The 227311-nt window shown below is 57.5% G+C and carries 214 protein-coding genes, 4 tRNA genes, 2 rRNA genes, 1 other RNA gene, 4 pseudogenes and 1 riboswitch (1 of these 226 cut by a window edge); of the genes and pseudogenes, 110 read left to right on the top strand and 115 right to left on the bottom strand.

Annotated elements, in window-relative coordinates; all coding sequences use genetic code 11:
- Together GVK32_RS02690 and GVK32_RS02685 are read left to right on the top strand one after the other, a co-directional pair.
- Positions 1–62: the 3' portion of a DUF1190 family protein gene (locus GVK32_RS02690; RefSeq protein ID WP_159864870.1), read on the top strand. The gene continues 610 nt to the left of window position 1, outside the view; 62 of the gene's 672 nt are visible here — the last part of the coding sequence; the start codon falls outside the window, past its left edge; it ends in the stop codon at positions 60–62.
- Between the two features lie 5 nt (positions 63–67).
- Positions 68–1228 (top strand): glutathionylspermidine synthase family protein, encoded by a 1161-nt coding sequence (locus GVK32_RS02685; RefSeq protein WP_115191859.1) that lies wholly within the window; start codon positions 68–70, stop codon positions 1226–1228.
- Between the two features lie 49 nt (positions 1229–1277).
- Here GVK32_RS02685 and ygiD read toward each other — a convergent pair whose 3' ends face one another.
- Positions 1278–2069, bottom strand: coding sequence for a 4,5-DOPA dioxygenase extradiol (ygiD, locus tag GVK32_RS02680; protein WP_132513675.1), 792 nt, complete (start codon positions 2067–2069; stop codon positions 1278–1280).
- 193 nt (positions 2070–2262) lie between these two features.
- Here ygiD and zupT point away from each other — a divergent pair, with 193 nt between their 5' ends.
- Positions 2263–3033 carry a zinc transporter ZupT gene (gene zupT, locus GVK32_RS02675; protein WP_159864867.1) on the top strand — a complete coding sequence of 257 codons (771 nt, stop codon included), beginning with the start codon at positions 2263–2265 and terminating at the stop codon, positions 3031–3033.
- A 56-nt stretch (positions 3034–3089) separates the two neighbouring features.
- Here the strand turns inward: zupT and ribB are convergent, their stop codons facing one another.
- Positions 3090–3743, bottom strand: coding sequence for a 3,4-dihydroxy-2-butanone-4-phosphate synthase (gene ribB / locus GVK32_RS02670; protein ID WP_045856843.1), 654 nt, complete (start codon positions 3741–3743; stop codon positions 3090–3092).
- 107 nt (positions 3744–3850) lie between these two features.
- Positions 3851–4002, bottom strand: a riboswitch (FMN riboswitch).
- 120 nt (positions 4003–4122) lie between these two features.
- On the opposite strand from ribB, the gene GVK32_RS02665 reads away from it, so the two are divergent.
- Complete coding sequence (locus GVK32_RS02665) at positions 4123–4392, top strand: accessory factor UbiK family protein (RefSeq protein ID WP_041147283.1); 270 nt, start codon at positions 4123–4125, stop codon at positions 4390–4392.
- Positions 4393–4421: 29 nt separating this feature from the next.
- On the opposite strand, the gene glgS is transcribed toward GVK32_RS02665, so the two are convergent.
- From glgS to GVK32_RS02645, 4 genes are all read right to left on the bottom strand, one after another.
- Entirely contained in the window at positions 4422–4631 is a 210-nt protein-coding gene (gene glgS / locus GVK32_RS02660) for a cell surface composition regulator GlgS (protein ID WP_159864864.1), read from the bottom strand.
- 263 nt (positions 4632–4894) lie between these two features.
- Positions 4895–6328 carry a bifunctional D-glycero-beta-D-manno-heptose-7-phosphate kinase/D-glycero-beta-D-manno-heptose 1-phosphate adenylyltransferase HldE gene (hldE, locus tag GVK32_RS02655; RefSeq protein WP_159864861.1) on the bottom strand — a complete coding sequence of 478 codons (1434 nt, stop codon included), beginning with the start codon at positions 6326–6328 and terminating at the stop codon, positions 4895–4897.
- Positions 6329–6386: 58 nt separating this feature from the next.
- Positions 6387–9224: a bifunctional [glutamate--ammonia ligase]-adenylyl-L-tyrosine phosphorylase/[glutamate--ammonia-ligase] adenylyltransferase gene (glnE, locus tag GVK32_RS02650; protein WP_200842824.1), complete on the bottom strand. Its 2838-nt coding sequence runs from the start codon at positions 9222–9224 to the stop codon at positions 6387–6389.
- 21 nt (positions 9225–9245) lie between these two features.
- Complete coding sequence (locus GVK32_RS02645; RefSeq protein ID WP_159864856.1) at positions 9246–10544, bottom strand: inorganic triphosphatase; 1299 nt, start codon at positions 10542–10544, stop codon at positions 9246–9248.
- 214 nt (positions 10545–10758) lie between these two features.
- On the opposite strand from GVK32_RS02645, the gene GVK32_RS02640 reads away from it, so the two are divergent.
- Both GVK32_RS02640 and GVK32_RS02635 read left to right on the top strand, forming a co-directional pair.
- On the top strand, positions 10759–11379 hold the full coding sequence (locus GVK32_RS02640) for a TIGR04211 family SH3 domain-containing protein (RefSeq protein WP_041147288.1): 621 nt from the start codon (positions 10759–10761) through the stop codon (positions 11377–11379).
- Positions 11380–11440: 61 nt separating this feature from the next.
- Entirely contained in the window at positions 11441–12682 is a 1242-nt protein-coding gene (locus GVK32_RS02635; protein ID WP_159864854.1) for a multifunctional CCA addition/repair protein, read from the top strand.
- Positions 12683–12693: 11 nt separating this feature from the next.
- Here GVK32_RS02635 and bacA read toward each other — a convergent pair whose 3' ends face one another.
- Positions 12694–13515: an undecaprenyl-diphosphate phosphatase gene (gene bacA, locus GVK32_RS02630; protein WP_045856829.1), complete on the bottom strand. Its 822-nt coding sequence runs from the start codon at positions 13513–13515 to the stop codon at positions 12694–12696.
- Positions 13516–13739: 224 nt separating this feature from the next.
- Positions 13740–14108: a bifunctional dihydroneopterin aldolase/7,8-dihydroneopterin epimerase gene (gene folB, locus GVK32_RS02625; protein ID WP_045856827.1), complete on the bottom strand. Its 369-nt coding sequence runs from the start codon at positions 14106–14108 to the stop codon at positions 13740–13742.
- Between the two features lie 230 nt (positions 14109–14338).
- On the opposite strand from folB, the gene plsY reads away from it, so the two are divergent.
- The 10 genes from plsY (at position 14339) to GVK32_RS02575 (ending at position 23566) form a co-directional block, all read left to right on the top strand.
- The gene (gene plsY / locus GVK32_RS02620) at positions 14339–14959 is read left to right on the top strand and encodes a glycerol-3-phosphate 1-O-acyltransferase PlsY (RefSeq protein WP_159864851.1); all 621 of its coding nucleotides are present in this window, start codon (positions 14339–14341) and stop codon (positions 14957–14959) included.
- Between the two features lie 210 nt (positions 14960–15169).
- The gene (locus tag GVK32_RS02615) at positions 15170–16639 is read left to right on the top strand and encodes an MFS transporter (RefSeq protein ID WP_159864848.1); all 1470 of its coding nucleotides are present in this window, start codon (positions 15170–15172) and stop codon (positions 16637–16639) included.
- 224 nt (positions 16640–16863) lie between these two features.
- Complete coding sequence (locus GVK32_RS02610) at positions 16864–17688, top strand: urease accessory protein UreD (protein WP_159864845.1); 825 nt, start codon at positions 16864–16866, stop codon at positions 17686–17688.
- A gap of 9 nt (positions 17689–17697) precedes the next feature.
- Complete coding sequence (locus tag GVK32_RS02605; protein WP_041147294.1) at positions 17698–18000, top strand: urease subunit gamma; 303 nt, start codon at positions 17698–17700, stop codon at positions 17998–18000.
- Positions 18001–18009: 9 nt separating this feature from the next.
- On the top strand, positions 18010–18330 hold the full coding sequence (locus GVK32_RS02600) for an urease subunit beta (protein WP_159864842.1): 321 nt from the start codon (positions 18010–18012) through the stop codon (positions 18328–18330).
- The gene (ureC, locus tag GVK32_RS02595) at positions 18323–20026 is read left to right on the top strand and encodes an urease subunit alpha (RefSeq protein ID WP_159864839.1); all 1704 of its coding nucleotides are present in this window, start codon (positions 18323–18325) and stop codon (positions 20024–20026) included. The genes GVK32_RS02600 and ureC overlap by 8 nt, the downstream gene beginning before the upstream one ends.
- A gap of 9 nt (positions 20027–20035) precedes the next feature.
- A complete protein-coding gene (gene ureE / locus GVK32_RS02590) occupies positions 20036–20506 on the top strand; it encodes an urease accessory protein UreE (protein WP_159864836.1) in 471 nt (156 codons plus the stop codon).
- Complete coding sequence (locus GVK32_RS02585) at positions 20507–21181, top strand: urease accessory protein UreF (protein WP_159864833.1); 675 nt, start codon at positions 20507–20509, stop codon at positions 21179–21181.
- An 8-nt stretch (positions 21182–21189) separates the two neighbouring features.
- Positions 21190–21807, top strand: coding sequence for an urease accessory protein UreG (gene ureG / locus GVK32_RS02580; RefSeq protein WP_041147299.1), 618 nt, complete (start codon positions 21190–21192; stop codon positions 21805–21807).
- Between the two features lie 151 nt (positions 21808–21958).
- Positions 21959–23566: a cytosine permease gene (locus GVK32_RS02575; RefSeq protein WP_041147300.1), complete on the top strand. Its 1608-nt coding sequence runs from the start codon at positions 21959–21961 to the stop codon at positions 23564–23566.
- 57 nt (positions 23567–23623) lie between these two features.
- Here the strand turns inward: GVK32_RS02575 and tsaD are convergent, their stop codons facing one another.
- Entirely contained in the window at positions 23624–24637 is a 1014-nt protein-coding gene (gene tsaD, locus GVK32_RS02570) for a tRNA (adenosine(37)-N6)-threonylcarbamoyltransferase complex transferase subunit TsaD (protein WP_159864830.1), read from the bottom strand.
- 349 nt (positions 24638–24986) lie between these two features.
- Between tsaD and rpsU the strand changes: the two genes are divergently transcribed.
- From rpsU to rpoD, 3 genes are all read left to right on the top strand, one after another.
- Positions 24987–25202 (top strand): 30S ribosomal protein S21, encoded by a 216-nt coding sequence (gene rpsU / locus GVK32_RS02565; RefSeq protein WP_001144069.1) that lies wholly within the window; start codon positions 24987–24989, stop codon positions 25200–25202.
- Between the two features lie 228 nt (positions 25203–25430).
- Positions 25431–27176, top strand: coding sequence for a DNA primase (dnaG, locus tag GVK32_RS02560; RefSeq protein ID WP_041147302.1), 1746 nt, complete (start codon positions 25431–25433; stop codon positions 27174–27176).
- A gap of 150 nt (positions 27177–27326) precedes the next feature.
- The gene (gene rpoD, locus GVK32_RS02555; protein ID WP_159864827.1) at positions 27327–29171 is read left to right on the top strand and encodes an RNA polymerase sigma factor RpoD; all 1845 of its coding nucleotides are present in this window, start codon (positions 27327–27329) and stop codon (positions 29169–29171) included.
- A 74-nt stretch (positions 29172–29245) separates the two neighbouring features.
- On the opposite strand, the gene mug is transcribed toward rpoD, so the two are convergent.
- Positions 29246–29752, bottom strand: a complete 507-nt coding sequence (gene mug / locus GVK32_RS02550; RefSeq protein ID WP_159864824.1) for a G/U mismatch-specific DNA glycosylase — start codon at positions 29750–29752, stop codon at positions 29246–29248.
- Between the two features lie 124 nt (positions 29753–29876).
- On the opposite strand from mug, the gene GVK32_RS02545 reads away from it, so the two are divergent.
- Positions 29877–29952 (top strand) — tRNA-Ile (locus GVK32_RS02545).
- Positions 29953–30022: 70 nt separating this feature from the next.
- On the opposite strand, the gene GVK32_RS02540 is transcribed toward GVK32_RS02545, so the two are convergent.
- The 11 genes from GVK32_RS02540 to GVK32_RS02490 all read right to left on the bottom strand — a co-directional run bounded on the left by GVK32_RS02540 (position 30023) and on the right by GVK32_RS02490 (position 43799).
- A complete protein-coding gene (locus GVK32_RS02540; protein WP_159864821.1) occupies positions 30023–31351 on the bottom strand; it encodes an HlyD family type I secretion periplasmic adaptor subunit in 1329 nt (442 codons plus the stop codon).
- Positions 31351–33150 carry a type I secretion system permease/ATPase gene (locus GVK32_RS02535; protein ID WP_159864818.1) on the bottom strand — a complete coding sequence of 600 codons (1800 nt, stop codon included), beginning with the start codon at positions 33148–33150 and terminating at the stop codon, positions 31351–31353. Before GVK32_RS02535 ends, GVK32_RS02540 begins: the two co-directional genes overlap by 1 nt.
- A 50-nt stretch (positions 33151–33200) precedes the next feature.
- On the bottom strand, positions 33201–33764 hold the full coding sequence (locus GVK32_RS02530; RefSeq protein ID WP_095099649.1) for a heme acquisition protein HasA: 564 nt from the start codon (positions 33762–33764) through the stop codon (positions 33201–33203).
- A 78-nt stretch (positions 33765–33842) separates the two neighbouring features.
- Positions 33843–36512 (bottom strand): TonB-dependent receptor, encoded by a 2670-nt coding sequence (locus GVK32_RS02525; protein WP_159864815.1) that lies wholly within the window; start codon positions 36510–36512, stop codon positions 33843–33845.
- 135 nt (positions 36513–36647) lie between these two features.
- Complete coding sequence (locus GVK32_RS02520; protein WP_159864813.1) at positions 36648–37622, bottom strand: FecR domain-containing protein; 975 nt, start codon at positions 37620–37622, stop codon at positions 36648–36650.
- 73 nt (positions 37623–37695) lie between these two features.
- Positions 37696–38193, bottom strand: a complete 498-nt coding sequence (locus GVK32_RS02515; RefSeq protein ID WP_159864810.1) for an RNA polymerase sigma factor — start codon at positions 38191–38193, stop codon at positions 37696–37698.
- Between the two features lie 293 nt (positions 38194–38486).
- Positions 38487–39044, bottom strand: a complete 558-nt coding sequence (locus GVK32_RS02510) for a histidine phosphatase family protein (RefSeq protein WP_159864807.1) — start codon at positions 39042–39044, stop codon at positions 38487–38489.
- A complete protein-coding gene (locus GVK32_RS02505; protein ID WP_159864804.1) occupies positions 39035–40093 on the bottom strand; it encodes an MBL fold metallo-hydrolase in 1059 nt (352 codons plus the stop codon). Before GVK32_RS02505 ends, GVK32_RS02510 begins: the two co-directional genes overlap by 10 nt.
- The gene (locus GVK32_RS02500; RefSeq protein ID WP_159864800.1) at positions 40090–41118 is read right to left on the bottom strand and encodes an ABC transporter ATP-binding protein; all 1029 of its coding nucleotides are present in this window, start codon (positions 41116–41118) and stop codon (positions 40090–40092) included. Before GVK32_RS02500 ends, GVK32_RS02505 begins: the two co-directional genes overlap by 4 nt.
- Positions 41106–42818, bottom strand: coding sequence for an iron ABC transporter permease (locus GVK32_RS02495; RefSeq protein WP_227697803.1), 1713 nt, complete (start codon positions 42816–42818; stop codon positions 41106–41108). Before GVK32_RS02495 ends, GVK32_RS02500 begins: the two co-directional genes overlap by 13 nt.
- A 3-nt stretch (positions 42819–42821) precedes the next feature.
- Positions 42822–43799, bottom strand: a complete 978-nt coding sequence (locus GVK32_RS02490; RefSeq protein ID WP_159864797.1) for an ABC transporter substrate-binding protein — start codon at positions 43797–43799, stop codon at positions 42822–42824.
- 134 nt (positions 43800–43933) lie between these two features.
- On the opposite strand from GVK32_RS02490, the gene GVK32_RS02485 reads away from it, so the two are divergent.
- Positions 43934–44722: a DeoR/GlpR family DNA-binding transcription regulator gene (locus GVK32_RS02485; protein WP_159864794.1), complete on the top strand. Its 789-nt coding sequence runs from the start codon at positions 43934–43936 to the stop codon at positions 44720–44722.
- Between the two features lie 14 nt (positions 44723–44736).
- Here GVK32_RS02485 and dhaR read toward each other — a convergent pair whose 3' ends face one another.
- Complete coding sequence (gene dhaR / locus GVK32_RS02480; RefSeq protein ID WP_159864791.1) at positions 44737–46650, bottom strand: dihydroxyacetone kinase operon transcriptional regulator DhaR; 1914 nt, start codon at positions 46648–46650, stop codon at positions 44737–44739.
- A gap of 118 nt (positions 46651–46768) precedes the next feature.
- Positions 46769–47866, bottom strand: coding sequence for a glycerol dehydrogenase (locus GVK32_RS02475; protein WP_159864788.1), 1098 nt, complete (start codon positions 47864–47866; stop codon positions 46769–46771).
- Between the two features lie 588 nt (positions 47867–48454).
- Here GVK32_RS02475 and dhaK point away from each other — a divergent pair.
- From dhaK to GVK32_RS02455, 4 genes are all read left to right on the top strand, one after another.
- The gene (dhaK, locus tag GVK32_RS02470) at positions 48455–49525 is read left to right on the top strand and encodes a dihydroxyacetone kinase subunit DhaK (protein WP_159864785.1); all 1071 of its coding nucleotides are present in this window, start codon (positions 48455–48457) and stop codon (positions 49523–49525) included.
- A 10-nt stretch (positions 49526–49535) separates the two neighbouring features.
- A complete protein-coding gene (gene dhaL, locus GVK32_RS02465) occupies positions 49536–50168 on the top strand; it encodes a dihydroxyacetone kinase subunit DhaL (protein WP_159864782.1) in 633 nt (210 codons plus the stop codon).
- Positions 50169–50178: 10 nt separating this feature from the next.
- Positions 50179–51600, top strand: coding sequence for a dihydroxyacetone kinase phosphoryl donor subunit DhaM (gene dhaM / locus GVK32_RS02460; RefSeq protein WP_159864779.1), 1422 nt, complete (start codon positions 50179–50181; stop codon positions 51598–51600).
- 82 nt (positions 51601–51682) lie between these two features.
- Complete coding sequence (locus tag GVK32_RS02455; protein ID WP_159864776.1) at positions 51683–53332, top strand: glycerone kinase; 1650 nt, start codon at positions 51683–51685, stop codon at positions 53330–53332.
- A 134-nt stretch (positions 53333–53466) separates the two neighbouring features.
- Here GVK32_RS02455 and GVK32_RS02450 read toward each other — a convergent pair whose 3' ends face one another.
- On the bottom strand, positions 53467–54243 hold the full coding sequence (locus tag GVK32_RS02450; RefSeq protein ID WP_200842823.1) for a siderophore-interacting protein: 777 nt from the start codon (positions 54241–54243) through the stop codon (positions 53467–53469).
- Between the two features lie 238 nt (positions 54244–54481).
- Between GVK32_RS02450 and GVK32_RS02445 the strand changes: the two genes are divergently transcribed.
- Both GVK32_RS02445 and ygjG read left to right on the top strand, forming a co-directional pair.
- Entirely contained in the window at positions 54482–55057 is a 576-nt protein-coding gene (locus GVK32_RS02445) for a PadR family transcriptional regulator (protein WP_123756399.1), read from the top strand.
- A 246-nt stretch (positions 55058–55303) separates the two neighbouring features.
- Entirely contained in the window at positions 55304–56683 is a 1380-nt protein-coding gene (ygjG, locus tag GVK32_RS02440) for a putrescine aminotransferase (protein WP_200842822.1), read from the top strand.
- A gap of 74 nt (positions 56684–56757) precedes the next feature.
- Here ygjG and lsrG read toward each other — a convergent pair whose 3' ends face one another.
- The 6 genes and pseudogenes from lsrG to lsrA all read right to left on the bottom strand — a co-directional run bounded on the left by lsrG (position 56758) and on the right by lsrA (position 62479).
- Complete coding sequence (gene lsrG / locus GVK32_RS02435; RefSeq protein ID WP_041147327.1) at positions 56758–57051, bottom strand: (4S)-4-hydroxy-5-phosphonooxypentane-2,3-dione isomerase; 294 nt, start codon at positions 57049–57051, stop codon at positions 56758–56760.
- Positions 57048–57935 carry a 3-hydroxy-5-phosphonooxypentane-2,4-dione thiolase gene (gene lsrF / locus GVK32_RS02430; RefSeq protein WP_159864770.1) on the bottom strand — a complete coding sequence of 296 codons (888 nt, stop codon included), beginning with the start codon at positions 57933–57935 and terminating at the stop codon, positions 57048–57050. The genes lsrG and lsrF overlap by 4 nt, the downstream gene beginning before the upstream one ends.
- Before the next feature lie 11 nt (positions 57936–57946).
- The gene (gene lsrB / locus GVK32_RS02425) at positions 57947–58960 is read right to left on the bottom strand and encodes an autoinducer 2 ABC transporter substrate-binding protein LsrB (protein WP_159864767.1); all 1014 of its coding nucleotides are present in this window, start codon (positions 58958–58960) and stop codon (positions 57947–57949) included.
- Between the two features lie 7 nt (positions 58961–58967).
- Positions 58968–59961: pseudogene (gene lsrD, locus GVK32_RS02420) on the bottom strand (autoinducer 2 ABC transporter permease LsrD).
- Entirely contained in the window at positions 59961–60995 is a 1035-nt protein-coding gene (gene lsrC / locus GVK32_RS02415; protein ID WP_041147331.1) for an autoinducer 2 ABC transporter permease LsrC, read from the bottom strand. Before lsrC ends, lsrD begins: the two are co-directional and overlap by 1 nt.
- Positions 60992–62479, bottom strand: coding sequence for an autoinducer 2 ABC transporter ATP-binding protein LsrA (gene lsrA, locus GVK32_RS02410; RefSeq protein ID WP_159864764.1), 1488 nt, complete (start codon positions 62477–62479; stop codon positions 60992–60994). The genes lsrC and lsrA overlap by 4 nt, the downstream gene beginning before the upstream one ends.
- A 219-nt stretch (positions 62480–62698) precedes the next feature.
- On the opposite strand from lsrA, the gene lsrR reads away from it, so the two are divergent.
- The 3 genes and pseudogenes from lsrR to GVK32_RS02395 all read left to right on the top strand — a co-directional run bounded on the left by lsrR (position 62699) and on the right by GVK32_RS02395 (position 67491).
- Positions 62699–63670, top strand: a complete 972-nt coding sequence (gene lsrR / locus GVK32_RS02405) for a transcriptional regulator LsrR (protein ID WP_045856735.1) — start codon at positions 62699–62701, stop codon at positions 63668–63670.
- Positions 63671–63707: 37 nt separating this feature from the next.
- A pseudogene (lsrK, locus tag GVK32_RS02400) lies at positions 63708–65301 on the top strand (autoinducer-2 kinase); the annotation flags it as partial.
- Positions 65302–65469: 168 nt separating this feature from the next.
- Positions 65470–67491, top strand: coding sequence for an NADPH-dependent 2,4-dienoyl-CoA reductase (locus GVK32_RS02395; RefSeq protein ID WP_159864758.1), 2022 nt, complete (start codon positions 65470–65472; stop codon positions 67489–67491).
- 59 nt (positions 67492–67550) lie between these two features.
- On the opposite strand, the gene rlmG is transcribed toward GVK32_RS02395, so the two are convergent.
- Positions 67551–68687: a 23S rRNA (guanine(1835)-N(2))-methyltransferase RlmG gene (gene rlmG, locus GVK32_RS02390; RefSeq protein ID WP_159864755.1), complete on the bottom strand. Its 1137-nt coding sequence runs from the start codon at positions 68685–68687 to the stop codon at positions 67551–67553.
- An 85-nt stretch (positions 68688–68772) separates the two neighbouring features.
- Between rlmG and GVK32_RS02385 the strand changes: the two genes are divergently transcribed.
- The 4 genes from GVK32_RS02385 (at position 68773) to sstT (ending at position 73085) form a co-directional block, all read left to right on the top strand.
- Positions 68773–69276: a M48 family metallopeptidase gene (locus GVK32_RS02385; protein WP_041147337.1), complete on the top strand. Its 504-nt coding sequence runs from the start codon at positions 68773–68775 to the stop codon at positions 69274–69276.
- 70 nt (positions 69277–69346) lie between these two features.
- Complete coding sequence (locus GVK32_RS02380) at positions 69347–70336, top strand: Gfo/Idh/MocA family protein (protein ID WP_159864752.1); 990 nt, start codon at positions 69347–69349, stop codon at positions 70334–70336.
- Between the two features lie 278 nt (positions 70337–70614).
- Positions 70615–71583 carry a TerC family protein gene (locus GVK32_RS02375; protein WP_159864749.1) on the top strand — a complete coding sequence of 323 codons (969 nt, stop codon included), beginning with the start codon at positions 70615–70617 and terminating at the stop codon, positions 71581–71583.
- A gap of 254 nt (positions 71584–71837) precedes the next feature.
- The gene (gene sstT, locus GVK32_RS02370; RefSeq protein WP_159864746.1) at positions 71838–73085 is read left to right on the top strand and encodes a serine/threonine transporter SstT; all 1248 of its coding nucleotides are present in this window, start codon (positions 71838–71840) and stop codon (positions 73083–73085) included.
- Between the two features lie 157 nt (positions 73086–73242).
- On the opposite strand, the gene GVK32_RS02365 is transcribed toward sstT, so the two are convergent.
- Both GVK32_RS02365 and uxaC read right to left on the bottom strand, forming a co-directional pair.
- A complete protein-coding gene (locus GVK32_RS02365; RefSeq protein ID WP_159864743.1) occupies positions 73243–74730 on the bottom strand; it encodes a UxaA family hydrolase in 1488 nt (495 codons plus the stop codon).
- Positions 74731–74748: 18 nt separating this feature from the next.
- Complete coding sequence (gene uxaC, locus GVK32_RS02360; protein ID WP_159864740.1) at positions 74749–76161, bottom strand: glucuronate isomerase; 1413 nt, start codon at positions 76159–76161, stop codon at positions 74749–74751.
- A gap of 481 nt (positions 76162–76642) precedes the next feature.
- On the opposite strand from uxaC, the gene GVK32_RS02355 reads away from it, so the two are divergent.
- From GVK32_RS02355 to GVK32_RS02305, 11 genes are all read left to right on the top strand, one after another.
- Positions 76643–77944 carry an MFS transporter gene (locus tag GVK32_RS02355; protein WP_159864737.1) on the top strand — a complete coding sequence of 434 codons (1302 nt, stop codon included), beginning with the start codon at positions 76643–76645 and terminating at the stop codon, positions 77942–77944.
- 130 nt (positions 77945–78074) lie between these two features.
- Complete coding sequence (exuR, locus tag GVK32_RS02350; RefSeq protein ID WP_041147344.1) at positions 78075–78851, top strand: transcriptional regulator ExuR; 777 nt, start codon at positions 78075–78077, stop codon at positions 78849–78851.
- A 461-nt stretch (positions 78852–79312) separates the two neighbouring features.
- On the top strand, positions 79313–79975 hold the full coding sequence (gene yqjA, locus GVK32_RS02345; RefSeq protein WP_041147345.1) for a DedA family general envelope maintenance protein YqjA: 663 nt from the start codon (positions 79313–79315) through the stop codon (positions 79973–79975).
- On the top strand, positions 79975–80361 hold the full coding sequence (gene mzrA / locus GVK32_RS02340) for an EnvZ/OmpR regulon moderator MzrA (RefSeq protein WP_200842821.1): 387 nt from the start codon (positions 79975–79977) through the stop codon (positions 80359–80361). The genes yqjA and mzrA overlap by 1 nt, the downstream gene beginning before the upstream one ends.
- 149 nt (positions 80362–80510) lie before the next feature.
- Positions 80511–80879: a DUF1090 domain-containing protein gene (locus tag GVK32_RS02335; protein ID WP_041147346.1), complete on the top strand. Its 369-nt coding sequence runs from the start codon at positions 80511–80513 to the stop codon at positions 80877–80879.
- A gap of 32 nt (positions 80880–80911) precedes the next feature.
- Positions 80912–81217: a YqjD family protein gene (locus GVK32_RS02330; protein ID WP_041147347.1), complete on the top strand. Its 306-nt coding sequence runs from the start codon at positions 80912–80914 to the stop codon at positions 81215–81217.
- Between the two features lie 2 nt (positions 81218–81219).
- Positions 81220–81612 carry a phage holin family protein gene (locus tag GVK32_RS02325; RefSeq protein WP_076946587.1) on the top strand — a complete coding sequence of 131 codons (393 nt, stop codon included), beginning with the start codon at positions 81220–81222 and terminating at the stop codon, positions 81610–81612.
- 2 nt (positions 81613–81614) lie between these two features.
- Entirely contained in the window at positions 81615–81911 is a 297-nt protein-coding gene (locus tag GVK32_RS02320; RefSeq protein WP_159864734.1) for a YqjK-like family protein, read from the top strand.
- A gap of 235 nt (positions 81912–82146) precedes the next feature.
- On the top strand, positions 82147–82539 hold the full coding sequence (locus tag GVK32_RS02315; protein ID WP_004867955.1) for a DoxX family protein: 393 nt from the start codon (positions 82147–82149) through the stop codon (positions 82537–82539).
- A 73-nt stretch (positions 82540–82612) separates the two neighbouring features.
- Positions 82613–83599 carry a glutathione S-transferase family protein gene (locus GVK32_RS02310; protein ID WP_159864731.1) on the top strand — a complete coding sequence of 329 codons (987 nt, stop codon included), beginning with the start codon at positions 82613–82615 and terminating at the stop codon, positions 83597–83599.
- A gap of 125 nt (positions 83600–83724) precedes the next feature.
- A complete protein-coding gene (locus GVK32_RS02305) occupies positions 83725–84090 on the top strand; it encodes a DUF805 domain-containing protein (protein ID WP_159864729.1) in 366 nt (121 codons plus the stop codon).
- Between the two features lie 41 nt (positions 84091–84131).
- On the opposite strand, the gene GVK32_RS02300 is transcribed toward GVK32_RS02305, so the two are convergent.
- Entirely contained in the window at positions 84132–85028 is an 897-nt protein-coding gene (locus tag GVK32_RS02300) for a LysR family transcriptional regulator (RefSeq protein WP_041147352.1), read from the bottom strand.
- 104 nt (positions 85029–85132) lie between these two features.
- Here GVK32_RS02300 and GVK32_RS02295 point away from each other — a divergent pair, with 104 nt between their 5' ends.
- Complete coding sequence (locus GVK32_RS02295; RefSeq protein WP_041147353.1) at positions 85133–85834, top strand: pirin family protein; 702 nt, start codon at positions 85133–85135, stop codon at positions 85832–85834.
- A 24-nt stretch (positions 85835–85858) separates the two neighbouring features.
- The gene (locus GVK32_RS28830; protein ID WP_165973059.1) at positions 85859–86020 is read left to right on the top strand and encodes a hypothetical protein; all 162 of its coding nucleotides are present in this window, start codon (positions 85859–85861) and stop codon (positions 86018–86020) included.
- A 73-nt stretch (positions 86021–86093) separates the two neighbouring features.
- On the opposite strand, the gene GVK32_RS02290 is transcribed toward GVK32_RS28830, so the two are convergent.
- The 6 genes from GVK32_RS02290 to garP form a co-directional block, all read right to left on the bottom strand.
- Positions 86094–86966 carry a mechanosensitive ion channel domain-containing protein gene (locus GVK32_RS02290; protein WP_159864727.1) on the bottom strand — a complete coding sequence of 291 codons (873 nt, stop codon included), beginning with the start codon at positions 86964–86966 and terminating at the stop codon, positions 86094–86096.
- A 470-nt stretch (positions 86967–87436) separates the two neighbouring features.
- An RNA gene (gene rnpB / locus GVK32_RS02285) (RNase P RNA component class A) lies at positions 87437–87815 on the bottom strand.
- Positions 87816–87847: 32 nt separating this feature from the next.
- On the bottom strand, positions 87848–88993 hold the full coding sequence (garK, locus tag GVK32_RS02280) for a glycerate 2-kinase (RefSeq protein ID WP_076946583.1): 1146 nt from the start codon (positions 88991–88993) through the stop codon (positions 87848–87850).
- A 64-nt stretch (positions 88994–89057) separates the two neighbouring features.
- Complete coding sequence (gene garR / locus GVK32_RS02275) at positions 89058–89948, bottom strand: 2-hydroxy-3-oxopropionate reductase (RefSeq protein WP_123708925.1); 891 nt, start codon at positions 89946–89948, stop codon at positions 89058–89060.
- A 28-nt stretch (positions 89949–89976) separates the two neighbouring features.
- Positions 89977–90747, bottom strand: coding sequence for a 2-dehydro-3-deoxyglucarate aldolase (gene garL / locus GVK32_RS02270; RefSeq protein ID WP_045856688.1), 771 nt, complete (start codon positions 90745–90747; stop codon positions 89977–89979).
- 28 nt (positions 90748–90775) lie between these two features.
- Positions 90776–92110, bottom strand: a complete 1335-nt coding sequence (gene garP, locus GVK32_RS02265) for a galactarate/glucarate/glycerate transporter GarP (protein WP_159864725.1) — start codon at positions 92108–92110, stop codon at positions 90776–90778.
- A gap of 403 nt (positions 92111–92513) precedes the next feature.
- Between garP and garD the strand changes: the two genes are divergently transcribed.
- The gene (gene garD, locus GVK32_RS02260) at positions 92514–94085 is read left to right on the top strand and encodes a galactarate dehydratase (protein WP_159864723.1); all 1572 of its coding nucleotides are present in this window, start codon (positions 92514–92516) and stop codon (positions 94083–94085) included.
- Between the two features lie 52 nt (positions 94086–94137).
- Here garD and GVK32_RS02255 read toward each other — a convergent pair whose 3' ends face one another.
- Complete coding sequence (locus GVK32_RS02255) at positions 94138–94947, bottom strand: DeoR family transcriptional regulator (RefSeq protein WP_159864721.1); 810 nt, start codon at positions 94945–94947, stop codon at positions 94138–94140.
- A 237-nt stretch (positions 94948–95184) separates the two neighbouring features.
- Here GVK32_RS02255 and kbaZ point away from each other — a divergent pair, with 237 nt between their 5' ends.
- The 12 genes from kbaZ (at position 95185) to GVK32_RS02195 (ending at position 105462) form a co-directional block, all read left to right on the top strand.
- Entirely contained in the window at positions 95185–96492 is a 1308-nt protein-coding gene (kbaZ, locus tag GVK32_RS02250) for a tagatose-bisphosphate aldolase subunit KbaZ (RefSeq protein ID WP_159865118.1), read from the top strand.
- A gap of 19 nt (positions 96493–96511) precedes the next feature.
- Entirely contained in the window at positions 96512–96985 is a 474-nt protein-coding gene (gene agaV / locus GVK32_RS02245; protein WP_159864720.1) for a PTS N-acetylgalactosamine transporter subunit IIB, read from the top strand.
- 10 nt (positions 96986–96995) lie between these two features.
- Positions 96996–97775, top strand: a complete 780-nt coding sequence (agaW, locus tag GVK32_RS02240) for a PTS N-acetylgalactosamine transporter subunit IIC (RefSeq protein ID WP_159864718.1) — start codon at positions 96996–96998, stop codon at positions 97773–97775.
- Positions 97765–98643, top strand: coding sequence for a PTS N-acetylgalactosamine transporter subunit IID (gene agaE, locus GVK32_RS02235; RefSeq protein WP_159864716.1), 879 nt, complete (start codon positions 97765–97767; stop codon positions 98641–98643). Before agaW ends, agaE begins: the two co-directional genes overlap by 11 nt.
- A 17-nt stretch (positions 98644–98660) precedes the next feature.
- Positions 98661–99095, top strand: coding sequence for a PTS galactosamine/N-acetylgalactosamine transporter subunit IIA (gene agaF, locus GVK32_RS02230; RefSeq protein ID WP_159864714.1), 435 nt, complete (start codon positions 98661–98663; stop codon positions 99093–99095).
- Positions 99092–100225: an N-acetylglucosamine-6-phosphate deacetylase gene (gene nagA, locus GVK32_RS02225; RefSeq protein WP_159864705.1), complete on the top strand. Its 1134-nt coding sequence runs from the start codon at positions 99092–99094 to the stop codon at positions 100223–100225. The genes agaF and nagA overlap by 4 nt, the downstream gene beginning before the upstream one ends.
- 300 nt (positions 100226–100525) lie before the next feature.
- Positions 100526–101680 carry an SIS domain-containing protein gene (locus GVK32_RS02220; RefSeq protein ID WP_159864702.1) on the top strand — a complete coding sequence of 385 codons (1155 nt, stop codon included), beginning with the start codon at positions 100526–100528 and terminating at the stop codon, positions 101678–101680.
- 12 nt (positions 101681–101692) lie between these two features.
- A complete protein-coding gene (kbaY, locus tag GVK32_RS02215) occupies positions 101693–102571 on the top strand; it encodes a tagatose-bisphosphate aldolase subunit KbaY (protein ID WP_159864699.1) in 879 nt (292 codons plus the stop codon).
- 66 nt (positions 102572–102637) lie between these two features.
- Positions 102638–103114, top strand: coding sequence for a PTS galactosamine transporter subunit IIB (gene agaB / locus GVK32_RS02210; RefSeq protein ID WP_159864696.1), 477 nt, complete (start codon positions 102638–102640; stop codon positions 103112–103114).
- Between the two features lie 52 nt (positions 103115–103166).
- Complete coding sequence (agaC, locus tag GVK32_RS02205; protein WP_159864693.1) at positions 103167–103970, top strand: PTS galactosamine transporter subunit IIC; 804 nt, start codon at positions 103167–103169, stop codon at positions 103968–103970.
- Positions 103960–104751: a PTS galactosamine transporter subunit IID gene (agaD, locus tag GVK32_RS02200; RefSeq protein WP_095099821.1), complete on the top strand. Its 792-nt coding sequence runs from the start codon at positions 103960–103962 to the stop codon at positions 104749–104751. The genes agaC and agaD overlap by 11 nt, the downstream gene beginning before the upstream one ends.
- Positions 104752–105462: a galactosamine-6-phosphate isomerase gene (locus GVK32_RS02195; protein ID WP_159864690.1), complete on the top strand. Its 711-nt coding sequence runs from the start codon at positions 104752–104754 to the stop codon at positions 105460–105462.
- Between the two features lie 50 nt (positions 105463–105512).
- On the opposite strand, the gene rsmI is transcribed toward GVK32_RS02195, so the two are convergent.
- Positions 105513–106376 (bottom strand): 16S rRNA (cytidine(1402)-2'-O)-methyltransferase, encoded by an 864-nt coding sequence (gene rsmI, locus GVK32_RS02190; protein WP_159864687.1) that lies wholly within the window; start codon positions 106374–106376, stop codon positions 105513–105515.
- 63 nt (positions 106377–106439) lie between these two features.
- Between rsmI and GVK32_RS02185 the strand changes: the two genes are divergently transcribed.
- Genes GVK32_RS02185 through dolP form a run of 4 tightly spaced genes read left to right on the top strand, consistent with a single transcriptional unit; the run spans position 106440 to position 110118 of the window.
- Positions 106440–108575 carry a penicillin-binding protein activator gene (locus GVK32_RS02185; RefSeq protein ID WP_159864684.1) on the top strand — a complete coding sequence of 712 codons (2136 nt, stop codon included), beginning with the start codon at positions 106440–106442 and terminating at the stop codon, positions 108573–108575.
- Positions 108533–108919 (top strand): YraN family protein, encoded by a 387-nt coding sequence (locus GVK32_RS02180; RefSeq protein WP_128877092.1) that lies wholly within the window; start codon positions 108533–108535, stop codon positions 108917–108919. Before GVK32_RS02185 ends, GVK32_RS02180 begins: the two co-directional genes overlap by 43 nt.
- A 23-nt stretch (positions 108920–108942) precedes the next feature.
- Positions 108943–109533 (top strand): DnaA initiator-associating protein DiaA, encoded by a 591-nt coding sequence (gene diaA / locus GVK32_RS02175; protein ID WP_159864681.1) that lies wholly within the window; start codon positions 108943–108945, stop codon positions 109531–109533.
- Between the two features lie 9 nt (positions 109534–109542).
- On the top strand, positions 109543–110118 hold the full coding sequence (gene dolP, locus GVK32_RS02170) for a division/outer membrane stress-associated lipid-binding lipoprotein (protein WP_041147374.1): 576 nt from the start codon (positions 109543–109545) through the stop codon (positions 110116–110118).
- 50 nt (positions 110119–110168) lie between these two features.
- Here the strand turns inward: dolP and GVK32_RS02165 are convergent, their stop codons facing one another.
- The 3 genes from GVK32_RS02165 to GVK32_RS02155 form a co-directional block, all read right to left on the bottom strand.
- Positions 110169–111209 carry a permease gene (locus GVK32_RS02165; RefSeq protein WP_159864678.1) on the bottom strand — a complete coding sequence of 347 codons (1041 nt, stop codon included), beginning with the start codon at positions 111207–111209 and terminating at the stop codon, positions 110169–110171.
- A gap of 46 nt (positions 111210–111255) precedes the next feature.
- On the bottom strand, positions 111256–111900 hold the full coding sequence (locus GVK32_RS02160; protein ID WP_159864675.1) for an NAD(P)H-binding protein: 645 nt from the start codon (positions 111898–111900) through the stop codon (positions 111256–111258).
- A gap of 91 nt (positions 111901–111991) precedes the next feature.
- Entirely contained in the window at positions 111992–112429 is a 438-nt protein-coding gene (locus GVK32_RS02155) for a YhbP family protein (RefSeq protein ID WP_159864672.1), read from the bottom strand.
- A gap of 55 nt (positions 112430–112484) precedes the next feature.
- Between GVK32_RS02155 and GVK32_RS02150 the strand changes: the two genes are divergently transcribed.
- Positions 112485–112769: a GIY-YIG nuclease family protein gene (locus GVK32_RS02150; protein ID WP_159864669.1), complete on the top strand. Its 285-nt coding sequence runs from the start codon at positions 112485–112487 to the stop codon at positions 112767–112769.
- Here GVK32_RS02150 and GVK32_RS02145 read toward each other — a convergent pair.
- Positions 112756–113259 carry a GNAT family N-acetyltransferase gene (locus GVK32_RS02145; protein ID WP_045856636.1) on the bottom strand — a complete coding sequence of 168 codons (504 nt, stop codon included), beginning with the start codon at positions 113257–113259 and terminating at the stop codon, positions 112756–112758. The two genes, GVK32_RS02150 and GVK32_RS02145, sit on opposite strands and share 14 nt — an antisense overlap.
- Entirely contained in the window at positions 113253–113777 is a 525-nt protein-coding gene (locus GVK32_RS02140) for an SCP2 domain-containing protein (RefSeq protein ID WP_159864666.1), read from the bottom strand. The genes GVK32_RS02145 and GVK32_RS02140 overlap by 7 nt, the downstream gene beginning before the upstream one ends.
- A gap of 221 nt (positions 113778–113998) precedes the next feature.
- Here GVK32_RS02140 and GVK32_RS02135 point away from each other — a divergent pair, with 221 nt between their 5' ends.
- The 3 genes from GVK32_RS02135 (at position 113999) to GVK32_RS02125 (ending at position 117032) form a co-directional block, all read left to right on the top strand.
- Positions 113999–114994, top strand: coding sequence for a peptidase U32 family protein (locus tag GVK32_RS02135; protein ID WP_041147381.1), 996 nt, complete (start codon positions 113999–114001; stop codon positions 114992–114994).
- 8 nt (positions 114995–115002) lie between these two features.
- On the top strand, positions 115003–115881 hold the full coding sequence (locus tag GVK32_RS02130; RefSeq protein WP_159864663.1) for a U32 family peptidase: 879 nt from the start codon (positions 115003–115005) through the stop codon (positions 115879–115881).
- A 143-nt stretch (positions 115882–116024) separates the two neighbouring features.
- Entirely contained in the window at positions 116025–117032 is a 1008-nt protein-coding gene (locus GVK32_RS02125) for a luciferase-like monooxygenase (protein ID WP_159864660.1), read from the top strand.
- A gap of 51 nt (positions 117033–117083) precedes the next feature.
- Here the strand turns inward: GVK32_RS02125 and mtr are convergent, their stop codons facing one another.
- The 12 genes from mtr to GVK32_RS02065 all read right to left on the bottom strand — a co-directional run bounded on the left by mtr (position 117084) and on the right by GVK32_RS02065 (position 130907).
- The gene (mtr, locus tag GVK32_RS02120) at positions 117084–118328 is read right to left on the bottom strand and encodes a tryptophan permease (RefSeq protein WP_159864657.1); all 1245 of its coding nucleotides are present in this window, start codon (positions 118326–118328) and stop codon (positions 117084–117086) included.
- A 141-nt stretch (positions 118329–118469) separates the two neighbouring features.
- A complete protein-coding gene (locus GVK32_RS02115; protein ID WP_128877087.1) occupies positions 118470–120479 on the bottom strand; it encodes a DEAD/DEAH family ATP-dependent RNA helicase in 2010 nt (669 codons plus the stop codon).
- Positions 120472–120552 carry a protein YrbN gene (gene yrbN, locus GVK32_RS02110; RefSeq protein ID WP_115191791.1) on the bottom strand — a complete coding sequence of 27 codons (81 nt, stop codon included), beginning with the start codon at positions 120550–120552 and terminating at the stop codon, positions 120472–120474. Before yrbN ends, GVK32_RS02115 begins: the two co-directional genes overlap by 8 nt.
- 103 nt (positions 120553–120655) lie before the next feature.
- Positions 120656–121540: a lipoprotein NlpI gene (nlpI, locus tag GVK32_RS02105; RefSeq protein ID WP_045856624.1), complete on the bottom strand. Its 885-nt coding sequence runs from the start codon at positions 121538–121540 to the stop codon at positions 120656–120658.
- A 108-nt stretch (positions 121541–121648) separates the two neighbouring features.
- The gene (gene pnp, locus GVK32_RS02100; RefSeq protein WP_123708945.1) at positions 121649–123784 is read right to left on the bottom strand and encodes a polyribonucleotide nucleotidyltransferase; all 2136 of its coding nucleotides are present in this window, start codon (positions 123782–123784) and stop codon (positions 121649–121651) included.
- A 241-nt stretch (positions 123785–124025) separates the two neighbouring features.
- A complete protein-coding gene (rpsO, locus tag GVK32_RS02095; RefSeq protein WP_004868066.1) occupies positions 124026–124295 on the bottom strand; it encodes a 30S ribosomal protein S15 in 270 nt (89 codons plus the stop codon).
- Positions 124296–124442: 147 nt separating this feature from the next.
- Entirely contained in the window at positions 124443–125387 is a 945-nt protein-coding gene (truB, locus tag GVK32_RS02090; protein WP_159864654.1) for a tRNA pseudouridine(55) synthase TruB, read from the bottom strand.
- Complete coding sequence (gene rbfA / locus GVK32_RS02085) at positions 125387–125788, bottom strand: 30S ribosome-binding factor RbfA (RefSeq protein WP_041147389.1); 402 nt, start codon at positions 125786–125788, stop codon at positions 125387–125389. Before rbfA ends, truB begins: the two co-directional genes overlap by 1 nt.
- Before the next feature lie 154 nt (positions 125789–125942).
- Positions 125943–128633 carry a translation initiation factor IF-2 gene (gene infB, locus GVK32_RS02080; protein WP_128877084.1) on the bottom strand — a complete coding sequence of 897 codons (2691 nt, stop codon included), beginning with the start codon at positions 128631–128633 and terminating at the stop codon, positions 125943–125945.
- A 24-nt stretch (positions 128634–128657) separates the two neighbouring features.
- A complete protein-coding gene (nusA, locus tag GVK32_RS02075; RefSeq protein WP_045856615.1) occupies positions 128658–130145 on the bottom strand; it encodes a transcription termination factor NusA in 1488 nt (495 codons plus the stop codon).
- Between the two features lie 27 nt (positions 130146–130172).
- Positions 130173–130625, bottom strand: a complete 453-nt coding sequence (rimP, locus tag GVK32_RS02070) for a ribosome maturation factor RimP (RefSeq protein WP_072051836.1) — start codon at positions 130623–130625, stop codon at positions 130173–130175.
- A gap of 205 nt (positions 130626–130830) precedes the next feature.
- Positions 130831–130907: transfer RNA gene (locus GVK32_RS02065), tRNA-Met, on the bottom strand.
- A 451-nt stretch (positions 130908–131358) separates the two neighbouring features.
- Here GVK32_RS02065 and argG point away from each other — a divergent pair.
- From argG to GVK32_RS02050, 3 genes are all read left to right on the top strand, one after another.
- Positions 131359–132702: an argininosuccinate synthase gene (gene argG, locus GVK32_RS02060; protein ID WP_045856611.1), complete on the top strand. Its 1344-nt coding sequence runs from the start codon at positions 131359–131361 to the stop codon at positions 132700–132702.
- Positions 132703–132868: 166 nt separating this feature from the next.
- The gene (locus tag GVK32_RS02055; protein WP_159864651.1) at positions 132869–133498 is read left to right on the top strand and encodes a winged helix-turn-helix transcriptional regulator; all 630 of its coding nucleotides are present in this window, start codon (positions 132869–132871) and stop codon (positions 133496–133498) included.
- Positions 133499–133937: 439 nt separating this feature from the next.
- Positions 133938–134489, top strand: coding sequence for a YfaZ family outer membrane protein (locus tag GVK32_RS02050; protein WP_159864649.1), 552 nt, complete (start codon positions 133938–133940; stop codon positions 134487–134489).
- Between the two features lie 38 nt (positions 134490–134527).
- Here the strand turns inward: GVK32_RS02050 and GVK32_RS28825 are convergent, their stop codons facing one another.
- From GVK32_RS28825 to rlmE, 7 genes are all read right to left on the bottom strand, one after another.
- Entirely contained in the window at positions 134528–134929 is a 402-nt protein-coding gene (locus tag GVK32_RS28825; RefSeq protein ID WP_200842820.1) for a hypothetical protein, read from the bottom strand.
- A gap of 145 nt (positions 134930–135074) precedes the next feature.
- Positions 135075–135161, bottom strand: a tRNA-Leu gene (locus tag GVK32_RS02040).
- A 14-nt stretch (positions 135162–135175) separates the two neighbouring features.
- Positions 135176–135505, bottom strand: coding sequence for a preprotein translocase subunit SecG (gene secG / locus GVK32_RS02035; RefSeq protein ID WP_159864646.1), 330 nt, complete (start codon positions 135503–135505; stop codon positions 135176–135178).
- Positions 135506–135734: 229 nt separating this feature from the next.
- Positions 135735–137072, bottom strand: coding sequence for a phosphoglucosamine mutase (gene glmM, locus GVK32_RS02030; RefSeq protein WP_159864643.1), 1338 nt, complete (start codon positions 137070–137072; stop codon positions 135735–135737).
- The gene (gene folP / locus GVK32_RS02025; RefSeq protein WP_159864640.1) at positions 137065–137913 is read right to left on the bottom strand and encodes a dihydropteroate synthase; all 849 of its coding nucleotides are present in this window, start codon (positions 137911–137913) and stop codon (positions 137065–137067) included. The genes glmM and folP overlap by 8 nt, the downstream gene beginning before the upstream one ends.
- 98 nt (positions 137914–138011) lie before the next feature.
- Entirely contained in the window at positions 138012–139943 is a 1932-nt protein-coding gene (gene ftsH, locus GVK32_RS02020) for an ATP-dependent zinc metalloprotease FtsH (RefSeq protein ID WP_041147400.1), read from the bottom strand.
- 99 nt (positions 139944–140042) lie between these two features.
- The gene (gene rlmE, locus GVK32_RS02015) at positions 140043–140672 is read right to left on the bottom strand and encodes a 23S rRNA (uridine(2552)-2'-O)-methyltransferase RlmE (protein ID WP_041147401.1); all 630 of its coding nucleotides are present in this window, start codon (positions 140670–140672) and stop codon (positions 140043–140045) included.
- A gap of 124 nt (positions 140673–140796) precedes the next feature.
- On the opposite strand from rlmE, the gene yhbY reads away from it, so the two are divergent.
- The gene (gene yhbY / locus GVK32_RS02010) at positions 140797–141090 is read left to right on the top strand and encodes a ribosome assembly RNA-binding protein YhbY (RefSeq protein ID WP_041147757.1); all 294 of its coding nucleotides are present in this window, start codon (positions 140797–140799) and stop codon (positions 141088–141090) included.
- Positions 141091–141242: 152 nt separating this feature from the next.
- On the opposite strand, the gene greA is transcribed toward yhbY, so the two are convergent.
- A complete protein-coding gene (gene greA, locus GVK32_RS02005) occupies positions 141243–141719 on the bottom strand; it encodes a transcription elongation factor GreA (protein ID WP_095099900.1) in 477 nt (158 codons plus the stop codon).
- A gap of 235 nt (positions 141720–141954) precedes the next feature.
- Here greA and dacB point away from each other — a divergent pair, with 235 nt between their 5' ends.
- Complete coding sequence (gene dacB / locus GVK32_RS02000; RefSeq protein WP_159864637.1) at positions 141955–143388, top strand: serine-type D-Ala-D-Ala carboxypeptidase; 1434 nt, start codon at positions 141955–141957, stop codon at positions 143386–143388.
- Positions 143389–143482: 94 nt separating this feature from the next.
- Here the strand turns inward: dacB and cgtA are convergent, their stop codons facing one another.
- From cgtA to rplU, 4 genes are all read right to left on the bottom strand, one after another.
- A complete protein-coding gene (gene cgtA, locus GVK32_RS01995; protein ID WP_159864634.1) occupies positions 143483–144661 on the bottom strand; it encodes an Obg family GTPase CgtA in 1179 nt (392 codons plus the stop codon).
- 15 nt (positions 144662–144676) lie between these two features.
- Positions 144677–145642, bottom strand: a complete 966-nt coding sequence (locus tag GVK32_RS01990; protein WP_159864631.1) for a DMT family transporter — start codon at positions 145640–145642, stop codon at positions 144677–144679.
- Positions 145643–145737: 95 nt separating this feature from the next.
- Positions 145738–145995 carry a 50S ribosomal protein L27 gene (rpmA, locus tag GVK32_RS01985; RefSeq protein ID WP_007673187.1) on the bottom strand — a complete coding sequence of 86 codons (258 nt, stop codon included), beginning with the start codon at positions 145993–145995 and terminating at the stop codon, positions 145738–145740.
- Between the two features lie 19 nt (positions 145996–146014).
- The gene (gene rplU, locus GVK32_RS01980) at positions 146015–146326 is read right to left on the bottom strand and encodes a 50S ribosomal protein L21 (RefSeq protein ID WP_041147407.1); all 312 of its coding nucleotides are present in this window, start codon (positions 146324–146326) and stop codon (positions 146015–146017) included.
- A gap of 260 nt (positions 146327–146586) precedes the next feature.
- Between rplU and ispB the strand changes: the two genes are divergently transcribed.
- Both ispB and sfsB read left to right on the top strand, forming a co-directional pair.
- On the top strand, positions 146587–147558 hold the full coding sequence (gene ispB / locus GVK32_RS01975; RefSeq protein ID WP_159864628.1) for an octaprenyl diphosphate synthase: 972 nt from the start codon (positions 146587–146589) through the stop codon (positions 147556–147558).
- 198 nt (positions 147559–147756) lie between these two features.
- Positions 147757–148029, top strand: coding sequence for a DNA-binding transcriptional regulator SfsB (sfsB, locus tag GVK32_RS01970; RefSeq protein WP_041147409.1), 273 nt, complete (start codon positions 147757–147759; stop codon positions 148027–148029).
- Between the two features lie 58 nt (positions 148030–148087).
- Here sfsB and murA read toward each other — a convergent pair whose 3' ends face one another.
- From murA to mlaF, 7 genes are all read right to left on the bottom strand, one after another.
- Entirely contained in the window at positions 148088–149347 is a 1260-nt protein-coding gene (murA, locus tag GVK32_RS01965) for a UDP-N-acetylglucosamine 1-carboxyvinyltransferase (protein WP_041147410.1), read from the bottom strand.
- Positions 149348–149401: 54 nt separating this feature from the next.
- Positions 149402–149656, bottom strand: a complete 255-nt coding sequence (gene ibaG, locus GVK32_RS01960) for a BolA family iron metabolism protein IbaG (protein ID WP_159864625.1) — start codon at positions 149654–149656, stop codon at positions 149402–149404.
- Between the two features lie 136 nt (positions 149657–149792).
- Positions 149793–150083, bottom strand: coding sequence for a lipid asymmetry maintenance protein MlaB (gene mlaB / locus GVK32_RS01955; protein ID WP_159864622.1), 291 nt, complete (start codon positions 150081–150083; stop codon positions 149793–149795).
- On the bottom strand, positions 150083–150718 hold the full coding sequence (gene mlaC, locus GVK32_RS01950; RefSeq protein WP_045856587.1) for a phospholipid-binding protein MlaC: 636 nt from the start codon (positions 150716–150718) through the stop codon (positions 150083–150085). The genes mlaB and mlaC overlap by 1 nt, the downstream gene beginning before the upstream one ends.
- Positions 150719–150735: 17 nt before the next feature.
- The gene (mlaD, locus tag GVK32_RS01945) at positions 150736–151287 is read right to left on the bottom strand and encodes an outer membrane lipid asymmetry maintenance protein MlaD (protein ID WP_132513561.1); all 552 of its coding nucleotides are present in this window, start codon (positions 151285–151287) and stop codon (positions 150736–150738) included.
- A gap of 4 nt (positions 151288–151291) precedes the next feature.
- Positions 151292–152074, bottom strand: a complete 783-nt coding sequence (gene mlaE, locus GVK32_RS01940) for a lipid asymmetry maintenance ABC transporter permease subunit MlaE (protein ID WP_045856585.1) — start codon at positions 152072–152074, stop codon at positions 151292–151294.
- A 7-nt stretch (positions 152075–152081) separates the two neighbouring features.
- Positions 152082–152894, bottom strand: a complete 813-nt coding sequence (gene mlaF / locus GVK32_RS01935) for a phospholipid ABC transporter ATP-binding protein MlaF (protein ID WP_095099923.1) — start codon at positions 152892–152894, stop codon at positions 152082–152084.
- Between the two features lie 210 nt (positions 152895–153104).
- Here mlaF and GVK32_RS01930 point away from each other — a divergent pair, with 210 nt between their 5' ends.
- The 11 genes from GVK32_RS01930 to npr all read left to right on the top strand — a co-directional run bounded on the left by GVK32_RS01930 (position 153105) and on the right by npr (position 161004).
- Complete coding sequence (locus GVK32_RS01930) at positions 153105–154082, top strand: calcium/sodium antiporter (RefSeq protein ID WP_159864619.1); 978 nt, start codon at positions 153105–153107, stop codon at positions 154080–154082.
- Positions 154079–155083, top strand: coding sequence for an arabinose-5-phosphate isomerase KdsD (gene kdsD, locus GVK32_RS01925; protein WP_200842819.1), 1005 nt, complete (start codon positions 154079–154081; stop codon positions 155081–155083). Before GVK32_RS01930 ends, kdsD begins: the two co-directional genes overlap by 4 nt.
- Before the next feature lie 14 nt (positions 155084–155097).
- Positions 155098–155664: a 3-deoxy-manno-octulosonate-8-phosphatase KdsC gene (gene kdsC, locus GVK32_RS01920; RefSeq protein WP_041147417.1), complete on the top strand. Its 567-nt coding sequence runs from the start codon at positions 155098–155100 to the stop codon at positions 155662–155664.
- A complete protein-coding gene (gene lptC, locus GVK32_RS01915; protein ID WP_123708956.1) occupies positions 155661–156236 on the top strand; it encodes an LPS export ABC transporter periplasmic protein LptC in 576 nt (191 codons plus the stop codon). Before kdsC ends, lptC begins: the two co-directional genes overlap by 4 nt.
- On the top strand, positions 156205–156750 hold the full coding sequence (lptA, locus tag GVK32_RS01910) for a lipopolysaccharide ABC transporter substrate-binding protein LptA (RefSeq protein WP_045856577.1): 546 nt from the start codon (positions 156205–156207) through the stop codon (positions 156748–156750). Before lptC ends, lptA begins: the two co-directional genes overlap by 32 nt.
- A 6-nt stretch (positions 156751–156756) precedes the next feature.
- The gene (gene lptB / locus GVK32_RS01905; protein ID WP_045856575.1) at positions 156757–157482 is read left to right on the top strand and encodes an LPS export ABC transporter ATP-binding protein; all 726 of its coding nucleotides are present in this window, start codon (positions 156757–156759) and stop codon (positions 157480–157482) included.
- Positions 157483–157529: 47 nt separating this feature from the next.
- Positions 157530–158963 carry an RNA polymerase factor sigma-54 gene (rpoN, locus tag GVK32_RS01900; protein WP_159864613.1) on the top strand — a complete coding sequence of 478 codons (1434 nt, stop codon included), beginning with the start codon at positions 157530–157532 and terminating at the stop codon, positions 158961–158963.
- A gap of 22 nt (positions 158964–158985) precedes the next feature.
- Positions 158986–159273 (top strand): ribosome hibernation promoting factor, encoded by a 288-nt coding sequence (gene hpf / locus GVK32_RS01895; RefSeq protein ID WP_004868168.1) that lies wholly within the window; start codon positions 158986–158988, stop codon positions 159271–159273.
- Positions 159274–159346: 73 nt separating this feature from the next.
- The gene (gene ptsN / locus GVK32_RS01890) at positions 159347–159835 is read left to right on the top strand and encodes a PTS IIA-like nitrogen regulatory protein PtsN (RefSeq protein WP_041147421.1); all 489 of its coding nucleotides are present in this window, start codon (positions 159347–159349) and stop codon (positions 159833–159835) included.
- A 45-nt stretch (positions 159836–159880) separates the two neighbouring features.
- Positions 159881–160735: an RNase adapter RapZ gene (gene rapZ / locus GVK32_RS01885; protein ID WP_004868172.1), complete on the top strand. Its 855-nt coding sequence runs from the start codon at positions 159881–159883 to the stop codon at positions 160733–160735.
- Complete coding sequence (gene npr / locus GVK32_RS01880; RefSeq protein ID WP_095099937.1) at positions 160732–161004, top strand: PTS phosphocarrier protein NPr; 273 nt, start codon at positions 160732–160734, stop codon at positions 161002–161004. Before rapZ ends, npr begins: the two co-directional genes overlap by 4 nt.
- Positions 161005–161064: 60 nt before the next feature.
- Here the strand turns inward: npr and mtgA are convergent, their stop codons facing one another.
- The 4 genes from mtgA to GVK32_RS01860 form a co-directional block, all read right to left on the bottom strand.
- Complete coding sequence (mtgA, locus tag GVK32_RS01875; protein ID WP_159864610.1) at positions 161065–161790, bottom strand: monofunctional biosynthetic peptidoglycan transglycosylase; 726 nt, start codon at positions 161788–161790, stop codon at positions 161065–161067.
- Entirely contained in the window at positions 161787–162440 is a 654-nt protein-coding gene (gene elbB / locus GVK32_RS01870) for an isoprenoid biosynthesis glyoxalase ElbB (RefSeq protein WP_159864607.1), read from the bottom strand. The genes mtgA and elbB overlap by 4 nt, the downstream gene beginning before the upstream one ends.
- Before the next feature lie 234 nt (positions 162441–162674).
- Positions 162675–165014, bottom strand: coding sequence for an aerobic respiration two-component sensor histidine kinase ArcB (gene arcB / locus GVK32_RS01865; RefSeq protein ID WP_159864604.1), 2340 nt, complete (start codon positions 165012–165014; stop codon positions 162675–162677).
- A gap of 151 nt (positions 165015–165165) precedes the next feature.
- Positions 165166–166095, bottom strand: coding sequence for a TIGR01212 family radical SAM protein (locus GVK32_RS01860; protein WP_159865112.1), 930 nt, complete (start codon positions 166093–166095; stop codon positions 165166–165168).
- 672 nt (positions 166096–166767) lie between these two features.
- Between GVK32_RS01860 and gltB the strand changes: the two genes are divergently transcribed.
- On the top strand, positions 166768–171228 hold the full coding sequence (gene gltB, locus GVK32_RS01855; RefSeq protein ID WP_159864601.1) for a glutamate synthase large subunit: 4461 nt from the start codon (positions 166768–166770) through the stop codon (positions 171226–171228).
- Positions 171229–171237: 9 nt separating this feature from the next.
- Positions 171238–172656, top strand: coding sequence for a glutamate synthase small subunit (locus tag GVK32_RS01850; protein WP_041147429.1), 1419 nt, complete (start codon positions 171238–171240; stop codon positions 172654–172656).
- Between the two features lie 72 nt (positions 172657–172728).
- Here the strand turns inward: GVK32_RS01850 and nanQ are convergent, their stop codons facing one another.
- The 11 genes from nanQ to zapE all read right to left on the bottom strand — a co-directional run bounded on the left by nanQ (position 172729) and on the right by zapE (position 182135).
- Entirely contained in the window at positions 172729–173196 is a 468-nt protein-coding gene (gene nanQ / locus GVK32_RS01845) for an N-acetylneuraminate anomerase (protein WP_159864598.1), read from the bottom strand.
- Positions 173193–174068 (bottom strand): N-acetylmannosamine kinase, encoded by an 876-nt coding sequence (locus GVK32_RS01840; protein WP_159864595.1) that lies wholly within the window; start codon positions 174066–174068, stop codon positions 173193–173195. The genes nanQ and GVK32_RS01840 overlap by 4 nt, the downstream gene beginning before the upstream one ends.
- Positions 174065–174754, bottom strand: coding sequence for an N-acetylmannosamine-6-phosphate 2-epimerase (locus tag GVK32_RS01835; protein ID WP_159864592.1), 690 nt, complete (start codon positions 174752–174754; stop codon positions 174065–174067). The genes GVK32_RS01840 and GVK32_RS01835 overlap by 4 nt, the downstream gene beginning before the upstream one ends.
- Before the next feature lie 48 nt (positions 174755–174802).
- Positions 174803–176290, bottom strand: coding sequence for an MFS transporter (locus GVK32_RS01830; protein ID WP_159864589.1), 1488 nt, complete (start codon positions 176288–176290; stop codon positions 174803–174805).
- Between the two features lie 140 nt (positions 176291–176430).
- Positions 176431–177333, bottom strand: coding sequence for an N-acetylneuraminate lyase (gene nanA / locus GVK32_RS01825; protein ID WP_159864586.1), 903 nt, complete (start codon positions 177331–177333; stop codon positions 176431–176433).
- 131 nt (positions 177334–177464) lie between these two features.
- Entirely contained in the window at positions 177465–178262 is a 798-nt protein-coding gene (gene nanR / locus GVK32_RS01820) for a transcriptional regulator NanR (protein WP_159864583.1), read from the bottom strand.
- Between the two features lie 170 nt (positions 178263–178432).
- The gene (gene sspB / locus GVK32_RS01815) at positions 178433–178927 is read right to left on the bottom strand and encodes a ClpXP protease specificity-enhancing factor (RefSeq protein ID WP_045856546.1); all 495 of its coding nucleotides are present in this window, start codon (positions 178925–178927) and stop codon (positions 178433–178435) included.
- A gap of 3 nt (positions 178928–178930) precedes the next feature.
- A complete protein-coding gene (sspA, locus tag GVK32_RS01810; RefSeq protein ID WP_159864580.1) occupies positions 178931–179569 on the bottom strand; it encodes a stringent starvation protein SspA in 639 nt (212 codons plus the stop codon).
- Between the two features lie 311 nt (positions 179570–179880).
- Complete coding sequence (rpsI, locus tag GVK32_RS01805) at positions 179881–180273, bottom strand: 30S ribosomal protein S9 (RefSeq protein ID WP_034459799.1); 393 nt, start codon at positions 180271–180273, stop codon at positions 179881–179883.
- 15 nt (positions 180274–180288) lie between these two features.
- Positions 180289–180717 carry a 50S ribosomal protein L13 gene (rplM, locus tag GVK32_RS01800; protein WP_004106200.1) on the bottom strand — a complete coding sequence of 143 codons (429 nt, stop codon included), beginning with the start codon at positions 180715–180717 and terminating at the stop codon, positions 180289–180291.
- Positions 180718–181007: 290 nt separating this feature from the next.
- On the bottom strand, positions 181008–182135 hold the full coding sequence (gene zapE / locus GVK32_RS01795) for a cell division protein ZapE (RefSeq protein WP_123708970.1): 1128 nt from the start codon (positions 182133–182135) through the stop codon (positions 181008–181010).
- A 190-nt stretch (positions 182136–182325) separates the two neighbouring features.
- Between zapE and zapG the strand changes: the two genes are divergently transcribed.
- The 3 genes from zapG to degS all read left to right on the top strand — a co-directional run bounded on the left by zapG (position 182326) and on the right by degS (position 185479).
- Positions 182326–182724, top strand: coding sequence for a Z-ring associated protein ZapG (gene zapG / locus GVK32_RS01790; RefSeq protein WP_159864577.1), 399 nt, complete (start codon positions 182326–182328; stop codon positions 182722–182724).
- A 174-nt stretch (positions 182725–182898) separates the two neighbouring features.
- Positions 182899–184266, top strand: a complete 1368-nt coding sequence (degQ, locus tag GVK32_RS01785) for a serine endoprotease DegQ (RefSeq protein WP_159864574.1) — start codon at positions 182899–182901, stop codon at positions 184264–184266.
- Positions 184267–184420: 154 nt separating this feature from the next.
- The gene (degS, locus tag GVK32_RS01780; RefSeq protein ID WP_159864571.1) at positions 184421–185479 is read left to right on the top strand and encodes an outer membrane-stress sensor serine endopeptidase DegS; all 1059 of its coding nucleotides are present in this window, start codon (positions 184421–184423) and stop codon (positions 185477–185479) included.
- Between the two features lie 47 nt (positions 185480–185526).
- On the opposite strand, the gene GVK32_RS01775 is transcribed toward degS, so the two are convergent.
- From GVK32_RS01775 to mdh, 6 genes are all read right to left on the bottom strand, one after another.
- Positions 185527–186549 (bottom strand): alcohol dehydrogenase catalytic domain-containing protein, encoded by a 1023-nt coding sequence (locus GVK32_RS01775; protein WP_159864568.1) that lies wholly within the window; start codon positions 186547–186549, stop codon positions 185527–185529.
- A gap of 9 nt (positions 186550–186558) precedes the next feature.
- Positions 186559–188007, bottom strand: a complete 1449-nt coding sequence (locus GVK32_RS01770) for a sugar porter family MFS transporter (RefSeq protein WP_159864565.1) — start codon at positions 188005–188007, stop codon at positions 186559–186561.
- Positions 188008–188177: 170 nt separating this feature from the next.
- Positions 188178–189578 (bottom strand): sugar isomerase, encoded by a 1401-nt coding sequence (locus GVK32_RS01765; RefSeq protein ID WP_159864562.1) that lies wholly within the window; start codon positions 189576–189578, stop codon positions 188178–188180.
- An 18-nt stretch (positions 189579–189596) separates the two neighbouring features.
- Positions 189597–191030: an arabinose isomerase gene (locus GVK32_RS01760; RefSeq protein ID WP_159864559.1), complete on the bottom strand. Its 1434-nt coding sequence runs from the start codon at positions 191028–191030 to the stop codon at positions 189597–189599.
- On the bottom strand, positions 191027–191926 hold the full coding sequence (locus tag GVK32_RS01755) for a helix-turn-helix domain-containing protein (RefSeq protein WP_159864556.1): 900 nt from the start codon (positions 191924–191926) through the stop codon (positions 191027–191029). The genes GVK32_RS01760 and GVK32_RS01755 overlap by 4 nt, the downstream gene beginning before the upstream one ends.
- Positions 191927–192171: 245 nt before the next feature.
- Complete coding sequence (gene mdh / locus GVK32_RS01750) at positions 192172–193110, bottom strand: malate dehydrogenase (protein WP_159864553.1); 939 nt, start codon at positions 193108–193110, stop codon at positions 192172–192174.
- Positions 193111–193525: 415 nt separating this feature from the next.
- Here mdh and argR point away from each other — a divergent pair, with 415 nt between their 5' ends.
- The 3 genes from argR (at position 193526) to yhcN-B (ending at position 194990) form a co-directional block, all read left to right on the top strand.
- Positions 193526–193996 carry a transcriptional regulator ArgR gene (gene argR / locus GVK32_RS01745; protein WP_041147448.1) on the top strand — a complete coding sequence of 157 codons (471 nt, stop codon included), beginning with the start codon at positions 193526–193528 and terminating at the stop codon, positions 193994–193996.
- Positions 193997–194355: 359 nt separating this feature from the next.
- Complete coding sequence (gene yhcN, locus GVK32_RS01740; RefSeq protein ID WP_041147449.1) at positions 194356–194619, top strand: peroxide/acid stress response protein YhcN; 264 nt, start codon at positions 194356–194358, stop codon at positions 194617–194619.
- Positions 194620–194723: 104 nt separating this feature from the next.
- Entirely contained in the window at positions 194724–194990 is a 267-nt protein-coding gene (gene yhcN-B / locus GVK32_RS01735; protein WP_045857851.1) for a DUF1471 family stress response protein YhcN-B, read from the top strand.
- A 49-nt stretch (positions 194991–195039) separates the two neighbouring features.
- Here yhcN-B and GVK32_RS01730 read toward each other — a convergent pair whose 3' ends face one another.
- From GVK32_RS01730 to aaeX, 4 genes are all read right to left on the bottom strand, one after another.
- Complete coding sequence (locus GVK32_RS01730; protein WP_041147450.1) at positions 195040–195315, bottom strand: barstar family protein; 276 nt, start codon at positions 195313–195315, stop codon at positions 195040–195042.
- Between the two features lie 157 nt (positions 195316–195472).
- Entirely contained in the window at positions 195473–197440 is a 1968-nt protein-coding gene (aaeB, locus tag GVK32_RS01725) for a p-hydroxybenzoic acid efflux pump subunit AaeB (RefSeq protein ID WP_159864550.1), read from the bottom strand.
- Between the two features lie 5 nt (positions 197441–197445).
- Positions 197446–198378 carry a p-hydroxybenzoic acid efflux pump subunit AaeA gene (gene aaeA, locus GVK32_RS01720; protein ID WP_159864547.1) on the bottom strand — a complete coding sequence of 311 codons (933 nt, stop codon included), beginning with the start codon at positions 198376–198378 and terminating at the stop codon, positions 197446–197448.
- A gap of 7 nt (positions 198379–198385) precedes the next feature.
- Entirely contained in the window at positions 198386–198589 is a 204-nt protein-coding gene (gene aaeX / locus GVK32_RS01715) for a p-hydroxybenzoic acid efflux pump operon protein AaeX (RefSeq protein ID WP_004106237.1), read from the bottom strand.
- Positions 198590–198719: 130 nt separating this feature from the next.
- Between aaeX and aaeR the strand changes: the two genes are divergently transcribed.
- On the top strand, positions 198720–199649 hold the full coding sequence (gene aaeR, locus GVK32_RS01710; protein WP_159864544.1) for an HTH-type transcriptional activator AaeR: 930 nt from the start codon (positions 198720–198722) through the stop codon (positions 199647–199649).
- Between the two features lie 82 nt (positions 199650–199731).
- On the opposite strand, the gene tldD is transcribed toward aaeR, so the two are convergent.
- From tldD to csrD, 8 genes are all read right to left on the bottom strand, one after another.
- Positions 199732–201177: a metalloprotease TldD gene (gene tldD, locus GVK32_RS01705; RefSeq protein ID WP_159864541.1), complete on the bottom strand. Its 1446-nt coding sequence runs from the start codon at positions 201175–201177 to the stop codon at positions 199732–199734.
- 200 nt (positions 201178–201377) lie between these two features.
- Positions 201378–205178 carry an AsmA2 domain-containing protein YhdP gene (yhdP, locus tag GVK32_RS01700; protein ID WP_159864538.1) on the bottom strand — a complete coding sequence of 1267 codons (3801 nt, stop codon included), beginning with the start codon at positions 205176–205178 and terminating at the stop codon, positions 201378–201380.
- 123 nt (positions 205179–205301) lie between these two features.
- Positions 205302–206771, bottom strand: a complete 1470-nt coding sequence (gene rng, locus GVK32_RS01695; protein ID WP_041147457.1) for a ribonuclease G — start codon at positions 206769–206771, stop codon at positions 205302–205304.
- 2 nt (positions 206772–206773) lie between these two features.
- On the bottom strand, positions 206774–207355 hold the full coding sequence (locus tag GVK32_RS01690) for a nucleoside triphosphate pyrophosphatase (RefSeq protein WP_041147458.1): 582 nt from the start codon (positions 207353–207355) through the stop codon (positions 206774–206776).
- 7 nt (positions 207356–207362) lie between these two features.
- The gene (gene mreD / locus GVK32_RS01685; RefSeq protein WP_095100016.1) at positions 207363–207851 is read right to left on the bottom strand and encodes a rod shape-determining protein MreD; all 489 of its coding nucleotides are present in this window, start codon (positions 207849–207851) and stop codon (positions 207363–207365) included.
- Entirely contained in the window at positions 207851–208843 is a 993-nt protein-coding gene (gene mreC / locus GVK32_RS01680; RefSeq protein WP_159864535.1) for a rod shape-determining protein MreC, read from the bottom strand. Before mreC ends, mreD begins: the two co-directional genes overlap by 1 nt.
- A gap of 69 nt (positions 208844–208912) precedes the next feature.
- Positions 208913–209956 carry a rod shape-determining protein MreB gene (gene mreB / locus GVK32_RS01675; RefSeq protein WP_002918653.1) on the bottom strand — a complete coding sequence of 348 codons (1044 nt, stop codon included), beginning with the start codon at positions 209954–209956 and terminating at the stop codon, positions 208913–208915.
- Positions 209957–210259: 303 nt separating this feature from the next.
- A complete protein-coding gene (gene csrD, locus GVK32_RS01670) occupies positions 210260–212200 on the bottom strand; it encodes an RNase E specificity factor CsrD (RefSeq protein ID WP_159864532.1) in 1941 nt (646 codons plus the stop codon).
- A 219-nt stretch (positions 212201–212419) separates the two neighbouring features.
- Here csrD and GVK32_RS01665 point away from each other — a divergent pair, with 219 nt between their 5' ends.
- The 11 genes from GVK32_RS01665 to fis all read left to right on the top strand — a co-directional run bounded on the left by GVK32_RS01665 (position 212420) and on the right by fis (position 221938).
- Entirely contained in the window at positions 212420–213394 is a 975-nt protein-coding gene (locus GVK32_RS01665) for an MDR family oxidoreductase (protein ID WP_045856507.1), read from the top strand.
- Positions 213395–213471: 77 nt separating this feature from the next.
- Entirely contained in the window at positions 213472–214473 is a 1002-nt protein-coding gene (msrP, locus tag GVK32_RS01660; RefSeq protein ID WP_159864529.1) for a protein-methionine-sulfoxide reductase catalytic subunit MsrP, read from the top strand.
- Complete coding sequence (gene msrQ, locus GVK32_RS01655; RefSeq protein WP_045856504.1) at positions 214473–215072, top strand: protein-methionine-sulfoxide reductase heme-binding subunit MsrQ; 600 nt, start codon at positions 214473–214475, stop codon at positions 215070–215072. Before msrP ends, msrQ begins: the two co-directional genes overlap by 1 nt.
- A 233-nt stretch (positions 215073–215305) precedes the next feature.
- Positions 215306–215758, top strand: a complete 453-nt coding sequence (aroQ, locus tag GVK32_RS01650; RefSeq protein ID WP_041147465.1) for a type II 3-dehydroquinate dehydratase — start codon at positions 215306–215308, stop codon at positions 215756–215758.
- A 22-nt stretch (positions 215759–215780) separates the two neighbouring features.
- Positions 215781–216245, top strand: coding sequence for an acetyl-CoA carboxylase biotin carboxyl carrier protein (accB, locus tag GVK32_RS01645; RefSeq protein WP_123708984.1), 465 nt, complete (start codon positions 215781–215783; stop codon positions 216243–216245).
- A 10-nt stretch (positions 216246–216255) separates the two neighbouring features.
- Complete coding sequence (gene accC, locus GVK32_RS01640; RefSeq protein WP_041147467.1) at positions 216256–217605, top strand: acetyl-CoA carboxylase biotin carboxylase subunit; 1350 nt, start codon at positions 216256–216258, stop codon at positions 217603–217605.
- A 110-nt stretch (positions 217606–217715) separates the two neighbouring features.
- Positions 217716–217958 (top strand): YhdT family protein, encoded by a 243-nt coding sequence (locus GVK32_RS01635; RefSeq protein ID WP_041147468.1) that lies wholly within the window; start codon positions 217716–217718, stop codon positions 217956–217958.
- Positions 217948–219399: a sodium/pantothenate symporter gene (panF, locus tag GVK32_RS01630; RefSeq protein ID WP_159864527.1), complete on the top strand. Its 1452-nt coding sequence runs from the start codon at positions 217948–217950 to the stop codon at positions 219397–219399. The genes GVK32_RS01635 and panF overlap by 11 nt, the downstream gene beginning before the upstream one ends.
- An 11-nt stretch (positions 219400–219410) precedes the next feature.
- Positions 219411–220292: a 50S ribosomal protein L11 methyltransferase gene (gene prmA, locus GVK32_RS01625; protein WP_041147470.1), complete on the top strand. Its 882-nt coding sequence runs from the start codon at positions 219411–219413 to the stop codon at positions 220290–220292.
- Positions 220293–220650: 358 nt separating this feature from the next.
- Positions 220651–221616 carry a tRNA dihydrouridine synthase DusB gene (gene dusB / locus GVK32_RS01620; RefSeq protein ID WP_041147471.1) on the top strand — a complete coding sequence of 322 codons (966 nt, stop codon included), beginning with the start codon at positions 220651–220653 and terminating at the stop codon, positions 221614–221616.
- A 25-nt stretch (positions 221617–221641) separates the two neighbouring features.
- Complete coding sequence (fis, locus tag GVK32_RS01615; RefSeq protein WP_003855228.1) at positions 221642–221938, top strand: DNA-binding transcriptional regulator Fis; 297 nt, start codon at positions 221642–221644, stop codon at positions 221936–221938.
- Between the two features lie 109 nt (positions 221939–222047).
- Here fis and envR read toward each other — a convergent pair whose 3' ends face one another.
- Entirely contained in the window at positions 222048–222680 is a 633-nt protein-coding gene (envR, locus tag GVK32_RS01610; protein ID WP_159865109.1) for an acrEF/envCD operon transcriptional regulator, read from the bottom strand.
- Between the two features lie 523 nt (positions 222681–223203).
- On the opposite strand from envR, the pseudogene GVK32_RS29470 reads away from it, so the two are divergent.
- From GVK32_RS29470 to GVK32_RS01595, 4 genes and pseudogenes are all read left to right on the top strand, one after another.
- Positions 223204–223323, top strand: a pseudogene (locus GVK32_RS29470) (hypothetical protein); the annotation flags it as partial.
- Between the two features lie 61 nt (positions 223324–223384).
- Positions 223385–224116: an efflux RND transporter periplasmic adaptor subunit gene (locus tag GVK32_RS01605; protein WP_227697806.1), complete on the top strand. Its 732-nt coding sequence runs from the start codon at positions 223385–223387 to the stop codon at positions 224114–224116.
- 73 nt (positions 224117–224189) lie between these two features.
- Positions 224190–226047 (top strand): annotated as a pseudogene (locus GVK32_RS01600) (efflux RND transporter permease subunit).
- A gap of 308 nt (positions 226048–226355) precedes the next feature.
- Positions 226356–226577 carry a lipoprotein gene (locus tag GVK32_RS01595; RefSeq protein WP_041147475.1) on the top strand — a complete coding sequence of 74 codons (222 nt, stop codon included), beginning with the start codon at positions 226356–226358 and terminating at the stop codon, positions 226575–226577.
- Between the two features lie 257 nt (positions 226578–226834).
- Here GVK32_RS01595 and rrf (GVK32_RS01590) read toward each other — a convergent pair.
- The 3 genes from rrf (GVK32_RS01590) to rrf (GVK32_RS01580) all read right to left on the bottom strand — a co-directional run bounded on the left by rrf (GVK32_RS01590) (position 226835) and on the right by rrf (GVK32_RS01580) (position 227307).
- Positions 226835–226950: ribosomal RNA gene (rrf, locus tag GVK32_RS01590) — 5S ribosomal RNA — on the bottom strand.
- A gap of 36 nt (positions 226951–226986) precedes the next feature.
- Positions 226987–227062: transfer RNA gene (locus tag GVK32_RS01585), tRNA-Thr, on the bottom strand.
- A 129-nt stretch (positions 227063–227191) separates the two neighbouring features.
- Positions 227192–227307: ribosomal RNA gene (rrf, locus tag GVK32_RS01580) — 5S ribosomal RNA — on the bottom strand.
- Positions 227308–227311 lie beyond the last annotated feature (4 nt).

The following is a 227311-nucleotide window of genomic DNA, read 5'->3' as shown; positions in this document are numbered from 1 at the left end:
AGTCCACCATGCAGCGTAACGCCGCAGGTACCACCTCATCCAAACGCTCAATGGGCGGCTAAAACTCATGGAAAGAATCAGCATCACGGAGCGCCCGGACTGGCGCGAAAAAGCGAGCGAATATGGCTTTAGCTTTCATACCATGTACGGCGAGCCGTACTGGAGCGAAGAGGCCTATTACAAGCTGACCCTGGCGCAGGTTGAGAAACTGGAAGACGTTACTGCCGAGCTGCATCAGATGTGCCTGCAGGCGGTAGAAACCGTGATCGGCAGCGATGAGCTGATGGCCAAATTCCGTATCCCCAAACACACCTGGGGCTTCGTGCGTCAGTCGTGGAAAACCAACCAGCCGTCGCTCTATTCGCGCCTCGACCTGGCGTGGGACGGCGTTGGCGAGCCCAAGCTGCTGGAGAACAACGCCGATACGCCAACCTCGCTGTATGAGGCGGCGTTCTTTCAGTGGATTTGGCTGGAAGATCAGCTCAACGCCGGCCAGCTGCCGGCAGGCAGCGACCAGTTCAACAGCCTGCAGGAAAAGCTGATTGAGCGCTTTACCGAGCTCCGGGAACAGTTTGGCTTTCAGCTGCTGCATATGGCGTGCTGCCGCGATACCGAAGAGGATCGCGGTACCGTACAGTATCTGCAGGACTGCGCGGCCGAAGCCGGCGTCGCCACCGAATTCCTCTATATCGAAGATATCGGCCTCGGCGAAAAGGGCCAGTTTACCGACGTTCAGGATCAGGTCATCGGCAATCTGTTCAAACTTTATCCGTGGGAGTATATGCTGCGCGAGGTCTTCTCCACTAAGCTGGAAGACGCCGGCGTACGCTGGCTTGAGCCGGCATGGAAGAGCATTATCTCCAACAAAGCGCTGCTGCCGCTGCTGTGGAAGATGTTCCCGAACCACCCTAACCTGCTGGCATCCTGGTTCAGCGAAGACGCGCATCCCGAAATGGAGAAGTACGTCATCAAGCCGATTTTCTCCCGCGAAGGCGCAAACGTGTCGATCGTTGAAAACGGCAAGGTGGTTGAAGCAGTCGAAGGCCCGTACGGTGAAGAAGGTACCATCGTGCAGGAGTTCTATCCGCTGCCGAAGTTTGGCGATAGCTATACGCTGATCGGCAGCTGGCTGATCAACGATAAGCCAGCCGGGATCGGTGTTCGCGAAGACCGGGCGCTGATCACTCAGGATCTTTCACGCTTCTATCCGCACATTTTTGTCGAGTAGTCTCCTGCCCCGGCGGCATTACGCCTGCCGGGGCAACTGCACTTTCCCGCTACACACCTACCTGCACTGACAGCATGCTTAGCGACCCCATTTCCATTCCTTCTACCGGCACGGAAATCGGCTCTTCGCCGTCCCAGGCACCCAGCACGTACAGCAGCGGCAGGAAGTGTTCCGCCGTCGGGTTTGAGAGCGATCCGCCCTCGTGCGCCAAATAGTTCACCAGCGGATGCTCCTCCGTCGGCCCTTTCCAGGCCAGGTTCGTTTTCACATACTCGTTAAACGATTCCGCCCAGGGATACGGCGTGCTTTCGCCATGCCAGCGCGCAGTGCGCAGGTTATGCACCACGTTACCGCTCGCAATCAGCATAATACCTTCATCGCGCAACGCCGCCAGCCTGCGCCCCATCTCCAGGTGCCAGGCCGCCGGCTTGCTGCTGTCGATGCTCAGCTGCACCATCGGAATATCGGCATCCGGATACATTTTGATGAGCACGCCCCACGAGCCGTGGTCGAAGCCCCAGGCTTCTTTATCCAGCGTCACCGGCACGGGTGCCAGCAGCTCAACCAGCCGCTGCGCCAGCTCAGGAGAGCCCGGAGCCGGATAGTGCGTATCGTACAGCGCCTGCGGGAAGCCGCCAAAATCGTGGATCGTTTTCGGGGCTTCCATCGCCGTGACGCCGGTACCGCGCGTAAACCAGTGGGCGGAGACCACCACAATCGCCCGCGGACGCGGTAGAGTTTCGCCCAGATGCCGCCAGGCGCGGGTATAGATGTTATCTTCCAGCACGTTCATCGGGCTACCGTGGCCTAAAAACAACGCTGGCATTCGGGTTCGGGACATGATGATATCCTTGAGTAGAGGAGATTTGATGCCTTCACATTACGCGTTTTTGCATCAGGATAAACTCAGATAAGCGTGATGATCATCATCAGAAAATTTGAATGTAAGCCGCGGTAAAGACGTCATTTCCCTCTCGCTGCCATCGGGTAAGATGGATATTATGAATGATAATCATTATCAAAGGAGCTGAGTGATGTCATCCCCTCTAATATTGACTCTGCTGGCCGGTAGCGCGACCTTTATCGGCGCGATTTTCGGCGTCCTGGGCCAGAAACCGTCCAACCGTCTGCTGGGTTTTTCTCTCGGTTTCGCCGCCGGGATCATGCTGCTTATTTCGCTGATGGAGATGCTGCCCGCCGCGCTGAACGCCGAGGGGATGTCGGCGCTGCTCGGGTACGGCATGTTTGTTATCGGCCTGCTGGGCTACTTTGCGCTGGACCATATGCTGCCGCACGCTCATCCGCAGGATCTGATGTCGCCCGACGTCCCGCGCCCGCGCAATCTGCGCCGCGCTGCCATTCTGCTGACCCTCGGTATCAGCCTGCACAACTTCCCGGAGGGTATCGCCACCTTTGTGACGGCCAGCAATAACCTGGAGCTGGGTATGGGCGTCGCGCTGGCGGTCGCACTGCATAACATTCCGGAAGGGCTGGCGGTTGCCGGCCCGGTGTATGCTGCAACGGGCTCGCGCCGCAAGGCGGTTTTCTGGGCCGGACTCTCCGGAATGGCCGAGATCCTCGGCGGGCTGCTGGCCTGGCTGATCCTCGGCAGTCTGGTGTCGCCGGTGGTGATGGGCGCCATTATGGCCGCCGTCGCCGGGATCATGGTGGCGCTGTCGGTTGATGAGCTCATGCCGCTGGCAAAAGAGATCGATCCGCAAAGCAACCCAAGCTATGGCGTGCTGTGCGGTATGTCGGTGATGGGATTTAGCCTCGTGGCCCTGCAGGCGATGGGTATTGGCTAGCGCCAAAAACAACAAAGCCCACGGTTAAGTGGGCTTCAGAGTGCAGCGAAGCCGGATTAGCTGGCTTTACGTTCGTGCTCGCGGCGATAGGCCACCAGATCTTCAATGGTGACCACGGCCATATTGTGCTGCTGAGCAAATTCGATGCACTGCGGCGCGCGGGCCATCGAGCCGTCGTCGTTAGTCAGCTCACACAGAACCCCCGCCGGCTTGAAGCCTGCGAGAGTCACCAGATCGATAGTGGCTTCGGTGTGACCGCCGCGGGTCAACACGCCGCCCGCCTGGGCACGCAGCGGGAATACGTGGCCAGGACGATTCAGGTCAGATGGTTTTGCGCCATCGGCAATCGCGGCGCGCACGGTGGTCACGCGGTCGGCCGCGGATACGCCGGTAGTGACGCCTTCTGCGGCTTCGATGGTCACGGTGAAGCCGGTACCGTAGGCGCTGGTGTTATTTTCCACCATCATCGGCAGGTCGAGCTGCTTGCGGCGTTCATCGGTCAGGCACAGGCAAACAATACCGCTGCCGTGGCGAATGGTTAGCGCCATCTGCTCAACGGTCATGGTTTCGGCGGCGAAAATCATATCGCCTTCATTTTCACGGTCTTCATCGTCAAGTACCATCACACCGCGGCCTTCGCGCAGTGCATTTAACGCGTGTTCTACACGTTCAAAAGCGGTACCAAAAGAGGAAAGGAGCGTCTGATTCATGGTAAAAAAACCTCATTAATATTATGGTTACCAGAATCAGGGCAGTCTTAGGAGTGCCGGTTAAGCGGCAAAAAAGTCAACGCAAGCGGATCGCAATCCGACTGAGCCGTTACTCTCTCCCATCCGGACTCTAACCGTCGGCCCCGGAATTACACCGGATCTGCTGACCTTTTTGCTTTCGCAAAAAGCGCTCGCGGGCTTTCAACGCTAGGGTTGATTTACCGCCGGTGGGGAATTTCGCCCCGCCCTGAGAATAAGCAAAGTAACTATAACGCTATTGATTATCCTCGGCAATGCATAAGCTTCAAACATTTCTGGTTTATAGGCGGCGCCGATCGCACTACAATGGACGGTAAATCGACCAGAGCAGGAAACCACCATGATTGACCCGAAAAAAATTGAACAAATCGCCCGCCAGGTCCATGAATCGATGCCGAAAGGCCTTCGTGACCTTGGGGAAGACGTGGAGAAAAAGATCCGTCAGGTGCTCCAGTCGCAGCTGACCCGCCTCGATCTGGTCAGCCGTGAAGAGTTTGACGTGCAGACTCAGGTGCTGCTGCGCACGCGCGAGAAGCTGGCGTTACTCGAACAACGCATTAGCGATCTGGAAAGCCGAACGGCCGCGCCGAGCGTCGAAGAGAAGCAGTAAAAAAACGGGCCATCAGGCCCGTTGTTGTATCAGTGTTCCAGCTCTGTCGCCGGCGTCCCTGGCTGGCTAACCTGACGACAGTAGAGCGCATACCGCTGGCAAAACCATTCACGATGATCCTCATCCATATTGCCGACAATGGCCTCGAGATCGACGACGTGGCCCTGCGCATGCATCCTGGCAAAGCTCAGCGCCAGAAAGTCAAAATTCTTCATTGAATACAGTTCGTTATGGTTCATCCGCATACTCCTTCAGCCGTGGGGGTTCTGAGTGGTCATATGCTTTACTGACTTCAGTATTTATCCTTACGTTAACTTTTTTTGCGCGAAAAATGCGCAAAACAAGAACAATTATTGCGCTGAATCATTTCCGCCATCAATTAAATAAAAAAGGCCCGCGATCGGACGATCGCGGGCCTTTTTAAGTACGGCTTTCTCGCTACCCTCCCGACCGCGCGATGCTTACCGGGACGATAGTCGGGCCGCCGCTCGGCGGGGAAATATTACTTCCCGCTATCTTTCTGGATCTTTTTGATAATGTTGGTGGTCGAACAGCCATCTTCAAAATTGAGCACCAGCACCTCGCCGCCGTTTGCCCAGACCTCTTCGCTCCCGGCAATCTGCTCCGGCTTATAGTCCCCGCCTTTCACCAGCAGATCCGGCAGGATCCCAGCGATCAGGCGCTGCGGGGTGTCCTCTTCGAAAGAGACCACCCAGTCAACGGCCTCCAGCGCACCCAGGACGATCATCCGCTGCTCCAGCGGGTTCACCGGACGGGACTCCCCTTTCAGACGTTTTGTCGACGCATCGCTGTTAACCGCCACGATCAGGCGATCGCCCAGCTTGCGCGCGTTTGCCAGATACGAAACGTGGCCCGCGTGCAGAATGTCAAACACGCCGTTGGTCATCACCACTTTCTCACCGCGCTTGCGCGCCGCGGCCACCGCCTGCTTGAGCTCTTCTTCATTCATCACGCCAAAACCGGTCTCAGCGCGTCCGCGCACCGCATTTTCCAGCTCAATCGGCGAAACGGTAGAAGTACCGAGTTTACCCACCACCACGCCAGCCGCCGCGTTGGCAAAATAGCAGGCTTCTTCCAGCGAGTTACCGGAAGCCAGCGTCGCCGCCAGCACGCCAATCACCGTATCGCCCGCGCCGGTAACATCATAGACTTCCTGCGCCTGGGTTGGCATATGCAGCGGCGGTTTGCCCGGCTGCAACAGCGTCATGCCCTGCTCGGAGCGGGTCACCAGCAGCGCGGAGAGTTCAAAATCAGCAATAATCTTCAGGCCGCGCTCAACGATTTCCGCTTCGTCCTTACATTTCCCCGCCACCGCTTCAAACTCAGAGAGGTTCGGGGTCAGCAGGGTGGCGCCGCGGTAGCGCTCAAATTCTGTGCCTTTCGGATCGATCAGCACCGGTACGCCCGCATCCCGCGCCAGCTTAATCATCGTCTGCACGCTGGCCAGCGCGCCTTTCGCATAGTCGGACAGGACCAGCGCCCCGATAGAGCCCAGCGCCTGCTGAATGCGCTCGTGCATCGGCTGTGGATCGACGCCGGAAAAGCCCTCTTCAAAATCGAGGCGAATCAGCTGCTGGTTGCGCGACAGCACGCGCAGCTTGGTGATGGTCGGGTGGGTCGGCACCGAAACGAAGTCGCACTTCACGTTGACGTCGGCCAGCGCTTTACTCAGCGCGCGGGCGGCATCGTCAATCCCGGTCAGGCCCACCAGCCGCGAGGTCGCACCGAGCGATGCGATGTTCATCGCGACGTTTGCCGCGCCGCCGGGACGCTCTTCGATATTTTCCACTTTCACCACCGGCACCGGGGCTTCAGGGGAAATACGGCTGGTGGGACCATACCAGTAGCGGTCCAGCATCACATCGCCAACCACCAACACTCCTGCTCGTTCAAACTCCGGCAGCGTTACTTTCATTACTCTCTCCTGCGAGATGCAAACTTTGCGCGCGATAATAGCACACCCGGTTTTTTAGTTAAGCTATCAACCACTTCTGCCAGCTGGCGCTAACCTGCTCACGTTCATGAGCAAAGGCCTCCGGCGCGACGTTGCCCGGCTGCTCCTGCAGCGCCAGATGGTGCAGCGCATCGCGCAGCGTAGTATAGGCATGAGTCAGCGCCCGGGCCTCTTCTTCATCCATAATGTCGTTCTGCGCCAGCAGCTCCAGAATGCGCACATTATCGGACCAGCGCGTCAGCTTCGGCTTGTCGTTGGCATAGCGTAAGACCAGATACTGGGTGATAAATTCAATATCGGTGATCCCGCCGGCATCGGCTTTAATATCAAAGCGATCGCGCTGCTTATTGCCAAGATGGGCGCGCATTTTTTCACGCATTTCCCGCACCTCGGTCTGCAAAGTCGCCCCCTCGCGCTGGCGGGTGAGGATCGCGCGGCGAATCTCATCAAACCGGGTCTGCAGCTCGGGATCGCCGTAGACCACCCGCGCGCGGACCAACGCCTGATGCTCCCAGGTCCAGGCTTCATTTTGCTGATAGTCGGCGAAGGAATCGGCGGTGGTGACCAGCATGCCCGCGGCGCCCGACGGACGCAGGCGGGCATCCACTTCATAGAGGATCCCTGAAGAGGTGCGGGTGCTAAAGAGATGCATAATGCGCTGCGCCAGCCGCAGATAGAACTGGCGGCCGTCAATCTCGCGTTCGCCGTCGGTCATGGCCTCCGGCGGGCAGTCGTGGAGGAATACCAGATCCAAATCGGAGCTGTAGCCCAGCTCCCAGCCGCCCAGCTTGCCATAGCCGACGACGGCAAAGCCACGCCCCTGACGGTCGCGCAGGTGCGTCGGCTGGCCATAGCGCGCCACCATCTGCATCCACGCCTGCTGGACAACCGCATCGATCATCGCTTCGGCCAGCCAGGTTAAGTGATCGCTCACTCTCATCACCGGCAGCGTGCCGGCGATATCCGCGGCGGCAATATGCAGCAGCTGCGCCTGCTTGAACTGGCGCAGCGCCTCCAGCTGCTGCTCTTCGTCCTCTTCCGGTACGCGCAGTAAATACTGGCGCAGCTCATCGCGATAGGCGTCGGTCGCCGTCGGCTGATAGAGCGTATTGGGGTCCAGCAGCTCGTCCAGCAGCAGCGGGTGGCGCGCCAGCTGGCTGGCGACCATCGGCGAGGCGGCGCACAGGGAGATCAGGTGCTTGAGCGCGCCGGGGTACTCGCTGAGTAGCTCAAGATAGGTCGTGCGGGTCACGATGCCGGTCAGCAGCGGCGTAATGCGCGCCAGCGGCACCGGCGCATCCGCGCGCGAGCACACTTCGCTGAGCAGATGCGGCATCAGCTGATCCAGCACCTGACGCCCGCGCGGGCCAATGGTACGCCTGTCGAGCTCTTTGCGGAAATCGGCGATCAGCGCCAGTACGCTGCGCCGATCGGTATCATCGAGGTGCGCCAGCGCCGGGCTGGTGTCATCCTCCTCCAGCGCGTCCTGCCACAGCTCGCGCCAGTACTCGGCAAGCTGTTCATCCGGCGACTGCGCTTCGTCATCGCCAATCAGATCGTTGAATACCCGCCTGACGCTGGCCATTTTCTCTTCCAGCTGCGCGCTGAGCGTCGCCCAGTCGGCAACGTGCATTCCCCACGCCAGGCGAGCGCGGTTGAGCTCATCCTGCGGCAGGGTTTGCGTCTGCTCATCGTTGATGCTTTGCAGCAGGTTTTCGAGACGACGTAAAAACAGGTAGGCCTCGCGCAGCCGGGAGGCATCGCCTTCCGGCAGCAGATGCAGCTCCTCGATAGCCGCCAGGGTTGGCAGCAGCGCCCGCAGCTGCAGCGCAGGCTCGCGGCCGCCGCGGATCAGCTGAAATACCTGAACGATAAATTCAATTTCGCGGATCCCGCCGGCGCCGAGCTTGATATTGTCCTTCAGCCCGCGGCGGCGAACCTCACGGGCAATCATCCCTTTCATATTACGCAGCGACTGGATCACGCTGAAGTCAATGTAGCGGCGGAAGACGAACGGCCGCAGCATGGCGCGCAGTTCGCTGGCATAAATGCCTTCGTTATCGCCCATGATCCGCGCCTTAACCATCGCATAGCGCTCCCAGTCTCGCCCCTGCTCCTGGTAGTAATCCTCCAGCGCGGCGAAGCTCAGCACCAGCGGGCCGCTGTCGCCAAACGGGCGCAGGCGCATATCCACGCGGTAGACAAAGCCGTCCTGGGTGGCCTGATCGAGTGCCTTAATTAAACGCTGGCCGAGGCGGGTAAAGAACTGGGCGTTATCCAGCTCGCGGCGCCCGCCGTGGGTTGCGCCGTGCTCCGGCCAGGCAAAAATCAGGTCGATATCGGAGGAGAAGTTAAGCTCTCCTCCGCCGAGTTTACCCATCCCGAGGATCAGCAGCGGCTGCGGCTTACCTTCGGCGCTGCAGGGCGTTCCCCACTCCCGGCAGCAGGCGGCATATAGCCAGTCCCTGGCGGCGACAATCAGCGTCTCCGCCAGCGCGCTAAGCTGCTGCAGGCTACTCTCTTCGCTGACCAGCGACAGCGCCTGCGCCCAGGCGATGCGCACCATAATCCGGCGGCGGAACAGGCGCAGCTCGCGCATTAGCGCCGCTTCGTCATTCACCTCCGCCAGCGCCGCCTGCAGCCAGTAGGCATAGTGACACCACTCATCCGCTTCCGGCGGCGAGCTCTCAAGCTCAGCCAGCCACTGCGGCTGGGCGATCAGGTTCTGCTCGACGAAATCGCTGAACGCCATAACCGACTGCGCCTGCGGACTTAACGTGGGTAATGGAAAATCCGCTGGTAGTCGGTTTACAACCGTCTGCCAGTGCTGCTGTAACTGCGAAGAAAGCGGCATTATAGGGGTCTCCCTGGCCTGAAATTATCGTTTTCCACTATGCAGCCAGAACGGTTCCGCGGCCAGCGCCTGGCGACGGAAATATTCAATGACGCTGCTGTCCCGGTGCTCAACGGCCCGGCGAAGCTCTTTCCAGTTTTCCAGCCACGGCGATGCGGCGTCGGCGTAAGTGCCGGCTAACAGCTGAATAGTGTCGATCTCGCGCGCCAGCCGCGGAAGCTGACCTTCATACTCGTCGCCCAACGACTGCAGGAAGGCATTTTTTAATTCTGCTGCCGCCCGCGAAAGCTGAATATCGGCAAAGCGTTTAAAAGATCCGGCAATTTTCTTCTGCCCATTCTCGTTGAGGAACTCGCGCCAGCCGCGGCTTACCAGCCATTCCGTCAGCATCAGCTTCGCGCTCACTGCGGCGACGCTGAACAGCGCCGCCTGCGCATTTTCGGCCTCTGACAGCGCCGCTTCCGCTGCGCTCAGCTGCTCGCGCAGCGCCGCGCTGGCTTTACGCGGCACGATACCGCCAAACAGCGCCAGCGTATGGCGCAGGCGGGCAATCGCCCGCAGAATTTCTCCTTTTGCCGCCGGGTTGCCGCGGCTCAAGACTTCATCATGATAGAGCCAGTGGGCCAGGGCATTTTCCAGCGCCGCCTCCATTCCCTGCTCGACGCTGGCCTTCGCGATTGCCGGCAGGATATCCAGCGCGATCGGCGGCCGTTCGCCGTTGCCCTGGACCAAATGGTAGCCTCGCGCCGCCTTGCTCAAGCTTCCCTGACGCAGCGCGCCGGTATCCAGCAGACGACGGGCAAGGGTCAGGACATCTACGGTATTGCCGGACAGCAGCTCCAGCTCCAGTTCACAAATCGCTTCCTGATGCTCACCGGCCTTTACCTCGCCGCGATCGAGGGCGATCTCAATCTGGCTATCGCCTTCGCTGACCAACCATTTTTCACGTTCAAAATCAGTGCTGAAGAGCGGCTGTACGCTGTTCTCCAGCTCGGCAGGCAGTTCGCCCTGCGGCCACACTTCCGCCGGCAGCAGGCTCAGGAGCAGCTCCGGTTTCTCCAGCGGGATGTTGTACTCCGGGCGCTGATGCAGCCCACCCACCACCCGTCCGGCAATTTTCAGGGTCATTTCGTAACGACCGCGATCGCCGCGAATACGCAGACCCATATCGTGACGGCGCAGCCAGTTATCCGCCGTTTCATAGTAAATATTGAGCAGCTGTCCTGCGGGCGTATGCTGCGCATTGAGCGTATTAAGGTGCTGACGCAGTGTTTCCACACCGCTGTCGGAGACGATAAATTTTAATTCGATTTCTTGCGCCATAACTGAATTCTTCCGCTTCTGTGCTCTGCAGGGAAAATACGGCGAACTAACGCCGATATTTCTTGTCAGTAGATAATATTTTGCGGCGAATCGCCATGCAATCCGCAATTTGCCGGGCCACCTCCTGGATGTTTCCGATTGTGGCGGAAAACTTTGCGTCGCTATGGTGATGCCACTACTATCGTTCAACTTTTTATGACCAAACGATGACCTGATGCCTAAATTACGCCTGATTACGATAACTTTGCTGGCGCTTAGCGCCGCTACGGCGGTTCATGCAGAAGAAAAACGCTATGTTTCTGATGAACTGAATACCTGGGTCCGCACCGGTCCTGGCGATAATTATCGCCTCCAGGGAACCATTAATGCCGGGGAGCAGGTCTCTCTGCTGCAGACCAACGACAGCACCAACTACGCCCAGATCCGCGACGGCAACGGCCGCACCGCCTGGATCCCGCTGAAAGAGCTGAGCAACGAGCCCAGCCTGCGCACCCGCGTACCGGATCTCGAAAACCAGGTTAAAACCCTGACCGACAAGCTTAATAACATCGACACCACCTGGAACCAACGCACTGCAGACATGCAGAAAAAGGTCGCCGGGAGCGATAATGCCATTAACGCCCTGAAAGATGAGAACCAGAAGCTGAAAAATGAGCTGGTCGTCGCGCAGAAAAAGGTCAATGCCGCCAATCTGCAGCTTGATGATAAGCAGCGCACCATCATCATGCAGTGGTTTATGTACGGCGGCGGCGTGCTGGGCGTCGGCCTGCTGCTTGGCCTGGTGCTGCCGCACCTGATCCCGAGCCGCAAGCGTAAAGACCGGTGGATGAACTAATTAGTCTTCTCTGCCAGACTTACGTATCATCCAGCGCAAAGTGGATACGGGAGAAGCAGGCGTGAAGATTTATTTGGTCGGCGGTGCCGTCCGGGATACATTACTCGGACTACCGGTCAAAGACAGAGATTGGGTGGTGGTGGGCGCCGCGCCCTCAGAGCTGCTTGACGCGGGCTACCAGCAGGTAGGCCGCGATTTCCCCGTGTTTCTGCACCCGCAAAGCCGGGAAGAGTACGCCCTGGCGCGAACCGAGCGTAAGTCAGGCGCTGGCTACACCGGCTTCACCTGCTACGCCGCGCCTGACGTCACCCTCGAACAGGATTTGCTCCGCCGCGACCTGACGGTTAATGCTCTGGCCCAGGACTCAGACGGCCAGATTATCGACCCCTACGGCGGCCAGTCCGATCTGCGCCAGCGCCTGCTGCGCCACGTTTCACCGGCCTTCAGCGAAGATCCGCTGCGCGTTCTGCGCGTCGCGCGCTTTGCCGCCCGCTACGCCCATCTCGGCTTTCGCATTGCGGACGACACCATGGCGCTGATGCGCGCGATGGCCGACGCCGGCGAGCTGGCGCACCTGACGCCGGAGCGGGTATGGAAAGAGACCGAGAGCGCGCTGGGCACCCGCAATCCGCAGGTCTTTTTCCAGACTCTGCGCGACTGCCGCGCGCTTGGCGTGCTGTTCCCGGAAATCGAGGCGCTGTACGGCGTACCCGCGCCGGCCAAATGGCACCCGGAAATCGACACCGGCCTGCATACCCTGATGACCCTGAGCATGGCGGCGATGCTGTCGCCGGAAATCGACGTGCGTTTCGCGACCCTGTGTCACGATCTGGGCAAGGGGCTGACGCCGAAAGAGCTCTGGCCCCGTCATCACGGCCACGGGCCGGCCGGCGTCAGGCTGGTCGAGCAACTTTGCGCCCGCCTGCGCGTCCCGAATGAGATCCGCGACCTGGCGAAGCTGGTCGCTGAGTTCCACGATCTGATTCATACCCTGCCGATTCTGCAGCCCAAAACCCTGGTCAAGCTGTTCGACAGCATCGACGCCTGGCGCAAGCCGCAGCGGGTGGAGAAAATTGCCCTCACCAGCGAAGCCGACGTCCGCGGCCGAACCGGCTTCGAGGCCTGCGACTATCCGCAGGGGCGCCTGCTGCTTGAAGCGTGGCATATCGCTCAGTCGGTATCGACGAAAGAGGTGGTAGCACAAGGGTTTAAAGGGCCGGAGATTCGCGAGGAGCTGACGCGTCGGCGTATTCTGGCGATCGCGCAGTGGAAGGAAGAACGCTGCCCTCAGCCAAAAGACTGAGGGCCAGGGTCTTAGAAGAAGACCACGTAAACAACTGCCGCCACGATAAAGCGGTAGATTGCGAACGGAATAAACGAAATACGTTTAATCAGTTGCAGGAAGGTTTTAATCGCAATCAGCGCCACGATAAACGCCATAATAAAGCCGACGGCAAACATCGGAATATCGCTGGCGTTCAGGAAGCCGATGCTTTTATACACGTCCAGCACGGTGGCGCCCATCATCATCGGTACTGCCAGCAGGAACGAGAACTCAGAGGCCGCATAGCGGCTCACGCCCATCAGCATACCGCCGGAAATCGTCGCGCCGGAGCGAGAAAAGCCCGGCCACAGCGCCAGGCACTGGAAGCAGCCAATCACGAACGCCTGACGATAGGTCATATCGTCAACGCCTACCGCACGCGGCTCCTTCGGCTTCAGCACCTCAGCGGCAATCAACAGCACGCCGCCGACAATCAGCGCGTACATCACGTTTATCGGGTTGAACAGCGACTTAATGGTGTCGTGGAATATCAGGCCCAGCACCACCGCCGGGATCATCCCCAGCAGAATATGGATAAGCGATAGGCGACCGCTGCCCTGCCCTTCATGCGCAGGTGGTTTACCGAAATGAATACCGATCAGGCCAAACAAACGACGCCAGAACATCACGACAACGGCAAGAATAGAACCTAACTGAATGACCACCTCAAACGTATTTGCAGTATCACCTTCAAACCCCAGCAGATGGCCAACAATAATCATATGACCGGTACTGGAAACAGGTAAAAACTCTGTCAAACCCTCAACCACACCCAATATTGCCGCCACCAGCAGCGAGTGTATATCGCTCATCCAATAAACCCTTTAAAAGTAAAATGAAAAAACCAGGCACTACGAGCCATGCCATCAGGCGTCATTGGGGCAGCCAGTTTGGCCTAGAACGGCGCGTCAATTCCGGAGCGTACACGGAGTACGTGAGGAATTCGAGCCCCGTTCGAGGAGAAGATGGCAAATAAAATAACCTGATGGCCGGCACTAAGACCTGTATAAGCCCAAATTGTTTAATCAATATGACCTTAAAAGTTTTGTTTCAGATTAAGGCCACGCTCAATGATGACACCAACGTTGGCGGCGCGGGCAACCGCGCCCGGTTTGCTGACTTTAATCCGTACCCACGGTGAGGAAAATTTTGCCAGCAGCAGATCGGCAATCTCTTCAGCGACGCGCTCCACCAGCGCAAAGCGCCCCCCTTCAACGTGGCTGATAACCAGCTCGCTAATATCGGCATAGCTGAGGCAATCGCTCACATCATCGCTGGACGCCGCTTTACGGTTATCCCACGCCATTTCGATATCGAACACCAGCTTCTGTTCGATGGTTTGTTCCCAGTCATAAACACCAATAGTGGTGATTACCGAAAGTTGCTCTATAAATACAATATCCATCACGACCTGCCTGCTTTTTGGCTAAACCGGATACCACTTCCGGCGAATTATGCGTATTATCCACAGATGCAAAGACATCCCCTAAATAATTTGCGTTGCAGGAAGGCGGCGGCGCAGCGAGCTTCCGGGAGCATAGCATCACTATGTATCCGGACGCGCGAGGAGAGCCAACGCACCGGCCGCGCCAAGGATGACGGGGATAAAACGACACTTTCAAAATGGAACAGCTGATGAGTGCAATCGCGCCTGGACTCGTTATCCTTGCCTACCTCTGCGGCTCAATTTCCAGCGCCATCCTGGTTTGCCGCCTCGCCGGCCTGCCCGACCCTCGCGATAGCGGCTCGGGCAACCCCGGGGCGACCAACGTCCTGCGAATTGGCGGCAAGAGAGCGGCCGTAACGGTGCTTATTTTCGACGTGCTCAAAGGCATGCTGCCGGTCTGGGGCGCGTGGGCACTCGGTCTGACCCCTTTCTGGCTGGGCCTGGTGGCGATCGCCGCCTGCATTGGTCATATCTGGCCGGTGTTCTTTAATTTTCGCGGCGGCAAAGGCGTTGCGACCGCCTTCGGCGCCATTGCGCCCATCGGCTGGGATTTAACCGGCGTCATGGCCGGAACCTGGCTACTGACCATTCTGCTCAGCGGCTACTCTTCGCTCGGCGCCATCGTCAGCGCGCTTATTGCGCCGTTCTACGTCTGGTGGTTCAAGCCGCAGTACACCTTTCCGGTATCGATGCTCTCCTGCCTGATCCTCCTGCGCCATCATGACAACATCCAGCGCCTGTGGCGTCGCCAGGAGACCAAAATCTGGGCCCGGCTGAAGAAGAACGGGAAAAAACCACAGCAGAAATAACCTCCGCGCCCGGCGGCGCCGGGCACGATTTCCCCCGACAATATCTTTTGATCCCCCGGCCTGACAGCCAATCATTCTACCGCGCTGCCGCTTCAAAGATAAACCTTTCGCAACAATCACTTAGTTATGTCTTATAACCAAAAATGATTTATTCGCCCGCCCGGCGATGTTTACTCTGAATCTCCTGATAAGACACAACAGAACAATAATATGACAGACGTAATCAATTCGGCACCGATTGCAGCGGCAGGGTCGCCCGACGGGGAAGTTAAATGGATACGCGGCGCGGCGGACGTTTCGCGCCTGATTAACGAAGGCAGCAGCGGGCGCAACAACGCGCGCATCGTCATGGGCATCGCGCTGGGCGGCATTTTTCTCGATGCCTACGATCTCGGCTCCCTGGCCTTTGGCCTGAAGGACATTACCCGTGAATTCAACCTGACGCCCGCCGGCACCGGCATGGTGGCCTCGGCCATCACCTTCGGCGCCATCGTCGGCGCGCTGCTGGGCGGCTATCTGACCGATAAAATCGGCCGCTACCGCGTCTTTATGGCGGATATGTTGTTCTTCGTGGTTGCCGCAATCGCCTGCGCGCTGGCGCCCAACGAATACGTCCTCACCGGCGCCCGGTTTGTCATGGGGCTCGGGGTGGGAATTGACCTGCCGGTGGCGATGGCCTTCCTGAGCGAATTTTCTAAACTCAAAGGGCCGGGCAACAAAGCCGCCAGCGTCGCCATGTGGTGCCCGACCTGGTACGCCGCCATCAGCGTTTCGTACCTGCTGGTGCTGTTTTTCTACGCCGCGCTGCCGGAAAGCCACAGCGACTGGCTGTGGCGGCTGATCCTCGGCTTCGGCGCAATCCCCGCGCTGGTGATTATCGCCATTCGCAGCCGCTATATGAGCGAGTCGCCGGTTTGGGCCGCCAATCAGGGCAACCTGCGTGAAGCGGCCTCGATTCTGCGCCAGGCGTACAACATCAACGCCCACGTGGCGCAGGACGCACTGGATAAACCGGCGCCGGTGGTGAAAAAAGCGCAGTGGAGCAACTATTTACGCCTGTTTCAGGGGGTTTACCTGCGGCGCACGACCCTGGCAACGCTGCTCTCCGTAGTCTCGTCATTCGCCTATAACGCCGTCGCCTTCGGCCTGCCGGTGATTATCGCCAGCTTTTTCGTACAGTCGATGCTGACCACGATCCTGATCTCGCTAGTGCTGAACCTGCTCTTCGCCTTCGTCGGCGGGCTGCTGGCGGTACGGCTGGTGCCGCGCCTTGGGGCGTGGAAAATGTCGCTGGCGGGATACGGCTGCCAGCTGGCGGCGCTGCTGGGGCTGGCGCTGATTGGCCGTCCAGAAGGGGCCGCCGAAGGGATCGCCGCGGTCGCCATGCTGGCGCTGTTCCTCTTCGGCCAGGGCTTTGGCCCCGGTGCGCACACCATGACCTTTGCCTCGCTGAGCTACCCAACGTCGCTGCGCGGCGTCGGCGTCGGCCTCAACCAAACGCTGATGCGCAGCAGCTCAACGCTGTCGCTGTTCCTCTTCCCGCTGCTGGTCGCGGCGCTGGATACGCGCGTCTTTTGGGTTATCGCCGCGGCGCCGCTCATTGGCCTGCTGTCGCTGCTGGCCATTCGCTGGGAACCGTCGGGCTACGATATCGACGCCGAGGATTATCAGGATAAATAGCATTATCACCGGGCGCTCGCGCTGAGCGCCTTTTACCCCACCGCCCCTCAACCTTTCAACATGTAGCGATCCCGCCTGCGGGGGAAGGTCCAGGGATGGACCCTATCCGCAGCCGGCGGCGGTTTACGGGATAATAAGCATAAGCTTTTCATATGATCGGGATGCTTTGCGGCCGATCAATACTCATCGTTGCTGTTTTTTCTTGAGTTTGCAGGGGCGCAACATTGCACAGCACCGTGTTACCACAGACAAAAAAAGGCTGGCAGGCTACGCTGGATCTCCGCTTTCAATCTATCGGCGATAAAACGGTCCTGACCTCTTCGCGTCACGTTGGCCCGTTAACCGTCCAGCGCCCTTTTTATCCCGAACAAGAAACCTGCCACCTCTATTTATTGCATCCGCCGGGCGGCATCGTTGGCGGCGACGAGCTGACGATTACCGCCGCCCTCGACGGCGGCAGCCACGCGCTGATGACCATGCCCGGTGCCAGCAAATTTTACCGCAGCAGCGGCGCACAGGCGCATCTGCACCAGCGCTTCACCGTCGCGCCGCAGGCTATTCTTGAATGGCTGCCGCAGGACGCCATTTTTTTCCCCGGCGCGCGGGCTAATCTGCAGACCACCTTCCATCTTTGCGCCACCAGCACCCTTTTAGCCTGGGATCTGCTGTGCCTCGGCCGCCCGGTGATGGGCGAAACCTTTAACCACGGCACCCTCACGAACCGGCTGGAGGTGTGGGTTGATGAGACGCCGCTGCTGGTCGAACGCCTGTGCCTCGCCGACGGCCAGCTGGCCTGCATCGCCCAGCAGCCGTGGATAGGAACGCTGCTGTTCTATCCGGCCAATGAGGCCCTGCTCGACGGCGTGCGCGAACGGCTCGCCGGGCTTGCCAGCTACGCCGGCGCCAGCCTGACCGACGGCCTGCTGACGGTCCGATTTTTAAGTGATGATAATTTGCTGTGCCAGCGGGCGATGCGCGATATATGGCAGTTTATGCGCCCGCATCTGACCGGGAAACCCCCGGTTCCTCCCCGAATCTGGCTGACCTAAGAGAACGCTATGGAACTGACCCCCAGAGAGAAAGATAAGCTGCTGCTGTTTACCGCCGCGCTGGTGGCGGAGCGCCGCCTGGCCCGCGGGCTGAAGCTGAACTACCCGGAAGCGGTGGCGTTAATTAGCGCCTTTATTATGGAGGGTGCCCGCGACGGCAATAGCGTAGCGGCGCTAATGGAAGAGGGCCGCCACGTCCTGAGCCGCAGTCAGGTGATGGAGGGCGTGCCCGAAATGATCCCCGATATCCAGGTCGAAGCCACCTTCCCGGATGGCTCGAAGCTGGTCACCGTCCACAATCCGATAATCTGAGGTTTCGCGATGATCCCAGGTGAGTACCAAGTGAAGCCCGGCCAGATAGCCCTTAACGTTGGCCGCATGACCCGCAGCATAATCGTTGAAAACCACGGCGACCGGCCTATCCAGGTGGGATCGCACTATCACTTCGCCGAAGTGAATCCGGCGCTGAAGTTCGACCGCAAGCAGGCGACGGGCTATCGCCTGAATATCGCCGCCGGTACCGCGGTCCGTTTTGAACCCGGGCAAAAGCGTGAAGTGGAGCTGGTTGCCGTTGCCGGCTCCCGCGCGGTGTACGGCTTTCGCGGGGCGGTGATGGGAAAACTGGAGGCAAACGATGAGTGAAATTTCACGCCAGGCCTATGCCGATATGTTTGGCCCCACCACCGGCGATAAGGTCCGCCTTGCGGACACCGAGCTGTGGATAGAGGTCGAGGACGATCTCACCACCTACGGCGAAGAGGTGAAGTTCGGCGGCGGAAAGGTCATTCGCGACGGCATGGGCCAGGGGCAAATGCTCTCAGCGGAGTGCGTCGATCTGGTGCTGACCAACGCGCTGATCGTCGATCACTGGGGGATCGTGAAAGCGGATATCGGCGTCAAAGAGGGGCGCATCTTCGCCGTTGGCAAAGCGGGCAACCCGGATATCCAGCCTGACGTCACCATCCCTATCGGCGCGGCGACGGAAATCATTGCCGCCGAAGGTAAGATAGTCACCGCCGGCGGCGTCGATACGCATATCCACTGGATCTGCCCGCAGCAGGCGGAAGAGGCGCTGGTCTCCGGCGTCACCACCATGGTCGGCGGCGGCACCGGGCCGGCGGCGGGCACCCACGCCACCACCTGCACGCCCGGGCCATGGTATATCTCGCGGATGCTGCAGGCGGCGGATAGTCTGCCGGTCAACATCGGCCTGCTGGGTAAAGGCAACGGCTCCAACCCTGACGCGCTGCGCGAGCAGGTGGCGGCTGGCGTGATTGGCCTGAAAATCCACGAAGACTGGGGTGCGACGCCCGCGGCTATCAACTGCGCGCTGACCGTCGCCGATGAGATGGACGTTCAGGTCGCGCTGCACAGCGATACCCTCAACGAGTCCGGCTTTGTCGAAGATACCCTGGCGGCGATTGGCGGCCGCACCATCCACACCTTCCATACCGAAGGTGCCGGCGGCGGCCACGCGCCGGATATTATTACCGCCTGTGCGCACCCCAATATTCTGCCCTCTTCGACTAACCCGACGCTGCCCTACACCGTCAATACCATCGATGAGCATCTCGATATGCTGATGGTTTGCCATCACCTCGACCCGGACATTGCCGAGGACGTGGCGTTTGCCGAATCGCGCATTCGCCGCGAAACCATCGCCGCCGAGGACGTCCTGCACGATATCGGCGCCTTCTCGCTGACCTCTTCCGATTCGCAGGCCATGGGCCGCGTCGGCGAGGTGGTGCTGCGCACCTGGCAGGTCGCCCACCGCATGAAGGTCCAGCGCGGTCCGCTGGCGGAAGAGCGCGGCGACAACGACAACTTTCGCGTTAAGCGCTATATCGCGAAATACACCATAAACCCGGCGCTGACCCACGGTATCGCTCACGAGGTCGGCTCGATTGAGGCCGGCAAGATGGCGGACCTGGTACTGTGGTCCCCGGCGTTCTTCGGCGTGAAGCCGGCGTGCGTGGTGAAGGGCGGGATGATTGCCATCGCGCCAATGGGCGATATTAACGCTTCGATTCCCACCCCGCAGCCGGTGCACTATCGGCCGATGTTCGGGGCGCTGGGCAGCGCACGCCATCACTGCCGGCTGACCTTCCTGTCACAGGCGGCGGTAGAGAGCGGCGTGGCGCAGCGCCTCAATCTGCACAGCGCCACGGCCACGGTGAAGGGCTGCCGAACGCTGCAGAAGGCCGACATGATCCATAACGGCCTGCAGCCCAATATTACCGTTGATGCGCAAACCTATGAGGTGCGTATTGACGGGGAGTTAATAACCAGCGAACCGGCAGAAGTACTGCCGATGGCGCAACGTTACTTTCTGTTTTAAGGAGTCCGGATGCTGTATCTGACCCAACGCGTGGATGCGCCGGTGCAGGCAACGGCCAGCGTCACGCTGCCGATTGATGTGCGGGTAAAAAGCCGAATCAAAATCACCCTTAACGATGGGCGCGAAGCGGGTCTGCTGCTGCCGCGCGGCCTGCTGCTGCGGGGCGGTGACGTGCTGAGTAATGAAGAGGGCAGCGAGTTTGTCGCGGTCGTTGCCGCCGATGAGGGCGTCTCCGTGGTGCGCTGCGAGGATCCGTTTACGCTGGCGAAAGCCTGCTATCACCTCGGCAACCGCCACGTTCCGCTGCAGATTATGCCCGGCGAGCTGCGCTACCACCACGACCACGTGCTGGACGATATGCTGCGCCAGTTCGGCCTGCAGGTGAGCTTCGCCCACCTGCCGTTCGAACCGGAAGCCGGCGCCTACGCCAGCGAGAGCCACGGGCACGCCCACGGCCATCATCACGAGCACGATCACTAAATGCCGTCGCCGGAAAAACGCCTGCGGCTGATGCAGCTGGCCAGCAGCAACCTGCCGGTCGGCGGCTATAGCTGGTCGCAGGGGCTGGAGTGGGCGGTAGAAGCGGGCTGGGTGGCCGATACTCCGGCCTTCGAGCGCTGGCAACTGCAGCAGATGGAGCAGAGCTTTTTTACCGTCGACCTGCCGCTGTTCGCCCGCCTCTATCGCGCCTGCGAAGATAACAACCTGGCCGAGGCTCAGCGCTGGGCGGCGTACCTTCTCGCCTGCAGAGAAACCCGCGAGCTGCGCGAAGAGGAGCGTAATCGCGGGGCGGCGTTCACCCGACTGCTTGCCGACTGGCAGCCGGAGTGTCCCAAAGAGTGGCGGACGCTGTGCCAACAAAGCCAGCTGGCCGGCATGGCCTGGCTTGGCGTGCGCTGGCAAATTAGCCTCCCCGACCTGGCGCTGAGCCTCGGCTACAGCTGGATTGAGGGCGCGGTGATGGCCGGCGTTAAGCTGGTGCCCTTTGGGCAACAGGCGGCGCAGCAGCTGATCATCCGCCTGTGCGATCGCTATGCGGCGGATATGGCCAGCGCGCTGGCCGCCCCGGACGAGGAGATCGGCTCCTCCACGCCGCTGACCGCCATCGCCTCCGCCCGACATGAAACGCAGTATTCCCGACTATTCCGTTCTTAGGAGAAAGCATGAACAACTACAAACATCCGCTGCGCGTGGGCGTCGGCGGCCCGGTCGGTTCCGGGAAAACCGCGCTGCTGGAAGCACTATGTAAAGCCATGCGCAATACGTATCAGCTGGCCGTCGTCACAAACGATATCTATACCAAAGAAGATCAGCGCATCCTCACCGAAGCCGGCGCGCTTGAGCCGGAACGGATCGTCGGCGTCGAAACCGGCGGCTGCCCGCATACCGCCATCCGCGAAGACGCGTCGATGAACCTGGCGGCGGTGGAAGCGCTGAGCGAAAAGTTCGGTAACCTCGAGCTTATCTTCGTCGAAAGCGGCGGCGATAACCTTAGCGCAACCTTTAGCCCCGAGCTGGCCGATCTGACCATCTACGTTATCGACGTGGCGGAAGGGGAGAAAATCCCGCGTAAAGGCGGCCCGGGGATCACCAAATCGGACTTCCTGGTGATCAACAAAACCGACCTTGCACCGTATGTGGGCGCCTCGCTGGAAGTGATGGAGCGCGACACCATGCGGATGCGCGGCGAGCGTCCGTGGGCCTTTACTAACCTGAAAAGCGGCGACGGCCTGCAGAGCATCATTGACTTCCTCGAAGACAAAGGCATGCTGCGCCGCTAGGCCGTGCACCATCCGGACGCGCCCGCGCCCGGATGGTGCATTCGATGCCCTCTTTTTATCCTCCCCTCTTCCAGGCCCCCTGCGGCGCCTGCTCTACGAAGTGGCATAAGGTTTGCTAATTACAGTCATACCTGACCATTAAGGAATGACTATGTCGTCACTGGATATAAAAACTGAGCTACCTGCGCAAACCGGCACAGCCGGCTCCCGTGAAACATTAGAAGATTACACCCTGCGCTACGCTCCGCTTAGCTTTCGCCGCTGGGGGCCAGGCGTCGTCGCCGTCACCGCGCTGGGCGGCATTGCCTACCTGGCCGACTTTTCTATCGGCGCCAGCATCGGCATGGCGTGGGGCACCACCAACGCCATTTACTCGATCCTGCTGGCCGCGCTGGTGATTTTCCTGACCGGTATTCCGCTGGCGATCACCGCCGCCCGCTATAACATCGACCTCGATTTAATCACCCGCAGCGCCGGGTTCGGCTATTTTGGTTCGGTCATTACCAGCATCATTTTTGCCGGATTTACCTTTATCTTCTTCGCCCTTGAGGGCTCGATTATGGCGCAGGGGCTGCTGGTTGGCCTCGGGATCCCGCTGTGGATGGGCTACCTCATCGCCACCCTGATGGTGCTGCCGCTGGTCGTTTACGGCATGAAGGCCCTGACCCGTCTGCAGGTCTGGACCACGCCGCTGTGGCTGGTGCTGATGGTCGTGCCAGTGGCCTGGCTTATCGCTAAAGACCCGCAGCTGGTGGATGGCTTTATGAACTTTGCCGGCAAGAACGACGCCTCGCGCGTGGATTTAACCGCCATCATGCTAGGCGCCGGGGTGTGCCTGTCGCTGATCATGCAGATCGGCGAGCAGATTGACTATCTGCGCTTTATGCCGCCGAAGACGGCGGAGAACAGCAGGAGCTGGTGGCTGGCGGTCTTTTCCGCCGGTCCGGGCTGGGTGGTGCTGGGCGCGATCAAGCAGATTATTGGCGCCTTCCTCGGCTTCTACCTGTTGACCCGCTTCCCGGCAGTACATAACACCGAGCCGGTTCAGCAGTTCGTCAGCGTCTTTGATAACATGGTGCCCGGCTGGCTGGCGCTGACCCTGGCCGTAGTGCTGGTGGTTATCTCGCAGATTAAAATTAACGTCACCAACGCCTACTCCGGCTCGCTGGCCTGGACCAGCGCCTGGACGCGCACCACCCGCAGCTATCCGGGGCGGATCGTCTTTGTTGTCGTCAACCTCGCCATTGCGCTGGCGCTGATGGAGGGCGATATGTTCAGCGCCCTGTCGTGGATCCTCGGTTTTTACTCCAACTTCGCCATTGCCTGGGTCGTGGTGGTGGCGACCGATATTACCGTCAATAAAGGCCTGCTGAAGCTGGCGCCGGCCCAGCCGGAGTATCGCCGGGGGATGATCTATAACGTTAACCCGGTGGGGGTTGTTTCCTTTGCTCTCGCCGCCGGGCTCTCTATCTGCGCGTTCTTCGGCCTGCTCGGCGCCACCCTCGCCCCGTTCTCGCCGCTGATTGCGCTGGTTATAGCGCTGGTGATGACGCCGCTGATGGGCATTCTGACCCGCGGGCGCTACTACATCAAACAGCACGATGACGGCATTGCCGAACCGCGCTACGACGCGCAGGGGAACGCCTCCACCACCGTGTATCGCTGCGTGACCTGCCGGGAAGAGTACGAGCGTCCGGACGTGATGCACTCGGCAAAACATCAGGGGGCAATTTGCTCGCTGTGTAAGAGTATGGAATAGCGCAGAAAAGTAGAGTGCAAAAAGTCAGGCCGACGCGAGGTCGGCCTGTGAGCAGGATCAGGCCGCTGGCAGCTCGGCGAGCGGCCAGCGCGGACGCACGGTGACACCGAGGTCGGGCTTCGCGCCGGTCCGCAGGCGCACCATCCCGGCATAGGCGATCATCGCGCCGTTGTCGGTACAGAACTCGGGGCGGGCGTAGAACACTTCCCCGCCGCGCTTTTGCATCATCTCGGCCAGCTTCGCGCGCAGCGTGCGGTTGGCACTCACGCCGCCCGCCATCACCAGCCGCTTAAAGCCAGTCTGATCCAGCGCCCGACGGCACTTAATCATCAGCGTATCCACCACCGCATCTTCAAACGCCCGCGCAATGTCCGCCCGGGTCTGGTCGTCATTCTCATTATTACGAATGGTGTTGGCGGCAAAGGTCTTCAGGCCGGAGAAGCTAAAATCCAGCCCCGGGCGATCGGTCATCGGCCGCGGGAAGATAAAACGGCCTTCGCTGCCCTGGGCAGCCATTTTAGAGAGCATCGGGCCGCCGGGATAATCGAGCCCCAGCAGCTTCGCGGTCTTGTCGAACGCTTCCCCTGCCGCATCGTCTATCGATTCGCCCAGCAGCTCATACTGACCAATGCCGGTCACGCTAATCAGCTGGGTATGGCCGCCGGAAACCAGCAGCGCCACAAAAGGATAGTCCGGCGGATTATCTTCCAGCATCGGCGCCAGCAGATGCCCTTCCATATGGTGTACCGGGATCGCCGGGACGTTCCAGGCGAACGCCAGCGAACGGCCCACCGTGGCGCCAACCAGCAGCGCACCGACCAGCCCTGGTCCGGCGGTGTAGGCAACCGCATCGATATCTTTCGCCGTCAGTCCGGCCTCTTTCAGCGCCGCCTGGATCAGCGGCACCGTTTTACGCACGTGATCGCGCGAAGCCAGCTCAGGCACCACGCCGCCGTAGTCAGCGTGAAGTTTCACCTGACTATACAATTGGTTGGCCAGCAGGCCTTGCTTATCGTCGTAAATGGCGATGCCGGTTTCATCGCAGGATGTTTCAATACCCAGTACACGCATGTCTTGTTTTACCTCGCTCTAATACCGCGCAGTTTAGGACCAATGCGGGTTGATGTATACCCTAAGAATTGCAGGCAGCAGCGCGACGGGGCCCGGAGCCCACAAGGGATACGCGGCCAGGGCGAGTGGTAAAAGCCTGGCGCGGGACGCTCGCCAGCGCAGCGGACATAAAACTTTGTTCGCCCCAGCAAGAACCCTCGTGTATACTCCTCACCCTTATAAAAGTCCTTTCAAAAAGGGCGCAGGTGCTTTACAAAGCAGCAGTAGTTGCAGTAAAATTCCGCACCATTTTGAAATAAGCTGGCGCTGATGCCAGCAGCAAACCGAATTAATCAAAGGTGAGAGGCACATGCCGGTAATTAAAGTACGTGAAAACGAGCCGTTCGACGTAGCTCTGCGTCGCTTCAAGCGTTCCTGTGAAAAAGCAGGTGTTCTGGCGGAAGTTCGTCGTCGTGAGTTCTATGAAAAACCGACTACCGAACGTAAGCGCGCTAAAGCTTCTGCAGTGAAACGTCACGCGAAGAAACTGGCTCGCGAAAACGCACGCCGCACTCGTCTGTACTAATCTGTTGAGGGCTAAAGCCCTCAATTCAGGCTGAGTTGTAAGTTGTAAGGCCGTGCTTCCGGAAGGAATGCGCGGCTTATTTTCGTTTATGCATTAGCATATACACTCACCCCTTCAGGATGCACCAAAGCAGCATAAGAGCGAATCCCAGGAGCTGACTGACGTCGGCGGCAGGGGCGCATCGGCGCTGAAGCAGCTTGTTGGATAAGGTGTATAATTACGGGGCCTATGGCTGGACGAATCCCACGCGTATTTATCAATGACCTGCTGGCGCGAACCGACATCGTCGATCTTATCGACGCGCGGGTAAAGCTCAAAAAGCAGGGCAAGAACTACCACGCGTGCTGTCCATTTCATAACGAAAAAACCCCCTCTTTTACCGTCAACGGTGAAAAACAGTTTTACCACTGCTTCGGCTGCGGTGCGCACGGCAACGCCGTCGACTTCCTGATGAACTACGACAAGCTCGAGTTCGTGGAGACGGTCGAAGAGCTGGCCGCCATGCACAACCTTGAAGTGCCGTACGAAGCGGGCAACGGACCCAGTCAGATTGAGCGCCATCAACGGCAAAGTCTCTATCAGTTGATGGATGGTCTGAATGCGTTTTATCAGCAGTCTTTGCAGCAACCCGCCGCCGACCCTGCGCGCCAGTATCTGGATAAGCGTGGTTTAAGCAGCGAGGTCATTGCGCGCTTTGCGATTGGCTACGCGCCACCCGGTTGGGATAACGTTTTAAAACGTTTTGGCGGCAATCAAGAAAACCGCCAGTCGCTTATCGACGCCGGCATGCTGGTGACTAACGATAAGGGACGCAGTTACGACCGCTTCCGCGAACGGGTAATGTTCCCGATCCGCGATAAGCGAGGCCGGGTAATTGGTTTTGGTGGTCGCGTGCTGGGTGATGCCCTGCCGAAGTACCTTAACTCCCCGGAAACCGATATTTTCCATAAAGGTCGTCAGCTGTACGGCCTGTATGAAGCGCAGCAGAACAACGCCGAACCGCCGCGCCTGTTAGTTGTCGAAGGCTATATGGACGTCGTAGCGCTGGCGCAGTACGACATTAACTATGCCGTCGCGTCCCTTGGCACCTCGACAACAGCCGACCATATCCAGCTGTTGTTCCGGGCGACCAATCAGGTCATCTGCTGTTACGACGGCGACCGGGCGGGCCGCGAGGCAGCATGGCGAGCGCTGGAGACAGCGCTGCCGTATATGACCGACGGCCGCCAGCTGCGCTTTATGTTTCTACCCGACGGTGAAGACCCGGATACGCTGGTGCGTAAAGAGGGTAAGGCCGCGTTTGAAGCGCGGATGGAGCAGGCTCAGCCGCTCTCCACGTTTTTGTTTAACAGCCTGCTGCCGCAGGTTGATTTGAGCACCCCGGACGGGCGCGCGCAGCTCAGCACGCTGGCGCTGCCGCTGATCACGCAGGTTCCGGGTGAGACGCTGCGCATCTATCTGCGCCAGGAGTTGGGCAACAAGCTGGGGATTTTAGATGACGCCCAGCTTGAACGTTTAATGCCAAAGCTGACAGAAAATGGCGCACCGCGCCCTGCTCCACAGCTAAAACGCACGACCATGCGTATACTGATAGGACTGCTGGTGCAAAATCCGGATCTGGCACCGCTGGTACCGCCTTTAGCGGGCCTGGATCAGCGTAGAATGCCGGGACTGGGCTTATTCAGCGAACTGGTTAACACCTGTCTGTCTCAGCCAGGTCTGACCACCGGACAACTTTTAGAGCAGTATCGCGGCACAAATGAGGCCGCCACCCTTGAAAAACTGTCGATGTGGGACGATATAGCAGATAAAGATATCGCGGAAAAAACCTTCACCGACTCGCTCAACCATATGTTTGATTCACTGCTTGAACTGCGACAGGAAGAGTTGATAGCTCGCGATCGCACGCACGGCTTAAGCAGTGAGGAACGCCGGGAGCTCTGGACTATCAGCCAGGAGCTGGCAAAAAAATGAATTGCACGGCTTAAGTGCCGAATATCGTTCGGGAAGCCCCCGACAGCCGCGCTGAGGCGCAGCGGCAATAATATAAGTACGCCCTCGCTTTAAATGCTGGCAGTTTGTCTGTCAACACCAATCAAACGAATTAAGTGTGGATACCGTCTTATGGAGCAAAACCCGCAGTCACAGCTTAAGCTTCTTGTCCAACGAGGTAAAGAGCAAGGCTATCTGACCTATGCCGAGGTCAATGACCATCTGCCGGAAGATATCGTCGACTCCGATCAGATCGAAGACATCATCCAAATGATCAATGATATGGGCATTCAGGTGATGGAAGAAGCACCGGATGCCGACGATCTGCTGCTGGCTGAAAACAGCAACAACACCGACGAAGATGCAGAAGAAGCAGCTGCACAGGTTCTGTCCAGTGTTGAATCAGAAATCGGACGCACGACCGACCCGGTGCGCATGTATATGCGCGAAATGGGTACCGTGGAACTGCTGACCCGCGAAGGCGAAATTGACATCGCTAAGCGCATCGAGGACGGGATCAATCAGGTCCAGTGCTCCGTTGCCGAATATCCGGAAGCCATTACCTACCTGCTGGAACAGTACGATCGCGTTGAAGCTGAAGAAGCGCGTCTGTCAGACCTGATCACCGGATTCGTCGATCCGAACGCCGAAGAAGACATGGCGCCAACCGCCACGCACGTCGGTTCCGAACTGTCTCAGGAAGAGATGGATGACGACGAAGAAGATGAAGAAGAAGAAGACGACGACAGCAGCGATGACGACAACAGCATCGACCCAGAGCTGGCGCGCGCGAAATTCGGTGAGCTGCGTACGCAGTACGAACTGACCCGCGACACCATCAAAGCAAAAGGCCGTAGCCACGCCGCAGCACAGGAAGAAATTCTCAAGCTGTCTGAAGTCTTTAAACAGTTCCGCCTGGTACCGAAACAGTTCGATTACCTGGTCGGCAGCATGCGTAGCATGATGGACAGAGTGCGTACTCAGGAACGCATCATCATGAAGCTGTGCGTCGAACAGTGCAAAATGCCGAAGAAAAACTTCATCACTCTGTTCACCGGCAACGAAACCAGCGAAACCTGGTTCAACGCGGCCGTGGCCATGAATAAACCGTGGTCTGAAAAGCTGCACGACGTCAAAGAAGACGTTCAGCGCGGCCTGATGAAACTGCAGCAGATCGAAGAAGAAACCGGCCTGACCATCGAACAGGTTAAGGATATCAACCGTCGTATGTCCATCGGTGAAGCGAAAGCCCGCCGTGCGAAGAAAGAGATGGTTGAAGCAAACTTGCGTCTGGTTATTTCTATCGCCAAGAAATACACCAACCGCGGCCTGCAGTTCCTGGATCTGATTCAGGAAGGTAACATCGGTCTGATGAAGGCGGTAGATAAGTTCGAATACCGTCGCGGCTACAAGTTCTCCACCTACGCAACCTGGTGGATCCGTCAGGCGATCACCCGCTCCATCGCGGATCAGGCGCGCACCATCCGTATTCCGGTGCATATGATTGAGACCATCAACAAGCTCAACCGTATCTCCCGCCAGATGCTGCAGGAAATGGGCCGCGAGCCGACGCCGGAAGAGCTGGCCGAGCGCATGCTGATGCCGGAAGATAAAATTCGTAAGGTGCTGAAAATCGCCAAAGAGCCGATCTCCATGGAAACGCCGATCGGCGACGATGAAGATTCGCATCTGGGTGATTTCATCGAGGATACCACCCTCGAGCTGCCGCTGGACTCCGCTACCACGGAGAGCCTGCGCGCTGCCACCCACGACGTTCTGGCTGGCCTGACCGCCCGTGAAGCGAAGGTCCTGCGTATGCGTTTCGGTATCGACATGAATACCGACCACACGCTGGAAGAAGTGGGTAAACAGTTCGACGTTACCCGCGAACGTATTCGTCAGATCGAAGCGAAAGCGCTGCGCAAGCTGCGCCACCCGAGCCGCTCTGAGGTTCTGCGTAGCTTCCTCGACGATTAATCGTCAGGCAATAAATGCAAAAAGCTCCCCGCGGGGAGCTTTTTTTTGCCCGGCGTTTACCCCAGACGCGAAGGCTATAGCCCGCGCGTCGCCAGCGCATCGTCAAGCTCGCGATACGCCTCCACCAGCTTATCGAGCGTCGCCCGGTTCAGTCCGCTGGGATTCGGTAGTACCCACAGCTCGGTCGCCCCGATGGTCGCCTGCTGCCTCCCCCACTTCACGCTGCGGGCCTGAAACGCCTTCTCAAAAGCCTGCTTGCCGAGAACCGCCAGCGCCCGCGGCTGATACTGCTCTATTTTCTGCACCAGCTCTCGCCCCCCGTTACGCAGCTCCTGCAGCGCCACTTCGCTGGCCTGCACCGTCGGACGCTCCACCAGCATGGTGATCCCGCAGCGGGTATCGAGCAGCTGCAGCTCCTCTTCCGGCTTCAGCTGCCGGTCGGTGAAGCCCGCCTGATGAATCACCTTCCAGAAGCGATTCCCCGCATGCGCGAAATGAAAGCCGGTATGGGCGGAGGATTTTCCCGGATTGATCCCGCAGAAGACCACCCGCAGGTTCGGTGCCAGAATATCGTTAATCATCTTATCCCCTGCTCAATAGCTAAAAGGTAATTATAAAGGATTGAAAATGCGTTGTTTATAAAAACAGCAGCCGCGCGTTTTAGGCTGGATTGCATCTGCCAGTTACTTTATAATCCCTCGCCACGGCCCCTTAGCTCAGTGGTTAGAGCAGGCGACTCATAATCGCTTGGTCGCTGGTTCAAGTCCAGCAGGGGCCACCAAACAAGAAAAGGACTTAACCATGAAAATGGCTAAGTCCTTTTTGTTTTCCCACTCGCCGACGGGCGCCCGTCAGGATTCGGTCAGCGCCAGATGCAGGCGGTCGGTCAGCGGCTTCAGCAGATAGTTCATCAGCGAACGCTCGCCGGTGCGGATAAACCCTTCAACCGGCATGCCGGGTCGAATCGTTAATCCCTGCAGCTTGTCCATCCCCTCCTGCGTGACCTTAACGCGGAGCGCGTAATAGGGTTTCCCGGTTTGTTCATCGACCAGGCGGTCCGCGCCGACCATCGTGACCTCCCCCGCCACGCGCGGCGTGGTGCTTTGATCGAAGGCTGAAAATAGCAGCTCCACCGGCAGGGCCTGATGCACCTTATCGATCAGCTCGACCGGCACGCGGGCTTCGACCTCCATCGGCGAATCCTCCGGTACGATCTCCATCAACTGCTGCCCGGCCTGAATCACGCCGCCCTCGGTAAATACCGCCATGCCGACCACCGTTCCCGCCACCGGCGCCCGAATCTGCGTATCCTGCAGATCGGCCTGCGCTTTTTCCAGCTGGTTTTTCAGCGCGGCGATCTGCGCCTGGCCGTCCGCCAGCTGGGTATTGACCTCTTTAGCGTACTCATCCCGACGCTGCTGCGCCTGTAGCCGCAGCTCGATCGCCTGCCGCTGCAGCCGCCCGATGCTGCCGTGGGTTTGTGAAATCTCCCCCTCCACGCTGGCAAGCTCCCCCTCCATCGACAGCAGCTGATTACGCGCCACGTAGCCCTTGGCGGCCAGCCCCCGGATGCCGGAGAGCTGCTCGTTGAGCAGGCGCTTTTGCTGCTGCTTGCTGCTCAGTAAAGACTGCATCCCGCTGAGCAGCGCCTGGGTACCGGCCACGCCTTCATCAATGGCCGCCAGCTCGCTGCGCAGGGCCGCACGACGGTTGATTAACAGCTGACGCTGCAGCGTCAGCTGCTCCACCACCTCCGGTTCCTCCCTGACCGCTGCCAGCTCGGGCAGCAGCACGATCTCGCTCTCCCCCGTTCGCTCCGCCGCCCAGCGCGCCATCTGCAGCTGCAGGCCGCGCAGCTGGCTTTGCAGCGCGTCGCGTCGGGTTTGCGTAGTCACGGTATTCATCACCACCAGCACCTGGCCTGCCTGCACCTTCTCGCCATCGTGGACGCGCAGCTGCGCAATCACCCCGCCGCCGGGATGCTGTACCGCTTTACGGTTTCCCGTCACCACCACGCTGCCGGAGACCGGCACGCCGCGGTCGAGCGGCGCGAAGCTGGCCCAGCAGAGAAACCCGCCAAACCCGACGATCACCAGCCATAATCCCCAGCGTAAATAAGCGCGTTCGCTGAACGATCCCTCATACCCGGCCAGCTGCTCGGACTGCGTCAGCGCTTTCATCATTTCCCCTCAGCGCGTACCCGCGGCTGCACCGCGGTATAGCCCATGTTAAAACCACCGTGCCGGCCTGCGCCGATCGGCGTTACCGCGCCGGAGGTCGGCGCGCCGGCCATGCCCGGCAGCTTTTTCAACACCTCGGCGCTCGGGCCTTCGTGCTGCATTCTGCCGGCGGCCAGCACCAGCAGACGATCGGTAATCGCCAGAATCGCCGGTTTATGCGTCACCAGTACCACGCTTTTTCCTTTCTCTTTCAGCGTCAAAATGGCCTGCTGCAGCGCCTCCTCGCCCTCTTTATCAAGGTTGGCGTTCGGCTCATCCAGCACCACCAGGGCCGGTAAGCCGTAGAGCGCGCGGGCCAGCGCCACCCGCTGGCGCTGGCCGCCAGACAGACCGCTGCCGCCTTCGCCCAGCACCGTGTCATAGCCCTGCGGCAGGCGTAAAATCAGCGCGTGGATGCCGGCCATCTGCGCGGCCAGCACCACGCTATCGGCATCCACCTCGCCAAAGCGGGCAATATTTTCCGCCAGCGTCCCGGCAAACAGCTGGATATCCTGCGGCAGGTAGCCGATATGCGGACCCAGCGCCGTTTTATCCCACTGGTGGATTTCGGCATCGTCCAACCGCACGCTGCCGGATAGCGGTTTCTGCACGCCGACCAGTTGCTTCATCAGCTGCGTTTTACCCGAACCGGAGGCGCCAATTACCCCCAGAACCGTGCCGGCAGCCAGCGAAAACTGCAGCTGTATCAATATGGGCTGACGCCCTCCCGGCGCCGTAATCGTCAGCTGCTCAACGCGTAAATGTCCCTGCGGCGCGGGCAGCGGTAAACGTTCGGGCTGCGGCGGATTCGCGGCCAGCAGCACCTGCAGCCGCTGCCAGGCTTCGCGGGCCGCCAGCCACTGCTTCCAGCTGCCGATCAACTGATCGATAGGCCCCAGCACACGGCCAATCAGAATAGAGCCGGCGATCATCATGCCGGAGGTGATATCGCCGTTGACCGCCAGCAGCGCACCGCAGCCGAGCATCAGCGACTGCAGAGCCAGCCGCAGCGTGCGCGTCAGGGAGGTGATCAGCGCCATTCTCTCGCTACCGCGGCTTTGCAAATGTAAAAACTCTGCGTGCTGGCAGCGCCAGCGCTGACGCAGGGTTTGCAGCATCCCCATCGCTTCTATCGCTTCGGCCTGCCGCAGCTGGCCGTTGGCCCGCTGGCTGGCATGGAGCGCTACCTTTCCCGCCCGCTCCAGCAGCGGCTGACTCAGGCGCAGATTGAGCCAGGCCAGCGCCAGCAGCAGCGCCGCGCCGAGGGTCGCCAGAACGCCAAGCCACGGATGCAGCAGATAAACCACCAGCAGATAGAGAGGGAACCAGGGGGCGTCAAAAAAGGCGAACAGCGCGCTGCCGGTCGCGAACTGGCGTAAGCTGGTGAGGTCGTTTAACGCCTGGCCTGCCAGGACGTTGCCCGTTTTTAGGTTGGTGCCGAACGCAGCGTCAAAAACCCGCGCGTTAAGACGCATATCCAGCTGCGCGCCGAGGCGGATAACCAGCCCGCTGCGCACCCACTCCATCAGGCCAAGAAACAGCAGCAGCCCGACGATCATTAAGGTCAGCATCGTCAGCGTCATAAGGTTGCCGGACGGCAGAACGCGATCGTAGACCTGCAGCATATACAGCGCCGGGGAGAGCATCAGAATATTGATCGCCGCGGTAAACAGCGCCACGCACCAGAAGCCGCGCCGGCAGGTCGCTAACGCCGCCAGGATCTCCTGCCGTCCCGCCTGAGGCACCTGAGTTTCGCTCATTCTTTCTCCTGCCTGAACCGTTTCCCCGCCGCAGCGGGGAAACGGAAGGGTTAAGCCGCCAGCAGGTCCGTATGGTCTGCGGTTGCCGATGAGCCCACGACCGCCGCGATCTGATCGAAGGTCGAGTCGATGCTCAGGTTGTACTGGTCAAGGATGCCGTTCAGCGCCGTTTCCAGCGCGCTGGTATCGCCGGACATCAGGCCATACACCACCTCATGCACGATGCCGTCATGGCCTTCGGACTGCGCGCTGCTCAGGCCCAGTCCGCTGAAGCTAACGTCCAGCGCCTGGATGTTGTACGGCGAAGAGCTGCCGCCCTGCAGGCCGTCGCCGAACGACAGACCGTCAAGGGAGCCGTACAGCGTGTGCGCCGGGTCGGCAAACAGGGTATAGGTTAGGTTTCCTTCCGCCACGAATGAGGTGATGTTGTTCGCGGTGCTGGTGATAGCGTACTGGCTTCCGGACAGCGAACCGCCGTAGAAGCCGCCGGAGTTGCTATCATCCACGTTACCGTTGGTATGGTTAACGTCACCAAACGTAGCTGACCATTCAGCCAGATAATCATGAATGCTATAGCTGCCTACAGAGCTGTCGTAATCCACTGAAAATGCCATATTGGTCTCCTGATATTACAGATATCGCGGCCTTTTTACGTGCAGAGCACGCCCGAACTGCGCCGCGTCATACGGGGGTTAAAAGCGGTATTCGATGCCACCCTGCACGGTGCGGCCGCGGCCTAAGGTATTGCCCAGGGTTTCGCCGTAGCTGACCACGTAGGCGCGGTTGGATACGTTCTCCACGGAGCCGCGCAGCGTCAGGTTGTCGGTTATGCGATAGCTGGCGTAAAGGTCAAACAGGGTGTAGCGCGGCCAGTCGGCCAGATAGGGGTAGTTGGTCGGCACGCTGTGATCCTGATAGCCCGGCGCAAAGCGCACCGTGACGCCGGCGTCGAGCTTGCGGTTAAAGGCGCGACCGCCGAGGGTAAACGAGCCGCGATCGCCGGGGAGAAACGCGGCGGAGCTAAACTGGCTGCCGCCGTCGCAGGTCACGAAGTTGTTCGCCTCATCATTATCTTCCCAGTACCAGTTATTGGCGCTGCCGGCGCCCTGCTGCTTCCCGCCCAGCCACGCTTTCCGCGAGCAAAATTCGTTTTTGCCGATCATGTGCGTGTAGGTGAAATCGGTATAAACAAAGCCCGCATCGTAATTCAGCTGATACTCGATCCCGCGAAAACGGGTGGTGTTGAGGTTATTGACGTAGGCGGTGTTGCCCAGCCCCGGCTGCGTGATACCCGGCTTTTCGCGGTTAATCGCCATGCTGATATAGTTCGACACCTTGGTATCGAAGTAGGCCACTTTGACCGCCAGGCGATCCTCCTCCTGCAGCAGACCGCCTTTCAGCAGGTTCACCCCCACTTCCCAGGCGCGGGAGCGTTCCGCCTGCAGGAACGGGTTGGGATACTGCGTGGAGTCGCCGTGGGCGCTGCCGCTGGTCAGGGTTTCGGTAATCGCCGGCGGACGCCAGGAGCGGCCGTAGGTGGTATACAGCTCCAGCCAGTCGACGCCCGGCTTCACGGCCAGCGCCAGCGTCGGCGATACGCGGGACTCTTCACGGTCTACCGCCCATTCGTGGTAAGAGCTGGAAATGAGGCAGCCGCTCAGACGACGCGAGGTGCAGGGGTTATCGATGGTGTAGGTCGCTTCCGGGTAGTTCATGCCGGTGGTGCCGCGCAGGCGATAGCGGTCATAGCGCAGCCCGCCCTCCACCGTTAGCCAGTCGTCGTACTCATAGGTCAGCGTAGAGAACAGGCTGAATATCGACCGGTTTCCGCCGGGCGTCACACCCTCCATATCCTCAGACATTGAGCGGCTGGTGGCTTTGTCATAGTAAAACTCGGCGCCGTAGTTCGCCTTCAGCCCGTGCGCCGGGGCCAGCGAGAAGTGCGAGGTGTTTTGCAGTTGGGCGCCGTAGGTGCGCAGGCGGGTTTGCGTCCAGTAATCCTCCGTCGTCCCGCTGCCGTAAGTATCGCTGTTCGAGTCGGTGTCGACGTAGTAGAGCTTGGCGTGCAGATCGAGCCAGTCGCGATCGTAGGGCGCGAGGCTGTAGTCGAGGGCGACGTTGCGCGCCATCACCACGTCGTAGCCGCTCTGCTTCCAGCCCAGCGTCCGGTCATCGCCTTCGCCGACGGCGGTCAGGGTGCTGGCCGTCGGCGAGCTCACCTGGGTTTGCAGATAGCTCAGCTGCAGGCGCTGGTTAGCGGGCAGATTCCAGCCCACCTTCGCCATCCGCGACAGCATCTTGTAGCGGCTGTCGGTAATCTGATTGTTTTTTAAGGCGCTGGCATAGCGATCGTAGTTGCCGGTGTCGTTGTTGACGCGGATGTCGCCGATATCGCCTTTATTGCCCGGCCAATAGTCACTCAGGTGGCGCTCGCTGGCGGCCAGCAGAATATCTCCCGTCTCATTGCCCCACGCCAGCGCACCGCTGCCGATAAAGCGGGTACCGTTATCGCCGGTACTGGCGTGCAGCTTGCCGCCCAGCTCTTTGCCGTCATAGATAAAGTCGCTGGCATTGAGGGTGTTAAAGGTGGCGATGCCGCCCAGCGTGCCGGCGCTGCCCATGCCACCGGTGGTGCCTTTGTCAACGGTGACCCCGCTCAGCAGCTCCGGATCGATGTACATGGTGCCGTTACGCTGGCCGTGGCCGCTTTTCTGGAAATTCTGCCGCATCCCGTCGATGTTCATGTTGACCCGGCCGTAGTCCTGCATCCCGCGAATATTCACCGACAGGGCCGGATCCTGCTGGCTCACGCTGGAGTAAACGCCGGCCGTCTGTTCGAGGATATCAGCCGCGTGCCGCGCCGGCCGGTCGTCCATCTTCTTGCGGTCGATAACGCTAACGGAGCGAGGCTGTTCGTAGACCCAGTCATCGGCGGAATAATTTAAGGTGGCGGTAACGGTTAAGGTATCGTCACTCACCGGCCCGCCGATGCGGGTTTCATCGGCGCGCCGCGCGCGGAGAATAATCTGCCCGTCGGCGGTAAACTCTGGTGCAACGGCGTTGTTGCCAATCAGCTGGCGCAGCGCGGCGGCGATCGGCATCGTGCCGTTCAGCGGCTGCGACTTCATCCCCTGCACCGTACTGTCTTCAAAAAAAATCTGCACGCCGGACTGCTCGCCAAATCGCAGCAGCGCGCTTTGCAGAGATTGCGGGGTAATGGCGAAGGTTTTGTTCTGTTTTACCGCTTCCGTTGCCGCCGCTGCGGCCTGGCTCAGAGCCGGCGCGGTCAGCGCTAACGTCAGCGATATGGCAAAAGCAAGGCGACGACGGCTTTTGCCAAATTGGGGCTGTAATGGGTGCATGTGTGTACTCGATTATCGTTGATAATGGTAATCAATCTCATTCAACAATAAAGACGAACGACGTACACAAACCCGTAAAAATTTTTTAGAAAAAGTAAAAATATAAAAATGGGCCCACAAAATCGCCCGCAGAACCTAGTACAGAAGGGTCATTCCCGGCAGCGTCATCTGCTTCGCCCCCAGCGTCTGGCGCAGGGTTTCAACGGCGCGTTCAGGCTCCTTGAGCGCGAAGGCGCCGCTGACGGTCCGCTTTCTTAGCGCCGGATTGACGACGATAACCCGCTGGCTCTGGTAGCGATTTATCCGCGCCACCGCCTCACCTACCGGCTGCCCGTCGATAATCAGCCAGCCGCGCCGCCAGGCGAACTGCGCCGGCGAAACCGGCCGCCGCGTCAGGTGATTATCGGCATAGCGCGCGCCCTGCTGCTCATCCAGTACCAGCGATTGCCCTTTATAGCTGACCCGCACGCTGTGCTCATGCACCGCCACGTCCGCCCCACTGCCGTCAAGATCGACGCTGAACTGCGTCCCTAACGCCTGCATAACGCCGCCGTTCGCCTCTACACGAAAGGGCCGCGTCTCACGGCGGCTCAGCGGGGCGACGGTAAACCAGGCGTTGCCGGACAGCAGCGTAACGCGCCGCTCCCCGGCGTTGAAATGCAGCTCGATGGCGCTGCGGCTATCGAGATCGACCCGGCTGCCGTCCGACAGCGTCACCTGGCGAATTTCGCCGGCGGCGGTGTAATAATCAGCCTGCCAGCGCAGCCAGGCGTCGGGAAGCATCAACAGTACCGGCAGGGACGCCAGCACCACGACGGCAGCCGTCGCCCAGGAGCGCCAGCGGGGACGAACGCTCGCCGCCGGCGGGACGGGCAAAGGTACCACCGTGGCAGATGGCCCATCCGCTTCGCGGGCGGCCGACGCCGCTCGCGGCAGCGTCCCGAGCATCAGCCACAGCTGCTGCGCCTGAATCAGCGCGTCGGCGTGCTGCGGATCCGCCTCCCGCCACGCGGCCATCGCCCGCTCCTCATCGTCCGTCAGCGACCGCTCGGCCATTTTCACAGCCCATAGCGCGGCCTGCTGACGTATTGCCTCACTCAACTGACTCATTTCACTGCTTCCTGACTATCCGGGTTAATCATTAAGACGTTTGAACCAGGTAAAACCCGTAAAAAAAATGCCATTATTTCTGTATTCCGCACATCAGGGCTGCCAGCGCCTGCGCCAGATGTTTTTCTACGGTGCTGAGCGATATGCCCAGCCGCGTCGCAATCTCAGCCTGCGGCACCCCCTCAAGCCGGCTGAGGCGAAAAATAGCCTGCGTCCGTTCCGGCAGGCTCAGCAGCTGGCCGACAATCCGCTCAACCTGCTGCTGGTCAATCGCGCGCTGTTCAGCGCCCGGATCGTCGCTGGGAAAGTGGGCCATCTCATCATCGCTGAATGCCATGGTTTGCCGCCGCTGCAGCTGGCGGTAATGATCGAACAGCAGATTCCTCGCCGTGCGGAACAGATAGGATTCACTGTCCTGAATTTTTCCCTGTGGATAGTGTTCGAAGAGGCGGGCAAAACTCTCCTGCATCAAATCGTCGGCCAGCTGCGCATCGTGCAGCTGGCTTTTCAGATACGCCAACAGCGGCTGGGCATGACGCTCAAACAGCACCTGCAGCTCAATATTGGACATTAACTTTTCCCTGAAGAGCCTGCATCAAAGCCACTATAAATCACATAAATGATTCTCATTTTCAATAAGATTTTTGGCCGCCGCTGCGCCGGAAGCGTTCGAAGGGAGGCTGGTGCCGGCCTCCTGCGCCTGGACGGGCTGGCGCGAGAGGCCGCCATCATGGCCTGTTGTTCATCGCTGCTGCGGGTCAGGTGGGCGGATAAAGCGGTGGGTTCCGTTTTCAGGCGGCACTGGCGGGACGGAGGTTCTGGCGGGTTTGCTGGCGATCCCGCCAGCCCCCCCGTCGCGCGAGCTTAGCGCTCGTCGGCTTCCTCCAGCGGGACGATGCGCCACTCGTTAGGCTGCTGTCCGGGCGAAATCCACATCGGCACGACGTTACCGAGCCGGATGCCGTAAGGCGTACCACTCGCATAACGGCGCAGCACTCGAAACACGCCGGAATGGGCGATAATTAACGGACGCTCGTACTGCGTCAGGATCGTATTGAGCGCGCCGGTCACCCGGTGGCAAAACGCTTCCCAGCTTTCGCCGCCCGGTGGCGTCTCTTCATACGGCGGCTGCTCCGTCCACGGACGGCGCTCTAACGCCCCCCAGTCCCGCTCGCGCAGATCGTCAAACACCGTATAGGGCACGTCGGGGAGCGCCAGCTCGGCCGTTTGTCGCGCACGCAGCAGCGGGCTGACGGCGACGCCGTTCCAGCGATAGCGACCCAGCAGCGGACGAACCTCTTGCGCCTGCAGCTCGCCCTCTTCGGTGAGCGGTACGTCCGTACTTCCGCCGATTAATTTATCCCGGTTAAGGGCCGTTTCACCGTGGCGAACAAAGACAAAAGGCTTACAGATTATTGGCATAGTTCCATCTCGATCGTCGGATGAGTCATGATTTGGCAGCCCAGCGCCTGCTGCCACAGAAGCGAGCTCTCAATGGTGGTAAACAGCGGCATAAAGTAGCGGCATGAGAGCTGAGAGATCAGCGTTTGCAGGCAGTTGACGGTGGGGTGCACGTTCCAGCGGCAAAAATCGACATCGCCTGCCAGCCACTGCTGGCGCGCGAGCTGGTTGAGGTGGCCGGTAAACAGGGTTCGATGCTGAAAATCCTCCCGTGCCCGCAGCGCGCCCGCCATGCCGCTCATGCCATCGGGGTCGGCGGCCAATACCAGCGGCGCGTGGGGCGAAAAGACCGGAAGCGCCGCGGCCAGCGCCTGCAGCTCTGCGGCAACGCCATGCTGCAGACTGCCATCGTCATGCTCCGCCATCTGCACCAGCATGCTCAGGCAGGCGGCGTCCATGGCGACGCCCGACCGCCGCTCGCGGGCCATAAACAGCGCCAGCTCGGCGGCGCGTCCGGAAGGCGGCACCGGGCAGAGGGTCGGCTGCAGCAGATGCGCGCGCAGCTTTTCCCGCTGCCGGCTTTGCGGCACATCGTATAAACCGTAGGAGGCATCCACCAGCGCCAGGCGCGCGGGCGGCGGAACATCAAAGCGGAACAGTAGGGATTCCATACTAATATCACCGCTGTAAAACAGGCCGCCCGCCACGTTCAGATGGAACCACATCCCGCCCCAGGCGTGGCCGCAACTGCCGGTAGTGACGGTTATCTCGCCGAGGGAGAACTGACCGCGCACCGCCACCGGGTGGACGTTGCGCCCCGCAGGCAGCGCCTGGGCGGTGACGGCGCTGCAGTAGATGGGAATCTCCGCCGGCAGACGGCTTAGCCCGGCAATATGATCCACATGATCGTGGCTGAGCAGAATGGCGTCGATATCCGCCGGAACCGGCCACGGCGCCTCATCCGGCTCCAGAGCGCCGCCGGCATCCAGCAGGATGCGCTGGCGCGGCGTGTTCAGCAAAATGGCCGCCGGAGCCTTGCGGCCCAGGCCGCTAATCACGTCTATCTTCACGCCGCCTCCAGACGCCAGCCCTGGGTCAGCCGGACGCGGACGTTCTGCTGCGCCTGCAGCGGCGAGTGGTGGAAGGCGCTCAGCGGCTGCCCGTCAGCGAGGCGCAAATCCACTAAATAACGCTCTCCCTGATAGATACAGTTTTCCACCTCCGCGCTCAGACCGCTATCCGCTAGCTGCACGTGCTCCGGGCGCACCAGCACCGGCTGCACCGCCGCATGCTGGCCCGCGGAAAACCCTTCATGCAGCAGCGCGCAGTCCAGCTGGCGCTGCTGGCCGGGGATCGCCAGCGACAGCACCTGCCCCTTGCCGATAAAGCGCGCCACCCAGGCGTTTTGCGGCTGCTGATAGAGCGCCTGCGGCGCCCCCCACTGCATTAACGCGCCCTGATGCATCACCGCAATGTGGCTGGCCAGCGCCATCGCCTCCGCCTGGTCGTGCGTCACGTAGACAAAGGTCGCGCCGGTACGGCGGTGAAACTCGCGGAACGTCTGCTCCATCGTCGCCCGCAGGTGCCGATCGAGGTTCGCCAGCGGTTCATCCAGCAGCACCACCTGCGGCTCGGAGACCAGGCAGCGCGCCAGCGCCACCCGCTGACGCTGGCCGCCGCTCAGCTCCTGAGGCGAACGCCCGGCATAGGCTCCGAGCTCAACCACCTCCAGCGCCTCCATCACCCGCTTCTGCCGGGCGGCGCCGTTAACTTTACGCAGCCTCAGCGGATAGCCGACGTTCTCCGCCACGGTCATGTGCGGCCACAGGGCGTAGGACTGAAACACCATCCCCATATCGCGCTGCTCCGGCGGCAGGTGGACGACGCTATCCGCCAGCAGGCGATCGCCCAGCAGCAGGCGCCCGTCGCTAAGCTGCTCGAGGCCGGCAAGAATGCGCAGCGTGGTGGTTTTGCCGCAGCCGCTCGGCCCCAGCAGCGCGGTAAAAGCGCCCTGCGGGATAGTCAGATTGAGATCCCGCACCACGGTCTGGTTGCCAAATACTTTGCTGAGCCGCTCCAGCCTCAGTTCTGCCATGGAATCACTCCTTTGGGTAAATATCTGCCGAGCGCGCTGAGCAGCAGCATCACCACCGCCACCAGCGCCACCACCAGTACCGACACCGCCGATGCCAGCACCTTATCCCCGCTCTCATCAAGATTGAAAATCATCACCCCCAGCGTCTCTTTCCCGGCGCTCCACAGCAGCGCCGATACCGTCAGCTCGTTGACGGCGGAGAGGAACACCAGCAGCGCGCCGGCAAACGCCGCCGGCGCCATCAGCGGCAGCACGATGTGGCGCAGGCGCTGCGAAACGTTCGCCCCGGCGAGACTGGCGGCCTCCTCCATCGCCGGGTCCAGCTGCAGCATGCTGTTGTGTACCGGCTTCAGGCAGACGGTGAGAAAACGAGCAAGATAGGCGAAAAAGATAATCGTCAGCGTCCCGATGAGGCTGATATTCAGCAACGGCAGCGGGCGGGCAAACAGCAGAATGCAGGCAATCGCCAGCACCACGCCGGGCAGGGTGTAGGGAATATCGATAAGGTTGTGCAGCCAGTGCAGCGGCCGGGAAGGATGGCGCACCAGCAGCCACGCCAGCGGCAGGCTGAGCAACATCAGCACGCCCGCAGCGCAAATCGAGAGCAGCATGCTATTGCTCAGCGCCCGCCAGGTGGCGCTTTGCGCGTCAATAACTCCGCGCCAGGCGGCAAAGGTCAGGGTCTCGCCGTTGAGCGGCACGCCGAGCGTCGGCACCAGCGAGGTCGCAATCAGCGCCAGCAGCGGCGCCACCAGAATAGCGAACAGCACGACACCCAGCAGCACCTCCGTCGCCAGCCGCCACTTACCCAGCGAGAACCCCAGCGCGCGCCCAGCCATCCCAATCAGCGGCAGCGCGTAGCGCCGCTGCATATGGCCCTGGACGATAACGATCCCGATCGCCAGCACGCCCATCAGCACCGACAGCGCCGCCACCTCGTTGAGCATCGACGGGCCGAAGCTGGAGAGCGTCTGGTAGATGTAGACCGGCAGCACAAATAAAGAGATGGGGATCCCCAGCATCGCCGGAATGCCGAAGTTGCCGAGGGCGGAAACAAACGCGATCGCCGCCCCGCCCCATAGCGCCGTACGGCACAGCGGCAGCACGATATCGAAAAAGACCCGCCACAGCGAGGCGCCGTTGAGCCTGGCCGCTTCGATATGCTCCTTCGGCAGGCACTGCAGCTGCGTGCGCAGGGCCAGAAACACCAGCGGCGCATGCTGAATGCCGAGCAGCAGGGCGATGCCCTCGGCGGAGTAGAGCGGATTAGCGCTGCCAAAGCCCGGCGCCTGGCCGAGGCTGTTGAGTAGAATGCTGCTCGGCCCGAAGAGCTGCAGCCAGCTCAGGGCGGTGACCTGCGGCGGGATCATCATCGGCAGCATAAACAAGAACACCCACACCGGCTTAAAGCGGATATTGGTCAGCGCCAGGCAAAAGGCGAACAGGCTGCCAAGCAGCAGCGAAATCAGCGTACCCAGCCCGCTGGTATACAGGCTGTTATACAGCGCGCTCCAGGTCGCGGGGTTGCTCAGCACGCGCCACAGGCTGCTGTCGCCGCCCTGCCGCCAGTCGAGCAGCGCCGCAATGAGTAGGCGCAGGCTGGGCAGCAGGCTGACCAGCGCCACGAGGCATAATAGTAGCCACAGCAGCCCCTTCAGGGAGCTGCCGCCGGCGTTTTGCCGCAGGGTCATATCGCTCATCGATTAGCGGCTGCCGAACAGGTCGGCGAAGCGCTTTTTATTAGCCTCGGTGTCGGCCAGCGCTTTGGCGGCGTCGAACGGCATCAGCTTAATGCTGTCGCGCGGCGGAAAGCCCTTCGGCACCGGCAGAGAAGCATCGGCCGGCAGGTAGCCCTGCTGCAGCACCAGCTTCTGCCCCTCGGTCGAGAGTAAGAAGTCGATAAACGCCTTCGCGGCCTGCGGGTTTTTCGCGTTCTTCAGCATCGCCACCGGCTCGGTCACGATGCTGACGCCCTCTTTCGGGAAGGTAAACTCGATAGGCGCGCCCTTGGCCTTTTCACGAATGGCCATGTAATCCACCAGCACGCCGTAGGCCTTGCTGCCGGAAGCGATGGCGTTCATCACCGCGCCGTTGCCGCTTTGCGGCATCGCGCCGTTCGCTTTTAGCTTCTCGTAGTATTGCCAGCCGAGGTCGGGTGCATTCATCAGCGTCGCCTGATGGATTTGCGCCGCGCCGGAGTAAAGCGGGCTGGGCAGCGTGGTCATGTTCTTCAGCTCCGGCTTGAGAAGGTCCAGCCAGGAGGTGGGTTTAACCGGCGCTTTAGTATTCCAGGCGATGCCGGTGGTGATAAGCTTAGTGCCGTAGTAGTAGCCGTCTTTATCATACAGCTGGGCGTCAAAGCGGCCCGCCTGCGGCGAACGATAGCCGGCCAGTAAATTCTGCTGCTTCAGGGCCTCCATGGTGACGCTATCGGCGATCAGCAGCACGTCCGGTGCGGCGGCGCCGGCGGCGAGCTCGGCCTGCAGGCGGGCGGTCAGCTTGGTGGTTCCGTCACGGATCCATTTCACTTCAATATCGGGATGCACTTTTTCAAAGGCGCTGACGGTGGTCTGCGCGTCTTCGTTGGGCTGGCTGGTATAGAGCGTCAGCGTCGATTTGGCAAAAGCCGATGCGCTCATGATGGTCAACATCATCGCCGCCAGCACGTTTTTTTTATTCATCGTTCCGTCCCCGGTGTTTTCGTTGCGACGATTAAAACAGGAGAATCTGACAAAAATATGACCACCTGCTTTCGTAGTCATAGCTTCACATTGCCGCGCTAGCATGGCCGAAAATAGCGTGGCAGGAAGGGAATATGACACCGGAAACCCGTCGCAGCGCCATTGTCGCGCTGGCGACAGAACGCGGCGAAATCAGCATTGAAGCGCTCTCCAGGCACTTTGGCGTATCGCTGCAGACCATACGCAGCGATCTGCGTGACTTAACGGTGCAGGGGCTGCTGCTGCGCCGCCACGGCCTGGTCGCGCCTTTCGCGCGCGAAAATATCGCTTATCAGCAGCGGGAGATCGTCAATATCAACGGCAAACGCTGGATTGGCGAGCGGGTTGCGCGGCTGCTCTGCGGGGCGCAAAGCTGCTTCCTCGGCACCGGCACTACGGTGGAGATGGTGGCGCGCGCCCTGCCGAAGAGCGTTTCTCTCACCGTCTTCACCAATAACCTGCACGCCACGCAGCCGCTCAGCCAGCTTCCCGACTGCGCGCTGACGATAGCCGGCGGGCGTATCCGCAAGCGCGATCTGGATATTATCGGCGGCGACGCCCTGGCGTTCTTTAGCCGCTATCGGGTGGATATTGGCGTGGTCTCCGTCGGCGGCATCGGCGACGCCGGCGAGCTGTACGATTTTAATGATGATGAAGTGGTGGCGCGGCGGGCGTTAACCGCCGGCGCGGACGTCACGGTGCTGGCGATCGACAGCACCAAGTTTGGCCGCACGGCGCTGTGCCGCAACGGCCACGTCGGTGATTTTGACTACGTCGTCAGCGAGCGCCCCCCGACGGCGCAGCAGCGAGCGGGGCTGGCGCAGCGACGGACTCAGTGGCTGTGCCGCGACGCCGCCGATGCCCTGCCGCCGAACGGCGGATAGGCGCCAGGCGCAGTCTACTCCAGATGCTTCCGCTTAAACTGGCCTGCGTCGATGTCATACTGCTTCATCTTGCGCCACAGCGTGGTGCGCCCGATATTCAGCAGCTGTGACATCTCCTGGATGCGGCCGCTGGTCACCCTGGCGGCGTGGATAATCGCCTCTTTTTCAATGGCGCTAAACGTCAGGCTGGCGGGGAGCAGCGAAGAGGAGGTATCGCTGCCGGTACGCTCGGTAAACAGGTACTCCGGCAGGTTGCTCAGGCGTACGTGCCCGTTGTCGCTGCTGATCGCGACGTTTTCAATAATGCTGTTCAGTTCAAAATCATTCCCGGGCCACGAGTAGTTCACCAGCTGCGCCAGGGCGTCGTCGTCCACCTTCAGCCGCGACGAGAAGCGCTTTTCCAGGCTCCGCAGGCGGTTATGCACCAGCGAAGTGATGCTGTTGCGCCGCGCTCGCAGAGGAGGAATAACGATCTCAAACGAGTGCAGTGCGTAGTACAGCTGGCGGCTAAAGCGGTTCTGCTCCACCAGGTTGGCGAGGTCGACGGTGGTGGTGGCGATCACCTTGACGTCCACCGGGATCAGGCGACGGGCGTCGAGGCGGGTTAATACGCCCTGCTTAATGACCTGCAGCAGCGCGGACTGCAGCTCCGGCGCCAGGTATTCGATTTTTTCCAGAAACAGGGTGCCGCCGTTGGCCAGCTCCAGCCGGCTCAGGCGGCCGTTTTCGTCGTCGGTCGGCGCGCTGCCCATAAAATCCTGCCCGAGCGCGCCGTCGGCGTACAGCTGGCAGTTCACCGCAATATAGGGGCCGCCCGCCCGCTCGCTTTCATTATGAATCGCCTGACCGAGCAGCTCTTTGCCGACGCCCTCCTCCCCGCACAGCAGCACCGGAAAGGCGCCCCTCGCCGCCTGGCGACCAAAATGAATCAGGCGCCGGGTCTCCGGATCGTCCGCCGACATCTGCTCGAAGGTGTGGCTCACCTTGCCCAGCTGGCTGGTCATCAGCTGGCGCATCTGCTCCACCGGGTGCAGCAGCAGAATAAAGCTGTTGCCCTGCTCTTCGACAATCGGCTTCAGCGTGATCACCGCATCGACAAACTGGTGCTGGCTTTCGAAGGTCACTTCCGCATGATTCAGCCCGCGCGCGTGCTTAATCGCCCGACGCAGCAGCGCCGGCAGCGTCACCAGCTCATTGATATTGCGCCCCTGGCTGGCCTGCACGTCGAGATGCAGCAGCGTCGCGGCCCGCGCGTTGAGAAACTGCAGGACCCCCTGCTCGTTCCACGCCATCACCCCGTCATCCATGCTTTCCAGCAGGCCGTACATCTGATTCAGATGACGGTTGGACTCGGCCAGCAGGCTGTCGGTGAGCAGGGAGTTGCCCACCTCGCGGGCGATGGCGAGGGTCAGCGACAGGTCCGACGTCGCCTGCTGCTCCGTGAGGCAGCACAGCGAGATCGAGCCAAACAGCCGGCCGTGGTTATCAAATACCGGCGTCGAGCTGAACGACCACGGGCGCAGCGCCTGCTTGAAGTGGCTGTCGCCGGCGGTTTTCACCGGCTGCCCGAGCATCGAGGCCAGGGAGAGCGCGCAGCTGCCGATAATGCTTTCCGCGCAGTAGCTGCCGTCGCGAAAGCCCAGCTCGGCAAGCTGGTCAAGGGTGTGCGGATCGCCGCAGCGGCTGAGAATACAGGCGGACTCATCGAGGATAAACAGCCCGCAAGGACGGCTATCCATAAACTCCCAGGCGTCCTCCAGCGCGGCCTGACCAATCGTCAACAGCGCGGTTTTGCGCCGACAGATCGATTCAAACGTCAGCCCCTGCGCCTGGTGCGGCGCCTGCCAGGTCTCGCGCTGCATAAACTTGCTGCAGCGATGCCATGACTGAGTTATCACCGAAGAAAAGCTCTGAGTCTGCGCAGTCATATCCGTTTCCGCTGTGTTAAAAACGACTGTGTTAAAAACGACAACCCCTCCGACAGACGCTGCCGAAGGGGAGAAAAGCCCTCTTTACTCTCCAGAGAAGAGGCTTACCGGCACGCTATCACCGCGCCAGCCACTGCTGTCCCAGCAGGTCGGCGGTGAGGATCGCGGCGTAGACGCTGCTGGCGGTCACCGGGAAAGGCATATTGTGGATGGTTTCGCCCGGCGCGCAGGTCGCCTGCGCCACGGCCGCAATTTTCCCTTCTATGTCCTCCTTGACGCCCATTTGCGCAAGGGTCACCGGCAGGCCCACCTTCTGGCAGAAGTTCAGCACCGTTTCAATCTCTTCCAGCGGGCTGTTTTGCAGCACCAGCTGGGTCAGGGTACCAAACGCCACTTTTTCGCCGTGGTACAGATGGTGGCACTCTTCCAGAATGGTAAAGCCGTTATGGATAGCATGCGCCCCGGCAAGGCCGCTGCTTTCAAAGCCGATACCGCTGAGGTAGGTATTGGCTTCGACGATGCGCTCCAGGGCATCGGTCACCACCCCCGCCTGGGCGGCAAGACGCGCCTTTTCGCCCTCGGCCAGCAGCGTATCATAGCACAGGCGCGCCAGGCTCAAGGCCGCCGCAGTGGACTGGCCGCCCGCCATGCTGGTTGCTCTGGCGTCAAAACAGGCCTTCGCTTCAAACCAGGTCGAGAGCGCGTCGCCCATCCCGGCCACCAGCAGGCGCACCGGCGCTTTGGCGATAATCGCCGTATCCATTACCACCATATCCGGGTTTTTCGGATAGATCAGATACTCTTCAAACTCGCCCGCTTCGCTGTAGATAACCGACAGCGCGCTGGTTGGCGCATCGGTAGAGGCGATGGTGGGGATAACCACCACCGGCAGCTTCTGGTAAAAGCCGATGGCTTTCGCCGTATCGAGCGTCTTGCCGCCGCCAATCCCCACCACGCCGCGGCAGCCGTGCTGCTGCAGAATCGCGATCAGGCGGTTAATTTCCGCATGGCTGCATTCACCGTTAAAGCGCTCGGCGTGGCAGCTGATGTTATGGCTGTGCAGGCCGTTAAGCACCTTGTCTCCCGCCAGCTTCATGACGAAGTCGTCGGCAATCACGAAAAAGCTGTCCGCCAGGTTTTTGGCGTACTCGCCAAACAGCGTGGATGCATCAGGTCCCTGGAGATATTTGGCTGGAGATTGAATAACTTTTAGCATTCCTTTCACCCTCAAATAATTTTTACATGATAAGCCCTGGCGCCGCTGCGTTCAGCCTTCTGCTAATGAGGGGAACGGGAGCGCTGCCGGAGCGATGCAATCACTGTAGGGCGAGCGGAGAACAAAAAAATATTTCACCTTTTTGTTCTGATATGGAACAGAGAAAATATTTTTGCGTTTCATATTGAAACATAAATCGCGATAAAACGCCGGGATTGCGATCCCGATCCGCTCGTTTAGCCTAAATTTCCCCTAAAGACCACACAACTCACCGGTAAATCGGCCACTGGCCGCGAAAAAAAACTGAAAACCCGCTTCGTCATCGCCGCTTATCCGCCTCGCGGCGGCATGAAAAAAACCGCTCTGGGTCGCATTTTGCTTTTTTCGTCGCATTAAACGTTTCATTACGGAACATTTATCAGTAATAACGTTCCGGAATGAAACCCACTTCGGGCAGATTTTATTTTTCGTCAACTCAGCCAGAATCACTACATCGCCGGACAGCGCCTATCGGCTGGCGAACCCCTACACGATGACCGCCTCCGCCAGCAGAGAGGCGGCATCGAACCACTGTGACGGAGCATGAAGATGAAAAAACTGATTAATCGTGTCGAAGATGTCCTGAGCGAACAGCTCGCGGGCCTGGCGAAGGCCCACCCCCAATTAACGCTGCATCAGGACCCGGTGTACGTCACCCGCGCCGATGCGCCGGTTGCCGGCAAGGTGGCGCTGCTCTCCGGCGGCGGCAGCGGACATGAGCCAATGCACTGCGGCTATATCGGCCAGGGCATGCTCTCCGGCGCCTGCCCCGGGGAGATCTTCACCTCGCCGACGCCGGATAAAATGTTCGAGTGCGCGATGAATATCGACGGTGGCGAAGGCGTGCTGCTGATTATCAAAAACTACACCGGCGATATTTTGAATTTCGAAACCGCCACCGAGCTGCTGCATGAGAGCGGCGTCAAGGTCACCACCGTGGTCATCGACGATGACGTGGCGGTGAAGGACAGCCTCTACACCGCCGGCCGCCGGGGCGTGGCCAACACCGTGCTGGTAGAAAAACTGGTGGGCGCCGCCGCCGAACGCGGCGATTCGCTGGAAGCCTGCGCCGAGCTGGGCCGCAGGCTCAACAACCTCGGCCACTCTATCGGCGTCGCCCTTGCGGCCTGCACCGTGCCGGCCGCCGGACAGCCCTCTTTTGAGCTCCAGGATAATGAAATGGAGTTCGGCGTCGGCATCCACGGCGAACCGGGGATTGACCGCCGCGCCTTCAGCTCTCTCGACCAGACCGTGGACGAAATGTTCGCCACCCTGCTGGAAAACGGTACCTACAGCCGCACCCTGCGCCAGTGGGATCCGCTCAAGGGCAGCTGGCAGGACGTCCAGCAGGGGAAAAAAGCGCTACAGGGCGGCGACCGCGTCATCGCGCTGGTCAACAACCTCGGCGCCACGCCGCTGTCGGAGCTGTACGGCGTCTACAACCGCCTCGCCGAACGCTGCGAGGAGAGCGGGATCGCTATCGCCCGCAGCCTTATCGGCAGCTACTGCACATCTCTGGATATGGTGGGCTTTTCCATCACCCTGCTGAAGGCCGACGACGAGACGCTGGCCCTGTGGGATGCCCCCGTCCATACCCCGGCGCTGAACTGGGGCCATTAAGGAGCACAACATGTCACTGAACAGAACGCAGATCGTTAACTGGCTCTATCGCTGCGGCGAGATCTTTACCAAAGAGCGGGATTTTCTTACCGGGCTGGATAAAGAAATCGGCGACGCTGACCACGGCCTGAACATGCATCGCGGCTTCAGCAAGGTGGTGGAAAAGCTGCCTTCTATTGCCGATAAGGACATCGGTTTTATCCTTAAAAATACCGGGATGACGCTGCTTTCCAACGTCGGCGGCGCCAGCGGCCCGCTGTTCGGCACCTTCTTTATCCGCGCGGCGCAGATAACCCAGGCGCACCAGAGTCTCAGCCTCGACGAGCTGTACCAGATGATGCGCGAAGGCGCGGACGGCGTGGTCAACCGCGGCAAGGCGGAGCCGGGGGATAAAACGATGTGCGACGTCTGGCTACCGGTCGTTGAATCATTGCGCCATGCCAGCGAGCAGCATCTGTCGATGCAGGCCGCGCTAGACGCCGCGTGTAAGCAGGCGGAGATCGCCACCCGCTCCACCATCACCATGCAGGCCCGCAAGGGCCGCGCCAGCTACCTCGGCGAGCGCAGCATCGGGCATCAGGATCCGGGCGCGACCTCGGTGATGTTTATGATTCAGGAGCTGGCTGCGGCAGCCAAAGAGTAAGGAAAAAGCGATGGTAAACCTGGTGATTGTGTCTCATAGCGCCCGGCTGGGCGAAGGCGTCGGCGAGCTGGCCCGGCAGATGTTAATCGGCGACGGCTGCCGGCTGGCGATCGCCGCCGGGATTGACGATCCCGATAGCCCGATCGGCACCGATCCCATTAAGGTGATGGAGGCCATTGAATCCGTGGCCGACGCCGATCACGTGCTGGTGATGATGGATATCGGCAGCGCCCTGCTGAGCGCCGAGACGGCGCTGGATCTTCTCGATCCGGCCATTGCCGCCAAGGTTCGCCTCTGCGCGGCCCCGCTGGTCGAAGGTACGCTGGCAGCAACGGTCAGCGCGGCAACCGGGTCAACGATCGACAAGGTTATCGAGGACGCCATGAACGCGCTGGAGGCTAAGCGCGTTCAGCTGGGATTACCGTCGCCCGCTCAGCCCGCCCCTGAGGCGACCCCCTTTGCCGGAGATGACGACGCGCGGTCGGTTTCGGTGGTGATTAGCAACCACAACGGCCTGCACGTTCGCCCGGCCTCGCGCCTGGTGGCGGCGCTGGCCGGCTTCAACGCCGATCTGCTGCTGGAGAAAGGCGGCAAGTGCGTAGCGCCGGACAGCATCAATAAAATCGCGCTGCTGCAGGTGCGCCGCGACGACAGGCTCCGGCTGCTGGCCCGCGGGCCGGATGCCGAGGCGGCGCTGGCCGCATTCCAGGCGCTGGCGGCGGAGCACTTTGGCGAGCAGCCGAACGCGGCCCCGGCGGCGGCCGTCCCCTCCACCGCGCGCGTCCAGGGGAAGGCGCTGCTCTACCCCCTGCCGCATGCCGAGCCGCGGCGGCGAAACAGCGCCAATAGCGCCAAAGAGCAGCGGCGCCTGAAGCAGGCTATTGAGCAGACGCTGGCGGATCTCAACGCCCTGACCCGCCTGGCGGAGGAGCGCTACTCCGCCGATATCGCGGCCATTTTCTCCGGCCACCATACCCTGCTCGACGACCCGGATCTCTATGACGCCGCCTGCGCCATCCTGAGCAAGGAGCAGTGCTGCGCCGAGTGGGCGTGGTATCAGGTGCTGGTCGATCTCAGCCAGCAGTATCGCCAGCTGAGCGATAGCTATCTGCAGGCGCGCTATATTGATATCGAAGATCTGCTCCACCGCACGCTGCGCCATCTTCAGGGCCGCAGCGAGGTGCCGCTGGCGGTGAATGAACCGGTGATTATCATCGCCGATGATATCTTCCCCTCTACCGTACTGCAGCTCGACGCCAGGCAGGTCAAAGGGATCTGCCTGCAGGGCGGCAGCGACGTATCCCACGGCGCGATTATCGCGCGCCAGGCCGGGATCGCCTGCCTGTGCCAGCAGGGTGAGACGCTGAAAACGCTGCGCAGCGGCGATGCCATCACCCTTGATGTCGCCGAAAGGCGCATTATCCGCGGGTAGTCCGCGCTGTTGGCCCCATTGACCTCACGCCGGAGGCGCCGCCTCCGGGGATTTTGTTTTCGCTTAACCTCCAGGAACCGTTATGTCTCAATTCTTTTTTAATCAGCGCACCAGCCTCGTCAGCGACGTTATTGAAGGGGCGATTATCGCCAGCCCGTGGAATAACCTGGCGCGGCTGGAGAGCGATCCGGCGATCCGCGTGGTCGTGCGCAGCGATCTGAATAAGAGCAACGTCGCGGTGATCTCCGGCGGCGGCTCCGGCCACGAGCCGGCCCACGTGGGCTTTATTGGCAAAGGCATGCTCACCGCCGCCGTCTGCGGCGATATTTTTGCTTCACCGAGCGTCGATGCGGTGCTGACGGCCATCCAGGCCGTCACCGGCGAAGCGGGCTGTCTGCTGATCGTCAAGAACTACACCGGCGATCGCCTGAACTTTGGCCTCGCAGCGGAGAAAGCGCGTCGCCTGGGCTACAGCGTCGAGATGCTGATCGTCGGCGACGATATTTCGCTGCCGGATAACAAGCATCCGCGCGGCATTGCAGGGACCATCCTGGTGCATAAAGTGGCGGGCTACTTCGCCGAGCGCGGCTACAACCTGGCGACCGTGCTGCGTGAAGCGCAGTACGCGGCGAACAACACCCGCAGCCTCGGCCTCGCGCTCTCCAGCTGCCACCTGCCGCAGGATGCCGAGACGGCACCGCGCCACCATCCCGAGCAGGCGGAGCTGGGGATGGGCATTCACGGCGAGCCCGGCGCTTCGGTTATCGCCACCCAGAACAGCGCGCAGATTATGCAACTGATGGTGGAGAAGCTGACTGCGGCCCTGCCGGAAACCGGCCGCCTGGCGGTGATGCTCAATAATCTCGGCGGCGTGTCGGTCGCGGAAATGGCGATCCTCACCCGCGAGCTGGCGAACACCCCGCTCCATCAGCGTATTGACTGGCTGATTGGCCCGGCGTCTCTGGTCACCGCCCTGGATATGAAAGGCTTCTCGATCACCGCGATCGTACTGGAAGAGAGCATTGAGAAAGCGCTGCTCTCCGAGGTGGAAACCGCCAGCTGGCAGAAGCCGGTCCAGCCGCGTGCCGTCGGGGTGATGCCCTGCTCGCTGCGCAGCAGCCGCGTGGAGTTCCAGCCTTCAGACCATAGCGTCGTGGCGGGCTACGTCGGAACGGTGACCGCAACGCTGTCCGACCTTGAGGCCCACCTCAACGCGCTGGATGCCAAAGTCGGCGACGGCGACACCGGGTCGACCTTCGCCGCGGGGGCGCGCGACGTGGCCGACCTGCTGCGTCGCCAGCAGCTGCCGCTCGCCAACCTCGCCACTCTGTTTGCGCTGATCGGCGAACGCCTGACCGTGGTGATGGGCGGCTCCAGCGGCGTGCTGATGTCTATTTTCTTTACCGCCGCCGGGCAGAAGCTGGAACAGGGCGCCGGCGTCGCCGAAGCGCTCAACGCCGGCCTGGCGCAGATGAAGTTTTACGGCGGAGCGGACGAAGGCGATCGCACCATGATTGACGCGCTGCAGCCGGCGCTGGCGTCGCTGCTGGCCGCGCCTGACAATCTGCAGGCGGCGTTTGTCGCGGCCCAGGCCGGCGCAGAGAGCACCCTTCACGCCAGCAAAGCCAACGCCGGGCGCGCGTCGTATCTCAACAGCGACAGCCTGCTGGGCAATATGGACCCTGGCGCTCACGCGGTGGCGATGGTGTTTAAGGCCCTGGCGGAGAAATAGAAGCCGTCAGATATTCCCGCAGGCGCCGCGGTGCCTGCGGGAATGCAGAGAATGCAGAGAATGCAGAGAATGCAGGGAGTTTTGGTCATGTAGCCCGGGCAGAGCAATCGCCGCAGCCCGGGACTTCGCGACATTTACTTACTGTGCCAGTAGGCCTGGGAGCGCACCAGCTGCGGGTCAATCTCGTCCCCTTTAAAGCGCTCGAGCAGCGATTTCACCACCGCGCCTTCGCCGGTCACCCAGATAAAGTAATCCTCCGCCGGGACGCTCACCTGCGCCAGACGCTCGGCCACCGCGGCGGGGTTATGGCCCACCACCCACTCAATATTGAAGCCATCAAACTCCGCCAGATAGTCTTTATAAGACGCATCACCGATGGTGACGATCGCCGTTACCTGCGGCGGAACCGGCAGCTGGCTTAATGCCCGCAGGCGACGAAGTAGCGCGGGCATGCCGGACTCATCGCCAACGTACAGCTGCCAGGCATAATCTTCCGGCACCACCAGCGAACCGCGCGGCCCGCCAATGACCAGGGTATCGCCCGGTTTGGCCGCCAGCGCCCAGCTGCTGGCAATCCCGCCGTCGTGAATAAAGAAGTCATACGCCAGCTCATGGCGTTCGGCATCGTACAGCGGCGTATAGTCGCGGGTTGCCGGACGCACGCCCTCCCCCCAATTAATGCCTTCATCAGTAACCTGCGGCGGCGTAAACGCGGCGCCGGCTTCGGGGAAAAACAGTTTGGTATGGTCGTCAAACCCCTGGGAAACAAAACCGTCCAGCGCGTCCCCGCCCAGCACAATGCGCTGAAAAGCCGCGCCGATACGCTCTACGCGCAGGACGGTTAATTCACGGAAACGCAGCTCATTACGAACGCGCTGCGGGTACTGAGTGTTTTTCGTTTTTATCATCATCGATTCGATCGCCTTCGTGAAAAATAGATATATCTAAACATGACCCAAATGATAATGATTGCCATTAAAAAAGAATGCAAGTTATTTTTGATATAGTCGTGGCAAAAAGCAAAAAAGTCCAAACCCATCAATAAAAACATTTAAAATCAATAAATTAAAAAAACATCATATCTCATACTTGCTAATCGTTATTTTTTAGATATAAATTAGATATATCAAAACTAATGAGGAATAAACGATGCGACATCATCATGAAGAAGGGCGTGGGCCACGTGGGCACCGCGGTGAACGTGGGGAACACGGCCACAGAGGCGGTGACCATGGCGAACACGAACGCAGAGGCGGCGGACGCCGTCAGCGTTTCTTTGGTCACGGCGAACTGCGACTGGTTATCCTCGATATCCTGACTCGCAACGCCAGCCACGGCTACGAGCTGATTAAAGAGATAGAGACCCTGACTCAGGGTAACTATAGCCCTAGCCCGGGCGTGATCTACCCCACCCTCGATCTCCTGCAGGATCAGGGTCTGATCAGCGTTGAAGAGGAAAATGGCCGCAAGAAAATTGCCATTACCGCCGAAGGCAGCCAGCTGCACGCCGAAAATCTCGAGCAACTGGCTCAAATTCAAGAGCGTTTACAAGCGCGGATGGTCGGCTGTGAACTGCGCAAAAATCCGCAAATGAAGCGGGCGCTGGAGAACTTTAAAGCCGTACTGGATCTGAAAGTGAATCAGCAACCCACCAGCGACGCGCAGCTCAAGCAGATCGTCGCCGTTATCGACCGCGCGGCCATGGAAATTTCCCAGCTCGATTAAGCCCCCCTTCTGCCCTCTAATTGGGCAACCTGCACCGCCGCGAAGCACGCGGCGGTATAGCTGCCAGCAGGTTATTAGCTCCGTTCAGGAGTAAAACATGCCAAAAATATCGCCGTGAGATTAAATTCCGCACATATCCGCTTTCACGCTGCGTTTATCCCGATTTTCAGCGCCTCCACCGAAGTGGCGTAATCCCTGCAATACTTAATTCAGTATCATGTGATACGCCCGTCCCAGGAGCTCACTTTGAACAGGTTACCTTCCAGCGCATCGGCTCTGGCCTGCAGCGCACACGCACTGAATCTCATTGAGAAGCGAACGCTTGATCATGAGGAGATGAAAGCACTTAACCAGGAGGTCAGGGAATACTTTAAAGAGCATGTGAATCCGGGGTTTTTAGCGTATCGAAAATCTGTTACCGCTGGCGGGGATTACGGAGCCGTAGAGTGGCAGGCGGGAAGTTTAAATACGCTTGTCGACACTCAGGGACAAGAGTTTATTGATTGCCTGGGTGGCTTTGGGATTTTTAATGTAGGGCACCGTAATCCAGTCGTTGTTTCCGCCGTAGAGCACCAGCTCGCTAAGCAACCACTTCATAGTCAGGAACTGCTCGATCCGCTGCGGGCCATGCTGGCCAAAACGCTGGCGGCATTAACGCCCGGCAAACTGAAATACAGCTTCTTCAGTAACAGCGGTACGGAATCGGTCGAAGCGGCGCTCAAGCTCGCCAAAGCCTACCAGTCGCCACGTGGCAAATTTACCTTCGTGGCCACCAGCGGCGCGTTCCATGGGAAATCGCTGGGTGCATTGTCGGCTACCGCCAAATCGACCTTCCGTAAACCTTTTATGCCGCTGCTGCCGGGCTTCCGTCACGTGCCGTTTGGCGATATCAACGCCATGCGCACGCTGCTCAGTGAGTGCAAGAAAACCGGTGATGACGTCGCGGCGGTGATCCTTGAGCCGATCCAGGGCGAAGGTGGCGTGATCCTGCCGCCTCAGGGCTATCTGCCGGCGGTACGTAAGCTGTGTGATGAGTTTGGCGCACTGCTGATCCTCGATGAGGTGCAGACCGGCATGGGGCGCACCGGCAAAATGTTTGCCTGTGAGCACGAGAACGTTCAGCCGGACATTCTGTGCCTTGCCAAAGCGCTCGGCGGCGGCGTGATGCCAATTGGCGCGACGGTCGCCACCGAAGAGGTGTTCTCGGTGCTGTTCGACAATCCGTTCCTGCATACCACCACCTTCGGTGGAAATCCGCTGGCCTGTGCCGCGGCGCTGGCGACGATCAACGTCCTGCTGACGGAGAATCTGCCGGCGCAAGCGGAACAGAAAGGCGAACTGCTGCTGGATGGCTTCTGCCAGCTGGCTCGCGAGTATCCGGAGCTGGTGAACGAAGTCCGTGGTAAAGGGATGCTGATGGCCATTGAGTTCGTGGATAACGAAATCGGCTATGACTTTGCCAGCCTGATGTTCCGCCAGCGGGTGCTGGTGGCCGGTACCCTGAACAACGCGAGGACGATCCGCATCGAACCACCGCTGACGCTGACCCTTGAGCAGTGCGAGCTGGTGCTGAAGGCGGCGCGGAACGCGCTGGCCGAGCTGCGGGTGTCGGTGGAAGAAGCCTGACGATAGCCAACAAAAAGCCCGGTGGAAGCAATATTCACCGGGCTTTTTTACGCCTGCCGGTCAGCTTTCCGATGCTATTCCGGCAGCAGGCCCACAAAGCTGCGCTTTTGCCGCGGCTGCGACATCATCTCATCCAGCTTCTCGACGCAGGCCAGGTAGTGCGGCGTTTTTTTATGCGCCAGCACCGCGTCCTCATCTTTATAGGCCTCGTAGATAAAAAACCGCGTCTTCACCTCCGGGTCCTGCAGGACGTCGAAGCGCAGGTTGCCCGGCTCCTGCAGGGCCCCTTCATGGTTCGCGCGAAAGACGTCGAGAAACTCGTTAACCCGCTCCGGTTTGATATTAATTTCGACCAGCGTCACGTTCATTTCAGCTCCCCCTGCTTCTCCTCCTGCCAGAACTGATACGCCTCGCGGGCGCTCATATTCTCGTGCACCACTTTCTTCACCGCCTTCAGCATCGCGCGCGGCGCGCTGGACTGGAAAATATTGCGCCCCATATCGACGCCGGACGCACCCTGGTCGATCGCCCGCCAGCACATCTCCAGCGCCTCCTGCTCCGGCAGCTTTTTGCCGCCGGCGATCACTATCGGCACCGGACAGCTGGCGGTCACTTTTTCAAAACCCTCTTCAACAAAATAGGTTTTTACGAACTGCGCCCCCATCTCGGCGGCGATGCGGCTGGCCAGCGAGAAATAGCGCGCGTCGCGGGTCATCTCTTTGCCGACCCCGGTGACCGCCAGCACCGGCATGCCGTAGCGGTTCCCGGCATCCACCAGCTTAATAATGTTGCCGATCGACTGATGCTCGTATTCGCTGCCGATATAGACCTGCGCCGCGACCGCGCAGACGTTGAGGCGCAGCGCGTCTTCCATCGTTACCGCCACGCACTCGTTGGAAAGCTCGCTAAGGATTGAGTTGCCGCCGGAGGCGCGCAGCACCACCGGCTTGTTGGTGGCCGCCGGTACCGTGCTTCTTAGGATTCCGCGGGTACACATCAACACGTCGGTCTCATCAAACAGCGGGGCGATGGAGAGATCGATCCGCTCCAGCCCGGTGGTCGGCCCCTGAAAATAGCCGTGGTCGAAGGCCAGCATCACCGTGCGGTTGCTCTGCGGGTTAAAGATGCGCGCCAGCCGGGACTGCATCCCCCACTCCAGCGATCCGCAGCCCTTCAGCCCGTAGAGAACGTTCTGCTGCGGTCGATCCAGGCCAAAGTCCTTCCCCTCTTTGATATCGTCTAAATCTGCCATTTTATCCCCCGTCAGAAGTCGTAGTTGTTGATGTTCTCTTTGGTGAACACCACGCGCTCCGGCAGCAGCACGATGCCGTTGCCTTTCGCCTCATACTGATAGCCCTGGACGCTGTTTGGCTCGACCTTCAGCGTTCCGATATCTTTTACCTCCACGCTGTCACCGACGTTAAGATCGCCTTTTTTCAGCAGACGATCGGCGACGTTAACCGCAATTTTTCCCTGCTGAACCACATCCCACAGGCCGAAGGCTTTCACCGTGCCGCGATCGACGTACGGGCGCATAACGTTCGGGGTGCTAAAGCCGACAATCGCCACCCCCTGGCGCTTAAGGTTCTCCGCCGCCTGCGCCGCCGCCGGGAGCGCGTTGGCGTCCGGGGCGATAATGGCGTCGAGATCCGGGTAGGCTTTTAAGATGCCCTCGGCAGTTTGCAGCGATTTGGTGGCGTCGTTATAGCCAAACTGGGTGGTCACCACTTCCCACTGCGGGTGCTCTTTGGCAATCTTCGCTTTGGCCTCTTTGACCCACTGGTTCTGGTCGGTCACCGTCGGGCTGGAGTAGAAGAACGCCACCTTAGCGGCCGGTTTGGTGACCTGCTTCGAGGTCATATCCACCAGCAGGCCGCCTAGCTGCTGCGGGGTGCCCTGGTTGATATAGATACTGCGGCATTCGGGTTTGGTATCGGAGTCCCAGGTCAGCACCTTCACGCCGCGCTGCATCGCGCGCTTGAGCGCCGGGCACAGGCCGTCCGGCGATACGGCGGAGACGATAATCGCGTTGTAGCCCTGGTTGACGAAGTTGTTGATCAGCTGCACCTGGCCGGAGACGCTCGGTTCGGTCGGGCCGTCGTAGGTAACGTCGACCCCCAGCGCCTTGCCCGCCTCTTTGGCGCCGTTGCCGCCGCTGGTAAAGAAGCCCACGCCGACGAGTTTAGGAATAAAGGCAATGCGGTCTGCGGCCTGGGCGGTCGCCACGCTCAGCGCCAGCGCCAGGGCGCTCGTTTGCAGGATTCGTTTGGTTTTCATCGTATGTTTATGCTCCGATTGTTTTATGCGCGAGAAAGGCGTCGCCAGGTCATTCGCACCCATTCGCGGTGCAGGCTCAGCGAGCGCCCCATCACCACCACAACCAACAGCGCCCCTGACAGCGCGCTCGACACCTGGTTGGGGATGCCGACCATCTGTAAACCTTGTTGTAAATATCCCACCAGCAGCGCCGCCAGCGCCGTGCCGATAATGGAACCTGAACCGCCGTAGATATTCGCCCCACCAAGCACCGCGGCGGTCAGCGCCGGCATCAGCAGATCGCGGCCGAGGTCCGATCGCGCCGAGCCAAAATAGGAGACCATCACCAGCGCGGCAATGGCCGAGGCCACGCCCACCAGGCCATACAGCACGTACGGCATGCCGTTCACCGACAGCGCGGCATAGCGCGCGGCGCGCGGGTTTTGCCCGAGCAGAAACAGGTGGCGGCCAAAGCGCCCGCGATGGGCCAGCAGCCAGAAGAAAAAGGTGATGACGATAAACAGCACCAGCGGCAGCGGCAGGCCGAACAGGGTCAGGTTGGCGAAGGCGGTGAAGGCGTCGGGGAAGCCGCCAATCCCTTCATAGCCGGTCGCGCCCGCCATGCCGGAGAGCAGCAGCGCCCCGCCGCCGTAGAGGTAGAGGGTGCCGAGGGTGATCACCAGCGGGCTGATGCCGGTGTAGTGGATCAGCGCCGCGTTAATCAGCCCGCACAGCAGGCCAAGCAGCAGGGTTAGCGGGATGGCCAGCCCCATCGGCCAGCCCGCCTGCATCATCACCCCCAGCGCGATGGCGCACAGGCCGATGGTCGAGCCGAGCGAAATATCGATGCCACCGCTAATGATCACCAGCGTCAGCGGCAGGGCGACAATGCCGATACAGATAAAATCGCTGGTGCTGAACAGCAGCATATTGATATCCAGCATCCGCGGGTTAATGGCCCCGAACAGCAGAATTTCCACCACCAGCAGCGCCAGCAGCGCGCTTTCCCAGCTGAGCTTCATCACGCCACCTCTTTGTTTTTACGCTTTGTGAACGGGGCCACGCCCTTTCCCCCCTTATTACCGGGCTGAAAGCGGGCATACTTCAGCGCCCGCTGGTGGCGGCTCAGCGCCTGGCGCAGCCGCCCGTCGAGCACCAGCACGCCGAGCAGCACCAGGCCGGCAATAAAGTCGTTCCACCACGCCGGGAGCCTGAGCAGTACCAGCACGGTATCAATCTGAGTAAGGAAGAAAGCGCCGAGAAACGCGCCGATGAGCGTCCCGGTGCCGCCGAGCAGGGAAATACCGCCGAGCACGCAGGCGGCGATGGCTTTCATCTCCAGCCCGCTGCCGGTCTGGTTGGGCACAAAGCCAATTTGGGCGGCAAAAACGACGCCAGCGCAGGCTGCCAGCATGCCGTTAAGGGTAAAGGCGAGCATCCGCGTGCGGTTCACCGCGACTCCCAGCTGGCGCGCGGCAGTCAGGTTGTCGCCGACGGCGTAGAAATCGCGGCCGGCAGCGGTGCGCGACAGCATCCAGGCGCCGGCCAGCAGCAGAACCAGCACCAGCCAGCCCAGCGGCGAGATGCCGATAAACGCCGGCTCCGAGAGCGACTTGAGGCTATCCGGCAGGCCTTCAATCCATTTCCCGCCGGTCCACAGCAGCATCACCCCGCGATACAGCCCGAGGGTGCCAAGGGTGGCGACAATTGCCGGAATGCGCAGCCCCACCACCAGCAGGCCGTTAAAGGCGCCCGCCAGGGCGCCAATCGCCAGCGCAAACGCAATGGCCGCCGTCAGGCCGTAGCCGCCGTTCAGCGCCACGCCCACCGCAATGGCGCACAGGCCAACGGTGGAGCCGACGGAAACATCGATATTGCGGGTCAGCATCACCAGCGTTGCCCCGAGCGCCAGCAGGCAGAGGATTTGCGAGCTGGCGAAGATCATGCCCAGGGTCTGAAGGCTGAAGTAGGCCGGGTTGAGCGCCACCAGCCCGGCAAACAGCACCACGATGGCGAGAAAGGCGCTCAATTCGCGATTTTTCAATAACGTTTTCATGCCGCGCCTCCAAATGCCAGCGTCATCATGCGTTCAACGGTCACCGCCCGGCGCGCCAGCTCGCCGCTCTGTCGGCCCTGATGCATCACCAGCACCCGGTCGGCCAGGCCAACAAACTCATCCAGATCGCTGGAGATCATCAGCACCGCCACGTTCTGTGCGGCGACGCTTTTCAGCAGTTGGTAGATATCGGCGCGGGCGGAGACGTCCACGCCGCGCGTCGGCTCGTCGACGATCAGCAGCAGCGGATTGGCTTCAAGGCAGCGCGCCAGCAGCACCTTCTGCTGGTTACCGCCGGAGAGGGTGCGCACCGGCTGGTCGCTATCGGCAAATTTGATCCCCAGCGCCCGGTGATAGCGCTCTACCACCGCCGCCTCGCGTTTATCCTGCTGCCACAGCGATGGCTGGTTAAACATCACCGTGTTCCAGCGCACCGGCGCATCAAGAAACAGTCCGGAAACCTGACGATCTTCCGGCAGATAGACCAACCCGCTGGCAAGCCGGGCGCGGGTGCTGGCGTCGCTGATATCGCGGTTCTCCAGCCAGACCCGCCCTGCCCGCGGCGGCCGCAGGCCGTAGAGGGTTTCGGCAAATTCGGTGCGTCCGGATCCCACCAGCCCGGCGAGGCCGACGATCTCCCCGGCGTAGATCTCAAGGTTTAGATCGATAAAGCCCTCGCCGGTGAGATCCTCCACCCGCAGCACCGGGAAGTCCTGCGGCTGGGTGCGTCGGTTGCCCGGCAGCGCCAGCCATAGCTTCTGCGTATCGCTGAGGGTGTGCTCCCGGTCGGCGGGCGTCATGGCGCTCACCAGCTGATTGTCGCTGTAGTCGGCGGTGTGCCCGCTCAGCACCACCGCGCCGTCGCGCATGACCGAGACGTGACTGGCAATCTGGCGGATCTCCGGTAGCTTGTGGGAGATAAAGACGATGCCAACGCCGAGATCCTGCAGCGCGCGGATCTGGCAAAACAGACGCGCCGTTTCGCCCGGCGTTAAGGAGGCGGTGGGCTCATCGAGGATCAGGATCTGCGCCTTGCGCATCAGGCCGCGCAGGATCTCGACCATTTGCTGATCCGCCACCTCGAGGGTGCTGGCCGCCGCGTCGAGATTCAGCTGGCAGCTGAGCTGCTGCAGCTTTTCCTGCAGCTGCGCGGCGCTATCGGCGCGCTTCGGCAGGCGGAACATAATGTTTTCCCGCACCGTCAGGTTAGGGAACAGCATCGGCTCCTGCGGCACCAGATAGACGCCCTGCTGATGGGCCAGCGCGGGGGTCAGGCGCGCAAAGGTGCCGCCGCCGAGGGCCAGCTCGCCGCTGTCGGGGATTTCTACGCCAGCGACAATCTTCATCAGCGTCGATTTCCCGGCGCCGTTGCCGCCCATCAGGGCGCGCACCTGGCCGGAAAATAACGTGAAATCAATCGCCTTCAGCACGCTAATGCCGGAGAACTGTTTGCAGATTTGGCGGGCTTCAAGCAGTGGCTTCATTATCACGCCTCTATTTGAACAAATGATTTTTTAATTTAATAATGTTCAAAAGCGTAGACCCTGAACTATATTTACAACCGTGCGAGGATCACAGTTTTATGCTTTCGATCGTTTGAATAAAACCAGCGAACAGCCAAAGATCGGTTTTGCCGGCCGGCTCACATTTTCCGACCGTGCAATAGCGAACATATGATCTAAATTTTTATAAGAGTTCACTTTATGAGCGAAAAACGCATTACGGAAGAGAGCCGCTACGCCGGCCTGGCGTTAGCCGAGGAAGAGCTGGTGGCGCGGGTGGCCTGGTGCTACTACCACGACGGCCTGACGCAGAACGACATTGGTGAACGTCTGGGGTTGCCGCGGCTGAAGATCTCCCGGCTGCTGGAGAAAGGCCGGCAGTCCGGGGTGATCCGCGTGCAGATCAACTCCCGCTACGAAGGGTGCCTGGCGCTGGAGACCGAGCTGCAGCGGCGTTTCGACCTCAAGATTGCGCGCGTGCTTCCGGCGCTGAACACCCCGCCGATGAACACCCGCCTCGGGATCGGCGCGGCGCAGTCGCTGATGGGCGTACTGGCGCCGGGGCAGCTGCTGGCGGTCGGTTTCGGCGAGGCGACCATGAGCTGCCTGCAGCATCTGAGCGGCTTTATCAGCTCTCAGCAGGTGCGGCTGGTGACCCTTTCCGGCGGCGTGGGCCCTTACATGACCGGGATCGGCCAGCTGGACGCCGCCTGTAGCGTCAGCATTATCCCGGCGCCGCTGCGGGTCTCCTCCGCCGACGTCGCCGAGATCCTCCGCCGGGAGTCAAGCGTGCGCGACGTGATCCTCGCCGCCACCGCGGCGGATGCGGCGGTGGTGGGCATCGGGGCTATCGACCAGCGCCGCGACGCCACCATCCTGCGCTCCGGCTATATCAGCGAAGGCGAACAGCTGATGTACGCCCGCAAAGGAGCGATAGGCGACATTTTGGGTTATTTCCTGCAGGCCGACGGCAGGCGGGTTGAGGGGCTGGAAATTCACCGGGAACTGCTCGGCGTAACCCTCGACGAGCTGGCGCAGCTGCCAACCATCGTCGGCGTTGCCGGAGGAACGGAAAAAGCGCAGGCGATTTACGCGGCTCTGATCGGCAAGCGGATTAATGGCCTGGTAACGGAAGAGACAACAGCACGCGCGGTGCTCACGCTGGCCTCCTGACGGCCCTGCGCCGCGCAACACCAGCGAGGCGCATGTCATGAGTTACCTGTTAGCGTTAGATGCCGGGACCGGCAGCATTCGGGCGGTGGTTTTCGATCTTGCAGGGCGCCAGGTGGCGGTCGGCCAGGCCGAATGGAAGCACCTGAGCGTCGAAAATGTCCCCGGCTCGATGGAGTTCGACCTTAGCACCAACTGGCAGCTGGCCTGCCAGTGCATCCGCCAGGCGCTCGGCGCCGCTCACCTCAGCGCGGCGGATATTCAGTCTGTCGCCTGCTGCTCGATGCGCGAAGGGATCGTTTTATATGACCGCAACGGCGAGGCCATCTGGGCCTGCGCCAACGTCGACGCGCGCGCCAGCCGCGAGGTGGCGGAGCTCAAAGAGATCCACGATTTCCGCTTTGAGTCCGAAGTGTATGAGGTTTCCGGCCAAACCCTGGCGCTCAGCGCCATGCCGCGTCTGCTGTGGCTGGCCCACCATCGCCCGGATATCTATCGCCAGGCGGCCACCGTCACCATGATTAGCGACTGGCTGGCGGCAAAACTCTCCGGCGAACTGGCCGTCGACCCGTCCAACGCCGGCACCACCGGGATGCTCGATCTCTTCAGCCGCGACTGGCGTCCAGCGCTGCTGGATATGGCCGGGCTGCGCGCCGATATGCTCTCGCCGGTGAAAGAGACCGGCACGCTGCTGGGGGCGGTTACCGACGCCGCGGCCCAGCAGTGCGGGCTGCGGGCGGGCACGCCGGTGGTGATGGGCGGCGGCGACGTGCAGCTGGGCTGCCTCGGCCTCGGGGTGGTGCGCGCGGGGCAGACCGCCGTGCTGGGAGGCACCTTCTGGCAGCAGGTGGTGAACCTGCCGCAGCCGCGCACCGACCCGGAGATGAATATTCGCGTCAATCCCCACGTCATTCCCGGCATGGCCCAGGCGGAGTCGATTAGCTTCTTTACCGGCCTCACCATGCGCTGGTTCCGTGACGCCTTTTGCGCCGAAGAGAAGCTGGTGGCCGAGCGCCTCGGCGTGGACGCCTACTCCCTGCTGGAGGAGATGGCCAGCCGGGTGCCCGCCGGCTCCCACGGGGTGATGCCGATCTTCTCCGATGCGATGCATTTTAAGCAGTGGTACCACGCCGCGCCGTCGTTTATTAATCTCTCCATCGACCCGGAAAAGTGCAATAAGGCGACCCTGTTCCGCGCGCTGGAAGAGAATGCGGCGATTGTCTCGGCCTGCAATCTCGCGCAGATCTCCCGCTTCTCGGGGGTCACGTTCGATAGCCTGGTCTTCGCCGGCGGCGGCTCGAAGGGCGCGCTGTGGAGCCAGATCCTCAGCGATGTCACCGGCCTGCCGGTGCGCGTCCCGGTGGTGCGCGAGGCCACCGCCCTCGGCTGCGCCATCGCCGCCGGCGCCGGCGCCGGGCTGTACGCCGATATGGCGGCGACGGGTGAAAAGCTGGTGGGCTGGCATCGGGAGTTTACCCCTGACCCGGCGCATCGCGAGCTCTATCAGGAGATGATGAGCAAATGGCAGTCGGTCTACGCCGACCAGCTCGGGCTGGTGGACAGCGGACTGACCACCTCCATGTGGCAGGCGCCGGGGCTGGAGCCGGCTACGCGCCGCCATCGGGCCTAGCCCACCGGCCGGGCGCCATCGCAGAGAGCCGATGGTGCCCGGCCACGCATCATTCTTTGAATCCCATCACAATCGCCGCACTCCCCTTTTCCCTTTTTTCCCACGACGGCTAAATTAGTAACTCATCCGACCACATAACAATAATGTTACATATTTGCCACTGGAAGCCATTATGAGCCACTATCCGTCGTTATTCGCTCCGCTCGACCTGGGCTTTACCCAGCTTAAAAACCGCGTGCTGATGGGCTCCATGCATACCGGGCTGGAGGAACACGCCGACGGCGCAGAGCGGCTGGCGGCTTTTTACGCCGAGCGCGCGCGTCATGGGGTCGCGCTGATTGTGACCGGCGGCGTGGCGCCTGCCGCCTCCGGGGTCACGATGGCCGGCGGCGCGGTGCTCAACGACGCCAGCCACCTTGCGCATCACCGGCACATTACCGACGCGGTGCACCGCGAAGGTGGCAAAATCGCCCTGCAGATCCTGCATACCGGCCGCTACAGCTATCAGCCGCAGCTGGTCGCCCCTTCGCCGCTGCAGGCCCCGATTAACCGCTTTACCCCGCACGCCCTGAGCCACGACGAGATTCTGCAGCTGATCGACGATTTTGCCCTCTGCGCCCAGCTGGCGCGGGAAGCAGGCTACGACGGCGTCGAAGTGATGGGTTCGGAAGGGTACCTGATCAACGAATTCCTCGCCGCGCGCACCAACCACCGCGACGACGGCTGGGGCGGCGACTACGCTCAGCGCATGCGCTTTGCCGTCGAGGTCGTGCGGGCCGTGCGCCAGCGCGCGGGCGCCGACTTTATTATTATTTATCGCCTGTCGATGCTCGATCTGGTGCACGACGGCAGCACCCTGCCGGAAGTGATTATGCTGGCAAAAGCCGTTGAGGCGGCGGGTGCGACGATTATCAACACCGGCATCGGCTGGCACGAAGCGCGCATTCCGACCATCGCCACGCCGGTGCCTCGCGGCGCCTTTAGCTGGGTGACCCGCAAGCTGAAAGGCGCGGTGTCGATTCCGCTGATCACCACCAACCGAATTAACGATCCGCAGGTGGCGGAAGAGATCCTCGCCCGCGGCGACGCCGATATGGTGTCGATGGCCCGCCCCTTCCTCGCCGACGGTGAATTCCTGACGAAAGCGCAAAGCGGCCGGGCGGATGAGATCAATACCTGCATCGGCTGCAACCAGGCCTGCCTCGATCGGATCTTCGCCGGTAAAGTGACCTCCTGCCTGGTTAACCCGCGCGCCTGCCACGAAACCCTGATGCCGGTTACCCCTGCCGCCGCGCCGAAACGGCTGGCGGTAGTCGGCGCCGGCCCCGCAGGGCTGGCCTTTGCCGTCAACGCCGCCTCGCGCGGGCACCGCGTGACGCTGTTCGACGCGCAAAAAGAGATCGGCGGCCAGTTTAATATCGCCAAACAGATCCCCGGCAAAGAGGAGTTCTATGAAACCCTGCGCTACTACCGGCGGATGCTGGATCTGACCGGCGTCGATCTGCGGCTGAATACGCCGATCGACGCCGATCGGCTGATGGAGTTTGATGAGACGATCCTCGCCACCGGTATCGCTCCGCGGATGCCGGATATCGACGGCATTACTCATCCGAAGGTGCTGAGCTACCTCGACGTACTGCGCGATAAGGCGCCGGTGGGCGACAGCGTGGCGATTATCGGCTGCGGCGGCATCGGCTTTGATACCGCGATGTACCTCAGCCAGCCGGGGCCCGCCACCAGCCAGGATATTGCCGGGTTCTGCGAGGAGTGGGGAATTGATACCAGCCTGCAGAGCGCGGGCGGACTGCGGGCGGAAGGCGCCCGGCTGCCGAAAAGCCCACGCAGAATCGTCATGCTTCAGCGTAAAGCCGGTAAGCCCGGCGACGGCTTAGGCAAAACCACCGGCTGGATCCACCGCGCTACCCTGCTGGCTCGCGGCGTGAAAATGATCCCGTCGGTAAGCTATCAGAAGATCGACGATGAGGGGCTGCACGTGACGATCGACGGCGAAGCGCAGCTGTTCAGCGTCGATCGGGTGATTATCTGCGCCGGCCAGGAGCCGAAACGCGATCTGGCGGATCCGCTGCGGGCGGCGGGGAAAACGGTGCATCTGATAGGCGGCTGCGACGTGGCGACGGAGCTCGATGCCCGCCGCGCGATTGCCCAGGGAACCCGGCTGGCACTGGAGATTTAGCGACGATCGCCCGGCGGCGCAGCGCCTTTGCGGGCAACCGCCGCCGGCAGATCGGCCGATCAGCGCAGCCTGCGCGCCTTCACCGCTTTCAATACCACGAACTTATTGTTGGTGGCGATAGTGGTGCAGTTGCCAAAAATTTTCTTCAGCTTATGGAAATAGTCCAGGTGACGGTTCGCCACAATATATAGCTCGCCGTTGATCTTCAGGCAGCGGCGCGCATGGTGGAACATCTCCCAGGCGATATTATCCGTCAGCGCATGCTTCTGATGGAACGGCGGGTTGCACAGCACGGCGTTGAAGCGGAAAGGCTCCACGCCCGACAGCGCGTTGTTAATCATAAATTCGCAGCGGTCCAGCGCTTCCGGCATGTTGGTTTCAACGTTCAGGCGGCTGGAGGCAACGGCCATCGGCGATTCATCAACAAACACCACGCTGGCCTGCGGGTTTTTCTCCAGCAGCGCCAGGCCAACCACGCCGTTGCCGCAGCCGAGATCGACAATCTCGCCTTCGAGGTTTGCAGGAAGATGCTCGATAAAGAAGCGTGCGCCAATATCCAGCCCGGTCCGGGAGAAGACGTTCGCGTGGTTGTGGATAGTCCAGTCGGTGCCGTCCAGCTTCCAGCTGAGGGTTTCCGGGGCATCGGCCAACGCGGGCGCGCTGAAGGTGCAGTTGATCAGGCGCGCTTTCTTCCAGGCCAGGGTCGTGGTAGTCGGGCCCAGCACCTTTTCAAACAGCTCCAGCGTCGAGGTATGGATATCCCGCGCCTTGGCTCCGGCGATAATGCGGGTTTGCGGCGTCACCACCAGGCGCAGCGCGCGCAGCTGCTGCTCCAGCAGCGCCATCGTTTTCGGCACTTTTATCAGCACCACGCCCGGCGCCTGCGGGTATTCGGCGGTGCTGTCGAGAAACTTGACGCTGGATTCAGCAATATCGTTATGGCGCAGGTTCTCACGAGTGGCGAGCTCGGTGAGGTACGAATCGCCGATGCTGTAAGGCGTGTGTTCGGCCAGCGCGCAGCTCAAAGCGCCGAAGGTGTCGTTCAGAATCAGGACCGGGCCGTTAATCTCCGTATCGTCCAACTGCTGCAGCAGGTATTCATCCGCCGCTTCCCACGCCAGCAGCGGGTTAACGTCGTCCGTTTCCGGGAAACGTTTCAGTGTCAGTGAACGGAAACCGTTGTCTAAGTGGCTCATCGGCCCTCCTGAGTGGTAAAATTTTGGCGTTATCCCTGAAAAGGGTGCGTGAGTATACCCTTTTTATTTTTTATTTGGGGCTTTGATGAGTCAACTAACTTACCTGCAGGGCTATCCGGAGAGCTTACTCTCTCAGGTGCGCACATTAATTGCCGAGCAGCGCCTTGGCGCGGTGCTGGAAAAACGCTATCCGCAGAGCCACGACGTCAACAGCGATAAGGCGTTGTATCAATATACCCAGGATTTGAAAACCCGCTTTTTGCGCGGCGCGGCGCCGGTGAATAAAGTGATGTATGACAGCAAGATCCACGTGCTGAACAACGCGCTCGGCCTGCATACCGCTATTTCGCGCGTGCAGGGCGGCAAGCTGAAGGCGAAGGCCGAAATTCGGGTCGCGACGGTGTTCCGCGACGCGCCGGAAGCCTTTCTGCGGATGATTGTGGTTCACGAGCTGGCGCATCTGAAAGAAAAGGACCACAACAAAGCCTTCTATCAGCTCTGCTGCTATATGGAGCCGCAGTACCACCAGCTGGAGTTTGATACCCGCCTGTGGCTAACGCACCTTTCGCTAAATCGTTCTGCGCAGTAGCGCACTGGTTTTGTCATGATGGCATGCTAGAGTGGCAAAAGGTTCCCTTTCACGGAGTTCGTCAACCTTTATGATTCGTTTCGCAGTTGTTGGCACAAACTGGATAACCCGCCAGTTTGTCGATGCCGCCCATGAAACCGGCAAGTATAAGCTCACCGCCATCTACTCCCGCAGCCTTGAACAGGCGCAGGCTTTCGCTAAGGATTATCCGGTCGAACACCTGTTCACCTCGCTGGACGATCTGGCGCAGAGCGATGCCGTTGACGCGGTGTATATCGCCAGCCCGAACTCCCTGCACTTCCCGCAAACGCATCTGTTTTTGACGCATAAAAAGCACGTGATTTGCGAAAAACCGCTGGCCTCAAATATCCGCGAAGCCGAAGCCGCTATCGCCGCCGCGAAGGAAAACCAGGTGGTGCTGTTCGAAGCCTTTAAAACCGCCAGCCTGCCAAACTTCCAGCTACTGCAGCAGTCGCTGAGCAAAATTGGCCGCCTGCATAAAGCCTTTATCAACTACTGCCAGTACTCTTCACGCTACCAGCGCTATCTCGACGGCGAGAATCCGAACACCTTCAATCCGGCCTTCTCTAACGGCTCGATCATGGATATCGGCTTTTACTGCCTGGCCTCGGCGGTCGCGCTGTGGGGCGAGCCGTGCGCCGTCCACGCCAGCGCCAGCCTGCTGGAGAGCGGCGTCGACGCCCAGGGCACGGTGGTGCTGAGCTATCCTGATTTCGACGTCACCCTGCACCATTCGAAAGTGAGCGACTCGACGCTGCCGAGTGAAATCCAGGGCGAAGCCGGCGCGCTGGTTATCGAGAAAATCTCCGAATGCCAGAAGGTGTGCTTCATTCCGCGCGGCGGAAAAGCCCAGGACCTGACGCAGCCGCAGCATATCAATACTATGCTGTATGAAGCGGAAGAGTTTGCCCGGCTGGTTGAAGCCAATCAGGTTGCTCACCCGGGTCTGGAGGTTAGCCGCATTACGGCGAAGCTGCTGAGCGAGATTCGCCGTCAGACCGGGGTCGTTTTCCCAGCGGATAGCCTGCCTGCGGCGTAAAAGAGTGTAAGGTGCCGTCAGCGACCATTGACGCCATTTATGACTTGTAATACTTTGTTACGCGCAAAGGGGAGTAACTTCCTTGCCGGTGGATCGTCATTACGATGCGTGTTAAAGCGCATCCGGTCGCCGGGCAACGGTAAAAGGCCGCGTCCTGTGGGCGAGTCCTTTTACCGTTGTAAGTGAGACCTTGCCGGAAGGCGAGGTCTATGCATAAACACGCAGCGGCTGCCGTCTTCCGACGTCAGCCGTTTTGTTTTTATGTAAGGAATATCGTAATGAATAGTGTCGGCACACCGTTGTTATGGGGCGGATTCGCTGTTGTCGTAGCGATCATGCTGGCTATCGACCTGCTGCTTCAGGGACGTCGCGGTGCGCATAGCATGACCATGAAGCAGGCCGCGGGCTGGTCAATTCTGTGGGTCACTCTCTCCCTCCTCTTTAACGCCGCTTTCTGGTGGTATCTGGTACAAACCGAAGGGCGCGCGGTCGCCGATCCGCAGGCGCTGGCCTTCCTCACCGGCTACCTGATCGAGAAAGCGCTGGCCGTCGATAACGTCTTTGTCTGGCTGATGCTGTTTAGCTGCTTCGCCGTACCGCCTGCGCTACAGCGTCGGGTGCTGGTATACGGGGTTCTTGGGGCGATCGTGCTGCGTACGGTGATGATTTTCGCCGGCAGCTGGCTTATCTCTCAGTTTGAGTGGCTACTCTATATCTTCGGCGCGTTCCTGCTGTTTACCGGCGTGAAGATGGCGCTGGCGAAAGAGGATGATTCCGGCATCGGCGATAAGCCGCTGGTACGCTGGATCCGCAGCCACCTGCGGATGACCGATAAAATTGAGGGCGAGCACTTCTTTACCCGGCAAAACGGCGTGCTGTTCGCCACGCCTCTGCTGCTGGTGCTGATCCTCGTGGAGATAAGCGACGTCATTTTCGCCGTCGATAGCATTCCGGCTATTTTCGCCGTCACCACCGATCCGTTTATCGTCCTGACCTCTAACCTGTTCGCGATCCTCGGCCTGCGCGCGATGTACTTCCTGCTGGCAGGCGTGGCGGAACGCTTCTCGATGCTGAAATATGGCCTGTCGATCATTCTGGTCTTTATCGGTATCAAGATGCTGATCGTCGATTTCTACCATATCCCGATCGGCATTTCGCTCGGTACGGTAGGCGGGATTCTGGCGCTGACGCTGCTGATTAACGCCTGGGTCAACCGACAACACGATAAGAAGAAACAGTTACAATAAGCCACCTACGGCCGGGCGGACCCCCTTTTCACCCGGCCAGCAACGCCCACCGTGCATTATCTCTCACCATGTCACAAAAATGTTAATGCATAGTTAAAAAACAAGATCTCGGATAAAGAAGCAGCATTTTACGCTTCCTCCTTAGCGTTCTTTCCGTATACTCGACCAGGCAAACATTTATTTACATCCGAACATAAACGTAACCAATAATACGTACGTGCCGCGGGAAGCTACATCACAAGAAGGTATTTATAATGACAACACAAACTCCCCCATCGGGCCTGTTTCAACGCCTGGCACAGGGCAGCCTGGTCAAACAAATTGTAGTGGGTCTGGTGCTTGGCGTACTGCTGGCGCTGGTTTCGAAACCGGCCGCAATCGCCGTTGGCCTCCTCGGTACGCTGTTCGTCAGCGCGCTGAAAGCCGTTGCACCGGTGCTGGTGCTGATGCTGGTGATGGCCTCTATCGCCAACCACCAACAGGGGCAAAAAACCAGCATCCGTCCCATTCTGTTCCTGTACCTGCTGGGGACCTTCAGCGCCGCATTAACCGCCGTGTTGTTTAGCTTTGTTTTCCCTTCCACGCTGCATCTGAGCTCCGCCGCCGGCGATATTACGCCTCCATCGGGGATTGTCGAGGTCCTGCGTGGGCTGCTGATGAGCATGGTTTCAAACCCAATTGATGCCCTGCTCAATGCCAACTATATCGGAATTCTGGTATGGGCGGTCGGTCTGGGCTTTGCGCTGCGTCACGGTAACGAGACGACCAAAAACCTGATCAATGACGTCTCCCATGCGGTGACCTTCATTGTGAAAGTGGTCATTCGGTTTGCGCCGCTGGGTATTTTCGGCCTGGTCGCTTCAACCCTGGCGACGACCGGTTTCGCCACGCTGTGGGGCTATGCCCAGCTGCTGATCGTGCTGGTGGGCTGTATGCTGCTGGTGGCGCTGGTGATTAATCCGCTGCTGGTGTTCTGGAAAATCCGCCGTAACCCGTACCCGCTGGTGATGACCTGTCTGCGTGAAAGCGGCGTTTACGCCTTCTTCACCCGCAGCTCCGCAGCTAATATCCCGGTGAATATGGCGCTGTGTGAAAAACTGAACCTCGACCGCGATACCTATTCTGTCTCTATCCCGCTGGGTGCCACCATCAATATGGCCGGGGCCGCGATCACCATCACCGTGCTGACGCTGGCTGCCGTGCATACTCTGGGTATTCCGGTGGATCTGCCGACGGCGCTGCTGCTCAGCGTAGTCGCGGCACTGTGCGCCTGCGGCGCTTCCGGTGTGGCGGGCGGCTCTCTGCTGCTGATTCCGCTGGCCTGTAACATGTTCGGCATTCCCAATGATGTCGCCATGCAGGTGGTTGCCGTCGGCTTTATCATCGGCGTATTGCAGGACTCTTGCGAAACCGCGCTCAACTCCTCTACCGATGCGCTGTTCACCGCCGCGGCCTGTATTGCTGAAGATGAGCAGTTGGCGAAAAACGCGCTGCGCAGCTAATTCACGGCCACAGGAAGGGCCTATAAAACAAAACGGCGTATCATCATCTGATACGCCGTTTTTGCATCGTCTTCCCCCACTAATTCACTCCGCAGTTCAGAACTTCCCGGTCACTCAACGGAGCCAGGGCCAGGGCGGCGTGAAGGATGACGCGTCATTAGAGAGTGACGCCGCTTTTAAAGATCGCCAGCTCGCGGAAGTCGTTGCGTTCGTTACAGGTCTGCCTGCCGCTGGCTATCTCAGCGATAGTATCCACAAACTCTTCCAGCAGCTGCGGCATGGCTTTACCGTGAATCAGCTGGCCAGCGTCAAAGTCGATCCAGTGTTTCTTTTTCGCCGCCAGTTCGCTGTTGGTGGCAATTTTTACCGTCGGTACAAAGCCACCGTAAGGCGTGCCGCGACCGGTGCTGAATAGCACCATGTGGCAGCCGGCGCCGGCCAGCGCGCTGGTCGCGACCGCGTCGTTGCCCGGCGCGCTCAGCAGGTTCAGGCCATGAACCTTCAGACGCTCGCCGTAGCGCAGAACATCCACTACCTGGCTGGAGCCCGCTTTCTGCGTGCAGCCCAGCGACTTATCTTCCAGGGTGGTGATCCCGCCCGCTTTATTGCCCGGCGACGGGTTCTCGTAAATCGGCTGGTTGTGGGCAATGAAGTACTGCTTAAAGTCGTTCACCATGGTGACCAGCTTGTCGAACGTCGCTTCATCGCGACAGTGGCTCATCAGCAGCTGCTCGGCGCCGAACATCTCCGGCACCTCCGTCAGTACGGTTGTGCCGCCGTTAGCAATCAGGTAGTCAGAAAAACGCCCCAGCATCGGGTTGGCGGTGATCCCCGACAGCCCGTCCGAGCCGCCGCATTCGAGGCCAAACTTCAGCTCGCTGAGCTTGCCCGGCTCGCGCTTGTCCTCGCGCATCGCCTGATAAAGCTGGTGGAGATGTTCGATCCCCGCCTCCACTTCATCTTCCTGGGCCTGGCAGACCATAAAGCGCACGCGCTGCGGGTCGAAGTCGCCCAGCGTCTCCCGGAAGGCGTCGACCTGATTATTTTCACAGCCGAGGCCGATCACCAGTACCGCGCCGGCGTTGGGATGACGCACCATATTTTGCAGCATGGTGCGGGTATTGATATGGTCATCCCCCAGCTGCGAGCAGCCGTAGGTATGGCTGAAGAGGAAAACGCCGTCGGTGCCTGCCGCGTCCTGGGTCTCTTTCAGGAAGCGGTTCTGGATCTGACGCGCAATGCCGTTGACGCAGCCCACGGTCGGCAGGATCCACAGCTCGTTGCGCACCCCGACGTCGCCGTTAGCCCGGCGATAAATCTGTACCTCGCGATCGGCGGGCTGCGCCGACGGCTCGGCGAGATCCGGTTGATAGCTATACTCGTCAAGGTCGCTCAGGTTGGTCCGCGTATTGTGGGCATGAATATGCTCCCCTGGCGCGATATCCGCCAGCGCATGACCAATGGGCAAGCCATACTTAATGACGTTTTTTCCCTTCGCAATGCCGCATAGCGCGAACTTGTGCCCGCGGACGATATCCTGGCTTAGCGTGACCACCGCATCGTCGATAGTGACCGTCGTGCCTGCCGCCATATCAGCCAACGCCACCGCGACGTTATCCTGCGAATGGATTTTAATGTATTGCATATCAACCGACCTCTGGTCTTAGTTCAGTTCAATGGCGAAGTAATCACGCGCATTGTTAAAGCAGATGTTTTGCACCATCTCGCCCAGCAGCTGAATATCTGCCGGCGCTTCTCCTGCCTCTACCCAGCGGCCGATCATCTGGCACTGGATGCGGCGGAAATATTCATGACGCGTGTAGGAGAGGAAGCTGCGGCTGTCGGTCAGCATGCCGACGAAACGGCTCAGCAGGCCAAGCTGAGCCAGCTGGGTCATTTGACGCTCCATGCCGTCTTTCTGATCGTTGAACCACCAGCCGGAACCGAACTGCATCTTGCCCGGCATCCCCTCGCCCTGGAAGTTACCGATCATGGTGCCCAGCACTTCGTTATCGCGCGGGTTCAGGCAGTAGAGGATGGTTTTCGGCAGCAGGTTCTCTTCGTTCTGCTTGCTCAGCAGCTTCGACAGCTCTTCCGCCATCGGCCGATCGTTGATGGAGTCGAAACCAACGTCCGGCCCTAACAGCTTGAACTGGCGCTGGTTGTTGTTACGCAGCGCGCCGATGTGGTACTGCTGTACCCAGCCGCGGCGGGCGTACTCTGCGCCGAGGAACACCAGCACGGCGGTTTTGAACTGCGCGACTTCGCGCTCGCTCAGGACGGCACCGGTCAGACGGCGGGCGAGGATGCTATCCAGCTCGGCCTCGCTGGCTTCAGCAAACAGCACCACGTCCAGCGCGTGGTCGGAGACTTTACAGCCGTGAGCCGCGAAGTGATCGAGACGCTTCGTTAACGCGGACTGCAGGTCGGCAAAGCAGTGAATATCGGTATCGGATACTTCGCCCAGCGTCGCCATATAGTCGCTGAAGGTCGCCTGTTCGATATTAAACGCCTTATCCGGACGCCAGCTCGGCAGGACTTTAGTGGTGAAGCTCGCGTCTTTCGCCACCGCCGCGTGGTGTTCCAGCGAATCAACCGGATCGTCGGTCGTCCCGACCATTTTCACGTTCATCTGCTGCATGATGCCGCGGGCCGAGAAACGATCCTGAGCCAGCAGATCGTTACACTGCTCCCAGATTTCATCGGCGGTAGCCGGAGACAGCACCTTACCTGTAATACCAAAAGGACGACGCAGCTCAAGATGCGTCCAGTGGTATAACGGGTTGCCAATGGTATGCGGCACGGTGGCGGCCCAGGCGGCAAACTTCTCGCGATCCGACGCATCGCCGGTACACAGGCGTTCAGCAACGCCGTTAGTGCGCATCGCGCGCCATTTGTAATGATCGCCTTTCAGCCAGATGTCATACAGATTTTTAAAACGATAATTTTCGGCAATCTGCTGCGGAGGCAGGTGGCAGTGATAGTCGAAAATCGGCTGATCTTTGGCATAATCATGGTACAGACGGCGGGAAAATTCGGTATCAAGCAGAAAATCTTCAGTCATAAACGGTGTCATTTTCTTTTCCTCTTCGCCCCTTTGGGGAGCCCTTCAGATGATTGACTATCATGCTGACAAAGTTATCACACCAATTCCAAGAGGCTAAAATCTTTTTCGTGAGTTAGATCAATAAACGCTGACAAAAAAATGACCGCCAAAGGAGTAAAATATTCGTCAGGCCGCGCCAGTACTGGCTTTGCTCGCAGAGAATAATACCCCCATAAACTTTCCCACTTTTGTGACGGCACTCAACTTTTGAAGTTGTATGACAAGTTATCTTGATTTCGTCGAAACATATGAACCGACGGGATGCATTACCGAATGACAACAGGCATCGGATTGAACGGTATGGATGCCGGATTAAACATAACGATTGATGGCAAGGTTCAGGCCATACGGGTTTCCCACCCTGAGCCCTCCGTTCTCCCTCTTCATCGCCGTTACGGAGCTGAAGATGGCCGCACTCGCTGCGGATATAAAACTAACGATGAGGTTTTACATGCGTAAAATTAAAGGGTTACGTTGGTATATGATTGCACTGGTGACATTTGGCACCGTGCTGGGGTACCTGACGCGTAACACTGTGGCTGCGGCTGCGCCAACTCTGATGGAAGAGTTACACATCTCCACCCAACAGTATTCCTATATCATCGCGGCCTACTCGGCTGCTTATACCGTTATGCAGCCTGTTGCGGGCTACGTGCTGGATGTTCTGGGTACCAAAATCGGCTACGCCTTCTTCGCTATCGCCTGGGCTATTTTCTGCGGCTCAACGGCGCTGGCAGGCAGCTGGGGCGGATTAGCCCTGGCGCGTGGCGCCGTGGGTGCCGCTGAAGCCGCTATGATCCCTGCGGGCCTGAAGGCCAGTTCGGAATGGTTTCCGGCCAAAGAGCGCTCTATTGCCGTTGGCTACTTCAACGTTGGCTCCTCGATCGGGGCGATGATCGCACCGCCGCTGGTGGTCTGGGCGATTGTGATGCACAGCTGGCAGATGGCGTTCATCATCTCCGGCGTCCTGAGCTTCGCATGGGCAATGGCGTGGCTGGTGTTCTATAAGCACCCGCGTGACCAGAAAAAACTAACCAGCGAAGAGCGCGACTACATCATCGGCGGCCAGGAGTCTCAGCATCAGACCAACAACGGTAAGAAGATGTCGCCGTGGCAGATCCTGCGCAACCGTCAGTTCTGGGGTATCGCCCTGCCGCGCTTCCTTGCGGAGCCGGCCTGGGGGACCTTCAACGCGTGGATCCCGCTGTTCATGTTTAAAGTGTATGGCTTTAACCTGAAAGAGATCGCCATGTTCGCATGGATGCCGATGCTGTTCGCTGACCTCGGCTGCATCGTGGGTGGCTACCTGCCGCCGCTGTTCCAGCGCTGGTTTGGCGTCAACCTGATCGTCTCGCGTAAAATGGTCGTCACCATGGGCGCCGTACTGATGATTGGCCCGGGTATGATTGGCCTGTTCACCAGCCCGTTCGTGGCTATCGCCCTGCTGTGCGTCGGCGGCTTTGCTCACCAGGCGCTGTCCGGGGCGCTGATTACGCTCTCTTCCGACGTATTCGGTCGTAATGAAGTGGCGACCGCTAACGGCCTGACCGGTATGGCGGCCTGGATGGCGAGCACCATGTTTGCGCTGGTGGTCGGCGCGCTGGCGGACACCATCGGCTTTAGCCCGCTGTTTGCCGTGCTGGCGGTGTTCGACCTTCTGGGCGCCGTCGTCATCTGGACCGTACTGAAGAACAAATCGGCGGACGACGACCCCACCCCGCTCGGTACCCGTAAACCGGTGACGCAAAGCTAGCGCCTGCACCGCAAGATTGACCCGCTAAAGCCGCCTCGATAAAGGCGGCTTTTTCATGCCTGACAGTGGTGGGATGCGCGTAAAAGTGGTATAACAAATTCAATATTGTCGCCATCTTCCGGGAGCGAATATGGAAATCACAGAACCACGTCGTTTGTATCAACAGCTAGCCGCAGAGTTGAAGGCACGTATTGAACAAGGTGTCTACCTGGTGGGCGATAAGCTGCCCGCAGAGCGGTTTATTGCCGACGAGAAAAGCGTTAGCCGTACCGTGGTTCGCGAAGCCATTATCATGCTGGAAGTCGAAGGCTATGTGGAAGTGCGCAAAGGCTCGGGCATTCACGTTATCTCCAATCATCCGAAGCACCAGCAGCCCATCGACGAGACCCTGGAGTTCGCCAACTACGGTCCGTTTGAGCTGCTGCAGGCCCGGCAGCTGATTGAGAGCAATATCGCCGAGTTTGCCGCCACCCAGGTGACCAAGCAGGACATCATGAAGCTTATGGAGATCCAGGAGAACGCGCGGAAAGAGAAGTGCTTCCGCGATTCCGAGTGGGACCTCCAGTTTCACGTTCAGGTTGCACTGGCGACCCAGAACTCCGCCCTCGCGGCGATTGTCGAAAAAATGTGGACCCAGCGCGTGCACAACCCCTACTGGAAAAAACTGCACGACCATATCGACATGCGCACCGTCGATAGCTGGTGCGACGATCACGATCAAATCCTTAAGGCGCTGATTCGTAAAGATCCGCACGCTGCGAAGCTGGCGATGTGGCAGCACCTGGAAAACACCAAGCTGATGCTGTTCAACGAAACCAGCGATGATTTTGAATTCAATGCCGATCGTTACCTGTTTGCGGAAAATCCGGTTGTTCACCTCGATACCGCCGCCAACGGCGTAAAATAAGCGATATCCTCATTCCGGGCCGGCGCCCAGCGTCTGCCCGCCATCCTGACCAGGTAAGCAAATATCTATAGTGTCAGCCTGTGTAAAGACACTCGCCACCCGCCGCCGCAATCAGCAAAATCAACAAGCAACAAACTGCAATTTATCTGCCGTAAAGTCAGCGGTTTTGTTACAATTAGATGCATTTCGTCGTTCTGCAGCTCGCATTTGCTTATCTTTATCTGATGCACCACCCCTTCAGGGTACGTGCAGAGAGCAAGGGAAGAGATACCCGGTAGCGTGAATAGCAATAGCGGCTGGTTTTTCCGCGCAAAAGTAGCCTGGAACGACCTGAAGAAGATGATGCCAGACAGGGATCCGTTCAGACCGCATCAGCAGCGACCATAATCCAATAACAACCTATGTCGCTATATTTACACTGCGTTCAGACGTACCGTTAACCGATGTACCAGGAATCGTGAATGGAACTATTAACCCAATTGTTAAATGCTCTATGGAGCCAGGATTACGAAACTCTCGCCAATCCCTCCATGATTGGCATGCTGTATTTCGTCTTATTTATGATTTTATTCCTCGAAAACGGCCTGCTTCCGGCCGCTTTTTTACCGGGCGATAGCCTGCTGGTTTTGGTTGGCGTCCTGATTGCTAAGGGCGCAATGGGCTTCCCCGAAACGCTGCTGCTGCTCACAACAGCCGCCAGCCTCGGCTGCTGGCTGAGCTATATTCAGGGCCGCTGGCTGGGCAACACGCGGATTGTGCAGAACTGGCTTTCACATCTGCCGTCCCACTACCACCAGCGCGCGCACCATCTGTTCCATAAGCACGGGCTTTCCGCGCTGCTGATTGGCCGCTTTATCGCTTTCGTTCGTACCCTGCTGCCGACCATTGCCGGCATCTCGGGGCTGAACAACGCGCGCTTCCAGTTCTTTAACTGGATGAGCGGCCTGCTGTGGGTACTGATTCTGACCTCTCTGGGCTACCTGCTGGGCAAAACGCCGGTATTCCTGAAATATGAAGATCAGCTCATGTCCTGCCTGATGCTGCTGCCGGTGGTGCTGCTGGTATTTGGCTTAATCGGCTCGCTCGTGGTGATGTGGAAGAAAAAACACAGAAGTCGGGGCTGATGATGGTTAAAAAACGCCCTTCTCTGCGTAAGTTGGGCTGGATGCTGGGCGGTTCTCTTTTGCTGTGCACCCTGTTCTGGCTGTGGCTGGCGGCACAACAGCAGGAAGCCACCCTCGCTATCCACCCTGTAAGTCAGGATGTTGGTATGCCGGACGGTTTTTCCGTCTGGCACCATCTTGATGCCAACGGCATTCGTTTTAAAAGCATCACGCCGCAAAAAGATGGCCTGCTGATCAAATTTGATTCCAGCGCCCAGGGAATAGCGGCGAAAGAAGTGCTGGGACGCGCCCTGCCGCACGGCTATATTATTGCTTTGCTGGAGGAAGATAACACGCCGACAGCATGGCTCTCCCGCCTGCGCGATACGCCACACAGGTTTGGATAATTTCCAAAATTCTGAATATTTTCACGCAGTTTGGTGATTTCCTGTTTTCCTTACTATGCTTAAGACTGCGGGAGCCACCGGGCTGACGTTAATCAACTGGATCGGGTCTATCCTACGGATATGCCCTCACACAATGGAAGGTAGCATCCATGAAACACCGCATCGCTTTGATCCTGGTTTTAACTTCGCTTAGCTCCAGCGCCTTTGCCATCTCCCCTTGTCAGGAAAAAGAGCAGGATATCCAGCGGGAGATTAGCTATGCCGAGAAACATCACAATCAGAACCGTATTGATGGCCTCAATAAGGCGCTGCGTGAAGTTCAGGCCCACTGTAGCGACAGTAAGCTCAAAGCCGATCACCAGCAAAAAATCGCTAAACAGCGGGAAGAGATTAGCGAGCGTCAGCGCGATCTGCGCGAAGCCGAACAGAAAGGCGATGCTGAGAAAATCAGCAAGCGCCAGCATAAACTTGATGAAGCGCAGCAAGAGCTAAAAGCGCTTGAGTCACGTGAGTACTAGTATGTATATGGACCACTCTACAGGAGAGAAAGATGCCTAAAGATAACGTTGCAGACGACCTGCGTGCAGAACTGAAGACTCTGGCTGATACCCTGGAAGAAGTGCTGAACTCCTCCACGGATAAATCGAAGGAAGAGATAGGCAAGCTGCGCAGCAAAGCAGAAAGCGCGCTGAAAGAGAGCCGCGTACGCCTGGGTGAAACCGGCGATGCCATCGTCAGGCAGACCCGTGAAAGCGCCGCGCGCGCCGACGAATACGTTCGCGAAAATCCGTGGACCGGCGTAGGTATTGGCGCAGCCGTTGGGCTGGTGCTGGGTGTCCTGCTGACGCGTCGCTAATTATGGCGGACTCTCAACGCACGCAAGGACCGGGTCAGAGCGTTTTCGGCATCGGCCAGCGCATCGTATCGCTGCTGGTTGAAATGGTGGAAACGCGTCTGCGTCTGGTGGTCGTGGAGCTGGAAGAAGAGAAGGCTAACCTCTTCCAGCTGTTCCTGATGCTGGGGCTGACCCTGCTGTTCGCCGCGTTTGGCTTGATGAGCCTGCTGGTGCTCATTATCTGGGCCGTCGATCCGCAGTATCGCCTGAACGTCATGATAGCCACCACCGCCGTGCTGCTGCTCGCTTCGCTGATCGGCGGTATCTGGACGCTACGCAAGGCCCGGCGTTCGACGTTCCTGCGTCATACACGCACGGAGCTGGCTAACGACAGAGCGCTGCTGGAGGATGATTAACCATGAGCAGTCAACAGGAACGTGAGCGGCGCAAGACTCTTCTGCTGCACCAGATCCAGCAGCAGCGGCTGGATTTAACCGCCGGCCGTCGCGACTGGCTAGCGGCCACCGCCCCGCTCGACCGAGGCTGGCTGACGCTGCAAAACCTGCGCTCGTGGGCGCTGGTCGGCAGCGGCGTGATGGCCATCTGGTCCGTTCGCCACCCTCGCTTTCTTATGCGCTGGACCCGGCGCGGCGTCGGTGCCTGGAGTACCTGGCGTATGGTTAAAGGCCTGCTGCGCCAGCAATCATCGCGCTAAGGCACACCGCGCGGAGTTCCCCATCTGCTTTGCTCTCAGGACCTTAACCGGTCCTTTTATTTGCCTGTCGCCTGAAAAATCACTCAGAATTCTTGATGAAGTTCTACAGTTTTCCTTGCTAACAATTCCCCCAACGTCTCGCTAATATTCTCTCCATCGACAGCAACCCCGCGTAATTACGCAGGTTTGCACCAAAAAACAAAACCGCCGCCCTTTGGGTTTTCTGGAGTAATAAATGAAAAAATTAGAAGATGTTGGTGTACTGGTAGCGCGTATCCTGATGCCAATCCTGTTTATCACCGCAGGCTGGGGAAAAATCACCGGATATGCAGGTACTCAGCAATACATGGAAGCCATGGGCGTCCCGGGTGCATTACTGCCGTTAACCATTCTGCTTGAGTTCGGCGGCGGCCTGGCCATCCTGTTCGGCTTCCTGACCCGTACGACCGCGCTGTTCACCGCCGGTTTTACCCTGCTGACCGCGTTCCTGTTCCACAGCAACTTTGCTGAAGGCGTGAACTCGCTGATGTTCATGAAAAACCTGACCATCGCAGGCGGCTTCCTGCTGCTGGCTATCACCGGTCCAGGCGCATTCAGCATCGACCGCGTGCTGAATAAAAAGTGGTAAGCACACTATACTGAATCAAAAAGCGAGGAGATATCTCCTCGCTTTTGCTATCTACAGTCTGAAGGAGGAAACAATGGGACAATTAGTTGACGGCGTCTGGCACGATACCTGGTATGACACCAAATCCACCGGAGGACGATTCAAGCGTTCCGTTTCGGCCTTCCGTAACTGGCTGACAGCCGATGGCGCACCCGGGCCGAGCGGCGATGGCGGCTTTGCTGCCGAAAAAGATCGCTATCATCTGTACGTCTCCCTCGCCTGTCCCTGGGCACATCGCACCCTTATTCTGCGCAAGCTAAAAGGCCTGGAGCCATTTATCTCCGTCTCGGTCGTCAATCCCCTGATGTTCGAGAACGGCTGGACGTTCGATAGCAGCTTCCCGGACGCCACCGGCGATACGCTGTATCAGCACCAGTTTCTCTATCAGCTCTATCTGCAGGCCGACCCGCAATATACCGGGAGAGTGACGGTGCCGATCCTGTGGGATAAGAAGCTGCAAACTATCGTCAGCAACGAATCGGCTGAAATTATTCGTATGTTCAATACCCCCTTCGACGGGCTGGGGGCAACCGCCGGCGATTACTACCCGCCTGCATTGCGCGAGAACATCGATGAGCTGAACGGCTGGATTTACGACAGCGTGAATAACGGCGTTTATAAAGCCGGGTTCGCCACCAGCCAGAAGGCTTATGATGAAGCCGTTGATGGCGTATTTGCTTCGCTGGAACGCCTGGAGCAGATCCTCAGCCAGCACCGTTACCTGACGGGCAGCCAGCTAACCGAAGCCGATATTCGTCTGTGGACCACCCTCGTGCGCTTCGACCCGGTGTATGTCACCCACTTTAAGTGTGACCAGCGGCGCATCAGCGATTACCCAAATTTGTACGGCTTCCTGCGCGATATCTATCAGATGCCGGGCATTGCCGAGACCGTCGATTTTGGCCATATTCGCAACCACTACTACCGCAGCCATAAAACCATCAACCCGACCGGAATTATCTCCGTCGGTCCGCAGCAGGATCTGCACGAGCCGCACGGCCGTGACCTTCTTTTCCGCTGATATATTGGGCGCCCGCAGCGGCGCCTAAATTTTACAGCCACGATATTTACCCGCCTTTCATTCCCGTCTATTCTTATTACGATCGCTTTAAAAACAAGTGATTGACGGCTAATCGAGGCATAAACATGGACTGGTATATACAGGTAATAAGAAACTATATTGGCTTTGGCGGCCGCGCCCGTCGTAAAGAGTACTGGATGTTTATTCTGGTCAATATCATCCTCACCGGCGTGCTCAGCATTATCGATAAAATGCTGGGCTGGCAGCGGGCGGGGGGTGAAGGCATCCTGACGACGATTTACGGCGTGCTGATCTTTTTGCCATGGTGGGCGGTGCAGTTTCGGCGTTTGCACGACACGGACCGTTCGGCGTGGTGGCTACTGCTGCTGCTGATCCCGGTCATCGGCTGGCTGGCGATTCTGGTCTTCAATTGCCAAAGCGGAACGCCCGGAAATAACCGCTTCGGACCCGACCCAAAACCCCTTTCATAGCTCATTATGCGCACCGCCTTCGCGCGGTGCGCAGCGCTGATTTACTTCCCGGTAAACAGTCTGGGGATTTCCCGCAGGCACCAGGATTTGGCCTCGCCCATACTGTCGCGGCGCCAGGCCATAATAATGTCAATCTCATTGGTATATTCCGGGCTGACAACCCGTAAGCGCCCTTCGGCAATATCCTGCTCCACCAGCGGATAGGGCATGGTCGCCACTCCCAGCCCTGCCAGCAGCGCCTGGCGCTTATCTTCAATGGTGCTGACCGTTAAACGCGGCTGCTTGTCGAGCAGCTGCACCGTCAGCACCGGACGTTCACGCGCGGTATCCGCTACCGCCACGCCGCGATACTTCACCCGCGTGACTTCGGAAAGCGGCTCCGGCTCCTGATGAATAGGATGATTCGGCGCGGCAACATAGACGTTCAGCACCGAATAGAGCTTACGCGAGTTAATTTCCGACGAAGAGCGAAAATGCATATCCGGCGCAACGACGATATCCGCCCGGCCCTGCTCCAGGCGCTCCCATGCGCCGGCGAGCACTTCGGTAATGACCGAGAGCTGCGTGTTCGATTTGGTCGCCAGCTTTTCAATCAGCGGGAAAAAGTCGGTGGTCGGCACCAGCGCTTCGGTGACGATGGTCAGATGCGTTTCCCAGCCGCGGGAGAGCGCTTCGGCATCGGTGGTGAGCTTATCCGCCGCCTCCAGCAGGACCCGTCCGCGCTCCAGCAGCATGCGGCCGACGTTGGTGAATTTTGTTCGATGACCGGAGCGGTCAAACAGCACCACGTCCAGCTCCTCTTCCAGTTTTTGCATCGTGTAGCTAAGTGCAGAAGGGACGCGTCCGAGCTCGTCAGCCGCGGCGGCAAAGCTCCCGCGCCGGTCGATCGCATCCATTACGCGCAACGCTTCCAGCGTTAATGCTCTCTCTCTGGCCATAGCACTCTCGTTCAGGAAATTTGAATATACCGGGCAGAATATCTGGCTAACAATACAGCGTCCATACCTTTACCATTGTTTTAGTGTAAAGAGAGGTCAAGACAATGATTACTACCCGAACAGCCAAACAATGCGGACAAGCAGATTTCGGCTGGCTGCAGGCCCGCTACACCTTTTCCTTTGGACACTACTTCGACCCGAAACTGTTAGGTTACGCCTCCCTGCGCGTGCTCAACCAGGAAGTTCTGGCACCGGGCGCATCGTTTCAGCCGCGTACCTACCCGAAGGTCGATATCCTGAACCTGATCCTGGAAGGGGAAGCGGAGTACCGCGATAGCGACGGCAACCACGTGCAGGCCAAAGCCGGCGAAGCGCTGCTGATTTCGACCCAGCCGGGCGTCAGCTATAGCGAGCATAATCTGAGTAAAGATTGTTCGCTCACGCGGATGCAGCTGTGGCTGGACGCCTGCCCGGAGCGCGAAAATCCGCTGGTACAGAAGATGAGTATCACCGAGGGTCCGCAGCAGCTGCTGGCTTCACCGGACGGCGCGCAGGATAGTTTGCAGCTACGCCAGCAGGTCTGGATCCATCATCTCGATCTGGCGAAAGGCGAGAGGATTAACGTGCAGCTTCACGGACCGCGCGCCTATCTGCAGTCTATTCACGGGACCGTTCACGCCGTGGCGCATGAAGAGGAAAAGCAGGCACTGACCTGCGGCGATGGCGCCTTTATTCGTGATGAAGCTAACATTACCCTCGTTGCCGATACGCCTTTGCGCGCTTTACTGATAGATTTACCGGTATAAAAACGGGAGTCAGGGAGCTTATCAGTGAGTAAGAAGAAACCGAAGAAGACCGCATCGCCGATTCAGCCAACCTTGCCGGAAACAACCAACGTCGTCGGCTTTGGCTACGAAGAGATGCTGAGCGAGCTGGAGGCTATCGTCGCCGATGCGGAGATACGACTTCAGGATGAAGAAAACGCCGCCTGATGCCAAAAATCGGCTCCTGCCGGGGCCGACTCTGCTTTCTCCCGCCCGGCTGTTTTTTTATCTGCGCGAGGGGTTATGACGCTCGCTGAATAAGCGCCTGCTGGGATGAATTCACCAGTTGAATATCCATCCGCGGGCCCGGCAGCACGATGTTATGCTCATCCAGCGACTCTTTAATGCTCTCCAGCAGATCGAAATAGGTATCCCAGTATTCAACGTTTTTCACCCACACGCGGACGGTGAAGTTAAGCGTTGACGGCCCGAGCTCAATAAGGCGCACCGTCGTGCCGCGGGATTTATCAATACGCGATTCTTTATCAACAATCTTCTGAATAACGTTTTTGACCTCCGCAATGCGGCTTTGATACGCCACGCCCAGCAGCAGATCGATACGACGATACGGATGACGGGAGTAATTTACGATACTGTCGGCGATGATTTTGCCGTTGGGGATCACCACTTCTTTATTATCAACGGTGAGCAGCGTCGTAGAGAAAACGTGAACCGTTTGCACAACCCCGGACACCGCACCAACCTGGACAAAGTTACCCGCGCGGAAGGGGCGTAGCGTGACCAGCAGCACGCCGGCGGCAAAGTTCGACAGCGACCCCTGCAGCGCAAGGCCAATCGCCAGGCCTGCTGCGCCGATAACGGCAATAATCGATGAGGTTTCGATACCGACTCTTCCCAGCGCCGCCACGATGGCAAACGCCATCGTAATATAGCGAACGATCGCCGCGAAGAAATGAACCACCGTCGCGTCGACGTTTCTGCGCAACAGGATCCTTTCGATGGTCTTTGATAATAATTTAGAAACCAGTTTACCCACAAAGAGTAAAATAATCGCGGCCGCAATATTCCAGCCAAACTGCATAATCGTATCGCCATGACCTTCCAGCCATGCAATTGCGCTTTTAACCTGTGGAAATAAAACAAAGCCTTTCATAATAAGCACTCCGGACTCAGGCTAAGAATAATTAATATGCCATCCATTAGTACTTAATAGTGCAAAGCACCTGTCAGGAACAATAGAGGAAATGGATAAAACACGCCAATATTAAGCCACACAGTATCCCCGAGCACGCCATCAGAAACAGCAATAAAAATGTTTAATTTTATACAACCCCGCGCCATCCGTTATATATCCCCGGCGGCCCGCGGTGAATAATAAAATCACGCCAGCGCGGTGCCGAATTAAAGCTACAGGTCATCACGATTTCGCGCTGGAAAGCAAAATGCCCCATCCTTTGCGTAGAAAGCAAAAAAACCGCCGAGGCGGGGTTTGTGTCGAATGAGTTAAAGCTGGCCGCTAAGCCGCGTTCTTTTCATGAAGAGCGTCATGGACAGTCATTCGCCCTTTCTGCCTCATCCTTTGCGTAGAAAGCAAAAAACCCGCCGAGGCGGGGTTTTCTGAAGAGTTGAAGCTGACCGATAAGCCGGGTTCTGTCGTGGACAGTCATTCATCTAGGCCAGCAATCGCTCACTGGCTCAAGCAGCCTACCCGGGTTCAGTACGGGCCGTACCTTATGAACCCCTATTTGGCCTTGCTCCGGGTGGAGTTTACCGTGCCGCGAACTGTTACCAGCCGCGCGGTGCGCTCTTACCGCACCCTTTCACCCTTACCTGATCCCGCTTGCGCGGGCCATCGGCGGTTTGCTCTCTGTTGCACTGGTCGTGGGTTTCCCCCCCAGGCGTTACCTGGCACCCTGCCCTATGGAGCCCGGACTTTCCTCCCCTTCGCCCGTCTCCCCCCGAAGGAGGACGACGACGAAGCGGCGACTGTCTGGTCAGCTTCGGCGCGAAGTATAGAGGGTTTGCCGCCGGTTGTCATCCCTCCATCGCCATCCCGGCCCGCAATGTCGCGGCGATGTTACGCGACGCGCGATAAATATTGTCCGATGCCCCGCGGAAGGCCTCTTCCAGCGTCGTAATATTGGTCAGCACGCTGAATACCGCGTCGATGCCAAACTGATGCACCACGCCAACGTCGCGGGTCAGGCTGCCGGCAATGCCAATCACCGGCTTATGGTACTTCTTCGCCACGCTCGCCACGCCGACCGGCACCTTGCCGTGGATGCTTTGGCTATCAAGCCGCCCTTCGCCGGTCACCACCAGCGAGCAGTCGAGGATATGCTCTTCCAGATTCAGCGCCTGGGTGACAATCTCGATCCCGCTGCGCAGTTCAGCATTGAGGAACGCCATCAGCGCGGCCCCCATACCTCCGGCGGCGCCGGCTCCCGCCACCTGTTTCACGTCCACGCGCAAATCGTTTTTTATCACATCGGCATAGTGTTCAAGATTGCGATCCAGCTCGAGGATCATCGCTTCGCTCGCCCCCTTCTGCGGGCCAAAAATACGCGAGGCGCCCACATCACCAATCAACGGGTTGGTCACGTCGCAGGCTACGCGGATGGTACATTCCTGCAGCCGGGCGTCCAGACCTCGGAGATCGATGGCATTCAGGCTGGCGAGGCTCCCGCCGCCGTTGCCAATCTCGCTGCCGTTAGCATCGCGAAGGCTGGCCCCTAGCGCCTGCACCATCCCGGCGCCGCCATCGTTAGTAGCGCTGCCGCCGATGCCGATGATGATATTTTTCGCCCCATGATCCAGCGCCTGGAGAATCAGCTCGCCGGTCCCGCGCGATGTCGTCAGCAGCGGATTGCGCAGCGCCGGCGGAACCAGGCCCAGTCCGCTGGCGGCCGCCATCTCGATAAATGCCGTTTTACCGTCGCCGGACATTCCCCAGCTGGCGTTCACCTTTTCACCTAACGGCCCGGTAACCAGGGCGGTATATTCAGAGCCCTGCGTGGCGGCAATCATGGCCTCAACGGTGCCTTCACCACCGTCGGCAACCGGGACGGAAACATACTCCGCATCGGGGAAAATTTCCCGAAATCCTTTTTCTATTGCCTGAGCTACCTCAATGGCAGAAAGGCTTTCTTTATAAGAGTCTGGGGCGATTACGATTTTCATAGTTATGTAGCCTGACAGTGCCGCGCAAGGCAAGAATTACAGGGCGCGTTTCACGCCCTTCTTGTTAGCGAGTGACTTCCACTTTCGCCAGTTTTTCGTAATAGCATGCCAGCGCGCTGTGGTCGGCGGTACCCAGACCATCGGCACGCAGCGCCTGCATCATTTCCATCACCGCTGCTGTCAGCGGCAGCTGAGCGCCCACGCCGTGGGACGTATCCAGCGCGTTGGCCAGGTCCTTAATATGCAGGTCGATGCGAAAACCTGGCTTGAAGTTACGATCCATGACCATCGGCGCTTTCGCATCCAGCACGGTGCTCCCCGCCAGGCCACCGCGGATAGCCTGATACACCAGATCGGGATTGACGCCCGCTTTAGTGGCGAGAGTCAACGCTTCAGACATCGCGGCAATATTCAGTGCGACGATCACCTGGTTGGCCAGCTTCGTCACGTTACCTGCCCCCACTTCGCCGGTGTGCACGACCGAACCGGCCATCGTCTTCATCAGGTCGTAGTATTTATCGAAGATTGCCTTATCGCCGCCGACCATCACCGACAGCGTGCCGTCGATCGCCTTCGGCTCGCCGCCGCTTACCGGCGCGTCGAGCATATCCACACCCTTCGCCTTCAGCGCTTCGCTGATTTCGCGGCTGGCCAGCGGCGCGATGGAGCTCATATCAATCAGTACGGTGCCCGGCTTCGCGCCTTCAATGATGCCGTTTTCACCCAGCGCTACCTCTTTCACATGCGGGGAGTTCGGCAGCATCGTGATAATCACATCGCACTGCTCGGCAATCGCCTTCGCCGTAGCCGCCGTTTCTGCGCCGGCAGCCATCACTTCAGCAACCGCTTCAGGATTACGATCGGAAACCACCAGCGAGTAACCGGCTTTCAGCAAGTTTTTGCTCATAGGCTTGCCCATGATGCCCAGGCCAATAAAACCAACTTTCATCGTCATAACGTTCTCTCTCTTTTGATCCCGAGGGTTATTTTTTAAAAGAATCCGCAAGCTTCTGCGTGGCGGAGCGGAATGCGCCCAGGTCGCTGCCGACGGCAACAAAGGTGGCGCCCCATTCCAGATAGCGACGCGCATCGGCCTCTACCGGCGCCAGAATGCCGCTCGGCTTACCGTGCTTTTTCGCACTCGCAAAAATCTGCTGAATCGCGCGCTGAACGTCAGGGTGAGAGGCGTTGCCGAGATGGCCTAACGCCGCGGCCAGGTCGCTTGGGCCGACAAAAATGCCGTCAACGCCTTCGGTTGCCGCGATGGCATCGACGTTATCTACGCCCTGCTGGCTCTCAATCTGTACGAGGATGGTGATGTTTTTGTTGGATTGCGCGAAGTAGTCCGGCACGGTGCCAAACATGTTGGCGCGGTGAGAAACGGAGACCCCGCGGATACCTTCTGGCGGATAGCGGGTGGAGGCCACCGCGTTCACCGCCTCTTCTTTGCTTTCCACAAACGGGATCAGGAAGTTGTAAAAACCGATATCCAGCAGGCGCTTAATAATCACCGGCTCGTTGGTCGGGACCCGCACAACCGCGGCGCTGGCGCTGCCCTTCAGGGCCATCAGCTGTGGGATAAAGGTCGTAATGTCGTTAGGCGCATGCTCGCCGTCCAGCACCAGCCAGTCAAAGCCCGCAAGGCCTAAGACTTCGGTGCTAATGGGGCTTGCCAGCGCGGACCAGCAGCCAATCTGCACCTGGTGCGCAGCCAGCGCTGCCTTGAATTTGTTCGGGAAGATATCGTTATTCATCGCTTATACCTTGTCACTTAACCGTGAATTATTTTTGCAGTTCCATACGTTTGATGTCGCCAACAATGAAGAGGTAGCAAACCATCGCCATCAGAGCTGAACAACCGACAAACACCAGCGCTGCGTTAAATGAATGCAGCTCGCTGACCAGATAACCAATGACCAGCGGAGTAACGATGGACGCCACGTTACCGAATACGTTGAAGACCCCGCCGCACAGACCAACAATCTCTTTCGGTGCGGTATCGGAAATGACCGGCCAACCGAGGGCGCCAAAGCCTTTGCCGAAGAACGCCAGCGCCATCAGGGTAACCACCAGCGCGGTATTATCGGTGTAGTTACACAGAATAATGGTTGAAGCCAGCAGCATGCCGAGAACGATAGGCAGCTTACGGGCCAGCGTGATAGAAAAGCCGCGTTTAATCAGATAGTCGGAGAACACGCCGCCCAGCACGCCGCCGGCAAAACCACACAGCGCCGGGATGGAGGCCACCAGCCCCACTTTCAGAATAGACATCCCCTTTTCCTGCACCAGGTAAATCGGGAACCAGGTGAGGAAGAACCAGGTGATGGTGTTGATAAAATATTGGCCGAAGAATACGCCCAGCATCATGCGGTTGGTTAACAGCTGCTTGATATAGTGGAGTTTCGGCCCGCTGGCGGTATTGCCGCCGGGCTTTTTATGGTCCATATCCACCACCGCGCCGTTGTCAGAGATGAACTTCAGCTCCTCCTTTGACATCCGCGGATGGTCGGTCGGGTTATGAATCAGCTTTACCCACAGGCCGGTGAGGACAAAACCAATGACCCCCATCACGGTAAACACGTGCTCCCAGCCCCAGGCGAAGGTTAACCAGCCGAGCAGAGGCGAGAACAGCGCCAGGGAAAAATATTGCGCAGAGTTAAAGATAGCGGAGGCGGTACCGCGCTCTTTGGTCGGGAACCAGGCCGCAACGATGCGGGCGTTAGCCGGAAATGACGGCGCTTCAGAAAAGCCCAGCATAAACCGCATAATAAACATTGAAATCCCGGCCCAGGCGATTGGAAAGACGTCAACAAAGCCCTGCAGGAAGGTAAACAGCGACCAGAAGAACAGGCTGTAGGTGTAGACTTTCTTCGAGCCAAACTTATCGAGCAGCCAGCCGCCGGGGATTTGCATCAGCAAATAGGCCCAGCCAAAGGCGGAGAAAATGTATCCCATCGATACGGCGCTGAGCTGAAGCTCTTCTGCTACTGCGGTTCCGGCAATGGAGAGCGTTGCGCGGTCGGCATAGTTAACAGCAGTGACGATAAATATTATCAGTAAAATTAAATATCGGGTGGGGAAGCCTTTTTTTGTTTTTTCAACCGTATCAAGTATCATTTTATTTCCCTCAGGTACTCGAGAAGTTATTTTCTTATTACTTAAGCGTTACACTAAAGATGCCCTTTAAATAAAAACAAACATCAAAATAGCAAATCTGGTGTAATGAAATCGTTATTCAGTATAAACAGCCGACATCTGCCGCGCATTGTGCAAACGCACAATTAATGAGGATTATATAAATATTACTTTAAACATATGCATATAATAATGGGCGCTAATGCACATATTTACGCTTTGATGCCGCTGCTGGCGCGGCTATCGCGATAATGAGTGATCGAGATCACATTTTTGATCGCTAACTCCTGACATTCTAATTCCACAATACTGAGAACATCCTCAATTAGATTTTATATAGAGCTAACTATTTTATTATCCCCACCTGGCTGGAGAATACTGGACAATGGCCGACATCGAAATCAGACAACAATCGCCCAGCGCGTTTTATATTAAAGTACACGACACCGATAATGTGGCAATTATTGTCAATGATAATGGCCTGAAAGCGGGAAGTCGTTTCCCGGACGGGCTGGAGTTGATTGAACATATTCCTCAGGGCCATAAGGTGGCCCTGGCGGATATTCCGGTTCACGGCGAAATCATTCGCTATGGCGAAGTCATCGGTTACGCCGTTCGCGATATCGTGCGCGGCAGCTGGATTGACGAGTCCACGGTAGAGCTGCCCAGCGCACCGCCGCTGAATACCCTGCCGCTGGCGACCAAAGTCCCGCAGGCGCTGCCCGCGCTTGAAGGCTATACCTTTGAAGGCTATCGCAATGCCGACGGCAGCGTCGGGACCAAAAATCTGCTCGGCATCACCACCAGCGTGCACTGCGTGGCCGGGGTTGTCGATTACGTGGTCAAAATCATCGAACGCGATCTGCTGCCGAAGTATCCGAACGTCGATGGCGTGGTGGGCCTCAATCACCTCTACGGCTGCGGCGTCGCCATCAACGCGCCGGCGGCCGTGGTGCCTATTCGCACTATCCACAATATCTCGTTGAACCCAAATTTTGGCGGTGAGGTGATGGTTGTTGGCCTGGGCTGTGAAAAGCTGCAGCCAGAGCGCCTGCTGCAGGGGACGGAAGATGTTCAGCCCGTTGCCGTGGATAGCGCCAGCATCGTGCGGCTGCAGGATGAGCATCACGTGGGTTTTCAATCCATGGTCGACGATATTCTGCAGGTTGCACAGCGTCACCTGGCGAAGCTCAACCAGCGCCAGCGCGAAACCTGCCCGGCGTCCGAGCTGGTGGTCGGCATGCAGTGCGGCGGCAGCGACGCGTTTTCCGGCGTCACCGCCAACCCTGCGGTCGGCTATGCCTCCGACCTGCTGGTACGCTGCGGCGCGACGGTGATGTTCTCAGAGGTCACTGAAGTCCGTGACGCCATTCATCTGCTCACGCCGCGCGCGGTGAACGAGGAGGTCGGTAAACGCCTGCTTGAAGAGATGGCCTGGTACGATAACTATCTCGATCTCGGCCAAACCGATCGCAGCGCCAACCCCTCTCCGGGAAATAAAAAGGGCGGCCTCGCCAACGTGGTAGAAAAGGCGCTGGGTTCTATCGCCAAGTCGGGGAAAAGTGCAATTGTCGAGGTGCTGTCGCCGGGCCAGCGCCCGACCAAACGCGGGCTGATATTTGCTGCCACGCCGGCCAGCGATTTTGTTTGCGGTACCCAGCAGGTCGCATCCGGCATTACGGTTCAGGTGTTCACCACCGGCCGCGGTACGCCATACGGCCTCGTCGCGGTGCCGGTCATTAAAATGGCAACCCGCACCGAACTGGCGAACCGCTGGTACGATCTGATGGATATTAACGCCGGGACTATCGCCACCGGCGAAGAGACCATCGAAGACGTGGGCCTGAAGCTGTTTGAGTTTATTCTTGACGTCGCCAGCGGCCGGAAGAAAACCTTCTCAGACCAGTGGGGGCTGCATAACCAGCTGGCGGTGTTTAACCCGGCACCGGTAACCTGATCCCGGCAAGGTCAGCCCTCTCTGCTTCAGGAGAGGGCTGCAGAATGACGGTTCAGGCATTCACTAAAATAACGTCTATTCCATGCTTACGTAGCGCTTCCAGGCTTTCTACGGGAATGCCTTCATCGACGATAATCATATCAATACGCTGAGTATCAATGATTTTATGCAGGCTGGAACGGTTGAACTTGCTGGAGTCCGTTACGACAATAATACGCTCCGCCACTTCACACATCCGGCGGTTGAGCCTGGCTTCATCCTCATTATGCGTGCTGACACCACGTTCCAGATCGATAGCATCCACGCCGAGAAACAGCATATCGAAGTGGTAATTCTGTAAAGACTGCTCGGCCTGGTCGCCATAAAATGACTGTGACTGGCGGCGCAGATGGCCCCCGGTCATCAACAGCTCGACTCCCTCAGCCTCCAGTAACGCATTGCCGACGTTCATGCCGTTAGTCATCACAATCACATCAGCATGCTGGCGCATCAGGCGAGCTATTTCATACGTGGTGGTGCCTGAGTCAAGGATGACGCGGTGGCCCGGCTGAATCAGCTTAACGGCCGCTTTGGCAATATTGTGCTTTACCGCCGTATTCAATGAGCTTTTATCCTCAACAGAAGGCTCCATGCCCGGCGTACTGCTATCGCAAATCAGAGCCCCGCCGTAGGCACGAACCGCAATGCCCTGTTTTTCCAGAAACGCCAGATCGTTGCGAATCGTAACCGTGGAGACACCAAACAGAAGGGAAAGATCGTTAACCTGCACACTTCCCTGCTGCCGCAACCGCTGAATAATTTGCTCTCGCCTTTCGCTGGTCCCGGCGAGGCGCTTCTCTATGGAAGAATCGGTGCCACTCATAAGCATTCCCTTAACTAATCTTTCATTTCATTTCGATTTACCTATTAACACCTTTCTTTTAGCGGAATGCAAGCCCCGCAACGCGGTTAAGGGGGAGACGCCTTGACGCCGAAGACTTTCATTATGTTTCTTTTGTGAAACAGATCGGAAAACCATTATCTTTCGTTTTATTTTTTAAGCACCATGACGCAGTATAAAATGAAATAAAACGAAAGATTAATGTCATTACCATCCGAAATGGAGAGGAAAGTGAAACATCTTACAGAAATGGTGGCACAGCATAAACGAGGGAGTACAAGCGGGATTTATGCCGTCTGTTCCGCTCATCCACTGGTACTCGAAGCGGCCATTCGTTACGCCCGGGCCCAGCAGGCTCCGCTGCTGATCGAAGCCACCTCCAATCAGGTGGATCAGTTCGGTGGCTATACCGGCATGACGCCCACTGATTTCCGCGGCTTCGTCTGCCAGCTTGCCAGTTCGCTCGATTTTCCCCAGCCGCAGCTGATCCTCGGCGGCGATCATCTCGGCCCTAACCGCTGGCAAAACCTGCCCGCCGCGCAGGCGATGGCCAATGCCGACGATCTCATTAAAAGCTACGTCGCCGCCGGCTTTAAAAAGATCCATCTCGATTGCAGCATGTCCTGCGAGGGCGATCCGCTGCCGTTAACCGATGAGATCGTCGCAGATCGCGCTGCCCGACTGGCAAAGATTGCCGAAGAGACCTGTCGTGAGCGCTTTGGCGAATCCGACCTGGTCTACGTAATAGGCACCGAAGTGCCCGTCCCAGGCGGCGCCCATGAAACGCTTACCGAACTGCTGGTCACCACGCCTGATGCGGCGCGCGCGACGCTGGAAGCGCATCGCCATGCCTTTGCAAAGCAGGGGTTGAGCCATATCTGGCCGCGCATTATCGGCCTGGTGGTCCAGCCCGGCGTCGAATTCGATCATATCAACGTTATCGACTATCAGCCGCAGAAAACTGTAACGCTGAGCGCAATGGTGGAAGCTTATGACACCCTGATATTTGAAGCCCACTCCACGGACTATCAGACGCCGCAGGCGCTTCGTCAGCTGGTGAAAGATCACTTTGCCATTCTCAAAGTCGGCCCGGCGCTCACCTTCGCCCTGCGCGAAGCGCTGTTCTCCCTGGCGGCGATAGAGGAAGAACTCCTGCCCGCGAAAGCGTGCTCCGGCCTGCGCCACGTGCTGGAAAACGTCATGCTCGATCGCCCGGAATATTGGCAAAACCACTATCACGGCGACGGCAATGCGCGGCGCCTGGCGCGCGGTTACAGCTACTCCGATCGCGTCCGCTACTACTGGCCGGACAGCCAGATCGATGAGGCGTTTGCACGCCTGGTGCGCAATCTTGCGGACTGGCCAATTCCGCTGCCGCTCATCAGCCAGTATATGCCGCTGCAGTACATCAAAGTTCGCGGGGGCGATCTCAAGGCGACACCGCGGGAACTCATCATCGACCACATTCAGGACATACTGCAGCAGTACCACGCTGCCTGTCAGGGCGTTACGTCCCATAACGCATAACAATGAAGAGGAAAACGCGATGCCAAACATTGTTTTAAGTCGTATTGATGAACGTTTGATCCACGGCCAGGTGGGGGTCCAGTGGGTTGGATTTGCGGGGGCTAACCTGGTGCTGGTGGCCAACGATGAGGTTGCTGAAGATTCGGTACAGCAAAATCTAATGGAGATGGTGCTGGCGGAGGGGATCGCCGTCCGCTTCTGGTCGCTGCAAAAAGTGATTGAAAATATCCACCGCGCTGCCGATCGGCAAAAAATTCTGCTGGTTTGTAAAACACCGGCTGATTTCCTCAGGCTGGTGGAGGGCGGGGTTTCCGTCGCGCGGATCAACGTAGGAAATATGCACTACGCCAATGGCAAACAACACATTGCCAAAACGGTTTCTGTAGACGCTGACGATATTGCCGCGTTTAACGGCCTGAAGGCCGCCGGGGTGGAATGCTTCGTTCAGGGCGTTCCGACAGAACCCGCTTTGGATCTCTTTAAACTATTATGAGGGATTCATAATGGAAATCAGTCTGTTGCAGGCTTTTGCATTAGGTATTCTTGCCTTTATTGCCGGCCTCGATATGTTCAACGGGTTAACCCATATGCACCGACCCGTGGTCCTCGGCCCGCTGGTCGGCCTGATTCTGGGCGATCTGCATACCGGTATTTTAACCGGCGGCACGCTGGAGCTGGTCTGGATGGGGCTGGCCCCTCTGGCGGGTGCCCAGCCGCCAAACGTGATTATCGGCACTATCGTCGGTACCACCTTTGCCATTACCACCGGCGTGAAGCCTGATGTCGCGGTCGGCGTCGCCGTCCCCTTCGCCGTCGCGGTACAGATGGGAATCACCTTCCTGTTCTCGGTAATGTCCGGCGTGATGTCCCGCTGCGACCGAATGGCAGCAAACGCCGATACCAGGGGTATTGAGCGGGTGAACTATCTGGCCCTGCTGGCGTTAGGGACCTTCTATTTTCTCTGCGCCTTCCTGCCTATCTTTTTCGGGGCGGAACATGCGAAAACCGCCATTGATGTGCTACCGGAGCGCCTGATTGACGGCCTCGGCGTGGCGGGCGGCATCATGCCGGCTATCGGCTTCGCCGTGCTGCTGAAAATCATGATGAAAAACGTCTATATCCCCTATTTTATCATCGGCTTTGTGGCCGCAGCGTGGCTGAAGCTACCGGTACTGGCGATTGCCGCCGCCGCGCTGGCTATGGCACTCATTGACCTGCTGCGCAAATCTCCAGAACCGGCTGCGCCGGCGGCACAGAAAGAGGAATTCGACGATGGCATCTAATCAAACCACTCTGCCAGGCGTCTCTACATCCGAAGGGACGCTGCTTTCCGGCGTGAATGAAAACGTCTACGAGGACCAGGCCCTCGGTGCGGAGCTAACGAAAAAAGATATTAACCGCGTCGCCTGGCGCTCCATGCTGCTGCAGGCCTCGTTCAACTATGAACGTATGCAGGCGTCCGGCTGGCTGTATGGCCTGCTGCCGGCGCTGAAAAAGATCCACACCAACGAGCGCGACCTGGCACGTGCCATGAAAGGCCATATGGGTTTCTTCAACACCCACCCGTTCCTGGTGACCTTTGTCATCGGCATTATCCTTGCGATGGAGCGCTCCAAGCAGGACGTCAACAGCATTCAGAGCACCAAAATCGCCGTCGGTGCCCCGCTCGGTGGGATTGGCGATGCGATGTTCTGGCTGACGCTGCTGCCGATTTGCGGCGGCATTGGTGCCAGCCTTGCGCTGCAGGGTTCTATTCTCGGCGCGGTGGTGTTTATTGTGCTGTTTAATGTGGTACATCTCGGATTGCGCTTTGGCCTGGCACACTACGCTTATCGTATGGGCGTGGCGGCGATACCGTTAATTAAAGCCAATACCAAAAAGGTCGGGCATGCGGCGTCAATCGTCGGGATGACGGTGATCGGCGCGCTGGTGGCAACCTATGTTCGCCTCAGTACCACTCTGGAGATCGCCGCAGGTGATGCGGTGGTGAAGCTGCAAACGGATGTTATCGATAAGCTGATGCCGGCGTTTCTACCGCTGGTTTATACCCTGGCCATGTTCTGGCTGGTACGACGCGGCTGGAGCCCGCTGCGCCTCATCGCACTCACCGTCGTCCTGGGCGTTGTGGGTAAATTCTGCCACTTCCTGTAAATACAAAGAGGTATGCAATGTTAGGTATTATTTTGACGGGTCATGGCGGTTTTGCCAGCGGTATGGCAATGGCGATGAAACAAATACTGGGCGAGCAGTCGCAGTTTATCGCTATCGATTTTCCAGAGACTTCAACCACCGCACTGCTCACCTCGCAGCTGGAGCAGGCGGTAGGCCAGCTGGGCGCTGAAGATGATATCGTTTTTCTGACTGACCTTCTGGGCGGTACGCCATTTCGCGTGGCCTCAACGCTGGCGATGCAAAAACCAGGGAGTGAAGTGATTACCGGCACCAATCTGCAGCTGCTGCTGGAAATGGTCCTGGAACGCGAGGGCCTGAACAGCAAAGCGTTTCGCTTGCAGGCGCTGGAGTGCGGGCACCGCGGATTAACCAGCCTCGTCGACGAGCTCGCGCGCAGCCGCGAAGACAAACCGATAGAGGAAGGGATATGACGCAGATTCTGCGCGCCAGACGTCTGCTAACCGAGCAGGGCTGGCTTGCCGATCATCAGCTGCGTATTGAAGCAGGGGTCATCACCGCAGTCGAGCCTGTCCCCGCCGGCGTAACCGGTCGCGACGCCGATCTGCTTTGCCCTGCTTACATCGATATTCATGTCCACGGCGGCGCGGGTATTGATGTGATGGACGAAGCGCCGGACGCGCTCGACCGGTTGGCAATACATAAAATGCGCGAGGGGGTCGGCGCCTGGCTGCCGACTACCGTCACCGCGCCGCGGCCGGCCATCCACGGCGCGCTGGAACGCATCGCCCGACGCGTACTTTCCGGTGGTCCCGGCGCGCTGGTGCTGGGCAGCTACCTGGAAGGGCCCTATTTCACCCCGCAGAATAAAGGCGCCCATCCGCCTGAGCTCTTCCGCGAGCTGGATGTCGCCGAGCTGGGCTCCTTGATAACGCGCTCGCGGCAAACGCTGCGGGTGGTGGCGCTGGCGCCGGAAAAGCCGGGGGCAATAGCGGCGATTCATCATCTTAAACGGCATAGCGTGCGGGTGATGCTGGGCCATAGCGCCGCCACCTATGAACAAACCTGCGCCGCATTCGCTGCCGGTGCCGACGGGCTGGTGCACTGCTACAACGGGATGAGCCGATTACATCACCGGGAGCCGGGCATGGTCGGTGCCGGGTTAACTACGCCGCGGGCTTGGCTGGAGCTTATTGCCGACGGGCATCATGTTCATCCCGCCGCCATGCGTCTGTGCTCCTGCTGCGCCGAACAGCGCATTGTCCTGATAACAGATGCGATGCAGGCAGCCGGTATGCCCGATGGCCGCTTCACGCTCTGCGGCGAAGCGGTGGAAATGCGCAACGGTATCGTACGAACGGCCTCCGGTAGCCTGGCAGGCAGTACGCTCTCGCTTGATGCGGCCGTTCGCAACATGGTCGAACTGGCGGGAACTGCGCCGGAGGATGCCATTCATATGGCTTCGCTGCACCCTGCCCGCCTGCTGGGTATTGACGATCGACTTGGATCGTTACGGACGGGAAAATGCGCGAATGTTATTGCGCTAAACGACGGGCTACACCTTCAACAAATCTGGATTCAGGGCCAGGCTCTCCCCCTTTAGCCCTTTCATTATGCGTCATATTGGCCTTCGCCCTCGTCGCACAGGCCTTTCTTTTTCTTTCTAAAAGAACGTAGGCCCCTACGGTTATTTAATTAAAATAACATATTAATCATATAGATAGTCATATTCATTGTTTCCCGATCACAGTTTTCGTTTTATTTCTTGTTTCTTTGATTGAAGTTTCGATTTCTTTCATATAGATTTTATTTAACTGATTACATGAATAAGTGAAACGAAACGAAAGATAGCGACAATTTTGCCAGCGTCTGATGTGGAATTCACACGACTAAGGACTGTGTTATGCCTGAAACCTTTACCGCTACCTCCGCCGCGACCGGCACCTGGACAGAAACCGAAATCCGTCAACAGCCCGCCTGCTGGATCCGCTCGCTCACCAACATCGACAATCTCCGTTCGGCGATCGACGACTTTCTTGCGCCATTGCTGCGCAAAGAAAACTTGCGGATCGTTCTGACGGGGGCAGGAACCTCCGCCTTTATCGGTGAGATCGTTGCGCCCTGGCTATCGCGCCATACCGGAAAAAGCATCAGCGCGGTGCCAACGACCGACCTGGTAACCAATCCGATGGACTATCTCAACGCCGAACACCCGCTGCTGCTGGTCTCCTTCGCCCGCTCTGGCAATAGCCCGGAGAGCGTTGCCGCCGTAGAGCTGGCCAATCAGTTCGTCCCGGACTGTTACCACCTGTCGATTACCTGTAATGAATCCGGCAGCCTGTATCAAAACGCGGTAAACAGCGACAACGCCTTTGCGCTACTGATGCCGGCGGAAACGCACGACCGCGGCTTTGCAATGACCAGCAGTATTACCACCATGATGGCGAGCTGCCTTGCGGTGTTCGCGCCCGAGACGATCGACAGCAGAACCTTCCGCGACGTGGCGGATCGTTGTCAGACGATCCTCACCTCGCTCGGCCAATTTAATAACAGTGTATTTGGCAATGAGGCGTGGCAACGAATCGTCTATCTCGGCAGCGGCGGATTACAAGGCGCGGCGCGCGAATCTGCCCTTAAGGTCCTCGAGCTGACCGCCGGTAAGCTGGCGGCGTTTTATGACTCCCCAACCGGCTTTCGTCACGGGCCGAAATCACTGGTGGATAACGAAACGCTGGTGGTGGTATTTGTCTCCAGCCATCCCTACACGCGCCAGTACGACCTCGACCTGCTGGCCGAGCTGCGTCGCGATAAACAGGCAATGCGCGTGGTGGCGATTACCGACGAATCAAATGCCGTTATCGCCGCGGGCCCGCATATTCTGCTACCGCCTTCCCGCACGTTTATCGACGTCGAGCTGGCTTTCTGTTTCCTGATGTATGCCCAGGTATTCGCCCTCACGCAGTCCATCAGCGTTGGTAATACTCCGGACACCCCATCCGCCAGCGGAACGGTTAACCGCGTGGTACAGGGCGTTGTTATTCATCCATGGCAGGCGTAAGAGGATCGCATCATGAGCATTATTTCGACTAAATATCTCCTTCTGGATGCCCAGGCAAAAGGCTATGCGGTGCCAGCATTCAATATTCATAACGCCGAAACGATCCAGGCGATCCTGGAAGTCTGCAGCGCGATGCGATCGCCGGTGATCCTCGCCGGCACGCCGGGCACCTTTAAGCATATCGCGCTGGAAGAGATCTATGCCCTGTGCAGCGCCTACGCCACCACTTACGACATGCCGCTGGCGCTGCATCTCGATCACCATGAATCGCTGGACGATATCCGCCGCAAGGTTAACGCCGGCGTGCGTAGCGCGATGATCGACGGCAGCCACTTCCCCTTCGATGAGAACGTAAAGCTGGTGAAATCAGTCGTCGAATTCTGCCACCAGCATGATTGCAGCGTTGAGGCTGAACTCGGTCGCCTGGGCGGCATGGAAGATGATATGAGCGTGGACGCTGAAAGCGCGTTTCTGACCGATCCGCAGGAAGCAAAACACTTTGTCGAACTGACCGGCGTCGACAGCCTGGCGGTGGCTATCGGCACCGCTCACGGGCTTTATACCAAAACGCCAAAAATTGATTTTCACCGTCTGGGGGAGATTCGCGACGTGGTTGACGTGCCCCTGGTCCTGCACGGCGCGAGCGATGTCCCTGATGAGTACGTGCGTCGCGCCATCGAACTCGGGGTCTGCAAAGTCAATGTGGCAACCGAGCTGAAAATTGCGTTTTCCGGTGCCGTAAAACAGTGGTTTGGCGAACATCCTGATGGTAATGACCCACGCTATTACATGCGTGTCGGTATGGATGCCATGAAGGAAGTGGTAAAAAGCAAAATCAACGTGTGCGGTTCAGCGAATAAATTAGTGACCTGTTCACCATCCGTTTCGTAAATTAAACATAATTATATTATTTCAACAACGCGTAACTCACAGCCTATATCGGCAGGAATTACTAATATGAGTACTCCAAATATTTTATTAACCCGAATTGATAATCGCCTGGTACATGGCCAGGTTGGCGTCACGTGGACATCAACCATTGGCGCTAACTTACTGATTGTCGTCGATGATGAAGTCGCAAATGACGACATACAGCAAAAGCTGATGGGCATTACCGCTGATACCTATGGCTTCGGCATTCGTTTTTTCTCTATCGAGAAAACAATCGCAATTATTTCAAAGGCGGCTCCTCATCAGAAAATTTTTCTAATCTGCCGCACTCCGGCCATTGTCAGAAGGCTGATCGAAGGCGGCCTGTCGTTGAAAGACGTCAACGTAGGAAATATGCATTTCTCTGAGGGGAAAAAACAGATCAGCAGCAAGGTATATGTCGATGATAGTGATTTAGACGATCTGCGATTTATCAAGCACAGCGGTATTAATCTATTTATTCAGGATGTTCCTGGTGATGCGAAAGAGGGCATTCCTGATTAATTGCAGTGTCTCGATATTCTAATAGCGAAAGTCACCATTACGAGGCAACAAAATGCACGAAATTACACTCCTTCAGGGAATGTCCCTGGCCGCGTTAGTTTTTGTTCTTGGGATAGATTTTTGGCTGGAAGCGCTATTCCTTTTTCGTCCGATTATCGTCTGTACTCTTACCGGTGCGATTCTTGGCGATATCCATATCGGTTTGATCACCGGCGGTCTCACCGAGCTGGCTTTTGCAGGCCTGACGCCTGCCGGAGGCGTGCAGCCGCCGAACCCCATTATGGCAGGCGTAATGACGACCGTCATCGCCTGGACAACCGGGGTGGACGCGAAAACCGCAATTGGTTTAGGACTGCCGTTTAGCCTGCTGATGCAGTACGTCATTCTGTTTTTCTACTCGGCATTTTCACTCTTTATGTCAAAGGCCGATAAGTGCGCAAAAGAGGCTAATACCGCAGCGTTTTCTCGTCTTAACTGGACTACAACGCTCATTGTCGCCTGTTCCTATGCGGCCATCACCTTTCTCTGTACCTATCTTGCGCAGGGCGCAATGCAGGCGCTGGTAAAAGCCATGCCGGCCTGGCTGACGCACGGTTTTGAAGTCGCTGGCGGCATACTGCCCGCGGTCGGTTTTGGCCTCCTGCTGCGAGTCATGTTCAAGGCCCAGTACATCCCTTACCTCATCGCCGGCTTCCTGTTCGTATGCTATATCCAGGTCAGTAACCTGCTGCCGGTTGCGGTATTAGGTGCCGGGTTTGCGGTCTATGAATTCTTTAATGCCAAAGCTAAAAATGCCGCGCAGGCGCAGGCGGCAACCCAGAAAAACGATGCAGAGGATTACAGCAATGGGATCTGAAATTAGTAAAAAAGACATTACTCGCCTGGGGTTTCGTTCCTCTCTGCTTCAGGCCAGCTTCAACTATGAGCGTATGCAGGCCGGTGGGTTTACGTGGGCAATGCTGCCGATCCTGAAGAAGATCTACAAAGGCGACAAAGAAGGCCTCAGCGCCGCCATGAAGGATCATCTGGAGTTCATTAACACGCACCCTAACCTGGTCGGCTTCCTGATGGGTCTGCTGATTTCAATGGAAGAGAAAGGTGAAGACCGCAGCACGATAAAAGGGCTAAAGGTCGCGCTTTTTGGTCCTATCGCCGGCATCGGCGACGCAATATTCTGGTTCACCCTGTTACCGATTATGGCCGGGATCTGCTCCTCTTTCGCTAGCCAGGGCAACCTGCTGGGGCCTATTTTGTTCTTCGCGGTCTATCTTGCCATCTTCTTCCTGCGCGTGGGCTGGACGCATGTCGGCTATTCTGTGGGGATAAAAGCGATAGATAAAGTGCGGGAAAACTCGCAGATGATCGCCCGCTCGGCGACGATACTTGGGATCACGGTAATTGGCGGCCTGATTGCGTCCTACGTGCATATTAACGTCGTCACCACCTTTGCCATCGACGCCACGCATAACGTTGCGCTGCAGCAGGACTTTTTCGACAAGGTGTTCCCAAACATCTTACCGATGGGCTACACCCTGCTGATGTATTACCTGCTGCGGGTGAAAAAGGCGCATCCGGTATTGCTGATTGCCGTCACCTTCGTGCTGGCGATTCTGGGTTCCGCACTGGGGATTTTGTAAATGAGTAGGATAACTTTTCAGGAACTGAGCGATTACCGTGCGCTGAGCGAGGAGGTCAGCGAGCGATTGCTGGCGCTCATTCAGCGTAAGCCCGACGCGGTAATTTGTCTGGCGACGGGCGCTACGCCGCTGCTGGCCTATCAAATGTTTGTTGAAAAGGCGCAGGCACAAAAAACGGATACCAGTCAGGTCATCTTCGTGAAGCTCGACGAATGGGTTGGGCTATCGGCCGATAGCCCGGCAACCTGCGAAGCGTTTTTGCAACAGCAGATTATTCTGCCGCTCGCCGTCACGCCCGATCGCTATATTTCGTTTGCTTCCGATAAGGCTGACGAAGAGGAATGCCAGCGGGTTGTTGAACAGATTGCGCAGTGTGGCGGTTTAGACCTTTGTCTGTTGGGGATAGGTAAGAACGGCCATTTAGGGCTTAACGAACCGGACGACTTCCTGGAACCCGCCTGCCATATTACCTGTCTCGACGAGCGCACCCGCCTGCACGATATGCTGAAACAGGTATCGGCTCCCGTCGAGCAGGGGATCACCTTGGGTCTTAGGGATATTCTGGCGGCAAAAGCGGTATTACTGCTGGTAGCCGGTGAGGGAAAACAGCAGGCATTCGCCGCGTTCAGAGAAGGGAAGGTAACAACACGCGTTCCGGCATCGTTCCTGTGGCTACACCCGCAGGCAACCTGTTTGTACTGCGCAATGTAAGAGCTGCCGGGCGGCGCTACGCCTGCCCGGCTTATTGAGTACAGAGCAAACTACTCGCCCTGCTGCTCCAGCGCGTGCTTATACAGCGCGTTTTTCTTCACGCCGTGAATTTCAGCGGCCAGCGCGGCGGCTTTTTTCAGCGGCAGCTCCGCCTGCAGCAGGGCCAGCGTCCGCAGCGCATCCGCAGGCAGGGCCTCTTCCTGAGCTTTGAACCCTTCGACGATCAGCACCATTTCGCCTTTACGGCGGTTCTCATCTTCCTTCACCCACGCCACCAGCTCGCCGATTGGTGCGCCGTGGATCGATTCCCAGGTTTTAGTCAGCTCGCGCGCCAGCACCACGTAGCGGGACTCTCCCAGCACCGTGCAGATATCTTCCAGGCTTTCCAGCAGGCGGTGAGTGGACTCATAAAAAATAATCGTCCGCGACTCTTCTTCCAGCGCCTTCAGCGTATCGCGGCGTCCCTTCGATTTTGCCGGCAGAAAGCCTTCATAGCAAAAGCGGTCCGACGGCAGGCCTGCCGCGCTCAGAGCGGCAATCGCTGCGCACGGCCCCGGCAGCGGCACGACGCGGATATTGGCCTCGCGGCAGGTGCGCACCAGGTGATAGCCGGGATCGTTGATCAGCGGGGTCCCCGCATCAGATACCAGGGCGATGTTTTGCCCATCCTTCAGCTTTGCCAGAAGTGTTTCAGCTTTTTGCTGCTCGTTATGGTCGTGAAGGGCAAATAACCGGGCGTTAATCCCAAAATGCTGGAGCAGTAAACCGGTATGGCGGGTATCTTCTGCAGCAATCAAATCAACGGTTTGCAACACCTCCAGCGCACGCTGCGTGATATCAGACAGATTACCTATCGGCGTGGGCACGATATAGAGCTGCCCCTGAGAATTATCTGCTGATTCGTGTTGTTTCATTGTCTCGTCCGTATTGCCGAATTAATATTGAGCATTGAGCCAAAAAAATATCACTGGATACATATGGTACCGTCAACATTTCTTCGTTCTAAACCCGCGCGTTGTCTGCCCGTACTGCTGGCTGCTCTGATCTTCGCTGGCTGCGGCACCCATACCCCGGATCAAAGCACGGCGTTTTTACAGGGTACGGCACAGGCAAACTCCAGTTACTACCTACAGCAAATGCAGCAAAGCGCGAATGATAGCAAGACCAACTGGCAATTACTCGCCATTCGTGCACTGCTGCAAGAGGGCAAAAAGCAGCAGGCCATCGATCTGTTCAACCAGTTGCCGGCTAACCTCGACAAAACGCAGGCCCGCGAGCAGTCGCTGCTGGCGGTAGAAGTTAAGCTGGCCCAGAACGATTTCCCGGGCGCTCAGGCGCTGCTCAGCAAGCTCGATCCGGCAAGCTTTGAGACCAACCAACAGCCTCGCTACTGGCAGGCGCAAATCGATGCCAGCCAGGGACGCCCGTCAATTACCCTGCTGCGCGCCCTTATCGCCCAGCAGCCGCTGCTAAGCCAGCCGAAACAGCAGCAGAAGAATATCGACGAGACCTGGAAAGCGCTGACCTCGATGACCCAGGATCAGGCCAACGCGCTGGTTATCAATGCCGACGAGAACGTCCTGCAGGGCTGGCTGGATCTGCAGCGTATGTGGTTTGATAATCGTAACGATCCGACCCTGCTCAAAGCCGGAGTGAAAGACTGGCAGACCCGCTATCCGCAGAACCCGGGCGCGAAGATGCTGCCGACGGCGCTGGTGAACATGCAAAATTATAAGCCGGCATCAACCAATAAAATCGCCCTGCTGCTGCCGTTAAACGGCCAGGCGGCGGTATTTGGCCGCACGATACAGCAGGGATTTGAGGCGGCGAAAAACGGCGCCCCGGCGATTGCCGGAAGCGCAGTGCCTGCGCAGGTCGCGCAGGCGGCAAACGCCGCCGGAAGCGAGGTAGTCAGCCCGTCGCAGGCGGAAATCAGCGATCTCACCGCGGCAAACGCCGCTCAGGCGCCGGTACAGACGCCGGCAGCGGACCAGGCGACGCCGCCGGCAACAGAGCCGGTCACTGCGCCAACCGTCGCTCCGGCGGCCGCACAGAGCTCGACGCCAGCGGTAACGCCAGCCGCCACCAGCGATGCGCCTGCCGACGCCGCTCAGCCGCCGGTGACGGCACCGCAGGCCCAGACGGTTGCCTCAACTCCGGGCAACCCTGCTGCCGAACTGAAAATCTATGACACGACCAGCCAGCCGATGAGCCAGCTGCTGGCCCAGGTGCAGCAGGACGGCGCGACCATCGTCGTCGGGCCGTTGCTTAAAAACAACGTCGAAGAGGTCATTAAAAGCAACACCTCCCTGAACGTTCTTGCCCTGAACCAGCCGGAAAAAATCGAGAACCGCGCTAACATCTGCTATTTCGCCCTCTCCCCGGAGGACGAAGCGCGCGATGCGGCACACCATATTCACGATCAGGGCAAGCAAACTCCGCTGCTGCTGGTTCCGCGCGGATCGCTGGGCGATCGCGTGGTCAGCGCCTTTGCCAACGAGTGGCTTAAGATCGGCGGCGGCACGGTTTTACAGCAGCGTATTGGCTCAACCTCCGAGCTTAAGTCCAGCGTCAACGGCGGTATCTCGTTGACCGGTAGCCCGGTGTCCACCTTGCCTTCCGCTCAGGATAGCGCGCTGGGTAGCCCGAGCGACGTGCCGGTCAGCAGCGGCGGCAGCGTCGATGCCGCCTGGATCCTCGCGACGCCGGAACAAATTGGCTACATCAAACCGATGATTGCCCTACGCAACGGCAGCCAAAGCAACGTCACGCTGTACGCCAGCTCTCGCAGCGCTCAGGGCACCGCTGGCCCGGACTTCCGCCTGGAAATGGACGGCCTGCAGTACAGCGAAATCCCAATGCTGGCCGGCAGCAACCCGGCGCTGATGCAGCAGGCGCTGTCCGCCGTGCGTAACGACTACTCGCTGGCGCGCCTGTACGCGATGGGTGCCGACGCCTGGTCACTGGCCAACCATTTCTCGCAAATACGTCAGGTGCCGGGCTTTGAGCTGAACGGTAACACCGGCGATTTGACGGCCACGCAGGACTGCGTGATCAACAGGAAACTGTCATGGCTCAAGTACCAGCGCGGACAGATCGTCTCAGCCAACTAGCCAAACGAACCGGCGACGCCTGGGAAGCCCAGGCCCGCCGTTGGCTGGAAAGCCAGGGACTGCGTTTTATCGCCGCCAACGCCCGCGAGCGGGGCGGCGAGATTGACCTGATAATGCGCGACGGGGCGGTTACCGTCTTTGTCGAAGTGCGCTATCGTCGTAGCGCAGGCTACGGCGATGCCGCCTCCAGCGTCACGCTGAAAAAGCAACAACGACTCCTCCATGCCGCGCGTCTGTGGCTCTCCCGACATAATGGGAGCTTTGATACTGTGGATTGCCGTTTCGATGTGGTAGCCTTCACCGGAAACGACATCCAATGGCTGAAAAACGCCTTTGGCGAATAGCGTAAATGAATTTAAGGGATCCCGTGCTCGATAGAATTAAAGCCTGCTTCACTGAAAGCATTCAAACCCAAATTGCAGCAGCGGAAGCACTCCCGGACGCCATCTCCCGTGCGGCGATGACCCTCGTGCAGTCACTCCTCGACGGCAACAAAATCCTCTGTTGTGGCAATGGCACCTCTGCCGCCAACGCACAGCATTTTGCTGCCAGCATGATCAATCGTTTCGAAACGGAGCGCCCTGGTTTACCTGCCATTGCACTAAATACCGATAATGTGGTCTTAACGGCAATAGCCAACGATCGCCTGCATGACGAGGTTTACGCCAAGCAGGTGCGCGCGCTTGGGCACGCTGGTGATGTACTGCTGGCGATCTCCACCCGCGGCAATAGTCGGGATATCGTGAAAGCCGTCGAAGCGGCCGTCACTCGCGATATGACCATCGTTGCGTTAACCGGCTATGACGGCGGCGAGCTGGCTGGCCTGCTGGGTCAGCAGGACGTCGAAATTCGCATTCCCTCGCATCGCAGCGCGCGTATTCAGGAAATGCATATGCTTACCGTCAACTGTCTGTGCGATTTGATTGATAACACGCTTTTTCCACACCAGGACGAATAAGGAGAACACATGAAGGCTCTCTCGCCCCTCGCCATCCTTCTTTCTGCGCTACTGCTTCAGGGATGCGTTGCCGCAGCAGTCGTTGGAACGGCAGCAGTCGGCACCAAGGCCGCAACGGACCCGCGTACGGTCGGCACACAGGTCGATGACAGTACGCTTGAGCTACGCGTCAACAGCGCGTTGTCGAAAGATGAACAAATTAAGAAGCAGGCCCGCATTAACGTCACCGCCTACCAGGGCAAAGTCCTGCTGACCGGTCAATCTCCGGTGGCCGATCTCTCCGCGCGCGCGAAGCAAATTGCAATGGGCGTCGAAGGAACCACGGAAGTCTTTAACGAAGTGCGCCAGGGTCAGCCGATCGGCCTCGGCACCGCCTCTTCGGATACCTGGATTACCACCAAGGTTCGCTCCCAGCTGCTGGGCACTGACCAGGTTAAATCATCGAACGTGAAGGTGACCACCGAGAACGGGGAGGTGTTCCTGATGGGGCTGGTAACCGACCGCGAAGGTCGCGCGGCGGCGGATATCGCCAGCCGGGTCAGCGGCGTTTCTCGCGTCACAACCGCGTTTACCTACCTCAAGTAAGCACCGCATCCCGGGCGACAAACTCTCAGCGTTGTCGCCCGGAAAAATCATCACAGTAACGCCAGCCCGCCAACAATCGCGCCGCACAGCGCCACCAGCCCACCGGTCAGCCAAAGGGCCTTCGCCGGAAACGCCTTATGCAGCATAATCAGCGACGGTACGCTGACCGCAGGCAGAGTGATCAGCAGCGCCAGCGCCGGCGCAACGCCCATTCCCGCCAGCATCATGGTCTGAACGATAGGGATCTCCGCCGCCGTCGGGATAACGAACAGGCAGCCGGCTATCGCCATCGCCAGGACCCAGAACAGGGTGTTACCGACCACGCCGTCGGCGTGCGGGAACAGCCAGACGCGCGCGGCGCCCAGCGCCAGCACCGCCAGAATATAGACCGGGATCGTGTTCCAGAACAGCGTCCACAGCGCCCGCAGCCAGCGGCTGAAGAAACCGCCCTCGGCAATTTGCGGGGAAATGTCGGGCACCGCCGCCGGCTGAGTCGCGGCCTCTTTCACCCATTTTTGTACCAGCGTCGCCACCACCAGCACGGTCGCGAGACCGGCCACCAGGCGAATCAAGGCAAACTGCCAGCCCAGCACAAATCCCATGAACACCAGCGTCGCCGGATTCAGCAGCGGGTTACCCATCCAGAACGCCAGCGCGCCGCCCATCGACACCTGCTGTTTACGCATGCCCGCCGCCACCGGCGCGGCGCAGCAGGTACACATCATGCCGGGCAGAGCGAAAATCGCCCCCAGCAGCGTACCGCGAAAACGCGATTGCCCGAGCGTGCGCAGCAGCCAGTTGCGCGGGATCAGCACCTGAATCAGCGAACCCAGCAGCACACCCAGCACCGCCGCTTTCCAGACCGCCAGGAAGTAGACCAGCGCGTAATCCCACGCGGCTTTTAGCGGGTTGCTATCGGCCTGGGCGAGAATAGATTTTCCAATGCTGTGCGTTTCTGCGGCGGTGAAGGCCTTACCGTAATAGGGCTGCCATTTAACGAACCACAGGCCAATGATAACGACGAGAAAAAAGAGCGCGGGCTTCCACCATTGAAAAGATGATGCCGCCTGAGATGAAGACTGACCAGTCATAGCATTCCCCAGCAAGAAATATGGTTATACAGCGAAGCGCTGAATACTACGCCTCGCTGGCGGCGATTTCACGCAGTTTTGCCGATGGCAGAACGGTGACGCCTTCCTGAGCGGGCGCGAGCGCTTCGCTGAGCATCGCCTGTGCGACGTCGCGGGCGTCGATAGACTTCCAGTTCCCCGGCAGCAGGCGGAACAGCGGCGCCAACAGCGATTCATTGGCGCGCTTGTTGTCCCGCTCGCCCAGCAGCATAGAGGGGCGAAGGATCGTCAGATTGCGCCACGCCTGAGCGCGCAGCGCCTGCTCCATTTCCCCTTTGACGCGGTTGTAGAAAAACAGCGAATGCGGGTCGGCTCCCATGGCGCTGATGACCAGCATATGTTTCGCCCCCAGCCGTAGTCCGGTCAGCGCCGTATCCACCACCAACGTATAGTCAGCATGAATAAAGGCCGCTTTGCTCCCTGCCTCGCGTCGCGTGGTGCCCAGGCAGCAAAAGACGGTGTCTATCGGATCAACGACCTGCGCCAGCGCGTCGCTCAGCTGAGGGTCATGGGGATTGAATACGCCTTGCGTATCCGCCAGCGGGCGGCGAGTGGGCGCGGCTATCGCCGAAATGCTCGGCTCACGTACTAACATTCGAAGTAAGTGCCCACCAACTAAACCGGTCGCGCCTGTTATCAGCACCTGGTTCATGATGTCTCCTGAGGTTCCGCCGCGACGGGCGGCGGATAGATTGAGAAAAAGTATGCAAGAAAAGGGAGGATTTGCACGTCTGCCGGGGGAATTACTCTCTCGCAGCCTCGCGCTGCCAGTGCAGCTTCTTGCCGAAGCCGAGGGTATTGTCGGTAAACTTGAGCTCGTCGGGGCGGATTTCCCACACCGCTGCCGGTAGCGCGCGGGCAACCGGGAAGCGCCTCACGTAGCGTTGGCGCATCTCTGCCTCCTCGTCTCCGTGGAGCCGGCGAATCTCACCTTTAAACTGAACCCCGCGGATCAGCACCACGGTTTTCGGCTGACCGTTTACCGTGCCGGCAGTCTTCGCGCGCTCGCCGGTCATTTGACCGTGGCGAGTTTTCTCGTCGCTAAGGAGATAAAATGCCACGTTTTCAGGATCATAAATATAGAAAGCGTTGGCACACCAGAGCTCACCCTCGCTGGCGACGCACCAGGTGACGACGTGCTGTTTGCCCAGCCAGCGGCCGATCGCGGCAAGCGTATCCATCTTTTTTCTCCAGTATGCTATGGTGCACACACCTTAACATACCGACCTTTGGACCGTGCGCTGGTTTCTCTATCTGATTCGTACCGCCGATAATCGCCTCTATACCGGGATTACCACCGACGTCTCTCGCCGCTTTTGTCAGCATCAGGATGGCAAAGGAGCGAAAGCTTTACGCGGGAAAGGCGCGCTGCAGCTGGCCTTTAGTCAGGAAGTTGGTGAACACTCACTAGCTCTGAGACTGGAGTATCGCATCAAGCAGCTAACGAAGCGCCAGAAGGAGCGCCTCGTTACCGGAGATGGTACGTTTGAAGCCCTGCTGGAGAGCCTTAGAAGCGATTGAAGTGGTCGCTGTACTCGACCAGTCCGTGGACCCCTTGCAGCGCGTCATCGGCCAGAGGGCGTACCTGAAACGCCTCAGAGGTGTCCGGCCAGCGGCAGCGCAGATCGAAACGCGCGGCCGGTTCAAAGCCCAGGCGGCCGTACAGCGCCGGCTCGCCGAGGGTAACGACCGCGGCGTAGCTAAATTCATTCAGCGAATCCAGCCCTTCATAGACCAGCTGGCGGCCAATCCCCTGACCGCGGTAGCTTTCATCTACCGCCAGCGGCGCCATGCCAACCCACTGCAGCTCTTCGCCTTCAACGGAGACCGGGCTGAAGGCAACATAGCCAACAACCTGACCTTCATCGTCCGTTGCCACCACGCCTAGTGTGATCAGGCCATCTTCCCGTAAATCGTGCACCAGCTGCGCTTCGGCATCGCCGCCGAAGGTTCGGCGCAGCAACGCGTCGATTCCCGGTGCATCAATTCCAATTTCAACTCGAATCAGCATGCCTCACCTACCGATGTCTGTTCAGGTTTCCGCGGGCTGCTTAGGCCAGCTTCAACAAAATCCGCCACTTGCAGCAGCATTACGCGCAGCGTTTTCGGCATCTGCTCCAGCTCAATGGCATCCATCAGGTTTTTTACGTACAGCCCCAGCTCGGTATCGCCTTCGATAACCAGCCGACGCTGGAAGAACAGCGTGTCCGGATCCTGCTTACGTGCCGCGATCATCAGCAGATCGCTGGCATCAGCGCTAAAGCTAACGTCCGCTTCTGCCGTCGGGCTAACCACCAGCCGACCCTCGCTCACTGAGGTATACCACAGCAGGCCAATATCGCGCACATTAATACTTAACCAGCGGCCTTCGAGAAAATCCAGTTCTCCATCCGCCAGCGCCTGACGAAACTGCCAGCTGAGCACCTGCTCCAGCACCTGGCGCTTGAGGGCAAAAGGCGCCAGCTTAACCGGCACGCTCATCAAAGACGGGCCAAAGTGGACCAGCCGGGAACGCAATTTATCCAACACAAGCTTTACTCCATGAAAGCGACAGTTCCGCTATTGTGCCATATCAAATAAACAACATAGCGGCGTAAATCAACAAAATCACCATGACGGGTACCTATTATTGGCGCCACCAATACGCTTTTAACTGCCTCAAATCAAAAATTGTCACCAGAAGGTTAACTAAAATCCCTGCTCGTTAACCATTCAGCGTCGCCGACAGGCCGCGTTTTTCAGGAAAAATTATGGAGCTGCTCTGCCCAGCCGGTAACCTCCCGGCGCTTAAGGCGGCCATCGAAAACGGTGCCGATGCCGTGTATATCGGGCTGAAAGATGACACCAACGCCCGCCACTTTGCCGGTCTTAATTTCACCGAAAAGAAGCTGCAGGAAGCCGTCAGCTTCGTCCATCAGCATCGCCGCAAGCTGCATATTGCGATCAACACCTTCGCCCACCCGGACGGCTACGCCCGCTGGCAGCGCGCGGTGGATATGGCCGCCCAGCTGGGGGCCGATGCCCTGATCCTCGCCGATATCGCCATGCTGGAATATGCCGCCGAGCGCTATCCGCATATTGAACGTCACGTGTCGGTTCAGGCGTCGGCGACCAACGAAGAAGCGGTGCGCTTCTACCACCGCAATTTCGACGTCGCCCGCGTAGTGCTGCCGCGCGTGCTCTCCATCCACCAGGTCAAGCAGCTGGCGCGCGCCACCCCGGTTCCGCTGGAGGTCTTCGCTTTCGGCAGCCTGTGTATTATGGCGGAAGGCCGCTGCTATCTCTCCTCGTACCTGACCGGCGAGTCGCCGAATACCGTCGGCGCCTGTTCGCCCGCGCGCTTCGTTCGCTGGCAGCAGACTCCGCAGGGCCTGGAGTCGCGCCTTAATGAAGTCCTGATTGACCGCTATCAGGACGGCGAGAACGCCGGCTACCCCACCCTGTGCAAAGGCCGCTACCTGGTCGACGGCGAGCGCTATCACGCGCTGGAAGAGCCCACCAGCCTGAATACCCTTGAGCTGCTGCCGGAGCTGATGGCGGCGAATATTGCCTCGGTGAAAATTGAGGGCCGCCAGCGTAGCCCGGCCTACGTCACCCAGGTGGCGAAAGTCTGGCGTCAGGCAATCGATCGCTGTAAAGCCTCCCCGCAGGATTTTGTCCCACAATCCGCATGGATGGAGACGCTCGGCGCAATGTCCGAGGGGACGCAAACCACCCTTGGCGCCTATCACCGTAAATGGCAGTGAGAAACGTGATGAAATATTCATTAGGGCCGGTGCTGTACTACTGGCCAAAAGAGACGCTGGAAGATTTTTACCAGCAGGCGGCAGGCTGTAGCGCCGAGACGATTTATCTCGGCGAAGCGGTGTGCAGCAAGCGCCGCGCGACCAAAGTCAGCGACTGGATCGATATGGCAAGAATGCTGGCGAGCAGCGGCAAGCAGGTGGTTCTCTCGACCCTCGCCCTGGTGCAGGCCTCCTCTGAACTGGGTGAGCTGAAACGCTACGTCGACAACGGCGAGTTTTTGATTGAGGCCAGCGATCTAGGGGTCGTCAATATGTGCGCTGAGCGTAAGCTGCCGTTCGTCGCCGGCCATGCGCTCAACTGCTATAACGCCGTGACCCTGCGCCTGCTGCTCAAGCAGGGAATGGTGCGCTGGTGCATGCCGGTCGAACTTTCCCGCGACTGGCTGATGAACTTGCTGACGCAGTGTGAAGAGCTAGGGATCCGTGAGCGGTTCGAGGTTGAAGTGCTGAGCTATGGCCACCTGCCGCTGGCCTACTCCGCGCGCTGCTTTACCGCCCGCTCTGAAGACAAACCGAAGGATGAGTGTGAAACCTGCTGCATCAAATACCCCAACGGTCGCGACGTGCTGTCGCAGGAAAACCAGCAGGTCTTTGTGCTCAACGGCATTCAGACCATGAGCGGATACGTCTATAACCTCGGCAACGAGCTGACGTCGATGCGCGGCCTGGTCGATATGGTTCGCCTGTCGCCGCTGGATGACAAGGTCTTTGCCATGCTCGATGCCTTCCGGGCAAACGAAAACGGCGCCTCGCCGCTGCCGCTCACCGCCAACAGCGAGTGCAATGGCTACTGGAAACGGCTGGCCGGGCTGGAGCTACAGAGCTGATAAACCGCTCACTTTGTTAATAGCTATCGTCGCTTTTTAATGCACTATTGAAGCCGCAGCTTTTCTGGCCGGCGCGCCCCGGATGCGCCAGGCTGGAAGAAGACCTTCAATCTGATGACTATGCTGTAGCAAAGTGAGCCTTTATGACTGACAAATCTATTCCGTTCTCGGTGCTCGATCTGGCACCGATCCCGCAAGGTTCTTCGGCGAAAGAAGCCTTCTCTCATTCGTTAGACCTGGCGCAGCTGGCTGAAAAACTCGGCTATCACCGCTACTGGCTGGCGGAGCACCATAATATGGTCGGTATTGCCAGCGCTGCAACCTCGGTGCTTATCGGCTATCTTGCCGCCAACACCACCACGCTGCACCTCGGTTCCGGCGGCGTGATGCTGCCCAACCACGCGCCGCTGGTGATTGCCGAACAGTTTGGCACCCTGAATACGCTCTATCCCGGACGAATTGACCTTGGGCTCGGCCGCGCGCCGGGCAGCGACCAGCCCACCATGCGCGCGCTGCGCCGCCACATGAGCGGTGACGTCGATAACTTCCCGCGCGATGTTGCGGAGCTGGTTGACTGGTTCGATGCCCGTGACCCGAATCCGCACGTGCGCCCGGTGCCCGGCTACGGTGAGCAGATCCCGGTATGGCTGCTGGGATCCAGCCTCTACAGCGCCCAGCTGGCGGCGCAGTTCGGCCTGCCGTTTGCCTTCGCTTCGCACTTTGCGCCAGACATGCTGTTCCAGGCCCTGCACCTCTACCGCACGCATTTCAAACCTTCGGCGCGGCTGGAGAAACCGTATGCGATGGTGTGCATCAATATTGTTGCCGCCGACAGTAACCGCGATGCGGAGTTCCTGTTCACCTCAATGCAGCAGGCTTTCGCTAAGCTACGCCGGGGTGAAACCGGCCAGCTGCCGCCGCCGGTGGAGAATATGCATCAGCTGTGGTCTGCCTCCGAGCAATACGGCGTACAGCAGGCATTGAGCATGTCTCTGGTCGGGGATAAAGCGAAGGTACGTCACGGTCTGGAGTCGATATTGCGCGAAACCCAGGCCGACGAGCTGATGGTTAACGGCCAGATTTTCGATCATCAGGCGCGCCTGCACTCGTTTGAACTGGCAATGCAGGTGAAAGAGGAGCTTTTGGGTTAACGTCCGCCCCGCTTCCCGGCCGCGCGTAATGCCGGCCGGGAAGCGTAGTCGTTATTGATAAACCGGCAGAACGTTAAAGCTCGATAAGAAGTGGACGATAACGTTGCCGACGCCGAATAGCAGAATCAGCGCAATCATCGGCTTTCCGCCCCAAACGCGGAATTGTGGGCTGCCGAAGCGCTTACGCGATGCGCGAGCCAGCAGAGCCGGGACGATTGCCGCCCAGATGGTTGCCGCGAGTCCCGCATAGCCGATGGCATACAGGAAGCCGTTCGGCCACAGCAGGCCGCCGATAACCGGCGGTACGAAGGTCAGGAGCGCGGTCTTAAAGCGCCCCAGCGCGGAGTCATCGAAACCGAACAGGTCCGCCAGATAGTCAAACAGCCCCAGCGTTACGCCGAGGAACGAGCTGGCTACCGCAAAGTTTGAGAACACCACCAGCAGCAGATCCAGGCTGCGGCTGTTCAGCACGCCGCTCAGCGCCTGCACCAGTACATCAATGTTACCACCCTTCTGCGCGATGCCAACAAACTCCGCGCGCGGGATATTACCCATCGTCACCAGCAGCCAGATAACGTACAGCCCCAGCGCCAGCAGCGTGCCGTAAACCAGGCAGCGCGTAATGGTGCGCGGATCTTTACCGTAGTACTTCATCAGGCTGGGGACGTTGCCGTGATAACCGAAGGATGCCAGGCAAAACGGCAGCGTCATCAGCAGGTACGGCATATAGGATGCATTTTGCTCGGCAACGTTGAACAACGTCTTCGGCTGTACGTGTCCCAGCAGGCTGCCGAAGGTCAGGAAAAACGTAATGACCTTCGCTCCCAGCACAATCGCCGTCATGCGGCTTACCGCCCTGGTGCTCAGCCAGACGACAAACGCCACCAGCAGGGCAAAGCCCAATCCTGCCGCCCGCGCCGGAACGTTGAGCGACATCTCGGAAAAGGTATGGTGCAATATTGAGCCGCTGGCCGAGATGTAGGCGTAGGTGAGGATATAGAGCACGAAGGCAATCGACACGCCGTTAATCAGGTTCCAGCCTCTGCCGAGCAGATCTTTGGTGATGGTATCGAAACTGGAGCCAATGCGGTAATTCAGGTTGGCTTCCAGAATCATCAGCCCGGAATGCAGCATGCAGAACCAGGTGAAAACCAGAGCCGCCAGCGACCAGAAGAACCACGCGCCGGACATGACCACCGGCAGCGAGAACATGCCCGCGCCAATAATGGTTCCGCCGATAATCACCACGCCGCCAATTAAGGACGGGCGCGATTCCGTAGTGGTTAGTGTCGCCATTTAGCGTAATCTCCAGTCAATAATACTTTGCTCATCGTTAGCGTGCAGCACTGTACCAGTACACGAGTACGATTGAAATAAAAAAAGCCCCAATCGTTAAGATCGGGGCTGTATCATTTTCTTTACGCTAGCGGATGCTAATTACGCATCGCCACCGAAACGACGACGGCTTGAAGAGTCATCCCGACGCGGGGCGGAATCTTCGCGACGCGGCGCTGAATCATCACGGCGCGGAGCATGACCTTCACGACGAGGTGCCTGGCCTTCACGACGTTCGCCGCTGAAACGACGACCATCACCACGACCGCCTTCGCGACGTTCACCGCCGAAACCACGACCGCCTTCACGACGTTCGCCACCGAAAGCACGGCCGCCTTCACGACGTTCACCGCCGCCACGACGCTCGCCACCGCTACGCTCAGGGCGCGGCTGGGCATCGCCCATCAGCTGCATGTTCATCGGCTTGTTCAGGATACGGGTACGAGTAAAGTGCTGCAGCACTTCGCCCGGCATGCCTTTCGGCAGCTCGATCGTTGAGTGGGTACCGAACAGCTTGATGTTACCGATGTAACGGCTGCTGATGTCGCCTTCGTTAGCGATAGCGCCAACAATGTGACGAACTTCAACACCATCGTCGCGGCCCACTTCAATGCGATACAGTTCCATATCGCCAACGTCACGACGCTCGCGTTTAGGACGATCTTCACCGCTACGCTCAGGACGGTCGCCACGCGGGCCACGGTCATTGCGATCGTTACGGTCATTACGACGTTCGAAACGATCGTCGCGATCGCGGAATTCGCGTTTAGCACGCATCGGCGCATCCGGCGGCAGGATCAGAGGACGTTCGCCCTGAGCCATTTTCAGCAGTGCTGCGGCCAGAGTTTCGATATCCAGCTCTTCGCCTTCAGCGGACGGCTTGATGTTCGTCAGCAGCGCACGGTACTGATCCAGATCGCTGCTTTCCAGCTGCTGCTGAACTTTAGCGGCGAATTTTTCCAGACGGCGTTTGCCCAGCAGTTCTGCGTTCGGCAGCTCTACTTCCGGAATGGTCAGCTTCATGGTGCGTTCGATGTTACGCAGCAGACGGCGTTCGCGGTTCTCAACGAACAGCAGCGCACGGCCTGCACGACCTGCACGACCGGTACGGCCGATACGGTGAACGTAAGATTCGGAGTCCATCGGGATGTCGTAGTTAACAACCAGGCTGATACGTTCAACGTCAAGGCCACGGGCCGCAACGTCGGTCGCGATCAGGATGTCCAGACGACCATCTTTCAGACGCTCCAGAGTCTGCTCACGCAGGGACTGGTTCATGTCGCCGTTCAGCGCGGCGCTGTTATAGCCGCTACGCTCCAGCGCTTCGGCCACTTCCAGGGTCGCGTTTTTGGTACGAACGAAGATAATCGCCGCATCAAAATCTTCCGCTTCCAGGAAACGCACCAGCGCTTCGTTTTTACGCATGCCGTAAGCAGTCCAGTAGCTCTGGCTGATGTCCGGGCGAGTAGTAACGCTGGACTGGATGCGCACTTCCTGCGGCTCTTTCATAAAGCGGCGGGTAATACGACGGATCGCTTCCGGCATAGTGGCAGAGAACAGAGCGGTCTGATGACCTTCCGGGATCTGAGCCATAATCGTTTCTACGTCTTCGATGAAGCCCATGCGCAGCATTTCGTCAGCTTCATCCAGCACCAGACCGCTCAGCTTAGAGAGATCCAGAGTACCGCGCTTCAGGTGGTCAAGCAGACGACCCGGGGTACCGACAACAATTTGTGGTCCCTGGCGCAGAGCACGCAGCTGCACGTCATAACGTTGGCCGCCGTAAAGAGCTACCACGTTTACGCCGCGCATATGTTTAGAGAAGTCCGTCATCGCTTCAGCAACCTGTACCGCCAGTTCGCGGGTCGGCGCCAGCACCAGGATTTGCGGTGCTTTGAGCTCAGGATCAAGATTGTTCAGCAGCGGTAAAGAGAACGCTGCTGTTTTACCGCTACCCGTCTGGGCCATACCCAGAACATCGCGGCCGCCCAGCAGATGCGGAATGCATTCAGCCTGGATCGGAGATGGTTTTTCGTAACCCAGATCGTTAAGGGCTTCAAGGATAGGAGCCTTCAGGCCCAGATCTGCAAAAGTGGTTTCGAATTCAGCCATGTAGTACGTGTGCCTCAAAATTAATGGCGGCCAGTCTACATAACTCAACGTGAAAATTTACAGTAATTTTCATTGAAAAGTGTGAACCGGCTCAAAGTAGGTGTATTAACGAACAACAACGCCCTCACCCGCGAAGGTGATGGCAATAAAAATTTGGGCTGATGTTTGTTCGTCAGCTATTGCTGGTCCGATTCTGCCAGGTCATCTTGCTCCTGGCCCAAGAGCGATAATTCCAACAATGCGTATCGGTGCTCAACGTAGTTGTGAACGTTGTTTGCGACCGCCAGTTTGAACAGTGCCGTAGCGCTGTCCTTGTCCCCCAGACTTAGGTAGTACTTACCTAAATAGAAGTTGGTTTCACTGAGATGCTCAGCGAGCGAGGTGTTATCCGTTGCGTCTGCCTTCAAACGATCCATCAGCGTTTTTTCGCTGATATCGTTAAGGTAGAACTCGACAATGTTCCATCCCCATTGCTCTTTGTCCGATTTGTCGAAGCGCTGTTTCAGTGCTTCAAGCGCCTGCTTCTCGTCGAGTTTGCGCTCAGCGAGATAAAGCCACAGGCTACGGAAAGGATCATTGGGATCGTCTTGATAAAACGCCAGCAGATCATCTTGCGCTAACTTAGCACGACCCCCGTAATACAGGGCGATGCCGCGATTTAAGTGCGCGTAGTTATAAGTTGGATCAAGCTCAAGTACAGAATCAAACGCTTCATAGGCAGCATCAAAATTGCCTGCCTGCGTTAAATATATGCCTAAGTAGTTGAATACTTCGGGCATATCAGGTCGGATTGCCAGCGCTTGTGAAAAATCGTTTCGCGCTAGTGCCCTCAGACCGAGACTATCATACAACACTCCGCGCTCATATAAAAGCTGTGCGCGTTCATCATCGGTTAAAGCCCGACTGGCAAGAATTTGTTCCATGCGCGCCAGAATCACTTCTTGCTGCAAAGTCGGTTGCAATGGCACCGCGAGGACTGCGTCCTTACGCCAGGCAGAGCTGCTGCATCCTGCCAGCGTGAGAGCTGTCGCCACGAAACACCAGCGCAAAAAAGGCTTCATTTCCCACTCCCGAAGACAACGATTGGATGAACGTCCAGTTCCCCGGCTGCAAACAAGGCGTCCTGCCCGTAATACGCCCTCCGCAAACGCGGAGGGCAAACGGCAATCTTACTCGCCCTGCTCTGCGACCGGAGCTTCCGGTGCGCTTACAGGCTGAGTCTGCTCAGTTGCTTCTTTGATGCTTAGGCGGACGCGGCCCTGACGGTCAACTTCCAGAACCTTAACCGGCACTTCCTGACCCATCTGCAGGTAATCGGTGACTTTCTCGACGCGCTTGTCGGCGATCTGAGAAATATGCACCAGACCTTCTTTACCGCCGCCGATGGCTACGAATGCGCCAAAGTCAACGATACGGGTCACTTTACCATTGTAGATACGGCCGACTTCGATCTCAGCGGTAATCTCTTCGATACGACGAATCGCGTGCAGCGCTTTATCGCCGTCGGTCGCTGCGATTTTCACGGTACCGTCATCTTCGATTTCGATGGTGGTGCCGGTCTCTTCAGTCAACGCACGGATTACGGAGCCGCCCTTACCGATAACGTCTTTGATCTTGTCCGGGCTGATCTTGATGGTGTGGATACGCGGTGCGAATTCGGAGATGTCGCCGCGCGGCGCGTTAATCGCCTGCTCCATTACGCCCAGGATGTGCAGACGCGCACCTTTAGCCTGGTTCAGCGCAACCTGCATGATCTCTTTGGTGATACCTTCAATTTTGATATCCATCTGCAGAGCAGAGATACCGTCGCGGGAACCCGCAACTTTGAAGTCCATATCGCCCAGGTGATCTTCGTCGCCCAAAATATCGGACAGAACGACATAGTTGTCGCCTTCTTTCACCAGACCCATCGCGATACCCGCAACGGAGGCTTTAATCGGCACGCCGGCGTCCATCAGTGCCAGAGAGGCGCCGCAAACGGAAGCCATGGAAGAAGAGCCATTAGATTCGGTAATTTCAGAAACCACGCGAACGGTGTATGGGAACTCTTCAGTGGTCGGCATCACGGCCAGCACGCCGCGCTTAGCCAGACGACCGTGACCAATTTCACGACGCTTCGGTGAGCCTACCATTCCGGTCTCGCCTACGGAGTACGGAGGGAAGTTGTAGTGGAACAGGAAGGAGTCGGTACGATCGCCCATCAGCTCATCGATGTTCTGTGCGTCACGCGCGGTGCCCAGGGTCGCGGTAACCAGCGCCTGAGTTTCGCCACGGGTGAACAGTGCGGAACCGTGGGTACGCGGCAGTACGCCGGTACGAACGTCCAGACCACGAATCATATCTTTTTCACGGCCATCGATGCGCGGCTCGCCTGCCAGTACGCGGCTACGAACGGCATTTTTCTCGATAGCGTGCAGAATTTCACCCAGCTCGTTAGCGTCCAGGGTTTCATCTTCAGCGGTCAGCGTAGCGATAGTTTCAGCTTTGATCACGCCAATCTGAGCATAGCGCTCTTGTTTGTCAGTGATGCGGTAAGCATCGCTCAGGCGAGCTTCAGCCAGGGCGGCAACGCGGGCGTTCAGCGCGGCGTCTACGACTTCCGGCTGCCATTCCCAGCGCGGTTTACCCGCTTCTTTCACCAGATCATTGATGGTCTGAATAACAATCTGCTGCTGCTCGTGGCCGAACACCACCGCGCCCAGCATCTGGTCTTCGCTCAGCAGTTCTGCTTCAGATTCAACCATCAGGACCGCAGCTTCGGTACCGGCAACAACCAGGTCCAGCTTACTCTCTTTCAGCTCATCCTGAGTCGGGTTCAGTACGTACTGGTCGTTGATGTAGCCAACGCGCGCGGAGCCGATAGGACCGTTAAACGGAATACCGGACAGGGACAGCGCAGCGGAAGCACCGATCATGGCAACGATGTCCGGGTTAACCTGTGGGTTAACGGAAACCACGGTAGCAATAACCTGCACTTCGTTAACAAAACCTTCCGGGAACAGCGGACGAACCGGGCGGTCAATCAGACGCGCAATCAGGGTTTCGCCTTCGCTTGGACGGCCTTCACGACGGAAGAAACCACCCGGAATTTTACCTGCTGCGTAGGTACGTTCTTGATAGTTTACGGTCAGCGGGAAGAAATCCTGGCCTGGCTTCGCTTTCTTCTGGCCAACAACGGTAACGAATACCGCAGTGTCATCCATGCTTACCATGACAGCAGCAGTGGCCTGGCGGGCCATCATGCCGGTTTCCAGGGTAACAGTGTGTTGGCCGTACTGGAATTTACGAACGATCGGATTTAGCAAAATTCTATCCTTTTATCAAAAAGTGACGCTATATCGAGGATATAGCGTCAGATGACCCGATCTTCTGCATCCTCGCGACTAATGACAACCTTTACCCGCCCCTGCGGATGAAGCCTCTCATTAGCCGCGCGAACCTCTGCACGAAGATCATTAATAGCAACAATACATGAGTTTTTAGCTAATTGCTGCCGCCTGGTCGAAAAAAGGGGCCCTGAGGCCCCTTTTTCTGAAACTCGCAGAACTAGCGACGCAGACCCAGACGCTCGATCAGCGAAGAGTAACGTGCAACATCTTTACGTTTCAGGTAGTCGAGCAGTTTACGACGCTGGGAAACCATGCGCAGCAGACCACGACGGCTGTGGTGATCTTTTTTATGCTCGGAGAAGTGACCCTGCAGATGGTTAATCTGGGCAGTCAGCAGTGCAACCTGAACTTCGGTAGAACCGCTGTCGTTTTCGCCACGACCAAACTCAGAAACGATTTTTGCTTTAGCTTCAACGCTTAGAGACATTTTGAACTCCAAAAATTAAAAGAAAGAAAGGGTGCCGATCTCTAATTCAGCAACCCCTGATGCGACGCCCGAAAATGTTAAAACATTTTTGCGGACGTCAGGCGGCGATATTCTACTCGCAGCCAGCTTTTATCGCAAGAACAGCCCTCAGACAGGGTATTCAACGACCAGACGACGCGGCGCCACGCGGCCTTCGTCATCAATCTCGCCCATGCCGAGAAACTTCTCGTCTTCACCTTCCGTTACGCGAACCAGGCCCTGCTTCGGCGCGCCAGAAGTGCGGACCGGATTACCGTTTTTAAAGTATACCGCCGACGTTTCGGGAATATTAACCAACGGATAATCTGACGCCGGGCTGTCCATCGGCATCAGCAGCGGATCGAGCAGCTGCGCGGCAGGAATATCCTGCTCTTGCGCCTGTTCAACCAGTGCCTGCAGCTGTTCTAGCGTCACCATGCGTTCAACAGGATATTTGCTGACGGCCAGGCGGCGCAGGAAAATAACGTGCGCACCGCAGCCTAGCTTTTCGCCTAAATCGTCGATAATCGTCCGAATATAGGTCCCTTTTGAACAGTGGATTTCCAGCTCGAGCTCATCGCCTTCATGGCGAATAAACAGCAGCTCGTAGACGGTAATCGGCCGGGCTTCGCGCGGGACGTCAATCCCCTGACGGGCATATTCGTACAGCTTTTTACCCTGGTACTTCAGCGCCGAATACATGGACGGTACCTGCTGAGTCTCGCCACGAAAATCTTCCAGCGCGGAGGCCAGCTGAACATCGCTAAAGGCCAGCGGGCGCTCTTCCACCACCTGGCCATCGGCATCAGAGGTGTCAGTGCGTTGACCCAGTTTGGCAATGACGCGGTAACGCTTGTCAGAATCGAGCAGGTACTGGGAAAACTTGGTCGCTTCTCCGAGGCAAATCGGCAACATGCCGGTTGCCAGCGGATCCAGCGCGCCGGTGTGCCCTGCCCGGTTAGCGTTATAAATACGTTTTACTTTTTGCAGTACGTCATTGCTGGAAGCGCCCTGGGGTTTATCCAGCAACAGCACGCCGTGCACATCGCGGCCGCGACGACGAGGACGACTCATTAGTCCTCCTTGACGTCGTCCGGATTAACACGACGCTCATCGTCATGCTTCACCACGCTGGTCACCAGGTTAGACATGCGCATCCCTTCGACCAGCGAGTTGTCGTAGAAGAAGGTCAGTTCCGGCACGATACGCAGACGCATCGCTTTACCCAGCAGAGAGCGGATAAATCCGGATGCTTCCTGTAGCGCTTTAATACCCGCCTTAACAGCGGCTTCATCTTTGTCGTTCAGGAACGTCACGAACACTTTGGCATAGGCCAGATCGCGGGACATTTCTACGCCTGAGACGGTAGTCATCATGCCCAGGCGCGGATCTTTAATTTCGCGCTGCAGGATGATAGCAATCTCTTTTTGCATCTCCTGAGCTACGCGCTGCGGGCGACCAAATTCTTTCGCCATAATAAATTCTCCAGAATAAAGACAAAAAAGGGGCTATAAGCCCCTTTTTAGAATTATTGCCGGGTGGCGCTTCGCTAACCCGGCTTACCTTCAGCGATCTTCTGACAATGTTGGGCTGCAGCAACAGGCACTGCGGCCCAGCAGTCGACGAAGATTACGCGATGGTACGTTGGATCTCGATGATTTCGAACACTTCGATCATGTCGCCAACGCGAACGTCGTTGTAGTTCTTAACGCCGATACCACATTCCATGCCGTTACGGACTTCGTTAACGTCATCTTTGAAGCGGCGCAGGGATTCCAGCTCGCCTTCGTAGATAACCACGTTGTCACGCAGTACGCGGATTGGGTTGTGACGCTTAATCGTACCTTCGGTAACCATACAGCCCGCGATGGCGCCAAATTTCGGCGATTTGAACACATCACGCACTTCAGCCAGACCAATGATCTGCTGTTTCAGTTCCGGAGACAGCATGCCGCTCATTGCTGCTTTAACTTCGTCGATCAGGTTATAGATGACGGAGTAGTAGCGCAGATCCAGGCTTTCAGATTCAATCACTTTACGAGCAGAGGCATCAGCACGTACGTTGAAGCCAACCAGGATAGCGTTGGATGCCGCAGCCAGGGTCGCGTCGGTTTCGGTGATACCACCTACGCCAGAACCAATGATCTTCACTTTGACTTCGTCGGTAGACAGTTTCAGTAAAGAGTCAGAGATTGCTTCCACAGAGCCCTGAACGTCCGCTTTCAGTACTACGTTCACTTCGTGAACTTCGCCTTCGGTCATGTTAGCGAACATGTTCTCAAGCTTAGACTTCTGCTGACGCGCCAGTTTGACTTCGCGGAATTTGCCCTGACGATAGAGCGCAACTTCACGCGCTTTTTTCTCGTCACGAACAACGGTCACTTCGTCACCCGCTGCCGGAACGCCGGACAGGCCGAGGATCTCAACCGGAATGGACGGACCTGCTTCCAGCACTTCCTGACCCAGTTCGTTACGCATTGCACGAACGCGGCCGTATTCGAAGCCACACAGAACGATATCGCCCTTGTTCAGAGTACCTTCACGTACCAGAACGGTAGCAACCGGACCACGACCTTTATCCAGGAAGGATTCGATAACCGCACCGCTTGCCATACCGTTACGAACGGCCTTCAGCTCCAGAACTTCAGCCTGCAGCAGGATGGCGTTCAGCAGGTCGTCGATACCGGTACCGGCTTTCGCAGAAACAGGGATGAACTGAGACTCGCCGCCCCACTCTTCCGGCATCACGCCGTACTGAGACAGTTCGGTTTTAACGCGATCCATATCCGCTTCTGGCTTATCGATTTTGTTGACCGCAACCACCACCGGCACCTGCGCTGCTTTCGCGTGCTGGATAGCTTCGATAGTCTGCGGCATCACGCCATCGTCCGCGGCAACAACCAGAACAACGATATCCGTTGCCTGAGCACCACGAGCACGCATTGAGGTGAACGCGGCGTGGCCCGGGGTGTCCAGGAAGGTGATCATGCCGTTTTCAGTTTCAACGTGGTACGCACCGATGTGCTGGGTGATACCACCCGCTTCGCCGGATGCCACTTTCGTTGAGCGAATATAGTCGAGCAGCGAGGTTTTACCGTGGTCAACGTGACCCATGATGGTCACAACCGGTGCACGGGCTTCTGCCGCAGCGCCGGTATCACGGTCGCTCATTACCGCTTCTTCCAGCTCGTTCTCACGACGCAGGATAACCTTGTGGCCCATCTCTTCGGCAACCAGCTGTGCAGTTTCCTGGTCGATGACCTGGTTGATGGTCGCCATTGCGCCCAGCTTCATCATCGCTTTGATGACCTGAGAGCCTTTGACCGCCATCTTGTTAGCCAGATCGCCAACGGTGATGGTTTCGCCAATGATAACGTCACGGTTCACGGCCTGAGCCGGCTTCTGGAAGCCCTGCTGCAGAGAAGAACCTTTACGCTTGCCGCCTTTACCACCGCGTACTGCCGCACGGGCTTCTTCGCGATCGGCTTTGGATTCAGCGTGCTTGTTGCCTTTCTTCTGAGGGCGTGCTGCTTTGGCGTTACGGCCACGGCCACGACCGCCTTCAACTTCACGGTCGTTGTCGTCTTCTGCCTGACGGGCATGCTGAGACGTGGTCACGTGATAGTCAGAGGTTTCTTCAACAGGCGTTTCTGGGGTTTCGGTCCAGTTCTTTTCGTTTTCTGCGGCCATACGGCGTGCATCGTCTGCCACGCGGCGCGCTTCTTCTTCAAGCTTGCGACGTGCTTCTTCTTCCGATTTACGCTTCAGCTCTGCAGCTTCGTTTTCACGGCGGCTCTTTTCAGCCTGGGCGGTTTTTGTCATTTCGTCGGTTTGTTGATTGCTCACTTTGTCTTTTTCCGCGGCTTCACGTTTCGCTTTATCAGCGACTTCACGTTTAGCTTGTTCTGCGGCCTCACGTTCAGCTTTTAATTGCGCCTCTCGCTTAGCCGTTTCTTCAGCTTCACGATGGGCCTGCTCTTCCGCTTCACGCTGCGCCTGCTCTTCCGCGGCAAGGCGTTCTGCCTCTTGCGGATCGCGTTTCACAAAGGTGCGTTTCTTGCGGACTTCGATTTGTACCGATTTGCTCTTTCCACCGGTACCTGGAATATTTAACGTGCTGCGCGTTTTGCGCTGCAGCGTCAGCTTGTCGGGCGCCGAGCCGTGTTCACGGTTCAGGTGCGTCAACAAGGTTTGCTTCTCTTGCGCGGTCACAGAGTCATCGACCGATTTGCGGATCCCTGCATCAGCAAATTGCTGTATCAGGCGATCCACAGAGGTCTGAATCTCTGAGGCCAGCGCTTTAATGGTCACATCTGTCATGCTGTTCCTTCCTGCTACAGTTTATTACGCTTCGTCGCCGAACCAACAAATATTACGGGCGGCCATGATGAGCTCTCCGGCTTTTTCGTCGGTCAAGCCTTCGATATCAGCCAGATCATCAATGCCCTGCTCGGCGAGATCTTCCAGCGTACAAACGCCACGGGCAGCCAGTTTGAAAGCCATCAGACGTTCCAGACCTTCCAGATTCAGTAAATCATCGGCAGGTTTGGTATCTCCCAGGCTTTCTTCCTGAGCCAGCGCCAACGTGGTCAGTGCATTTTTCGCACGCTCACGAAGTGCTTCAACGGTGGCTTCATCCAGACCGTCGATTTCCAGCAGTTCTTTCACCGGCACATAGGCCAGTTCTTCCAGAGTGGCGAAACCTTCTTCAACCAGCATCGTGGCGAAATCTTCATCAATATCAAGATACTTAGTAAAAGTATCGATTGCCGCATGGGCTTCTGCCTGGTGCTTAGCCTGCAGGTCATCAACGGTCATGACGTTGAGTTCCCAGCCGCTCAGCTGCGATGCCAGACGCACGTTCTGACCGTTACGGCCGATCGCCTGCGCCAGATTGCCCGCTTCAACGGCGATATCCATGGTGTGCTTGTCTTCATCCACCACGATAGACGCAACGTCAGCCGGAGCCATCGCGTTAATCACGAACTGCGCCGGGTTATCGTCCCACAGGACGATATCGATACGCTCGCCGCCCAGTTCGGTAGAAACCGCCTGAACGCGCGCACCGCGCATGCCGACACAGGCGCCAACCGGATCGATACGCTTATCGTTGGTTTTCACCGCGATTTTCGCACGAGAACCCGGATCGCGAGCGGCAGCTTTAATCTCGAGAACTTCTTCACCGATTTCCGGCACCTCAATGCGGAACAGTTCGATCAGCATTTCCGGCTTAGAACGGGTAACGAACAGCTGAGCGCCGCGCGCTTCCGGACGTACCGCGTACAGAACGCCGCGAATACGGTCGCCTGGACGGAAGTTTTCACGCGGCAGCATATCTTCACGCAGGATCACGGCTTCAGCATTGCTGCCCAGATCCAGAGTGATGTTATCGCGGTTCACTTTTTTCACCACGCCGGTGATGATTTCACCTTCGTGCTCGCGGAACTGATCGACAACCATGGCGCGTTCGGCTTCACGTACTTTCTGTACGATAACCTGTTTTGCCGTTTGCGTGGTGATACGGTCGAAGGTGACGGATTCAATCTGGTCTTCGACAAAGTCACCAGGATTCATGCTTTCGTCTTCGTAACGCGCCGCTTCAAGCGTAATTTCGCGAGTCGGCTGGGTAACTTCTTCAACGACCAACCAGCGACGGAAGGTGTCAAAATCACCGCTACGACGATCGATGCTCACACGCACGTCGATCTCTTGCTCGTATTTTTTCTTTGTCGCCGTTGCCAGAGCACTTTCCAGCGCTTCGAAAATCTTTTCGCGCGGCAGCGATTTTTCGTTGGAAACGGCTTCAACAACAGCCAAAATTTCTTTGTTCATCGGGGCCTTTCACCTCAATCCAGACTGTTAAAAGTGGGGAACCAGGTTCGCCTTCTGGATGTTACTCAGCGCGAACACTTCATCTTTGCCTTCGACGGTTACCGTGATCATTTCACCGTCTACCGCTTTGATAACGCCCTGCCATTTGCGGCGATTTTGAACCGCCATACGCAGTACCAGCGCAACTTCTTCACCGGAAAAACGCGCATAGTGTTCGGCGGTAAACATCGGGCGATCGAGACCAGGTGAAGACACTTCCAGGTTATAAGCAACGGTGATCGGATCTTCGACGTCCATGACAGCACTGACCTGGTGGCTTACATCAGCACAATCATCAACATTGATGCCATTGTCACTATCAATATAGATGCGCAGTGTGGAAGTGCGACCACGAACGAATTCGATGCCGACCAGCTCAAAGCCAAGCGCTTCAACCGGCGCAGTGAGCATCTCTGTTAATTTTTGCTCTAATGTGGACAAACCCACCCCCAAGACATAAAAAAAGGGCGTATAGCCCAGTTATTCTGAAGTCAGATAACAAAAAACCCCGATAAATCGGGGTTTTAGATAACTGAACCCTGCGATCGCAACTGCGATCTGGAACACTTCCAGGAGAATTCTTTCAAATTCGGCTACAAAGGACCAGGTCCTCACAGTATATTTGAAAAAGTACTCAAAGGGAAAGTGGTTGCGGGGGCCGGATTTGAACCGACGACCTTCGGGTTATGAGCCCGACGAGCTACCAGGCTGCTCCACCCCGCGCCTGAAACGTGGCATATTTTACTCTTATTAAGTAAAAGACGCAAATACTGCTGGGATTTGGTACCGAGGACGGGACATAAAATCGTGGTAAAGTGTATTGATAAACCCTATATTCTGTCAACATGTTTTTCACATTGTCCGGTTACCGTTTATGCTGGTATTTCGCCCTTTTTTAGCAAAAAAGCAATGAATCACTTCCTGTCATCCATAAAAGATGATTAAATGAAAACTCACTATTAGTGCATAAACATGCAATAGGGACATATCCCATTTGACGTGATTTTTACGCCACCTTGGCATGGACAGCGCGAGAAGACCGGCGTGTATGGTTATACATAAAGGTTTTTAAGCATGACCCTGAACCTCAATGGCAAACGGAATAGTCAAATGGGACAGGTTCTGGACCTGGTAAACCGAACTCACAACAGTCTATCTAGCAGGGTTTTATTTTATGACGACGATTCTTAAGCATCTCCCGATTGGTCAACGTATTGGTATCGCTTTCTCTGGTGGACTGGATACCAGCGCCGCCCTGCTGTGGATGCGTAAAAAAGGCGCGGTACCTTACGCCTACACCGCTAACCTGGGCCAGCCGGACGAAGAGGATTACGATGCTATTCCTCGCCGCGCCAAAGAGTACGGTGCCGAGGGCGCTCGTCTGATCGACTGCCGTAAACAGCTGGTTGCTGAAGGCATTGCCGCTATCCAGTGCGGCGCATTCCATAACACCACCGGCGGCCTAACCTATTTTAACACCACCCCGCTCGGTCGTGCCGTTACCGGCACCATGCTGGTTGCCGCGATGAAAGAAGATGGCGTTAACATCTGGGGTGATGGCAGTACTTATAAAGGCAACGATATTGAGCGCTTCTATCGTTACGGCCTGCTGACCAATGCTGAGCTGAAAATTTACAAACCGTGGCTGGATAGCGACTTTATCGATGAGCTTGGCGGACGTCAGGAAATGTCCGAGTTTATGATTGCCTGCGGTTTTGACTACAAAATGTCCGTTGAGAAAGCCTACTCCACTGACTCCAACATGCTGGGCGCAACCCACGAAGCGAAGGACCTGGAATTCCTGAACTCCAGCGTCAAAATCGTCACCCCGATCATGGGGGTTAAGTTCTGGGATGAGAGCGTTAAGATCCCGGCGGAAGAAGTGACCATTCACTTTGAGCAGGGTCATCCGGTCGCGCTCAACGGCCAAACCTTCAGCGATGACGTGGAGCTGATGCTGGAAGCAAACCGCATCGGCGGCCGCCACGGGCTTGGCATGAGCGACCAGATTGAAAACCGTATCATCGAAGCAAAAAGCCGCGGCATCTATGAAGCCCCGGGCATGGCGCTGCTGCACATCGCCTATGAGCGTCTGCTGACCGGCATCCATAACGAAGATACCATTGAGCAGTACCACGCCCACGGGCGCCAACTGGGTCGCCTGCTGTATCAAGGACGCTGGTTTGACTCTCAGGCGCTGATGCTGCGTGATGCGCTGCAGCGTTGGGTGGCGAGCGCGATTACCGGTGAGGTGACGCTGGAGCTGCGTCGCGGTAATGATTACTCCATTCTGAACACCGTCTCCGACAACCTGACCTATAAAGCAGAGCGTCTGACAATGGAGAAAGGAGATTCAATGTTCTCCGCAGAAGATCGTATTGGCCAGCTGACCATGCGTAATCTGGATATCACCGATACCCGCGATAAGCTGTTCGGTTACGCACAATCCGGCCTGCTCACCGCGTCTTCAACCACCGGTCTGCCGCAGGTTGAGAATTTGGAAAATAGAGACAAATAATCTATTTTCATCTACTCTTTCAGCCGACGCTAATCCGTCGGCTTTTTTCTTTCGTCAGAATTGCGCACCCTAAAACCTGCGGCTCATAATTTTACCGGTCGCGGTATCTAATAATTATTGTCTATAATCTTCCGCATAGATTTGCCCTTTCCGATATGAGGCCCCAATGAATATAAAACCCCCGGTCAGACCAAAGCGGGATATCGATCGCCTGCTGGAGACGCTTGAACCTTACGCCACGCCAATGAATGTGATTGCGCGAAAAAGGCTGACCTGTGACTATAAAGGCAAAACTCAGCTCTATCTTTTTAAAAAGGGCGAGCTGTCAGTTATCCGTTCATCTGATAAATTACTGATCGTTACCGTCTATGAACCGCATCTCTTTGGCGTCGCGGAAATGCTCCAGCCGAGCCGGAGCCACGGGCTACGGGCGGAGATCCCTTCCGATGTTTTACGTATCGATAGCGATCGCGCCATCCAGCTGTTCCGGGAGCACGGCCTGTGGGAAGAGGTCACCAGCCTGCTCGCATACCATACCTCGTACCTGGTTTATCGGGACGATTTGGTCCTGCAGCAGCGAACCTACTCGGTCATCCGCAATCATCTGATGGAGATGCTTCTTATGCCTGATGAAACGCGGCTACGCGTATCTATTCTGGAATATATTCAGGACCGAACCCATCTTTCGCGCAGCAGTATTCTGAACGTGCTGTCAGCGTTAAAAAAAGGCGGATATATTGAGTTCGCCCGCGGTGGTTATTTGCAAAGCGTGAACAAGCTACCTGAGAAATTCTAAGCAACCGCGCTTGTGCTTATCGCTGATGTATTGCAGAGCCAGCGGTCAGGGCCCTGGATGCAATTTAAATTTAAACAAACAAATGATAACGGCAAGCGATAAATAATTTTACTCTGGGCGCCTGTATTTATCGCACTGAAAAATGTGCGTTAAAAACCAAACAACAGGCCCAGAAATGAAGACAGCTCTTCCGCCAGCGTTTGCATTAAGTACCCGCGCTGTGCCGACTGCTTTTGCCTCTGCATTCTCTGAGGTCAAACGCGTCAGCACCCAACCCTGCTGTTCACCCGACTCTGCTGCCCGCATCAGCGCTCACGCTCTGCGTGGCGCGATAACGGCTGCCGTTTAGCTCTGCGGCCAACGGCGATTAGAACCCAAACACGCTACTTATTTGCCCGAACGCTCGTGTCGGGTATTTTTTTACCTGAAGGAATTCACAATGAGCATGTTCGCGTCAAAATCAGTTCTGCTCGTCGCGGCGCTCTGCGCCAGCGGCGCCGCTAGCGCATCGGTTAACCTCCACGGCGAGGCGGGGGAAGAGTTTACTCATCTTTCCTCCAGCTTTAACGCAGACGATCCGGGCATGACCTTCAACGGCAGCTGGGCGCATAGCGATAACGATGGGGATATCGCGGGGTTAGGTATGGGCTATAACTTTGACCTCGGCCCGTTTTTGCTGACCATGGGGGGCAAAGCGCTCTACCTCAATCCACAGGACAACGATGAGGGTTACGCCATCGCGCTTGGCGGCGGGGCACAATTACCGCTCGGCGATTTCTTCACTCTCTTCGGGGAGGCCTATTACTCTCCGGACTCCATGTCCAGCGGCGTTGACGACTACGTTGAAGCTAACGCAGGTGTGCGAATAAACGTCATTAAGTCGCTGAGTATCGAAGCGGGTTATCGCTATATGGATATGGCGGGCAAAAACAGCCATCGTGACAATACGCTAGCCGACGGTGCCTACGCCGGCTTCAACTTCCGCTTCTGATCGTTATCAGCAGGGATTGCCGTCCGGCAATCCCTCACTTACGTCGCCAGGGGAACGGCCTTCAGTACCTTATTAATCTCTTCTAGCCCAGCAATATTATTTTCTTTGCGGTAGACCTCATTCATCGCCGACACCTGTTCGAGCCTGGTGAGCGCGCTGTAGACGTGATAGGCATCGCTATCCTTATCGAAGATATCCTTTCTCTCCACATCCTGCAGATAGTTATCTTTTAATGACCGGCTAAGGCTGCCAATCAGCACCGAGTTATCCTGAAAGCAGCGGGTAATTGACTGAGAGTTTTGTCCTGCGGGCTGAACGTCGCTATGCATTACCGGTACCGCCAGCGCATTAATAGTCTCCACCGGATCCGCCGCTGGCGTGGTACTACATCCGGACAAGCACAGAACGCCGGCAATGATAAACAGCCTGAAATGCTTCATTGCGTTACTCACCTCTGATAAATAGATGAGCGCGACTTTAGCGACCTGGATGGGATCAAGGCCAGCGGAGAGTTATTTATAAATAAACAGCCGTCGATTTAAGGCAAAAAAAAAGACGCTTTTCAGCGTCTTTTTTTTGGAATATTGGTACCGAGGATGGGACTCGAACCCACAAGCCCGTTAGGGCACTACCACCTCAAGGTAGCGTGTCTACCAATTCCACCACCTCGGTACAGATACTACTTATCAGTGCGGGATATCGCTGCTCGGCTGCGCCGGCGCTGCTGGCTGAGTCTGCTCGGATTTCGGCACGCTCAGATTATCCCACTCACTTCCTTTACTGGTCTTGTTGCTGTTGATATTGCCCAGCACCAAACTAATGATGAAGAACAACGCAGCCAGGATACCGGTCATGCGGGTCATGAAGTTACCAGAACCGCTGGAACCGAACAACGTGCCGGAAGCGCCTGCTCCGAACGAGGCTCCCATATCAGCGCCTTTACCTTGCTGCAGCATGATCAGACCAACAAGGCCAATCGCCACAATAAGGAAAACAACTAAAAGAGCTTCTTGCATAATCAACCTGTTCCTTGCGGATTCGCCGCATACCAATTGCTTCGACCAATAAAGCGGGACGCATTAACGTTTCCCACTGAAGCGGGTGTGAATACTAACCAAAGCGAATGACCTTCGCAAGGGCAATTTCGACGCATTGTATCAACTGCAGAAAAAAACAGCAAAAAACCGTTTATTGGCAATTAAAAAAGCGGCAAGCGCCGCCTTTTTAATCACTTAGCACCACAAGCTATGCATTTTTAACCGCATCAGCGATGCGGTGAGCGAATTCGAGCACCTGCTCTTCGTGCTCGCCTTCAACCATCACGCGGATCAGCGGCTCGGTGCCGGATTTACGTAACAGCACCCGACCACGTTTGCCCAATGCGGCCTCAACCTCGGCGGCGACCGCTTTTACGCTCTCATGCTCGAGCGGATTGCTGCTGTTATCGGTAAAGCGTACGTTGACCAGAATCTGCGGGAACATCTTCATGCCGCTGCACAGATCGTGCAGGCTCATATGGTTACGTACCATCGCGGCAACGACCTGCAGGCTTGCAACAATACCGTCTCCGGTGGTCGTCTTATCCAGCAGGATAACGTGACCGGAGTTTTCAGCGCCAATACGCCAGCCTTTCTCCTGCAACTTCTCCAGCACATAGCGGTCGCCCACTTTTGCGCGAGCAAACGGGATACCCAGCTGTTTGAGCGCCAGCTCGAGTCCCATATTGCTCATTAGCGTGCCCACGGCACCGCCGCGCAGCTGGCCCTGACGCAGGCCTTCGCGGGCAATAATATAGAGGATCTGGTCACCATCAACCTTATTGCCTTCATGGTCGACCATAATGACGCGGTCACCATCGCCGTCGTAGGCAATGCCCAGATCGGCCTTTTCCGCCAGCACGCGAGCCTGTAAAGCACGCACGTCGGTGGCCCCAACCTCTTCGTTGATATTAAGGCCGTTGGGCTCACAACCCATTGCAATAACCTGTGCGCCGAGCTCGCGGAAGACGCTAGGCGCGATGTGGTAGGTCGCACCGTGAGCGCAGTCAACAACCACTTTCAGCTCGTTCAGGCTCAGCTCATTCGGGAAAGTGCCTTTGCAGAACTCGATGTAGCGCCCGGCCGCATCGACAATCCGGCTGGCTTTACCTAATTCCGCAGAGTCGACGCAGGTCAGCTCTTTCTCCATCTCGGCTTCAATCGCCTCTTCGACGCTATCCGGCAGCTTGGTTCCCTCAATAGAGAAGAACTTGATCCCATTGTCGTAGAAAGGGTTATGCGACGCTGAAATGACGATACCGGCCTCCGCGCGGAAAGCGCGGGTCAGATAAGCCACCGCCGGCGTTGGCATTGGGCCAGTGAATGAGGCGGAGAGCCCGGCGGCCGCCAGGCCCGCTTCGAGGGCCGACTCCAGCATATAGCCGGAGATGCGGGTATCTTTACCAATGATAATTTTACGCGAACCGTGACGCGCGAGAACTTTTCCTGCAGCCCAGCCCAGCTTAAGCACAAATTCCGGCGTAATTGGCGCATCGCCAACGCGGCCACGGATACCATCGGTGCCAAAATATTTACGGTTACTCATAACGTTTATTTTCCTTTGTAGCCAGAGTGGCTTCCACCACGCGCAGCGCTTCTACCGTTTCTTTGACGTCATGGACGCGAACTATCTGCGCGCCCTGCATCGCCGCAATTACTGCGCAAGCCAGGCTACCGCTGAGGCGCTCTGCCGGCCCAACGTTCAGCAACTGACCGACCATCGACTTACGCGACATACCTACCAACAGCGGGAGACCAAAATGGTGGAACTCGCCGAGTCGAGCAAGTAGCTCATAATTATGGGCAAGATTTTTACCGAAACCGAATCCTGGGTCGAGCAACAATTTATCTTTTGCGATCCCAGCCCGCTCGCAGCGCACAATATGCTCTGTGAAAAAGCGCGTCACATCGGCGAAGACGTCTTCATACTTCGGCGCAGCCTGCATGGTTTTCGGCTGCCCCTGCATATGCATCAGACACACCGGCAGACCGGTTTCTGCCGCCGCTTCCAGCGCGCCGGGCTCCGTTAGCGAACGGATATCGTTGATGATATGTGCCCCTACCCGAGCGGCTTCACGGATCACTTCAGGCTTTGACGTATCGACCGAGATCCACACTTCAAAACGCTGAGCAATGGCTTCAACAACCGGGATCACGCGTGCCAGCTCTTCCTCAACGCTAACATCCAGCGCCCCAGGACGCGTCGATTCACCACCGATATCAATGATAGTCGCTCCGGCATTAATCATCAGATTGGCGTGCTTCACCGCCTCTACCAGCGAATTGTGTGCCCCGCCGTCGGAGAAGGAGTCCGGCGTAACGTTAAGGATACCCATCACGTGCGGGTGGGTGAGATCGAGGGTTGAGCCCTGGGCTACAAGTTTCATCGCGAGATCCCTGAATAAGGAGAGATAAATAAAAAGAAAAACCCCAGAGCAGATGCCCCAGGGTTTAGATATGCACAACCACATCAACAGCGGCTAACTTATTTGTCGCCTAACTGCTCTGACATCGTGTTACCCGGGTTTGGCGTACGCGGTTCATCGACCGGACGCGGCGCACTCGGGGTGCCGTTGTTGCCAGAATTGTTGGTGCCTGGGTCTTCCCAGCCAGCCGGTGGGCGAACGTCACGACGTGCCATCAGGTCATCAATCTGCGGTGCATCGATGGTCTCATATTTCATGAGCGCATCTTTCATCGAGTGCAGAATATCCAGATTGTCGTTAAGGATCTGACGGGCGCGGTTGTAGTTACGCTCAACCAGTGATTTCACTTCCTGGTCAATGATGCGCGCGGTCTCATCGGACATATGCTTCGCTTTCGCTACGCTGCGTCCGAGGAATACTTCACCCTCTTCTTCCGCATACAGCAGCGGACCGAGTTTGTCGGAGAAGCCCCACTGAGTCACCATGTTGCGTGCCAGGTTGGTCGCGACTTTAATGTCGTTCGACGCGCCGGTAGAAACATGCTCTACGCCGTAGATAATCTCTTCTGCAAGACGACCGCCGTACAGGGTCGAAATCTGGCTTTCCAGCTTCTGACGGCTGGCGCTGATTGCATCGCCTTCCGGCAGGAAGAACGTGACGCCCAGAGCGCGGCCGCGCGGAATAATCGTTACCTTATGCACCGGATCGTGTTCCGGCACCAGGCGACCAATAATCGCATGTCCTGCTTCGTGATAAGCGGTCGACTCTTTCTGCGCTTCCGTCATCACCATGGAGCGACGTTCCGCACCCATCATGATTTTGTCTTTAGCCTTTTCGAACTCAACCATCGATACCACGCGTTTGTTGCCACGGGCAGCAAACAGAGCGGCTTCGTTCACCAGGTTCGCCAGGTCAGCACCGGAGAAGCCCGGGGTACCGCGCGCGATGATTGCCGCATCGATGTCAGGCGACAGCGGAACGCGACGCATGTGAACTTTCAGGATCTGCTCACGACCGCGAACATCCGGCAGACCAACAACAACCTGACGGTCGAAGCGGCCCGGACGCAGCAGCGCGGGGTCCAGAACGTCCGGACGGTTTGTTGCGGCGATAACGATAATACCTTCGTTACCTTCGAAACCATCCATCTCAACCAGCATCTGGTTCAGCGTCTGCTCACGCTCATCGTGACCACCGCCCAGACCAGCGCCACGCTGGCGGCCGACGGCGTCGATTTCATCGATGAAGATAATGCACGGAGCCGCTTTCTTAGCCTGTTCAAACATGTCACGCACGCGAGATGCACCGACACCCACGAACATTTCTACGAAGTCAGAACCGGAAATTGTGAAGAACGGCACTTTCGCTTCACCGGCGATCGCTTTCGCCAGCAGCGTTTTACCGGTACCCGGAGGGCCGACCATCAGGACGCCTTTCGGGATTTTACCGCCCAGCTTCTGGAAACGGCTCGGCTCACGCAGATATTCCACCAGTTCGGCCACTTCATCTTTCGCTTCATCGCAACCCGCGACATCAGCAAAAGTGGTTTTGATCTGGTCTTCCGTCAGCATACGGGCTTTGCTTTTGCCGAAGGACATCGCGCCCTTTCCGCCGCCGCCCTGCATTTGCCGCATAAAGAAGATCCAGACGCCGATCAGCAACAGCATCGGGAACCAGGAAATGAAGATGGAAGCCAGCAGGCTCGGCTCTTCCGGCGGTTCGCCAACCACTTTGACGTTTTTCGTCAACAGGTTATCGAGCAGCTTCGGATCGTTAACCGGAATGTAAGTCGTGTAACGGTTACTATCTTTCTTGGTAACGTTGATCTCACGTCCGTTGATACGCGCTTCGCGAACCTGGTCCTGGTTGACCTCTTGCAGGAAGGTTGAATAATCCACCTTACGGCCATTAGACTCGCTGGGCCCAAAGCTCTGGAATACTGACATTAGCACGACGGCAATGACCAGCCAGAGTATTAGGTTTTTCGCCATGTCACTCAAGGGATTAACCTCTTATTACAACTGTGTTAAAAACAGCGTCAGGATACTCTATATCCAGTTTCTTTCAAACTTTCGTTTGAAATCTACCGGTTATGGTTTTCGCCCGGTCGCTACAATGTACACTTCACGCGAACGAGCACGGGAAGAGTCCGGCTTACGAACTTTGACCTTCGTAAACAGGGAGCGAATTTCTCTTAGATACTCATCGAAGCCTTCGCCCTGGAACACCTTAACTACAAAACTACCACCTGGCGCTAATACATCACGAGCCATTCCAAGCGCCAGTTCCACCAAATACATGGCCCGGGGGATGTCCACCGCCGGTGTTCCGCACATGTTTGGTGCCATATCGGACATGACAACTTGTACTTTACTGTCACCTACGCGCTCAAGTAACGCTTTCAGGACTAATTCATCACGAAAGTCGCCCTGAAGGAAGTCCACACCAACGATTGGATCCATCGGTAAAAGATCGCAAGCGATGATGCGGCCGCTGTTTCCGATCTGCGTGACCGCATATTGCGACCAGCCTCCGGGTGCAGCACCGAGGTCAACAACCGTCATCCCCGGCTTAAAAATTTTGTCACTTTGCTGTATTTCATCAAGTTTAAACCAGGCTCGGGAACGTAACCCCTTTTTCTGCGCCTGGAGAACATATTTATCGCTAAAGTGTTCCTGAAGCCAGCGGCTGGAACTGGCAGAACGCTTTTTACCTGTCATTTAACATTCCCATTTCGGGTTCATCATACTTTGCGACGTAAAAATCGACACTGTAGTTTGGCGATATATGGGAGATGGCGGTAGAATGAACCGTTTTCAATCCCAACGTAAGCAAAAAAATACGATGAATCTGAGTACTAAACAAAAACAGCACCTGAAAGGTCTGGCACATCCGCTCAAGCCGGTAGTTATGCTTGGCAATAATGGTTTGACCGAAGGGGTACTGGCCGAGATCGAACAAGCGCTAGCGCACCATGAGCTCATCAAGGTGAAAATCGCCTCGGAAGACCGCGAGACTAAAACCCTGATCGTGGAAGCTATCGTACGCGAAACCGGCGCCTGTAACGTACAGGTCATCGGTAAAACGCTGGTCCTGTACCGCCCATCTAAAGAGCGCAAAATCTCGCTGCCACGCTAAGAATATCCTGAATCTCGACACAACTTTGTGTAAAACGAGGGATTTCTGCGGGTAGACGAGCAAAATGCCATGCTCTGGACGTTGATAAAAGGCCGCTATGCGGCCTTTTTCCTTTCTTTACAATCCATCAACAGCGTAGCGGGAAATGCGAATTAAAGGTACTCAACCTTGATAATTTCGTATTCGACCTCGCCACCCGGCGTGCGGATTGTCACCACATCATCCTGCTCTTTACCGATCAGCCCGCGAGCGATCGGGGAGTTCACGGAGATAAGATTCTGCTTAAAATCCGCTTCGTCGTCGCCCACGATGCGATAAATCTGCTCTTCGTCGGTATCGAGGTTCAGAACGTTCACCGTTGAACCAAAAATCACGCGCCCGTTATTCGGCATTTTGGTGATATCGATAACCTGCGCATTGGACAGCTTGGCCTCAATATCTTTGATACGACCTTCACAGAAACCCTGCTGTTCGCGGGCCGCATGGTACTCAGCGTTCTCTTTGAGATCGCCATGTTCACGGGCGTCGGCGATGGCTGCAATGATTTCAGGGCGACGAACGGATTTCAGAAAATCCAGCTCTTCGCGTAGTTTTTCAGCGCCACGTAAGGTCATCGGAATAGCTTGCATTTGTTATACCTCTTTATCATTCCTTCATGGAACGGATATCCCCGTTCCGCAACCTGCCTGGCAAAAAGCAGGACAGGAGCAAAAAGAAAACCAACCCGGGAAACATTCCCCAGGTCAGCAGCAATTTTCAATTTGATACGTATTTTACCCTGAAGTTCACTATGGGTCATCGTTTACTTTACAGGGTGTTGCACCGTAGTATGACGGCTCGGTTTCAGGTTGTTAGCGCGAGATTATGCGATTTTCCAGATTTATCATCGGATTGACTGCCGGCATTGCGTTTAGCGCTCAGGCGGCGAACATTGACGAGTACATCAACCAGCTTCCTGCGGGTGCTAACCTCGCCTTTATGGCGCAAAAGGTCGGCTCCCCTACGCCGGAGATAGACTTTCACAGCCAGCAAATGGCGCTACCGGCCAGTACTCAGAAGGTGATCACCGCGCTGGCTGCCCTGCTCCAGCTGGGGCCAGACTTCCGTTTCACCACCACCCTGGAAACCAAAGGTACCCTCGACGGTGGCGTGCTGAAAGGTGACCTGATTGCCCGTTTTGGCGGCGATCCTACGCTCAGGCGGCAGGATATTCGCAATATGGTGGCCACGCTCAAAAAGGCCGGCGTCCAGCGGATCGAAGGGAACGTCCTGATCGATACCTCGGTCTTCGCCAGCCATGACAAAGCGCCGGGCTGGCCGTGGAACGATATGACCCAGTGCTTTAGCGCCCCGCCGGCGGCGGCAATCGTCGATCGCAACTGTTTCTCGATCTCGCTATACAGCGCGCAGAAGCCCGGAGACCTGGCATTTATTCGCGTCGCCTCGTATTACCCGGTCACCATGTTCAGCCAGGTCCGCACGCTGGCCCGCGGCTCCGCAGAGGCTCAGTACTGCGAGCTCGACGTGGTCCCGGGCGATCTTAACCGCTACACCCTGACCGGCTGTCTGCCGCAGCGCAGCGAGCCGCTGCCGCTGGCCTTTGCCATTCAGGATGGCGCCAGCTACGCCGGCGTGATCCTGAAGTCTGAATTGACCCAGGCCGGCATTACCTGGAGCGGTACTCTGCTGCGCCAGACGCTGGCCAACGATCCGGGGACCGTGCTGGCGAGCACTCAGTCCGCGCCGCTGCACGATCTCCTGCGTATCATGCTGAAAAAATCAGACAACATGATTGCCGATACCGTATTCCGCACCATTGGTCACGCGCGCCTCGGCGTGCCGGGCACCTGGCGTGCGGGTTCCGATGCGGTACGCCAAATCCTGCGTCAGCAGGCTGGCATCGACCTGGGCAATACGATTATTGCCGACGGTTCCGGCCTGTCGCGCCACAACCTGATTGCACCCGCCACGATGATGCAGGTGCTGCAATATATTGCCCAGCACGATAATGAGCTCAACTTCATCTCGATGCTGCCGCTCGCCGGTCATGACGGGTCGCTGCAGTACCGTGCGGGTCTGCATCAGGCAGGCGTTGATGGTAAGGTTTCCGCGAAGACCGGCTCCCTGCAAGGGGTCTATAATCTGGCGGGCTTTATCACTGGCGCCAGTGGGCAGAAAATCGCTTTCGTGCAGTATCTGTCAGGCTATGCGGTACCGCCAGCCGATCAGCGCAACCGTCGAATTCCGCTGGTGCGCTTCGAAAGCCGGCTGTATAAGGATTTGTACCAGAACAACTAAATACAAAAGGGCCGCATCAGATGCGGCCCTTTTCGTTCTACCCGGCGATGTTCCCCGCTTAGCATTACGCCGCGGGGACCGGTGCAAACCAGAATTAACGCTTGTAGATGAACTCAACGCCCTCTTCGTCGTCTTCGTCCCAGTCCTCATCCCAGTCTTCGTCGTCTTCCACTTCGATCTCAGCGCTTTCAAGCTGCTCGCGGTGGTAGTCATCCCACATAAACTCGACTTTCTCAGCCGGCTTATCTTCCTGCGCATGTACGATTGGGTTTTCGATGATAAAGGTCATTACGTCCCAGCACAGGTCTTTCACGCCCTGCTGGCTTGCCGCAGAAATCAGGTAGAACTTATCTTCCCAGCCCAGCGCTTCGGCAATGGTTTTCGCCTTCGCTTCGGCTTGCTCTTTATCCATCAGGTCGATCTTGTTGAAGACCAGCCAGCGTGGTTTCGACGCCAGATTCTCGCTGTATTTTTCCAGCTCGCCGATGATAATGCGCGCATTCTCGACCGGATCGGAACCGTCGATTGGCTCAATATCGATGAGGTGCAGCAGCACGCGGCAGCGCTCAAGGTGCTTGAGGAAGCGAATACCGAGGCCTGCGCCTTCAGCGGCGCCTTCAATCAGCCCTGGAATATCCGCCACGACGAAGCTCTTCTCGTTATCCATACGTACAACGCCGAGGCTAGGAACCAGCGTGGTGAACGGATAATCGGCAACTTTCGGCTTCGCGGCAGAAACGGCGCGAATGAAGGTGGATTTACCGGCGTTCGGCATCCCCAGCATCCCAACGTCTGCCAGCAGCATCAGCTCCAGCTGCAGGTCGCGCTTGTCGCCCGGCGTACCCATCGTTTTCTGACGCGGGGTACGGTTGACGGACGATTTGAAGCGGGTGTTACCCAGGCCGTGCCAGCCGCCTTTGGCGACCATCAGGCGCTGACCGTGCTTGGTCATATCGCCCATGGTCTCGCCGGTCCCCTGATCGATAACACGGGTCCCTACAGGCACCTTCACCGAGACGTCTTTACCACGCTTACCGGTACAGTCACGGCTTTGCCCGTTCTGCCCACGTTCAGCGCGGAAAGCTTTCTCAAAGCGGTAGTCAATCAGGGTGTTCAGGTTCTCGTCCGCTTCCAGCCAAACGTCGCCGCCATCACCGCCGTCGCCGCCGTCAGGGCCGCCTCTTGGGATATATTTTTCACGGCGGAAGCTCACGCAACCATTGCCGCCATCACCTGCTACGACCAGGATCGTTGCTTCATCAACAAACTTCATTTTACTCTCCGTAAATCATTCGCCTGAGCGGGGGACTACTACAACCGCTTCATTTTTACGCCAGCGTCCCCAAAGACGATGACCAATGGCGGAAAACATCGCGCCCGCAACCACGACAAACGCACCGAGATAACCCAACAGGTTTAACATCGGTTTGACGAAGAAATCGGGCCAGGCAATTGATAATAAATCTGAAAATAACAGCGTAAACAGCGGGGTTAGCGTAATTAATGCGCTCACCTGCGCTGCCTGCCAACGCGCCATCGCTTCCGCGAGTGCGCCATAACCTACCAGCGTGTTCAAACCACAAAAGATCAGGCACGCCAGCTGCCAGTCGCTTAGCTGGGAAATCACACCCGGCTTTGCCAGCGGCAATAGTGCAATCGTACATAAAGTGTACAGCAAAAACAGGATTTGCTGTGACGCCAGACGACGCAATAACACCTTTTGCGCAACGCCGTAGCTCACCCACACCGTCGCTGCAGCCACGCCAAAAATCACACCCCAGGTGTAATCCGTCAGGCGGGTAAAAATCTCTATCAGGCTGGTGTTGAAGAACATCACCAGCCCGCAGAGCAGCATTATCGCACCGATAACCTGGGTCCCGCGCATCTTCTCTTTGAGAATAAAGACGCTGGCGACCATCATTCCAACCGGGGACAGCTGGCCAATCACCTGCGAGGCCGTCGGGCTTAAATATTGCAAGGACGAGCTGAACAGAATGAAGTTACCGAACAGGCCGCCCGTTGCGATAGCCAGTATAATTAGCCAGCGAGGCTTGCGGAAAAGATGTAGCGGCGGCAGCTTGCCTTTAATCGCCAGGATCGACCCGAGGCCAATACTCGCCATTAAAAAGCGATAGAACACCACCGTTGGCGGTTCCATCACTTCCAGAACCTGCTTCATTGCGATGGGCAGCGCACCCCAGCACATTGCGGTGGTGAGCGCCAAAACAATACCTATGCCGGCCTGCTGCTTCATGCCCATTTTACCTGCGGAAAATTTTCCGGACTTCTAATGTAAAAAGCCCCGCAACACGTTGCGGGGCTTTAATCCGTTACCGGACCTCGAAAACCTTACTCAGCAACGATGCTGATATATTTACGGTTGTTCGGGCCTTTAACTTCAAATTTCACTTTACCGTCTGCTTTAGCAAACAGAGTGTGGTCACGACCGCAACCTACGTTGTTACCAGCGTGGAATTTGGTGCCACGTTGACGAACGATGATGCTACCCGCCAGAACGGTTTCGCCACCGAAACGCTTAACGCCCAGGCGTTTAGCTTCTGAGTCGCGACCGTTACGAGTTGAGCCGCCAGCCTTTTTATGTGCCATTTAAATCTCTCCTCAGGTCTTAGGCGCTGATGCCAGTAATTTTCACATCAGTGAACCACTGACGATGGCCCTGCTGCTTACGGTAGTGTTTACGACGACGAAACTTAACGATTTTAACTTTCTCGCCACGACCGTGAGCAACAACTTCAGCTTTGATTACGCCGCCCTCAACGAAAGGAACGCCGATCTTGATTTCTTCACCGTTTGCGACCATCAGCACTTCAGCGAACTCAACAGCTTCGCCAGTTGCGATGTCCAGCTTTTCCAGGCGAATGGTCTGACCTTCGCTTACTCGGTGTTGTTTACCACCACTTTGGAAAACCGCGTACATATAAAACTCCGCTTCCGCGCACCTCTTAATGTGATTTAGAGTGCGCTATAAATATTCACAATAGGGCGCGAATATTACGCAAAAGGCGAGCCTTTGACAAGAGCGATCGTCGCTCAACGCAGAAAAAAAACACAACTTTCACACTAACGTTTATCTATGCCATTTTTTCAGTACAATCATATCTTCTTTTAATTCTATCTTAATCTTGCTGTGAACCCACCTGGATTCGCGGTAACAGGACATGTGGCCCGGCTTTTGCGATGAATTTAGAAAAAATCAATGAGTTAACCGCGCAAGATATGGCGGGTGTCAATGCGACAATCCTTGAGCAACTCGACTCAGATGTTCAGCTTATCAATCAGTTAGGCTATTACATCGTCAGCGGAGGCGGTAAACGTATTCGTCCGATGATTGCGGTCCTCGCGGCGCGCGCCGTCGGCTATCAGGGGAATGCGCACGTCACCATTGCTGCGCTGATCGAATTTATCCATACCGCGACCCTGCTTCATGATGATGTCGTTGACGAGTCGGATATGCGTCGAGGCAAAGCTACGGCCAATGCGGCCTTCGGCAATGCAGCCAGCGTGCTGGTTGGTGATTTTATCTATACCCGCTCTTTCCAGATGATGACCAGCCTCGGCTCGCTGAAGGTGCTGGAGGTCATGTCGAAAGCCGTTAACGTGATTGCCGAAGGCGAAGTCCTGCAGCTGATGAACGTTAACGACCCGGACATCACCGAAGAAAACTACATGCGGGTGATTTACAGCAAAACAGCCCGACTGTTCGAGGCCGCCGCGCAATGTTCCGGGATTCTGGCTGGCTGCACCGAGGAACAGGAGCGGGCATTACAGGACTACGGCCGCTATTTGGGCACCGCTTTCCAGCTGATCGATGATTTGCTGGACTACAGCTCCGACGGCGACCGTCTTGGTAAAAACGTGGGCGATGACCTGAACGAGGGTAAACCTACTCTGCCGCTGCTGCATGCGATGCGCCACGGCACTCCGCAACAGTCCGCCATGATCCGCGGCGCAATCGAACAGGGTAACGGACGTCACCTGCTGGCAGCCGTTCTGGAGGCCATGGCCGCCTGTGGCTCGCTGGAATGGACCCAAAAGCGCGCAGAAGAAGAAGCCGATAAGGCGATTGTTGCGCTTCAGGTTTTACCCGACTCGCCGTGGCGCGAAGCGCTCATCGGCCTGGCGCACATCGCCGTACAACGCGATCGCTAATCGCCCTTGCGACCCTTCCCGCGCATCGCGCGGGAAAGTTCCTAACCCCCCCTAGTCCGTCCCCTCACCCACTGAACCTTGATGAATTCTGAATATTCGTTCTATTTACTGGAACTTGTTAGAACTTTAATGAACCAGGGGTATAGTGAGCCTGTCGTCCACTTGGGGCGATCTGGAACCTTATCACCAGGAGAATTTATGGATAAGTTCATCGATTGGCACCCGGCCGATATTATCGCCGGATTACGCAAAAAGGGCACGTCGCTGGCAGCGGAATCACGACGCAACGGTCTGAGTTCCTCAACCCTGGCCAATGCCCTAACCCGGCCGTGGCCCAAAGGCGAACTGATTATTGCGAACGCGCTGGAAACTACACCCTGGGCTATTTGGCCGTCACGCTACCATGACCCGATTACCCATCGGTTTATCGACAGAACGCAGATGATACGCCAGAAGAAAAGTGAGAAGTGAGTCGAGGTAATACAGGATGCAGCCCCCGGACCAACGTCAGAGGGCTGCGATAGCAGCTTTACTCGCCTTTGACGCGTTCGATATTCGCGCCCAGCGCCTGCAGCTTATCTTCAATCCGCTCGTATCCGCGGTCGATGTGATAGATACGATCGACAATCGTGGTGCCTTCCGCAATACAGCCCGCCAGTACCAGGCTTGCCGATGCGCGCAGGTCGGTTGCCATTACCTGAGCACCGGACAGCTGGGCCACGCCGTGGCAGATCGCCGTATTGCTTTCGATTTCCGCGTGTGCGCCCATACGGATCAGTTCCGGAATGTGCATAAAGCGGTTTTCGAAAATGGTCTCGGTAATCACGCCGGTGCCTTCAGCCACCAGGTTTAGCAGCGTAAACTGCGCCTGCATGTCGGTCGGGAATCCCGGGTGCGGCGCGGTACGTACGTTGACGGCTTTAGGACGATTGCCGTGCATATCAAGGCTAATCCAGTCTTCACCGGTCTCAATATCGGCGCCCGCGTCACGCAGCTTCGCCAGCACGGCGTCAAGGGTATCAGGCTGCGCATTGCGGCAGACGATTTTACCGCCGGAGATTGCCGCCGCGACCAGGAAGGTCCCGGTTTCGATGCGGTCCGGCAGAACGCGATATACGCCGCCGCCCAGACGCTCTACGCCTTCAATGGTAATGCGGTCAGAGCCCTGGCCTTTAATTTTCGCGCCCAGCGCAACGAGGAAGTTGGCCGTATCGACGATTTCCGGCTCACGTGCGGCGTTTTCGATAACGGTGGTGCCTTCTGCCAGCGTCGCGGCGCTCATAATGGTGACGGTCGCGCCAACGCTGACCTTATCCATAACGATATGCGCGCCTTTGAGGCGTCCATTGACCGATGCTTTGACGTAGCCCTCTTCCAGCTTGATCTCGGCACCCAGCTGCTCCAGGCCGGTAATATGCAGGTCAACCGGACGGGCGCCGATCGCACAGCCGCCCGGCAGTGAAACCTGGCCCTGGCCAAAACGCGCCACCAGCGGCCCCAGCGCCCAGATAGAGGCGCGCATGGTTTTGACTAAATCGTACGGAGCACAGAAGACGTCAACCGGGCCCGCATCAATCCATACCGAACCATTACGCTCAACTTTGGCGCCGAGCTGGCTCAGCAGTTTCATCGTGGTATCGATGTCTTTCAGCTTCGGTACATTCTGGATCTCAATCGGCTCGTCTGCCAGCAGTGCGGCAAAGAGGATCGGCAGGGCTGCATTTTTCGCACCGGAGATGGTGACTTCGCCCTGGAGACGAGTCGGACCCTGAACACGGAATTTATCCATTGATTCTGTTCTCTGTTAAGAATTCATATACGCTGCAGGGAGCATCCCTACAGCTTAAAAGCCATTTAGCTTGCGGTCGCGGGCCCACTCCTGCGGGGTATACGCCTTGATCGACAGAGCATGGATACGGTTGTCGGCAATATATTCCATCAGCGGGGCGTAGATAGTCTGCTGCTTCTTCACGCGGCTCATGCCGTCGAACAGCTCGCCCACAGCGATAACCTGAAAGTGACTGCCATCGCCAGAGACGTGGACTTCCTGGAGGGAGAGTGCGTTCATCAGCACGGCCTGAATTTCATGATTTTCCATGGGTTCAAATTTTATCTGGTAGTGAAAATAGCCCAACATCTTAGAGGAAAGTGACGCGGTCTTAAACAAGCAAAAAGCCCCATCGAAAATATTGATGAGGCTTTGCGGATAGCGTCAGCAGTAACACTCTGAAAAACTATGGGATCATATCGGCAGGAAGGTTGTAAAGACCGACCAGCGTTTGCAAATTATCGCTCTTGCCGATCAGCTGTGCCTCCCTGCCCTGGCGACGAATCAGCGCCACGAAATGCACCAGTAGCGCCAGGCCCGCGGTATCGACCCGGGTTACCGCGTTCAGGTCGATAGTCGATACGCCTTCAGTCGCCTGCATGCGGTCGTCCCAGAGCGGGACCAGCAGATCCTGGTCCAGTTCACCCTGCAGTGCCAGGCGCTCGCCGCTGCGGGTCCAGCTCAGCTGACCGCTCATTATTTTTTCTGTTCCAGAGTAATCGGCTGGGCGGAGATCGATTTCAGCTGCGCGGTCAGGCCATCGACGCCTTTAGTACGCAGCAGATCGCTCCACTCGTTCTGCTTGGTGGTGATCATGCTCACCCCTTCAGCAATCATGTCGTAAGCCTGCCAGTTGCCGGTCTGGGTGTTTTTACGCCACTGGAAGTCCAGGCGCACCGGCGGACGGCCATTAGGATCGAGGATCGTCACGCGGATAGGAACGATAGTCGCATCGCCCAGCGGCTGTTCCGGCGCGATTTGATAGGTCTGACCGTGATACATCGCCAGCGCCTGGCCGTACGCCTGCTTCAGATATTCGCGGAAGGCGGTAAAGTAGGCCTCACGCTGCGCCGGGGTTGCATCTTTGTAATAGCGGCCCAGCACCAGCGCGCCGGCATACTTCACCTGCACGTACGGCATCAGCTCCTGGTCGACGATTTCGCGCAGATAGTTAGGGTTAGCCTGAATCTTCGGCTGCTCGTTTTTCAGGCGGTCGAAGGTTTTCTGCGCGGCTTCATCCATCAGCTTGTACGGATTGGACTGATCCGCTGCGGTCGCAGCAGTCAATGGCGCAATCGCCAGCATGGCGATCATCAGTAAGCGTTTAAACATATCGGGTCTCTCCTGAGTTAGTGCGTCGTGGCGGCAGGCTGCGCTGCGTCAGTATGACTTTCCTGGGCTGCAGGATCATCGCCAGAATTCTTATTGTCGCTGCCTTTACTGTTGTAAAGGAACTGGCCAATCAGATCTTCCAGAACCATGGCAGATTTAGTGTCCTGAATCGTCCCACCATCCTTAAGGATAGATGTCCCCAGCTCCGGGTCTTCAAAACCCATGTTCAGAGCCAGGTACTGCTCGCCCAGCAGGCCGGAAGTACGAATGGCCAGCGAGCTGGAGTCAGGAATATGGTTGTAGCTCTCATCGATATCGAGAGCCACCCGCGGCAGGTAGGTTTTTGGATCGAGCGTGATGTCCGCCACCCTGCCAACGACCACGCCGCCAATGCGTACCGGCGACCGCGCCTTCAGGCCGCCGATATTGTCAAAAGTAGCGTAAAGACGATACGTCGGCTCGGTCCGCAAAGAGGTCACGTTCGCGGCCTTCAGGCATACAAACAGTGCCGCCAGCAGTGCCACCAGTAAAAATACGCCTACCCAGATTTCACTTTTTTTCGTTTGCATGAACTCAATTCCCAAACATCAGCGCAGTCAGCACAAAATCCAGCCCCAGAACCGCCAGCGACGAATGCACCACGGTGCGCGTCGTTGCCCGGCTAATCCCTGCGGAAGTGGGGATAGCATCATAACCGTTAAATAACGCTACCCATGTCACCGTAATGGCGAAAACCAGACTCTTAATCAGGCAGTTAACCAGATCCATTCGCCAGTCGACGGCGTTTTGCATCGCGGTCCAGAAGAAGCCGCTGTCAATACCTTTCCAGTTAACGCCAACCAGCGAACCGCCCCAGATCCCCACCGCGACAAAAATAATCGTCAGCAGCGGCAGTGAGATGACGCCGGCCCAGAAGCGCGGTGATATCACGCGACGCAGCGGATCGACGGCCATCATCTCCATGCTCGATAGCTGCTCGGTCGCACGCATCAGCCCTATTTCGGCGGTCAGCGCCGAACCGGCACGCCCGGCAAACAGCAGCGCGGCAACCACGGGTCCCAGCTCGCGCAGCAGAGACAGCGCCACCAGCATACCAAGACTGGTTTCCGCGCTGTAGGTGGTTAACACCAGATACCCCTGCAGGCCGAGCACCATGCCGATGAACAGCCCCGACACGATGATGATCAGCATCGACAGCACGCCAACGTTGTACAGCTGGCGCACCAGCAGCGGCGCGTGCTTGCGAAACTCCGGCTTGCCCACTACGGCGTTGAAAAGCATTAATCCGGCACGCCCAAAAGCCGCGGTGGTTTTAATCCCCCGATGGCCGAGCGATGCCAGCATATTTAGCAGCATCAGTCGTTTAACTCCCTATGCCTAATAAATCATGCTGATAGTCGCCTGCCGGATAGCGGAACGGCACCGGGCCGTCGGCGATACCATCAATAAACTGGCGAACCCGAGGGTCAGCATTTTCCCGCAGCGACCGGGCGCTGCCGTGGGCGACGATTTTCTTATCGGCCACAATATAGGCGTAATCCGCAATACTGAGCACTTCCGGTACGTCGTGCGATACCACGATACAGGTGACGCCCAGGGTGCTATTGAGTTCAGAAATCAGCTTAACCAACACGCCCATGGTGATGGGATCCTGGCCGACGAACGGTTCGTCGAACATGATGAGATCCGGTTCGAGCGCGATAGCCCTTGCCAGCGCTGCACGGCGCGCCATGCCGCCGGATAGCTCAGAAGGCATCAGCATTGCCGCTCCGCGCAGGCCAACGGCCTCAAGCTTCATCATTACGGTAGTATGCAGCAGCGCTTCGGGCAGATGAGTGTGCTCGCGCAGCGGATAGGCCACATTATTAAAGACGTTCATATCGGTAAACAGCGCGCCGGACTGAAACAGCATGCTCATGCGCTTACGTACGGTATACAGGCGCGAACGCGACATCTGCGGCACGTTTTCGCCATCAAACAGGATCTCGCCGCTGTCCGGCGGGATCTGGCCGCCGATCAGGCGCAGCAGGGTCGTTTTACCGATTCCCGATGGCCCCATGATCGCCGTGATCTTACCGCGCGGCACCGACAGCGAGATATCATCAAAGATCGCGCGATCGCCTCGAGAGAAGCTGATACCGCGTACTTCGACTAAATTCGCCAGAGTTTGGCTCATAAAATCATCCTTACAAAACATCCCTCAGGCTAAGCATGGTGCTTTCTTCCACCATAAACCCAACATTTTTACAGAATCTTACCTGCCTGGGTTAGCGAAAGCTGGCATTTGTTTTACTTTTGACAAACATAAAGTCAAAATTAAGAATTCGTTACGCTGCGTACGGACGATCAGCGAGGCTGACGATTATACCTGAAGAAAGGACTTTAGATGCTCTTAGCGACGGCTCTGTTAATAATTGGTTTACTGCTGGTGGTCTACAGCGCCGATCGTCTGGTCTACGCCGCTTCAATACTGTGCCGCATGATAGGGATCCCGCCGCTTATCATTGGCATGACGGTGGTGAGTATCGGCACCAGCCTGCCCGAGATCATCGTCTCTGCGGCCGCCTCCCTGCACGGGCAGACCGATCTGGCCATCGGGACGGCGATCGGATCCAACATCACCAATATCCTATTAATTCTTGGCCTCGCCGCCTTACTTCATCCATTTACCGTACATTCTGATATCCTGCGCCGCGAACTGCCGCTAATGTTGCTGGTCAGCCTGCTCGCGAGCTTTGTCCTCTATGACGGCCAGCTCTCGCGCATGGACGGCCTTTTTTTACTGGCGTTAGCCATACTATGGCTACTGTTCACGGTAAAAATAGCGCGCATCGCCGAGCGTCAGGGTAACGACAGCCTGACCCGGGAGCAGATAGCAGAGCTGCCGCGAGAAGGTTCGCTCCCCGTCGCCCTGCTGTGGCTAGGGGTGGCGATGATAATCATGCCTATGGCGACCCGCATGGTGGTGGATAATGCCACCGTGCTGGCGAACTACTTCGCCATCAGCGAACTGACCGTCGGCCTCACGGTGGTCGCCATCGGCACCAGCCTGCCAGAACTGGCAACGGCGATTGCTGGCGCACGTAAAGGGGAAGATGATATCGCCATCGGGAATATCATTGGCGCCAATATCCTGAATATTGTCCTGGTTCTCGGGCTGCCGGCGCTGATCGCGCCGGGATCCTTCGTCCCCGAAGCGTTTACGCGCGACTATGCCGTCATGATGCTGGTCAGCGTAATTTTCGCCCTGCTGTGCTGGCGCCGAAAACGGCAGCCCAGCCGACTTGCCGGGGCGCTGCTGGTCGGCGGTTTTGTGGTTTGGTTGGCGATGCTGTACTGGGCAGCACCGCTCTTTGGTGAATGAATCGGGATACCATTATGTCGCAAACAGATTTGCCAACGGATTTTGACTTTCAACGGGCAGGCCGCGAGGTCCTGGAAATTGAACGTGAAGGTCTGGCTCAGCTCGATCAATACATTAATGAAGATTTTACGCGCGCCTGCGAAACGATTTTCCGCTGCACGGGCAAAGTAGTGGTCATGGGGATGGGTAAGTCCGGCCATATCGGGCGCAAAATGGCAGCCACCTTCGCCAGCACCGGTACGCCGTCGTTTTTCGTTCATCCCGGCGAGGCGGCCCACGGCGATTTAGGCATGGTCACGCCGCAGGACGTTATTATCGCCCTGTCGAACTCCGGCGAATCGAACGAAATGCTCGCGCTGATCCCGGTGCTTAAGCGCCAGCGGGTGCCGCTGATCTGCATGACCAGCCGTCCGGAAAGCAGCATGGCGCGCGCGGCGGATATCCACCTGTGTGTGAAGGTGCTGAAAGAAGCCTGCCCGCTAGGCCTTGCCCCGACGTCAAGCACCACCGCGGCGCTGGTGATGGGCGACGCTCTGGCGGTCGCGCTGCTGGAAGCGCGCGGCTTTACCGCCGAAGATTTCGCGCTCTCCCACCCCGGCGGCGCGCTGGGCCGTAAGCTGCTGCTGCGGGTCAATGATATCATGCACACGGGTGATGAAATCCCGCACGTTACTCTGCAGGCCACGCTGCGCGATGCGCTGCTGGAAATCACGCGTAAAAATTTAGGCATGACCGCTGTCTGCGACGATGAGATGAACATCATCGGTATTTTCACCGATGGCGATCTGCGCCGGGTGTTCGATTCCGGGGTCGATATGCGTAATGCCGGCATCGCCGAGGTCATGACGCCGGGTGGGATTCGCATCCGTCCCGGCATTCTGGCCGTCGATGCGCTAAACCTGATGCAAGCCCGTCATATCACCTGCGTATTAGTTGCCGATGGCGACCGTCTGTTGGGTGTGGTACATATGCACGATCTCCTGCGCGCAGGCGTAGTGTAAGTAAGGATAAAATAATGAATAATGCTGATGCTCTGCTGGCGACCTGCTACGGACCGGTAAGCCCTGAGTTTCTCGAACGCGCGGCGAAGATCCGTTTACTGATCCTCGACGTCGACGGCGTGCTTTCCGACGGTCTTATCTATATGGGCAACAACGGCGAAGAGCTGAAGGCGTTCAACGTACGCGATGGCTACGGGATCCGCTGCGCGCTGACTTCAGGTATTGAAGTGGCGATTATTACCGGGCGAAACGCTAAACTAGTAGAAGATCGCTGCCAGACGCTAGGCATTACGCATCTCTATCAAGGGCAGTCCGATAAGCTGCTGGCCTTCCGTGACTTATTGAGCAAGCTGGCTGTCCGTGCGGACGAAGTGGCCTATATTGGCGATGACCTGATCGACTGGCCGGTAATGGCAGAAACAGGCTTAAGCGTTGCCGTGGCGGATGCGCACCCGCTGCTGCTTCCACGCGCAGACTATGTTACCCGCATCAACGGCGGGCGCGGAGCGGTACGCGAAGTCTGCGATTTGTTACTATTGGCGCAGGGCAAGCTGGATGAGGCCAAAGGGCAATCAATATGAGTAAAACCAGACGTTGGGTTATCATTTTACTGTCGCTGGTCGCGCTGATCCTGATCGGCCTTAACCTGGCGGGTACGGACGATAGCGCTCAGCCGGAGGTCAATCCTGATGACCCAACCTATACCAGCGAGCATACCGATACCGTCGTTTACAGTCCGGAAGGGGCGCTTAACTATCGCCTTATCGCCGAGCACGTGGCGTATTTTTCTGCGCAAGAGCTGTCGTGGTTCACTCAGCCGGTTATGACCACCTTTGATACCAACAAAGTCCCAACCTGGTCAATCAAAGCGGATAAAGCCAAGCTGACCAACGATCGTATGCTGTATCTTTATGGACACGTTGAGGTGAACGCGCTAAGCCCCGACTCTCAACTGCGCAAAATTACGACGGATAACGCCCGGATAAATCTGGTGACGCAGGATGTTACCTCCGATGACATGGTGACGTTGTACGGGACAACATTTAATTCCAGTGGCCTAAGAATGCGCGGTAACCTGCGCAGCAAAAATGCCGAGCTGATTGAAAAGGTTAGAACCTCTTATGAAATTCAGAACAAACAAACTCAGCCTTAAGATTGCGCTCGCCAGCGCCATACTGGCCGCCAGCCTGCCGGCACTGGCAAAGACTGGCGACACCGATCAGCCGATTCATATCGAATCCGATCAGCAGTCGCTGGATATGCAGGGCAATGTTGTCACCTTTACCGGTAATGTCGTCGTGACTCAGGGCACCATCAAGATCAATGCCGATAAGGTCGTGGTCACGCGTCCAGGCGGCGAGAGGGGTAAAGAGGTAATCGACGGATACGGCAATCCGGCAACCTTCTTCCAGATGCAGGATAACGGCAAGCCGGTGAAAGGCCGCGCGTCGAAAATGCACTATGAGCTGCAAAATGATTTCGTCGTCCTGACCGGCAATGCGCATCTGGAACAGATCGATAGCAATATCCAGGGTGACAAAATCACCTATCTGGTGAAAGAGCAGAAAATGCAGGCGTTCAGCAACAAAGGCGGGCGCGTGACTACGGTTCTGGTTCCTTCGCAGCTGCAGGACAAAGGCACCGATCAGCCAAAGAAAGGTAAGTAATTCGTTATGGCAACATTAACTGCAAAGAATCTCGCCAAAGCTTATAAAGGCCGCCGCGTGGTGGAAGATGTCAGTCTGACCGTCAACTCCGGTGAGATTGTCGGCCTGCTCGGCCCGAATGGCGCCGGCAAAACCACCACCTTCTACATGGTGGTCGGGATCGTGCCGCGCGACGCCGGCAATATTATCATCGACGATGAAGATATCAGCCTGCTGCCGCTTCACGCGCGCGCGCGCCGGGGCATTGGCTACCTGCCGCAGGAGGCCTCCATTTTCCGCCGCCTGAGCGTCTACGATAACCTGATGGCGGTACTGCAGATTCGTGACGATCTGAGCAGCGAACAGCGTGACGATCGCGCGAAAGAGCTGATGGAAGAGTTTCATATCGAGCATCTGCGCGATAGCCTCGGTCAGGCGCTTTCCGGCGGCGAACGTCGCCGCGTTGAAATTGCCCGCGCACTGGCCGCCAACCCTAAATTTATTCTTCTGGATGAACCGTTTGCCGGCGTTGACCCCATCTCCGTTATCGATATCAAACGCATCATCGAGCACCTGCGCGACAGCGGCCTTGGCGTCCTTATCACCGACCATAACGTCAGGGAAACTCTGGCGGTCTGCGAACGTGCCTATATCGTCAGCCAGGGGCATCTGATTGCTCACGGCACCCCACAGCAAATCCTGGAAGACGAGCAGGTTAAGCGCGTGTATCTTGGGGAAGACTTCAGACTCTGATAGGGTAGAGGTTACAGACGTTTTAGCCGGAGATATTAGCCCTGAATATGAAGCAAGGTTTGCAATTAAGGCTAAGCCAACAGCTTGCCATGACGCCACAACTGCAGCAGGCCATTCGTTTGCTGCAGCTGTCCACGTTAGAACTCCAGCAGGAACTCCAGCAGGCGCTGGAGAGTAATCCATTGCTTGAGCAAACCGATCTTCATGAAGAGGTAGAAACGAAAGAAGTTGAGGACCGCGAGTCTCTGGATACCGTGGACGCCCTTGAGCAAAAAGATATGCCCGAGGAGCTGCCGCTCGACGCCAGCTGGGATGAGATCTACACCGCCGGCACGCCTTCTGGCAACGGCGTCGATTACCAGGATGACGAGCTGCCTATCTATCAAGGTGAAACGACCCAGAGCCTGCAGGATTACCTGATGTGGCAGGTTCAGCTGACGCCGTTCACCGATACCGACCGCGCTATCGCCACCTCTATCGTCGATGCCGTTGATGATACCGGCTACCTCACCCTGCGGGTGGAGGATATCGTTGAGAGCATTGACGATGACGAAATCGGCCTCGAAGAAGTTGAAGCGGTACTGAAGCGCATCCAGCGCTTTGACCCGGTTGGCGTCGCGGCAAAAGATCTGCGCGACTGTCTGCTGGTTCAGCTTTCGCAGTTTGCCAAAGAGACGCCGTGGCTGGAAGAGGCCCGGCTTATCATCAGCGATCATCTCGATCTGCTCGCCAACCACGACTATCGCTCCCTGATGCGCGTTACGCGGCTGAAAGAGGACGTTCTGAAAGAAGCGGTTAATCTGATCCAGTCGTTAGATCCACGCCCGGGTCAGTCGATCCAAACCAGCGAGCCGGAATACGTGATCCCGGATGTGCTGGTGCGTAAGGTGAGCGAACGCTGGGTCGTAGAGCTGAATTCCGACAGCATCCCGCGCCTGAAGATCAACCAGCACTACGCCGCAATGGGCAACAGCACGCGTAACGACGCCGATAGCCAGTTTATCCGCAGCAACCTGCAGGAAGCCCGCTGGCTGATAAAAAGCCTGGAAAGCCGTAACGATACGCTGCTGCGCGTCAGCCGCTGCATCGTCGAACAGCAGCAGGCTTTCTTTGAACAGGGCGAAGAGTTTATGAAACCGATGGTGCTGGCGGATATCGCTCAGGCCGTCGAAATGCATGAATCGACGATTTCACGCGTGACCACGCAAAAGTACTTGCACAGCCCGCGCGGTATTTTTGAACTGAAGTATTTCTTCTCCAGCCACGTGAATACCGAAGGCGGAGGCGAGGCATCGTCGACCGCCATTCGCGCGCTGGTGAAGAAGTTAATCGCCGCGGAGAACCCCGCGAAGCCGTTGAGTGACAGTAAGCTCACCACCATCCTGTCCGAACAGGGTATCATGGTGGCGCGCCGCACCGTCGCTAAGTACCGAGAGTCTTTATCCATTCCGCCGTCTAACCAGCGTAAGCAGCTGGTGTGACCCAACCGATAAGGAAGACACTATGCAGCTCAACATTACAGGACACAACGTCGAAATCACCCCGGCCCTGCGCGAGTTCGTCAACGCGAAGTTCAGCAAACTGGAGCAGTTTTTCGACAGGATCAATCAGGTCTACATTGTGTTAAAAGTAGAGAAGGTGACGCAAATTGCGGACGCCAATCTGCATGTCAACGGTGGCGAAATCCATGCCAGTGCGGAAGGGCAGGATATGTATGCCGCTATCGATGGTCTCATCGATAAGCTGGCACGACAGCTAACAAAACATAAAGATAAACTAAAACAACACTAATTGTCCGGGCGATCGTCCCTGCCGGCCGTCGGCTGTTATCGGCAGCTGGCAGGGAGCGAGCTCAGGTGAAATTATGATGAACAACGATTCAGCTCTACAACTGAGCAATGTCCTTAACCAGGAATGTACCCGTAGCCAGGTGCACTGCCAGAGCAAGAAACGCGCGCTGGAGATCATCAGCGAGCTGGCGGCAAAGCAGCTAGGTCTGCCGTCCCAGGTGGTATTCGAAGCGATCCTCACCCGCGAGAAAATGGGCAGTACCGGAATTGGCAACGGCATCGCCATTCCGCACGGTAAGCTTGAAGAGGATACGCTGCGCGCCGTCGGCGTTTTTGTGCAGCTGGAAACGCCGATCGCCTTTGATGCAATCGACAATCAGCCCGTCGATCTGCTGTTTGCGCTTTTAGTGCCGGCCGACCAGACAAAAACCCATCTGCATACGCTGTCGCTGGTGGCAAAACGGCTGGCGGATAAAACAATTTGCCGTCGCCTGCGCGCCGCGCAAAGCGACGAAGAGCTGTATGAGATTATCACCGAGGCAGGAAGCAGCGATGACGCATAACGGGAGCGCTAGCCTCCCCTTTATCGTACTGAGGAGAAACGGTACATGGTACTGATGATCGTCAGCGGCCGCTCAGGATCGGGGAAATCCGTCGCCCTGCGGGCGCTGGAAGATATGGGCTTCTACTGCGTAGATAACCTGCCGGTAGTGCTGCTGCCCGAGCTGGCGAGATCGCTGGCCGACAGAAACATTTCCGCCGCTGTCAGCATTGACGTGCGCAACATGCCGGAGTCGCCAGAAATCTTTGAGCAGGCGATGAAGAACCTGCCTGAGGCGTTTTCTCCTCAGCTGCTGTTCCTTGATGCCGATCGCAACACGCTGATTCGTCGCTACAGCGACACGCGTCGCCTGCATCCGCTTTCGAGTAAAAACCTGTCGCTTGAGAGCGCCATCGATGAAGAGAGCGCGCTGCTGGAGCCGCTGCGCTCCCGCGCCGACCTGATCGTCGACACCTCCGAAATGTCGGTACACGAGCTGGCAGAAATGCTGCGTACGCGCCTGCTGGGCAAACGCGAGCGTGAGCTCACCATGGTCTTTGAATCCTTTGGCTTTAAGCACGGTATTCCGATCGATGCCGATTACGTCTTCGACGTGCGCTTCCTGCCTAACCCACACTGGGATCCCAAGCTGCGCCCGATGACCGGCCTGGATAAACCCGTTGCCGCGTTCCTCGACCGGCACACGGAGGTTCACAACTTTATTTATCAGACCCGCAGCTATCTTGAGCTATGGTTACCCATGCTGGAGACCAATAACCGCAGCTATCTGACGGTCGCTATCGGTTGTACCGGCGGTAAACATCGTTCGGTCTATATCGCCGAACAACTGGCTGACTACTTCCGCTCGCGCGGTAAGAACGTGCAGTCGCGTCACCGGACGCTGGAAAAACGCAAATCATGACCGTAAAGCAGAGCGTTGAGATCACTAACAAGCTGGGCATGCACGCGCGCCCGGCGATGAAACTGTTCGAGCTGATGCAAAATTTCGATGCCGAAGTGCTGCTGCGCAACGATGAGGGCACGGAGGCGGAAGCCAATAGCGTGATTGCTCTGCTGATGCTCGACTCCGCGAAGGGTCGGCAAATTGAGATTGAGGCCAACGGTCCGCAGGAAGTCGAAGCGCTGGCTGCGGTTATTGCGCTGTTTAACGCCGGTTTTGACGAAGACTAACGCCGGCGTCATTCCCCCGGTCGCGCGATGCTTACCGGGGTAACACTCCCGCCGACCGTATTAATTCAGCCTGTTCTCCCGCATAAACCCTTCCCCGCCGAGCTGACGCATCTGGCGTAAAATCCACGCCTGTCGACTGCGGACATAGCCCGACGGCGCGTCCGCGCGAAAGCGGATCGGATTAGGCAATACGGCGGCCAGCAGGGCCGCTTCCGCAGGCGTTAACCTGCTCGCCGGCTTGTGGAAGTAGCGCTGTGACGCGGCTTCAACGCCAAACGTCCCCTCGCCAAACTCGGCGATATTCAGATAAACGGTAAGGATGCGTTTTTTACTCCATACCGTCTCAATTCCTACCGTCAGACCGGCCTCCAGCCCCTTACGCAACCAGCTGCGGCCATCCCATAAAAACAGGTTTTTGGCCGTCTGCTGCGACAGGGTCGAGGCGCCGCGAACGCGGTTTTCGTTACGCTCATTGTGCGCCAGCGCTTTTTCTATCGCCGGGACGTCAAAGCCCCAATGGTCGGGGAATTTTTGGTCCTCAGCCGCCATCACCGCCAGCCCCATCCACGGCGATATCTCATCCATCCCCACCCAATCAGAGTGGGCGACATAATGAAAATTGCCGCTCAGCCAGGCGCCGACCTGCCGCTCAAGCATCACCGCCGAGAAGGGCACCGGCAGCACGCTAAACAGCGCAATGCCGCCGCCCCAGAAGGCGGCGGCCACCAGCAGCACGCGCAGCAGCCCACGCTTTACCGTCCGCAGCGGCGAAAAGCGGGTCTTCATGCCGTGAGAACCAGCACGCGCGCCACCAGCTTCTCAATCCCGCTCGCCGCTTCGGCGATATTCTGCGCCAGCATATAGGCCGGGGTGGTCACGACTTTATTCTCTTCATCCACCACAATATCATCGACCGGACAGGGCACATGCTCGGCCCCCATATCCTCCAGCGCTTCGGCGGTGTCCAGATCGGTGCCAATGGTGACCCGCAGCGGGGCGGGTAAGATTTTTGGCAGCAGCGCCGGCGCGATGCAGATAAAGCCCAGCGGCTTACCGGCCTGATGCATAGCCTGCGTCAGCGCCTTCAGCTCGCCGTCCACGACGCATTCGCTGCCCTGGCTGGCGAAGCTGCTGAGGTTTTTCGCGGCGCCAAATCCACCGGGGACAATCAGCGCATCCAGATCATCGGCCTGGGCGTCGGACAGAGGCTGGATCTCACCGCGGGCGATGCGCGCGGCTTCAATCAGCACGTTGCGGCTTTCGGGCAGGAGCTCGCCGGTCAGATGGTTGATGACGTCCGTTTGCGCCTTATCAGGCGCAAAGCACACCGCCTGGGCGCCGCCGCGAGCAATCGCCAGCAGGGCAATAACCGCCTCATGAATCTCGGTGCCGTCATAGACACCGCAGCCGCTTAATACGACGCCAATCTTTTTCATCACCCCTGCTCCTTAGTGCAAATTCGCTGAAACCAGTCAAAAATTTTGATTTACCCGCATTGCTTCACATATTTGACTGATTCATGTAACAAATAATTTAAGGTTTGCTATCTTGATCAGCGAGCAAACCAAATCCTCAGGTTGCGCTGTGTAAAAAATATCTCTAAAAATTGTGGCGCAACGACCAGTTCCCTGGTGTTGGCGCAGTGTTCGCGCACCCCGGTTTATCCGGGGTCATTTTTTATGTGCCGCCGCAACCCACGCCTTCAGTACCGCCACATCGTTCTGCCACTCCGATTTCATCTCTTCAACCCATTCACCAACGTTATCTGACCACGCGGGCAGGTCCGGCGTCTGAATCTGCTGTCCAAGCTGCTGAAGGTGGCGCAGGCCGATAGAGCCCGCGGCGCCCTTAATCTTATGGCCTTCATCGACAATCCCTTTCTGGTCGCGGGCGGTAAGGTTGGACTCCAGCACCGCCAGATAGCCCGGCATCATCTTCTCGAAAACCGCCAGACCGTCGCTGATAAGCTTCGGCCCCACCAGCTCGATGTACTGCTCCAGCATCGGAATATCCAGCACCGAGGCCGATTTGGCCGCATCCACGGCCGGTGCCTCGTCTTCGTCATCTTCCGGCGAATCCCAGAACTTTTTGATAATGGCGGTGAGCGCCGGGACCGACAGCGGCTTACTCAGCACATCATCCATACCGGCATTCAGGTACTCTTTTTTGTCCTTCAGAACGTTGGCCGTGAGCGCCACCAGCGGCGGCAGCTCGTCGGCGACAAAGCGTTGCTTCAGGTGGCGTGAGATATCGAGGCCGGTCATATCCGGTAGCTGAATATCCAGCAGCACCAGGTCATATTCACCGGGTTCGAACATCTCCAGCGCGGCTTTACCGGTCATCGCCACATCAACGCTATTGCCCAGTTTTTCCAGCACCGAGCGGGCGACAATCACGTTAAGCTCAATATCCTCTACCAGCAGCACGTTCAGCGCCGGGAGCGGCATTTCATCTTCCGCCAGCGTGTCTTCAACCTCCTCCGCTACCGCCGGCGCATGCACGGTTAAGGTAAAGGTTGCGCCCTGGCCCGGCTGGCTGGCGACGTTGATATCGCCGCCCATATTGCGTGCCAGCCGGCGCGACACCGCCAGGCCAATTCCGGTGCCGGTGGCAGGTTTCCCGCCGTGGCTATCCTTAACCTGATAGTACATGGCGAAGATTTTATCCTGCTCCGCCTGCGGAATACCGATACCGGAATCCTCGACCTCAAAGTGCAGAATATTGCCCTCATCGTAGCGAATACGGACGGTCACGTTGCCGCCCTGAGGGGTAAATTTAACCGCGTTGCTAATGAGGTTCCACAGGATCTGCCGCAGGCGCGTACCGTCGGTGACGACCTTATGCGGCAGCGGCAGCGTCGGATCCATCACGAAGCGCAGCCCTTTCTGCTGCGCCTGCAGGCCGGAGAGGTTTTCGAGGTCGGCAAGGAAGCTGGTGAAGTCCACAGGCTGATTATCGAGCTGGACCTTACGCCGCTCCATCTTATCCATATCGATAATATCGTTGAAGATATTACCCAGCGTCACCGCCGATACGTGGATCGTTTTCAGGTATTTTTCCTGCTCGCCGGTGAGTTCGGTATCCAGCAGGATGCGGCTGAGCCCCACGATGCCGTTAAGCGGCGTACGCAGCTCGTGGCTGATAGTCGAGATAAAGGTCGTCTTATCGCGGCTGGCACGCTCCAGAGCGTCCTGATAGCGCTTACGTTCGGTAATATCGCGGCCGAAGCCCATCAGGCCACGGCGTTTGCCGACGCGATCGTAGTAAGGAACCTTGCGGATTTCAAAGCAGGCTTTGCGCCCGTCCGGGTAATCCAGCCACTGTTCATAAGTCAGAGAGACGTTATGTTGGATGACTTTCTCATCCGTTTCCAGCACCTTCTCCGCCGCTTCTTCGTTATAGACATCCTGCGGCTTGAGGTGGATAAGCTGCTTCTCGCTTTTACCCGTCAGCAGCTCCACCGCCCGGTTACAGCCGGAAAACTCTTTATCTTCATTGCGATAGAAAACAAGGTCCGGCGAGGCGTCGAGGAATGAGCGCAGGAAGGAGGACTGCTGCTCGAGCTGAATTTGCGCCTCTTCACGCTCTTTCATCTCAATCTTCAGCTGTTCCAGCGTGGTTTCGCGTTCGGCTTCCGCCTTCTCGCGCTCGCCAATCTCCTGATTGAGCTGGGCGATGTTGTCTTTGAGCTGCACGTTGAGCTTCAGATCCCGCTCGCGCATCTCCTCCAGCTTCTCCACCAGCCTTGAGAGGCGCTGTCGCGACTCCTCAAGCTGCTCAACCACCACCGACAGAAAGTAGACCGCCCACGGGGTAATCAGCAGGCCAAAGAAGATAGAGCGGATCACATCGATGCTTTCGACCTGGCCGTGCAGCACCATCGTAACGGCCATCTGCACCACAATCGCCAGCACCACCAGGGCCAGGGCTAACAGCATGGAAAAACGCACCAGACCCAGCTTCATCATTAGGTCAACATAGTACTGCGCCAGCATACGGATTTGCTTCATAAGGGATTCCTTCGCCACAACTGTGCACAATAATACCCAATTCTGAGCGAGGCGCCGTAAGTTGTGCGAAAAATGCCGATCCTCTTCATACTTCAGGCCGCCGCAGCGCGGGCCGCTGCTGAACTATCCGCAACGCCGCGTTATTCACGGACTATGCGGCGGTCGGGCTCCACGCGCGTCCCAGGGCCGAACCCTGCACGCCGTGCTGGTTCAGATAGCGGTCCAGTTCAACCATCCCGGTCCAGCGATTTTCGCACCACAGCGGCGCCAGCAGGGTGGGACGGCGGGCGCTGGCTGAGATTCGGTGATAAATCACCTCCGGCGGCGTATTTCGAATCATCTCTCCGGCGGTGACGGTATAGTCATCCAGCTCAATGCCGTTCAGGCGCCCGGCCTGCCAGGCTTTCGCCATCGTGCTGCCGGTGACGATATGCAGCGGATGCAGCTTGATGCCGTCCACACCGGTCCCGACCACCTGCTCCAGCGTTTGCAGGCAGTGGCCCGACCCTTCGCCCGGTAGCCCGACAATCAAATGCGCGCATACCTTCAGCCCGCGCGCTCTCGCCAGCCGGGTCGTGCGCTGATAGCAGGCAAAATCATGGCCGCGGTTAATGCGATGCAGCGTTTTATCGTGCGCCGTTTGCAGCCCCAGCTCCAGCCAGACTTCGTAGCCCTGCTCCCGGTACTCCGTCAGCAGGTCCAGCACAGCTTCGGGGACACAGTCCGGACGGGTACCAACGCAGAGCCCGACAATATTGGCCTGGCTCACCGCCTGCTGATACATCGCGCGCAGCACCTGCACTTCAGCAAAGGTGCTGGTGTAGGCCTGAAAATAGGCCAGATAGCGCTTCGCGCGGTTCACCCGCTGCGCCTGAAGCGCCAGCTGCTCGGCAATCGAGCGGTGCTGCTGCTCTTCGTCAGCAAAAGAGGCCACGTTGCAGAACGTGCAGCCGCCCCGGCCAAGGGTGCCATCACGATTCGGGCAGCTAAATCCGCCATGCAGCGTCAGTTTATGAACCTTTTCGCCATAGCGACGCATAAGATCCCCACCAAACATATTGACTAATTTTTGTAACTGCATAATCTGATAGACCGGCCTGAAGAAAGGGGCCAAGCCTGCCATTTTTAGCCACCTACGGCGATGACCTGGATCAATCGTCAGAGTGGCCGCTCAGCTCATTGCATAACCACTCAATATAACTGCAATTTCATTCACGATTTCTATGATGACTTTTCCTTATACTTAACCTCTGGTTTGCCATTATCTTCGCGAGGGTTAAAAACAGTGTTATTTATGGCCCCAGAGACAATAAGCAGCTAAATGTTCTGCAATAAAAAGACAGTTCAGCACAGATCGATAATGTTACGCTATCGATATAGTGAGACAGATCACACTAGATTACGCTTTTCGGCACGTTTCAATAGCGTTAAAAACCCGTTAATATCTTTAATAATCATAACATTAAACACCTCATAGCACATTTTTGTATAAATAAGATTGCCATTTGACGTAAGTGTGGATTCCCGATAAGTTGGGAATCCGCTGGAAGCTTTCTGGATGAGCTCTCTGCTCATCATATTTATGCAGTAATTGAGATTCCCTCTTACAGCAAGTCCTCAAACTTGCGTACCGATGCGAAAAGGATTTAAAGAGGGCGAATGCGAGGTGCAAACCCCGTCGCCATGCTCTTTCTGTGCCCGTGCGCAATCGGTATCGGAGGGTGTCCCGTAGAGCCTGGGGAGGTTCACTGATATGTTGTACGATAAATCCCTTGAGAGGGATAACTGTGGTTTCGGCCTGATCGCCCACATAGAAGGCGAACCTAGCCACAAGGTAGTGCGTACCGCTATACACGCACTGGCCCGAATGCAGCACCGCGGCGCGATCCTCGCCGACGGTAAAACCGGCGACGGTTGTGGCTTGCTGCTGCAAAAACCCGATCGTTTCTTCCGTATCGTTGCGGAAGAACGCGGCTGGCGTTTAGCCAAAAATTACGCCGTTGGGATGCTGTTCCTTAATAAAGATCCTGAATTGGCTGCTGCCTCACGCCGCATCGTTGAAGAAGAACTGCAACGTGAAACCCTGTCTATCGTCGGCTGGCGCGAAGTGCCAACTAACGAAGGGGTTCTCGGTGAAATCGCCCTCTCCTCGCTGCCCCGTATTGAACAAATTTTTGTTAACGCACCGGCAGGCTGGCGCCCGCGTGATATGGAACGTCGCCTGTTCATCGCGCGTCGTCGCCTTGAAAAACGCCTGCAGGATGATAAAGATTTTTACGTTTGCAGCCTGTCGAATCTGGTGAATATTTATAAAGGTCTGTGTATGCCGGCGGATTTGCCGCGCTTCTACCTGGACCTTGCGGACCTGCGTCTGGAGTCGGCAATCTGCCTGTTCCACCAGCGCTTCTCCACCAACACCGTGCCGCGCTGGCCGCTGGCACAGCCGTTCCGCTACCTGGCGCACAACGGCGAAATCAACACCATCACCGGCAACCGCCAGTGGGCGCGCGCGCGTACCTATAAGTTCCAGACCCCGCTGATCCCCGATCTGCACGATGCCGCACCGTTCGTCAACGAAACGGGCTCGGACTCCAGCTCTATGGATAATATGCTGGAACTGCTGCTGGCTGGCGGGATGGATATCGTTCGCGCCATGCGCCTGCTCGTTCCGCCGGCCTGGCAGAACAACCCGGATATGGATCCGGAGCTGCGCGCGTTCTTCGACTTTAACTCCATGCATATGGAGCCGTGGGACGGCCCGGCGGGCATCGTCATGTCCGATGGGCGCTACGCTGCCTGTAACCTCGACCGTAACGGTCTGCGTCCGGCGCGCTACGTCATCACCAAAGACAAGCTGATCACCTGCGCCTCCGAAGTGGGCATCTGGGATTATCAGCCTGACGAAGTGGTTGAAAAAGGCCGCGTCGGTCCAGGTGAACTGATGGTTATCGATACCCGCAGTGGCCGCATTCTGCACTCAGCAGAGACCGACGACGACCTGAAAAGCCGCCACCCTTACAAAGAGTGGATGGAGAAAAACGTTCGTCGCCTGGTGCCATTCGAAGACCTGCCTGACGAAGACGTTGGCAGCCGCCAGCTGGATGACGATACGCTCGCCAGCTATCAGAAACAGTTTAACTACAGCGCTGAAGAGCTGGATTCCGTGCTGCGCGTGCTGGGCGAGAACGGCCAGGAAGCCGTCGGCTCCATGGGCGACGACACGCCGTTTGCCGTGCTCTCCAGCCAGCCGCGTATTATTTACGATTACTTCCGCCAGCAGTTCGCGCAGGTGACCAACCCGCCGATCGACCCGCTGCGTGAAGCGCACGTGATGTCTCTGGCCACCAGCATTGGCCGCGAAATGAACGTCTTCTGCGAAGCGGAAGGCCAGGCGCACCGCCTGAGCTTCAAATCGCCGATCCTGCTGTACTCTGATTTCAAACAGCTGACCACCATGGAAGAGGAGCACTATCGCGCCGATACTCTGGACATCACCTTCAACGCCGCGGAAACAACCCTGGCCGAGACGGTGAAGGCGCTGTGCGACAAAGCGGAGCAGATGGTACGCAACGGTACCGTGCTGCTGGTGCTGTCGGATCGCAACATTGCGAAAGATCGCCTGCCGGTACCGGCGCCAATGGCGGTCGGTGCTATCCAGACTCGTCTGGTCGATAAGAGCCTGCGCTGCGATGCCAACATCATTGTTGAAACCGCCAGCGCCCGCGACCCGCACCACTTCGCGGTCCTGCTGGGCTTCGGCGCAACGGCTATCTATCCGTATCTGGCCTATGAAACCCTGGCAAGACTGGTCGATAGCAAAGCCATCGACAGAGACTACCGCACGGTGATGCTGAACTACCGTAACGGCATCAACAAAGGTCTCTACAAGATCATGTCGAAGATGGGTATTTCGACCATCGCGTCCTATCGCTGCTCGAAGCTGTTTGAAGCCGTTGGCCTGCATCGCGACGTTTCCGACCTCTGCTTCCTCGGCGTCGTCAGCCGCATCGGCGGCGCAGGCTTCGACGACTTCCAGCAGGACCTGCTGAATCTGTCGAAACGCGCCTGGCTGGTCCGCAAACCGCTGGACCAGGGCGGTCTGCTGAAATACGTTCACGGTGGCGAATATCACGCCTATAACCCGGACGTCGTACGCACCCTGCAGCAGGCGGTGCAGAGCGGTGAATACCGCGATTACCAGCAGTATTCTCAGTTGGTCAACGAGCGCCCGGCCGCTACGCTGCGCGATCTGCTGGCGCTGAATCCTGGCGACGAAGCGATTGATATCGCCCACGTTGAGTCGGCAAAAGAGCTGTACAAACGCTTCGATACCGCAGCCATGTCTATCGGCGCATTAAGCCCGGAAGCGCATGAATCGCTGGCGGAAGCGATGAACAGCATCGGCGGCTTCTCCAACTCCGGCGAAGGCGGTGAAGACCCGGCGCGCTACGGCACCAACAAAGTGTCGCGTATCAAGCAGGTTGCCTCCGGCCGCTTCGGCGTCACCCCGGCTTACCTGGTTAACGCCGATGTGATTCAGATTAAAGTCGCTCAGGGTGCCAAACCGGGCGAAGGTGGCCAGTTGCCGGGTGATAAAGTCACCCCGTACATTGCCAAACTGCGCTACTCGGTACCGGGCGTGACGCTGATTTCGCCGCCGCCGCATCACGATATTTACTCGATCGAAGATCTGGCGCAGCTGATTTTTGACCTGAAACAGGTCAATCCGAAAGCGATGATTTCAGTGAAACTGGTCTCCGAACCGGGCGTTGGCACTATCGCCACCGGCGTGGCGAAAGCCTATGCAGACCTTATCACTATCGCCGGCTATGACGGCGGCACCGGCGCCAGCCCGCTCTCCTCGGTGAAATATGCGGGATGTCCGTGGGAGCTCGGCCTGGTTGAAACCCAGCAGGCGCTGGTTGCCAACGGCCTGCGGCATAAGATTCGCCTGCAGGTGGACGGCGGCCTGAAAACCGGCCTCGATATCATCAAAGCGGCGATCCTCGGCGCGGAAAGCTTCGGCTTCGGCACCGGCCCGATGGTGGCGCTGGGCTGTAAATACCTGCGTATTTGCCACCTGAACAACTGCGCAACCGGCGTAGCAACCCAGGATGACAAACTGCGTAAGAACCACTACCACGGCCTGCCGTTCAAAGTGACCAACTACTTTGAATTCATCGCCCGCGAAACCCGTGAGCTGATGGCTCAGCTGGGCGTGAAGCGTCTGGTAGATCTTATCGGTCGCACCGATCTGCTGAAGGTGCTGGACGGCTTTACCGCGAAGCAGCAGAAGCTGGATCTGTCAAAACTGCTGGAGACCGCCGAGCCGCATGCGGGCAAAGCGCTGTACTGCACCGAGAACAACCCGCCGTTTGATAACGGCGTGCTGAACGCGCAGCTGCTGCAGCAGGCAAAACCGTTCGTTGACGGCAAGCAGAGCAAAACGTTCTGGTTTGATATCCGCAACACCGACCGCTCCGTTGGCGCTTCGCTGTCCGGCTATATTGCCCAGACTCACGGCGACCAGGGGCTGGCTGCCGACCCGATTACCGCCCACTTCAGCGGTACCGCGGGCCAGAGCTTCGGCGTGTGGAACGCCGGCGGCGTGGAGCTGCACCTGACCGGTGATGCGAACGACTACGTCGGTAAAGGTATGGCCGGCGGCCTGCTCGCGATTCGTCCTCCGGTAGGCTCCGCCTTCCGCAGCCACGAGGCGAGCATCATCGGCAATACCTGCCTGTACGGTGCGACCGGCGGTCGTCTGTACGCGGCGGGTCGCGCAGGTGAACGTTTTGCGGTACGTAACTCCGGTGCCATCACCGTTGTTGAAGGCATCGGCGATAACGGCTGCGAATATATGACCGGCGGCATCGTCTGCGTGATCGGTAAAACCGGCGTCAACTTTGGCGCAGGGATGACCGGCGGCTTCGCCTACGTGCTGGATGAAGCCGGCGACTTCCGCAAACGCGTGAACCCGGAGCTGGTGGAAGTGCTGGACGTTGACTCTCTTGCTATCCACGAGGAGCATCTGCGTGGTTTGATTACCGAACACGTGCAGCTGACCGGCTCGTCGCGCGGGGAAGAGATCCTGGCCAACTGGCCGGCCTTCTCGGCGAAATTCGCGCTGGTTAAACCAAAGTCCAGCGATGTTAAAGCACTGTTGGGTCACCGTAGTCGTAGCGCAGCAGAGCTGCGTGTGCAGGCGCAGTAAGGAATTCAGATGAGCCAGAACGTATACCAGTTTATCGACTTACAGCGCGTTGATCCGCCAAAGAAGCCGCTGAAGATCCGTAAAATTGAATTTGTTGAGATTTACGAGCCGTTTTCAGAGGGCCAGGCTAAGGCGCAGGCAGACCGCTGCCTCTCCTGCGGCAACCCGTACTGTGAATGGAAGTGCCCGGTTCACAACTACATCCCTAACTGGCTGAAGCTGGCCAATGAAGGTCGTATTTTTGAAGCGGCTGAGCTGTCGCATCAGACCAACACCCTGCCGGAAGTGTGCGGCCGCGTGTGCCCGCAGGACCGTCTGTGTGAAGGCTCCTGTACGCTGAACGATGAGTTTGGCGCCGTGACCATCGGCAATATCGAGCGCTATATCAACGATAAAGCGTTCGAGATGGGCTGGCGTCCCGACCTTTCCGGCGTCAAGCCGGTCGGCAAAACGGTCGCCATCATCGGTGCGGGCCCGGCGGGCCTCGCCTGTGCTGACGTCCTGACCCGTAACGGCGTGAAGGCGGTGGTGTTCGACCGTCATCCGGAAATCGGCGGCCTGCTGACCTTCGGCATTCCGGCATTTAAGCTGGAAAAAGAGGTCATGACCCGCCGCCGGGAAATTTTCACCGGCATGGGGATTGAGTTCAAACTCAACGTTGAAGTGGGCCGCGACGTTCAGCTCGACGATCTGCTGAAAGAGTACGATGCCGTGTTCCTCGGCGTCGGTACCTATCAGTCGATGCGCGGCGGGCTGGAAAATGAAGATGCGAACGGCGTGTATGATGCGCTGCCGTTCCTGATCGCCAACACCAAGCAGACGATGGGCTTTGGCGAAACGCCGGACGAGCCGTACGTCAGCATGGAAGGCAAGCGCGTCGTGGTTCTCGGCGGTGGCGACACCGCAATGGACTGCGTGCGTACTTCCATACGCCAGGGGGCCACTCACGTTATCTGCGCCTACCGCCGTGACGAAGAGAACATGCCGGGCTCCAAACGCGAAGTGAAAAACGCGCGTGAAGAGGGCGTGGAGTTCCAGTTCAACGTTCAGCCGCTGGGCGTTGAGGTGAATGCCAACGGTAAAGTGTGCGGCGTGAAGATGGCGCGCACCGAGATGGGCCAGCCGGATGCGAAGGGCCGCCGTCGGGCCGAAATCGTTGCCGGTTCCGAGCACGTCATTCCGGTCGATGCGGTAGTTATGGCGTTTGGCTTCCGTCCGCACAGCATGGAATGGCTGGCGAAACACAGCGTTGAGCTCGACTCACAGGGGCGTATTATTGCCCCTGAAGGTAACGAAAACGCGTTCCAGACCAGCAACCCGAAGATTTTCGCCGGCGGCGATATCGTGCGCGGTTCTGACCTGGTGGTGACGGCGATTGCCGAAGGTCGTAAAGCGGCTGACGGGATCCTCAACTACCTGGAAGTGTAACGCCTGGGCCCGGATAGCCACTTATCCGGGTAGCCCAAAAAAGCCCGATGGTTTGTCGCCATCGGGCTTTTTCTATTTCGCCAGCAGGCTGGCGCTAACTTTTATCACCACCTTTTTAATCTCAGCGGCCTGCGTCACCGTGCAGCCCGGTTTATGCGGTTCATCGGGCATGAATACCGCAAACATACCGGCCTGCAGGGTCAATACCTGTTCGCCGTCAATGCTTCGGCACAGCTGATAATCATCCTCGTCGTGCGCGTCTTCACACTCGCGAGCGGCTCCCGCTATGCCGAAAAATATCCGCTCCTCCCCCGCCAGCAGGATCTGGATATCAATAAACCGCGTATGCAGCTCCGCCTTTTTCTCTGCCGGCGCCCCGGTACTGAACTGCATCACGTTCATAAATACGCTGTCACCCTGCAGCTCGTAGCGCCCCGGCGCGATGCTTTGCAGGTCGTGAGCTTGTGCCAGAAGAATTGCCTGCGCCAGCGCCGGCGGAAGACCGGCAGCGAATGGCTGGTGAACATTGCCCAAAATCATTCGTTCTCTCCCTGTCCCCATAATGCCGCTCCCAGCAGGCCCGCATCGTGCCGGTAGTAAGCTTCCCGCAGCGGGACATGATAGACCGCGGGTTCCTGTAACAGATATTCGTTAACCAGAGGCAGATAGCCGCCAGCAAGACCCACGCTGCCGCCAACCACCACGAGCTGACAGTCGGTAACGGCTTTCAGGTCGGCAATCAGCCGCGCCAGCGCTTGCGCCGAGCGCCGGATAAGCCGCTCCGCCTGCGGGTTCCCCTGTGCCGCACGGCTAAAGATAGCTTTCGCGTCCAGCCCGCTCAGCTCGCCCTCTGCGGCTGCCGCAATACCGCGCCCTGACGCGACGGCTTCCACGCAACCGGTACGCCCGCAGCCGCAGCGCGGGCCGTGGGGATCCGCTAGCGTATGGCCACAATGCCCGGCCAGACCGCCGCTTCCGGTATGCAGCCTGCCGCGGCTAACCACTCCGCCGCCGACCCCCGTCGACACGGTTAAAAAGACCATCTCACCAACTTTCTCCGGTAGCGCCTGATACTCCGCCCATGCTGCCGCCTGAGCATCGTTGAGCGCGATGCCGGGTAGCCCGGTGAGCGTGGACAGGCAGTCGACCAGAGGAAAATACGCCAGGCCGCCAAGATTAGCCGGGTTGATGGCGGTTAAGGCGCCGTGCCGGATGATACCGGTTGAGGCCACGGCAAAACGCTCTGCGCGCGCGGCCATCGGGGCAACGAGCTCTTCTAACGCAGCGGCTAACGCCGCCGCCGTTCGACTGGCCGGAGTGGGCATTTCACGGCGCTCCAGCAGCGCAAGATCATCGCCCACCAGCCCCGCAGCCAGCTTGGTCCCGCCGATATCTATCGCCAGCGTGTTCATGGTGCCGCCTTTTTCAGCGCCGCGTTATACCATTCACAGATATGCTCCAGACGGGTAATCGCCGAGCCAACGGTAACCGCCCACGCGCCGTGGCGCATCGCCTCCCCCGCCTGCTCCGGCGTGTTGTAGCGCCCTTCCGCAATCACCCGACAGCCCGCCGCATGCAGGACGCGGACCAGCGCGAGATCCGGCTCCTGCGGCGTTTCCCCGCCGGTGTAGCCCGATAGCGTGGTACCAATAATCTCCGCCCCCAGCCGCTGGCAGGAGAGGCCATCTTCAGGAGATGAGCAGTCGGTCATCGCCAGCTTATTGCGCTGATGGATCCTCGCCAGCAGCGCCGCTACCGGCACCGGCCGCGGGCGGTCGGTGCCGTCGATGGCGATGATATCCGCCCCAGCCAGCGCCAGGGCGTCCACGTCCTCGAGAAACGGCGTGATACGCACCGCCGAATCCGTCAGGTCGCGTTTGAGGATGCCGACAATCGGTATCGTCACCGCGGCCCGGGCCGCGTGGAGGTTCTCCACGCCTTCAATACGTAACGCCACCGCCCCGGCTCGTTCAGCGGCGAGCGCCATGGCGGCAACGATGGGCGGCGTATCCAGCGGGCTGCCGGGGACCGGCTGACAGGAAACAATTAATCCACCGTTGGCGCTGATGCGGGTATCGAGTAGTTCAAGCAAAGACATGATGACTCCCTGACAAAGACAATCGCCCGGCATACCGCCGGGCACAGGTTAGCGGATTTTCATTAGGCCACGTTTGCGCGAACCCGACGGCGCGGCGCCGCTGAACGGCAGACCGTCAATCGCGTCGTGGGTCCGCAAGGCTTCGGGACGGATCCAGCGCTGAACGCGGGAGGGCATATCCAGGCCAATCAGCAGGATCACGACGAAGGTCAGGCCGAAGGAAAGCGATCCCAGGGTCGTGCCGAGATCCATTCGCTGCGCGATCAGGGCGCCAAGCACCGGAGCAATCGCTCCACCCAGCGCGCCCACGTTGTAGGTAAAACCTAATCCGGCCGCACGCTTGTCGGTATCGAAGTAGCCGCCAATCAGCTTCGGCAGGATCCCGGAGATCCCTTGCCCCAGCATCTGCTGGAAAAACAGTAGCAGGCCGAGGACCCAGACGTTTGTGCCGCCGATAGCAAAGACGGGAATAATGAGGAGCTGTGACGCAAGCAGGCTGTAAACATAGGCTTTTCGCGTTCCCAGCCAGTCGCCGAGAAAGCCGCCGACGCAGCAGCCAACCGCGGCGCCAAAGCCGCTAAAGAACAGCACCTGTGCGACGGTAGTATGATCGTAAGCCAGATCCGTCTTGAGATAGGTTGGCAGAAGCGCCTGAATGGGCCATGAATACAGGAAGGCAAACAGCACAACGACCATCAGCGTCACGCCGGTCGGCCAGCGGTTGCCGCTACTTTGCACCATAAAGCTGATAAATATAGCCGCGCACAGCAGCCCCAGGACCACCACTATTCCGGCATTTTGCAGCTCGCCCGCGAAGCAGAACCACAGCGCCGTTGCCGCAGCGAGGGTCAGGAAAATATTCATCACCCGGCGTTTTCCGCAGTACAGAATATCGACCATCGTGAGCACCGGCGCTTTTCCGGCATGCTTCTGCTGCCAATCTTCCGCTTCCGGGATGTTTTTTCGCAGCCACAGCGCAAAAGCAATCGGTACGATACCGATGAAAAATAGCGCTCGCCATCCCCAAACGGGAACCACCAGGCTATAGACCTGTGCAGCAACGACTGCCCCCACGGAGAAGCCTGAAATCAAGAATCCGCTGGCCTTATTGCGCAGCTTTTTGGGCCAGCTTTCAATAACGTAGGTAGCGCTGGAGCCGTACTCACCCGCCATCCCCATACCGATCACCAGCCGGGCGATAAACATAGTGGTGTAGCCCGACGCAAAGCCGCAGGCCAGGGTGCCCATCGAAAAAAGAATAATGCTGCTGACCATCGCCAGCCGCCGTCCATAGCGATCGCCCATCGCCCCGAGCATCAGCCCGCCAAACCAGCGCGAGATGAAGGCTGCAGAGATAAGACTCGCCGCCTCAACGGTGGTCAGGCCGAAGTCTCCCTGGATTTCCGTCAACACCAGGGCGATTAATACAAAATCAAAACCATCAAGCAAATACCCCAGCCAGGCGGCGGAGAAAGCCCGCCACTGCGCCCGGTTGAGATGGCGATACCACGGGATGTTCTGGGTCGTTGTGCTCATTTTACTCTCCCGCGATGGGTCAGACCCACGCTTGGTTTCTCATGCCAGATGCCGCTATCACCCATCTGGCATATCAATGTTGTCGCCCGGACGGAACGCTCTCCGGGCGTTGCTCCACTCTCACAGCGCGGAGGCTATCCTCAACTCAGATGCTGTTTCTCTTGCTGCAGCTGCTGCGCCAGCGCCTTTAGCTCCGGCAGGAATTTCTCATCCACCGGTGCGAATGGCCTACGGCACAGCGGTTCAGCTACGACGTCCATATAGTGAAGAACGGTTTTAAGCCCGCGGAATACGCCGGTTTTGATCAGCAGGTCGATGACCTTATTACATTCAGCCTGCAGCCTCTGCGCCTGCGCAAGATCGCCGGTCTGAAGCGCTTTAACGATCCCCTTGTAGCGCCAGCCCATAATGTTGTAGGTGCTGCCGATCCCGCCGTCTGCCCCGGCCACCAGCCCGGAGGCAAAGATTTCGTCAAAGCCGTTGTACAGTACCAAATCCGGATGCGACCGGCGGATCTGCTCCATCTGGTAAAGATCGCCGGAAGTCTGCTTCAGCGCGCCCACGCCCGGGAGCGTCACCAGGGTGCCTATCTGATCGAGCGTCAGCTTCACGCCGCTGAGCACCGGGATGTTATAGACCACCATCGGCAGGCCATTAGCGGAATCAATAATCGCCTGATAGTGAGCGCAGTGTTCTTCAAAGCTGAACGGATAGTAGAACGGCGTCACCGCAGACACCGCGTCGTAGCCGTAGCCTTCGGCAGCCTGCGCAAGCTGCTGGCTTTCCAGAGTGCTGACGCAGCCGACGTGGGCAATCAGCGTCATCTTCCCCTGCGCTTCTTCAGCCACGATTTCCAGCACCTGCTGGCGCTCAGCGCTGGTCTGCACGAACGCCTCGCCGGTAGAACCGCCGACGTAGAGCCCGTCGATCCCCTGATTGAGATTAAAACGTACCAGCCGCCGCAGGCTGTCTTGATCCAGCTTTTGCTGCCCGTCAAACGGCGTCAGCAGCGCCGCCATTACCCCACGTAAATTCACCGCCATAGAGACCTCGTTGCGTTATTTGTTGTGATTAACTATGTACCTTTATACCTGTTATACCAGAACAAATAAGCAGCAGCCTCATACCAAACGCTTATTATGCGATCTGCTTCACTAAACGATCCTGAGGATCCTTAGACGGATTTACGCGGCTGTTTTTTCTTGCCGAAGGCGTGCCAGGTGGCGGAGACGCTGTTGAGGTGGGTTTGCAGAGCGCGATCGGCTTCATCCGGATCGCGGCGGCGAATGGCGGCAACGATATCGATATGCTGTTGATAGCTTAAATTATTATGCTCATAAAGTTCCCCTTCAGGGACCTTAGGACGCGCGGCGATGAGCCAGTCCAGGAGCGCAACGTGAATGGCCATAAAAATCGGATTGCCGGGAATTTCCGCCAGCACGCGGTGAAACTCAACGTCTGAACGGATAAACAGCGTATTGTCATCCAGCGACTGGCTGTTGATCTCAAGAGCCTGCACCAGCTTTTCAAGCTGTTCATCGCTGGCATGCTCAGCCGCGTAGCGAACCAGGCTGGATTCAAAAAACAGACGCAGCTGCTCGAAATGCGCAATTCCGCCGGGATGGGAGAGGAAATCTTTCGCCATACCGGAGAGCTCCCCGATGATGGTGTCGGCAGAAGGTCGCGAAACGCGGGCCCGTTCGCCGTTGCTAATCTGCACCAGACCTTTACGCTTTAGCGCCGCCAGCGCTTCACGTACCGACGGGCGGCCGACGTTGAAAAATGTCATCAGCTCCCGCTCTGAGGGGAGCTGCTCACCTTCGGCAAACTCACGCCGGCGAATCATTTGCTCCAGCTCTTCTTCGACCATTTCGGACAGTTTTTTACGCGTCAGCGGCCGGCTACGCAGCGAGCGTCCGACGTTATCAGCAGTACTTTCAGCGTGCGTATCCGATGCTTTCATAGTGTCCATAGGTAGCGAAGAGTGACAAATGTGACAGCAAATTCATCATATCATAGGAACATCTGGCGGGTGAAGTTAACGGCAGCCAGGGCAGAACGACGGCTGACGATGCGTGAGACCGCTGGATTCAGGCGCAGGATGATATAAAAAAGCAGGGCCTGATGGCCCTGCCTGGAGGATTACTTCACGACGCGTAGCGCCGGTCGCCCACCGCGAGGCGGCGGCGTGTCATCAGGGTCATCCTCGTGATTATCCGGCTTATCGCCGTCAATCACTGACATCACCGTTTCGTTCTCGTTGCTTGACGATGCTTCGTCATCATTCAGGCTGATGGCGTCCTCATCGTAAGCCGCTTCCGGCTCGAACATGGTCCCTGCGCCGTTTTCACGCGCGTAGATAGCCAGTACGGCAGCCAGCGGCACGGAGACATTGCGCGGAACGCCGCCAAAGCGGGCGTTGAAGCGCACTTCATCGTTAGCCAGCTCCAGATTCCCGACGGCACGCGGAGCAATGTTGAGAACGATTTGCCCGTCGCGCGCATACTCCATCGGAACCATAACGTCCGGCAAAGTGACATCGACGACCAGATGCGGAGTCAGCTGGTTATCCAGCAGCCACTCATAGAACGCCCGTAGCAGATACGGGCGACGCGGCGTTAGCTGCGATACATCCATCGGTTAGCCTCGACCGAGTCGCATTTCACGCTCGGGTTCAGTTAAGGAAGCCAGGAAGGCGTCACGTTCAAATACGCGAGTCATATAGCCCTTGAGCTCCTTCGCACCCGCGCCAATCACTTCGACGCCGAGTACCGGTAAACGCCACAGCAGCGGTGCAAGGTAGCAGTCTACCAGGCTAAACTCGTCGCTCAGGAAATAAGGCTTCTGGGTGAAGACTGGCGCAATCGCCTGCAGCTCTTCACGCAGCTGCTTACGCGCGTTATCAGCCTGTGCGGCGGTGCCGGTCTGAATGGTATTCATCAGCGAATACCAGTCTTTTTCGATACGTTGCATGTACAGACGGCTTTCACCACGCGCCACCGGATAAACCGGCATTAACGGCGGATGTGGGAAACGCTCATCCAGATATTCCATAATGATGCGGGATTCCCACAGAGTGAGCTCACGATCCACCAGCGTCGGTACGCTTTGATTTGGGTTGAGGTCAATCAGATCCTGAGGTGGGTTATCCTTCTCCACGTGTTCTATCTCAAAACTAACACCTTTTTCTGCCAGCACGATGCGGACTTGGTGGCTATAGATGTCAGTAGGACCAGAAAACAGCGTCATTACCGAACGTTTGTTGGCAGCGACAGCCATGAAAACCTCCAGGTATATTCAGAATTTTGTACTGCTACCAGCCACGCATGGCTAGCCAGATGTAAAAACCCCATTCGCGGGAAGAGATTCTCGTTTATGAAAGAAACAAAAAACGAACAATCACCAGCATTTGGGCAGAAAATTGGATGATAGTTTACCAGATCTTGACGACGTTGTGGTGAGGCGATTCTGGAAATGCTGAAAAAGTGGTAAGAATGGGTGACTTCGCCATGGAACGCGACCATTTTATCCATAAAAAAACCCGCCGAAGCGGGTTTTTTCGCAAATTGTTCTGCGTGAGCAGAAAACAATTAACGTTTGGAGAACTGAGGACGACGACGTGCTTTACGCAGACCGACTTTCTTACGTTCAACTTCACGAGCATCACGAGTAACGAAACCAGCTTTACGCAGTTCGCCACGCAGGGACTCGTCGTACTCCATCAGAGCGCGGGTGATACCGTGACGGATCGCACCAGCCTGACCAGAAGTACCACCACCTTTAACAGTGATGTACAAATCGAATTTCTCAACCATATCAACCAATTCCAGCGGCTGACGAACTACCATGCGGGCAGTTTCACGACCGAAGTACTGTTCCAGAGAACGTTGGTTGATGATGATTTTACCGCTGCCCGGTTTGATGAAAACGCGAGCTGCAGAACTTTTGCGGCGACCAGTGCCGTAGTATTGATTTTCAGCCATTGCCTATAATCCCGATTAGATGTCAAGAACTTGCGGTTGCTGTGCCGCGTGGTTGTGCTCGTTACCCGCGTAAACTTTCAGTTTACGGTACATAGCACGACCCAGCGGGCCTTTTGGCAGCATGCCTTTAACCGCGATTTCAATCACACGCTCAGGACGGCGAGCAATCATCTCTTCAAAGGTCGCTTCTTTGATACCACCGATGTGGCCGGTGTGATGGTAATACATTTTGTCTTCGCGCTTGTTGCCGGTTACAGCAACTTTTTCTGCGTTCAGAACGATGATGTAATCACCAGTATCAACGTGCGGAGTGTATTCCGCTTTATGCTTGCCGCGCAGGCGCAGAGCCAGTTCGGAAGCCAGACGGCCCAGAGTTTTACCGGTCGCGTCAACAACATACCAGTCGCGTTTTACGGTTTCTGGTTTAGCTGTAAAAGTTTTCATTAAAAGCTTACCCAAATAATAAGTTACACGTTGGTGAACACCCAAACGTTTTAGTCAGTTGAGGTTCACACGACATTGTCCAGCAAACCTACCCCTTCGAATAGCCTATGCCGGCACATAGAAAGTTTTGGGAAAAAAACCTTCTCGTAACGTGGGGTCGCAAGATTATAGAGAAGTCACGCGCAAAGATCGACCCCTTTATGTGATTTGGACTGGGTTTTTTCGCCACCGGAGCGGGCCCTCGCGCATCGGCGTCAGCCCTCTCCCGCCGGGAGAGGGCGAAGGACGCGTTACGGCATATGAGGACGCTTTAAATACTCCTCGCTCTGCATCTCCTGCAGGCGTGACAGGCAGCGCTGGAACTCGAACTTCAGGCGTTCGCCCTGGTAAATTTCGTGCAGCGGCGCCGCCGCGCTGACCGCCAGCTTAACGTGGCGCTCGTAGAATTCATCAACCAGCGCAATGAAGCGCCGCGCCTCGCTCTCCAGCTGCGTCGTCATTACCGGAACATCAAACAGCATAACGGTATGGAACAGGCGAGACAGCGCAATATAGTCATGCTGGCTCCTCGCATCGACGCACAGCGTAGTGAACGACGCCGCCAGGGTCTGGTTCTCCACGCCGAGCGTGGGCAGGGGGCGGTGGTTAATCTCCAGCGTCGGCGTCTGCTCGCGCCTCGCGCCGGCCAGCGCCAGCCACAGCTTATCCATCTGCTGCCGGGTCTGCTCGTTGAGCGGCGATAGCCAGAGGTGGGCCTGAGTGAGCGTGCGTAAGCGGTAATCAATGCCCGCATCGACATTCATGATATCGCAATGCTGCTTGATCGCCTCGATAGCCGGCAGGAAGCGGGCGCGCTGCAGGCCGTTACGGTACAGATCGTCCGGGGGAATATTAGAGGTCGCCACCAGCGTGATGCCGCGCGCAAACAGCGCCTTCATTAACCCACCCAGCAGCATGGCATCGGTAATGTCTGAAACAAAAAACTCATCAAAGCACAGCACATCGGTTTCCGCCTTGAAGCGGTCGGCAAGGATCTCCAGCGGGTCGCTGTGCCCCTGCAGGGCAATCAGCTCCTCATGAACGCGCAGCATAAAGCGGTGAAAGTGCAGGCGCTGCTTACGCTCGCCGGGCAGGCTCTGATAAAAGAGGTCCATCAGCCAGGTTTTACCGCGCCCCACGCCACCCCACATGTACAGGCCGCGGGCGGAGCTCGTTTCAGGCGTTGGCTCACGCTTGCCCAGCAGTTTGCCAAATTTCGCCCGCAGGCCGCCGCTTTGCGGAGTTGGCGCGGGTTTTTCCTGCAGTTCATGATAGATGGTATCGAGGCGGTTTACCGCTTCTTGCTGGACGTCGTCGGGCTGGTGAGAGCCCTCTTTGAGAGCTAAAAGGTAACGCGATGTTGGGGACAGGCTTTGCATGATCTAATTGTTATTCCTTGAAAATCGTAACGTCAAAGCTCACGATTGTCGAAAAAAAGGCCGTTCTACACTACGCGATGATACGCCAGGATTCCACTTCTGTGGAATTAGCGGTTATAGTGGCACTATCGGGCGCAGGCGGAGAGCCTCATAGCCACCCTACGGAACCACAAAACAACGGGAGATGTACATGACCTGGGAATATGCGCTAATTGGGCTAGTTGTCGGTATCATCATCGGTGCCGTCGCCATGCGTTTTGGCAACCGCAAATTACGTCAACAGCAGGCGCTGCAGTTCGAACTCGAAAAGAATAAAACAGAGCTTGAAGAGTATCGTGAAGAGTTGGTCAGCCATTTTGCGCGCAGCGCTGAACTGCTGGATAACATGGCCGATGACTATCGTCAGCTGTACCAGCATATGGCAAAAAGCTCCAGCAGCCTGCTGCCGGATGCCATGGCGGAGGCTAATCCGTTCCGCAACCGCCTGGCTGAATCAGAAGCCGGTAACGATCAGGCGCCGGTGCAGATGCCACGCGACTATTCTGAAGGCGCATCCGGCCTGCTGCGCGGTGGCGCAAAACGCGACTAATCCTGCGGTTAGCGTAAAATATTTTCCGGGCGCACTCTCTGCGCCCGTCTTCCCCCCTACATCCCAGCTACAATTTAAAACATTGACCACGTTGTTACCTGGTCGAAAATTCAATAACATCAGGCCATTCGGGACGATATTCCACACACCTCAGGTTACGAGAGCCAGCATCTAATGAAGAAACAGACTTTGCTGTTGAGTGCGTTAGCGTTAAGCATCGGGTTATCGTTGTCCGTTATACCTACGGCTACGGCGTCGATACCCACGCAGGTACCGGGCCAGGGAGCGCTGCCGAGCCTTGCGCCGATGCTGGAAAAAGTGCTGCCTGCGGTGGTCAGCGTCCAGGTTGAAGGCACCGCCTCTCCTGCGCAAAACATGCCGGAAGAGCTGAAAAAATACTTTGGCGACAATGCGCCGCAGGAGCAGGCACAGCCTTTTGAGGGGCTCGGCTCAGGCGTTATCATCGACGCCGAAAAAGGCTATGTGCTGACCAATAATCACGTCATCAGCCAGGCGCAAAAGATAAGCGTCCAGCTCAACGATGGCCGCGAGTTTGACGCGAAGCTGGTCGGCAGCGACGATCAAAGCGATATCGCCCTGCTGCAGCTGCTAAAACCAACCCATCTGACGCAAATCGCCATCGCCGATTCCGATAAGCTGCGCGTGGGTGATTTCGCCGTCGCCGTCGGCAACCCCTTCGGCCTCGGGCAGACCGCCACCTCGGGCATAATCTCCGCCCTCGGCCGCAGCGGCCTGAACCTGGAAGGGCTGGAGAACTTCATTCAGACCGATGCCTCTATTAACCGCGGTAACTCCGGCGGCGCGCTGCTGAACCTGAATGGCGAACTTATTGGCATCAATACGGCGATTCTGGCACCGGGCGGCGGCAGCGTCGGCATCGGCTTTGCCATCCCCAGCAACATGGCGAAAACCCTCGCTCAGCAGCTGATTCAGTTTGGTGAAATCAAACGCGGCCTGCTGGGAATTAAAGGTACTGAAATGAGCGCCGATATCGCCAGGGCGATGAACATCGACGTTCAGCGCGGCGCTTTCGTCAGCGAGGTGTTGCCGAACTCCGGTTCAGCTAAGGCGGGGATTAAATCCGGGGACGTGATTGTCAGCATGAACGACAAGCCGCTCAACAGCTTTGCCGAGCTGCGGTCGCGTATCGCCACCACCGAGCCGGGAACCAAAGTGAAGCTGGGGCTTCTGCGCGACGGTAAGCCGGTGAATGTTGAGGTCACCCTGGATAAGAGCACCTCTTCCAGCGCCAGCGCCGAGCTGATTATACCCGCCCTGCAGGGCGCATCGTTGAGCGATGGCCAGATGAAGGACGGCACCAAAGGCGTGGTGGTTGATAGTGTCGATAAGGCCAGCCCTGCGGCACAGGTCGGCCTGCACAAGGACGATATTATCATCGGCCTTAACCGCGAGCGCATTAGCACTATCGCCGAGCTGCGCAAGGTGCTGGAGAGTAAGCCGGCGGTCATCGCGCTGAACGTGATGCGCGGCAACGAAAGCATTTATCTCCTGCTGCGCTAATGCAACGGGTCCGGACATCGCGATCGCCGCGGTGTCCGGAAATACGCTATCCCTACCGGGCGACGGGACGCAGCCTGCGCGCCGGTAACGTGAAAGACGACGCCGGTAAGTCGTGTTATGCTGCGCCTGTCCATTAATCAACGATACCTGCATCATGCCTGGAAAGCTTTTACGTTCAGTACTCATTGGTTTGATCGTCGGGGGACTGCTGCTGGCCGCAATGCCCTCGCTGCGTCAATGGCATCTGTCGACGACGACCCAGTACGATAGCGCGGACGAATCGCCCGCCAGCTATAATCCTGCCGTCCGCCGGGCGGCGCCTGCTGTGGTTAACGTCTATAACCGTGCCCTCAACGGCACCAGCCACAATCAGCTGACCCTGGGTTCCGGCGTCATCATGGACCAGCGCGGGTATATTCTGACCAATAAGCACGTTATTAACGACGCTGACCAGATCATCATCGCGCTGCAGGACGGCCGCGTTTTTGAAGCCCTGCTGGTCGGTTCTGATACCCTGACCGATCTTGCGGTATTGAAAATCAACGCCAACGGCGGCCTGCCGGTTATTCCGATTAATGCGAAACGCGTGCCGCATATTGGCGATGTGGTTCTGGCGATTGGTAACCCATATAACCTCGGGCAAACCATTACTCAGGGGATTATCAGCGCCACCGGTCGTATCGGCCTTAACCCGACGGGCCGACAAAACTTCCTGCAAACCGATGCCTCTATCAACCACGGCAACTCCGGCGGCGCGCTGGTCAACTCGCTGGGCGAGCTGATGGGCATTAACACGCTCTCATTTGATAAAAGCAACGACGGCGAAACGCCGGAAGGGATCGGTTTTGCTATCCCCTTCCAGCTGGCGACTAAGATCATGGATAAGCTGATCCGCGACGGCCGCGTGATCCGCGGCTACATCGGTATTAGCGGTCGTGAGATCGCGCCGCTACATGCGCAGGGCGGCGGAATCGATCAGCTGCAGGGGATCGTCGTGAACGACGTTGCGCCCGAGGGGCCTGCGGCCCAGGCCGGCATCCGCGCCAACGACGTGATTATCTCGGTCAATGACAAGCCCGCGGTTTCCGCCCTCGAAACCATGGATCAGGTTGCTGAGATCCGCCCAGGTTCAGAAATTCCGGTGGTGATCATGCGCGAAGATAAGAAAATCACCCTGCATATCGCCGTTCAGGAATACCCGGCAACCAACTAAAGCCCGATGGCTCGGGCTTTAGTTGGTCATACCGACGTTAACGTCAATCAGGCGTTAACGTCGATCATCGTCTTAATTTCATTGGTCACCGGGAGCGTCCATGCCTCCTGCGCACGCGCGAGCGGCAAACGTCGGCTTATCAGAATATCGGCGTTCAGCCTCTGCGCCTCCAGCGCCGCAATAACCGCAGGCCAGGTAAACTTGTAGCGCATTACGCCATGAATAGTCACTTCGCGCTCTATCACCGCCGACATGGGGAAGCCGCCCACCTGCTCGCCCACGCCGATCATGATTGCCCGCCCGCCGGAAAGCACGCTCAGACAGGCGTCGTGGCGCACGGACTGCACGCCCGTGCATTCCAGCAGCACGTCGTACTGCCGATCGTTATCGGCCAGATCGCTCAGCGTTTCGGCCCCCATTTCGTGGGCAATTTTGCGCCGCCCTTCCTGAGGCTCAACCAGCACCACTTCCGTGGCCCCCAGCGTTTTAGCAACCTGAACGGCGAATAACCCCACCGGGCCGCCGCCGGTAACTAACACCCGGGAACCCAGGCCAATGCGGCCTTTTTCCGCCCCAGCCAGGGCAACCGAAATAGTTTCGACCATCGCCGCCGCGCCGTCGCTGATGGCCTCGCCGATAGCGTGTGCATTGCCTGACGGGACGCACAGATACTGCTGCATGGCGCCGAAGGTGCCCGGCACGCCAAAAAATTTCTGCGTTGGACAGATATTATAATTCCCCTGCACACAGTGCCGGCAGCGGCCGCAGGGCACCAGCGGATCCACCGAGACGCGCTGGCCTACTCGATGCGGAGAAATGCCCTTCCCCACCGCCACAATCACACCGCCGAACTCGTGCCCCATAATCATCGGCTCGGTAATCATTTCGCTGCCGCAGCGGCCGTCAAAGTAAAAATGCTTGTCTGAACCGCATACGCCCACCGAACCGATTTTCAGCAATACTTCTCCGGCCTGCGGCTGCGGCACGGCGGTGGTCCGTAGCTCGAGGGTTTCTTTCGCCATCAGGAACAGCGCGCGTTGGCTATCCGGAATATCTGTTTTAAATTCCATAACGACCTCTCAGTCTGAGTTGATTTTATTGAGCAAAGCGCCCGAAGAAGCGGTATTGCGCGAGTTGAACTGCCCGTTAAGCAGGCTCTGTTCGATATCCTCCAGCGTTCTTCCCCGCGTCTCCGGGGCAAAGCGCCATACGAAGACCCAGGCGAGCGCATTGACCACCGCCAGCGCGCCGAACACAAGGCCAATGCCAAGGGCATCCGCCGTGAAATAGAGCAGCAGGGTGACAAGGAAATTGACGACCCACAGCGCGAACGAGCACAAAGCCGTGCCCTTGCCCCGCACGCCAAGGGGGAATATTTCGGCGCAGTACAGCCAGGTCACCACCGACAGGCTGCCGCCATTGAAAGCGAAATATCCCAGCAGGCAGGCCAGCACGATGATTTTATGGCCGTCGCTCAGCAACTCCTGCGCGTGGGCGGACCAGGGCAACAGCATCGACATCACCGCCAGCACGACTACCGCGCCGGGCAGGCCAATCAGCATTAGCCGCCGCCGTCCTAGCACGTCCAGCAACCAAATGCCCAGCAGTGTAAACACCGTGAGCACCACGCCGATCCCAACCGACCCCAGGATCGCCACCGATTTGCCAAACTGCGCCATCACCAGTAAAGAAGGGGCGTAATAGATGATGGCGCTGATGCCGGTAGCCTGAGAGAAAATAGCGATGCCAAGGCCTGCAACCAGTGCGGGCCGCACCCAGGGCTGAAACAGCTCTCTCCAGCTCGACTGCTGGTCCTGATGCAGTCGTTCTATCTCCTTTACTTCCTGAGCGGCTTCATGCCCGGTGCGCCCTACGCGGACGAGTATTTCCTCCGCCCGTTTAGCCTGCTGCTTGCCCACCAGCCAGCGCGGGCTTTCCGGCAGATACAGCATCATCACGATAAAAATCACCGCCGGGATAACCGCCAGCCCGAGCATCCACTCCCAGGCGCCGGACGGGCCAAGCAGATAGCCTACGGCGTAGGCCAGCAGCGTGCCGACGCAGATCATCATCTGGAACAGCACGCCCTGAGCGCCCCGCCGATGGGCAGGCGCGAGCTCGGCGATATACATCGGAACGATTTGTGAAGATCCGCCAACGCCCAGGCCAAGCAGGAAACGCATGACAATCAGCATATTGAGGGTGGTCGCTAAGGCACAGCCCAGGGCGAACAGGGCAAACAATATTGAGATGACGATGACGGTTCTGCGCCGACCCAGCCGGTCTGAAAGCGGGCCGGTCAGCAGCGCGCCAAATATCGCGCCGAGCAGCGTGGCGGAGGTGACCACCGACTGCATAAAGGCGTTGTCCGCGATGGCAAAGTCCTCGCGCAGAAAGAGCAAGGCGCTGGCAATGATGCCCGTATCATAGCCGTAGAGCAGGCCGCCGATGCTTGCGCCGATGGCGACCAGAAAGCTGTAGCGTCTACCCTGAGCGACGGCCGTGGGACGGGTCGATAAGTTGTTCATATTAACCTCACAAGAGAATAGTCAGGCTCCCTGGGCCAAATTTCGGCAAAGGGAGGCCAGGCGATAGCGGGTATCACAAAAAGTAAGGATTAAATGGGAGAAAGCGGGCTTCCCACAGGTCGTACCGCGCGCTACGGCAATCGGATCGGAACGATCCTGCGCGCTAAAGATCACACCTCGTGGACAGGGATCTTCAGAAGCTGCCCAAGTTTATGAAACGCCTGGGCGTGGTATCCCCGCCCCATGGCGCAGTGATGGGTCGGGCCGCGGGCGGACCAGTCATCCACAAAAGCGCGCAGCCCTTTGCGGAAACGGAACAGGGCGTTGGTATCCCCAAGCTGCAGCGTTCTGCCTTCCACCAGCTCGCCCTCGGCCAGCACCAGCATGTACTGTCCGTCGGCCCCCTGAGTCACTGAAGCCAGGGTTACCGGACCGGTGGCCGGGGTAAACTGCGTCAGAAAACCGCTGCCCGGCTTGCCGTGGAAGACCGGGCTCATTTTGAGCAGGGATTTTTCATCGGCGATGTCAGGATCGCCCGCCCCGCTGTGCCCGACAATACAAAGATCCTGATTAAAATCCATCGAGTAAAGCTCGGTCAGCGTCGCGCTGCCGGCCAGGGATTTCATCAGCGTCAGCGCGATCGCTGTTTTGATGTCGGCCTCTACCGGGCAGGCAATCCCCTGCTGGGTCAGCATAGAAAAGACCGGGTTCGATGCGGAGATGATCTGGTGCATATAGCCGCTGGGCTGCACCTCGAAATGGTTCGAAAGCGCAATCAGCCGGTGCTCATCAACCAGCCTGCGGGTAGCCAGATAGACCTCAATCATTGAGGTCAGATGCTGCTCATCCAGATCCTCCGGCAGGCGGAAAACCTCTTTCACCTCCCGTCCCACCCGCTCGATGTCGTCCTGGTTAAAGCCGCGAGCAATATTGGCCGCGATCTCTTCCCAGTTAAGGTGCTTCACGTAGCTGCCGAAAGTGCGGAAAATCTGCGTCTCATCAACGTTGAGATCCATCATCCCCGGATAAGGGCGGCCAAGAATGCCGATATTCCCGGTCTTCAGGCGGCGGCAGGCGTTGGCCGCGTCGCACCACTGGCTAATCTTCTCATCGAGGATCGTATCTCCCTCAAGATAGCCGGAAACCACCGCAAAAGGATGCTCGAAACGGCGCAGCACGGCGGTCATTTCCGGCAGCCCGGCGCAGGTACAGCCTTTGCCCAGCCAGTCGTCGATAGTCAGGGTGTTGTCCAGATCCAGCGCGGGGACCGACTGCACGTTCAGCAGCACCAGCGTCACGTTGCCCAGCGCGCGCACGACCGGCAGCAGGGACTCTGACGAAGCGTAGGTCGTCAGGTGACAGAAGATAATATCGACGTCTTCCGCCTGAAAGCGCAGCCCCGCCTCCCGCGCCCTTGCCGGGTTGTCCACCATCCCCACCGCAACGACGTCACGCAGCGAAAATTTTTCCAGCAGCCGATGATGATGCTCCATCAGCCGCTCTTTCATGCCCGAAAACTGCGGCCAGTACGCCTCAAGGCCGATGGCGAAAATACCAATTTTTGCACTCATACAGGTTCTCCTTTGCGGTTATACAATACGGGTTGCCGTCACGCCGAGCAGGCCGGCAAGCTTTTCAAGCGTTGCACCGTGGTGTCCGATGCCGATGGCGCAGTGGTGAGCAGCCCCGCCGCGCGACCAGCTTTCGGTGAAGGCCCGGGCGCCGCAGGCGAAGCGGTAGCGGCTGTTGGTATTGCCGATATCCAGCACTTCACCTTCCAACGACTCCCCTTCGGCGTACTGCAAAATCACCCGGTTATTGACGTCTTCTACCACCGACAGAAAGGTGACCGGCCCGTTGCGTACGCTCATTTGGATAGAGACCCCCTTACCGGGCTTGCCGTGATAAACCGGCAAAGGAACAAGACGCACCTCCCCTTCCGCCATGGCCGGATGGGCCGGACCATCGTGCCCCCACAGCACAACATCATCATCAAAATCAATGCCGTAAGGTTCAGCAAACGAGCCACCGGCCCCCAGCAGCGAGAGAATTTTCATCGCGATGACATTCTTGACTTCGTACTCCCCGGCGACCGGAATATCGCGTCCGGTGAGCAGCGTGTTGCCCAGAATCAGTGAGGTGACGATATTTTCATGGGCGCTGCCCGGCGTGCCTTCGTAGTAGTAAGCCAGCGCGTGCAGTTTGTTTTCCCGGACCAGGCCGTCGAGGGCGACGGCGGTGTGCGTTGCTCGCAGCAGCTCCCGCTCATCGCAGCTGTCATCAATGACCAGCTTTTCCTTTATTTCCCGCTGCTTCTCTTCCATCTGCCTGGCGGAAACCTGCTCGCGCCAGCTCAGCAGCTCGCACATCTCCAGCGGCTGGAAGCGCACGCCCAGCTTTGCCGAGAGGTTCGTCATGTTGGAATAGACGTCGTACATGCCGTTGTAGTAGTGGCCCAGCACGCCAATCTGCGTCTGCGCCAGCTGCTTTTTCAAGGTTAGCGCCGTCAGCCAGGCGCTGGTTTCACGCCAGACGTGAGGATCGTTATGCAGCGCCCCGACGATCATTTCCCAGCGGATCCCGGCACGATTAAACACGTTCGCCAGTTCCGGCGCGCTGCACGCCTGGCAATGCGCCAGCCACTCGCCGGTGCGCGCCCCGCGATCGGGCAGGTCGCGAATCACGCTATACGGCAGGGAGCGCTCGGGCTGGAGAGCGAGGATCAGCACCGGCACGTTGAACTGCTGCACCAGCGGCAGCACCGTCGAGCTCAGGGCGTAGGTGCTGATGGCGATCACGATGACGTCCGGTGAAAACTGCCTGAGGCGCCGGGCCAGCGCATCACTTTTCTCCAGCGAATCGACCAGCCCGCCGTTGATGATATCGAGCGACGGCGCGCAGAGCTGCCCTTCAATCTCCTGCAGATAGCCCAGCAGGCGCTGCTCAAGGCCGCTGAACTGTGGCCAGTAGGTATTGAGCCCGATACCAAACAGCGCGGCATTAAGCACGACGGGTGTGTTCATAGGTTATCTCCTGATGAGGATAAATCGTCTGAGAGAGGAAAATGACCGCGTCCCGGGCCCCGCTCCTGCAGCGCTCGCCGGCAGTGGCTGGGGGACTGGTTAAAGCTTTTCTGAAAGATGACCGAGAAGTAGTTGCTGTCGCTAAATCCGCTCACCGCCGCCACTTCTGCAATGGAGAGTTCACTGGTGCCGAGCAGCGTAATGGCGCGGCACAGGCGGCGCTGCATCTGGTAGCGGCTGATGGTCATACCAGTTATCTGTTTGAAAGCGTCGCGTACCGAACGCGGAGAGAGCTGGTGCTGCGCGCAGAGGGATTCCAGCTCAAATTTCTCATTCAGCCGCGAGCCGAGGCTGGCAATGACCAGATCGATATCCTGACGGGCGCGAGAAGCCAGCTTGTCCGGCGCGTAGCGGTGGCGTATTAGCAAAAGTACCAGTTCGAGAAATATCGACTCGGTCAGGCGTAAAGAGAGGGGATCCCGCTTGCTGCACTCCGCAGCGAGGCGCTCGACGTGCTGGCGAATCAACGCCAGCGACTCCCGGGTCAATCGCCAGCTGCGGCTCTGCTGGTGGGTTTCCGTGCCGGGCAGCAGGTTGTGCCAGTCGGTGCCCAGGCGCAGGCGGTCGCGGCAAAAGAGAATGTTGCCCAGCTCGAGGTTATCGACCGACTGATAGTAATGGCTATCCTGCTGGGTCACGTACAGCACGTCGCCGTAGGTAATGCGATACGGCAGCCCGTTCCAGATATGTAGTCCATTACCGCGCCAGACGATAACAATTTCATCAAAATCATGGCGATGCAAAGGAAAGATATCCTGCGGACAACGGTGCTCTACCGCCACCGGATGGGCGGCACTCGCGAAGTAATCACTGCGCTTTAGCATTAAGGAGGTCATGTTTTTCCCGGTGATGGCGGCAAGGTGGAATCAATATAAGCCAGCCAAAAGCCGCGCCGCCTTAAGAGCCGGGTGGAAATTCGCTCGTAGCGTGACCAAAAAATCAAGAATCAGGAAGGGATTGCAGAAGTTGCAGAGGCGATCACATTTTGATAACAATTAAAGGCGAGTGGGCCAGCAGAGGCTTTAAAACAGCGAGCGGGCAAGGCTGCCCGCTCGTTTATATCATTCACAAATCAGCACGGTTACTTATTAACGAAATCTTCGCCCAGGGCGATATCTTTCTTCAGCGTATCGAGCATACCTTCCAGCGCCTGTTGTTCAAACGCGCTGAGCGTGCCAATCGAACGGCGCTCTTCTACACCATTTTTGCCCAACAGCAGCGGCTGTGAGAAGAAGCGTGCGTACTGGCCGTCGCCTTCAACATAGGCGCATTCCACCACGCCCTTCTCGCCCTGCATCGCGCGGACCAGCGAGAGGCCGAAACGCGCTGCAGCCTGGCCCATAGAGAGGGTTGCCGATCCGCCACCGGCTTTGGCCTCAACGACTTCGGTACCGGCGTTTTGAATACGTTTCGTCAGGTCTGCCACCTCTTGTTCGCTGAAGCTTACGCCAGCAATCTGTGACAGTAACGGCAGGATAGTGACGCCAGAGTGGCCGCCAATCACCGGCACTTCGACATCAGATGAGGATTTACTTTTCAGCTCCGCGACAAAGGTATTAGAGCGGATAATGTCCAGCGTGGTGACGCCAAACAGCTTGTTCTTATCGTAAACGCCGGCTTTTTTCAGCACTTCTGCCGCAATGGCCACCGTCGTGTTCACCGGGTTGGTAATAATACCGATGCAGGCCTGCGGGCTGGTTTTGGCAATCTGCTGAACCAGATTTTTCACGATACCGGCGTTAACGTTAAATAAATCGGAGCGATCCATTCCTGGCTTGCGCGCAACGCCAGCGGAAATCAGCACCACATCAGCGCCTTCGAGCGCCGGGGTTGCGTCTTCACCGGAGAAACCTTTGATTTTTACATCGGTAGGGATATGGCTAAGATCAACCGCCACGCCCGGGGTTACCGGAGCAATGTCGTACAACGAGAGTTCTGAACCTGAAGGCAGTTGGGTCTTAAGTAGTAGGGCAAGCGCCTGGCCGATTCCACCAGCGGCGCCGAGGACTGCAACTTTCATCCTAAACTCCTTATTATGGTTAATATAGTCTTTCGTTACTCCGTCGCCTGGACCTTAATTCACAAGATGAACAATTACAATAAGTATGGTTGAAGAATGCGTTCTGGTGCGCAGCGATGCATCCGCTTCGCATTTTCATCCCTGAGACTGGCCATCCAGCAAAGCGTAGTACCGGACCGACTAGTGGTTACAATACACCCAGCTTGTTCGGCAAAACAACACCAATCTCATAACATTTAATTTACTTTTACAGCTATTTACGCCCCGTGATGAAGGCATGTTCCTTAGCAGGGTTATTTGCTAAAATATGCCCCCTTCATAACATTATTTACTTTATCCCCTTGCGGATTATTTGCATAAAAATTCATGATTATGCATAATGATGTTGTTTTTACCACCATAATCTGGGTGACTTATGCGAAGTTCGGCAAAACAAGAAGAACTGGTTAAAGCATTTAAACTGCTGCTTAAAGAAGAAAAATTCAGCTCTCAAGGTGAAATCGTCCAGGCGCTGCAGGAAGAAGGTTTCGATAATATCAACCAATCGAAAGTCTCGCGCATGCTCACAAAATTTGGCGCGGTACGCACCCGCAATGCCAAAATGGAAATGGTCTACTGTCTGCCTGCCGAGCTTGGCGTTCCGACGACGTCCAGCCCGCTGAAAAACCTGGTACTGGACATCGACTATAACGACGCCGTCGTGGTTATCCATACCAGCCCAGGCGCAGCGCAGCTCATCGCGCGTCTTCTCGATTCCCTGGGTAAAGCGGAAGGCATCCTCGGCAGTATTGCCGGCGATGACACCATCTTTACCACCCCGGCCAGAGGCTTTACCGTCAAAGATCTACACGACGCGATTCTGGTCCTATTTGAGCAAGAACTCTAAGCCCTCTCCCTCACCCTCTGGCTGCCGCCGGAGGGTCCTTAAAAAAATGCAGCATTTTTTTAACATTTAGTGTGGTTTTTCACGCCTATACATTCCTTTACTGAATGAATGGACCGAAAACGCACAAAACATCAAATACATCCATCCATATGATTTTATTAGAAATAGCGGGTACCTGCGGCTAATAAATGACATTTCTAATTCTTATACGTTATAAAAAAGACATTTCTATGTAATTATTTACACTCAAAACAATTAGCACGGTATTAATATTTTTGGTGATTAGTGTATACTTGATTTTGTGATGAGGGTCACGAAACAAAGAGCCCTCAATAAAAAGATTCGACGAGGTGAACATCATGAAAATCAAAACAACCGTAGCTGCACTCAGTATCCTGTCCGTTCTCTCTTTTGGCGCTTTCGCCGCTGATTCAATCAACAGCGATCAGGCTCAAGGCCGTCAGTCAATCGGCACCGTTTCCGTCGGCGCGGTAAGTGCTTCACCGATGGATATGCACGAAATGCTGAACAAAAAAGCGCAGGAGGAAGGGGCTTCTTCCTATCGCATTATCGAAGCGCGCACCGGTGATCACTGGCACGCAACGGCAGAACTTTATAAATAAGCGTTAACGACAGTCGGTTATTAACTGAATACAGAATATCTCCAGCGGCCCAGGTACATCGCAAACCTCCCGCCGCTGCAATCAACATGGTTGGAGTAAAAATTATGAAAACTGCAATGATCATCGCATCCCTGGGCCTGGCTTCCGTACTCTCCTTCGGCGCAAGCGCCGCCGTACAGCAGGTCAATGCCGAACAGGCTCAAAACCTACAGTCCATGGGCACCGTTTCTGTCTCGCAGGTAGGCAGCGCACCGATGGATATGCGCCAGGAACTGGCGGCGAAAGCCGCTAAAGAAGGCGCCAGCAGCTACCGTATTATTGAAGCCCGTACCGGCGACAGCTGGCACGCTACGGCTGAGTTGTACAAATAAACCCTCGTCGTCTTATCCGACGACTTGCCCCCGCCTGTCGGGGGCTTTTTTATGCCTGTCTGGCATTAAAACGTAGTTCCCCTTCCAGCTCTTCTTCCGCTTCATCAAACAGCAGAATCAACGCGCCAAAGCGCCGTCGCTGCTTATCGCTCAAGTGAATAAACTCAATCTCCAGCGGTAGCGGCAGCAGACCGCCGGTGGTCGCTTCCCAGAGCGAATCCAGGTTGTTTACTCTCTCCCGACCCAGCTCAAAGACGCGTGAAAACTCGCGATAGAAATCCTGCTGTTCCGCTATATCATCGAAATCAAACGTGTAGACCGTCATCGCCCGCCCCCGCTTAAAATCCGCAGCCATTCCCCGCTAAATACCATACCGCCGGACGGTCGCTTTACCATCCTTATATTTCTCAATCGAAGGGGTACCGTTGATGAATAAGTATAGCGATAAAAAAACCGACGCTTCAGGCGTCGGTTTTTAGTCTTTAGCTATTTGTCAGCACATGCTGATACTTACGCAGCATCTCCACCAGCCGTCGAACCGGCTCCGTCACCTGCGGCGAGGCTTCCCAGAGCCGTAGCTTCTCCTGATAAATATCCAGCTCGTCGAGCAGGCGGGAGAAGTAGCGTCGACGCTTGTCGTCATTGCCTGCGGAGATAACATGATCCGCAGTGCGGCGCAGCTGGCGATGGTATGCCGACAGATCGTCGTTAACCGGCACCGGCGCATCGCGCAGGCGTTGATGGGCGATAATCAGCGTTAACGCCAGGCGAAAGCGAGCTATATCCCCGGGGAATTTATTCAACAACAGGAACAGCTGCTGGTACAGCGCGGGCAGATGGTTCTCTTTGCGCCGCGCGGTGTTGGTCGTCAGCGATGACACCGCCGCCGAGACAAACTGATTGAGCAGCACGCGCCCGGTGCGCGCCCGCGAATTATCCCGCACCAGCAGGATAACCATCAGCGCGAGGAAACAGCCGACTATCTGGCCTAACGCGCTGTCAAGGAACTGGCTGAATTGAAACTGCATCGGGTTATCCAGCACCAGTATGTTGATGGTGCTCGCCAGCGCCCCCAGCGACCCCAGCCGCCGTTTTTGGACTTCAATACCAATGAAGAATGCCATGGCCGCCAGGCTGAGACACAACAACAACATACTTTGCTGCGTGGCGGGCATAATTACCAGGAAGAACAGCGCCCCGAGCGGTAAAGCGGCCAACGTGCCATACAGGAAGTCAATTGCCACCATTCTCGGATTAGGCAGACGCATGGCCAACGACGTGACCACCGCAATCATCACCATCGCCCCGCTACCGGAGGTCCAGCCGGTCCACAGCCAGAACAGCGTGCCCAAAATGCAGGAAATAGAGGTACGCCAGAAGTTCACCATCGCATGGTGGCGCTCGGCTGACTCGGCCTTCATGACCACTTCGCCCCGCAGCACCTCATCTTCAATGCGGCTAATTTTGGTATTGCCGACCACGCCCCTTTTTAACAGCAGATAACGCGTCGCGGCGCCAACCCAGCTGTAAATCGTCACCGGTGTATTGTGTTCCCCTTTCCAGGTCAGAAAGCGACGCATTCTTTTCAGCTGTCGGTGGACATCCTGCACGCTCTCTACCGGTTCGGCAAACAGCTCACGATAATCATCGGTCACCATTTCCGGGCGCGAGTTCTGGATAAGGTAGGTTTCACAGGCCTGGGTAATCAGCGTTAACGAGATAGTATTGATTGCCTTCAGCCGCTGGTTGACCTTCGCCCAGCGCGATGACTCCATAATCAAGTTACTGCGCATCCCTTCCAGCGCGCTGGTCCGGCGCACCAGCGCCCCCCAGGCTTTATCGACCACTTCGCTGTCGCCATGTGCCACGCACAGTTGCATCAGCCGGTACTGATCGACTAGCAGGTTATCCAGCTCGAGATCGATCTCTTTCTTAATCGAACGCGGGGAAAATAGCAGGTCAGCGATGATCGCGCTGACAATACCCACGACAATCTCGCTGCATCGTTCAACGGCAAACTGCGGTGCCAGCATCGGGTCGGTGTGGATGGTGATGATAATGATAAGTGCGGTATAGCCCGCCAACCCCCAGGCGTAGGAGTTTTCAACCCGCACCAGCGAGGAGATCCAGGTACAAAATCCCGCCCACAGGCAGCACACCAGCATCATCAGCAGCGGTGCGCGAATCATCAAAATAATAATCGTCAGGGCGGCGATACAGCCGATAAAGGTCCCGGCAATACGCAGCATGCCGCGATAGCGGATAGCACCAGAGTATGGTTCCCCCCCGGCGGCAAATGCGGGGCCGGCGGTCACAATCGCCGCAGTCAGCACCGCCCAGCGTGGAGTTTCCAGCTGAAAGTGGAAACCGACAAACAACGCCAGTACGACCGCACAAGCTAGTTTAATCGCGAAGCGAAGGTGCCGGGATGCAATGGTGAAAATGCCCATGGCGATTAACCAAACTCACGCAGGCGCATCGCCAGTTTCTGGAAGAAGTTAGCCTGGCTGGTATCGCGGTCTTCCTTACCGGTAATCACCACCGTTGCGGTCGTTCCGGCTGGCCACAGATTGCCCTGCTGCTTGTCGAGACGAATACGCACCGGAACACGCTGTGCCAGGCGCACCCATTCGAGGTTGGAATCCACAGAGGCCATCCCTTTCGCATCGACGCTGCTGCTGGCGTTGGTCACCCCGGCGGCAATACTGTCTACCGTCCCTTTAATGGACAGGCTGCTGCCCAGCGGGGTAATTTCCGCGCGGTAACCCTGGCGCACACCTTCCAGCTTGGTCTCTTCGAGATAGGCCACCACGTAGAAAGTGTTTTGTTTAACCAGTGCCACAGCGGTAGAGCCGCGGGTAATAAATTCGCCGTTGTAGACGTTGAGGTTGGTCACCCAGCCATCGGCCGGCGCGCGCACCACTGTACGTTCAAGATCGAGTGCCGCCAGATCGCGGGTAGCGACCGCTTTCGCCAGCTGATGCTCTACCGTTTGTAAGACGTTGTTGGCCTGGTCAATCTCTTCACGGGACATGGCCTGCACGCCCAGTCGGTTACGACGGCCAGCTTCAACACGCTTTTCCTGAGCCAGCGTCTGGTAGTAGGAGACGTCGGCCTGCGCTTCGGCGAGGGCTTTCTGGTAACGCGGCTGGTCGATCACAAACAATATCTGGTCTTTCTTAACCAGCTGGTTATCCTTGATATTTACCTTTGAAATCAGCCCTGACACATCAGGTGCGATGGCCACGATATCGGCACTAAAGCGTGCATCACGCGTCCAGGGAGAGGCAGTGTAATAGACCCAGGCGCGAAAAATCGCGACAAACGCCAGGATAACCAGTATCACAGTGATTGCGGTACGGAAGATATTTCTTGTTAGTGTTTTCACATCGACCTCAAACGAACAAACGCGATATCAGATAAAAAAGACAGCAATACAACGCGGTATTAAAAAGTGCAGGATGCCAGACAAAATCATAGATGCCGGTGGGAACCAGCAGCCGATGCACCAGCCAGAAAACGGCCAGCGATAATAGCAACTCAAAGAAGATCGGCGGAAATGACAAGCCGAAAATCACGATGACAGGAAACAGACTCATGATGACCTTGATAAGAAGCGTACAGGTGGTAGCGTGAAGCGTTTATTATTAAGCTAACAATATAGTAACGTAACCATTGCAGCATGATCTATATTATGTGATCTAAATCACTTTTAAGTCAGAGTGAATAATGGAACGATTAAAACGCATGTCCGTTTTTGCCAAAGTGGTTGAACTGGGTTCATTTACCGCCACGGCACAGCAGCTTCAGATGAGTGTATCTTCCATCAGCCAGACAGTCTCTAAACTGGAAGATGAGCTACAGGTGAAGCTGTTAAACCGCAGCACGCGCAGCCTGGCCTTAACGGAAGCCGGTAAGATTTATTACCAGGGTTGCCGCCGGATGCTGTTCGAAGCCCGTGATGTCCACGAGCAGCTCTACGCATTTAACAATACGCCTATCGGTACGCTGCGCGTTGGCTGCTCTTCAACTATGGCACAGAATGTCCTCGCCCACATTACTGCTGGTATGTTGAAAGAGTACCCGGGTTTATCAGTCAACCTGGTCACCGGTATCCCGGCTCCGGATCTGATCGCCGATGGCCTGGATGTGGTGATCCGCGTCGGAGCGTTGCAGGATTCCAGTCTCTTTTCGCGGCGCCTTGGCTCAATGCCGATGGTGCTCTGCGCGGCGAAAAGCTATCTGCAACAGGCGGGGATCCCGGAAAAACCTGCCGATCTCGCCAGCCACTCATGGCTTGAGTACAGCGTGCGCCCGGATAATGAGTTCGAAATTATCGCCCCGGAAGGGCTCTCCACCAAACTGATCCCGCAGGGCCGCTTTGTCACTAACGATCCGATGACCCTGGTACGCTGGCTGACCGCCGGCGTCGGGGTGGCCTATGTGCCGCTGATGTGGGCGATCGAGGAGATCAACCGTGGCGAGCTGGAGATCCTGTTACCCAGCTACCAGTCCGATCCTCGCCCGGTGTATGCGGTGTATACCGAAAAAGACAAACTGCCGCTGAAGGTTCAGGTGTGTATAAACTCGCTGACCGAGTATTTTGTCGAAGTGGCGAAAATTTATCAGGGCATGCACGGCCGCGGAATCGCCCGCTAGCGCGAACAACAGAAAGGTGAAGTGACTGGGAATCAAGGGGCAGGTTGCGCCTCCGCACGAAGCGGAAGCGCAGTGACGACACTCAGGCGGTTCCGCCGACGGTGAGCTTATCGACCTTTAGCGTCGGCTGGCCAACGCCCACCGGCACGCTCTGGCCTTCTTTACCACAAACGCCGACGCCACTATCCAGTTTCAGGTCATTACCGACCATCGAAATCTGCTGCATGGCTTCAATTCCGGAGCCGATAAGAGTCGCCCCCTTCACCGCTTTAGTAACCTTCCCTTTTTCGATCAGGTAGGCTTCAGAGGTGGAGAACACAAATTTACCGGAGGTAATATCCACCTGGCCACCGCCGAAGTTTGGCGCAAAGATACCGTAATCAACCGATTCGATAATCTCCTGCGGCGTCGATTTACCCGCCAGCATGTAGGTGTTGGTCATACGCGGCATCGGCAGATGCGCGTAGGATTCGCGACGGCCGTTACCGGTAGGCGCGACGCCCATCAGGCGGGCGTTGAGCTTGTCCTGCATATAGCCTTTGAGGATACCGTTCTCGATCAACACGTTATATTGACCCGGCGTGCCCTCGTCATCGACAGCCAGCGAACCGCGGCGATCGGCGATGGTGCCGTCATCGACCACGGTACAGAGTTCTGACGCCACCAGCTCGCCCATATGGCCGCTGAACACCGACGTCCCGCGACGGTTAAAGTCGCCTTCCAGACCGTGGCCTACCGCTTCATGCAGTAACACGCCAGGCCAACCGGCGCCGAGTACCACCGGCAACATACCGGCCGGAGCCGCAACGGCTGACAAGTTCACCAGCGCCATGCGCACGGCCTCTCTTGCCCAGGCGTCAGCGCGAACTTCGCCCTCTTCGCTGCCGAGAAAATAGTCGTAGCCGAAACGTCCGCCGCCGCCGCTGGAGCCGCGCTCGCGTTTGCCATCATCTTCCACCAGCACGCTGACGGAAAGGCGGACCAGCGGTCGAACGTCCGCCGCCAGCGTGCCGTCGGTCGCCGCAACCAGAATCAGTTCATACACGCCGCTGAGGCTGGCAGACACTTCCTGCACGCGCTTATCGGCGGCCCGCGCCGCTTTGTCTACGCGACGCAGAATATCCAGCTTCTCTTCGCGGCTCATGCTTTGCAGCGGATCGATGCTGGCATACAGAGGGCTATACTCCACCGCGCCAAGAGTGCGAACCTTACCGTCGCCGCTGTCGCGCACGATAGTACGCGCCGCCTGCGCGCTTTGCTCCAGCGCCAGCAGGCTGATTTGGTCAGCATAGGCGAAGCCGGTCTTTTCGCCGCTTACCGCGCGAACGCCGACGCCCTGGTCGATATTATACGAACCATCTTTGATGATGCTGTCTTCCAGAACCCAGGATTCGTGATAGCTCGACTGAAAATAGAGGTCGCCGTAATCAAGACGGCGCTCGGCCAGCTGGCCAAGAATGGCAAAAAGGTCCTGATGGCTCAGGCCGTTTGCCGACAGTAATTGTTCACTTACCAGGTTCAGACTCATCGTTTGCTACTCGTTTGTTGCCGCCTGTCAGGCGGAAATAGGTACCCATAATCGTTCAGGTTGCAGAAAGGCGGCAGCTAACCAACCCCGGCAGCTTAGCTCCGAGGTGAACAGGCGTAGCCAACGCATCTGCAGTTTGAAATATAACGGGTATAGAACGCTATATATTGAGAGTGCGATAATTCCCCGCAATCGTCAAATCATTGCTTTTTCTCGCTGCGCGCCTGGCGCAGCACTTCATTGATTTGCGGCTGATCGATAGGACCGGTGATGCGATAGCGCAAAATAGAAACCTTATTCCACAGCGGCCCCAGCACCTTGCTGGCGGCAAACACCGCGGCCCCGACAATCGGGTTAATAACGAACGCCGTTGCCACGCCAACGGTCACCGAGATTTCTGGCGCCACCACGGCCTGCAGGTCCAGCTGGCGGCGCACGAGATCCACCGAGCCTCTCATCGCAATATCCGCTTCAAGGCCGTCAACCAGCGTATCATCGGTATTGAGCACGCCATCTTTAATCCATGCGGTACTGCGGATCGAATCGAACCAGAACCCTTCGCTGAAGGTGTCGCTGAAGTCGAAGCGCAGCTTGCGCAGCAGCGCATCCACGCTCAGCAGACGCAGGAGCTGCCCGGCGTGACCGGTGCTAATGTCGGTAAACTCGCCTTTTCCAAGGTGGCTTTTCAGCACCCCGTTAAGCGAGGCCACGTCCGGCTGCCACGGCGGCGCGCGCCAGTGCAGATCGTAGTCGACATCAAACGACGAGCCTTTCACCGGCGTTGAGACACCAAAGAAGCCGACGAAAGCGTCCGTTTTATTGCCGTGAAGCTTACCTTTCAACGAGGTTCGTACGCCGCTTGCCGCATTGACCCACACGCCATCGGCGGTCAGACGGCCGAAACCGGTATCCACCAGCCCGTTGGCGAGAGTTAGCGTATCGCCGCTAATCGCGAAGTCGCCGTCGATACGCCCGTATTTTTGCCCCCACAGCCAGCACTCCGCGCAGCGCAGCTGGAGATCCGGCCAGCCGCGGAAATCGATTCGGCTATCGGCAAAAGGATTGCTGCCGCCCGGCGCCGCATCGCTCTTCTGCGCGGCGGTCGGGTTGTAATAGAGGTAGCGAATGGCCGCCAGCCACGGGGCGTTTTGGCGCATGGTCAGGGAAGCGTTAATTTCCCGGCCCTGCGCTTCAACCTTCGAACCACCGGCCTCCGGGCGGGAGACAAGGCTGACGTTATTCCAGCTTTGCCCGGCGAAGGTCAGCGACGGCGTCCGCAGGGTCACCCGCTCGGGGAAGATGATATTGCTGCTGACTTCATTGGCCGCACCGCCCTGGAACAGGGCCAGCCACTGCGCGCCGTCCATAGGCGGCATGTTGAGCTCTACGCCAGCCTGTTCGGGGAGCGGCGAAATTGCCTTGCTGTCAGAGGTTAAAATCGCCCGATCCAGCGTCAGCTTGCGGTTCAGCAGCCAGCGGCTGTTGATATGGTTTTTCGCGCCGATGGAGCCAGTCAAATCAAAGCTGCTGAGCCCGCCTGCGACGTTAATTTTCACCGGCAGCGCTTCGCCGGCTGGTTTGTCTACGGGTGCAGGTAAGCGACTGCTCACATTCTTTAGATCGCCGTTAATATCGACCTTATAGCTTGCGCTGCCGCGATACGGCAGCTCAATCGCCACCTTACCGTCCCACGGCACGCTGCCGCTTACCGCCTCATCGATAGCTTTCGGCAGCAGGCCGGTCCGCGAAGGCTGCCAGCTGGCGTTCATTCCCACATCGACCAGGAAGGCTTTCTGCCCCTCGGTGGTGGAGAAATTAAGATTCAGCGGCTGATTAAACCAGCTGGCGCTCATGTTCTCGCTTTTCAGATTGCCGTTAACAAAGCTGAATTTACCGCTCAGGTTGTTCAGCGTCGCGTCGATAGGCTGGATAAACAAGCTGTTATTTTTGAGGTTCACGTCGCCTTTGGCGGTCGTCAGCTCACCATCCAGCGGAATGTCGAGATGTAAGCGAGCGCTCACACCACCATCCAGCTGCAGCTCATCAAGCGCGGCGCCCAGCGTCTCTTTGAGCGGCGTCTCTTTGAAGTAAGGACCAACCTCTTTGCCCGCACCGTTGATATCGGCGTCAATCAGCAGCTTTTCCCGCGAATAGTCCGGGATCGCCGCATCAAGGTTGCTGGCGGTCACCTTGCCCAGCATGACCTTATCGGCCTTCATCCACAGCCCGTTGTTGATAAAGTCGAGGTTGATGTCCAGACCGGTCAGCGCCGGCCAGTCCGGCTGGAAAGCGAAGGTGGCGTTGGTCAGCGGTACGGAAACCTCGAACTGGCCTTCGTTGTGCAGATAGGGGAACAGGTGCGGGTTGCCGCCGTAAACCAGCGTCGCATCGGTGGACTGGCCGCCTTGAATCGCGCCGCTGAGGTAATCCACCAGCTCTTTGCCCATCAGGTTTTCCGGGAAATAGCGCCACGCCTGGCCGCCGTCATTGGTGCTGATCCCTGCCAGAATGCCCAGCCACGGTTCATCGCCCTGCGGCTGTAAATAGCGGAAGCCGCCCCGGGCGCGCACGCCGGTCGCCTGTACGTCAATATTACGCCCGTCGAGCATAAAGCCCTTTTCATTCTTTACCCAGCTAAGGGTCGCGTCGCCCTGGGCGATTTCCAGCGGCGCGCGAAATACCGTTTCATAGGGCATTTTCGCCTGCGTCATGCTGGCACGCAGGGAGCCGTTCTCTAAGCTTCCGGCGACGCTGCCGGAGAAGTGCTCCGCGCCGGGCAGCAACTTCCACTGCTTCCACGAAAAGTCGCTCCAGCTGGCCTGGAAGCGCGATTTTTCCGCCGCCTGCAGCGGGATATCCAGCGCCAGAAGATTAATTTTGCCGTTTGGCCGGGTGGTGCGCCAGATTTCGCCGAGCGCGGGTGTCAGCTTATCGGCAAAAGGCTGCAGCCCGGTCAGACCGTTCAGCTCGAGGTTGCTCGCGCGGATGCGCAGCTCGTCGCTGCGGGAATGGTCATCCCCGCCAACGTCCTGCGCCGGGATCCACGCCATCGCCAGCGCGCCGCGAGGCCACGACTTGCCGTCAATAGAGATCCGCGTATCGGGGATACGGAAGCCCCAGCTCTGCTTATCGCGGGAGATGTGCGCCGTCAGGTTATCCACCACCAGCCGATGGGGCTGATTATCGCCCTGCCAGCTGGCGCCGCCTTTTTTCAGCCATACGTCGCCGCCGGCGATATCGCCTTTGTCGATAGTCATCCAGCCTTCAAGGCTAAAACGCGCGCTCTGCAGGGCGATATTGTCCTGCATCCAGCGGCCCAGCCACGGCTTAACGTCAATATCATCCGCCTGCAGCCATACGCGGCCCTTGTTCAGCAGGCCGTTTTCATCGCGCAGATCCATCCGCACCTTCATCACCCCGTGCTGACCGTTGAGGCTGGAAAGGCTCAGCTCGCCTTCCGCGCGATGACGATTTTTACCGTTCAGCCAGGTGAGCTGCGGAATGGCCAGTTCGGCGCGCTGGCCGGAGAGGGTCACGAAGCTCAGGTGGCTGTCGCGGAGAATAAAGTGATCGAACTGGCGCAGGAACAGATCGCCGATGTGGTCGGTTTTCAGGCTCTCGCCGCCGTCGTTGGTCTGGATCGGCGTGTTGGTGTGGATTTTTAGCTGCCAGAAGGTGAGATCGCGAAACTGCCAGCGCATGTGGAGCAGGCTTTGCCATACATCCAGCGCGAGGGTGACGCGTTTAACCGACAGCTCGCCGCCGTCTTTGAGGCCGGCTTTCACATCGCGGACGTCCAGCGTGGGGCCAAAAGTTTCCCAGCTGGCGCTCAGCCGGGAAGCCTCGACCGGAGAGCCGGAGATCGCGGAGATTTTCTCCAGCAACTGGGGGCGCCATGCGTCCAGCTGCGGCAGCACGAGACGCAGACCGCTCACCAGCAGTGCGATGACAACAATCGGTGTTGCCACGGTGAGCAGTAATATCCCGGGCAGTCGCCTCACGCATCTCTCCTTGTCAAACTATTACACCTCATCCTTCATCTGCCCCTTAGCGCTGGGTTCACGGGTTCCGCCCGGCCGGCGCATCACCGCGGCCGAGAGGCCGAACGAGGGCAAACCAGATGATTACATCATTACCACATCAAACTGCTCTTGATTATAGAGCGGTTCAATTTGCACTTTGACCTGTTTACCGACAAAGATTTCGACTTCCGCCAGCGCGTGGGACTCTTCCCCTTTCAGGGTTTCCGCGACGGCAGGAGAAGCATAGACCAGGAAACGATCGGAGTCGTAGGCATGATGTACGCGGACGATCTCGCGCATGATTTCATAACACACCGTTTCAACCGATTTTACCGTGCCGCGACCGTGGCAGGTCGGGCAGTCCTTACACAGCACGTGCTCCACGCTTTCGCGGGTGCGCTTACGGGTCATCTCCACCAGCCCAAGCTGGGAGAAGCCGTTGATGCTGGTTTTCACCCGATCCTTATTCAGCGCCTGCTCCAGAGAATGCAGCACCCGGCGGCGGTGATCTTCATTATTCATATCAATGAAATCAATGATAATAATCCCGCCGAGGTTGCGCAGCCGCAGCTGGCGGGCAATCGCCTGGGTCGCCTCAATGTTGGTATTGAAGATGGTATCGTCAAGATTACGGTGGCCGACGAAGGCCCCGGTGTTGATGTCAACGGTGGTCATCGCTTCGGTCTGATCGATAACCAGATAGCCGCCGGACTTCAGCTCCACTTTACGCTCCAGCGCGCGCTGAATTTCGTTCTCCACGTCAAAGAGATCGAAGATCGGCTGACGGCCGCTGTAGTGCTCGAGCTTGCTGGTCATCTCCGGCATATATTCGGCGGTGAACTCCAGCAGCGATTCGTAGGTCAGCCGGGAGTCGACGCGAATGCGGTCAAGATGGGCGTCGGCAAAATCGCGCAGCACGCGCTGTGCCAGCGCCAGTTCGCCGTACATTTGATAGCGGGTCTGCTGGCGCTTCTTTCTCTCCATGACCTTCGTCCAGACGCGCTTGAGGTAGGCGGCATCGGCGGCCATTTCCTGCTCGTGTACGCCTTCCGCCGCCGTACGGATGATAAATCCGCCCTGCTCATCGCAGTAGTCGGCGACAACCTTCTTCAGCCGCTCGCGCTCCGCTTCGCTCTCAATTCGCTGGGAAACCCCAACGTGCGAGGCTCCTGGCATAAACACCAGATAGCGGGAAGGAATGGTGATATCGGTCGTCAGACGGGCGCCCTTGGTACCAAGGGGGTCTTTCACCACCTGCACCATCAGGTCCTGGCCCTGACGGACCAACTCGGAAATATCGCGCACGGTGAACTGCTTTTGCTCTTCCCCGGCGACGCACTCGGTGTGCGGCATGATGTCTGAAGCGTGCAGAAATGCGGCCTTATCCAGGCCAATATCTACAAAAGCCGCCTGCATCCCCGGCAGCACTCGACTGACACGACCCTTGTAGATATTGCCTACGATCCCACGCCGCGCTTCGCGCTCAATGTGAATTTCCTGCAAAATACCGCCATCGATGTACGCGACGCGCGTTTCCGATGGCGTTACGTTCACTAATAATTCAGCCGTCATCTTTATCCCTTTTCTTCACGCAGTGAGTTAAAGTTACTCAGCAACTCATACGTTTCTACCAGCGGTAAGCCGACTACGGCGTGATAGCTGCCATTAATCTTCCTGACAAAACAGCCACCCAGCCCTTGAATACCGTATGCACCTGCTTTATCTAAAGGTTCGCCGCTGGCGACGTAGCCGGCGATATCCTGCTCGCTCAGCAGGCGGAAGGTCACCTCCGTTACCACCAGACAGTCCAGCGCCTGCTGCTTATCCGCCAGGGCAACCGCGGTCATCACCTGATGCGTTTTCCCGGAAAGCATGCGCAGCATCTCTGCGGCATGCCCGGCATCGCGCGGCTTTTCCAGCACCTCGCCGTTAAGAATGACAATGGTATCCGCACCCAGCACCGGCAGATCGCGCGATGCCAGCGCGACGCCGGCCTGCGCTTTTTCACGCGCCAGGCGAGTGACGTAATGCTGAGCGCTCTCCTGCGGCTGGCGTCGTTCCTCAATACCGGGAACCACGCGCTCGAAGGAGAGCCCCATCTGAGTCAACAGCTCCTGTCGACGTGGAGAACCTGAAGCAAGATACAGAGTTGTCATATCAACCTTATTGCACCGCAAATTGCTGACGCACTTTACGCATCAGCAGGAATAGCCATGGCCAGAGCACGCCGTTTACTACACTACTCCAGAACACTTCCGGACGGAAAGAGACGTTGATCACTAAAAACTCTGCCCAGAAAACAACGATGTCCACCGCGAGGGAGAGCATCATCACCACCAGCGCCTGCTGCCAGAGCGCCAGATTACGGAACAACTGATATTTCAAAGCGACCAGATAAGCGATGATGCTTAACGATAGCGCGCGAACGCCCAGCGTCGAGCCGCTGATGAGATCGAGGATAGCGCCCATCACGAAGCCCGTGCCGACGTTCACCCGATGCGGTAACGCGAGGATCCAGTACAGTAGGATAAGTAATACCCAGTTTGGCCGGAAGACGCTGATGTCCGCCGGCCATGGCATGATCTGTAGCAAGAGTGCAATAAGAAACGAGAGCCAGATAACCCAGCGTCCCTGGCTACGGTAGCTTGCCACTATTGCCCCCCTGCAGGCAGAGGTTTAACGGGTGGCGTCAGGCCGGTTGCGGGAGCCGGCATTTGTGGCCCGACGGCATCCGGCGCGGGCAGAACCTGCGGCATCATCTGCATCAGACGTTCATTCGCGACACGATGAACCTCTTCCGGGGTCATCGGGTTGGAGCCGTTACGATCGGCCCCCCACAGCAGCAGCAGATAGCGCAAACGCTGCAGGCCCGCGGTCGGGCGAGCCTGAATAACGGTATACGCGCGCTGCGTATCCAGCTTGACGGAAGAGACCACGCCCACCGGATACCCTTCCGGGAAACGGCCGCCAAGACCTGAAGTCACCAGCACGTCGCCGACGCGAATATCGGTATTCGCCGGCAGATGCTCCAGCTGCAGATCGTCAGTGCAGCCATTACCGGCGGCAATCACGCGGATATCGTTGCGCAGCACCTGAATCGGCAGCGCATGGGTGGCGTCACAGATAAGCAGCACGCGGCTGGTCATCTTCGCGACGGCAACAACCTGACCGACAACGCCCTTATCGCTGATAACCGGCTGGCCTTCGTAAACGCCGCTGACGCTGCCTTTATCGATAACCACCTGATCGCTGTAGGGATCGTTAACCGTTGAGATGACCTGAGTCACCATTTTTTGCTCATCCTGGCGCAGCGGGGAGCCCAGCAGTTCACGCAGACGCGCATTCTCCTGCTTGTACTGGCCCAGCATCAGCAGGTCGCTGTTTTTCAGCAGCAGTTCCTGACGCAGCGCGCGGTTTTCCAGTTCGAGCTGATCGCGGGTGGCCAGCGTTTGCGATACGCTATCCAGCAATTCCCGAGGACCGTTAGAAATAAAGTAGAAAGGACTGACGGCTGTATCCATGTACGTTCGAATCTGGCTGAACGTACCCAGGCGGCTGTCGGCGATAATCACGCCAAGCGCCACCAGAACCGCCAGAATAAGGCGAATCTGTAGCGACGGGCCACGGCTAAAAATTGGCTTCATAGGCTATGCGTATTCTCGTGTCAGTTAAGACCAGGGGCAACCCTTGAGCCACCCCAGACCTTCGGCTGACTACTCTTCGCTAAACAAGTCGCCGCCGTGCATATCGATCATTTCCAGCGCTTTACCGCCGCCACGCGCGACGCAAGTCAGTGGATCTTCTGCAACTACGACAGGAATACCTGTCTCTTCCATCAGCAGGCGGTCGAGGTTACGCAGCAGCGCGCCGCCGCCGGTCAGGACCATACCGCGCTCGGAGATATCAGAAGCCAGCTCTGGCGGGCACTGCTCGAGAGCAACCATCACCGCGCTAACGATGCCGGTCAGAGGTTCCTGCAGCGCTTCGAGAATTTCGTTCGAGTTCAGGGTGAAGCCGCGTGGAACGCCTTCAGCCAGGTTACGACCGCGCACTTCGATTTCACGCACTTCATCGCCCGGATAAGCGGAGCCGATTTCATGCTTGATACGTTCTGCGGTCGCTTCACCGATCAGGGAGCCGTAGTTACGACGCACATAATTAATCACGGCTTCATCGAAACGGTCACCGCCGATACGCACGGAAGAGGAGTAAACCACGCCGTTCAGGGAGATAACCGCCACTTCCGTGGTACCGCCGCCGATATCCACCACCATCGAACCGGTTGCTTCAGAAACCGGCAGGCCAGCACCGATTGCAGCCGCCATCGGCTCTTCGATCAGGAAGACTTCACGGGCACCAGCGCCCTGAGCGGATTCGCGGATGGCTCGACGCTCAACCTGGGTTGCACCAACCGGTACACACACCAGAACGCGCGGGCTCGGACGCATGAAGCTGTTGCTATGCACCTGTTTGATGAAGTGTTGCAGCATTTTTTCGGTAACAAAGAAGTCGGCGATAACGCCGTCTTTCATCGGGCGAATCGCCGCGATGTTGCCCGGTGTACGCCCGAGCATCTGCTTCGCTTCATGACCGACAGCGGCGACGCTTTTCGGCGATCCGGCACGATCCTGGCGAATGGCCACAACGGAAGGCTCATTCAATACGATGCCTTGTCCTTTTACATAGATAAGGGTATTCGCGGTACCCAGGTCAATGGACAGGTCATTGGAAAACATGCCACGAAATTTTTTTAACATACTAAGGGATAATCCTGAAAGCTGGGGCGGAAAACAAATCCGCTTACTTTACCAACCACACGCAGCAGCGACAAGGCGCAAAAATCATCTGCTACGGTGAAAATTAGTGCAGTTCATTTCCTTCGTTACAAATTTTCCGGTTCCGTTCAGTGCTGAAAACTTCAGCAGCGCTCCACGCTTCAATTTGCAACCTGTCAAAGGTTATTTACTGGCATTTACATTGCGATAATCCGGCAGGTAGACAAGCACACCCCCTTCACTATGGCGCGCGTTATTCTACGTGAAATCACGCCAAACGGCAGATCAAACCGAGTATCTTTGCGAATATTTTTTCACATTTGTGTCAAGTGGCTGTGAGGCGGCAAAAAATTCTCCCTGGCCACCGGTAACACCGCATTGAGACAGGACCTGCCACTCGCTACGACTGCGTACTCCGGTTGCAAAAACCTGGACCGGCATACCCTTGCAGGCCTCCACCAGGCTCTGAACCAGCAGCTGGTTCTCACTGCGTTTTTCAATATTACGCGACAGCCCCGGGTGTAGCTTGATGACTTCGACATCCAACTGCTTGATCCAGCTGGTTCCAACCAGCGTTAATCCGGCCTGAACCACGGCGACTCGAATACCTAAAGCGTTAACCAGCCGCATAACCGGCTGCAGGCGGCCGATATATTGACAAACATCTGCCTCTGCAAGTTCAAAAATAATGCGCTGACGTTGCGATTTTTCACACTGCATCAAAGTATCGCGCAGCCAGCGCTGGAATCGGGGACGGATCAGCGACTCTACCGTCACCTGTAAAGCGAGGTTTTCGTCCGGCCAGAAGCCTAAAAACGGCAGCAGCCGGGTGATCTGCAGGCGGTCATACTCTTCCGCCAGGCCAAACTGCTGCACCATCGGCATATATTCCGCCGCAATCACCTCTTCCGTACCGTCGTACAGGCGGGACATCAGCTCGCGGTGATGGACGCGACCGTCGCGATTCACCGCGGGCTTCTGGTAGAGCCGCGGTCCGCCGCGGCTTAACATCTGTTCAATCAGAGTACGCCAGCGCACGTTGCCGCGCCCTTTCTCCGGTAGCGAATCGTCATAAACCGCCCAGCTATTGCTCCCCTGCAGGACCGCGTTGCGCGTTGCCGCTTCTGCACGCTCCATCACCTGAGCCGTGGTCTGTCCGCTGCGGAAGGCGCAAATACCGATATGCATCATGTCATCGCGGTCAAGAATGCGCGTGGGCGGCAGCGCGTCCATCGCCTTCAGCAGCAGCCCGGCGATGCTGTCCGCCTCCTTCAGGGTGCGGTGCGGCAGCAGGACGGCAAAATCGCTGCGGTGATAACGCGCCAGCAGCGCGCCGGGATAGCGCATAATAAAAGTAGAAAGCAGGTTGATGAGCGTGAAGTAATGCTCCTCCGCTGCGGCGCGCCCCCAGTTATCGCGCAGCAAATCGAACTCCGGCAGGCGGATCATCATCACAATGCCGTACGAGCCGACTTTTTCCTGATCTTCCAGCAGCGTGGCGAGCTGGTTATCAAAGAACAGGCGATTATTGAGGCCGGTTTTGGTGTCCTGAGCGGCATAGGAGCGAATAAGCGTATCCATACGGCTACGCTGATCGCTGGCGAACTGCAGCTCGGATAGCAGCATATCCAGCGCGCTGCTGTTACTCACCGGCCACTCATGCACCGATCCCCGCACCTGAGGCCCGCGCTCGCCGTTAAGGATCCTCGTCGCCCGCAGCTCCAGCAGCTCCTGCCCTGACAGCTGGCGACGGATCCAGCGAACGGAAAAAAAGATCATCAGCACCATAAAGCCAATGGCGATAGAAAGCGGTGCGGTCATGTGCAGCGAGCGGAAGTAGTTGACCATCGGGTCCAGATAGACCAGATGCAGCGTCATGCCGGGGTGCTTTAGCGACGGGACCGTGACCTCCCGAAACTGGTTATAACTCCCCAGCGGGCGGTAGCTGTCACTACGCGAGTGGCTGTACACTGATTTGCCGTTAAGGAGAAAATCAACCTGCACAACGTCGACCGGCGTCATCAGCTCATCCATCTGCGGTTCAAGCCGGGCAAAGGATGAAGAGATCAGGCGGTTATCCAGCACCGTCGCTACGGCCTGGACGCGATTCTCCACTTTTTGCTGAATACCGTTATAAAAACTCAGCGACGCGCCAATAAGCGTGACAAAGATAGTCAGGCTGGTAAGCAGCGTGATAAATGCTGAGAATTTCGTCGTTAATCGCATCCCTGTGTTAACTCCGCGTGTGAATGACTGCCCGAGGAATATTCGGACTCCGGTACTGGCGCTTTCCCCAAAGTAAGCACTAACTTTTTAAAGTGCGAGGCATACTATCAAAGCTGACGTATCTGGCAATTTATTGCGTTGTATCGGCGTAATAATGCCGATAGCGAGTATAGTCTGCAGAAAAATTTTTCCAATCTTTGTACAAATAAGGACCCGCATATGCAGGCTTTAATATTAGAACAGCAGGATGGCAAAACAATCTCTTCGGTGCAAACCATTGACGCCAGCCGGCTGCCGCAGGGCGATGTGACCGTCGATATTCAGTGGTCCAGCCTCAACTATAAAGACGCGCTGGCGATCACCGGCAGCGGAAAAATCATCCGCAACTTTCCGATGATTCCTGGCATCGATTTTGCCGGTATCGTCCATACCAGCGAAGATCCGCGTTTCCACGCGGGCCAGCAAGTGCTTCTCACCGGTTGGGGCGTTGGCGAAAATCACTGGGGCGGCCTGGCAGAGCAGGCGCGAGTGAAAGGCGACTGGCTGGTTGCGATGCCTGAAGGGCTGGATGGCCGTAAAGCGATGGCCATCGGTACCGCCGGCTTCACCGCCATGCTGTGCGTGATGGCGCTGGAAGATGCCGGCATTCGTCCCCAGGACGGCGAGGTTGTCGTCACCGGCGCCAGCGGCGGCGTCGGCAGCACCGCGGTCGCCCTGCTGCATCGCCTGGGTTACCAGGTGGTCGCCGTTTCTGGTCGCGAAAGCACCCATGATTACCTGAAAGCGCTGGGCGCGCAGCGGATCGTTGGGCGCGAGGAGTTTGCCGAAACCCGTCCGCTGGAGAAACAGCTGTGGGCCGGTGCGGTCGATACCGTCGGCGATAAAGTGCTGGCGAAAGTGCTGGCGCAGATGAACTACGGCGGCTGCGTAGCCGCCTGCGGCCTGGCCGGCGGCTTTGCTCTGCCGACGACGGTGATGCCGTTTATTTTGCGGAACGTCCGCCTGCAGGGCGTTGATTCGGTAATGACTCCGCCCGCGCGCCGGGCTCAAGCCTGGCAGCGGCTGGTTGGCGATCTGCCTGAGTCGTTCTACGCGCAAAGCGCGACGGAAATTACGCTCGCCGAAGCGCCGGCCTTTGCCGATAAGATTATGGCTAACCAAATCCAGGGTCGGACGCTGGTGAAAATCGCCTAATATGCAATTTTTCGTGACATATTCGCGATAACTCTCCGCCTCCGGCATGCTTAAGAAAAAGCATGCCGGAGGATGTCATGAAACACAAAAAGCTAACGGAAGCCGACGTCACGGCAGAATCCGTTTTTATGCTGCAGCGTCGCCAGGTTTTGAAAACGCTGGGGATTACCGCAACGGCACTTTCCCTTTCCCCCACGGCAAAAGCCGACCTTCTCGATTGGTTCAAAGGCCACGACCGCCCCCCCGCGCCGGCGGGCAAAGCGCTGACCTTCGATAAACCCACCGAATGGCAAAACGCGCTAACGCTCACCCCGGAGGATAAGGTATCCGGCTACAACAACTTCTATGAGTTCGGTCTGGATAAAGCCGATCCGGCGGCCAACGCCGGCAGCCTGCGAACCGATCCCTGGACGCTGACCATCGGCGGAGAGGTCGCTAAACCGCTGACGCTCGATCATCACGATCTGAGCACCCGCTTTCCGCTCGAAGAGCGCATTTACCGGATGCGCTGCGTCGAAGCCTGGTCGATGGTGGTGCCGTGGGTTGGCTTCCCGCTGCATAAGCTGCTGGCGCTGGTTGAGCCCACCAGCAACGCCCGCTACGTGGCGTTTAAAACCATCTATGCCCCCGACCAGATGCCGGGGCAGAAGGATCGCTTTATCGGCGGCGGCCTGGCCTATCCTTATGTCGAAGGCCTACGCCTGGATGAGGCGATGCATCCCCTCACCCTGCTGAGCGTGGGCGTCTACGGTAAGGCGCTGCCGCCGCAGAACGGCGCGCCGGTTCGCCTGACGGTCCCGTGGAAGTATGGCTTCAAAGGGATTAAGTCGATTGTCAGTATCGAACTCACCCGCGAGCGGCCGCCGACCACCTGGAATCTGGCGGGACCGGATGAATACGGCTTTTACGCCAACGTCAATCCGCATGTCGATCATCCCCGCTGGTCACAGGCAACGGAACGCTTTATCGGTTCCGGAGGCGTGCTGGACGTCAAACGCCAGCCGACGCTCCTGTTCAACGGCTATGCTGACGAAGTGGCTTCGCTCTACCGGGGCCTGAATTTGCGGGAGAATTACTAGTGCGCCTAAACGTAAAACAGATTACCTGGCTCAAGGTTATGCTCCATTTGGCCGGGTTTCTTCCCTTTCTCTGGCTATTCTGGGCTGCGCAGCAGGGGTATTTCAGCGCCGACCCGGCAAAGGATATTCAACACTTTACCGGTAGGATGGCTCTTAAATTTCTGCTGGCAACCTTGCTTGTATCGCCGCTGGCGCGCTACGCTAAACAGCCGCTGTTGATTCGTACCAGGCGCCTGCTGGGACTGTGGTGCTTTGCCTGGGCGACGCTGCACCTGACCAGCTACACGCTGCTGGAACTCGGGATTAACAATCTGGCGCTGCTGGGTTCTGAGCTGGTAAGCCGGCCCTATCTGACGCTGGGGTTTATCAGCTGGCTTACCCTGCTGGCGCTGGCGGTCACCTCGACGCAGGCGCTGCAGCGAAAATTAGGCCGTCGCTGGCAAACATTGCATAACTTCGTCTATCTGGTGGCGATCCTTGCCCCCATTCATTATCTATGGTCCGTGAAGATATTATCCCCGCAGCCGTTGATATATGCCGGGCTGGCGGTTGTGCTTTTGGCGTGGCGTTACAAGAAGTTCCGTCAGTGGTGGCGCTAATCCCCGGATATGTGCAGTTTCCCGCAGATCTTTTATCAACCGCGACTCATTTAACGATAGCGGTTGATAATCTTCCCTGATAAGACCAGTATTTAGCTGCCAAATGCTACGAAATCGTTATAATGTGCGACTTTGGTTTTCCTGGAGGGGTTTTTACGCCCTGAAAAGGTGACAAGCGCGTTTCGAAGGTATATTTTGTTTTTTACCCGAGAATGGCAGGAGATAGCCGCACAATGGCTGACAAGTTTCGCATTTTGCTTTTGAATGGACCCAACCTTAACATGCTTGGTACACGCGAGCCTGAAAAGTACGGCACCCTCAAGCTTTCTGAGATTGTTAACCGTCTGGAATCAGAAGCTGCGGCTCTGAACGTGGCGCTGGATCACCTGCAATCAAACGCGGAGTACGCGTTAATCGACCGAATTCATCAGGCTAAAGACGCTGTAGACTATATCCTGATTAATCCGGCCGCGTTTACGCACACCAGCGTGGCAATCCGCGACGCGCTACTTGCGGTGAGTATCCCGTTTATCGAGATCCACCTGAGCAACGTGCATGCCCGCGAACCATTCCGTCATCACTCTTATCTGTCGGATATCGCCGCAGGCGTTATCTGTGGATTGGGGGCGGACGGTTATTCATACGCTTTACAGACGGCGGTAAAACGCCTGTCACAATCACACTAAACAAAGAGTACGGAACCCACTCATGGATATTCGTAAGATTAAAAAACTGATCGAGCTGGTCGAAGAGTCTGGCATCAACGAACTGGAAATTTCTGAAGGCGAAGAGTCTGTGCGCATCAGCCGCTCAGCTCCGAACACCGGCTATCCAGTGATGCAGCAGGCTTATGCCGCTCCGATGATGCAGGCACAGGCACCTGTTGCCGCAGCACCGGCAGCCGCGCAGGCAGATGCTCCGGCGAAAGCGGAAATCAGTGGTCACATCGTACGTTCCCCGATGGTCGGTACTTTCTACCGCACCCCGAGCCCCGACGCTAAAGCGTTTGTGGAAATCGGCCAGAAAGTCAACGTGGGCGACACTCTGTGCATCGTCGAAGCAATGAAAATGATGAACCAGATCGAAGCCGACAAAGCCGGCGTGGTGAAAGCCATTCTGATCGAAAGTGGCCAACCGGTAGAATTTGACGAGCCGCTGGTAGTCATCGAGTAACGAGGCGAACATGCTGGATAAAATTGTTATCGCCAACCGTGGCGAGATTGCACTGCGTATCCTGCGTGCCTGTAAAGAACTGGGCATCAAGACCGTTGCTGTGCACTCCACTGCGGATCGCGATTTAAAACACGTATTGTTAGCGGATGAGACGGTCTGTATTGGCCCGGCTCCGTCCATTAAGAGCTACCTGAATATCCCGGCGATCATCAGCGCGGCTGAAATCACCGGCGCGGTGGCGATTCACCCGGGCTATGGCTTCCTCTCGGAAAACGCCAACTTCGCTGAGCAGGTTGAACGTTCCGGCTTTATCTTTATCGGCCCGAAGGCTGACACTATTCGTCTGATGGGCGACAAAGTGTCGGCGATTACCGCCATGAAGAAAGCCGGCGTACCGACCGTTCCTGGCTCCGATGGCCCGCTGGGCGACGACATGGACGCTAACCGCGCCCATGCGAAACGCATCGGCTACCCGGTAATCATCAAAGCCTCCGGCGGCGGCGGCGGTCGCGGCATGCGCGTCGTGCGCAGCGATGCCGAGCTGGCGCAGTCCATCTCCATGACCAAAGCTGAAGCGAAAGCCGCTTTCAGCAACGACATGGTTTATATGGAGAAATACCTGGAAAATCCTCGTCATATCGAGATCCAGGTACTGGCTGATGGCCAGGGCAACGCTATCTATCTGGCCGAGCGCGACTGCTCCATGCAGCGTCGTCACCAGAAAGTTGTCGAAGAAGCGCCGGCGCCGGGTATTACTCCGGAACTGCGTCGCTACATCGGCGAGCGCTGCTCCAAGGCCTGCGTTGATATCGGCTATCGCGGGGCGGGTACCTTTGAGTTCCTGTTCGAAAACGGCGAGTTCTACTTCATTGAAATGAACACCCGTATTCAGGTTGAACACCCGGTAACAGAAATGATCACCGGCGTTGACCTGATTAAAGAGCAGCTGCGGATTGCCGCAGGCCAGCCGCTGTCCATCAAGCAGGAAGAAGTTCAGGTTCGTGGCCATGCGGTTGAATGCCGTATTAACGCCGAAGACCCGAATACCTTCCTGCCGAGCCCGGGTAAAATTACCCGCTTCCACGCGCCGGGTGGTTTTGGCGTTCGCTGGGAGTCTCATATCTACGCCGGCTACACCGTGCCGCCGTACTATGACTCAATGATCGGCAAGCTTATCTGCTACGGCGAAAACCGTGATGTGGCCATTTCACGCATGAAAAATGCGCTGCAGGAGCTGATCATCGACGGCATCAAAACTAACGTCGATCTGCAGATTCGCATCATGAACGACGAGCACTTCCAGCATGGTGGAACCAATATCCACTATCTGGAGAAAAAGCTCGGTATGCAGGAAAAATAACCCTGCATCGCTGCAAAAGGCCGGATAATCCGGCCTTTTTTCTTTTTCTCTCCCCTCATCTTTTCCATGCGGTACAATCCCCGCTTTCATCCTCCTCCTGGGACTAAAAAATGGACAATCGGTTTGTTCAGGCCCACAAAGAAGCGCGCTGGGCGCTGTGGCTGACCCTTCTCTATCTTGCCGCCTGGCTGGCTGCGGCCTATCTCCCGGACAGCGCAATCGGCATAACCGGGCTGCCGCACTGGTTCGAAATGGCCTGCCTGCTGGTGCCTCTGATATTTATCCTGCTGTGCTGGGCGATGGTGCGTTTCGTATTCCGCGACATTCCGCTGGAGGATAGCGATGCAGCTTGAAATCATCGTCATCCTGATTGCCTATCTGTTCGTGGTCTTCGGCCTGTCGCTTTACGCTATGCGCAAACGCAATAGCGGCAGTTTTCTCAGCGAGTATTTCCTCGGCAGCCGTTCCATGGGCGGCTTCGTGCTGGCCATGACGCTCACCGCCACCTACATCAGCGCCAGTTCTTTTATCGGCGGGCCCGGGGCTGCCTATAAGTACGGGCTCGGCTGGGTGCTGCTGGCGATGATCCAGGTACCGACGATCTGGCTTTCGCTGGGGATCCTCGGTAAGAAATTCGCCATTCTGGCGCGACGCTATAACGCCATCACCCTCAACGACATGCTGCAGGCGCGCTACCAAAGCCGCGCCGTCGTCTGGATCGCCAGCATCAGCCTGCTGGTTGCCTTCGTCGGGGCGATCGCCGTGCAGTTTATCGGCGGCGCGCGCCTGCTGGAGACCGCGGCGGGAATCAAATATGAAAACGGCCTGTTGATCTTCGGGATCACGATTGCCCTGTACACCGCGTTCGGCGGTTTTCGCGCCAGCGTGCTCAATGACACCATGCAGGGTATGGTCATGCTGATCGGCACTATCGTGCTGCTGGTCGGGGTTGTCCACGCTGCGGGCGGTCTGCATCACGCCGTTGATACCTTACAGAAGATAGATCCGCAGCTGGTATCGCCGCACGGCGTAGACGGCATTCTAACCCCGACCTTTATGACCTCGTTTTGGGTGCTGGTCTGCTTCGGCGTTATCGGCCTGCCGCATACCGCTGTACGCTGCATTTCTTATAAAGACAGCAAAGCCGTTCACCGGGGGATCATCATCGGTACCGTGGTCGTCGCGCTGTTGATGTTTGGCATGCACCTCGCGGGCGCGCTGGGCCGCGCGGTTCTGCCGCACCTCACCGTCCCCGATCAGGTGATCCCAACGCTGATGGTCCAGGTGCTGCCGCCGTGGGCCGCGGGCCTGTTCCTGGCGGCGCCAATGGCGGCGATCATGTCGAACGTTAACGCCCACTTATTGCAGGCATCGGCTACGATCATTAAGGATCTTTGGCTCAGCGCTCAGCCTGCTAAAAGGCATAATGAGCAAAAGCTGAAAAGGATCTCCACCGCCACCACCCTGGTCATTGGGATCCTGATGATGCTGGCAGCCTGGCGGCCGCCCGAGATGATCATCTGGCTCAACCTGCTGGCCTTCGGCGGCCTGGAAGCGGTGTTCTTATGGCCGCTGGTGATGGGCCTGTACTGGGAGCGCGCTAACGCTACCGGCGCCCTCAGCGCCATGATCGTTGGCGGCGTGCTATACGCCGTGCTGGCGACATTCAATATTCAGTACCTGGGCTTTCATCCGATTGTGCCCTCGCTGCTGTTAAGCTTGCTGGCTTTTGTGATTGGCAACCGTTTCGGTCAGCCCGTCCCACCAGCCCCTATTATGACTACTGATAAATAAAGAGTTTTGCCATGCCATGGATCCAACTGAAACTAAACACCACCGGCGCACACGCTGAAGATTTAAGCGATGCGCTGATGGAGGCCGGTGCCGTCTCTATCACCTTCCAGGATACCCACGATACGCCGGTATTCGAACCGCTGCCGGGGGAAACCCGCCTGTGGGGCGACACCGACGTGACCGGCCTGTTCGACGCAGAGAGCGACATGAACGAAGTCGTTGCCATTCTTGAGCAGCATCCTCTTCTGGGCGCCGGCTTCGCGCACAAAATCGAGCAGTTGGAAGACAAAGACTGGGAGCGCGAATGGATGGATAACTTCCACCCGATGCGCTTCGGCGAGCGGCTGTGGATTTGCCCAAGCTGGCGCGAAGTGCCGGATGCCAACGCGGTGAACGTGATGCTCGATCCGGGCCTCGCCTTCGGTACCGGTACCCACCCGACGACCTCCCTGTGCCTGCAGTGGCTCGATGGGCTGGATCTGGCAGGTAAAACGATTATTGATTTCGGCTGCGGTTCCGGCATCCTGGCGATTGCTGCCCTGAAGCTCGGCGCGGCGAAGGCCATCGGTATCGATATCGATCCGCAGGCGATTCAGGCCAGCCGCGATAACGCCGAGCGTAACGGTGTCTCGGATCGTCTGGAGCTCTATTTACCCCAGGATCAGCCAGAGGCTCTCAGCGCCGACGTCGTGGTCGCCAACATACTGGCCGGCCCGTTACGCGAGCTGGCTCCGTTAATCAGCGTCCTGCCCGTTGCAGGCGGTCTGCTGGGCCTCTCCGGGATCCTTGCCAGCCAGGCTGACGGCGTCTGTGAAGCCTACGCCGATCGCTTTAATCTCGACCCGGTGGTTGAAAAAGAAGAGTGGTGCCGGATTACCGGCCAGCGCAAGTAAGCGCAAATGCGGCCTGCGGGCCGCATTTTTGTTTCCAGTAGCAGCCAAATGACGTCAAGAAATGGGAGCCAGATCGCATTACGAAGCGCTTTTTTGGCTACAAAAACAGCGTTTTATGCCGCCAATGACCCCATTTTTCTAAGAAAAATAGATAAGTTTTACGATTTTATAATTGGACACAAATTACCCACCACGTATTAAAGCAATGATTAATATGATAATTTATCCATAGTATTTTCGTTACCCCTGGATTCATTGATCTGTGACAGGGGATTGCTCAAAGTTTGGCCTTTCATCTCGTGCAAAAAATGCGTAATATACGCCGCCTTGCAGTCACAGTATGGTCATTTCTTAACTCATGCGCATCGGACACTACCAGCTTAGAAATCGCCTGATCGCAGCACCTATGGCTGGCATTACTGACAGACCATTCAGGACGCTGTGCTATGAGATGGGAGCAGGTTTAACCGTTTCCGAGATGATGTCCTCCAACCCTCAGGTTTGGGAGAGCGACAAGTCCCGTTTACGGATGGTGCACGTTGATGAGCCCGGTATTCGTACCGTGCAAATCGCCGGTAGCGTACCGGAAGAGATGGCCGCAGCCGCCCGTATTAACGTGGAAAGCGGTGCCCAAATTATTGATATTAATATGGGGTGCCCGGCGAAAAAGGTGAATCGCAAGCTCGCAGGTTCAGCCCTCTTGCAGCATCCCGAGCAGGTGAAGTTAATCCTGACGGCGGTCGTCAAGGCAGTGGACGTTCCCGTGACACTCAAGATTCGCACCGGTTGGGAGCCGGAACACCGTAACTGTGTAGAAATTGCCCAACTGGCTGAAGAGTGTGGCATTCAGGCTCTGACTATTCACGGACGCACGCGCGCCTGTTTGTTTAACGGAGACGCTGAATACGACAGTATTCGGGCAGTTAAGCAGAAAGTTTCCATTCCGATTATCGCGAATGGTGACATTACTGACCCGCTTAAAGCCAGAGCTGTGCTCGACTATACGGGGGCTGATGCCCTTATGATAGGCCGCGCAGCTCAGGGAAGACCCTGGATCTTTCGGGAAATCCAGCATTATCTGGACACTGGAGAGCTGCTGCCCCCCCTGCCGTTGGCAGAGGTTAAGCGCTTGCTTTGCGCTCACGTTCGGGAATTGCATGACTTTTACGGTCAGGCAAAAGGGTACCGAATTGCGCGTAAACACGTTTCCTGGTATCTCCAGGAGCACGCTCCAAATGACCAGTTTCGGCGCACATTCAACGCCATAGAGGATGCCAGCGATCAGCTGGAGGCGTTGGAGGCATACTTCGAAAATTTTGCGTAAACAGATATAAAGAGCTGACAGAACTATGTTCGAACAACGCGTAAATTCTGACGTACTGACCGTTTCTACCGTTAACTCTCAGGATCAGGTAACTCAAAAGCCCCTGCGTGACTCGGTTAAACAGGCACTGAAGAACTATTTTGCTCAACTGAACGGTCAGGACGTTAGTGACCTGTATGAGCTGGTACTGGCTGAAGTAGAACAGCCCCTGTTGGACATGGTGATGCAATACACCCGCGGTAACCAGACCCGTGCTGCCCTGATGATGGGCATCAACCGCGGTACGCTGCGTAAAAAATTGAAGAAATACGGCATGAACTGATACTAGTCAGTTAATTGCTTGAATAAAAGGCGCTCTTCGGCATGGGGAAGCGCCTTTTTACTGCCTCGCGTTTACCCCCTTCCCGCAGCAGACTGCTGACCCCTCTGAGCTAGCTCGCCGTCCGACGACTCGGTACGCAGAGCATCGACGTAATATTATCCACCAGCAGCGGCGCCTGCTGATAGAGATCGAATCGCTGCGGCGCCATCAGCCAGTTTTTAATAATACCGCTAAAGGTTTCGTGTAATATAATTAACGTTATTTCAATATTTGTTTCCGCAGGTAATAAACGGTTACGGATACACTCAGCTAAAATCTCGCGAATAGTGGGATAGCTAAAACCAATTTTTTGCCGAATATCCTGTTCCGGCATCATGTCGCAGGCAAACTCGCCTTTATGATAGAGAATCTGCATCAGGTCGCGCTGCCACGGGTCCTCGGCAATATACTGTAGGCCGCGAATAAATTTCTCTCTTAAATGATACAGAAGATCGCTTGCGGATATTTGTGACGCCGGCGGAGGAAGAAGCTCTCGCAGCGGGAGCTGCTGCCGCCAAATTTCATTAAACAGCTGTGACTTGTTCGAGAAATGCCAGTATATCGCTCCGCGCGTTACGCCGGCGGCATCGGCGATGTCCGTAAGCGTCGTGTTCGCCACACCGCGCAGCGCAAACTGCTGGATGGCTGCATCAATCAGCAGCTGGCGCGTGCGTAGCGCCTCTTCTTTTGTTTTTCTGACCATACATTGCTTCACTTGCCGCCGAACAGCGGAATAGTGGGAGTATTGAGACGGGATTAAATCTAGCATTCTCCGATTAATATTACTTAGCAAAAAGTCAGATATTCCTCCCTGAGATATCATGACATACCAATACATATTTTGAATGAATAAGAAATAATTCACTCACATGACAAATACTATTAATCCCATTATTAAAAATAAGGTTATTCTTAAAGAATAAATTCGCATTTTTTTGTTTTTACGTGTCCTGGCGTCACTCCAAAAATAACCATTCATTACATCCACTGATGTTTATTTGTAGGATACCGGCCTGCTTTTTTATTCTCTATTTCTTTCACAGATTCGTAGCCGAACAGGGTGCGAAATCTATAAGGAACGGTAATGACGAGTCACGCCAGGGCTACTCTTTATCCAGCCTAATTCTCTCAGCGCTCCTGCTCGCCGGCTGTGATAATTCAAACAACGGGCAGTCGCCGGCACAAATACCGCAGGTCACCGTCCACGTGGTCAGCAGCGAACCGCTATCCGTCACCACGGAGCTGCCGGCCGCACGTCGGCATTTCGCGTCGCGGAGGTTCGCCCTCAGGTCAGCGGGATCGTCCTGCAACGCAGCTTTATTGAGGGGAGCGACGTAAAGGCGGGCCAGCCGCTCTATCAAATTGACCCGGCGACCTATCAGGCAGCCTACAGCAGCGCGAAGGGTGATGAGGCTAAAGCCGTCGCGGCAGCCACCATCGCGCACCTCACGGTTAAGCGCTACCTTCCTCTGCTCGGGACGCAGCCAGGAGTACGATCAGGTGCTGGCAACGGCCGGCCAGGCCGATGCCGACGTGATGGCGGCAAAAGCGGCGGTCGAAAGCGCGCGCATTAATCTTGCCGATACCAAAGTCACCTCGCCTATCGTCGGACGTATCGGTAAATCCAGCGTCACCGAGGGCGCTCTGGTCACCAACGGCCAGGCCGAGGCGATGGCCACAGTCCAGCAGCTTGACCCCATTTACGTCGAAGTCACTGAATCCAGCAGTGATTTTATGCACCTCAAGCAGCAGAGCCTTCAGCGCGGCAGCGATACGCAGAACGTTCAGCTGGTCATGGAAAATGGCCAGCCTTACCCGCTCAAGGGCTCTTTGCAATTCTCCGACGTAACGGTAGATGAAAGCACTGGCTCCATCCCCCTGCGCGCCATCTTCCCAAACCCGCAGCCGGGGATGTTTGTGCGCGCCCGCATCGATGAAGGCGTGGATCCGCAGGCGATTCTGGTGCCGCAGCAGGGGGTAACCCGCACGCCGCGCGGTGATACCACCGTCATGCAGGTCAACGACCACAACCAGGTTGAAACCCACGACGTTATTGCATCCCAGGCGATTGACGATCGCTGGTTGATTACCCGCGGCCTGCAAAACGGTGACAAAGTTGTCGTCAGCGGCCTGCAGTAGGTTCACCCAGGTACAACGGTGAAGGCCACAGAGGATACCGCGGCGACCGTCGCACAATAAGGTATGAATCACTATGTCTAAGTTTTTTATCCATCGCCCGGTATTCGCCTGGGTACTGGCAATCATCATGACGATTGCCAGCGGCCTCGCGATTATGCAGCTGCCCGTTGCGCAGTATCCGACGATTGCTCCTCCGGCCGTTGCCGTATCCGCCACCTATCCCGGCGCCGATGCCCAGACCGTACAGGATACCGTGACGCAGGTTATCGAACAGAACATGAACGGTATCGACAACCTGATGTATATGACCTCCACCAGTGACTCTGCAGGCGGCGTCACCATCACGCTGACCTTCCGCTCAGGTATCGATCCGGATATTGCCGAGGTCCAGGTACAAAACAAGCTGCAGCTTGCTACACCGCTGCTGCCGCAGGAGGTGCAGCAGCAGGGGATTAGCGTCTATTTGCTCATCGTCGTAGGGATGGCCGTGCTCTTTATGCGTCTGCCAACCTCCTTCCTGCCGGATGAAGATCAGGGCGTGTTTATGACCATTCTCCAGCAGCCTTCCGGCGCTACGCAGGAGCGTACGCAGAAAGTGCTGGATACCGTTACCGACTACTATCTGCATAATGAAAAGGCCAACGTCGAGAGCGTCTTTACCGTCAACGGCTTTAGCTTCAGCGGTCAGGGGCAAAACTCCGGCATGGCCTTCGTCAGCCTTAAACCGTGGGAACAACGCAGCGGGGCAGAGAACGGCGTGGAGGCGATTATCAAAAGAGCCACCATCGCCTTCAGCCAGATCAAGGACGCCATGGTCTTCCCGTTCAGTCTGCTGGCCATTATCGAACTCGGTACCGCAACGGGTTTTGACTTTGAGCTTGTCGATCAGGGCAATCTCGGCCATAGCGTACTAACCCAGGCGCGTAATCAGCTGCTGGGCATGGTCAGGCAGCATCCTGACCAACTGGTGCGCGTGCAGCCAAACGGGCTTGAGGATACGCCGCAGTTTAAGCTCGACCTCGACGTAGATCAGGAGAAAGCCCAGCCGCTCGGGATTTCATTAGCGGATATCAACGAAACGATTTCTGCCGCCCTGGGCGGGTACGACGTTAACGATTTCATCGACCATGGCCGGGTGAAAAAGGTTTATGTTCAGGCTGATGCGCATTTCCGTATGTTGCCGAATGATATCAATAATATGTATGCGCGCAGCTCCAACGGTGAAATGGTGCCGTTCTCGTCGTTCGTCACATCGCGCTGGGTCTATGGCTCTCCGCGGCTTGAGCGTTACAACAGTTTGCCTTCGATGGAAATTCTCGGCGAGGCCGCACCAGGTAAAAGTACCGGGGACGCAATGATCCTGATGGAGCAGTTGGCTAGCAAGCTGCCGACCGGTATCGGCTACGACTGGACGGGAATGTCCTATCAGGAACGGCTCTCCGGCAATCAGGCGCCTGCGCTCTACGCCATCTCCCTGATTGTTGTCTTCCTGTGCCTCGCCGCGCTCTATGAGAGCTGGTCAATTCTCTTCTCGGTGATGCTGGTCGTTCCCTTAGGGGTTGTTGGGGCGTTGTTAGCGGCATCGCTTCGCGGGCTCAATAATGATGCCTATTTCCAGGTCGGCTTATTAACCACGATTGGCTTATCGGCAAAAAATGCCATTCTGATCGTCGAGTTTGCTAAAGATCTTATGGATAAAGAAGGTAAAGGGATTATCGAGGCGACGCTCGAAGCATCGCGTATGCGCCAGCGTCCGATCCTCATGACATCATTAGCCTTTATTCTCGGAGTGCTGCCTTTAGTTATTAGCCATGGTGCCGGAAGCGGGGCGCAAAATGTGATGGGGGGGGATGTTAACCGCTACGCTGCTGGCAATCTTCTTCGTACCGGTATTTTTCGTGGTGGTAAGGGGTCGCTTTACCCGACGCTGAAAGTAGCTTATCTCCTCCTCAAAGGCGCCACACTGACGCCTTTTTTATGCCAATGACTCATGCTAATCAATAAATTAGATTAAATTCGCTATATTCCATAATGATAAGTTCGATAGCCCCTGCCTTTATTTCATTATTTTGTTCTACATCTTTTCTACGCAATTCCCCGCTTATCTCCATGATATTTACGTAGCTCATAAATTGAGATGATTTCCTCTATCAGGCCTCTGTTTCAGCGATGGTAAAATAGGCTATTCCGTCGTGTATCTCTCCCGATGCAGTAAAACGGACTATTCAGAGGTAATATCATGAAGAAATTTATTTTAGTGACGCTGCTGGCAACTTTACTCGCCGGCTGCGCGCATGACTCTCCCTGCGTGCCGGTCTACGATTCTGAAGGCAGGCTAGTTCATACCAACACCTGCATGAAAGGCACGACTCAGGATAACTGGGAAACGGCTGGGGCAATTGCCGGCGGTGCGGCGGCAGTGGCTGGATTAACGCTGGGGATTGTAGCACTGACCCGTTAATCATTACCATTCCACTGGATTGGGGTCACTTTCCTGTAAGGGAACGGATATAAAAAAGGGCCTGGTCGCGAGACCGGGTCCTTTTTTCGTGAACGGTAGGTATAAAAACCGCGCTACGATCGCAGAAATGCGCCGCTCGCAGGTATTGCAGGCCTTTCTGCAGCAGCTTAGGCCGCCGTTTATCGATAAGCTACGTCAATAAATAGCAGACAAGCAAAAAGGCCCAGTCTTTCGACTGGGCCTTCTGCTTAATTGATGCCTGGCAATTCCCTACTCTCACATGGGGAGACCCCACACTACCATCGGCGCTACGGCGTTTCACTTCTGAGTTCGGCATGGGGTCAGGTGGGACCACCGCGCTCTTGTCGCCAGGCAAATTCTTTAAAATACTGTTTTCTAACTTAAAAAGTGGTGCTGATACCCAGAGTCGAACTGGGGACCTCACCCTTACCAAGGGTGCGCTCTACCAACTGAGCCATATCAGCACGCTTAATTTGGTACAAGGCATAATTTTCGGGCCGTTGCTTTGCAACGTTCAAAAGCATCTGCTTTTGTCCTACTCACTGTCGAGTAGTGAACTGCCTCGAAAGTCAGTGCCATACTACTAATTTGATGCCTGGCAGTTCCCTACTCTCACATGGGGAGACCCCACACTACCATCGGCGCTACGGCGTTTCACTTCTGAGTTCGGCATGGGGTCAGGTGGGACCACCGCGCTGTTGCCGCCAGGCAAA

Origin of the sequence: Klebsiella sp. 18074 (assembly GCF_902705905.1) — a bacterium.
Lineage (GTDB): Bacteria > Pseudomonadota > Gammaproteobacteria > Enterobacterales > Enterobacteriaceae > Klebsiella > Klebsiella terrigena.
This window is presented reverse-complemented; position numbering and strand designations above follow the sequence as displayed.

Bases quoted from the DNA above. Each gene is read 5' to 3' on its own strand.
- GVK32_RS02685 (WP_115191859.1), top strand. From the start codon at position 68: ATGGAAAGAATCAGCATCACGGAGCGCCCGGACTGGCGCGAAAAAGCG.
- ygiD (WP_132513675.1), bottom strand. From the start codon at position 2,069: ATGTCCCGAACCCGAATGCCAGCGTTGTTTTTAGGCCACGGTAGCCCG.
- zupT (WP_159864867.1), top strand. From the start codon at position 2,263: ATGTCATCCCCTCTAATATTGACTCTGCTGGCCGGTAGCGCGACCTTT.
- ribB (WP_045856843.1), bottom strand. From the start codon at position 3,743: ATGAATCAGACGCTCCTTTCCTCTTTTGGTACCGCTTTTGAACGTGTA.
- GVK32_RS02665 (WP_041147283.1), top strand. From the start codon at position 4,123: ATGATTGACCCGAAAAAAATTGAACAAATCGCCCGCCAGGTCCATGAA.
- glgS (WP_159864864.1), bottom strand. From the start codon at position 4,631: ATGAACCATAACGAACTGTATTCAATGAAGAATTTTGACTTTCTGGCG.
- hldE (WP_159864861.1), bottom strand. From the start codon at position 6,328: ATGAAAGTAACGCTGCCGGAGTTTGAACGAGCAGGAGTGTTGGTGGTT.
- GVK32_RS02645 (WP_159864856.1), bottom strand. From the start codon at position 10,544: ATGGCGCAAGAAATCGAATTAAAATTTATCGTCTCCGACAGCGGTGTG.
- GVK32_RS02640 (WP_041147288.1), top strand. From the start codon at position 10,759: ATGCCTAAATTACGCCTGATTACGATAACTTTGCTGGCGCTTAGCGCC.
- bacA (WP_045856829.1), bottom strand. From the start codon at position 13,515: ATGAGCGATATACACTCGCTGCTGGTGGCGGCAATATTGGGTGTGGTT.
- folB (WP_045856827.1), bottom strand. From the start codon at position 14,108: ATGGATATTGTATTTATAGAGCAACTTTCGGTAATCACCACTATTGGT.
- plsY (WP_159864851.1), top strand. From the start codon at position 14,339: ATGAGTGCAATCGCGCCTGGACTCGTTATCCTTGCCTACCTCTGCGGC.
- GVK32_RS02615 (WP_159864848.1), top strand. From the start codon at position 15,170: ATGACAGACGTAATCAATTCGGCACCGATTGCAGCGGCAGGGTCGCCC.
- GVK32_RS02605 (WP_041147294.1), top strand. From the start codon at position 17,698: ATGGAACTGACCCCCAGAGAGAAAGATAAGCTGCTGCTGTTTACCGCC.
- GVK32_RS02600 (WP_159864842.1), top strand. From the start codon at position 18,010: ATGATCCCAGGTGAGTACCAAGTGAAGCCCGGCCAGATAGCCCTTAAC.
- ureC (WP_159864839.1), top strand. From the start codon at position 18,323: ATGAGTGAAATTTCACGCCAGGCCTATGCCGATATGTTTGGCCCCACC.
- ureE (WP_159864836.1), top strand. From the start codon at position 20,036: ATGCTGTATCTGACCCAACGCGTGGATGCGCCGGTGCAGGCAACGGCC.
- GVK32_RS02585 (WP_159864833.1), top strand. From the start codon at position 20,507: ATGCCGTCGCCGGAAAAACGCCTGCGGCTGATGCAGCTGGCCAGCAGC.
- ureG (WP_041147299.1), top strand. From the start codon at position 21,190: ATGAACAACTACAAACATCCGCTGCGCGTGGGCGTCGGCGGCCCGGTC.
- GVK32_RS02575 (WP_041147300.1), top strand. From the start codon at position 21,959: ATGTCGTCACTGGATATAAAAACTGAGCTACCTGCGCAAACCGGCACA.
- tsaD (WP_159864830.1), bottom strand. From the start codon at position 24,637: ATGCGTGTACTGGGTATTGAAACATCCTGCGATGAAACCGGCATCGCC.
- rpsU (WP_001144069.1), top strand. From the start codon at position 24,987: ATGCCGGTAATTAAAGTACGTGAAAACGAGCCGTTCGACGTAGCTCTG.
- dnaG (WP_041147302.1), top strand. From the start codon at position 25,431: ATGGCTGGACGAATCCCACGCGTATTTATCAATGACCTGCTGGCGCGA.
- rpoD (WP_159864827.1), top strand. From the start codon at position 27,327: ATGGAGCAAAACCCGCAGTCACAGCTTAAGCTTCTTGTCCAACGAGGT.
- mug (WP_159864824.1), bottom strand. From the start codon at position 29,752: ATGATTAACGATATTCTGGCACCGAACCTGCGGGTGGTCTTCTGCGGG.
- GVK32_RS02540 (WP_159864821.1), bottom strand. From the start codon at position 31,351: ATGAAAGCGCTGACGCAGTCCGAGCAGCTGGCCGGGTATGAGGGATCG.
- GVK32_RS02535 (WP_159864818.1), bottom strand. From the start codon at position 33,150: ATGAGCGAAACTCAGGTGCCTCAGGCGGGACGGCAGGAGATCCTGGCG.
- GVK32_RS02530 (WP_095099649.1), bottom strand. From the start codon at position 33,764: ATGGCATTTTCAGTGGATTACGACAGCTCTGTAGGCAGCTATAGCATT.
- GVK32_RS02525 (WP_159864815.1), bottom strand. From the start codon at position 36,512: ATGCACCCATTACAGCCCCAATTTGGCAAAAGCCGTCGTCGCCTTGCT.
- GVK32_RS02520 (WP_159864813.1), bottom strand. From the start codon at position 37,622: ATGAGTCAGTTGAGTGAGGCAATACGTCAGCAGGCCGCGCTATGGGCT.
- GVK32_RS02515 (WP_159864810.1), bottom strand. From the start codon at position 38,193: ATGTCCAATATTGAGCTGCAGGTGCTGTTTGAGCGTCATGCCCAGCCG.
- GVK32_RS02510 (WP_159864807.1), bottom strand. From the start codon at position 39,044: ATGCCAATAATCTGTAAGCCTTTTGTCTTTGTTCGCCACGGTGAAACG.
- GVK32_RS02500 (WP_159864800.1), bottom strand. From the start codon at position 41,118: ATGGCAGAACTGAGGCTGGAGCGGCTCAGCAAAGTATTTGGCAACCAG.
- GVK32_RS02495 (WP_227697803.1), bottom strand. From the start codon at position 42,818: ATGAGCGATATGACCCTGCGGCAAAACGCCGGCGGCAGCTCCCTGAAG.
- GVK32_RS02490 (WP_159864797.1), bottom strand. From the start codon at position 43,799: ATGAATAAAAAAAACGTGCTGGCGGCGATGATGTTGACCATCATGAGC.
- GVK32_RS02485 (WP_159864794.1), top strand. From the start codon at position 43,934: ATGACACCGGAAACCCGTCGCAGCGCCATTGTCGCGCTGGCGACAGAA.
- dhaR (WP_159864791.1), bottom strand. From the start codon at position 46,650: ATGACTGCGCAGACTCAGAGCTTTTCTTCGGTGATAACTCAGTCATGG.
- GVK32_RS02475 (WP_159864788.1), bottom strand. From the start codon at position 47,866: ATGCTAAAAGTTATTCAATCTCCAGCCAAATATCTCCAGGGACCTGAT.
- dhaK (WP_159864785.1), top strand. From the start codon at position 48,455: ATGAAAAAACTGATTAATCGTGTCGAAGATGTCCTGAGCGAACAGCTC.
- dhaL (WP_159864782.1), top strand. From the start codon at position 49,536: ATGTCACTGAACAGAACGCAGATCGTTAACTGGCTCTATCGCTGCGGC.
- dhaM (WP_159864779.1), top strand. From the start codon at position 50,179: ATGGTAAACCTGGTGATTGTGTCTCATAGCGCCCGGCTGGGCGAAGGC.
- GVK32_RS02455 (WP_159864776.1), top strand. From the start codon at position 51,683: ATGTCTCAATTCTTTTTTAATCAGCGCACCAGCCTCGTCAGCGACGTT.
- GVK32_RS02450 (WP_200842823.1), bottom strand. From the start codon at position 54,243: ATGATGATAAAAACGAAAAACACTCAGTACCCGCAGCGCGTTCGTAAT.
- GVK32_RS02445 (WP_123756399.1), top strand. From the start codon at position 54,482: ATGCGACATCATCATGAAGAAGGGCGTGGGCCACGTGGGCACCGCGGT.
- lsrG (WP_041147327.1), bottom strand. From the start codon at position 57,051: ATGAACGTGACGCTGGTCGAAATTAATATCAAACCGGAGCGGGTTAAC.
- lsrF (WP_159864770.1), bottom strand. From the start codon at position 57,935: ATGGCAGATTTAGACGATATCAAAGAGGGGAAGGACTTTGGCCTGGAT.
- lsrB (WP_159864767.1), bottom strand. From the start codon at position 58,960: ATGAAAACCAAACGAATCCTGCAAACGAGCGCCCTGGCGCTGGCGCTG.
- lsrC (WP_041147331.1), bottom strand. From the start codon at position 60,995: ATGAAAACGTTATTGAAAAATCGCGAATTGAGCGCCTTTCTCGCCATC.
- lsrA (WP_159864764.1), bottom strand. From the start codon at position 62,479: ATGAAGCCACTGCTTGAAGCCCGCCAAATCTGCAAACAGTTCTCCGGC.
- lsrR (WP_045856735.1), top strand. From the start codon at position 62,699: ATGAGCGAAAAACGCATTACGGAAGAGAGCCGCTACGCCGGCCTGGCG.
- GVK32_RS02395 (WP_159864758.1), top strand. From the start codon at position 65,470: ATGAGCCACTATCCGTCGTTATTCGCTCCGCTCGACCTGGGCTTTACC.
- rlmG (WP_159864755.1), bottom strand. From the start codon at position 68,687: ATGAGCCACTTAGACAACGGTTTCCGTTCACTGACACTGAAACGTTTC.
- GVK32_RS02385 (WP_041147337.1), top strand. From the start codon at position 68,773: ATGAGTCAACTAACTTACCTGCAGGGCTATCCGGAGAGCTTACTCTCT.
- GVK32_RS02380 (WP_159864752.1), top strand. From the start codon at position 69,347: ATGATTCGTTTCGCAGTTGTTGGCACAAACTGGATAACCCGCCAGTTT.
- GVK32_RS02375 (WP_159864749.1), top strand. From the start codon at position 70,615: ATGAATAGTGTCGGCACACCGTTGTTATGGGGCGGATTCGCTGTTGTC.
- sstT (WP_159864746.1), top strand. From the start codon at position 71,838: ATGACAACACAAACTCCCCCATCGGGCCTGTTTCAACGCCTGGCACAG.
- GVK32_RS02365 (WP_159864743.1), bottom strand. From the start codon at position 74,730: ATGCAATACATTAAAATCCATTCGCAGGATAACGTCGCGGTGGCGTTG.
- uxaC (WP_159864740.1), bottom strand. From the start codon at position 76,161: ATGACACCGTTTATGACTGAAGATTTTCTGCTTGATACCGAATTTTCC.
- GVK32_RS02355 (WP_159864737.1), top strand. From the start codon at position 76,643: ATGCGTAAAATTAAAGGGTTACGTTGGTATATGATTGCACTGGTGACA.
- exuR (WP_041147344.1), top strand. From the start codon at position 78,075: ATGGAAATCACAGAACCACGTCGTTTGTATCAACAGCTAGCCGCAGAG.
- yqjA (WP_041147345.1), top strand. From the start codon at position 79,313: ATGGAACTATTAACCCAATTGTTAAATGCTCTATGGAGCCAGGATTAC.
- mzrA (WP_200842821.1), top strand. From the start codon at position 79,975: ATGATGGTTAAAAAACGCCCTTCTCTGCGTAAGTTGGGCTGGATGCTG.
- GVK32_RS02335 (WP_041147346.1), top strand. From the start codon at position 80,511: ATGAAACACCGCATCGCTTTGATCCTGGTTTTAACTTCGCTTAGCTCC.
- GVK32_RS02330 (WP_041147347.1), top strand. From the start codon at position 80,912: ATGCCTAAAGATAACGTTGCAGACGACCTGCGTGCAGAACTGAAGACT.
- GVK32_RS02325 (WP_076946587.1), top strand. From the start codon at position 81,220: ATGGCGGACTCTCAACGCACGCAAGGACCGGGTCAGAGCGTTTTCGGC.
- GVK32_RS02320 (WP_159864734.1), top strand. From the start codon at position 81,615: ATGAGCAGTCAACAGGAACGTGAGCGGCGCAAGACTCTTCTGCTGCAC.
- GVK32_RS02315 (WP_004867955.1), top strand. From the start codon at position 82,147: ATGAAAAAATTAGAAGATGTTGGTGTACTGGTAGCGCGTATCCTGATG.
- GVK32_RS02310 (WP_159864731.1), top strand. From the start codon at position 82,613: ATGGGACAATTAGTTGACGGCGTCTGGCACGATACCTGGTATGACACC.
- GVK32_RS02305 (WP_159864729.1), top strand. From the start codon at position 83,725: ATGGACTGGTATATACAGGTAATAAGAAACTATATTGGCTTTGGCGGC.
- GVK32_RS02300 (WP_041147352.1), bottom strand. From the start codon at position 85,028: ATGGCCAGAGAGAGAGCATTAACGCTGGAAGCGTTGCGCGTAATGGAT.
- GVK32_RS02295 (WP_041147353.1), top strand. From the start codon at position 85,133: ATGATTACTACCCGAACAGCCAAACAATGCGGACAAGCAGATTTCGGC.
- GVK32_RS02290 (WP_159864727.1), bottom strand. From the start codon at position 86,966: ATGAAAGGCTTTGTTTTATTTCCACAGGTTAAAAGCGCAATTGCATGG.
- garK (WP_076946583.1), bottom strand. From the start codon at position 88,993: ATGAAAATCGTAATCGCCCCAGACTCTTATAAAGAAAGCCTTTCTGCC.
- garR (WP_123708925.1), bottom strand. From the start codon at position 89,948: ATGACGATGAAAGTTGGTTTTATTGGCCTGGGCATCATGGGCAAGCCT.
- garL (WP_045856688.1), bottom strand. From the start codon at position 90,747: ATGAATAACGATATCTTCCCGAACAAATTCAAGGCAGCGCTGGCTGCG.
- garP (WP_159864725.1), bottom strand. From the start codon at position 92,110: ATGATACTTGATACGGTTGAAAAAACAAAAAAAGGCTTCCCCACCCGA.
- garD (WP_159864723.1), top strand. From the start codon at position 92,514: ATGGCCGACATCGAAATCAGACAACAATCGCCCAGCGCGTTTTATATT.
- GVK32_RS02255 (WP_159864721.1), bottom strand. From the start codon at position 94,947: ATGAGTGGCACCGATTCTTCCATAGAGAAGCGCCTCGCCGGGACCAGC.
- kbaZ (WP_159865118.1), top strand. From the start codon at position 95,185: ATGGAGAGGAAAGTGAAACATCTTACAGAAATGGTGGCACAGCATAAA.
- agaV (WP_159864720.1), top strand. From the start codon at position 96,512: ATGCCAAACATTGTTTTAAGTCGTATTGATGAACGTTTGATCCACGGC.
- agaW (WP_159864718.1), top strand. From the start codon at position 96,996: ATGGAAATCAGTCTGTTGCAGGCTTTTGCATTAGGTATTCTTGCCTTT.
- agaE (WP_159864716.1), top strand. From the start codon at position 97,765: ATGGCATCTAATCAAACCACTCTGCCAGGCGTCTCTACATCCGAAGGG.
- agaF (WP_159864714.1), top strand. From the start codon at position 98,661: ATGTTAGGTATTATTTTGACGGGTCATGGCGGTTTTGCCAGCGGTATG.
- nagA (WP_159864705.1), top strand. From the start codon at position 99,092: ATGACGCAGATTCTGCGCGCCAGACGTCTGCTAACCGAGCAGGGCTGG.
- GVK32_RS02220 (WP_159864702.1), top strand. From the start codon at position 100,526: ATGCCTGAAACCTTTACCGCTACCTCCGCCGCGACCGGCACCTGGACA.
- kbaY (WP_159864699.1), top strand. From the start codon at position 101,693: ATGAGCATTATTTCGACTAAATATCTCCTTCTGGATGCCCAGGCAAAA.
- agaB (WP_159864696.1), top strand. From the start codon at position 102,638: ATGAGTACTCCAAATATTTTATTAACCCGAATTGATAATCGCCTGGTA.
- agaC (WP_159864693.1), top strand. From the start codon at position 103,167: ATGCACGAAATTACACTCCTTCAGGGAATGTCCCTGGCCGCGTTAGTT.
- agaD (WP_095099821.1), top strand. From the start codon at position 103,960: ATGGGATCTGAAATTAGTAAAAAAGACATTACTCGCCTGGGGTTTCGT.
- GVK32_RS02195 (WP_159864690.1), top strand. From the start codon at position 104,752: ATGAGTAGGATAACTTTTCAGGAACTGAGCGATTACCGTGCGCTGAGC.
- rsmI (WP_159864687.1), bottom strand. From the start codon at position 106,376: ATGAAACAACACGAATCAGCAGATAATTCTCAGGGGCAGCTCTATATC.
- GVK32_RS02185 (WP_159864684.1), top strand. From the start codon at position 106,440: ATGGTACCGTCAACATTTCTTCGTTCTAAACCCGCGCGTTGTCTGCCC.
- GVK32_RS02180 (WP_128877092.1), top strand. From the start codon at position 108,533: ATGGCTCAAGTACCAGCGCGGACAGATCGTCTCAGCCAACTAGCCAAA.
- dolP (WP_041147374.1), top strand. From the start codon at position 109,543: ATGAAGGCTCTCTCGCCCCTCGCCATCCTTCTTTCTGCGCTACTGCTT.
- GVK32_RS02165 (WP_159864678.1), bottom strand. From the start codon at position 111,209: ATGACTGGTCAGTCTTCATCTCAGGCGGCATCATCTTTTCAATGGTGG.
- GVK32_RS02160 (WP_159864675.1), bottom strand. From the start codon at position 111,900: ATGAACCAGGTGCTGATAACAGGCGCGACCGGTTTAGTTGGTGGGCAC.
- GVK32_RS02155 (WP_159864672.1), bottom strand. From the start codon at position 112,429: ATGGATACGCTTGCCGCGATCGGCCGCTGGCTGGGCAAACAGCACGTC.
- GVK32_RS02145 (WP_045856636.1), bottom strand. From the start codon at position 113,259: ATGCTGATTCGAGTTGAAATTGGAATTGATGCACCGGGAATCGACGCG.
- GVK32_RS02135 (WP_041147381.1), top strand. From the start codon at position 113,999: ATGGAGCTGCTCTGCCCAGCCGGTAACCTCCCGGCGCTTAAGGCGGCC.
- GVK32_RS02130 (WP_159864663.1), top strand. From the start codon at position 115,003: ATGAAATATTCATTAGGGCCGGTGCTGTACTACTGGCCAAAAGAGACG.
- GVK32_RS02125 (WP_159864660.1), top strand. From the start codon at position 116,025: ATGACTGACAAATCTATTCCGTTCTCGGTGCTCGATCTGGCACCGATC.
- mtr (WP_159864657.1), bottom strand. From the start codon at position 118,328: ATGGCGACACTAACCACTACGGAATCGCGCCCGTCCTTAATTGGCGGC.
- GVK32_RS02115 (WP_128877087.1), bottom strand. From the start codon at position 120,479: ATGGCTGAATTCGAAACCACTTTTGCAGATCTGGGCCTGAAGGCTCCT.
- yrbN (WP_115191791.1), bottom strand. From the start codon at position 120,552: ATGAAAATTACTGTAAATTTTCACGTTGAGTTATGTAGACTGGCCGCC.
- nlpI (WP_045856624.1), bottom strand. From the start codon at position 121,540: ATGAAGCCTTTTTTGCGCTGGTGTTTCGTGGCGACAGCTCTCACGCTG.
- rpsO (WP_004868066.1), bottom strand. From the start codon at position 124,295: ATGTCTCTAAGCGTTGAAGCTAAAGCAAAAATCGTTTCTGAGTTTGGT.
- truB (WP_159864654.1), bottom strand. From the start codon at position 125,387: ATGAGTCGTCCTCGTCGTCGCGGCCGCGATGTGCACGGCGTGCTGTTG.
- rbfA (WP_041147389.1), bottom strand. From the start codon at position 125,788: ATGGCGAAAGAATTTGGTCGCCCGCAGCGCGTAGCTCAGGAGATGCAA.
- infB (WP_128877084.1), bottom strand. From the start codon at position 128,633: ATGACAGATGTGACCATTAAAGCGCTGGCCTCAGAGATTCAGACCTCT.
- nusA (WP_045856615.1), bottom strand. From the start codon at position 130,145: ATGAACAAAGAAATTTTGGCTGTTGTTGAAGCCGTTTCCAACGAAAAA.
- argG (WP_045856611.1), top strand. From the start codon at position 131,359: ATGACGACGATTCTTAAGCATCTCCCGATTGGTCAACGTATTGGTATC.
- GVK32_RS02055 (WP_159864651.1), top strand. From the start codon at position 132,869: ATGAATATAAAACCCCCGGTCAGACCAAAGCGGGATATCGATCGCCTG.
- GVK32_RS02050 (WP_159864649.1), top strand. From the start codon at position 133,938: ATGAGCATGTTCGCGTCAAAATCAGTTCTGCTCGTCGCGGCGCTCTGC.
- GVK32_RS28825 (WP_200842820.1), bottom strand. From the start codon at position 134,929: ATGAAGCATTTCAGGCTGTTTATCATTGCCGGCGTTCTGTGCTTGTCC.
- secG (WP_159864646.1), bottom strand. From the start codon at position 135,505: ATGCAAGAAGCTCTTTTAGTTGTTTTCCTTATTGTGGCGATTGGCCTT.
- glmM (WP_159864643.1), bottom strand. From the start codon at position 137,072: ATGAGTAACCGTAAATATTTTGGCACCGATGGTATCCGTGGCCGCGTT.
- folP (WP_159864640.1), bottom strand. From the start codon at position 137,913: ATGAAACTTGTAGCCCAGGGCTCAACCCTCGATCTCACCCACCCGCAC.
- ftsH (WP_041147400.1), bottom strand. From the start codon at position 139,943: ATGGCGAAAAACCTAATACTCTGGCTGGTCATTGCCGTCGTGCTAATG.
- rlmE (WP_041147401.1), bottom strand. From the start codon at position 140,672: ATGACAGGTAAAAAGCGTTCTGCCAGTTCCAGCCGCTGGCTTCAGGAA.
- yhbY (WP_041147757.1), top strand. From the start codon at position 140,797: ATGAATCTGAGTACTAAACAAAAACAGCACCTGAAAGGTCTGGCACAT.
- greA (WP_095099900.1), bottom strand. From the start codon at position 141,719: ATGCAAGCTATTCCGATGACCTTACGTGGCGCTGAAAAACTACGCGAA.
- dacB (WP_159864637.1), top strand. From the start codon at position 141,955: ATGCGATTTTCCAGATTTATCATCGGATTGACTGCCGGCATTGCGTTT.
- cgtA (WP_159864634.1), bottom strand. From the start codon at position 144,661: ATGAAGTTTGTTGATGAAGCAACGATCCTGGTCGTAGCAGGTGATGGC.
- GVK32_RS01990 (WP_159864631.1), bottom strand. From the start codon at position 145,642: ATGAAGCAGCAGGCCGGCATAGGTATTGTTTTGGCGCTCACCACCGCA.
- rpmA (WP_007673187.1), bottom strand. From the start codon at position 145,995: ATGGCACATAAAAAGGCTGGCGGCTCAACTCGTAACGGTCGCGACTCA.
- rplU (WP_041147407.1), bottom strand. From the start codon at position 146,326: ATGTACGCGGTTTTCCAAAGTGGTGGTAAACAACACCGAGTAAGCGAA.
- ispB (WP_159864628.1), top strand. From the start codon at position 146,587: ATGAATTTAGAAAAAATCAATGAGTTAACCGCGCAAGATATGGCGGGT.
- sfsB (WP_041147409.1), top strand. From the start codon at position 147,757: ATGGATAAGTTCATCGATTGGCACCCGGCCGATATTATCGCCGGATTA.
- murA (WP_041147410.1), bottom strand. From the start codon at position 149,347: ATGGATAAATTCCGTGTTCAGGGTCCGACTCGTCTCCAGGGCGAAGTC.
- ibaG (WP_159864625.1), bottom strand. From the start codon at position 149,656: ATGGAAAATCATGAAATTCAGGCCGTGCTGATGAACGCACTCTCCCTC.
- mlaB (WP_159864622.1), bottom strand. From the start codon at position 150,083: ATGAGCGGTCAGCTGAGCTGGACCCGCAGCGGCGAGCGCCTGGCACTG.
- mlaC (WP_045856587.1), bottom strand. From the start codon at position 150,718: ATGTTTAAACGCTTACTGATGATCGCCATGCTGGCGATTGCGCCATTG.
- mlaD (WP_132513561.1), bottom strand. From the start codon at position 151,287: ATGCAAACGAAAAAAAGTGAAATCTGGGTAGGCGTATTTTTACTGGTG.
- mlaE (WP_045856585.1), bottom strand. From the start codon at position 152,074: ATGCTGCTAAATATGCTGGCATCGCTCGGCCATCGGGGGATTAAAACC.
- mlaF (WP_095099923.1), bottom strand. From the start codon at position 152,894: ATGAGCCAAACTCTGGCGAATTTAGTCGAAGTACGCGGTATCAGCTTC.
- GVK32_RS01930 (WP_159864619.1), top strand. From the start codon at position 153,105: ATGCTCTTAGCGACGGCTCTGTTAATAATTGGTTTACTGCTGGTGGTC.
- kdsD (WP_200842819.1), top strand. From the start codon at position 154,079: ATGAATCGGGATACCATTATGTCGCAAACAGATTTGCCAACGGATTTT.
- kdsC (WP_041147417.1), top strand. From the start codon at position 155,098: ATGAATAATGCTGATGCTCTGCTGGCGACCTGCTACGGACCGGTAAGC.
- lptC (WP_123708956.1), top strand. From the start codon at position 155,661: ATGAGTAAAACCAGACGTTGGGTTATCATTTTACTGTCGCTGGTCGCG.
- lptA (WP_045856577.1), top strand. From the start codon at position 156,205: ATGAAATTCAGAACAAACAAACTCAGCCTTAAGATTGCGCTCGCCAGC.
- lptB (WP_045856575.1), top strand. From the start codon at position 156,757: ATGGCAACATTAACTGCAAAGAATCTCGCCAAAGCTTATAAAGGCCGC.
- rpoN (WP_159864613.1), top strand. From the start codon at position 157,530: ATGAAGCAAGGTTTGCAATTAAGGCTAAGCCAACAGCTTGCCATGACG.
- hpf (WP_004868168.1), top strand. From the start codon at position 158,986: ATGCAGCTCAACATTACAGGACACAACGTCGAAATCACCCCGGCCCTG.
- ptsN (WP_041147421.1), top strand. From the start codon at position 159,347: ATGATGAACAACGATTCAGCTCTACAACTGAGCAATGTCCTTAACCAG.
- rapZ (WP_004868172.1), top strand. From the start codon at position 159,881: ATGGTACTGATGATCGTCAGCGGCCGCTCAGGATCGGGGAAATCCGTC.
- npr (WP_095099937.1), top strand. From the start codon at position 160,732: ATGACCGTAAAGCAGAGCGTTGAGATCACTAACAAGCTGGGCATGCAC.
- mtgA (WP_159864610.1), bottom strand. From the start codon at position 161,790: ATGAAGACCCGCTTTTCGCCGCTGCGGACGGTAAAGCGTGGGCTGCTG.
- elbB (WP_159864607.1), bottom strand. From the start codon at position 162,440: ATGAAAAAGATTGGCGTCGTATTAAGCGGCTGCGGTGTCTATGACGGC.
- arcB (WP_159864604.1), bottom strand. From the start codon at position 165,014: ATGAAGCAAATCCGTATGCTGGCGCAGTACTATGTTGACCTAATGATG.
- GVK32_RS01860 (WP_159865112.1), bottom strand. From the start codon at position 166,095: ATGCAGTTACAAAAATTAGTCAATATGTTTGGTGGGGATCTTATGCGT.
- gltB (WP_159864601.1), top strand. From the start codon at position 166,768: ATGTTGTACGATAAATCCCTTGAGAGGGATAACTGTGGTTTCGGCCTG.
- GVK32_RS01850 (WP_041147429.1), top strand. From the start codon at position 171,238: ATGAGCCAGAACGTATACCAGTTTATCGACTTACAGCGCGTTGATCCG.
- nanQ (WP_159864598.1), bottom strand. From the start codon at position 173,196: ATGATTTTGGGCAATGTTCACCAGCCATTCGCTGCCGGTCTTCCGCCG.
- GVK32_RS01840 (WP_159864595.1), bottom strand. From the start codon at position 174,068: ATGAACACGCTGGCGATAGATATCGGCGGGACCAAGCTGGCTGCGGGG.
- GVK32_RS01835 (WP_159864592.1), bottom strand. From the start codon at position 174,754: ATGTCTTTGCTTGAACTACTCGATACCCGCATCAGCGCCAACGGTGGA.
- GVK32_RS01830 (WP_159864589.1), bottom strand. From the start codon at position 176,290: ATGAGCACAACGACCCAGAACATCCCGTGGTATCGCCATCTCAACCGG.
- nanA (WP_159864586.1), bottom strand. From the start codon at position 177,333: ATGGCGGTGAATTTACGTGGGGTAATGGCGGCGCTGCTGACGCCGTTT.
- nanR (WP_159864583.1), bottom strand. From the start codon at position 178,262: ATGGACACTATGAAAGCATCGGATACGCACGCTGAAAGTACTGCTGAT.
- sspB (WP_045856546.1), bottom strand. From the start codon at position 178,927: ATGGATGTATCGCAGCTAACGCCGCGTCGCCCGTATCTGCTACGGGCG.
- sspA (WP_159864580.1), bottom strand. From the start codon at position 179,569: ATGGCTGTCGCTGCCAACAAACGTTCGGTAATGACGCTGTTTTCTGGT.
- rpsI (WP_034459799.1), bottom strand. From the start codon at position 180,273: ATGGCTGAAAATCAATACTACGGCACTGGTCGCCGCAAAAGTTCTGCA.
- rplM (WP_004106200.1), bottom strand. From the start codon at position 180,717: ATGAAAACTTTTACAGCTAAACCAGAAACCGTAAAACGCGACTGGTAT.
- zapE (WP_123708970.1), bottom strand. From the start codon at position 182,135: ATGCAAAGCCTGTCCCCAACATCGCGTTACCTTTTAGCTCTCAAAGAG.
- zapG (WP_159864577.1), top strand. From the start codon at position 182,326: ATGACCTGGGAATATGCGCTAATTGGGCTAGTTGTCGGTATCATCATC.
- degQ (WP_159864574.1), top strand. From the start codon at position 182,899: ATGAAGAAACAGACTTTGCTGTTGAGTGCGTTAGCGTTAAGCATCGGG.
- degS (WP_159864571.1), top strand. From the start codon at position 184,421: ATGCCTGGAAAGCTTTTACGTTCAGTACTCATTGGTTTGATCGTCGGG.
- GVK32_RS01775 (WP_159864568.1), bottom strand. From the start codon at position 186,549: ATGGAATTTAAAACAGATATTCCGGATAGCCAACGCGCGCTGTTCCTG.
- GVK32_RS01770 (WP_159864565.1), bottom strand. From the start codon at position 188,007: ATGAACAACTTATCGACCCGTCCCACGGCCGTCGCTCAGGGTAGACGC.
- GVK32_RS01765 (WP_159864562.1), bottom strand. From the start codon at position 189,578: ATGAGTGCAAAAATTGGTATTTTCGCCATCGGCCTTGAGGCGTACTGG.
- GVK32_RS01760 (WP_159864559.1), bottom strand. From the start codon at position 191,030: ATGAACACACCCGTCGTGCTTAATGCCGCGCTGTTTGGTATCGGGCTC.
- GVK32_RS01755 (WP_159864556.1), bottom strand. From the start codon at position 191,926: ATGACCTCCTTAATGCTAAAGCGCAGTGATTACTTCGCGAGTGCCGCC.
- mdh (WP_159864553.1), bottom strand. From the start codon at position 193,110: ATGAAAGTTGCAGTCCTCGGCGCCGCTGGTGGAATCGGCCAGGCGCTT.
- argR (WP_041147448.1), top strand. From the start codon at position 193,526: ATGCGAAGTTCGGCAAAACAAGAAGAACTGGTTAAAGCATTTAAACTG.
- yhcN (WP_041147449.1), top strand. From the start codon at position 194,356: ATGAAAATCAAAACAACCGTAGCTGCACTCAGTATCCTGTCCGTTCTC.
- yhcN-B (WP_045857851.1), top strand. From the start codon at position 194,724: ATGAAAACTGCAATGATCATCGCATCCCTGGGCCTGGCTTCCGTACTC.
- GVK32_RS01730 (WP_041147450.1), bottom strand. From the start codon at position 195,315: ATGACGGTCTACACGTTTGATTTCGATGATATAGCGGAACAGCAGGAT.
- aaeB (WP_159864550.1), bottom strand. From the start codon at position 197,440: ATGGGCATTTTCACCATTGCATCCCGGCACCTTCGCTTCGCGATTAAA.
- aaeX (WP_004106237.1), bottom strand. From the start codon at position 198,589: ATGAGTCTGTTTCCTGTCATCGTGATTTTCGGCTTGTCATTTCCGCCG.
- aaeR (WP_159864544.1), top strand. From the start codon at position 198,720: ATGGAACGATTAAAACGCATGTCCGTTTTTGCCAAAGTGGTTGAACTG.
- tldD (WP_159864541.1), bottom strand. From the start codon at position 201,177: ATGAGTCTGAACCTGGTAAGTGAACAATTACTGTCGGCAAACGGCCTG.
- rng (WP_041147457.1), bottom strand. From the start codon at position 206,771: ATGACGGCTGAATTATTAGTGAACGTAACGCCATCGGAAACGCGCGTC.
- GVK32_RS01690 (WP_041147458.1), bottom strand. From the start codon at position 207,355: ATGACAACTCTGTATCTTGCTTCAGGTTCTCCACGTCGACAGGAGCTG.
- mreC (WP_159864535.1), bottom strand. From the start codon at position 208,843: ATGAAGCCAATTTTTAGCCGTGGCCCGTCGCTACAGATTCGCCTTATT.
- mreB (WP_002918653.1), bottom strand. From the start codon at position 209,956: ATGTTAAAAAAATTTCGTGGCATGTTTTCCAATGACCTGTCCATTGAC.
- csrD (WP_159864532.1), bottom strand. From the start codon at position 212,200: ATGCGATTAACGACGAAATTCTCAGCATTTATCACGCTGCTTACCAGC.
- GVK32_RS01665 (WP_045856507.1), top strand. From the start codon at position 212,420: ATGCAGGCTTTAATATTAGAACAGCAGGATGGCAAAACAATCTCTTCG.
- msrP (WP_159864529.1), top strand. From the start codon at position 213,472: ATGAAACACAAAAAGCTAACGGAAGCCGACGTCACGGCAGAATCCGTT.
- aroQ (WP_041147465.1), top strand. From the start codon at position 215,306: ATGGCTGACAAGTTTCGCATTTTGCTTTTGAATGGACCCAACCTTAAC.
- accB (WP_123708984.1), top strand. From the start codon at position 215,781: ATGGATATTCGTAAGATTAAAAAACTGATCGAGCTGGTCGAAGAGTCT.
- accC (WP_041147467.1), top strand. From the start codon at position 216,256: ATGCTGGATAAAATTGTTATCGCCAACCGTGGCGAGATTGCACTGCGT.
- GVK32_RS01635 (WP_041147468.1), top strand. From the start codon at position 217,716: ATGGACAATCGGTTTGTTCAGGCCCACAAAGAAGCGCGCTGGGCGCTG.
- panF (WP_159864527.1), top strand. From the start codon at position 217,948: ATGCAGCTTGAAATCATCGTCATCCTGATTGCCTATCTGTTCGTGGTC.
- prmA (WP_041147470.1), top strand. From the start codon at position 219,411: ATGCCATGGATCCAACTGAAACTAAACACCACCGGCGCACACGCTGAA.
- dusB (WP_041147471.1), top strand. From the start codon at position 220,651: ATGCGCATCGGACACTACCAGCTTAGAAATCGCCTGATCGCAGCACCT.
- fis (WP_003855228.1), top strand. From the start codon at position 221,642: ATGTTCGAACAACGCGTAAATTCTGACGTACTGACCGTTTCTACCGTT.
- envR (WP_159865109.1), bottom strand. From the start codon at position 222,680: ATGGTCAGAAAAACAAAAGAAGAGGCGCTACGCACGCGCCAGCTGCTG.
- GVK32_RS01605 (WP_227697806.1), top strand. From the start codon at position 223,385: ATGAGGCTAAAGCCGTCGCGGCAGCCACCATCGCGCACCTCACGGTTA.
- GVK32_RS01595 (WP_041147475.1), top strand. From the start codon at position 226,356: ATGAAGAAATTTATTTTAGTGACGCTGCTGGCAACTTTACTCGCCGGC.